This is a genomic window from Marinomonas foliarum, from assembly GCF_016906065.1.
Classification (GTDB): Bacteria; Pseudomonadota; Gammaproteobacteria; order Pseudomonadales; family Marinomonadaceae; genus Marinomonas; species Marinomonas foliarum.
Genome location: NZ_CP070273.1, coordinates 2,965,970 through 3,196,655 on the forward strand (window position 1 = coordinate 2,965,970; position 230,686 = coordinate 3,196,655).

A 230,686-nucleotide genomic window follows, 5' to 3' on the forward strand; every position below is an offset into this window, starting at 1 on the left:
AAACCTTGTTGTAAATCATCAGGCGTTAGCAGTGGACAAGTTGCATAAATTAAACAGGCTTGATCGGGTGTTTTACCTTCATCGATTAAACAACGTAACGCGTGTTGCATAACAGGTGTGGTGCCTGTCATGTGATCGGCCAAATCAGCAGGGCGAAAGAATGGCGTTTCTGCGCCAAATTTGCGTGCTACTTCTGCAATTTCAGCGTCATCGGTAGACACAATCACGCGATCAAATAACTCTGAATCAATCGCTGTTTCGATGGAGTAACCGATCAAAGGCTTGCCATCCAGCAAGCGAATATTTTTCCTTGGAATGCGTTGAGAGCCACCACGAGCTGGAATCACAGCAACTCGATAGGGTGTATAATCGCCTTGGTTACTTTGCAGAAGAGACGTGTCTTTCATTGCTTAGGCTCTCATCACGCGATTTGCTATTAAGGCGTGTTTCAGGATCAGCGCCACTCGCTCTTGCTGGGCATGAGTTAAGTCGGCAAAAAGCGGCAAACTCAGAGTGCGAGCATAGTAATCTTCCGCAATAGGGAAATCGCCTTGTTTGAAGCCTAGTGCTTGGTAATAAGGTTGGGTGTGCACTGGAATGTAATGCACCTGAGTGCCTATGCCTGCTTGACGTAAAATATCAAACACGCCTTTTCTAGCTTCCTTGTTGTGCTCAGGTAAGAGAATCGGAAACAAATGCAGTGCTGAATAATTATCATCTGCTTGATAAGGCAAAGTGATTGGTAAGCTTTTTAATAGAATCTCGTAGTTAGCAATTTGTTTATGTCGACACTCGATAAAGTCATCCAAACGAGATAGCTGAGATAAACCCAAAGCAGCCTGTAATTCCGTCATGCGATAATTAAAGCCTAATGTGTGTTGTTCATAATACCAATCCCCGGGCATTTGCGTTAATTCATCAGGTGATTTGGTTGTGCCTTGTGAGCAATGAGTGCGCATGTGCTTGGCGAGCTGTTCATCGTTGGTAATCGCCATACCGCCTTCCGCAGACGTGATGATTTTCACTGGGTGAAAGCTGAAAATACAAATGTCGCTGAATGCTCCGTTGCCCACGTAGTTGTCTTGGTATTTCGCACCAATTGCATGGGAAGCGTCTTCTATAATACGAAAGCCATATTCTTTGGATAGTGCGTGAATAGCTCGCATGTCGCAAGATTGACCCGCAAAATGCACTGGAATGACGACTTTTGGTAAATTGCCTTTGGTCTTGGCTCTGGCTAATTTTTCAGCCAGTTTATCTGCGCACATGTTATAAGTGCGAGGATCAATATCGACAAAATTGACATTAGCGCCGCAATAGCGTGCGCAATTAGCGGAAGCGATAAAAGTGTTAGGCGATGTCCAAACCGTATCATCAGTGCCAACACCTAGTGCCAAGCAGGCAAGGTGTAAAGCTGAGGTTGCACTGTTTGCTGCTACGCCATAATGAGCTCCGACCTTTGTACAAATAGCCTGTTCAAACTCAGTGACGCAAGGACCCTGAGTTAAGGTGTCAGAGCGTAGCGATTTTACAACGGCTGCAATGTCGTCTTCGCTAATAGATTGGCGGCCGTATGGAATAAAATCATGCGTCATCGAAGGTCAAAATCTCTTCAATACTTAAAAAATGTGGGTTGCTTCCAGATTGATATTCATAACCTGGTTCAACCAGTTCGCCCGTTTCGCCTAGGCGATTGTGAGCAAAATCCATATCGTCTTGATAAAATTTGATGCTTGGCGAAATCACATAATGATCGCTAAATTCATAGGTGTGGAAAGAGTCATCCCCAGGGCACATGACTTCGTGAAGCTTTTCGCCTGGGCGAATACCAACATCTTTGGTCGGAATATTTGGCGCATAAGCTGCTGCCAAATCCATGATGCGTACAGAAGGAATTTTAGGAACGAATATTTCGCCACCATGCATGCGGCGGAAGTTTTTCAATACAAAATCCACGCCCATTGGTAGGGTGATCCAAAAACGCGTCATGTAGGGGTGGGTAATAGGAATAGAATCAGCGCCTTCCGCGACTAGCTTTTGAAAGAAAGGCACAACAGAGCCACGAGATCCAACCACATTGCCGTAACGGACCACTGAGAAACGCGTACGGCCTTGGCCGACCATGTTGTTGGCGGCAACAAATAGCTTATCAGAGGCAAGCTTGGTCGCGCCATAAAGATTGATAGGGGCTGCCGCTTTGTCTGTGGATAAGGCAATGACTTTCTCTACGTCATTGGCAATGGCGGCTGCGATTACATTTTCGGCGCCATGGATGTTGGTTTTAATACATTCCATTGGGTTATATTCAGCAGCGGGGACTTGCTTGAGAGCGGCAGCATGAATAACAAAATCTACATCGCGCATGGCTTGCGTTAGACGGTCTTTGTCGCGCACATCACCAATGAAATAGCGCATACAAGGTGCATCAAAGTCTTGCTGCATCTCATATTGTTTCAATTCATCACGTGAATAAATAATCAGTCGTTTAGGTTGGTAATTGGCCAATAGAGTTTTCACATACTGATGGCCAAAAGAGCCTGTGCCACCAGTAATAAGAATGCTTTTGTTGTTAAACATGTTTTTTACCAAACTAAATAATGGAATTTGAAAGCCTAATGAGCATGGCCATTGTACAAATAATCTTTTTACTATATCGACTACTTTAGGCTAAACATTAATGAAATCAAGGAACTGCTGCCAGCTTTTAGGGCTTTTGTATTATTCCCTCCCCTTGGCATATAGCTTTTAACCCCCTCCCAACCTCCCCCTTGGCAGGGGGAGGAGCTAAGTTCGTTTTTGTTCCTTCCCCTTATCTTCAAGGGGAAGGTTAGGATGGGGTTGTAAATGTTTTTAAAATATACTTCCACCTAACCTCAGGAGCTAAGGGCTTTATATTATCCCAATTCCCTCTTAACAGAGGAGCAAGTAGTGCGCGAGACACAGTCTGCAATATGATCATTCACCATGCCCGTGGCCTGCATAAACGCATAACAAGTCGTGGCTCCCAGGAATTTGAAGCCTCGTTTTTTCAAGTCTTTGGAAAATCGAGTGGATAATTCCGTCACCGCAGGTGCGTCAGTATGATTGCGGATGGGATTATCAATAATTTTGTTATCGCTAAAACCCCAATAATATTGGCTAAAGGAGCCAAACTCGTCGGCAATTTTCAAAAAGGCTTTGGCGTTGTTAATGGTCGCTTCGATCTTTGCGCGGTGCCGCACGATTCGCTCATCTAATAATAATCTCTCGACGTCGGCTTCGTTCATATTAGCGACTTTTATGGGGGCAAAATTATGGAAAAGGGCACGGTAGCCTTCTCGTTTACGTAAAATAGTAATCCAGCTTAGACCTGCCTGAGCGCTTTCTAGTACAATACACTCAAATAGGGATTGATCGTCATAAACGGGAATGCCCCATTCAGTATCGTGATAATGAATGTATTCAGGAGATCCTAAACACCAAGCGCAACGTATGTTTTCCATGAATGACACTCCAAACTTGTAACCGCGACATGCCTAATTGCGAATTAATCATATCAGACATTATTTTAAATAGTGCCCTGCTTAGGACGAGATAATATGAAGTTTAAACCGACTTACAGTAAAAAAGATGTCGAGATCTTGGCAGACGAATGCCTTTATAAAGGCTTTTTCGAAATGCGTAAGCTGACGTTGAAACACAAAAAATTTAATGGCGAGTGGAGTCAACCTATGACTCGTGAAATGATGGTGCGCAACGATGCAGTATGTGTGCTTTTATTTGACCCAGTGGCCGATAAAATTTTATTAATCGAACAGTTTCGTCCTGCGGTATTAAATGGTGAATCGCCTTGGTTGCTCGAATTAGTGGCAGGCATGGTGGAAGAAGGTGAAAGCGATGAAGATGTGGCTCGTCGTGAAGCATTCGAAGAGGCAGGTGTGACAGTAAAGCGCCTTGAATACATGTTTAAGTTTGTGCCTTCACCGGGTGGGTTGGTGGAGTACTTGCGCATGTATGCAGGCGAATTCGATTCTAGCCTTGTCGATACCTCGCAAGTTCATGGTTTAGACGAAGAGAATGAAGACATTAAACTTCATCTTGTGTCGTCCGACGACGCTATCGGTTTGCTTAAAAATGACGTAGAAAATGCCAGCACCATCATGGGGCTGCAATGGTTTGCATTAAATAAAAATGATCTTGTAAAACGTTGGTGTGCTTAAGCTGATGAAGATGGGGATGTCTGTCTTTATTAATAAGAAAACCTGGCTACAGCCTTGTGTTGGCGTCGTTTCTTTTGTGTTTATGTGTGGGAATGTTCTTTTCTGGGCCTTGCTTGTACACCTTATTTCGCCTTTATTATTGTTGAAAAGTACTCGTTACGAGAGCCTAGCTGAACATTGTGTTAACCGCTTGTATTATGGATGGCTGGCTTCTTGTGAATGGTGGTTTCAAAACATTTTAGGTGTGAAGTGGGAGCTTGATGAAGCCATGAAAGCGGACTTTGATCACTGGCATTTGATCATTGCGAATCATCAGTCTTGGGTAGATGTGTTTGCAATTTTTGCTCAGCTTAAAGATCGTCGCCCTTTGCCAAGAGTGTTTATGAAGCAAGCCTTGTTTTGGATGCCGTTTGTGGGAACCGCAACCTATATAATGGGGTTTCCGTATATGAAGCGTTATACTAAAGCTCAGATCGCCAAAAAACCTAAACTGGCAGGTAAAGATCTGGCAACCACAAAACGTTCTTGTAAGCGGCTGCTTAAACGCCCAAACTCTATTATGAGTTTTGTTGAAGGAACGCGTTTTTCACAAAAAAAGCATCAGCAGCAAGCATCGCCTTATCGTTGTTTGCTTAAACCAAAGGCTGGCGGCATTAGTTTTATATTGCAGACGATGCCGCAGAAAATAAAAAGTATTACAGACATCAATGTCTTATACGAGAAAGAGGTAGTCACTGGATGGGATTTACTTTGTGGTCGTATTGGCAAAGTAAAAGTCATGGCGCGAGATGTCGCTATTCCTGACGCCATGTTAACGCCAGAATACCAAGCTGCCGGAAAGGATAGAGAACACTTTTTTGCTTGGTTTAATCTATACTGGCACGATAAAGATACACGTATGAGTCATCAGCTTGCCGCTTTGAAACAGGCAAAGGCTGTAGGATTAGAGCAAGAATTTTCAAAAGGAAACACGTCACAAGAATGACGAATGCTATGAAGACAGAGAAAACATCGAAACAATATGTGCCAGATTTGGTGAGTTTACAGCTGCTTGGTGAGTTAAATTATCGCCGACTAGGTAAACTTATGCGTGGTCATGAGGAGATGGATTCGTGGAATTTTTCGATTCATAGTGCTGGTGACCAAGAAAGTCGTCTACGCCTTACCTTAGGCAAAGAGAGTCGTTTTACCTCTGAAATAGCGCTAGAGTTTGGTCCAGAGATTCCGAAAGAGCTGCTTTTTAAAACCACCCTGTCTATGACGGTGCGTTTGTATCATGATGTTGGGATTGCGGAAATTACTGATGGGCATCGCCAATACAGCGGAGCGTATCCTTACCCAAATGATGCCATGTTGCATCGAGATGAAAAGTTTCGCCTTAACCAGCAGTTAGCGGATTTATTAGAGTTGTGCCTAAAGCATGGTCATAGACTGAATAATACCTTGTCTTTTCAGTTTGCCTGAATTTAGTTTTTTTAATCGTAAATTGCTTGATAAAGAAGGCCACCTTTGACTGTTTTACTGTATATCCATGGTTTTAATAGCTCTGAGCTGTCCCATAAAGCTACAGTTCTTGGCAATGCTGCAAAAAAAATAGACTTACCTGAAGCTGTGATTTCTCCACGTTTATCTTGGCAACCGGCGCAAGCAATTAAACAGTTAGAAGCCATAATTGAAGCGAATTACGAAAGAGGCATAACATTAATAGGTAGTTCTTTGGGCGGTTTTTATGCTGCATATCTAGCTGAAAAATATCGACTGAAAGCCATATTGGTTAACCCCGCTGTTCAAGCTCCTATATTGCTACAAGGCTATCTAGGCCCCCAATTTAACCCTTATACCAATGAAGAATACGAATTAACTCAAGATCACATGATTGAGCTTGAGCAATTAGTGGTGACCAAGCCGACTGCCGACTTATACTGGCTAATGATTCAAGAAGGTGATGAAGTGCTGGACTACAAAGAAGCCCTCAAAGCTTTTCCTAAAACAGCACGACTTACCCATGAAGAAAAAGGCGACCACAGTTTTGTTGAATTTGAACGATTTTCTGCTGAAATCCTTCGTTTTGCCAAAATATTAATCGAGTAAACTACTGCTTTTGTTAGACTATTTCACACTAAGTAAAACCAGTGATAGACTCTAGCCAATCTAATTTACACTCGTACGTAATACAATATTTGAACCCTGTATTGCACGATCAACTTGGAAGTAAAAACACGCATGTCTGCAAAAGAATATAACGCCGGATCGATAGAAGTTCTTAGTGGCTTAGAACCCGTACAAAAACGCCCAGGAATGTATACGGATACCACACGGCCAAACCATCTAGCGCAAGAAGTTATTGATAACTCAGTGGATGAGGCCTTGGCTAATCATGCGGATCGTATCGAAGTCATCTTATACAAAGACGGTTCATTGAGTGTCGAGGATAACGGTCGAGGCATGCCAGTGGATATTCATCCAGAAGAGGGAATATCTGGTGTTGAGTTGATTCTGACTAAGCTTCATGCGGGTGGTAAATTCTCCGGCGATAATTACCAATTTTCTGGTGGTTTGCATGGCGTTGGTGTTTCTGTTGTTAACGCCTTGTCTACATCGTTAGAAGTCTGGGTACGTCGTAATGGTGCTCACTATCATATTGGCTTCGAGAATGGTTTTAAAACATCAGAACTAAAAGAAATTGGTACGGTAGGTAAGAAGAATACCGGTACGAAAGTTAAATTCACTGCAGATACAAAATACTTCGACAGCCCTAAATTTTCTATTTCGCGTCTCAAGCATTTATTGAAAGCCAAAGCCGTACTTTGTTCTGGACTTCATGTTGTCTTTATTGATCAAAGTGGTAGTGAAGAAGCCCGTGAAGAATGGTTTTTTCAAGATGGTTTAAAAGACTACTTAGCACAGGCCAATAAAGGTTTTGTATTGCTACCCGAGGAACCTTTCATTGGCGGCATGACTGAAAAAACGCAAGGTGTTGATTGGGCGGTTCAATGGTTGCCAGAAGGTGGCGAGTTAGTGACAGAAAGTTATGTCAACTTGATCCCAACAGCGCAAGGCGGTACTCACGTGAACGGTTTACGAACCGGTTTGTTAGAAGCCATTCGCGAGTTCTGTGATTTCCACAATATCTTGCCTCGAGGTGTTAAGTTAACGGCAGAAGACGTATGGGATCGTTGTAGCTATGTCTTGTCAGCGAAAATCCAAGAGCCTCAGTTTTCGGGTCAAACGAAAGAGCGTTTGTCTTCTCGGCAAATAGTGGCCTTTATTTCAGCGACGGTAAAAGACTCATTCAGTCTTTGGTTGAACAAACACGTTGAAGACGGTAAAAAAATTGCCGATATCGTGATTAACAGCGCGCAAAAACGCCTAAAAGACAGCAAGAAGGTCGTACGTAAGCGTATTACTCAAGGTCCTGCATTGCCGGGTAAATTGGCCGACTGCTCTGGACAAGACTCATCTCGAAGTGAACTCTTCCTTGTGGAAGGGGATTCTGCGGGCGGTTCTGCGAAGCAGGCTCGCGAAAAAGACTTCCAAGCTATTTTGCCGCTGCGAGGGAAGATATTAAACACTTGGGAAGTAGACTCTAACCAAGTACTTGGCTCTCAGGAAATTCATGATATTTCTGTTGCTTTAGGTGTTGACCCAGGAGATGACGATTTAAGCGGTTTACGCTACGGCAAAGTTTGTATCTTGGCCGATGCTGATTCGGATGGTTTGCACATCGCAACGCTAATTTGTGCTTTGTTTGTTCGCCACTTCCCAGCCCTAGTAAATAGCGGACATGTTTTCGTAGCTATGCCGCCTTTGTACCGAATTGATATCGGTAAAGAAGTTTACTACGCCCTTGATGATGAAGAAAAAGACATCACCCTACATAAGATTGCCGCTGAAAATAAACGTGGCACACCAAACGTACAGCGATTCAAAGGCTTGGGTGAGATGAACCCATCCCAATTACGTGAAACTACTATGGCGCCAGATACGCGTCGTTTAATCCAATTAACCATGGAAGATAAATTGGATACTGATGAGCTTTTAGACAAACTGCTATCGAAAAAACGTGCAGGAGACCGTAAAAGCTGGTTAGAAACATATGGCAACTTGGCGATTATTGATTAACCTACTTTGTTTTTATTAAGCCAAGCTAGAATATAAGTATCGCTCAACAAAATGGAAATGAATGAATGTCTGAAGAAAACGGCGATGATGTCATCAGCGAAGAAGTCCTTTACGAAAAGATTGATCACTATTTATTGACGTTCGGCACAGATCGTTCACTGATGTGTGTGTCCGAATTAGATGGCTTTTTAACCGCGTTGGGCTGTTCGATAAAAGAGTTGGAGCCAGATGTATGGCTCAATGCAATATGGGGAGCGGATGAAGATCAGCCGACCTGGGACTCAACAGAACAGGAAGACGAGTTTCTAAGCCTTGTACTTATCATGTACATGGAAACCATGAACAGCTTGCTATTTGGCGACTTTTATCCTGTTTATTTAGAGCAAGAAGTGGATGGTGAATTTACGATATTAGTTGAAGAATGGTGCGTTGGCTTTATTCGTGGCGCTAAACTGATTGGTTTGGGGATTGGTGGCGACAGAGAGTTTTTTGATGAAGTGCTTGCGCCAGTTCGTCTATTTGGCACAGAAGCCGGATGGGATAAGTTGGAAGGTATGGTTGATGAAGAAGTTAATTTCTGGAAAGAGACCTTAGAACCTTCGATCCTGCGCTTGGTTAAGCATTACCATCCGGAAATGCAAGCGACGAGCAAAGCAGAAGAGAAACGCACATTGCACTAATCACGCAATAACTAGTTTGCTTGTTCAAAGCTTATTCCGTATAAAAAAACGTGATGCTTGTTAAGCATCACATTTTTTTTGCGGAGCTGAGAGTTAGGGATTAACCTACTACTTTAGCGATGCTTTCACATAAATAATCAATGTTACTGTCACTTACGCCAGCTACGCTCATACGACCAGTATCGGCAATATAAATTGCGTATTCACTGCGCAATGTGCGAACTTGCTCTAGTGTTAAACCAGAGTAAGAAAACATACCACGCTGATCTTTGATGAAACTAAAGTCTTTGCTCACGCCAGACGCCGCTAGTTTAGAGACGAGTTTTTCACGTAAACCGTTAATGCGGTCACGCATTGCAGCAACTTCTAGTTCCCATTCTGCTTTTAGTTCAGGGTTGCTCATAATAGTATAAACTACAGCGGCACCGTGAGCAGGAGGCATAGAATAGTTGGCACGAATGGCTTGACCAATAATAGAAAATGCGGCCGTTGCTTCATCTGCCGATGCGGCGATAACACTCAAACCACCGCAACGCTCACGATAAATACCGAAGTTTTTCGAGAAAGAGTTCGCGATCAACATATCTTGAACATTAGCAGCCATGTAACGCAAGCCAGCTAAATCTTCGTCTAAACCGTCACCAAAACCTTGGTACGCCGCATCAACTAATGGCAACAAACCATGTTTGTTAACCAAGTCTGTTAGGGCTTTCCAGTGATCAAGCTGTAAATCAATACCTGTCGGGTTATGGCAGCAAGCATGAAGCAACAACACATCGCCTTCTTTTACTTCGGCTTCTAGGGTCGCCATCATGTCGTCAAAACGTAGGCCATTTGTTGCCGGGTCGTAGTAAGGGTAATCTCTTACTTCCACGCCAGCAGAATCAAAAATAGACTTGTGGTTACCCCAAGTTGGATCACTTACCCATAAGCGAGCATCTTTTAAATTGGCGCTAATAAAGTCAGCAGCCACTTTTAGTGCACCAGTGCCGCCAGGTGTTTGCGTTGAGCGAATACGGCCAGAAGTAATTAATTCATTGCCTTCACCTAAAATCAAATCTTTGATAATGGCTTCAAACTCGGTGGCGCCATAAATACCTAGGTAGCTTTTAGAATCTTCTTGTTCAAGCAGAATAGCTTCGGCTTTTTTAACCGTATTTAAAATCGGTGTGTTGCCATTATCGTCTTTATAGACACCAACACCCAAATCGATTTTCTTTGGGTTCGTATCTTGCTTATGTGCAATGATAAGGGCTAAAAGAGGGTCGCCAGAAACAGCTTTAAGATGCTTGAACATGATATTTACAGGGTCCTTATGGTGTGCCACAGGAAAATCGCTGTGGTTATAATCGTTGCTTAAATAGCTTCTTCATTTTGCCGTTTTTATGACAAAATACAATGCAAGCAAGAGGGAAAATTCCTCAATACTGTAAAGAAAAAAAGACACCTAGTTTTTCCTCCCCAGCGAGCCAGTTTATGACTTCTTTTCAACAGCGTTTTCAAGTTCTCGATACTTGGTTAAAAACACATACACAGCTCTGGCAATTTGATACTTTTGCTCGCTTGGGTAATCCTTGGGAAAATGCCTATCCTGAATTGGCTTCACACTTGGTACGAGAAAACCTAGAAATAGAAAGCGAGGCTTTTTATGCGGAAGTATTTCAACACTGCCCAGATCTAAAAACCGCATCTAAATTTTTAACCTCCGATTTACTTGATCAATCACCGCAGCGAACACTTACTCATGATTTACCAAGCTATGTATCGGCAGGAATAAAAGGCCGAAAGTGGTCGCAAATCCAGGCCTTTGTTGCTCATACCCCCAAAGCCAACAACTACGTGGAATGGTGTGCGGGAAAAGGTCACTTGGGTAAGTTATTGGCCTTTCAAGATAACAAGCCAGTCCACAGCCTAGAATGGCAAAAAACACTTTGCGAAGCGGGCGAACAAGAAGCAAAACGGCTAAAAATACCGCAAACCTTTACTCATGCAGACGTGCTAAAAGGAGAAGGGCGAACCGCGTTAGCAAACGCTCACTGTGCGGTGGCACTTCATGCCTGTGGGGATTTGCATCGTGAATTGATCGAACAAGCCGTTGCTACGAACACGGCCATGCTGTGTATTTCCCCATGCTGCTATCATCTGACTCAAGCGAGTGACTATCAGCCGTTATCACACAGCGCCCAACAGTCTGCACTGACACTGCGCCAAGCTGATCTCAAACTCGCCGTCAAAGAAGTCGCTACCGCTGGGGCTCGTGAACAACGACTCAAGCAACTGGAACTCACTTATCGCTTGGGTTTCGATTCATGGCAAAGAACAGCCCGCCAGCAAGATGAATACCTGCCGGTTCCCTCCATTCAAAAAGCATTACTTAACCAAGGCTTCGTTGCTTTTTGCCAGTGGGCGGTGGAACAAAAAGGTCTGTTACATCTACAAGCCAACTTGCCCTTTGACGTCTTTGAACGACAAGGTCAACAACGCTACCAACAAGTCCAAAAGCTTGAAGCCATCAGCCAACTCTTTCGCCCCGCGTTGGAATACTGGCTCGTCCTAGACCGCGCAATCTACCTAGAAGAAAGCGGCTACCAAGTCGAGATAGGAAAATTTTGTGATAAAAGCTTAACGCCAAGAAACTGGATGATCAGGGCTGAGAGAAAATAAAAAAACAGTGAGCATATTGCTATGCCCACTGTTGAAAATAGAGAAGGGAATTAAATCAAATTACACTAGGTCAAACAGTAGGGCTTTGACGCGTTTTTCGCTTAGTCTTTCAAAGTTAATTTCTGACACGTTTTCAATTTTTGCGCCGTCGCCAGGTTGCATGGTGATGCCGTCGCCTAGGGACAGTTCGCCTTCGATCAGGTGCACGTAGTAATGGCGGTTGTTGTCCGCTTGCCATGTGGCAGTTTGCTGATCTTCAAGGATCAGTTGGATGAGTTGCATGTTTTGTTTAACGTGCAGTGTGCCATCCTTTCCATCTGGTGTGATGATGGTGGTGAAGCCTTGTGCTTGGCTAAATTCCTTTTGTTGGTAGCCTGGTTCTCCGCCTAGTTTATTTGGCATGATCCAGATCTGTAGGAATTTCAGCATGTCTGTTTCAGAGGCGTTGAATTCACTGTGGTAAACGCCTTTGCCTGCGGACATGAGTTGGTATTCACCCGCTGGCAATTCTTTTACGTTGCCCGCACTGTCTTTGTGGGCGATGGTACCTTCTAATACTAGGCTGAGTATTTCCATGTCTTTGTGACCATGAGTTTCAAAACCCGCGCCTGGGGTGACAGTATCATCATTGATGACGCGTAGGTCTGAGAAGCCCATATGCTGTGGGTCGTAGTAGCTACCAAAAGAAAAAGTATGATTGCTGCTTAACCAGCCAAAGTTAGCTTGTCCACGGTCTTGTGCGTTGCGAATAGTGATCATGTTGTTTCTCCTAATGGCTACCGAAGGCAAAGGTGCTTGCGGTGTATGAAGTGAGTGTAGGCGTCGAAGAAAAGAAAGAAAATCGGAAGGTTTTGAGCTAGTATTTCAAAAAATTTGAATAAAGGTTGAGTTATGGCATACGCGGTGACATTGGAAGCATTACGGGTGTTAGAGGCGATTCATCAGTTGGGCAGTTTTGCGGCCGCGGCAGATGCTTTGTTCAAAGTGCCGTCTGCCTTGACCTACACAGTAAAAAAATTGGAAGACGATTTGGGTGTGGCGTTGTTTGATCGCTCACGACAAAAAGCTGTATTAACCCCAGCGGGTCACTTAGTGTTGGAGCAAGGTCGAACAATTTTAGAAGCGGCCATGCGTTTAGAAGATTCAATTAAGCAGTTCGAGTCAGGGTGGGAGCCGAAGTTAAGAATCGCCCGTGACACGGCACTGTTAGAGTTCCCGTTGATGTCTGTTGTTGGGGATTTTTTATCGCAGAATCGACCGGTGGAGTTGACCCTATCGGAAGAAGCAGTCGGTGGTGGCTGGGATGCATTGCAAGATGATAGGGCGGATTTGGTTATCGGTGCGACAGGTGAGTTGCCCAAGGGGAATGTTCATATTAGAGCCATTGGTGAGATAGAGTTTGTGTTCGCTGTGTCACCAACGCATCCATTGGCGTTGACCGACGGGATGATTACCGCCGCGCAATTACGTCAATATCCTTCTATTGTTGTCGCTGATAGTTCAAAAATTTTGCCAGCCCGTAGCAGTGGGATTTTTGAGAGTCGGCAAGTGCTTAGAGTTGATACCATGCGCAGTAAAATTCAGGCGCAATGTTTGGGTTTAGGCGTGGGGTATTTGCCGAAACATCGCATTGCCGATGAGCTAAGTTCTGGTCGTTTGGTGTTGCGCCAGTGTGAGCTACCGAGACCGAATCAGATGGCGTATTTGGCGTGGCGTAAAGATGACCCGGGCAAGGGTTTGTCGTGGTTTGTTGAGCAGTTGGCCGCACAAGACTGGCAACTGCTTTCTGTCTGAGTTATCGCCATCTAAAGAGTTTCTACTTTAGACTTTAGGTTTATTAGGGGTATTTGTGTTTTCTCTCTCTCTTTCTGTGTTGCCTGTGTTTTTGTTATTGATGGCGGGGGCGGTTTGCCAGCGTTGGCGTTTTCCGATGGAAGGGTTTTGGTCTGGCGTTGATAAATTTACTTATTGGGTGTTATTCCCTGCTTTGTTGTTTAGCAAAACGTCACAGATCGATTTCAGTAATCCTATGCTGCCAAAGTATGCATTTATTTTGTTGTTTGCCTTGTTTGTGACGGCGGTTTTTGTGTTCGTTAGTACTTGGTTGATGAAGGTGGTTGCCCCGACGGCTTCGTCTATGCTGCAAGCCGGTGTGAGGTTTAACACTTTTGTTATGTTGGCTTTAGCGGGCAGTTTGTACGGCAATGACGGATTGGTGCTGGCGGCGTTGGGCGCTTCTGTGTTGATTCCTTCTATTAATGTATTTCTGGTGGTGTCTATGACCTTGATGCATGGGACGTCGTCGGCTGATAGTTCGTCAGCCAATTCCTTGCCTCGTTTGTTAAGTGGCGCTTTGATTCGCAATCCTTTGATCGTGTCGATTGTACTGGGTAGCAGTTTGAATTTGTTAGGGTTAACACCGATTGTTCTGGTTTCCGATGTATTGAGTATGCTGTCGCAAGCAGCGTTACCACTGGTGTTGCTGGCTGTTGGCGCGAGTGTACGTTTAGAGGCTATACGCTCTGTGGGGATGACCTTTGTGATGTCCTCAGTTGCACGTTTTGTGGTGTTTCCTTTGGTGATTGGATTAATGTGCTGGTGGCTAGATGTGCGAGGCTTACCGGCGTTAGTTGCTGTGTTATTTGGGGTGGTACCAACGGCAACATCGGCTTACGCTTTAGCCCGTCAGTTAGGCGGTGATGCCGATAGGATGTCAGCTTATATCACGATGCAGACTTTATTATCTGTGGTTACTTTACCTGTTAGTGTGTGGTTAAGTCAGTTGTATTTGATGTGATGTAAAAACCTATTAAATGGCTGAAAAAATACCATATGGTGAATGAAAAAGTCATATTAGGGTGTTTTTTCATATCAGTATTGATATGAGGTTTGCTGTAACTTGCATTTGAAAGGTAAGAGTAGGGGATATATTGTGAATCGTAGGGTGTTAACTTGTCAGCAATGACAGGTATGTGACGCTCAATATAGATCACAACAAAAACAAAAAGGAATCTAGTATGCAAGCTCTCTCTGTTCGTCCGTCGTTGCCATGGCTGGGTGCATTTAAGCGCAAGGCTGTGTTAACTACTTTCTCTGTATTACTTCCTGTGTTGTCCGCTTCGGCGATGGCAGCAGACCTCACAATAGGCTTCTCGCAGATCGGCTCGGAAAGTGGCTGGAGAACGTCTGAAACCGAATCTATAAAGGCTGAGGCTGAACGCCGTGGCTATGATCTAAAATTCTCTGATGCTCAACAAAAGCAAGAAAACCAAATTAAGGCAGTGCGTTCGTTTATTGCGCAAGGCGTTGATGGCATTTTGCTGGCTCCTGTGGTGGAAACCGGTTGGGATCAGGTATTGAAAGAAGCACAGCGCGCTAAAATTCCGGTTGTGTTAATTGACCGTGGTGTGGCGGCAGACTCAAGCTTGTATCTGACAAAAGTGGCGTCTGATTTTAAAGAAGAAGGCGCGTTGGCGGCATCTTGGTTGGCAGCGGAAACGAATGGCCGTTGTAACATTGTAGAGTTACAAGGTTCTGTTGGCTCTTCTGCAGCGATCGACCGTAAGACAGGTTTTGATGCGGTTATTGGTAACTTCCCTAATATGACGATTACCCGCTCTCAGTCTGGCTCTTTTACTCGTGCAGGCGGTAAAGAAGTCATGGAAAGTTTCTTGAAAGCAGAAGGCGGCGCGAAGAATATCTGTGCCTTGTTTGCTCATAATGATGACATGGCATTGGGCGCTATCCTAGCGATGAAAGAAGCGGGCGTAAAACCAACTAAAGACATTTTGGTTGTGTCTATCGATGCGGTGCCAGATATCTTTAAAGCCATGGCTGACGGTGAAGCGAATGCGACTATCGAGTTGAATCCTCATCTTGGTGGCCCTGCATTTGATGCCATTCTAGCGTCTCAGGATGGTAAAAAAGTCGACAAGTGGATCAAAGCAAACGGTCCTTTGTACCTACCTGATACAGCGGCTGCGGAATACGCGAAGCGTAAATAATAGAGTGACACACCTAGGAGCAAGGCGCTTCTAGGTGTGGATTATTGTTTTATGTTAGCGAAACGGAGACGGCGACATGTCGGACTTAGTCAAAGATGCTTTGGAAGTCAAAGAAACCTCAGCAGTCAAAGAAACGGTCGAAGCGGCGCAGAGCGCAGTTCGCCCCTTGCTCGAAATCAAACACCTATCTAAATCTTTTACCGGCGTTCAAGCTCTAAATGATGTGTCTTTACAGATTCAACCGGGGGAGATTCGCGCCTTGCTGGGTGAAAATGGTGCGGGTAAATCTACTCTGATAAAAGTACTGACGGGTGTTTACCCACGTGACAGCGGTGAGATTTTGTTAGATGGTAGCTTGATTAGTGCCTCTGATAGTGGTCATGCCCAGCGTTTAGGGATTAGTACGGTTTATCAAGAAGTGAATCTTATTCCTACTATGTCTGTGATGGAAAATCTGACATTACAACATCAAGAAAAAACCTTTGGCTTGATTAGCTGGAAGAAAGCCGAAATCCGCGCCATGGAATTATTAGCGCAGGTGGGTTTAGACATAGATCCATTGCGTCAGCTAGATACCTATTCGATTGCGATTCAGCAACTCGTTGCTATTGCTCGTGCGTTAAGTACTCAAGCTAAGATGCTGATTTTAGATGAGCCGACGGCCAGTTTAGACAGTGACGAGATCAAACAGTTGTTTGACCTAATGGCACGGCTGAAATCTGAAGGCTTGGGTATTATTTTCGTAACGCACTTCTTGGATCAGGTTTACAGCATTACCGATAGTATTACCGTATTGCGTAATGGTGAGTGCATTGGCACCTTCAAAACTGCGGAGCTGTCTCGTTCCGATTTGGTCAGTCACATGGTAGGGAAATCTTTGGAGGACCTTGCGCCAACCGCTCACGATCATTCTATTAAACGCGAACGTACGGAGCTGCTACAGCTGAACAATGTCGGCAAACAGCGTTATCTTCAGCCGTTGGATTTGAATATCGCCGCAGGGGAAATTGTTGGTGTGGCGGGCTTGTTGGGCTCAGGTCGAACGGAATTGTGTGAGTTGGCCTATGGTTCGGTGAAACCGGATCAAGGGGAAGTGACGTTAAGTAATCATTCACTGACGAAATCGTCTCTGCGTCGAGCTATTCAGGTTGGTATGGGGTATTGCCCAGAAGATCGTAAGCAAGATGGCATTGTGGCGGAGTTGAGTGTCAGAGAAAACATGATCCTTGCGTTGCAGGCGAGCAAAGGTTGGTGGTCGCCAATTTCTATGGCTGAGCAACAAAAGCTAGTAGAAGAAATGATTCAGCGCTTGGCAATAAAAACACCTGATATGGATAAGCCAATTGGTGAATTAAGCGGTGGTAATCAGCAAAAGGTTATCCTTGCTCGTTGGTTGATTACGCATCCTGCCTTGTTGATCTTAGATGAGCCAACACGAGGCATCGATATCGGTGCTCATCACGAAATAATTCAAATTATTAAAGAACTGTGTGAGCAAGGTATGGGGCTATTAGTTGCGTCTTCTGAGTTAGAAGAGTTGGTGATGTTTGCTCATCGTGTGGTGGTGATGAAAGACCATCACAAGGTATCTGAACTTCATGGTGATGAGGTTTCGGAGCAGGCTATATTACGCACCATTGCGAGCTAGTCATTTTTTAAGTATTCAAAGTAGCTGTTCATATGAAAAAAAATAACTTTCTGCATAAACATCAAAAAACGCTCGCGCCTTTGTTGTCTCTTGTACTGATCATTTTGATTACAGCATCGGTGACACCTGGGTTTTTGAGCATTCGAATGGTTGACGGGCACCTGTTTGGTAGCTTATTGGATATCCTTCATCGAGCAACGCCAACGGCCTTAGTAGCTTTGGGGATGGCAGTCGTCATTGGTACTCGTGGTATTGATTTGTCCGTGGGGGCTGTGATTGCGATTTCTGGTGCGGTGACGGCTGTGTTGACGGTGAATACCGATTGGTCGGTAGGTGTGGTGATTTTATGTGCTTTAGGCACTGGCATGCTGTGCGGTTTGTGGAATGGCATTTTGGTGTCGGTATTTAATATCCAGCCTATTGTTGCCACGTTAATTTTGATGGTGGCAGGGCGTGGTATCGCGCAGATGATTACGGAAGGGCAAATCGTCACCTTCCATTCTGATGTATTGGATGCCATTGGCAATGGATATTTCTTGGCATTTCCTATTCGCGTGTGGATTGCGATAGGCATGATTGTCTTAACCGTTTTGGTGATGCGTAAAACGGCGCTAGGTTTGTTTATTGAAGCGGTTGGAGCCAACGTGCGAGCCAGTCGTTTGGTTGGTATTGAAGCGCGCTTGTTGGTGTTGTCTGCTTATGTTTTCTCAGGTCTTTGTGCTGCCATGAGCGGCATTATCCTTGCGGCCGATATTCGCGGAGCCGATGCCAATAATGCAGGTTTATGGCTAGAACTGGATGCAATTTTAGCCGTGGTGTTAGCCGGTGCTTCGTTAGCGGGTGGGCGTATTTATTTGCTGTTGACGATTGTTGGCGTGTTAATTATTCAAACTTTAACCACGGCGATTCTGACCAGTGGTTTGCCTGTTCAATATAATTTGGTAGTAAAAGCAACCATTATTCTCGCGGTATTGTTGGTTCAATCACCAAAGACTCGTCAATGGATATCTGATTTTTTCACGAAAAAGAAGCGTGCAGCTAATAGTAGTACTGGTAAAGCGGATACCGGTAAAGGGAGCATAAAACCATGATTAATGAACGTAATCTGCCGATATTGGCAACGCTATTGGTTTTTATCCTTTTGTATGGTTTTGGCATGTATGAGTACAAGGGTTTTCGTGACACCTTAGTATTCTCAAACTTATTGACGGATAACGCGTTTTTGATCATCACTGCGATAGGCATGACCTTTGTCATTCTGTCTGGTGGTATTGATTTATCGGTCGGGTCGATGATCGCGTTTATCGGTGTTTTGATGGCTTATCTGATTACCAATACTGGCATGCATCCTTTGTTTGCTATTGGTATCGCTTTGATTGTGGGTGTGGCTTTTGGCGCGATAATGGGGGTTATTATTGCGTTCTTCGAGATTCAGGCGTTTATCGTCACTTTAGCTGGGATGTTTTTGTTTCGAGGCTTGGCGTATTTGATCAACCTAGACGCGGTGCCGATTGATCACCCGTTTATTACTGGCTTGTACGATATTTATGTACCTTTGCCAGGACGTGGTGGTTTGACCTTTATTGCCATGGCTATGTTGGTGTTGCTGGCGCTGGGAATTTTGATTGCCCGTAGAACACGTTTCGGTATGAGCGTGTATGCGCTGGGTGGAGACAGTCATTCGGCAGCCTTGCTGGGCGTGCCAGTGAAAAAGACCATTATTAAAATCTATGCCTTGAGCGGATTTTATAGCGCTATGTCTGGGGTAATCTTTGCGATATATACAGGCTCGGCTTATCCACTTGCAGCGGTTGGGGTCGAGTTAGATGCTATCGCTGCGGTGGTGATTGGCGGTACCTTGTTAACGGGCGGGGTGGGCTATGTGTTTGGTACTTTCTTGGGTGGAATGATTCAAGGCATTATTCAAACTTTGATTACTTTTGATGGTTCGTTAAATAGCTGGTGGACCAAATTGGCTGTGGGTGGCTTGTTGTTGTTCTTTATCTTGCTACAAAAAGGCATCGTGTATTGGGTGAAAAAACGCTCGGCGACCTAGGGTTTTACTCTCAGTTTGCTCGTGTCATCAGACGCAAAAAAAAGCCAGTACATTTTATGTACAGGCTTTTTTTTGATCTATTTTGGTGCATTTTAATGCTTTGGCAAGGCTACGCTTCTGTAGGGTCTTGGTAAATGTTTTTGTAGCAGTAGTTGGTTGCTTCTACAAATCCGTCAACGCTACCACAGTCAAAACGTTTGCCTTTGAATTTATACGCCAATACACAGCCTTCTTGCGCTTGTTGCAAGATAGCATCAGTGATTTGTACTTCACCGTTACGACCCGCTGGCGTACTACGGATTTTGTCAAAAATATCGGGTGTTAGGATGTAACGGCCGATAATAGCAAGGTTTGATGGCGCGTCTTCTTTTGCCGGTTTTTCCACCATGTCGGTAACACGGTATAGGCCGTCCATCATGGATTCGCCTTTGATAACGCCGTATTTGTGCACTTCGTCTTCTGGTACTTCTTCAATCGCAACGATAGTGCAACGGAATTGGTTATACAGTTTAACCATTTGTGCCATTACACCATCATCTTCACCGAAGCAAAGGTCATCTGCTAGTACCACACCAAAGGCTTCATCGCCAATAAGTGGTTCACCCGTTAGGATGGCATGGCCTAGACCTAACATGTTGTTTTGACGAGTAAAAGAGAAGTTCACGTTGTCGATCAGGTGGCGTATGCCATCTAGGTATTTTTCTTTGTTGGTACCAGCAATTTGATGCTCTAGCTCATAACTGATGTCGAAATGGTCGGCAATGGCACGTTTACCACGACCCGTTACGAAGGTGACATTGTCCAAGCCCGCTTTGACCGCTTCTTCTACGCCGTACTGAACCAAAGGCTTGTTTACAATAGGTAGCATTTCTTTGGGCATGGATTTAGTGGCAGGCAAAAAACGGGTGCCATAACCAGCAACAGGGAATAGACATTTGCGAATCATAAATTTTCCTTAAAAAATGGCGTTAATCTTTGTTTAATGGCTGGCTAAAATTATACCGCATAGCCAGCTTGTTTCGTTTCTGTGGTGACTCTATGTTAAAGCATCTTGTGTGACACTTTTTATCACCTTAGTTAATCGATCTAATACAGGTGAGTTGAGTTTGTACCAATGCCAATAAAGAGGCAAGGCTAGGCGCTTGTTTGGCAGTAAGGATACCAGTTTCTTGCTTTTTATTTTCTGTTTGATTTGAATACTAGGAATTAAAGCACAGACTGTGCCACCCATTACAAGTTCAACAAAGCCATGGGAAGAGGGGTACCAATGACTGTGACTAATATCGGTTTCAACTTGTAGGCATTCCTTCTGATATCGCGCCCAAAGTTCATCATGTTCGTCGTAAATCAAAGACGGCGATTTTAAAACGGCTTCGGCGCTGAGGTCTCCTTTCAGGTGTTCTTCTATAAAGCTCGGTGTGGCGACCAGTTCGTAATGCATGTTGCCGAGAAAGATAGAATCCCCACCCGCTACAGGCGTACCTATTTGGCTGACACAAGCTACCACTTCGCCCGTTTGCAATAGAGCGCGAGTTTTGGCTTGGTCGGCGGCTTTAATATGTAACTTGGTGAAGTCTGTTGCAGAGAATTGACTGACCACGTCGGTAAACCAAGTCGCGAGCACATCGTTGTTGACCGCAATGCTTATCGGTTGAGTGGCTTGGTTGCCTTGGATGGCTTCTTGTAAACCTTCTTCGAGCATGGTGACTTTGTTGAAATGCGCTAGTAGCTGCTCGCCAAGTGGTGTGGCAACCACAGGCCTGGCGCGAATCAGTAAGGGGCGGCCGCAGACTTGTTCTAAGCGTTTGATATTTTGTGACACCGCAGATTGTGTCAGGTGAAGATACTCCGCTGCTTTGTCAAAACTTTGGAACTTCAAAACGGCGTGAAGAGAGGACAGCGCTTTATAATCCAACATAATTTTATCTAATATAACTTTAGTTTAATTAATTTAAATTTAATGGTTGACTTGCGTAAGATCAAGTCTCTTTAAAGAACACTGATATATTGGAGAAGGTTGTGTTGGCATTTGCGAGTGGCGCGATTACTGGTGGCGGTTTGATTATTGCTGTTGGGGCGCAGAATAGTTTTTTATTGGAGCAGGCACTAAAGCGACATTATGCCTTTCCAATTGCCGTGCTGTTTATATTAAGTGATGCTATTTCCATTGCACTAGGGGCGTTTGGTTTAGGTTTGATTTTGCAAAGTCATGACTGGCTTTTGTCGGTCTCCCGTTGGGCGGGCGTGGCTTTCTTGGTGTGGTTTGCCTTGGGTAAATGGCGTGCGTCGTTTCAAGAAGAGCATTTAATTTTAGAGCAATATAGTAAGCGTTTAGCCTTGTGGCCGTTGGTGATGATGGGGTTTGCGGTGACGTGGCTTAATCCGCATTTTTACTTAGATACCATGATTTTGATGGGGAGTTTGGCGAACCAGTGGCAAGGAGCAAAGTGGGAGTTTGTTTTCGGTGGTGTGTGCGCATCTGTGTTGTGGTTTTTGTCTTTGGCTTTCGTCGGAAAACTGTGTGCCAAGTGGCTAGAAAAAGCGGCTTTCTGGCGTTGGTTTAATCGTGTGAATGCTATCTTGATTTGGAGTATTGCGCTTAAAATTGCAACACAGCCCTTATCGTAAAAGGGCTGTGTTGTTTATGATCGCCAGTTATAGAATGGACTAAAGTTTGATTTCAACCTCGTGAGAGGTTTCTTCAGTCACTGTTGAAGAATCTGCTTCAACTAACATTTCCGCTGTAGCAACAGATGAAACGGTCAATGCCACAGGAATTTGATCCCCTTGTTCTTCGATGATCATCGCTGGCTGATGCTTGATTCGATACACAGCAAACAATGCTACGGAGATGTTTAAACCGGCAACGAACCAGAACAAAGCATCTATGCGCATGGTGTCCATTAGGGCTGCTGCAACCAGAGGCCCTAACATACCACCAATACCATTTAGCAATATCATGCCGCTACTGGCAGAGAGAATTTGTTCTGGGCGAAGTTGGTCATTCATGTGAGAGGAAGCGAGCGAGTACATTGGGAAGGTAAATGCGCCCACTGCAAACATGCCAATCATCATTAATATTTGGTTGTTCATCGTGCCGCCGAGCGGCACGATGAAAGCGGCAATGGCGCCAACAACGCCAACCCAAAGAATGGTGACACGACGGTCTTGGCGGTCAGATAGTTTACCAATTGGCCATTGCAGTAACATCCCACCGACGTAACTGGCACCGATAAAGAATGAAATTTCAACAATGTCCATGCCGATGCTTTTTGCATAAAGCGCACCCAGCCCCAGTAAGGCACCAGAGGTTGCCCCTGCAATGGTGACACCGGTGACACCAAGCGGAGCGGTTCTAATTAAACCAATAATATTGAGTTTTTCTGGAATATTAATGGTTGGAGAAGGAGTACGCACTAATAATAGAGGAACCACTGCCAAGGAGATTAGTACGGACGTTAAAATGAACAGGCCGTATCCACTAGGAGAGGATAAGTTTAATAAGAACTGACTAATTGTTTGGCTTGCCCAGATTTCGATAATATAAATCGAAAATAAACGGCCACGAGTCTTGTTGGTTGCAATGTCGTTTAGCCAGCTTTCGGTAACAATAAAGAGACCTGCATAACACAAACCCGTCCCCATCCGCATAAGCATCCAGAACCATGGGTTAACGACCATGGATTGCATTAGGATAGTAACGGATGCTAATGATGCAACTGCAGCAAACACGCGAATATGACCAACATTTTTGACCCAATTTGGTACTAAAAGGGAGCCCAAAATAAAGCCAAGGTAATATGCCGACATGATTAAACCTGTCGCAGTTGTATTAAACCCCTCAATAGAAGCTCTAATACCAATAAGTGAACTTTGCAAAGCACTTGCCATAGTGAGTACGGCAATACCTATAAGTAGGCTCCAAATTGGAATCAGGGTTTGCTTTAACATTCAGTGTCCTTTATGTGTTTTAGCTGGCAATAAAAAGTTAAATAATGACCTAGATTGATCAATATTTCGGCTGACTATACCGACAGAATTTTTGATTGCAATCACTAATATTAGACTTAAAAGATAGCAGGTTAAAATGCTTGTTTCTTAGGTGATTAGGCCGTTTGATTTAATGCTATTGAGTCATTAAATTTGAGATGCAAACAACGTACCTTTCTGGTTGGATTCTTTTTTCGAACCACTTTTCATGCTTAAAGCCCATAACCTTAATCAAATACACTCAGCATATTGCTCCTTGATGTAAAACGACTTAAACAGAGGGTTACTATAAATAAGAAAGGCCAGATGTTTCCATCTAGCCTTTTAACTTTATTTTAGCTAGAGCACATTATCATGCTGCGGTTTCTTCACGGCCAAAATGCTTACCAAGTAGGGCGTGGTAAAAATTATGATCGTTCAGAATGCCGATGCATTGATCCGCTTCTTCTAATACTAATAAGTGGTTCGAGTGGTAACGGATCTCGACGGCATCACGCATAGCGATGTTAGCTGGCACGATGAAAACCGTGTTATCTGGTACGTTGGCGATAATGGTTTCAGGTGTCCAACGAGCTGTTGGAATTTCGCCTTTTGGTCCTTGTACTGATGTCAATTTGCCATCTTCTAGTGTCATCGAAATATCATCACTAATGATGATTTGTCCTTCTTTCACTGCCAAATCAGCTAAAGGTGTCATTAACGATTGGCCGCGTAGCACGTTTAGAGGGTTGGTGTGAGCAACGAACTTTTCTACGTACTCGGTAGCCGGATTTAGGACGATTTGCTCTGGGGCGTCTTGCTGAATGATCCTAGCCGATTCCATAATGGCAATCTTGGAGCCGATTTTTAAGGCTTCATCTAGATCGTGGCTTACAAAAATGATTGTTTTATTGAGGCGCTTCTGCAGCTCGATAAGTTCGTCTTGTAGCTGAGAACGAATCAAAGGGTCAAGTGCTGAAAAGGGTTCGTCCATTAGCAATACATCTGTGTCCATGACAAAAGCTCTTGCTAAACCCACTCGCTGACGCATTCCCCCAGAAAGCTCATCTGGTTTTTTGTCTGCCCATTTATCTAGGCTAACCATCTTGAGCTGTTCACGTGCTTTTTCAAGCCGCTCAGCTTTCGGCATACCTTGCATTTCTAGCCCAAAAGCCACATTTTCGAGCACTGTCAGCCAGGGCATTAGCGCAAAACTTTGAAACACCATGGAAACCCTATGAGTTCTCATATGACGTAGCTTAGTCTCATCACATTTGGCCATATCAACCATTTTGTCGCCATCTCTTACAAGGCAACGACCACGGGCGATTTTATTTAAGCCATTGACAGCACGCAGTAGGGTAGATTTACCTGAACCTGATAAGCCCATCAAGACACAGATTTCACCTTCATTTACTTCTATGTTGGCATTTTGTACACCAACAACGTCGCCAGTCATTCCTAGAATCTCATCACGGGAGTGACCTTTGTCCATCAGTGGGAGTGTTTTTGCTTTATTGTCACCGAAGACGATATCGACGTTTTCAATTGTTACAACAGCCATAAATTACCCCTCGTTCTTAGATGATGGCGACTTACAAATACGGTCTAGCATAATGGCAACCAATACAATGGCGACACCTGCTTCAAAGCCTTGGGAAATGTTTACCGTGTTTAGTGCTCTGACAACTGGCTTACCTAAACCATCTGCTCCGACCAAGGCTGCAACCACTACCATTGATAAAGAAAGCATAATGCATTGCGTTACACCGGCCATGATACTTGGCATGGCAGCGGGTAGTTCAACTTTGTAAAGCAGCTTTGATTTAGTACAGCCAAACGCCAAGCCAGCTTCAATAAGCTCATTAGGAACCTTGCTGACACCTAGGTAGGTCAATCGAATTGGTGCGGCAATGGCGAATATAATGGTTGATATTAATCCTGGAACATAGCCTAAGCCGAATAGAATTAATGTAGGGATCAAGTAAACAAAGGTTGGGATCGTCTGCATTAAATCCAATACTGGACGTAAAATGGTGTACAACCAAGGCCGATGAGCTGCCGCAATGCCAATAGGGACACCAACTAGAACACTCATTGCGGTTGCGGAAATAACCAGTACTAAGGTTTGTATGGTTTCGATCCAGTAGCCCATATTTATGATGAGTAATAGGGATAAGGCAACGAAAATGATTAAGCTGATACTGCGATGGAGGAACCAAACACCGACTAGAATGATGGCAATCACTGCGAGAGGATGAAGGTAATCAATCGCATCAACCATGCTAACAATCATGGTTTCTAGGGTGAGAGAGACAAGGTCAAAAAACACGGAAGCCGCACTTACCAGCCAGTCGACAAAGTTTTCCATCCAAGCGCCAAGAGGGATTTTATTATCCGTCAGCCAATTCATATGTGTGTTCTCCCGATAAGTTGATGGCGCATTCTTAGCCGTGTGTGACTAAGAATGCGATGTTATGCAAGTGATGTATTACAGGCCTAGGTGTGATTTCACAGCGCTAAGGCCGTTATCGCCAGAGGCAGTAGTGACACCTTTAAGCCAATTATCGAGAACGTCTGGGTTGGCTTTTAACCATTCTTTTGCGGCGATATTAGGTTTTTTTCCATCGTCTAAGATGGCACCCATAATTTCGTTTTCCATAGGTAAAGAGAAGGTTAGGTTCGTAATAAGTTTACCGACATTTGGACATTCTTGAATGAAGCCTTTGCGGATGTTGGTATGAACATTGGCACCACCAAAGTCTGGTCCAAAGTAGTCATCGCCGCCGGATAGGTATTCCATTTTGAAATTTGCATTCATTGGGTGTGGCGCCCAACCTAGGAAGGCGATCCATTTATTGCGACGAGTATTGCGGTTTACTTGAGAAAGCATGCCGGCTTCACTTGACTCGACTAGTTGGAAGTCTCCTAAGTCAAAAGCATTGGAATCTATCATGTCTTGGATAATGCGGTTGCCGTCATTACCCGGCTCAATGCCGTAAATGCGACCAGAAAATTCTTTGCGGTGTTTGGCTATGTCTGAAAAATCTGTAACCCCTGCGTCAAAAGCATCTTTGCTTACTGCTAACGTATACTTAGCGCCGACTAGGTTGGGACCAAGGTCTTCAACAGTGCCAGCTTTAAGATAGGGTTCGATATCCGCTTGCATTGTAGGCATCCAGTTGCCTAGGAAGACGTCAATGTCACCGTTTGCAAGTGATGTATAAGTCACGGGAACCGATAACAGTTGCGTTTTTGCTTTGTAACCTAAGCCTTCGACGATTTCACTGGTTACTGCTGTTGTCGCTGTGATGTCTGTCCAACCCACATCTGAAAAGCGTACAGTAGAACACTCTGCCGCCACCGTTAGCCCCGAAGCGCTTGCTATACTAATGGCGATAGCGGTCTTTTTTGCCTTATTTAACATAACCTTACCCTCTTTCTATTGAACTCAAAAACAATGAGCGAATACAGTGTTTAATAGCAACACTGAGTGTGAACTCCTAAAACGTTAAGCAGCGAATAAATGAAGGCTGCTAAAAAATGTATGATGTAAATATAGGTATTAAGGTGTTTAGTGATTACTTTTGAACACCAAATCCAAATAATTCTGTATTTGCTCAGAGGCTTCTTTTTTATCAATTCCGCCTGCAAGTGAGCCTCTTAGCCACATGCCGTCAATTAATGCGGCGACTGTGAGGGCAATGTTGCGTGCTTCTTGTAATTCGAATTCTTCTTTTAACACACACACAAGCGAAGTATTTAGTCGCTTTGAATAAACGTTTTGTAACCGATATAAAGAAGGTGTGTGCATTGCTGAAGCCCAGAACCCCATCCAAGCTTTAACGACTTGAGGGTGAGTCTGAGACTGACTAAAACTGGCTTTTACAATGGCCATTACTTTATGTTTTGCTGATTTGTTTTTTGTTTTTGTTATTTCTATTGATAATCCGTCAAAAAACTCGCGGATTAGGCTTTTCATTGTTGCTTCATACAAACCATCTTTACCACCAAAGTAGTGATTAATGATGGCGGGTGATACGCCTGCTTTTTTACCAATAACACTGACTGTCGCTCCCGCAAAACCATATTTATCTATGGCTTTTATTGCGGCCTCGATGAGCTGAGGTTTTCGTATTTCAGGCATTCCAACTTTTGGCATTCTGGATCCTTTTTTATTAAACAGTCGTTTAATGAAAACTATACTAGGCCGATTGTGTAATTTAGGTCAACCCTTGACAAATCTAAAACTTAGTACTCTAATCAATTTAAGGGTTTGATTTTTAAGGATTTTTAGCCTTTTAAATTTTTTTTAATCTTTTTTTTAGAGTTCGTGTGTCGGTTTAAGATAAGAAATAAGGATTTTTAGGCTTATTTCTTCTGATTTTAGGGTGTGCTTATCTCATCCACTCGCCAGATTATCACTGGAGTTTGTCGCTAAGATTATGTTAATTATAAAACGAAATATATGACTGGAGTGTTATTTAATGGCTGTCTCTTCTTCTACTTTTGATACTGTTATAGATCGAACAAATACCTGTAGTGATAAATGGTCTAAATACCCTAAAACCGTTCTCCCAATGTGGGTGGCGGATATGGATTTCGATTCACCTGAATGCATAAAATCTTCTATAAATCAAAGGCTTGATGAAGGGATTTATGGTTATACTCATATACCTAAGGCATTAGAGAAAGCCATACAATCACATCTTTCTCATCGTTATCACTGGCAGATTTCCGCGTCACATTTAGTACACTTACCTGGTTTAGTGTGTGCTTTACATCTAAGTGTTCAAGTTTTCTCGAAAGAAGGTGAAGGCGTCGTTGTACCTGGGCCTGTTTATTACCATTTAACCAAGGCGCCTCAATGGTCTGGGCGAGATTTATTGCATGTGGATATGTGTAATCAAGATGGCCGCTGGGTACCTGATATGACGCAGCTCGAAGTTGCTTGTGCGAATCCGAAAAGTAAAATGATTTTGTTATGCAATCCACATAATCCAGGTGGAACTGTCTATACAAAATCGGAGTTATTGAGTATTCATGCGCTGGCTGAAAAGTATGATTTGCTGGTTGTGAGTGATGAAATTCATTGTGATTTGATTTTGGATGATTTACCACATGTGCCTTTTGCGAGTCTAAATAAAGATGCTGCAAATCGTACGATTACCTTAATGGCGCCAAGTAAAACATTTAACATTGCAGGCTTAGGTTATGCCTTTGCTGTCATTGAAAGTACAGAGTTACGTAATGCTTTTAATAAAGAAAGAGCTGGCCTTATTCCATCACCCAATATGCTTGGTTTAACTGCAGCAACGGCTGCCTATGAGGAAGGACAAGAGTGGCATAAAGCTCTCCTCATATACTTGAAGGGAAATCGAGATTTATTGGCTCAAAGACTCGCGAAAACACCATTAAAAATGTTGCATTTGGAAGCGACTTATTTGGCTTGGATTGATGTTTCTGCTTTGGCGTTGGACGATCCCTATCAATTTTTTGTCGATGCAGGCGTGGGCGTTTCAAATGGTAAAGATTTTGGTAATCCGAACTATGTTCGCCTAAACTTTGGGTGTCCCCAATCTATTCTGAACCAAGCGATAGCTCGTATTGAAGAAGCACTGATAACACATAAATTCATGTGATTTATTATATTTTTCAAATGGTTAAGTCTTCATGGTTGAGGTCCTTTTTATTTTTTAATGTAAAGAGAGGCTTTTATGTTGACCTTAGCATCGAGTGATTTTGTAAAGCAGTATGTGCAGCATAGTTCTCCCGCAGTGCGGGCGGATTTGCTGGAAATAATTGATATGATGGAGTTAATTGCACCGGATGCGGAATTGGTAAGTGGTATAGGGATTCCATATTTTCAGCAGAACTCAAGTTGGCTTTATGGTGTGGCGGCACGGTCAGATCATTTGTGCGTATATTTCTCTGATTTAAGTGTTTTATACCCTTTTATTGATCGGTTGCCACACGTTCAATTTGGTGATAATTGTTTAATTATCCATCGGTTAGATGAGATAAATCTTAATGTATTGGCAGAGCTTTTTGGGCAAATAAAGGTCCACTTTTTACTAAATCACCGTGCTTCACCAGAGCTAATTCAATGATGCATAGTTGTGCGCTTAAGTTTGGTATGGATTATCTTTTTCTTACTTAGGTTACTTACTGAATGATAGATTTCACTGTACGGGTTAGTGTGTTTTTTCTTGTCTTCAGTGTTTTGGTTTTTTGGCAGTGGCTGAGACCAAGAGGCCCATTGTTACAGTGGCAGCAGCGTTGGCGTCACAACATATCTTTATTTGCGTTAGGTGTACTTTGTGTCCGAGTAATTCAGCCGTTATTACTGGCTGTTATTGCTTTCTACAGTATGGAGTTTGGCGTGTTTTGGTGGCTAGACTTGCCTTTTTGGGCTGTATTCTTATTAAGTATTTTACTGCTGGACTGCCTGATTTATTGGCAACACCGTCTTTTTCATCGTATTCCTTTTTTGTGGCGAGTTCATCGCGTCCATCATTCTGACCCTGAATTAGATGTTAGTTCTGCTGTGCGTTTTCACCCGATCGAAATTGTTTTATCACTACTTATTAAGGGGCTGGCCGTTTGGCTGCTGGGGGTTCCTGTGGCGGCAGTGTTGGCGTTTGATATTTTATTGAATGCATCGGCTATGTTTAATCACACCAATGTTAGGTTGCCTGTTATTATCGAAACTTGGCTAAAAAAGCTGCTGGTTACTCCCGATATGCATCGCATACATCATTCAAGAATGAGTCTTGAAGCAAACAGTAATTTTGGCTTTTTTCTCAGTATTTGGGATGCACTTTTTAGAACGAAAAGAAATGACGCCTTAGAAGGAGATGAGCACTTAAAAATAGGACTGCCGGATACAAAAACGTATCAACCCACATCGTTAAAAGACGTATTGGTGATGCCTTTTACCGTATTTAAAAAGCATCGTTAAAGACGAAAGATAAGAAGCAGTTAGGAACCCCTATGAGTTATCACGAAGTAAACTTTATCGAAATGCGTATTATTGGTTGTCTGATGGAAAAAGAGATAACTACACCAGATCAATATCCTCTTAGTTTAAATGCGCTTGTTAACGCTTGTAATCAAAAGTCCAATCGCGATCCTGTTACCCAATTGTCAGAGTTGGATGTTCAAGATGCCTTAGATGCTCTGGTGGCGCGTGGTTTAGTCACGGAAATTAATGCTTCCCATAGCCGAGTCAGTAAATACCAACATAGGTTTTGTAATACGGAGTTTTCAGATTTACAGTTATCGCCAGCAGAAACTGCGATCATTTGTTTGATGTTTGTGCGAGGAGCGCAAACACCGGGAGAGATCCGTTCACGCAGTGGCCGGTTACATACTTTCCAATCTCGTGATGAAGTAGAGCAGGCTTTGCTGTCACTGCAAGCGAAAACGGGTGGCCCTTATGTTTGCCAGTTAGCAAAAGAGCCTGGAAAGCGTGAACAACGCTACCAAGAGTGTTTTTGTTCCGAGTCTGAGTATCCACTAAGTGGAGATGTTGCAGGTTCAATAGCATCGAGCAAAAATGACGAGAACACCCTGCAATTGGAAGCTCGAATAGTTGAATTAGAGGTGCAAATACAAGAATTAAATGAATATATTCAACAGCTTGAAAATGCGAGTGGACTATAAACTTTTTTAGCGTCAAACTTAGCGAGATATTTGCGCGATTACTTCGGGCGCTAATGCTTTATTAAGTTAATGGGGAGAATCCTATGAAGAAGGTACGCTGGGGTATTATTGGTACAGGTCAAATCGCGCATTTATTTGCCAGTGATTTTTGTCATGTCAAAGCAGGCGAACTTCGTGCGGTTGCTTCTCGTGATAAGGCGTCTGCAGATGCTTTTTCTGCTGAGTTCGATATTGAGTTAGCGTTTGTCGACTATTTCTCCTTGATTAACAGCAATGAGGTTGATGCTATTTATATTGCCACTCCTCATGTGTATCACTACGATTTGACCAAAGCCTGTATTTTGGCGGGTAAAGCGGTATTGTGTGAAAAGCCTTTCACTATCAATGAGGCGCAATCTAAGGACCTTTACGATTTAGCTTTAGAACATAACGTGTTTGTTATGGAAGCTATGTGGACACGCTTTAACCCTGTTATAGAGCAAGTAGTAGAGTGGGTTGAAGAGGGCGAAATTGGCGATTTAAACAGCATTCAAGCAAGTTTTAATTTTATTGGCCCGACTGATCCTAATCATCGATTGATGAATCTTGAGCTCGGCGGCGGCGCTTTATTGGATATTGGTATTTATCCGGTGTTCTTAGCACAATTATTTTTCGGTAAGCCGGACTTTGTGCAGAACCAAGCCGTTATTGGCGACACAGAAGTGGATCTGTTCGAGCAGATACTATTAGGGTGGGAAAGTGGGCAGCTCGCTTCTTTGGATGCGTCTTTGATTTCATGTAACCCGAACCGCGCTATGCTTTCTGGTTCTAAAGGCTATATTGAGATCGATTCTGAATGGTTCAAAGCAAAATCCTGTCGCGTTGTTAGTGCAGATAATAAAGAACGAGTTGTAGAATTTGACTTTCCTGGAAATGGTTACCAATTTGAAGTGGATGAAGTGAACCGCTGTCTTGAAGAAGGGTTAATTCAAAGCCCTAATCATAGCTGGCAGAACAGTTTAGAATTGATTGCAACCCTAGATGAGATTCGTCAAGACATAGGTTTGTACTATCCGGGTGAAGAGAGTGAAGGCCATCCCCATGATGAAGAAGATTTACATGAACATCATCATGAGCATAGCCATCATCATAAGCATTGATTATTGAAAACAAGTGCTAAATAAAAAAGGCTCTTTTCATCGCTGAAAAGAGCCTTTTTTTGTCCGTTTTATGAGCTAAGGGTAAGTCTTAGTTCAGGTGCTTATTAAGCGTTGGTAGCAGTACTTTGAACAAACGTGGCGCAGCACATAATACGTCGCCTTTTTCAAGGCTTGGAGAGCCATCAAAGCCAGCGAATAGGCAACCTGCTTCTTTTGCGATAAATAGCGGTGCTTGCATCTCCCACTCTTGAAGTTTGATACCCCAAGCGGCGTCAAGGCGACCAGCAGCTACGTTAGCAAGCATCAATGCTGGAGAGTCTTGCATAACGGCACGAGCACCTTGCTCTGCAATGTCAGTGAGCACGGCAAATTGACCAGACAAATATGGTGTTAGACGGTCAGTTGCAGGGAATTGAGCTGCGACAGTTACATTTTCTAATGTACGTGCAGAGCTGCTACGAATGCGTGAATTGTTTAGGTAAGCACCACGACCTTTACTCGCGTAAAACTCGTCTTTAGTGTGAGGGTTTAGTACAAGAGCGTGCTCCACTTTACCGGCAACTAGGTAGCTCATAGTAATAACGTTACCAGTTAGGCCACGTGAAAATAAGTGCTGACCTTGAATCGCATCAATAATCCATTCACCTTCCTCACCATTTTGTACAGAGCCTTGAAGGCGAGTAGTAATAGTGTCTGCTGGGTAGGCTTTTTCTAGGTGGTAAACAATGCTACGTTCAGCGCCAGAGCAAACAGTCTGATAAACCTGTTCTGCTGATTGGCCTTGTTCTTTGTCAAAAAGCAGTTTCTCTTGAGAGTGAACTATATATTCTGCAGCGGCACGAGCTGCTTTTAGTGCGACATTGATTCTAGGTTGCATAATTTACCGTCAATTATTCCGTCATTAAAATGCACATACCGTCCACAAGACGATAAGTTGCCAAATAAAGTGTTAAAGAGCGGGCAGTCTCCGTTTTATCTATTAAAACCGAGCGCCTAAATAAGAGCGCGAATTCTATCTTAATCGTCTGCATTTTACTAGGAAATATTTGTTCGAAAATTGATCGATTTGCGGCTTTGGCATAAATATCTGTTAAGATACGTGGCATTGTCCCACTGCTACTATTGGTACCTCATAAAATGCAAAACAAAGTAAGAATAGTCCTTGTTAATACATCGCACCCAGGCAACATTGGTGGCGCTGCTCGTGCAATGAAAAATATGGGGTTAGCAGAGCTTTATCTTGTGGCACCGAAGCAATACCCTAGCGATGAGGCGGTAAGCCGAGCCTCTGGTGCAACCGATATTTTGGAGAATGCGGTTGTCGTTGAAACGTTAGAAGAGGCGTTGGCGGATTGTCAGTTGGTGATTGGTACTAGTGCGCGTGAACGCAATATTCCTTGGCCTTTGGTTGATCCAAGACAAGCAGCAGATTTGGTGTTTGATGAAGGCTTGGTCACGGCGTTTGTGTTTGGTCGTGAAGATCGAGGTTTGACGAATGAAGAATTGCAGCGCTGTAACTATCATGTGCATATTCCGTCTGTTGAGACCTTTAGTTCTTTGAATCTAGGCGCAGCAGTGCAAGTTATCGCGTACGAGCTACGAATGAAATCTTTGTTGATGAAAGATGCTCCTGTGGTAGCAAGTAAATGGGATGTGCCAGCGGCGAACGTAGAGCAAATCGATTATCTGCTTGAGCATCTAGAAAAAGTGCTAGTACAGACAGAATTTCTTGATCCAGAAGTGCCGATGCAGGTCATGACGCGTTTTCGTCGTATGTTTCAGCGCTCTCGGTTGGATCAGCAGGAGGTTGGTATGCTGAGAGGTATGTTGTCTTCTATGGAAAAGAAAATGAAGTCATGACGACTGTGCTCGACAATACTTTGTTAAAAACAGAAGCCAGAATCTTAAGCTGAAACAAAAAACGCTGACTTATAACTAAGTCAGCGTTTTTTTTGAACTATGTGTTGGTCTTAAGCTTTGCGCTCAGGACGACCTTCTTCTTGCCAATGGGTATGGAATTTTTGGCCTGGCTCTGCGTCCACTCGTTCATAGGTGTGAGCACCAAAATAATCACGCTGCGCTTGTAGTAAGTTGGCAGGCAATACTTCAGAACGGTAACCATCGAAGTAAGCCAAGGCAGAGAAGAAAGACGGAGTTGGAATGCCTGACTGTGCGGCAAGAACAACGGCTTTACGAAGACCTGCTTGTTTACTTGCCATTGCGTCTGCGAAGTAATCGCTTAGCAATAAGTTTTCAAGCTCTGGGTTTTCTGTAAATGCGTCAGCAATCTTTTGTAGGAAAGAAGCACGAATGATACAGCCGCCACGCCAGATTTTCGCGATATCACTGAAGTTGAATTTCCAGTCATATTCTTTTTCAGCCGCACGCATGAGTTGGAAGCCTTGAGCATAAGCACAGATTTTTGCGCAGTAAAGCGCTTCTTCTATCGCTTTTTCTACTTCTTCTGCCTCGATTTCACCACTGTCTAAGTCGGCAACAAGTTTGCTGGCAGCGAGTTCACGTTCGCCTGTTAATGTGCTTAGCGCTCGAGCGTAAACGGATTCGCTAATAATACCAGCAGGGACACCCATTTGAGTTGCGCTTATCGATGTCCAGCGACCTGTGCCTTTTTGACCTGCGCTGTCCAAAATCATATCAACCAGTGGTGCGCCTGTTTTGTGATCGTATTGTTGAAGAATATCTGCTGAGATTTCAACAAGGTAGCTGTTTAGAACACCTTGGTTCCATTTTTCAAACAGTTTACCGATTTCTTCAGGTTCGTAACCAAGTAAAGAGCGTAACAAATGGTAGGCTTCACAAATAAGCTGCATGTCAGCGTATTCAATACCGTTATGAACCATTTTTACATAGTGACCTGCACCGTTTGGTCCAAGGTAAGCAGTACAAGGTTCGCCTTCTGTAACAGGTTTGCCAGGAGTATTGCTAACGATAGGTTTGCCATTTGCGTCTACTTTAGCAGCCACGGCTTCCCACATTGGCTGTAGGTATTTCCAAGAGTCTGCGTCACCGCCTGGCATAAGTGATGGGCCAAACCGAGCACCCACTTCACCACCAGAAACGGCGGTACCAAAGAATTTGAATTTTTCTTTGTAGTCCGCCTCGCGGCGGATGGTGTCCGTCCATTGGCTGTTACCACAGTCTACAACGATGTCATCTGGTTCTAGACCCGCTTTAATTAAGCCGTCGCAAACAGCGTCTACAGGGCTTCCCGCAGGAACGAGAACAACAATAACGCGAGGCTTGATAAGGTTGGATAGCATGTCTTCCATGCTTGAACTACCAATGATACGAGCTTCTGTTGATGAAGCGGGACGTTCAGCGGCTTCCGTATCAAGAACGTCTTGCACTTTATGTGTGTCAAGATCAAAACCTGCAACTCGGTAGCCATGGTCAGCTAAATTTAAGGCCAAGTTTTTACCCATGACACCCAGGCCGACAAATCCAATATTGCAGTTCTGATTTGTTTTTAACATAAATATCGATCAACCTTTTGAACAATTGGGGGAAATTTAAGAAAGAATCTTACCACGAAGCGCGATGATTCAGGACATACTAGAGGCAAGAAAAATTCAAAAAATTGTATTTTTTTGAGGTTTCTTAATAGAAACCTTACAAGTTAGATGGTTTTGTCGTTCATAGATATGCGGTTGGTTTGATGATTATTGTAGGTATGTGAGTCAGTAAGAAGATTTCTATTTAGTCGTAAGGTGACAAAAAAGAAAGAAAACTACATAAATTTGGCGCTCAACAAACAGTACCTGAGTATATTTTGTTAGGAAAGCTCGTCTAATTTCATATAAAACATTAGATAACAATGACTTATGTGATATTTAAAAGTTTCAAAATGGTAATAAAATAACATATTGTTATAACAATATTTTTTTTTAGATTGTTTTGTTACTATGTTTTTCACCGAAAAAAACTTCCTATAACTGAGTGTTTTATATGACGCAATATTTGGTGTTGTCGTATAGAGGCATTTTTTATAAGAGTGATCAGACAATCTTTATCGTTCAGAGGATTTAGCAAAATGAACTCCGCATTAGACGTAGCGACTATTCATACAAATTTAACCACGCCGCAGTTGGTGGAAAAAGCCCTGCAGAATGGCGAAGGGGTTCTTGCCGATAACGGTGCGCTTGTTGTTGAAACTGGCGCTCGTACAGGTCGTTCACCTATGGATCGTTTTATTGTGGAAGAGACATCCAGTAAAGACAGCATCCATTGGGGACCAGTTAACCGTCCATTCCCTGAAGCAAAATTTGCTCCGCTTTGGGATCGTGTGGCTGCTTACCTTGATGGTCAAGAATCGTTCTTATCTAACATTCATGTTGGTGCTGGTGATGAGTATTATTTACCTGTAATAATGCGCACTGAAACAGCTTGGCATCAGTTGTTCGGTCGTAATTTATTTATCCGTCCTGACGTCTATAACCCGTCAAGTAAAGGTGAGTGGCAGATTCTTAATGCGCCAAACTTTGTTTGTGACCCTGAGCGCGATGGCACCAATTCAGATGGTTGTGTGATTCTGAACTTTGCTGAGCGTAAGGTACTTATTGCGGGTATGCGTTACGCTGGTGAAATGAAAAAAGCTATGTTCTCTGTGCAGAACTATTTGTTGCCAGCTTATGAAGTGTTGCCAATGCACTGCGCTGCGAACGTAGGTACAGAAGACGATGTGACTTTATTCTTCGGTTTGTCTGGCACGGGTAAAACCACTTTATCTGCAGATCCTGAGCGCTTTTTGATTGGTGATGATGAACATGGTTGGGGTAAAGACACAGTTTTTAATATTGAAGGTGGTTGCTACGCTAAAACGATTGACCTTTCTCAAAAGAATGAACCGATCATTTGGGATGCGATTAAATTTGGTACTATCGTTGAAAACGTTGTTCTAGATCCTAATACACGTGTTGCTGATTACGCTGATACGTCTTTGACGCAGAATGGCCGTGCTGGTTATCCTCGTGAGCATATTGAGAAGCGCGCTGCAGATAACCGTGCTGGTGAGCCAAATGCGATTATATTTTTAACCTGTGATTTGACTGGTGTTCTTCCTCCAGTGTCTATTCTGACAAAAGAAGCGGCGGCGTATCATTTCTTGAGTGGTTACACTGCGCTTGTTGGTTCCACCGAGATGGGGGCTGGCACAGGTATTAAGTCAACATTCTCTACTTGTTTTGGTGCGCCTTTCTTCCCGCGTTCTGCTGATGTCTATGCAGATCTTTTGATAAAACGTATCGAAGAGTTTGGTAGTAAAGTTTATCTAGTCAATACTGGTTGGACTGGTGGTGCTCATGGTCAAGGTGGGAAGCGTTTTAGTATTCCAACGACTCGTGCTGTAATTTCTGCCATTCAATCTGGTGTATTGGCTGATGCTGAAACTGAGCATTTAGCAGATGTTAACCTAGATGTGCCAACTCAGGTTCCTGGTGTTGATAGTGTTTTGTTGAACCCTCGTAAAACATGGGCTGATCAGTCAGCATATGAGGTTCAAGCGAAGAACTTGATCTCTCAATTTGTTGAGAACTTTAAGAAATTCGAAACCGTATCTGATGCTATCGTGAAGGCTGGTCCAACACTTTAAGCTTGTTTTTATTAGGCTTCCTATAAAGCCGTGCGTTTTTGCACGGCTTTTTTGTTTTTGTCGATTTTATAAAATAGTGCTTTATTCCTTAAATCATGTAATCTTTTGTGTATGTATATAGATAGTCATTGCCATTTTGATTTTGATGTATTTGATGATCAGCGCGACGCTTTAATGTCGCGTTGCCTAGCAAGTGGGGTTGGTGGCTTTTTAGTACCGGCGACAACTCAATCTAGCTGGTCTAAATTAGCGTCACTCATTACGTATTATCCCGAATGGCGAGCGGCATATGGTCTGCATCCCTATTTCTTGGGGGAGGCAGAATTAGCCCAGGTTGATCTGCTGGGCGAGCAATGTGATACCGATAGAGTTGTTGCTGTGGGTGAAATAGGTTTGGACTGCTGGCCGGGTGCTATTGATATGGCAATACAGGTCGATTTCTTTTCTCGGCAGTTAAGTGTTGCTAAATCCTTGCAATTACCTGTTATCGTGCACTCCAGAAAAAGCTATGATTTAGTGCTTAAGTGTATGAAGGGTGTGAAGTTTCAGCATGGTGGTGTGGTTCATGCCTTCAATGGCAGTTTTGAGCAAGCGAAGCGGTTTTTGGATTTAGGTTTTGTGTTAGGAATTGGAGGTACAATTACTTATCCAAGAGCTAAGAAAGCTCACCGTGTTTTGGCTGCTTTAGACAGTCAAGCATTTGTACTTGAGACGGACTCACCTGATATGCCTCTTAACGGTTTTCAAGGGCAGATAAATACACCACTTGCTATTCCCATAATTGCGCAGTACGTGGCAGCGATAAGAGCAGAAAATGTTGAGCAGATCGCTATGCAGACATGTGATAACCTACTTAGAGTTTTTCCTAAGTGGAATGAGGGTTCGTTGTGAATACTACACCTGATATTAATGCCCCTATTCGTATTCTCCTATTAGGGAGTGGAACGGAAGTGGGGTCGTCATTATTAAGTTTATCAAAAGAAAAAAGTGAATTTTTATGGTTATGCCCAGATGAGTCTTTATTGCTGGACGTTGCTAGAAGGGAAGAGCTAGATGCAATGCAATTTGATGTTGTTATTGATGCATTAAGTTTGCGTTATGCTTTGCAGAGTAACGATGAGAAATTACTAGCGACTTTACGCTATTTCAATGAGCGAGCGAGTGCGCCATTGATGATGATTAGTAGCGCTAGAGTCTTTTCGGGCAATAAAGACGCGGCTTACGCTGAAACAGATGAGCCTGATAGTACAGAACCTTATGCGCAAGCCTTGATTGCCGCTGAGTCTGTTGTGCTAAGTAACCCTGATAATATTGTATTGCGAACCGGTTGGCTGTTTAGTGGTCAAGGTGATGATTTTGTATGTAGAACTCTCGGCTTGATTCAGGATGGCGTTAATCTTGCTTACAAAGATGATCTAATTGGTAGTCCGACGCCTGTGTCGGATTTGGTTCGTGTTATTTTATCTATGGTGAATCAGAGGCATTACGGTGCGCAAAATAAAGGTGTTTACCATTATTGTTGTGCGGAAGAAATTAGTTGGATTCGTTTGGTTGAGGCTATTCTTGCAACTTCTGGTCAGTTTGACCCTAAAGCGCAAGTAGAAGTTGAGGCGATCGGTGATTCGTTTCCGGAAGCTCAAGAGTCTTCTTCTATGCAGCGTCAGTCGTTATCTTGTCGAAAAGTGTTTAACCACTTTGGGATAAAGCAGCGACCATGGCGATCAAAATTACGAAATCTAGTGAAGGAATTATACAAAACAAGTTAACAGCGTGTGAGCTGAGACTAACAAGTTAAGGGGCTGATGTGTACAAGGTAAATAAAAGAGCGGTTGTGTTGGTGTTTATCCTTCAGGTTGTAGTTGGGGGTGTTTGGTATGTGTCTGCACCTTCTTCATTTTTAGACCGCTTTACACGCGTTATTGAGCCAAATCAGCTCGATATCGGATTGATATTCGCCTTTGTTGCTTCTTCCTTTGTTTACTTGATCTTTACTGCTTGGTTGTTAAGTCGAGTGAAAGGCTTTTCTGGGGCTGGGCGTTTTTTCTTAGTTATAGGTTTGTGGCTGTTTGTGGTTCTGCCTAACAGCGCTTTCCTCTGTTTCTATTTAGGTTTTGGCTTTTCTGATATGTTGTATTTCTTGTCTTATGGGGCGGCAAATAGCGCCATAGCAGCAATCATATTGCCATTATGGCGCTCGTCACGTTCAATATTTAAGGACTAAATTGCTTTTAGTATAGGCTGCTTTCTGGCCAAACTAGCCACAAGCAAAATCCACTCACTAAAAGGCTGATTACACCTTGAATGAAAATCACGCCGATGCTCTGTTTGTTGGTCAACTCTGAACTGAATCTTACTGCAATTGGTGTAATAAATACGCTTGCTGTGATGAGTAAGATGACGCTAAGAGGGATGTCTGCAAGTACGTGGCTCTGCGTGATTAATCCTCCTAACAGTAATGACGCAGGGATAGAGCTAAACACTTGTGTGGCTTTTGTTAGATAACTAACAACCACATGAGCAAAAAGAGCTGCTCCTAGTGCACCTAATAATTGTCCAATTAGTAAGCTGCCGCCAATAGAAATGACTGGTGCGGCTGCGCCTGCCACAATCATGAGTCCAACTGTTGGTAAAAGAACAGACAGTTTGCATTCAGCCTTGTCATTGCCTAATTTCAATTCTTTCGGTTGCACCTGCAGTAGGTGATAAACTAGGGTGACGATCGCACTTGTCGCAGCCCAACTTAGACTAAGAAGTAATCCCGTATGTTTAAGGACTGGGTTTAGTAGTAAGTAAAAGGATAAGCCAAATAGCACTAGCCCTAGGATGTTGCGTGATATCGTCTGTCGAATATTGGTAAAGCAAAGTACAGACACTGTTCCGATTAATGCTGTGATGCTGTAATAGTCAATGGCTTGGGCTGGGGGGAAACTCAAGCCTGAGTGAATCAGGCTGAGTCCGGCAATAAAGCCACCAATGTAACCAAGGTAAGACGATGCACGTAGTAATTTAGCAGCAATAACGCTGATTATTAGTGCGGCGAGAAAAGGGTAAACTGCCGTATGTAATAACATAAGCACCGATGAGTTGCTGGCTTCTTCGTACATGATCGTTCTGCTTCCTTAATGAGTTACAGTTACTGACGAATACCTTCGATAAACACTTCAATTTCTGTTTGATCTGTAACGCCTGGAATGAAGTAAGTGATACCAAAGTCACTGCGTTGGATTACCGCTTTTGCTTCAAAACCGGCACGGTAGCCACCCCATGGGTCTTTGCCTTCGCCAATTTGGTTAACGTCAAAGCTCACCGGCTTAGTCACACCGTGTAGAGTCAAATCACCTGTTAATGTCTTGCCGTCAAATTGTGTGCTTTTGAAGGTCAAAGTAGGGAATTGCTTGGCATCTAGAAAGTCTGGGCTGCGCAGGTGTTTATCACGCGCTTCATGATTAGTGTCGACACTAGCTGTCTTGATGGAAAAAGAGGCGCTTCCTGATGTTTTGTCTTCTGTGTATGAAAAGTCGCCTTCAAATTCATTGAAGCGACCTGGTGTTGTGCTAACGCCTAGGTGTCCAACTTTGAAGGTGACAGCGGAATGGGCTGGGTCAATCTTATAATCAGCTGCCATAGTTACGCTGGAAGCCAGTACCAATGCACTTATAGTAATCATTTTCATTTTTTAGTTCCTCGATTTGATTCAACAATATGAGTAGTGTAATTTGTTTTTATTAATAAATAATCGGCCTAAAATACAATTCAATATTTCTTAATAAGAAATGATTTAGGTGGAACTTTTTTTTGGAGAAAAGAATGAATGGATAAGCTTCAAGGTATGAAGGTATTTTGCCGAGTTTTTGAGGCGGAAAGTTTTAAGTTAGCTAGCGATTCACTTGGGATATCTAGGCCTATGGTGACGCGCTATATTAATTCTATAGAGGAGGAGCTAGGCACTAAGCTTTTACAACGTAATACTCGAAATATTAGTGTTACAGATGCGGGGCGCAAATATTATCAGCACTGCATTGCCATAATGGAGGCGATTGAAGAGGCGGAAGGTGAAATTGGTGAATTAACTAAAAAGCCTAAAGGTCTACTTAAGGTGAGTGTACCGATGGATTTTGGGTTGTCGCACCTTGTGCCTTTACTGGATGAATTCAGTAAAATGTACTCTCAAATCGAGCTAGATGTTGATTTCAGTGATAAGCGTGTTGATATGACAGAATCCGGGGTGGATATCGCGATTCGTGGTGGTCATTTAGGTGGCGATCAGTTTGTTGCAAGACCGCTTTGCTATTCAACCGGGTTTGTGTGCGCCTCGCCTGAATATGTCGCCGCACACGGCTCACTTAGTGTTGTGGCAGATCTAGAAAAACACTCTTGCCTAATATATCGCAACGCCCCAATACCAAATAGATGGACGTTGACGAATGAGGTCGGTGAGTCTCAAACAGTGTCTGTTTCTGGTGGTTTTTCTGCCAATAACGGCGGTGCTTTGACGCGATTCGCTGTGGCTGGCCTGGGGATTATTTATCAACCAGATTTTTTGGTGACGAAATACATTGAGTCAGGCGAACTGATTAATCTATTGCCGCATTGTAAGGGGTATGAAATTGGGTTTTATGCTATCTACCCACAAAGAAAACTAATGTCTAGAAAAACGCGGTTGCTCTTAGATTTCTTACAAGAAAAACTAACCAACATACAGTTTTAGCTGTTTGTTGGTTAGTTTTTATCTCAGAGTTGCATTATTTTAAGTCGCTAAACTCATTTTCTATGCTGAGATTTACCGGCATGTCATAGCCAGGTAAGCGAATTTCTTGATCAGTGATGTGAAGTTCTTCACCACCTAGAACATTAAATCCGAACTTATAGATTGGAAGAACTTCGCCACGAATGCTAGATTGGTTATATTCTTCAGCGGCCGCTGCAACCTCTGCGTTCTTAGCTGTGTATGTGTTAATCTCTTCTACACTGTAGCGCTTTTTCAGCATCTTCATTGTTTGTTGAGGCGATAATAGTACGGCCGTGGCGTTATTGCCTCCAAAGCCTTTAGAGTTAAGCAGAGCTGCATCAAAATAATCTTTCCCATAAGCTTCATGCTTAAGTTGAAACTTCAAACCATCACGGTATACATCATCGGCAATAGCGTGTGATGTTGTAATACCAGGCAGAATGCCATCTTTCCAAACCCCTAAAGATAGGTGGAGTTGATCGCCGCCAGCTGTGCCTTGAGAGTGTCCAAGAAACGCTTTCATAGCGATAACTGGCATTTCTGTTGCGCCAAAACTGACGGCTGCTTTGCTAAGTACATGAGACTCAGTAATGCGATTTTGTGGTGTGCTTGTACCGTGAGCCTGAATGAAGGTGCGCTGTGTTAAGCCATCATTACCTATAATGTTTTGTAGGTAAGCCATGGCTTTGCTCATGGTTAAATAGTTGCCGATACCAGGTGCAGATATGGATTTTTTGTGTCCGTCAGCGTGTGAGAAAACGGCAGGGATTGCACCAAAAATTTCAGCGCCTAACTGAATCGCCAGTTCGTCATCCATTAGGAGTGTCCATTGGCTGGATTCTCCGATGGTGAAACCACAGTTTTGCGCGAATGGACGACAGCTACGTGTATGGTCTGGCTCTTCTTGATTGCTAATTTGGTCTAGAGCAAGCAGTGCAGTATCTTCCGCTAGGGCTCCCATTGTTCTGAAGCCTTCAATAATTTCTGGTGTGATAGGGGCGTCACTACCGCCAACCATAGCTACTCGGAATTTACCGGATTTGATGCCTTCTATGGCTTTCTCTAAATTGAAAAAGTAGGTTGCGCAGGCACCAATTGCAGTACCAACATTTCCTACGCTGCCAAGGATATAAGCGTTAACAAAGTCAGCAGGCATTTGCGCATAGCCAAGCGGCAAATGCTTTGATGTAGTTCGTTTTCCCATCAATGCAGATTTAAGCATACCGCCAAAGCCTAGGTCATCCATTTGACCAATAGAGTTGGCAGCATAGACGGCCATTTGGTCAGGGGACACCTTGCTACGAATAACTTCCCAATCTATCCCGCTGCTTTTGATGGCATCTGAGGCGCCATAAACAGTCATTTGTAAGCCACGAGGATGGTTTCGGCTTTGGTACAACTTTGATGGGTCAAAACCTGTTGGCAATTGTCCTGCCGCTTTTACAGAGAGTGGACGAGTATCTTTAATGAATGCTTCTAGATTTCCATCGACAGTGACTTCACTTAATGTGCTGGATAGCTCGACTACGTGCCAGTTCGTCGGGCGCTCATTTGGTAAAGAGCGAGTTTTAATTGTGAAGCTTAATTTTTCATCGCTTTGGTTTGATTGCAGTGTCGTTGACTTGTGAAGAACCACATGGTCAACGTCAAATAAACTTGGATGAATGCGGCGAATTAAAGTGCGAGCAAGGAGAGATTCGCCAATGCTATCAACCAATGCTGCGGCGTCTAATGCTTCCCCACCGTCGGTATACCACAGGCCATTTTTGTGTTCGGCCATGTTGGTGATAGTGGCGAGGTCGAGTAAAACATCCTGCTGTATTGAACTTGGCAAGAGGTCAAAGACAATACGGCGATATGCTTGATGTGAAGAGGTACGACCAGCCGAATTGATTCCGCCAAAGCCAACAATAACAGGTAAACGGGCCAATTGAATTTCCTCGTTTTATGAGTGGGTAAAATATTACGGTATTGTAATGAAGGGGGTGACGCTTAGCCACCCCGCATTAAGGTAATTTCGCAACAATACATTGAAATTTAGACAATTTGCGAATTATTTGAACGGTTACTGTGGCTCTTGATTTGGCTGAACTCGATTGAATCGCCAAAGTTTATTGTAATTTATAAGGCCTTCAATTTCCTCTACGTAGGCGAGGCCGCGTTGTGAGTAGAGCTCTAGCCCATGCACAAGCGCAAGACCTGTGATTATTTCTTTGTCTTGTCTGAGCTCTTCTCGTGACGATCTAAGTGCTTTATAAGCAGCGTTTGTATTTAGGTTATCTATGTAAGCAAAAACAGATTCGCGGGCATCATTGAATTTTCGCACTTCGTGATCTGCATCTTCGTCTCGGGATTCAGGGACTAAGCCACAACCTTTTCTAAAGCACCACTGACCAAAAAAGTTGTTTCCTTTTGTGGCGAAGCGAGAGGTTCCCCATGCTGATTCATTGGCTGCTTGTGCTAGTACTAGTGATACAGGAATGATATCGAGCCTCTTAAGTAATGCTTTTAAGTCATCTTTTGAATAGTTATCTAGCTTGCTCATTTTGTGGTCTTCGCGAAGAGTAGAAATCCACTTTTTGTTTTTTGTTGATAACTTTTTGTTGCTGTTTAATAGGCTGGTTAAGCGCTCACGGTCTTTGAGTATCAGAGTGTTTTTCTCATTGACAAAGGGTGTTAAGAATTCAAAAAAGGCTTGTTTACGCTCTTTAACGTCTGTGATTGCTGCGAAATCAGGGGTCTCTTTAGATATTGGGTGAGACTTAAAGTAGCTTTTTTCGTCCGCAGTGGCTTCGCCTGACTCTTCATTTGAGGTTGAGGCGCTGTCATTTTTAGAGCCTTCTTCAGTGCTTTGAAATGGACCTGCTTTTATCCATAATATGAACAGCAGTGCAAACGAAATAATCCAAAGTATTTTTTTGTTCATAAATAACCACAAGTCCTAAGCGTTTTTATTTAGATCAGCGCCTTCATTAGGGGGCACCGATCTTAATAAATTGGATAAAAAGTAAGCCTATTATCCTTAAAAAAGGATGACTTTAATAGACTTTAGCTTAGGCTTCTTTAATTTACCTTAATTCCTTTGCTTCTAGTAAAGATGCTATAGGAAAAGTTTGGTTGGTCCGACAGGAACAACTTGGGTTGGGTTAATGTTTTTATGGCTAAAGTAGTAATGTCGTTTTATGTGTTGCATGTTGATAGTGCTAGCAATATTTGGGGTTTCATAAAGACGTTTTAGATACGCATTTAGTTTCGGGAAGTCCAAAATACGCTTTAAGTTACATTTGAAGTGGCCAAAATACACGGCATCAAAGCGGATGAGTGTTGTGAAAAGTCGCCAGTCTGCTTCGGTTTGTTCCTCACCGAGCAAATAAGTATTGCTAGAAAGTTTTTCTTCTAAAAAATCCAATGTATCAAATAAGGGCAGTAGTGCTTCTTCGTATGCATCCTGAGTGGTTGCAAAACCACACTTATAAACGCCATTGTTCAAGGTATTGTAAATGCGCTCATTAATTTCATCTATTTCTAGGGCTTGGCTTTCTGGATAGAAGTCGAGTTGGTTGTTGGTAATCTCATTGAAAGCTCGATTGAATATGCGAATTATCTCAGACGATTCGTTAGACACTATGGTGTTGTCTTCTTTGTCCCATAAAATAGGCACGGTTACTCTTCCACTATAATTAGGGTCGGCTTTAGTATAAAGCTGATGAGCAAAGTTAACCCTGTGTAACGGATCTCCGATAGCAATATTTGGATCGGTAAAAGCTTGGTCCTGTTTGAATTCCCAACCGTTTTCAAGCATGTCAGGGTGAACACAGCTGACACTAATTAGGTCTTCTAACTGCTTTAGCTTAATGAAAACCAGCGCACGGTGTGCCCAAGGGCATGCCAAAGAAACATATAAGTGATAGCGGTCTGCTTGCGCAGGAAAATGATTTGCATTGTTTGCATCATACTCACTGGCTGGATAGATCCAGTTACGGAAAGCTGATTCACTACGAACGAACTTGCCTTGAGTTGATTTTGTGTCGTACCACTGGTCAACCCACTGACCGTCTACAAGTAATCCCATCTTATTTACCCTCAAATTATAATTCACACTATTATTAATGAAATTGAATCGTTTTCGGGGCAATATATTGATCGTATTTAATCGAATGATTCGATGGGTTTGATTTTTTTATGTCTGAACGTTTAGGTTCATTGTTAGTTCCGTGCTGTATTTTGCTAGTCAGCATCTATGCTAGTTTGTATGTTGGTATGCTGCCACCCTTGTGGTTTGATATTTTGCCATTGCTTCCTCTTATCTTAGCAAGTGTCGCTATTTTACTTGCTTGGCATTTTAATAAAGGTCGAGTCCTGCTCTTGGTCTTGTTGTTGCTAATTCCAAAATTGTATGGCTCTTCCGATCAACAGGCCTCACTGACGGCATATCTGGTCGTTTCTTGCTTTTGTATTTCTTTACTAGGATTTATTCCAGAGAGAGGTTTCTTTAACCGGTTTGCAGTAAATCGCATTCTTTTTATTTTTATGTTGATTGGCTGGTGTTATGCCATCGAACGTAGCTGGGTTTCATTTTCATTTTTAGATCATCATTTTTTTAATATTGGTGTGACCTGGTCGACGGTGTTGCTTTGGTGTGTCTTGTTGTTTAGTGCAGGAGCGATGGGTGTTGCTTGGTGGTTCAGTGGAGATACGTTTAGAGCAAGTGGTTTAGTCAGTATTGTTAGTTTGCTGGTAATGAGTCATTTTGTATCTTCGGATACGCAATTTGATGCGTTGTTATCTGCACAGTTTCTTTTATGGGTTTGGTTTTTGTTGATGGAAAGTCATCGTATGGCTTATCTCGATGACCTGACGAAGTTACCTGGTCGACGAGCGTTGAATGAGCAGTTAGTGGGGTTGTCTAAACAGTACGCTATCGCCATGGTGGATGTGGATCACTTCAAAAAATTTAATGATACGTACGGGCACGATATGGGGGATAGGGTACTAAAAAATGTTGCTTCTAAATTGAAGTTGTTTGCTTACCCAGGGCGCGCATTTCGATATGGAGGTGAAGAATTTACGGTTGTATTTCGTAGTAAGCACCTTGCAGAAGCAGAAGCATCGTTAGAGACCATTCGTGAGAGTATAGAAGAAGCGTTTGTTGAAGTGTTTGATCCTAAAAAGAAACAGGAAGTTGACGTGAATGTGACTGTGAGTGTTGGGGTTGCATTTGCTACAACTGGAGAGCCTACGGACTCGGTATTAAAGAGAGCAGATGATGCCTTGTATCTCTCTAAGAAAAAGGGTCGAAATCGCCTTACCAGAGCGGCTCAACCTAAAAATATTTAATTTACTTAAATAAATTGATCGATCGGTCAACTTTTTTCTTCTGAACTATTGCACTGCCAATTCAGCAGTCTATAATCAGTGTCTCAATTGCATATAAAGACATTGATTGCGTTTTATAAAAATCAGAATAGATTTTTGGTACTCAATGTTTTGTTCAGAACATTGATATGTTGTATCTGCAACATATCAATTACAGCGCCAACGTGGTGTAGCAGTTAGCCTAGTGACGAATGCCTATAGTCACTAACGTCTCTGCTGCGAGGGGAAATGGGGAGCTTCGGCTCCCTTTTTTTCGCCTGATTTTTGTTATCACTTCGTGCCAATTACAAAGAATGTTATCCTCCTTTTGTGTCGCACAGGAAGGTAAGCCGATACTGAAAAAAATTTCCCTTTAGTACTATATTTGATCAATGAGGCTAAACCTTTGACTGACGTTAAACGACCAAAAGATCAGCTGAAAGCGCATATTCGAGCGCAGAACCAGACACTCATTCTTGAAACATCAGAGCGTGTGTTCGCTCGACAAGGTCTGGCAAAAACAACGACTCAGATGATTGCTGATGAGGCTGGCCTGCCAAAGGCCAATGTGCATTACTATTACCGCTCTAAGAAAGATTTACTTGAAGCTGTATTGGAGCGTATCTTGCGCCTATGGTTAGATTCGGTGAGTGAATTTAATGCGGCAGAAGGTCCGAGGATTAACCTAACTCGTTATATTAGCGAAAAAATCGATCAATCTCGTTCTAATAAAAATGCTTCCAAAATTTTTGCGATGGCACTGATTGGCGAAGAAACCTTTGTTTTAGAGTACCTTAGAAATTTATTCGTAACCGAGCTGAGCCGAGAGAAAGTAACAATTCAAGAGTGGGTGGAGCAGGGGCTGATGGCTCCTGTGTCGACCGAGCATCTTTTTATTAGTATTTGGGCAATGACCCAAACTTATGCGGATTTTGATGCGCAGGTAAAAATTATGCTGCAGAAAGATGAATTAGAAAAAAGTGATTATGAAGAAGCTAAACACTTTATTACTCGTATGGTTTTAGTTGGCTGCGACGTGAAGGATTAATTAGGGGTACATTTGAGGGTTTGTTATGACATTAGAAAGTGGTATCACGTTCTTTTTAGCTATATTTATTTTTAGCATTACTCCAGGTCCAGGCATTTTTGCTATTTTGGCGAGAAGCATGACAAAGGGTGCACGGGCCTGCATATCACTTAGTCTTGGTATGGTGCTAAGCGATATCATTTACTTGGTAATGGCGTGTTATGGTTTGGCTGCGATAGCATCAACATGGGAGAGTGCGTTTTTAGTCATACGTTATGCAGGTGCGGCCTACTTAATATATTTGGGGTGGAAAATGTGGACTTCTTCTGTCTCTTCCTCTCCAACAGATATTGGGGCGTCAAGCAGTGAGATGGCGAGTTTTATCCAAGGCTTTATGATCTCGGCTTCGAACCCTAAAGTCATTCTTTTTTATGTAGCCTTCTTACCGACCTTTATGGATTTAACTGCTCTTGGTGGTGTGGATATTGTATTGGCCTCTTTCTTAGCTTTTATCGCTCTTTTGTTTGGTCTTACTATGATTTCCATTTGTGCCTCGCAGGCACGAAGATTTATGAAGTCTGAACGTTCAATGAAGTCATTGAACCGGACCGCTGGCGGTATTATGGCGAGTGCCGGCGCCTTTTTAGCCATGAAGAACTAGCGCAAAAGTATTGCTTTCTTAGTACTTATGGCTGATTAGACGTAAAAAAGGCTCTGCTTGTTTACAAGCAGAGCCTTTTTGTTATTTTCGAAATGAAGTTAACGAGTACCGTAAATTCTGTCGCCTGCATCGCCTACGCCAGGTCGGATGTAAGCATGCTCGTCAAGGCCGCGGTCAATTGAGCCTATGTACATAGCCACGTCAGGGTGTGCTTCTTTAAAGGCTTCTATGCCTTCAGGTGCGGCAAATAAACAAATAAAGCGAATGTCTGTTGCGCCCATCTCTTTCATTTTTTCGATGGCCATGATTGCAGAGTTACCTGTCGCCAGCATAGGGTCGACAACAATGATGGTGCGTTCATTTACTGAATGCGGCATTTTCAAGTAGTATTCGACAGGTTGCTTTGTCTCAGGGTCTCGGTATAAGCCAACATGACCAACTCGTGCACTAGGAGATAGCTTTAATACTCCCTCAGCAAGTCCATTACCTGCTCTCATTATCGTGACAATACAAAGTTTTTTCCCTTTGAGGACGGGGCACATGGCTTTTTCTAATGGTGTCTCTATTTCAATATCGACAGTTTCTAAATCTCTTGTGGCTTCATAACCAATGAGGGTTCCAAGTTCTTCTACTAGCATGCGAAATTCACGTGTGCTGGTATTTTTGTCACGAAGACTTGTTAATTTATGCTTAACAAAAGGGTGCTTTACTACATGTATGTCTTGGTAAGCGTTAAGGATTTCATCGCGGGTCATTGGCCATTCCTTTTTAATCACTAAGGGAGTGTGAATGTAAGTGAGTTATCTTTTCATCGTTTAGCTAATAATAGCATTAAGTCAGAATTGACCAAATAACTAATCCTGTCTGTACGGTTAGTTTGTGGCTTGAAGTGAGCAAGTATTTGGGAAAATAACGCCGAGCGTTGTTTTCGGTAAGATCGTCATTACATAGAAGGTATACAGAAAGAGTAGATATTAGCAATTTATCGCTAATGCTATTTTTAACAAAGAGGCGATTTGTGAGACCTTAATGATGAATGATGATGAACAATATTTAGATGAACAAGAAGTAAATGATGTAATGGATGGGGTTGAAGATATTGAAATTAGTGACCCTAAAGGCCTTGCTCTGCCTGATGATGTTTTGCCTGAAACGCTATTTATTTTACCCATATCCAGCCGTCCATTTTTTCCAGCACAGGTTCAGCCTGTTATGGTGGATGCAGAGCAGTGGGAAGATACTTTAGAGCGAATTGCCGAGCATCCGCAAGCTGCTGTCGGTTTAGTCTACGCTGATAAAAAAGCAAAAAAAGAACCTTCCGTTGACGAATTTCGTTCTATTGGTTGTGTGGCGAGAGTTCATAAAGCCGAGAAACAGAACGACAAATTGACGTTTTTAGCCCAAGGCGTGAAACGCTTTGAAGTCATCGAGTGGCTAAGTGAGGAGGCGCCTTATTTAGCGCGTGTTCGGTATATCAATGATGTTAAGTCAAATGATGATGAATCAAAGGCCTACTCTATTGCGATCCTTGATGCAATCAAGCAGTTGATTCGTTTGAACCCTTTATTTAGTGAGGATTTAAAACAATACCTAGGGCGCTTCTCTTTTAATGAATCCGGTCTGTTAGCGGATTTTGCGGCGTCTATTACTTCTGCTGATGCTGAAGAGTTATATGATGTTTTGGCGACAGTCCCTGTTCCTGCTCGTATGCATTTAGCTTTGACTTTGCTGCGAAAAGAGCTAGAAATTGCTCGTTTACAAAATGAAATTAGTGCAGAAGTTAACGATAAAATCAGCAAGCATCAGCGTGACTTCTTCTTAAAAGAGCAATTGAAAATCATCCAAAAAGAATTGGGTATTTCAAAGGACGATCGCACCTCAGATGTCGAAACGTTCGAAGCTCGCTTGGAAGGTAAAATTCTTCCTAAAGCAGTAAATGACAAAATTCAAGAAGAGTTGCATAAACTGAGCATTCTGGAAACTGGTTCCCCAGAATATGGTGTTACACGTAATTATTTGGATTGGGCGACGGCGCTGCCTTGGGGGATTCACTCTAAAGATAATTTAGACATCAAGTTGGCTCGTGAGGTTTTGGAATCCCATCACGCGGGTCTTGGTGATATAAAAGATCGTATTGTGGAGTTCTTGGCGTTAGGTGCGCATCGTGGCGAAATGGGAGGAAGCATTCTTCTTCTTGTTGGTCCTCCAGGTGTTGGTAAAACATCCATTGGTAAGTCTATCGCAGAGTCTCTAAATCGTAAATTTTACCGGTTTAGTCTTGGTGGCATGCGTGACGAAGCAGAAATTAAAGGCCATCGACGTACTTATATTGGCGCTTTGCCAGGTAAATTTGTCCAAGCGTTAAAAGATGTTGAGGTTGAAAACCCTGTCATTATGTTGGATGAGATCGATAAGATTGGCTCTTCTTTTCAGGGGGATCCAGCTTCTTCTTTATTGGAAGCATTAGATCCTGAGCAAAATGTTGAGTTTCTTGATCATTATTTGGATATGCGTATCGATTTGTCTAAAGCCTTATTTATTTGTACGGCAAACCAGCTAGATACGATTCCAGCGCCTTTGTTAGACCGAATGGATGTGATTCGCTTGTCTGGTTATATTGGTGATGAAAAATTAGCGATTGCTAAGCAGCATTTATGGCCAAAATTACTCAAGAAAAACAAGCTGTTGAAGAAACAGTTGAATATTACGGATGCTGCGTTACGGCATATTATCGAGCATTATGCTCGTGAGGCTGGAGTGCGTGGCTTAGACAAATTGCTGCAAAAAATCCTGCGTAAGAGTGTTGTAGAGCTGATTACGGGAGAGAAAGAGCATATCAGTGTGGGCGTCAAAGATGTCGAAACATTGTTAGGTATGCCTTACTTCCGACCAGAAAAAACCTTGCAAGGTGTTGGTGTGGTTACAGGCTTGGCTTGGACTTCGATGGGCGGGGCTACTTTGCCGATTGAAGCCAATAAAGTACATGATCTAACGCGTGGCTTAAAACTTACGGGTAAGCTTGGCGAGGTCATGAAAGAATCAGCTGAGATTGCTTATTCTTATGTATTTTCTCACACTAAGAGCTACCAGAAATCACCAGAGTTCTTTGATAAGAGTCTTGTGCATTTGCATGTCCCTGAAGGTGCAACGCCAAAAGACGGCCCAAGTGCTGGCATCACTATGGCAACAGCTTTGATGTCATTGGCAAGAAATGAGCCTATACGTCGAGGGTTGGCTATGACAGGTGAACTTACATTAACGGGTCAAGTGCTTGCTGTTGGAGGTATTCGTGAAAAAATCATTGCTGCGAAACGCAGTAAGATTAATGAAATTATCTTACCAGAGCCAAACCGTCGTGACTTTGAGGAATTACCTGAATCGGTGAAAGAAGGGATGACGGTGCATTTCGCAGAGCGTTTTGCTGATGTCGAAAAAATTGTCTTTAATCGAACGAATAACGATCTTCATTAGATTATCTGCGTGGTGAGTGTGAAGTAAGCATTTTCTCTACTCTCCATACATGAGAAAATACAGAACCGGACAAGCAATTGCTTGTCCGGTTTTTTTATCTTGTTTGTATTTTTGTCGCTCTATAGATGCGTCATTTTTAGGGGAAACAAATGCCAGGTCCGGCAAAGCTTACAGAAGGTTCAACCTTTAAACATGTTGTTAGTATGTCTGCCACTGGTGCGTTTGGCCTGATGTGCATGTTTTTGGTCGACCTTGTCGACATGCTTTTCCTCTCGATGTTGGGCGAAAAAGAAGCGGTTGCGGCTGTTGGGTTTGCCAGCACGATTATGTTTTTCACCATCTCTTTGAGTATTGCTGTATCAATCGCTGCAACGGCATTGGTATCCAGAGCAATTGGAGAAGGTCAAATTGAATTGGCCAAGCGGCGTGCCGTGAATGTGTTGGCGTTCGGTATTTTTTTCTCGACTGGGATTGTGTGGCTTTTGTGGTCTAATATCCCTCATATCTTGTTATATATAGGTGCGACAGGGCGAGCATTGGATTTAGCTACCGGCTATTTGCAGATTTTAGTTCTTGGTATGCCGGCAGTAATGATTGGTATGATTGGCTCTGGCATTATGCGAGCACTAGGCGATGCACGTCGAGCAATGTACGCAACTATGATTGGCGGCTTAGTTAACGCGGTACTGGACCCGATTTTCATTTTTGCATTTGGCTTGGGGGTGCAAGGGGCGGCCATCGCTTCTTTGATCGCGCGTTTTTCCATGGTGGCTGTGTCTTATTATGGCGTTGTCCATATCCATAAAATGTTAGGCGAATTTGATTTGATGGATTTTTTTGAGGACGTTAAATCTATCTCCCTAATTGCTGTTCCTGCCATGCTAACCAATATGTCTTCACCGCTAGCAAATGCCATTGTAATGGAGCACACAGCTTCTTTTGGTGATGATGCTGTGGCTGCTGTCGCCGTTATTGGACGTATTATTCCTGTTGTGTTTGGTGGCATTTTTGCTTTGTCTGGCGCGGTGGGTCCTATATTAGGACAAAACTATGGGGCGGGGCGTTTTGATAGAATGCACAGTGCAATCAGCAGTGCGGTGGTTTATGCGCTTGGCTATTGCCTGGTGCTCTGTTTTTGTCTTTATCAGATGCAAGATTGGCTGGTTTCCGTATTTCATGCGTCACAGGGGAGTGCGGATTTGATTCGCTTTTTTGCTACGTTTGTTTCTTTTAGCTTTTTCTTCCAAAGTTTACTCTTTATTGCGATTGCGGTTTTTAATAATCTGGGCAGGCCGCTAAATAGTACTTTGCTAAATTTCGGCCGAGCAACGCTAGGTACGTGGCCTTTGATTACTCTCTTTTCTTGGTTTATGGGGGCAGAAGGGATACTTTTCGGACAGGCTGTTGGGTCAGTTATTTTTGGTTGTTTGGGGTTTTATATGGCTAGAAACTATATTACTGAACTTGAAGAAAAAGAAGCCTGTGAGATTTTGCCTAGCAGCCTGCATAATTATGATGAGATTATATAAGCGTTATTATCACTACTTCTTATTTGGCGATGGTGTCATCGACGTGTCGCCCAAAGTAAAAATTCCTGGTTACCATCTCCGCCTTTTATCGGGCTTTCTATATAGCATTTCACCTCGAAGTCTAGTCCTTGGGTAAAGTCTTTGATATCTTTTTCAAGCTGTTTTACTCGTTGTTTGTCTTTTACTATTCCACCTTTACCGATGAAGCCTTTGCCTACTTCAAACTGAGGTTTTACTAGGGTTATTAGATGTCCTTCTCTGCTGAGTAAGCTTGGTAGCTGTGGCAAAATTTTGGTTTGTGAAATAAAAGAGACATCCATAACAACAAGGTCGAAGCCCTTTTCGGGAAAGTGTTCGTGCAGATCTTCAACCGATAAATTGCGAGCATTAATGCCTTCTAGACAAACGATGTTTTGATTATCTCGTAGGCGTTGATCAAGTTGGTCGTGACCCACTTCAACACCAACAACTTTGGCTGCTCCATGTTGAATAGCGCAATCACTAAAGCCTCCGGTAGATTGGCCGATATCTAATACAAGGAAACCTTCGATATTTAGTTTTGTATGCAGTAGAGCGCCTTCAAGTTTCAAAGCCCCACGGGAAACGTATTTGTCGGCTTCGTCTGAGGTGATGTTTAGCTCAATATCTGATGGTAATTTTAAGCTGGGTTTGGTTGCGGTTATCCATTGCTGGTTTTGTTTGTATGAGACTCGTCCTTCACTGATAAAGGTTTGTGCTTGAGAGCGGGATTTAGCAAGGCCTTGCTCGGTAAGGATTAGGTCAATACGTAACATGGAAAACTCGACAGTAAGATAATTAACCCGAATATTAGCAAAAAATGAATAATCAAAGTAGATTTAAAAGCAGCAGAATAAGTCTTGTTGTAACCACTGGTGATTGTCTGAGGAAAGCCTGTGCTATTAAAAACACTAATTAATACAAATGAACTGGCCCTACTGCTTGGGCAACCAAATGTGGTTGTTTTAGACTGTCGATTCTATTTGGCCGATCATGCTAAAGGTAAATCAGAATACGATAAAGGTCATATTCCTGGCGCTATCTTTGTGGATGTTCATCAAGAGCTTGCTGGGCCTGAGGCGGAACTGACTGGCCGACACCCTTTGCCCGATGATACTGTTTTTTCAGAACAACTACAGGCTTGGGGGATAGATTCTAATACTAAAGTTATTGTGTATGACGATATGGGAGGCGCAATTGCTGCCCGAGCTTGGTGGATGCTAAGTCAGCATAACATAGATGTGCGCGTTTTAGATGGCGGCTTTCCTGAATGGTTAAAACAAGGGGGAGAAGTGTCATTGGCGTTCGTAACACCGACGGCTACATCTAATAATATTAAGATTTCGTTTCCTTGGGCGATTAGTGAGCAAGCGATAGTTGAGAACTTTGAGACCAACAAATTTCAGCTGGTGGATGCTAGAGCGTCAGACAGATTTAATGGAGAGAACGAGACAATGGACCCTGTTGCAGGCCATATTCCAGGTGCAATTAATCGCCCATTTACAGATAACTTGGATGCTGATGGTCGTTTTAAGCCTGCGGAGCAGCTGCATGTGGAGTGGCAGGATTGGTTATCAGGTGATTGTGATGCTTATGTTTATTATTGTGGATCTGGCGTGACCGCATGTCATAATGTTTTGGCTTTAAATCATGCTGGGATAGAGGCAAAGCAAGTTTATGTTGGGTCTTGGAGTCAATGGTCAAAAAGGATGCTGCGAGCGACTGCTTTGTAGAATAGCGGTTTTTTACTTTATATAAAGTCGCTTCCCCTCAAGTAGAGGGGAGGCAGATTAAATAAGGTTGGTTATTTGGGTATGGCTCCCGCCATAAAAATTTGTACTTGTTGGTGGGTTTCCCCCCAGATATGCGATTTAACGGCATGTAAAAAATGCTCAGCTTCTTTTAGTGTTACGATTCCATCCATTAATTTGATGCCTATGCCTTCTTGAGTAAAGAAAAAATGCCAAGTGTGTTTATCAATGATAGCTTCGCCTTCTCCATTGTTGTAGCTCACTTGCTGGAAGGAATAGTCACTCGGAATAAAGCAGGAAAGCTCTTGTCCTGAGGCACCATAGTTAAGATCAGGGATATAGCCTTGACGGTCGACCAGTTCAAATTTCATAGAGAACTCCTTGTTTTTTATTAAGATTAGCTTAGGGTTTCTTTACTTGCTGTATTTCTTCGCGTAATTCTGTAAAAAAATGGAATTAGGCATTTTTTATTATGGTGTACCCTGTAAAATAATAATTTTTCAAGATCATTTTGGCTTTTAAAAAGGGTAACTCGCATGAAGATAGCGGTGGCAGGAACTGGATACGTTGGCATATCAAATGCCCTGTTATTAGCCAAGCACAATCAAGTAGTTGCTTTGGACATTGTTGCTCAGAAGGTTGACATGCTTAATAACAAGCAGTCTCCCATAGAAGATCGTGATATTGAACGCTATTTGGTCGAAGAGAACCTTAACTTTGTTGCCACTTTAGACAAAAAAGAAGCTTACTGTGATGCTGATTATGTCATCATTGCAACGCCTACTGACTATGATCCTGAAACGAATTATTTTAATACGAGTTATGTTGAATCCGTCATTCAGGATGTGATTCGTATCAATCCAAATGCTGTTATGGTGGTTAAATCTACAGTGCCAGTTGGCTTCACTAAGTCCGCTAGTGAGCGTTATGGAACTGATAATTTGTTGTTTTCGCCTGAATTTTTACGTGAAGGCAAAGCATTACATGACAATTTATTCCCTTCACGAATTATTGTTGGTGAAGTGTCTGATAGGGCTCAGGTGTTTGCCGACCTACTTGTTCAGGGGGCAGAAAAAACGGACATCGATGTTTTGCTTACTGGCTCAACCGAGGCGGAAGCTATTAAGCTGTTTGCTAATACCTATCTAGCTATGCGTGTTGCATTTTTTAATGAATTAGACAGCTACGCGGAATCCCATCAGTTGGATAGTCGCCAGATTATTCAGGGTGTAGGTTTAGATCCTCGTATTGGGAGCCACTACAATAACCCCTCATTTGGTTACGGTGGCTATTGTCTCCCTAAAGATACTAAACAGCTACTTGCTAACTATGACAAGGTGCCGAATAACTTGGTGAGAGCCATTGTTGATGCTAATGCCACTCGCAAAGATTTTATCGCTGAATCAATTCTAAAAAATAACCCTAAAGTTGTTGGTATTTACCGTTTGGTGATGAAAGTCGGATCGGATAATTTTAGAGCGTCAGCAATTCAAGGAGTCATGAAGCGTATAAAAGCAAAAGGAGTTGAGGTGGTTGTGTATGAACCCTCTCTTCTAGAAGATAACTTTTTTAATTCAAAAGTAATTAAAAACCTAGAAGAATTTAAGGCGCTTTCAGATGTTATTGTGGCTAACCGAATGACAGATGATATGTCTGATGTGAAAGATAAAGTTTATACACGTGATTTGTTTGGTGGAGATGTTTAAATGGCGAAGAAGGATTTAGCTTATTTCAAAGGCCGTCTTGCTCGAATTCGTTATTATTTATGTGAAGGCCTTGCTCTTCGTCGATCTGTTAAATCAGCAGAGGTGTTGTTGGCTGGCATTGACGTTACAAGTGAGCTACAGAATAGGGTTGACTATTGTTGTAAGCTTAATCGGTCATTCTCTCCATCTGCTAAGGCTGCCTCTGTAGCAACTTTTAAAAAGACAAAAAGCTTTGTATATTATGCAGATACAAAGCGTGTGGTGCGCCATTTTCCTGAAAATAAAAGATTTGACTATGTCTTTGGCGATGTAACTTATGTCCCAGATACGCCATCTTTTGTAAAAAGCCGCCCAATATCTGAAGATAACCAGAATTCCGTACTTCTTAAACTTAATGCTGTTCGTCATTATAAATTTTTGCCCGACTCATTAGGGTTTGAAAGTAAACGTCCTTTTGCTGTTTGGCGGGGTATGGTGTATCACCAACATCGACGTGACTTTGTTGATATGTATTGGAGTAGCAGCTTAGCCAATATAGGTCATAATGATGAGAAACTATCTAATGAGCCCAGTTATAAAGGTTTTTTATCAATCGAAGAGCAGCTTAATTACCGTTATATCATTAGTATTGAAGGAAAAGATGTAGCAACTAATTTAAAGTGGGCAATGGCATCTAATTCTTTAGTTATGATGCGCAAGCCAAAATTTGAAACATGGTTTATGGAAGGCTTGCTTGTCCCTGGGGTTCACTATGTTGAGCTGAAAGAGGATTTTTCTGATCTGGAAGAGAAGATTGAGTATTACAACCTTCATACTAGCGAGGCATTAGAGATAATTGAGCATGCCCATAAGCATGTCTCAAAATTTTTTGATAAGGATAAAGAACAGTTAGTGTCATTACTGGTAGCTAAGAAGTATTTTGGGTTAGTTGAAGATAATTAAAATAGAGAGACGGTTGGGTTTATGTCTACAGTTGGTGTACTACTTATTGTCAAAAACGAAGGCAAGGTGTTAACGAAATGCTTATCGTCTGTAGCGTCATGGGCTGATCAGATTGTGGTTGTAGATTCAGGAAGTGATGACAATACTTTAGAGATTGCACGTTCCTTTACATCGGATGTTTATGTTCATTCTGATTGGCCGGGGTTTGGTAAGCAGCGGCAGATTGCACAAAGCTATATGAATACAGAATGGGTTTTTGCAATTGATGCTGATGAGGAAGTTTCTGAGCCTCTTCAGCAAAGTATTCTGGCTGCGGTTAAGTTAAATGAGCCAGTATTGTATCGACTTGATCGCTTGAGCAGTGCTTTTGGTAAACGTATTAACCATTCAGGATGGAGTCCTGATTGGATTGTGAGGCTTTATCCTCGTGAGCTCGCTTCGTATAACGACGCGCTTGTCCACGAAAAAGTGGTGACGAACAACTCATTGGGTAGTAAGAAACTGTCAGGTCATCTATACCATGATACTTATTCGAGTCTAGCTCATTACTCGGCTAAGACAACCGGTTATCTTAAAGCGTGGGCGGATGATCGTGAAGGGAGAAAGTCTTCATCTGTATCAAAAGCTATATCGCATGCAATGGCATGTTTTATAAAAATGTACTTTGTTAAACGTGGTTTTCTTGATGGCCGGCATGGCTTTATTTTAGCGTGGTTAGCTGCGCATTCTACATTTTATAAATATATTGACTTATGGCTGCGAGAGTACCAAAAGAAATGAAAATTAGTTTAATCGTCACGACTTACAATTGGAAAGAAGCGCTTGCTATTACACTAGAAAGTATCAAAAAGCAGACCTTGCTTCCCCACGAAGTGATTGTGGCGGATGACGGCTCTAGTGAGGATACTAAGGCGTTAATCGAGGCGTATCAGCAGAATTATCCCACGCGCCTTATACATTCGTGGCAAGAGGACACCGGCTTCCGTTTGGCTGCCAGTCGTAATAAAGCAATTGCAAAGGCCCAGGGTGATTATCTTATTATTGTAGATGGTGACCTTTATTTACCAACTAGTTTTGTCGCATCTCATGCAAATGCAGCAAAAGAAAATTGTTTTGTTCAGGGTGGTAGGGTTCTTCTGGGGCCGGATATTAGTAAAAAAGTTATAGGAGGTGGGTATAAGCCACATTTCTTTAGTGCTGATATTAGAAACCGTCATAATATGCTGAATTCAGAACTACTTAGTAAGTGGTTCACAAAAATTAAGAATAATGATAAGTCTACTCGAGGCTGTAATTTTGCACTCTGGAAAAAAGATGCTATATCTGTGAATGGATATAACGAAGACTTTGAGGGGTGGGGGCGAGAAGATAGTGAAATGGTTATTCGTCTGTTAAATAGTGGGTTGGATCGCATTTACTTGAAATTTAAGGCAGTCGGTTATCATATATATCATAAAGAAAGCAGCCGTGGAATGCTTGATAAAAACCAAGAGATTTATCAGAGTGCTATTGATCAATGCCTGACTAAGTGTGCCAACGGATTGGATAAATACACTTTATGAAAGGAGTCATTATTTCGAATGATTTTTACGTATCTAAATATCTTATGAAAGATGTTGTTGATTGTAATTATGATGTTGTTTTTGAAAGTGACTTTCGTTGTCGAGTTATTAATAAATCCTTTGCACGATTCAAAGCGTTTTTGCCCTCTAAGCCTGGTCCGAATGAATGTGTTTTGGCATTTGCTATCGAGAATATCATCGTTCTAGATCAAATATATCGAAAAATAGGTAAGCCTAAAGTTTGGTTATGGAACCCTATATCATCCATGACAAGGAAAAATAAAAAGTTATTCCTATCTTATGTTCAACGCAAAGAAATTGAGGTGTGGACTTTTGATAAAAATGATGTGGAACTGTATGGTTTTGCATACCATGATCAAATTCATTCGTCTTCTTTGATTAAGTCAGATGTATCTTTATATAATCGGGCGTTTTTTTCTGGTGTGGATAAAGGGCGGCTTGAAGTTGTTAAAAATATTAGCAAAGCATTAAATTTGATTTCAATTGATAATGTTATTCATGTAGTTCGTGATAAAAACAATAATGATTATTCTGTTTCTGATTTAGGTGTTACGACAGATACCTATTTGAGTTTTGATGAGTATCTTGAGCAAGTTGAATGTAGTGATATTCTTATCGATGTTGCTCAAAATAATCAGAGAGGCGTTACTCTACGTGTCATTGAGGCCTTGTTTCAAAATAAAAAGTTGATTACTACCAATCCGCATGTGGTCTCTATGGATGGTTATTGCCCTGAAAATATATACATTTACGGCGAAGAAAATCATAGAACAATAAAAGAGTTTATAGAGACTCCTACACAGGTTATAAAAGACTCTATAAAGCTCCAATATACCTTGAAGCATTTGTTGGAGAAAATGTTCGTGGTATTTTAGTATCCTATTTTAGATGGAGCTTTTCTATAACTAGGTCTGGAGTGAGCTTATTTTGACAATTTGTATGCTCCAAAGGGCAGGTTCGTTTGAAGCAAGGTGAACATTCTAAGTGTAAATTATGAATGGTCTTGTTGTCAGTAAGCGGTGGGGTGAATAATTCGCTAGTTGATCCGTAAATTCCATGTACTTCCGTGCCAACTGCGGCAGCTATATGCATCAATCCTGAATCATTGCTAACGGCTTTTTCTGATATTGCGAGTAAATCAATAGCGTCGACTAATTGGGTTTTTCCGCACAGATTGATGGCGTATTCACCAAGACCATTAACAATTTCATCTCCGTCTACTTGATCTTTTGGACCACCCAAAACCCAGATTTGATAGCCAGCTTTAATGGCTGCTTTTGCTAATTTATGGAAATAAGCAATGGGCCACTGCTTGGATGGGCCAAACTCTGCGCCAGCCATTAGAGCAATTGCTGGCTTATTCGATAAACTGTGCTGCAGGTAGAGCTTTTTCTGATTCTCTGGGTCCACATGTAGCAGTGGAGATGGCGTGCTTGCTGGTGGGTAAGCAAGCTCGTTAGGTAGTCCTAAAGATGTGAAGCGTTTTACTGTTTGGTTCAGAATACCCTTATCTAGTTTGCGCCGTTCATTGAGTAATATAAAGCGTTGTTCGCCAGTAAAACCAACACGCAGTGGAATATCGGCAAAGAAAGGGACTAATGCCGATTTCCAAGAGCGAGGCATTACAATAGCGCGATCATAGTGCTCTGAACGAAGGGAGTAACCGAGTTTGCGTCTTGTGTTTATTCCCCATTCTCCATGGCCTGTGGGTAGAGTAATGGCATTACGAACTTCTGGCATTCTGGCTAAGATGGGGGAAGACCATTTTGGACCAATTACATCAATAACAGCCTCTTTATCACGCTGTTTTAGCGTGATAAAGAGGCTTTGAGCCATTACCATGTCACCAACCCAAGACGGGCCAACAATTAAATATTTAGCCATTCGTATCGAGCCAACCTAAGTAATCTTGAACGCCTTGAGCTAATCCTCGGAATTGGCCCTCATAACCAGCGTTACGAAGTTTTGTTATGTCCGCTTCAGTAAAGCTTTGATAAGCGCCCTTTAGATGTTCGGGGAATGGGATGTATTCAATTTCACCCTTATCGTAATGGGATATCACTGTTTCCGCAATTGTACGGAATGGCTCAGCTTTACCTGTACCTAGGTTGAAAATTCCTGTTTTTTCTGGGTTTTCTAGAAACCAAAGCTTGGTGTTCACTAGGTCCTCAACGTAAATGAAGTCACGGCTTTGACCGCCAGCTTCATAGCCATCATAGGCACCAAAAAGTTTTGGATTTTCTCCTGCTAGTACTTGGTTTCGAAGGTGAAAAGCCACGCTCGCCATGCTGCCTTTATGCTGTTCACGAGGGCCATACACGTTGAAATAGCGGAAGCCTACAATTTGGCTTTTCGCGTCCGGCAAGATAGCGCGAATATATTGGTCAAATTGAAATTTGGAGTAGGCGTACATATTCAGTGGTTTTTCGTTTTTACGTGATTCTTGGAAAACGGGGCCAGAACCATAAACCGATGCGGATGAAGCGTAAGAGAAAGGCGCGTCATTCTTTAAGCAAAAGTCTAATACTGCTTTTGAGTATTGGTAATTCACGTCCATGACGTATTTGCCGTTCCATTCAGTGGTTGCTGAGCAAGCGCCTTCATGGAAAATTGCAGTAGGAATAATGCCTAGTGTGTCATTTTTAATAGCGTCTAAAAAATCGTACATATCCATGTAATCTGCAATATCAAGATCGGATAAATTTAGGCACTTTTTTCCATCTGTTAGATCATCAACCAAAAGGATATCTGTGATGCCCTTGTTGTTTAAGGCTTTGATGATATTACTGCCGATAAACCCGGCACCGCCGGTTACTATATACATAATGCATTTATCCTAATGTCTAAGGTTTACTTAACCAAGTTTGCCTCTAGAGTTGTGAGCTAAACTCAGAAAGAACCATGAAAACTGTTGTTCGCTTTTGCCCATGCTATCACTTCTGTCAGGCCGAGAAAAATATGATAACTGCTGGTTCCGGGGAGTGGAAAGTCTTTTGCTGAGTTGTCTTCGTTAAGGTATTCATTCCAGCGTCCATTTGGGAGCAAATAGTATTGTTGCATGAAATTGACAGCCTTAACCAAGCGATCTATTTTTTCCTCTTTTCCAATGGGCATAACAGTGATGGCCTTTAAATATTCAGTGATTGGCCAAATACGCTTTTCTCTATCGAGAGGTTGATGGGTATTTCCATCTATTTGATTATAAATACCACCATTTTCTGCGAGACCATAACGGGTTGCCGTTAACCATAGTTGTTGAGCTAAATCAGTGTACTCCGAGTTAGGCAGTATTTTATTTGCTTGGAAGAGCAGCCATACCCATTCGAAGTGATGCCCAGGCTCTACTTGATTGCCTGTTTTAGGATCAAGGCTCCAATCTGTACTGAAAAATTCTCGTAGAGTCTTTGTTTCTTTGTGATAGAAGTGCTTGAGCGATAATGAAAGTAGAGACTGGATGGCCTCTTTATATTCTTCATCATGTGTTGCTTTAAAAGCCGCTACATAACCCTCTAGTAAATGCATATGAGGATTTTGACGTCGTACCTGTTTGCTGTCCACAGGATAGGACTCAAAAAAACCACCGTATTCGGCTTGCATGTTTTCTAATAAAAATCGATGTGTTTTCTTCATGAATTGAAGAGCACGATCGTCACTAGTGACAGCATAGTAGTGACTAAAAGAGAGTAGAATAAAGGCTAGAGCATAGGCGTCAGAATGCTTATCCTTTACAGACAAGTCGTCGTTCAAAGAAAAAATCCAGCGGTCATTGATGAAATAATTAGAGATGATGAATTCGAATAGAGGAGCTAGTTTTTCTTGCCACTCTGGCGTGTTCTTTATCTGACAAGCATGGCTGAAAGTATATAGTTGACGGCATTGTGTTAATAAACGAACACGCCCAAGCGGGTTATTTGTCCAATCGTGATTCATGCTTTCGTAACTATGGCCATCTTCCTTATTAATACCATAACGAGACCAATTGTTTAAAAGCTCATCAAATAAAAACGATTGGCTAGATAGTAGAGCGGAATTCAGCATTGTGTAAAAGCCTTATTTCGTATGTTTTAGGTATGTCCAACTTGGCAGAGTAGTATGATAAGATGAGTGTCTCTAAAAATCGATTATTATGTGGCTATGAACTCTTCGTATCTAAATTTTAAAGATAAACACATCCTTGTTGTTGGGGATGTTATGTTAGATCGCTATTGGCATGGCGGCACCTCGCGTATTTCTCCTGAAGCCCCTGTACAAGTCGTTAAAGTTTCAAATATTGAAGATAGGCCTGGTGGTGCCGCAAACGTAGCATTGGGCTTAGCCAAATTAGGCGTTTCTGTAACGCTAATTGGTGTGGTTGGTAATGATGAAAATGCTGATATATTGTCTTGCTGCTTAGAAAAAGAGGGTGTGACCTGTCGATTTGTGCGCTCAGAAACCTTGCCCACTATCACTAAACTACGGGTTATGAGCCGTCATCAGCAGCTTATTCGCTTAGATTTTGAAGAACGCAAAGATAGTCAATCTCAAAATGATGCCTTAGAAAAAACTGTTGAAGAGTGTTTGCCCGAATCTGATGCCGTTATTTTTTCTGACTATGCTAAAGGCTGCCTAGCAGACGTTCAGGCATTAATTAAACTATCAAATGCTGCAGGGGTACCCAGCTTTGTTGATCCTAAAGGTAATGACTTCTCCATTTATCATGGGGCAACTTTAGTTAAGCCGAACTTGCTTGAGTTTGAGACCATTGTTGGCAAGTGTCATTCAACGAAAGAGCTGGAAGAAAAAGCCAACACTCTTCGAGAGCAATTTGGCTGGAAGGCTTTATTAGTCACTCGTGGAGAAGATGGCCTGATTTTATTGAGTGAGGATAAACCTCCTTTCTCTTTGGCTACGGCGGCTAAAGAAGTGTTTGATGTTACTGGCGCAGGTGATACCGTTATTGCCGTATTGACCGCTGTTTATGTGACAAGTAAGCGTTTCATTGATGCGGTTGAGTACGCGAATCAAGCTGCCGGCTATGTTGTCGGTAAACTTGGAACAGCCTCTATTAGTGCTGAACGACTTGAAGCCATTATGTTTCAACGTTCACATAGTTCTAACTTTGGCGTGCTTTCCCCTGATGATCTCCTTGCACAAATTAAACTCGCGCAAATGAATGGTGAAAAAATCGTTTTTACGAATGGATGTTTCGATATTCTTCATCCGGGTCATATTGCTTATATGAAACAGGCTAAGGCTCTTGGGGATCGCTTGATTGTTGCTGTTAACACAGACTCATCGGTTAAGCGTCTCAAGGGGGAAAAACGTCCGATAAATAACCTGATTCATCGTATGTCTGTACTCGAAGGGGTTGGGGCAATTGATTGGGTGACATGGTTTGATGAAGACACACCAAAAGAAATTATTGAATTCTTAACTCCAGATGTTTTGGTTAAAGGTGGGGATTATTCCATAGAAACAATCGTTGGTGCTGATCATGTCTTAGCTCATGGTGGAGATGTTAAGGTGTTAACCTTTGTTGATGGTTATTCAACTACCTCAATCATAGAAAAAGCGAACTTATAAATGCAAGACAAAGATAATGTTGAGGCTTTACCTCAAAAGGCGGCCGTATCTGGCATGAAAATTTATTTTCGTTTGTTGGGGTATGTGCGTTCGTCTTGGTTCTATTTACTGTTAAGTGTCATCGGCTATGTGATTTATGCAGCAATGGAGCCTGCTTTGGCCGCTTTGTTAAAGCATATTGTTGATATTGTCTCAGTGGGTAGTATTTCAGAAAGCCGCTTGTTGATACCTATGGCCATTCTGGGTGTATTCATTGCTAGAGGGGTAGGTACTTTTTTAGGTAACTATTTTATGGCAAAAGTGGCTAATAATGTTGTGTTCGATTTGAGAACCAGCATGTTTAACAAATTAGTGTTATTGCCTTCTAATTATTATCACTCTATTCCTACTGGAAGACTACTTGCTAAATTAACATATGATACAGAGCAGGTAATTGGGTCTATCACTCAAGCAATACGAGTTCTTCTACGTGAAGGGTTAACTGTTGTTGGTTTGTTCAGTTATATGGTCTACATGAACTGGCGTCTTTCTTTACTGTTTTTAGTGGTTATTCCTTTGATAGGCTTGGTGGTGTCTTACGCTTCTAAGCGTTTTCGTAAATTGAGTACCCGTATTCAAAATGCTATGGGAGGTGTAACAGATGTTGCATCTGAAGCGATTAAAGGGCATGAGGTTGTCAAAATATTTGGCGGTAGCCATTACGAAACTGAGCGATTTAATAAAGCTGCGCATGAGAATCGACGTTCGCAGTTAAAAATGGAAATGACTAAGTCCCTGAATATTCCAATTGTGCAGTTTATTCTTGCTTTGATGATGGCTGCTTTGATTTGGCTCGCTTTGAGTCCTTCTATCAGTTCTCATATGTCTCCAGGGGACTTTATTGCTTTTCTGACCGCTGCGGGCATGTTAGGTAAACCTATTCGTCAGTTAACGGATGTGAATAGTATTTTGCAAAAAGGCATCGCGGCCTCCTACAGCATTTTTGACTTCCTCGATATGGAAGAGGAGGTCGACAAGGGAGGGGTGTCAATAGAGCGCTTAAAAGGGAATATTGAATGGCGCTCTATGTCGTTCAAATACCCTGATGCCGATAAAAAAGCTTTGATTAATATTAATCTATCATTACCAGCAGGTAAGACTTTAGCGTTGGTGGGGCGATCTGGTAGTGGTAAGTCTACCATGGCAAATTTGATTCCTCGTTTTTACGATTTTGATGAAGGCAGCATTAGTATTGATGGTGTTTTTATCAATGATTATAAACTGACGGAATTGCGTTCAAATATTGCTCTAGTTAATCAGCAAGTAGTTCTGTTTAACGGTACGATTCGCGAAAACATTGCTTATGGTCACCTGAGTGATTCTAGCAATGATGCAGTTGTTGATGCGGCGAAAGCGGCTAATGCATGGGAGTTTATTCAGGAGCTGGATAATGGTTTAGACACCATGGTCGGAGAAAATGGTGTGTTGCTTTCTGGTGGTCAACGTCAGCGCATAGCCATTGCTCGAGCCATCCTGAAAAATGCGCCGATTTTAATACTAGATGAAGCTACTTCGGCATTAGACACTGAATCTGAGCGTGCTATTCAGACAGCGTTAGACGGTTTGATGGAAAACCGTACGACTATAGCTATTGCCCATCGATTATCAACTATTGAGAACGCCGATATTATTGCTGTTGTAGATCACGGGGAAATCATTGAGCAAGGTTCACATAGTGAATTGTTGGCGATGAATGGGGCTTATGCTCAACTTCATAATCAGCAGTTTAGTGATACGACCGCCTAATTATGTGGCTTTACCGTATTCTAATTGGTCTGTTTACGCCGCTTGTTTTGTTAAAAATTCGGCGGTTTAAAAAAGACTATGTGAATTATAGGGCGAAAGAGGCGTTTGGTTTCTGGTCACCTGTTGAGGCCGATTTGTGGGTTCACTGTGCTTCTGTAGGGGAAGTTTTGGCTGTACGGCCATTAGTGACTCAGTGGCAAGAGAAGTTTCCTACGCATCGATTATTAATCACGACGATGACGCCCACTGGTGCAGAGCAAGTGGCGAAAACTTTTCCATTTGCTGAGCACCGCTACTTGCCGATGGATTGGCGCTCTAGCGTAAAAAGAGCGCTCAAAAAACTTTCCTGTAAACACCTTTTGATTGTTGAAACTGAGCTCTGGCCAAATTTACTGCAGCTTTCAAAACAACGGGGGTTACGGATAGACGTGCTAAATGCTCGCTTGAGTGACCGTTCTTTTCAGCGTTATCAAAAGTTCTCAACTATTTCACGTCCATTGTTTGCTTTACCTGACTGCTTTTTGGCTCATGCGCAAGCGGATGCTACGCGCTTTGAAGCGATGGGGGCAAAGAGAGTGCTGGTCATAGGAAGTATCAAGTTTGATCTCGCTGTTCCCCCAGAGGTATTTCAGGCTAATTGGCGCAGCCAGCTTGGCCCTCGTTTTGTTTGGGTGGGAGGAAGCACACATCAGGGTGAAGATGAAATGCTGTTGCGAATTCATAAGTCGTTACAGCAAAAATATCCAGATGCATTGTTAATACTGGTTCCCCGTCATCCGGAGCGCTTTGAGGCGGTCAAGGCGTCAGCTATGCAGTCTTTTGAGCGCGTTGCGCTTCGAAGTCAAACAGAGTTGGATCAATGGGATAAGTTTGATGTAGTGATAGGCGACTCTATGGGGGAGTTGATGTATTACTATCAGGCCTCTGATATAGCCTTTGTTGGTGGTAGTTTGATTAAACGAGGCGGCCATAATCCGATTGAGCCTGCTCTACTTGGTAAAGCGATTATAGTTGGCCCTTATACGTTTAATTTTCTAGATATTACAGAGCAGCTTTTACAGGTGAATGGCGCGATTCGTTGCCAAGACGAGACGCAATTAGAGAAAGTTGTCATTGATCTTGCGGGGCAATCGTCCCAACGATTCCGACTAGGCCAGTCTGCATTACGTTTCGCCGAAAAAAATCAAGGCGCTGTGACGAGAGTGCTTAGCGAAATAGACTTCCGCTAAGCGACTCTTTACAATAGCGACCATTATCTCATGGGGTGTTTTAGCATTTAATAAATGTTAAAGCTGAGAAGCGGTTTTACCGCTAACCCACCGAACCTGATCCAGATCATGCTGGCGTAGGAATCGAGATAGCAAGTTGAGCTACCAGCATGTGTAGTAGTTCAAATATCACTCTTGCCATTTCCCCTGTACGCCGCTCACTTATTTTTTAGGAGCGACACTTTGAAACCATTTTCTTTATCCTCTCTTTTTTCTACGACTGCCATTAGTCTTAGTATGGTTATTGCGCCAGTATCATTGGCGGCAGATACTCTAAATGTTTATACCTATGACTCATTCGCATCTGATTGGGGGCCGGGTCCTAAGATAAAAGCGAACTTTGAAAAAGAGTGTGCATGTGAAGTGAATTTCGTCGCGTTGGACTCTTCGGTTGGTATTTTGTCTCGTGTGCAACTAGAAGGTAAATCGTCTCAAGCTGATGTGCTTTTGGGACTAGACTTAAACCTAATGGAAGCTGCAAAACAGACAGGCTTATTGGTTAACCATGCTGTTGATACGTCGGCTGTTACTATTACTGGTGGCTGGTCTGATAAAACGTTCGTGCCATTTGACCAAGGGCATTTTGCTTTTGTTTACAATTCTGAAACGCTTTCTAATCCACCGAGTAGTTTGAAAGACGTAGTAGACAATCAAGACCTTCGAGTCATTTATCAGGATCCGCGAACCAGCACGCCTGGTTTGGGTTTATTGTTGTGGATGAAGTCTGTCTATGGCAATGATGCAGCTGATGCCTGGGAGCGCTTAGCAAGTCATACTGTTACTGTGACGAAAGGTTGGTCTGATGCTTACGGATTGTTCTTAAAAGGCGAGGCAGATGTTGTATTGAGTTATACGACTTCGCCTGCGTATCATATTGTGGCAGAAGGTGAGAATAAGTATAAAGCTGCCGCCGCTAGTGAAGGCCTTTATCCACAAATTGAAGTTGCCGCAATGATGAAAGACGCGCCTCACCCTGATTTGGCTAAGCATTTTATGCAGTTTATTTTGCAACCCGGTTTTCAATCGACTGTTGCGACAGGGAATTGGATGTTGCCTGTTGTTAAGCTGGATGAAAAACTACCATCAGCATTTGATAGTGCTTTAAAGCCAGCTAAGAATTTAGTTTTGCCTGCAACTGAGGTTGCGCAAAACCGTAAGGCTTGGGTAGATGAGTGGTTGGATGCGACGACGCGATAGAAGGAACTAAGTTGCTCTTTTTACGAACGGCGAAAAGACTCGCGCCAGCGTTAATGGGTGTTGGTATTTTCTTGTTGGTAGGGGCTGCCAGTCTGGCGGCTCTTTTACGTTATAGTGATCTGCCGTCATGGCTTGGCTATCTGCAGCAGCCCTATCTTTGGCGAGTGGTTCGCTTTTCTTTATGGCAAGCTCTGCTGAGTAGTGGTATCAGCTTACTTATCGCCATACCTGTGGCTTCCTGCCTTATTCATCGTTCATTTTATGGGCGATCAGCACTTCTTCAGCTATTCTCAATTTCTATGGTGGTACCAACCATTGTGGCTGTTTTAGGGGTGGTGGTAGTTTATGGCCGTACTGGTTGGCTGAGTCAAATGTTTGGTGTGCAAGTTCCTTTATATGGCTTGGTTGGGATTTTATTGGCTCATGTGTTCTTTAATATGCCATTGGCGGTGCGTCTTTTATTGCAGGGATATGATTTGATCCCAGCAGGGCAGTGGCGTCAGGCTTCGCAGCTGGGATTCTCTCGCTGGGCAGCCTTTCGATTGATCGAGTGGCATTATATGAAGAAAGCCTTGCCAGGCGCGTTTGTGCTGATTTTTATGTTGTGTTTTTCTAGCTTTGCTGTGGTGTTGAGCCTGGGGGGCGGGCCAAAATTCAGTACTTTAGAAGTGGCCATATATCAGGCGCTACGTTTTGATTTTGATCTCAATAAGGCCAGTTTCTTGGCGCTGTTGCAGGTATTTATATGTACCTTATTTGCGGTTGTAGTTTATAGGCTCGCCCCGGTGAATCGCCAAGATGCGAGCCTGTTAGCTGTTAAAAGTTATGTTCTCAAAGATTCTATCTTAGCTAAATTGGCAGATGGTCTTGCTATGCTCTGTGCTCTTTTGTTGGTTATCCCACCTTTTGTGGCTATTTTTGACCCTGTTTTTTCACCTGTCTTTTTAAGCACATTACAGTCGACTGCCTTGTGGGGTGCTGTGCTTGTTTCTATGAAAATTGCGCTGCCTGCTGCGTTGTTGAGTTTATTGCTGGGTATTTGTTTTGGGGTGCTGGCGCGTTTTTGTATGGCTCGTCAGTACTTGGCGTTTTTGCCGAATAAAATAGAGCATTTAGGTAATATGATTTTAATGGTGCCAGGATTAGTGATTGCCACAGGGTTGTTTTTAACTTTGCGAGACCTTGGTATCGGGTTGCAGTCGAGCTATTGGATTGTTGTTTGGGTTAACTCTGTGATGGCTCTGCCTTTTGTGTTGCGGGCACTTATGCCTGTTCTGTACCAGCAGGAGCGACGCTTTAGAAATATTTATTTGAGTTTAGGCATTCATTCGTGGGCCCGATGGCGCCTAGAATGGCCGCTTATTAGAAGAAGTGTTGCACAGGCATTTGGTTACGCGCTTTTGCTTTCTTTGGGGGATATGGGAGTTATTGCGTTATTTGGTAGTCAGGGTTTGGTGTCCTTACCCTTGTATTTGTTTCAATTGATTGGTTCTTATCGTTTGGAAGAGGGAGCTTGTGTCGCTGTGGTATTGATCTCTTTGTGCTTGATGCTGTTTTATTGCTCGTCTCGCTTTATTGGTGGAGTAACTATTCGTGTTAAAGATTGATCTTCAATATGATTGGGAAAATTTTCATGCGAATTACTGTGTGAATATTTTCCCCGGTGTCACCACTTTGCTTGGTGGTAGCGGCGAAGGGAAAAGTACACTTCTACATTTGCTGGGGGGCTTTTTAACAGGTCGAGGAGTGCTTTCTTTCAACGAGGCATCTCTTCTTTCTTTGCCTGCTTATGAAAGGCCGATTTCGACCTTATTTCAAAGTGATAATTTATTCCCTCAATTAACTGTCTGGCAAAATGTTGCTATAGGCTTGTCTCCTTCATTGTCTTTGAGTAAAGAGCAAAAGCAAAAAGTCCAATGGGCACTTGATAAAACACAGCTGCTTGATAAAGCCGAACGTTTTCCCCAGGCGTTGTCTGGCGGCCAAGCTCAGCGAGTCGCTATTGCTCGAGCACTGGTTCGGAAAAAGCCGATCTTATTGTTAGATGAACCTTTTAGTGCGCTGGATCCAGCATTGCGTGAAGAAATGCTGCACTTGGTTAATGATGTAACCCAAGAGCTGGAGCTAACGACCTTGCTGGTGTCGCATTTACCAAGGGAAGCGACTTTGGTTGGCGGACGTGTCATTCTGATTGAGCGGGGTTGTGTTACGGCTCATGAGTCCGTATCGGTATTGTCCCAGGCTGAGCCTCATCCACTTTTTTTTCGTTACTTTGGCGTTTCTGGTCCTGAAGAGATTTAGCATCGTCATGTTTAATAACTCGATAAGTTAGTTTTGTTAGGTTAAATATTTCTTCTACTTTTCTTAAATATAGAGTGACCACGTGTTGGATAACAATGAGTTGTTGAAAAAAGGGATTGCTATGACAATTGCATATGCGTTTGTTATGTCGATTACTGCGTTGGCAGCCAAGCAGGCACAAACCATGATTGCGGTATCAACACTGGTTTTCTGGCAAAGCTTGTTTTGTGCCTTAATTTTATTGCCACAAATGCGAGGCCGTTGGCAAAAGCGCCCATTTTCAGTTTGGAAAATTCATTTCCTGCGTAGCTTTGGTGGTTTCATTGGCTTTCTTTGCTATTACTGGTCCTTAAATCATATTCCTTTAGTAGAGGCGTCTTTGCTTAGAACCTGCGCGCCCTTATGTGTGCCGTTTGTTGTCTTAATTCTCCATAAAATAAGGGTGCCGAAAAGCCGTTGGGTGCCACTTGTGGTTGGTTTTATTGGTGTGTCGTTTATTATTCAGCCAACGCCAGATCATTTGAATCCTTGGCATATTGTTGGCTTTATTTCAGCTATTGGCTTGGCGCTGTCGATGGTGACGACACGTATGTTGTCACAGCAAGTGTCAGGCCAAGAGACGTTGTTTGTGTATTTCTTTGTCTCGACAGCGTTGTCTCTTCCCTTGGTGTTTATCCAAGGGGATTCTGTCGTTCTGCCTATTGATGTATGGCCTCTGGTTGCAGTGGTTACTATTACACTATACGTTGGAATGTATCTTTATAATCTGGCTTACACTTATGCACCAGCCAGTATAGTGTCACCAGTGAGTTATGTTGGTGTTGTCTTTAGTGGCTTTTGGGGGTGGGCCGTTTGGGAGCATGTGCCAGATATTTACGCCATTCTTGGAATGTTATTTATTTTCTCAAGTATTTTAATTAGTACCCGAATGGCGCGTGATAGGGGGTAGTTTTTTTGTTGGTGATTCTTGTGGAGTAATGAAGCCCACTATGAGTACAGTGTAGACATAGAAGCCGATTAACGGCATTTCCTTTAGCTACTGTATAATCATTACGGAATATATCACTTTGAGAGAAGTCAAGGTGTAAAAAGATGTCCAGGCTGCCGGGGCTTACAACAGTGATGGCGTCGAAAGTTGAGATTAATGTCCCTGCATTTTGAATCCAAGATGTTTTGCTGCCCGACTTGAAAAGAATAGCTAGCAATAAATAAACGGAGGAATAACATGTCCTTTGCTTTGCTTTGCTTTGCTTTGTTATTTTGTTTTTCTTTTTGCCCAATTTTGTATAAAAAGGCCGATTAGGATGCAGGCCAATCCAACCAACGTAGAGTGCAAAATGGGCTCTCCAGCAAATTGTGAGAGCCAGACAATAGATAATAATGGTGATAGAAAGATTAAGTTAGCTACTTGGCTGGCGTTTGAGGTGAGCTTTAGGGCCTTATTCCATAATACAAAACTCAATCCCATCTCAAATAAACCTATGTAAATAGCTCCCCATAAGCCGTTATTATCCCAATGGGTTAGTTCTCCTGTTAACGCTGCATAAATGAATATTAATGGCAATGCGAAAACAAAGTTAAGAGTGAGTCCAACCAAACTTGGTCGTTTATCCTTGGTGTTTAAAAGCCAATATAGCGCCCAAATAATTGTGCTTACAAGGGCGAAGGAGACACCAGAGGCGTTAGAAAACTCTAAAGAACCTATTTGCCCACGTGTTGCAATATATAGTACTCCAAAATAGCATGCGGCAGCCGCCATATAATCAGCAGTTTTTAGTCGCTGTTTAAGAATGGGGACTGCCATAAAACTGAGAGTTATAGCCCAAGTGTAATTAATTACTTGAGCCTCTTGGGCCGGAAGTGTGTTGTAAGCTTGGAGCAATATTAGGTAATAAAGAAAAGGGTTAATGGCCCCAAAAAATAAAGACGATTTCCATGATTGTTTGGCGTATGACATCAGAGAGCCAAATTCTCCTTTAATCACCAGAAGTGAAGCTAGAAAAAATAGTGAAACGACATTTGCAACCAGCAGTAGCTGGGTGGGAGAGAAGTGCCTTAGTGATATGGAGAATGCAGTCGCAACAGTCGACCAAAGCAACACGGCACCTAGCCCAAAAATCATGGCTTGAGCATTGTGAGAAAGTTTACTCATGGTCTATCTGTTCCGAAAGTAATAGTCTGAATGTAATGCGATAGCTAAGTTGCATCGATTAAAATGAAAAGATAAAACCCAGTGAAGCAGCGTTAACTGTGTTGTCTTCTACGATAGGGCTTTTCAAAATATCATCATCAAATTTGGTTTGGCTAATGCCTAATATAAGATTCGCATTGGATGTAATAGGGTAAATAGCTCTGACCCCATATCTTATTTGAGAAATAGCACCTGAGTCATAGTCGGCAATAGCGCCCCCAGTTCGGATAGACTCACTTCTAGAAATACCAAATAAATGGTTGCTCATTTTATTGTCCATATGGCGATATGAAAACGATGGTATTATTTTCCATGTACCTATAGGGATTGGATAACCTAACCCTACCTGAGCGTAATAACCGTCGTGTTTACCACTTATATCTTGTGCAACTTTTGTTGAAAAGATTCCTAAGCGGTAGCTGGCAAAAGCCATAATGCTTGGGTCTCTCTCATCAAGTAATTGGATAGTTGCATTACTTGAGTCATCAGGATCAAAGCTTAATCCTTCATAAGATATTCCTACGGCAAAGTTTTGTAACGATTGTCTTGGCAAGAAACGATACCCTAACTCTGGTAATTGAAGGTAAAAATGCTCGCCTTCATAGCCTATGTTTGGCAAGGATGCTGAGCGGCTACTCGTTTCTTTGTATACAGATTCAGACTTGGCGCCAATTACTCCTAAACTGCCATTGGCATGAACTATAGGCGATATTGACAGTAGTAATACCCAAAATGCTTTTCTCATCATATCCATATTCTTTAGATAGCGTCAGTGTAAGGAGTGAATGATTCTATTGTGTTTAGTAAGGCCTGTAAAATAACCAGTATGATATTAAGTTCTATTAATTCTTGATTGGTATGAAAGTGGAAGGTGCTCGCATTACTTTGCTTGAATTCGTTTACTTATTGTCCATTGGTGCTATATAATGCGCGTCCCTGTAAATCAATACTCCTTGTCTCACAGCTTTTTAACAGGGGGAGCGTGGAGACTAAGAACCCATAAGGAGAGCTTAAATGCGTCATTATGAAATCGTCTTTCTGGTTCACCCAGATCAAAGCGAACAAGTACCAGCAATGGTTGAGCGTTACACTAACCTAATCACAGAAGATGGTGGTCAAGTTCACCGTCTAGAAGATTGGGGTCGTCGTCAACTAGCTTACCCAATTAACAAAATTCACAAAGCACACTATGTTCTTATGAACATTGAGTGTTCTGACAGTGTTTTGTCTGAATTAAACGACACTTTCCGCTACAACGATGCCATCATCCGTAACTTGGTGATTCGTCGTAAAGATGCGGTAACTGACGTATCTCCTATTAAAGCTTCTGAAGGTCGTGAAGATCGTCGTTCTGCTCCTCAGCGTGAAGAGCGTAACAACGACAATTCTGAAGAAGTTTCTGAAGAATCTGAAGATTAATCTATTTTTATTAGGAGACACTCATGGCTCGTTTTTTCCGTCGTCGTAAGTTCTGCCGTTTCACTGCAGAAGGCGTTAAAGAGATCGATTACAAAGATCTAGACACACTGAAAGGTTACATCACTGAAACTGGTAAAATCGTACCTAGCCGTATTACTGGCACTAAGGCTCGTTACCAGCGTCAGCTAGCGACTGCAATCAAACGCGCTCGCTACATTGCTTTACTTCCTTACACTGACAGCCACTTTAATTAATAGGCTGAAAGAAGCGCTTTTATGAGTGGTTTAGCTAAATGGGTTATGAAAAAACGCTTGAATGCCATTATTGGTGTGATGGTGTTTGGTCTAATACCTATGATGTTTTGGTTAGCCGCTGCAATCTTAGGATTGGTGGTGCTTCGCAAAGGTGTAAAAGAAGGAATACCAGTATTAGCTTGGGGTTGTCTGCCAGCACTTGTGCTTTGGACGCTCCAGGGAGATGCTACGGCTCTCATGGTGTTAATTGATGTGATGTTGTTAAGCTATTTACTTAGAGTAATAACATCGTGGAGTTGGGTGTTATTAGTCGGCAGTTTTCTGGCGGTTATTAGTACGTTGCTTCAGCCGCTTTTAATGGCGGATGTTCTGAATCTAGCGGTAACCTTGGTTCAGAAGGTTCTGTCAAATGAGGGCGCTGAAATTCCTGATAGAAATTTGATTTTTAACCAGGCGGTGATGGCAATATCCATCTTCCAAGTGGTCATTGCCATTCTCTCTTTGTTTTTAGCGAGAAAGTGGCAGGCAGGGCTCTATAATCCAGGCGGATTACGTACTGAGTTTCATCAATTAAGATTACCAGTAGTGTTTAGTTTGGTATTGGGGGGAATGATTCTAATAGGCGAAAGCTTAGGTGGTTCATTCAGTATTTTATCCCAAGCCGCTATACCTGCTCTAATATTGCCGGGGCTTGCTCTAGTACATGGTGTTTTGGCAAAGAAAGAAATTGGGATTGTTGGACTGATCGCATTTTATCTTGTGGGATTCTTTGTTTTGAATGTGTATTTTGCAAACATTCTCGTTGCACTATGTGTGATTGATAGTTTTGTTGATATTCGTTCTAGAATCCGAGATAAGGCGTCCAACTCAAGTGATAGCTAATGATTAATTAGAGGTGATCGAGATGGAAGTTATTCTACTCGACAAAGTAAACAAGCTAGGCGGTATTGGTGACGTTGCAGTTGTTAAACCAGGCTATGCTCGTAACTTTTTGATTCCGAACAAAAAAGCTGTAATGGCTACTAAAGCTAACTTGGCTAGCTTTGAAGAGCGTCGTGTTGAACTTGAAGCGAAAGCAGCGGAGCGTAAAGCAGCAGCTGAAGCTCGTGCACTAACGCTAGAGGGCAAAACTTTTACTATCGCTGCAAATGCTGGTGATGAAGGTAAGCTTTTCGGTTCTATCGGTACTCGTGATATCGCTGATGCAATTTCTACACAAGTAGCTGTAGAGAAAGCTGAAATTCGTCTTCCTGAAGGCGCGATTCGTCACACAGGTTCTTTCGAAGTAGATATTCAACTTCACTCTGACGTGATTGTTGTTGTTACTTTAGAAGTAATCGCTGAGTAATTTGCTTAGACAAATTACTTAAGGAAGGCGTTAGCCTTTCTTAAATAAGAGAAGGGGATCTTGCTATTGCAAGATGCCCTTTTTTTTCGGTCGTGCTAAGCTAACCCCCTGTTTTTTTCTGTTTTGTATGAGTATTTTACGTGCAACTAAATGATTCCGAAGTCGCTTCTATAAAATTACCACCGTATTCCATTGAGGCTGAGCGTTCAGTTGTTGGTGGGCTGATGCTAGACCCGCAAGCTTGGGAGAAAGTATCTGAGCTTGTTATAGCGGATGATTTTTATCGACCAGAACATAAGTCCATATTTGCCGTTATTGCTCGTTTGGCGGATGAATCAGAACCAATTGATGTTGTTACTATTGGCGAACGTTTAGATAAGCGTGGTGATTTAGAGTCTATTGGTGGAATGTCCTATCTTATTGAGATAGCTGAAGCGACACCAAGTACCTCAAATATTGCGGCTTATGCCGACATTGTCCGCGAGCGCTCTGTTTTGCGTCGCCTTATTTCGACAACAAATGATATTTCTGCTAGAGCATTTCACCCAGAAGGCATGACTGCGGCCGAAGTGTTGGATGAGGCTGAACGAAAAATATTTCAAATTGCAGAAGGTGGAGAGAAGAAGGGCGGACCAAGAATTGCCGCAGATATTCTTAGTGCGACAGTCGATAAAATCGATGAGCTCTACCATCAAGATGGTGCAATTACGGGTTTGAGTACGGGTTTTACTGATTTAGATGCGATGACGGCGGGGTTGCAGCCTGCAGATTTGGTTATTGTGGCGGGTCGTCCGTCCATGGGTAAGACAACGTTTGCAATGAATTTGGTTGAAAATGCCGCCATGATCAGTGATAAGCCTGTTATTGTCTTCAGTTTGGAGATGCCCGCGGAATCACTGATGATGCGTATGCTTTCTTCGCTTGGCCGAATTGATCAGACTCGTATGCGTTCTGGGCAATTAGTGCAAGAAGACTGGGATAAATTAATGTCTGCGGTGAAAATGCTCAAGGATCGCAAGCTATTTATTGATGATACGGGTGGTATCAGTCCAACTGAAATGCGTTCTCGCGTGCGTCGTATTGCTCGTGAGCATGGTGGTGTCGCTATGATCATGGTCGATTACCTTCAGTTGATGCAAATTCCTGGTTTTACCGAAGGTCGTACCAATGAGATTTCCGAAATTTCTCGATCTCTTAAAGCCATAGCAAAAGAAATGGATTGTCCTATGGTTGCTCTTTCTCAGCTTAACCGTAGTTTGGAAAACCGACCGAATAAACGCCCAGTTAACTCGGATTTGCGTGAATCTGGAGCGATCGAGCAGGATGCCGATGTGATTTCTTTTGTTTATCGGGATGAGGTTTATCATGAAGATACTCCTCACAAGGGGATTGCTGAGATTATTATTGGTAAGCAGCGTAATGGTCCTATTGGTACTTGTCGATTGGCGTTTGTGGGCAAATACACGCGCTTTGAAGATTTGGCCCCGGATGCTTATCGCGATTTTGATGATGAATAAGTCTGTGTCGTATTTTTAGGGAAGATTACAGTTAGTAACAGTCCAGCATACGTGATAAAAATAACTAATATAAAAAATATCGAGAGTTGTCTATGCGAAAGATGCCAGTAACCAATAAAGAAAATGATTTTCCTGAAAGCTATGTTTTAGTTTCCAGTACGGATGTGAAAGGACGCATTACGTTTGTTAATGATGTTTTTTGTGAAATCGCTGGGTATGATCGAGAAGCTTTAATTGGCTCTCCTCATAATCTTATTCGCCATCCAGATGTTCCGCCTGCGGTATTTGCTGATATGTGGGCTAACCTGAAACAGGGTAAGAGCTGGATGGGGTTGGTGAAAAACCGTTGTGAAAATGGGGATCATTATTGGGTCAGCGCTCATGTGAGTCCATTGCTAGATGGCAATAAAGTCATCGGCTATGAATCAGTGCGCCGTAAGGCGACGCGAGACGAAATTCAGCATGCGCAGTCTATTTACGATCGTATTAATGCGGGTAAAGCTTTATTGCCGACAGTGACAAAAGCAGCTGCACATCTCAGCAACGCTTCTTGGCCATTAATGTCCTGTTTCTTTTTTTTGGCGATTACCGGTTTATTGTCTAATGTATTGGCTTTACAAGTAGCAGCACCTATTTTGGCGTTGTTAGGAATGTGGTTGACCTATTTTCAGGCTCGGTCTTTAAAGTTGGTGGTTTCTGGTTTATCGTCTGAGGCTCATAATCCTATTGGTCAGTATTTATACTGTAAAACTGTTGGGATTAAAGCCGCAATTAAGTTCGCTAAAATACATCAAGAAGCCGCAGGTAATACCTTCCGTTATCGTTTAAAAGAAGGTGCTCAGCAGCTTCGTCAAAGAGCGTCGGATGCTAAGGAAAGTGTCACTACGAATTTGGCTAATTTTAATAAGCAGCGCAACACTTTTCAGGAAGTGGTTGCTGCTAGTTCTCAGTTATTGGCTAGTGTCACCCATGTTGCGGAACATGTGCATGTGGCGGTTGAAGCGACAGAGTCGGTTGGCGGCTTGTCTCGTGAAAGTCGTTTGTTGGCTCAGCAAACAGGTGAGACGATGCGTCAGGTTTATCAGGATGTTTCTGAGGCCAAAAAAGTTGTCGCTATATTGGCTGAGCGTAGCGACAGTATTAATGAAGTGGTTAACTCTATCAGTGACATTGCAGAACAGACGAATTTGCTAGCCTTGAATGCGGCGATTGAGTCGGCCCGTGCGGGTGAGGCGGGTCGAGGCTTTGCTGTTGTTGCGGATGAGGTTCGCGCATTAGCGATACGTACTCAGAATGCCACGCAAAACATCAATAGTATGACGGAAGAATTGAAGAAAAATACCCTAGATGTGACAAATACCATAGATAAAGGGACTGCTGTGGCGCAAGAGGGGGTTGATAGTGTGAATAAAGTCGCTCAAAAAATGAGTGATATAGAATCCGCTATAAAACAGGTTGTTGAAATGACTGCGCAAATTAATGTTTCTTCTGAGGAGCAGGCAGGTGTTGCGAGAGATCTAAATGATAAGATGCACGATGTGGATCAATTAAGTGTTCATAGTATTGAGCGAGCAGAAAACATTGTCATCAATATTAGTCATATTGAAGAAGAGGCTTATGAGCAGGGGAATCTTGCCGAGCGAATGAAGCAGTAAAGAATAATGCGATTTTGAAAGTTTGACTTTAAAGGCCTTTGATAGTTATTTATCAAAGGCCTTTTTTGTCGTGAGCTATTTATATTTGGTTTAGCCAGGGAGTTCGCTAGCGACGTGATAAATGGCTTTACCAAGAAGATTAATTTGCTCTTTACTGATTACGTAAGGTGGCATCAAGTAAATGAGCTTGCCGAAAGGTCGTATCCATACGCCTAGTTCAACGAACTTTGGCTGTATTTCATGTAAGTTAACCGGATTTTTTAACTCGACAACGCCTATGCCCCCAAGGCAGCGGATTTCTTTTACTTGTTCGAGTTGTTCGCACGGGCTTAACGCTTCTTCCATCCAAGTTTCTAGCTGAGAGATTTGTGCAGGAATATCGTATTCACTCAGCAGTGAGAGGCTTGCATTGGCTGCGGCACAGGCAAGAGGGTTGCCCATAAAGGTGGGGCCGTGCATAAAAACCCCGCTATTATCGCTGATCCCCAATGCTACTTTGTCATTGGTTAGTGTGGCTGCTAGTGTCATGTAACCACCTGTTAGAGCCTTGCCAACACACATGATATCTGGGCAGATATTGGTGTGGTCAGTAGCAAAAAGCTTGCCTGTGCGGCCAAATCCTGTGGCAATTTCATCGAAAATTAATAATATGTCAAACTCATCACAAAGTGCGCGAATCTGATTTAAATATTCAGGATTATAAAAGCGCATGCCGCCAGCATTTTGCACAACGGGTTCGATAATAAAACCCGCTATGCGTTCATGGTTTTCTTCAAACGTGTTACGGATTTCGGTTAGATATTCTATTTGGATTGGTTCATTCAAGCCAGTTGGTGGTGGTGATATAAAGAATTGCTTTGTTAGCGCGCCAGTGAATAAATTGTGCATGCCATTTTCAGGATCACACACTGACATAGCGGCAAATGTATCACCATGATAGCCGCTTTTTGGTGTTACAAAAAATTGTTTGTCAGGTTTATTTTGTGTGTTCCAGTACTGGATTGCCATTTTTAGAGCGACTTCAACAGAAACCGAGCCTGAATCGGAGAAGAAAACGCGTTGCAGTTCAGAGGGTGTTATCGCGACGAGTTTTTCTGCGAGCTCTATCGCAGGTTTGTGAGTGAATCCACCAAACATGATGTGAGAGAATTGTGATAATTGTTCTTGTATTGCGTCATTCAGTGTTGGGTGGTTGTAGCCATGAATGACACTCCACCATGACGACATGCCGTCGATTAACGTTCGCCCATCATTGAGTGTTATTTCACAGCCTAAAGCTTTTTCGACAAGAAAATGCGGACTGGGTTTACTCATCGATGTGTATGGGTGCCACAGAAGTTGCTTGTCTAAATCTAGGTATTCTTGATCTGTTTTCATGACGTTCACCATTACTTTGTTGGGGGCATAGTAAACAAAGGTGCCTGCAATGACTAGACTGTTTGTTTGGCTTGTGGCTTGTATTCTTTATCTGGTGTTCTGGCAATAACCCAAATATCGACCTGCTCAACCCCCGCGGCTAGTAATAATTTAGTGCAATGTTCTATGGTGCTTCCTGTGGTCATGACATCATCAAATAGAGCTATATGCTTAGCGGTTGGAGGAGTAATTAAATAACTATTTTTAGGGCTTTTTAGTCGCTCTTTTCGGCTTAATGAGTGCTGAGCTTGGGTGTTTTTGATTTTTTTTATTGGGTTTTTCTTTGGTAGGTTTGGGCATTTATCCCCCAAGTGCTGTTTGAGCTCTCTTGTCAGTTGTGTTGCCATGGCTTTAGTTTGGCAAAAACCACGTTCTTTGATTCGACTTGGGTGGCTTGGTACATAAAGTAGTTGTTCGGGCCAACTCTGGTCTAAATATGACTCTATAAGCTGTTCACTTAATAGGAATGTTAGTGGGCGAATATACTGGTTTCTTTGATTGAATTTTATGCCGTGAATCAGGGTTTTGATGACGCCTTCAAACTGATATGGGGCGACACATACTTGGTACGCTGGCGGATTGCTTTGGCATTGACCACATAAAATGTTGTGGGTATGTGTTGGGCGTTTGCACTGATGGCAGTGTGTGTGGTTCGTGGGTAGTCCTTGTTTGCAGTGTTGGCAGAGGGTGTTTTTGGCTTTTGCGTGGCAAATGTAGCATCGGTTAAAAAACAACCCCCTGTAAACCTCTGTTATTTTTGTGGTTGACAGTTTTTTCCAGTCCATTAGTATTGCTCCATAAATTTTTATGGATCGAGGATACTATGTCTTTAAGTACGTCTACAAATACTGTGAGCGCTCCGCGTTTTGATTGGACGCATGCGGAAATAAAAGCTCTGTTTGATTTGCCCTTCATGGATTTGATGTTTCGTGCTCAGACGGTCCATAGAGAAAATTTTACGCCAAATGAAGTGCAAGTAAGTACGCTTTTATCGATCAAGACTGGTGCTTGTCCGGAAGACTGTAAGTACTGCCCACAGAGTGGTCATTACAATACAGAGCTTGAGAAAGAAAAGTTAATGGAAGTGAAAAAGGTACTAGAAGAAGCGGCTTTGGCAAAAGAAAAAGGCGCTAGCCGTTTTTGTATGGGGGCTGCTTGGAAGCATCCTTCCGAGAAAGATTTCCCCTATGTTCTGGAAATGATCAAGGGTGTTAAGTCGTTAGGCCTAGAGTCTTGCGTCACACTTGGGACGCTAAACGATGAACAGGCACAGCGCCTGTCTGATGTTGGCTTGGATTATTATAATCATAACCTGGATACCTCTGCTGAATTCTACGACAGCATTATCACCACACGCACTTATCAAGACCGTTTGGATACACTGTCTCGGGTGCGTGATTCCGGTATTAAGCTTTGCTGTGGTGGCATTATGGGGATGGGCGAAGAGCAAAAGGATCGTGTGGGTTTGCTGCGTCAATTGTCGCTAATGACGCCGCATCCAGAAAGTGTGCCGATTAATATGTTGGTGAAAGTAGAAGGGACGCCGCTAGAAAATGTTGATGATCTCGATACCTTTGAATTTATTCGTACTATTGCTGTGGCACGTATTCTAATGCCTAAATCTCATGTTCGATTGTCTGCTGGCCGCCAAGGCATGAATGAGCAAACGCAAGCCTTGTGTTTCATGGCGGGCGCTAACTCTATTTTCTATGGTGAAAAACTGCTGACTACGGGTAACCCTGAAGCCGATAAAGATATGGCGTTGTTTGCTAATTTGGGTATTAACCCTGAAAAACGTGAAGAGCATTCAGATGAGGCTGTGGCTGAAGCCATTGCAGCGCAGGCGGTAAAACAAGAAGAGTCTAAGTTGTTTTATGAAGCCAGCGTCTAAAACGCCGGATTGGGTATTGGCGGCGCTTGAAGAGCGCCACCAACAGAACTTAATGCGCCGTACCATTACATTGGAAAGCCCGCAAGTTCCACATGCTCAAATAGCTTCGCAAGATTACACCGCGTTTTGCTCGAACGATTACCTGGGGTTGGCTAATCATCCCTCGTTGATCAAAGCGATGAATGATACGGCTGAAACCTATGGGGTGGGTGGTGGCTCGTCTCATTTGGTGTGTGGGCATTTAGCTCCCCATCAAGCGCTTGAAGAAGCCTTGGCGGACTGGCTAGGCTACGAGCGAGTTATGCTATTTAGTACAGGTTATATGGCGAACCTTGGTGTGATTTCTGCACTTGCAGATAAAAATCGCCCTGTTGTGCAGGATAAACTGAATCATGCCTCTTTGATTGATGGCGCTCTATTAGCACAAGCGCCTTTACGCCGTTATTTGCATGGCGATGTAGCGAGTGTGCAGAAATTGCTTACTAAGTCTTCGGCGGCAGGGTTGTTGGTTACCGATGGTGTTTTCAGCATGGATGGTGATATTGCTCCCTTGGCTGAGTTGTCCCAATTGGCTAATCAGTATGATTGGATGTTCATGGTCGATGATGCTCATGGGTTGGGGTGTCTGGGTGAAAATGGCAGGGGCTGCTTGTCCTTGGAAGGGTTAGATTCTGCGAGCTTGCCTATCTTAGTGGGTACATTTGGTAAGGCATTTGGAACGGCTGGTGCTTTTGTTGCGACCTCCCATGATTATGCAGATTACCTTACGCAGTTTGCACGTCCTTATGTTTATACTACGGCAATGTCACCGGCAGTTGCTGGTGCCACTTTGGCTTCGTTGCAGCTTATTCAGTCAGTAGAAGGTCAGGAACGGCGTGAAAAGTTGGCTCGACATATTAGCTACTTCCGTCAAAGGATGCAGTCATTGCCTGTTGAGCTAATACCCTCAAATACCGCGATCCAGCCGGTTGTGATTGGTGATAGCAAGACTGCGATTGCCATTAGCGAGCAATTAAAAACGCTTGGAATCTGGTGTACTGCGATTCGCCCACCTACTGTACCGGTAGGCAGTGCTCGTTTAAGAATTACCTTAAGTGCCGCCCACTCTGATGAAGATTTAATGTTATTATGCGATTCACTCGAAAAAGTTTTAACAGCAAAACTTTTAAGCGCAAAACGTTTAAATCCAATGTAATAGAGGGACAGCATGCGAGTACGTATTGAAACAGAATCTTTTGGAAACGCGTCTAACCAGGCTATTTTTATGGTTTCAGGTTGGGCTATGCCAAAAGAGGTTATGCGCTCTTTTGCTTTGCGTCTAAGTGAGCGGTTTTATGTCGTGGTGGCAAACTTGCCTAGCATTTCTCTTGATGAGCAATGGATTTCCCGTTCTCGCATCGGGCCAAATTACGATATTGATGCCTTATCTGAGCAGTTAATAGATGCTGCTCCAAATGAAGCTTGGTGGATTGGTTGGTCATTGGGTGGCATGGTGTCTGCTTATGTGGCGGCTCGTCGTTCGAGTTGTGTGCTTGGTTTAATTACCTTGTCGGCTTCCCCGAGCTTTGTTAAACGAGAAGGTTGGGAAAGCGCAATGCCTGTTGAGGATTTTGACGCCTTTGCTGGCTTGGTTGAACAGTCGCCAGAAGAAGGGCTTAAGCGCTTTGTCATGTTACAGGCGAAAGGTGCAGAGAACGAACGAGCCTTGGTTAAGCAGTTACAGGTCTTGTTGCCGATAAAAACACTGAATCGTCCCGCTTTGATTGGCGGTCTTAGGTTGTTGCGCTCTTTGGATGTGCGTCGCGAATGGTCTCTTTTGGATCTTCCTAATTTACATATATTGGGCGGCAAGGATGCGTTGGTTTCTAGTAAATCATTAGAGCAACAAACTGATGTGAATCCTTTGCAGCAATGTGTTGTACTGTCAAACTGTGCACATCAGCCTTTTTTGGAAGATGAAGAGGCTTGTGTGCGTCACGTAGAAAACTTTATCGATGCTAATAACTCCTGATATATCCGCGCTTAGCTATAAACGACAACTGGCTAAGCGCTTTGATCGAGCTTCTCGAACCTATGATTCTTATGCTGACTTCCAGAAAATTGTCTTAGATCGTCTGTTGGCGATGCTGCCTTTAAACCAGGCTGATGTCGTATTAGATCTTGGGACGGGAACAGGTCAAGCGCTAGGTGTTTTATCTGAACAACTAAATACCGCTTGTAATATTGCGCTTGATTTGTCTCCGCAGATGCTAACAGTGGCAAGTGAACGTTATTCTTTTTTGTCAAATACCTACTATGTTTGCGCTGATGCTGAAAGATTACCTCTTCGGGATAAGCTGTGTGATTTGGTTTTTTCAAGCCTTGCTATTCAGTGGTGCCTTAATCCTTTGGATTTATTTAAAGAGCTTTATCGTATTACCAAACCGGGTGGTTATGTGCTTTTCTCGACTCTATCGCAAGGTTCTATGCCGGAGATTAGCCAAGCGTGGCTTGGTTTGGATAATGAAGATCATGTGCATCAGTATATGGCACCAGAAACACTTATGGATTGTATTAAAAGTTCTGGCTTGAACCTTTCTTCCTCTTTGTTATCTGATATCCCTATGTGGTTCGATACGCCAGAAAGCGCTATTTATTCATTGAAAAAAGTAGGGGCGAGTCTGATTGCCTCTGATGGCGAAAAGGCAATGTCGCCAAGTAAGTGGAAAGCCTTTTTGTATGAGTATGAAAAGCAACGGCATGAGTTGGGTATTCCATTAAGTTATCAAGTTTCATTTGTTGTGGCTCAACGGCCTTTTGGTATTCAGGAGTAGTGAGTGAAGAAACGTTTTTTTGTCACGGGGGTCGATACAGATGCCGGCAAAACTTATGTCACAGTGGGGTTGTTAAAAGCAGCTAAACGCGCTGGCTTGAAATCTATCGGGCTTAAGCCGATTGCAGCGGGTGCAGATCGGGTTGATGGTAATTTACGCAATGATGATGCTTTGCTTATACAGCATGCGAGTAGCGTTAAATTGGCTTATGAGCAAGTAAACCCTGTTGTCCTTGAGGAGGCTGTTGCACCTCATGTCGCGGCAATGAAAGAGGGTCGCCTTGTTACCGCTTCTCGTTTAGAGGGTTATATAAAAGGGGCTTTGTTAACACCACATGAATTAGCGCTAGTTGAGGGGGCTGGTGGTTGGCGAGTGCCATTAAACGATAGAGAGATGTTATCTGATGTGGCTAAAACATTAGATTTTCCAATCATTTTAGTTGTTAATATGAAGCTAGGTTGTTTGAATCATGCACTATTAACCGCTGAAGCGATTGCTCGCGATGGCTTGACTCTTGCTGGTTGGATTGCCAATACTGGACCAGAAATAATGTCTTGTTATGATGAAAATGTTGCTACTTTGTCTTCTATGTTGTCAGCCCCATTGTTAGGAGCCTTGCCTTGGTGTAAAAATGATGAGGATGTTGCCAAGGTGTTTGATGAGTTACTTTCGGCATTATAATGGCATATTTGCGTTATTAGGTGGCATGTCACTCTTGAAAGTGAGTAAAATCAACGCATTATAGTAATGATGGTTGTTTGTTTATTTAGATTGAGGTGATGTTGTGAAGGCTTGGTTGTGTGGATTGGACGATGAAGAAGCGTCGAGTGTGTCCAGCATTTTGACCTTTATTGGAATCGAATATAGCACGTCTTTGGCTTCGCTTTCTTTGCCCGATTTTGTTGTGTTGGGTAAGGCGGTAGACTCTTTTGAACTTGATGAAATGGTGCCATTAATCTCACTTCGCCCGATGATGAAAAGCATTGGTGATTTTAATGTGTGGTTTTGTCCTTTGCCTTGGCGTTCTCAGTCTCTTTCTCTTGTTTTGAAAGAAATTAAGCAGTTACACACTTTTCCTCAGGCCTCAGGTGTAAATTTAAACTTGCATGTTCGCCATCTTGAGGCGCTTCTTATTCGCCAAGCTTTAGTATCTACTCAAGGTGTTGTGTCTAAAGCTGCGCAAAACTTACAAATACAGCGCACCACACTGATTGAGAAAATGCGTCGCTATAATATTGATAAGTCGGAGTTTTAGTGACAAAAGATGAAGAAATAGCGGAGTTAAAAACCGCGTTTAAAGCCTTCTCCGAATCTTCTGATGTATTGGCAAAGTCTTATGTAGATCTTCAGCATGAAGTTGCTCGATTGTATGACCAATTAGAAAAACTTGAAGAAGATAAGCGCCAAGAACAAGATAAAAACAGAGTGTTGGTATTGCAGTTTCAACAGTTGTTTGAATCTATGCCGGTTGGAGTTCTATTATTGAATGAAGAGGGAGTGGTTGTAATGGCCAACCCTGTCGCGGATCGCTTATTTAATTTACCTTTGGTTGGACAAGCGTGGGGGAGTATTGTTCCTCTTAGTTTTCGCCCACAAAAAGATGATGGCCATGATGTTAGTATGGTTTCAGGGCGACGAGTACGCGTAGAAACGGCTTCTTTAGGTAATGTACCTGGGCAGCTGGTTATTTTGGTTGATTTGACCGAAGCATATTTGTTGCAAAAAAAGCTGAGTCATCATGAACGTTTGTCCAACATGGGGAAAATGGTGGCGGCTTTAGCGCACCAAATTCGAACCCCTCTTTCATCCGCTACGTTATATGCTGGGCACTTACAAAAACCTGATCTTGCTCCTGTTATGCGGCAGACTTTTGCGAACAAGTTAGCAGATAGGCTAGCTAATATCGAAAAGCAAATACGTGACATGTTGATTTTTTCTCGTAGTGAAATAAAACTGGATGAAACAGTCAGTGTGACGGCTTTTATAAAAGAGCTCACAGCGCAAAGCAAAGAAATTTGTGATCAAAGAAACATGAAATTTGACGCTGAAGGAGCCGAATTTTCGGCGACGGATTGTATTCAGTGTAATAAAGAAACATTATTGGGGGCTTTATTAAACCTTGTGAATAATGCGGTGGATGCACAGCCTGAAGGTGGCTTAGTGGAATTACATTGGCGTAATAGCCATGGTTTTGTGACACTCATGTTTAAAGACAGTGGTGTTGGAATGTCGAAAGCGCAACTGGAGCATGTTCAGGAAGGTTTTGTGACCACAAAGCAGCATGGAACAGGATTGGGTTTGATGGTGGTTAAGGCTATTGCTCGGGCTCATCATGGGCAATTTGAAATAGACAGTATAGAAGGCACTGGAACGACCGCCAGTTTTACGTTGCCTCTTGTAAGGGTATGAAATGTCTGATGTTAAGTTATTGATTGTAGAGGATGACAAGGGGCTTGCTGAAGCGCTAGAAGATACGCTGATGTTGGCAAGTTATCAGTGTAAAATTGTCTACAGCGCTGAAGAGGCGATTATCGCACTTAAACATACTCTGTTTGATATGGTGGTTTCTGACGTTAACCTGCCTGGAATGGACGGTTATGGATTGCTTCACCATGTCATAGATACTTACCCTGAATTACCTATTATGTTGATGACTGCATATGGTGATATTGCTCACGCTGTAGAGGCTATGCGTGATGGTGCGGTTGACTATTTACTTAAACCCTTTCAAGAAGAAGAGCTATTAAATGCGATTGCTAAATACACTGTAAAAGCTGCGCCTTCAGTTAGTCTTCAACCTATCGCCAAAGATCCATCAAGTATTGCTTTGCTTGAATTAGCAAAGCGTGTTGCTGTCACTGATTCGACAGTACTGATTTGTGGTGAAAGTGGTACTGGTAAAGAGGTGCTTGCTCACTATATTCATCAAAATTCAAGTCGACCTAATGCGCCTTTTGTGGCGATTAACTGTGCGGCCATCCCTGAGAATATGTTAGAAGCTATATTGTTTGGTTATGAAAAGGGGGCTTATACAGGAGCTGTATCATCTCAAGCTGGTAAATTTGAACAAGCCAATGGCGGTACACTGTTGCTAGATGAAATTACTGAGATGGATGTTGGCTTGCAGGCGAAATTATTACGAGTGCTGCAGGAGCAAGAAGTAGAACGCCTTGGTGGTAAAAAGTCGATTCCCTTGGATGTTCGAATTATTGCTACAACAAACCGAGATCTTGCAGATTATGTGCGGGAAGGTGGCTTTAGAGAAGATTTATATTATCGCTTGAATGTATTTCCGTTACGTTGGCAGCCAATTCGCGAACGCAAGGGGGACATCTTGCCTATTGCTCAGCATTTACTGGCGAAACATGCTACGAAAATGCGTATTGCTGGCGCGACGTTAAAACCGTCAGCTCAGAGCAAATTAGAATCACATCCTTGGCCTGGGAATGTACGTGAGCTGGATAATGTGATTCAACGCGCCCTAATATTAAGTCCAAATGCGCAAATTAATGAAGATCATATTGCTTTTGATATGATGAGTTTAACGCCAGTAGCGACAGAGACAGTTATTGATGAAGACAGTGCTGCTTCCATTTTAGGCAAGGGTGTTCAGCAGCATGAATTCCGAATTATTGCCCAAGCTCTGATTGACGCAAACGGAAAGCGCAAAGTGGTTGCAGATACATTGGGAATTAGTCCAAGAACATTGCGTTACAAAATTGCTAAAATGCGTGAAAGTGGCATAGATGTAGATTGATTTTTGTATCTTGTTTTAATTAGCTTTATGCTAAGCTGTACAAATGTGATTTTTTAGGTGAAAAAACATGATTACTGGTCGACCAGACATTAATCAGGTGTTGTCTCAAATGAGAGAAATGCAGTCGCAAGTTCAAGCGCCTGGCTCTTCTGTGTCTAATATCACCAAAATAGGTGGAGAAAGTGACAGCGGGCAGACTGTTGAGCGAGCTGATTTTGCAGAAATGCTGAAAAATGCGGTCAATAACGTAAATACTTTGCAAAAAGAATCGACTCAGTTAGCCCAATCCTATGAGCGCGGTGATGAAGGGGTTGATTTGCCTCAAGTCATGATAGGTCTGCAAAAGTCGAGTGTGTCATTTGAAGCAATGACGCAGGTGCGTAATAAACTTGTAGACGCGTATGAAAAAATCATGAATATGCCAATTTAGGCATAATAAACCGCTTGGCGCTTTTTAATGGATAATATCCCTGCAGAACAATCGGAGCAAAAGCTCTATCTAGAGTTAGTTACCGGCTTTAATAAGTTAACGGTTATACGTCAGCTTGCCTTAATGGTTGGCTTGGCTGCCTCTATCGCTATTGGTTTAGCGGCTGTCTTATGGAGCAATGGCCCAGATTACAAACCAGTATTAAGTAGTATCACAGATTACAATGCAGATCAGATCGTTGAAATCCTCAGTGTAAATAACATCCCTTTCAAATTAGACCAAAACACAGGTGCTTTGCTTGTTGAGTCTGATTTTTACCATCAGGCTCGTCTGAAGTTAGCTGGTTCTGGTATTGTTTCCGACAACATTGTTGGTATGGAAATAATGGACCAAGAGCAAGGGCTTGGCACATCTCAATTTGTAGAAACGACGCGTTATCGCCGCGGTTTAGAAGGTGAGTTAAGTCGAACCATATCAAGCTTACAAAGTATTAAAAGTGCCAGAGTACATTTGGCAATACCGAAAGAATCCGTATTTGTTCGAGATACACGAAAACCATCCGCGTCGGTGTTTTTGGAGCTTTATCCTGGAAGGCGTTTGGATAGGAGTCAAGTCGAAGCGATTGTTAACTTAGTTGCTTCTAGTATTTCTCAGTTAAGCGATAAAGATGTCACTGTAGTGGACCAACGCGGCACTTTATTAACAGAGAAAGATTCTGATTCTGAACTTTCTGTTGCTGGAAAACAGTTTGATTACGCTCGTAAAGTAGAAGATGTGCTATTGCAGCGAGTAAATAATATTCTCGGGCCAGTTGTGGGCCAGGGGCGCTTCAAAGCAGAAGTGTCTGCTGACGTTGATTTTACCGCTGTTGAAAAAACAGATGAACAATATAACCCTGATTTATTGGCATTAAGAAGTGAGCAAACATTACGAGAAAACCGAAGTGCAGGTGCAAATGCTGGTGGTATTCCTGGTGCTTTGACCAATCAGCCGCCGGGTGCGGTGACGGCTCCTGAAGCGGTCGATGAAAACGGTGCGCCAATAGGTGGTGGTTCATCGGGTGCAAATGGACAATCTCGTGAAGAAACAACGCGAAACTTTGAATTGGATCGTAGTATCAGCTATACAAAGCGGCAACAGGGTATGGTTAGGCGTTTGTCGGTTGCGGTTGTTGTTGATGATTTGATGAGTTTAAACCCTGATACCGCCGCGATTGTAAGAACACCATGGAATGATGATGAGCTTGGTCGGTTAACACTCTTAGTGCGTGATGCAGTCGGTTATGACCCGTCTCGTGGTGACAGTGTGAGCGTTATTAACTCCCCATTTGCTTTACCAGATCCAGAAGAGCCTATGGTTGAGGTGCCTTTCTATCAGCAGGCGTGGTTCTTGAACCTAATTCAGCCAACCTTGGTTGGTATGTTTGTACTGATATTATTGCTTGTGGTTGTTCGACCTATTCTTAAAACACTCAGCGATCAGAATAAGATTGCAGTGACAGATGACACAGAAGCGGCTATTTTCTCAGATGAAACAGATGAAATCTCAGATGATCAGGTTTCGTTAGTAAGTGCAGAAGATATATTAGTTCCTGGATCACCAGAAAAAATTGACCGACAGCTAAATGCTATTCGTGGATTAATCGCCGAAGAGCCAGAGCGTGTCGCTCAAGTCGTTAAACAATGGGTAATGGAAAGCAAATGAGTGATATTGGCCAAGGTGCAGAATTAAGTTCAGTTCAAAAAGCCGCGGTGCTACTTATGTCGCTGGGCGAATCTGACGCTGCCCAAATATTGAAACACATGGGGCCTAAAGAGGTTCAGCGCATTGGCCAAACCATGGCTCAGCTATCTAATATTCAGCGACACCAGGTTGAAAAAGTATTGGATGATTTCTTGGTGTTAGTTGGAGATCAAACCGGCTTAGGCCTTGGTGCGGATGGTTATATTCGTAACATGCTAAGAGAGGCGTTGGGTGAAGAAAAAGCCGGCAGCTTGATTGATCGAATTTTATTGGGTGGCAATACAACGGGCCTTGATACCCTCAAATGGATGGAATCTCGAGCGGTTGCTGACGTTATCCGTTATGAGCACCCTCAGATCCAAGCTATTGTTATTTCTTACCTAGATCCAGATCAGGCGGCTGATATCCTTGCTAACTTTGATGAGCGAGTGCGCTTGGACATCGTATTACGCGTGGCTGCCTTAGAAACAGTTCAGCCAGCAGCTCTACAAGAGTTAAACAACATTCTTGAGCGCCAGTTCTCTGGCAATAACTCTACACAGTCTACAACAATTGGCGGTATTCGTACGGCAGCCAATATAATGAACTTTATTGATAGTTCTGTTGAGTCTGAATTGATGGAATCTATCCGCGATGTTGATGAGGATCTTGCTAACACTATTCAGGATTTGATGTTTGTATTTGATAACCTGATGGATGTAGATGATCGAGGAATTCAAATCATTCTTCGTGAAGTTGAGTCTGAAACCTTGATTCTTGCCTTGAAAGGCGCGGATCCAGATATGCAAGATAAGATTTTCAAGAACATGTCTTCACGTGCTGCCGACATGCTTAAAGATGATTTGGAAGCGAAAGGTCCTGTGCGTGTAAGTGAAGTGGAAGTTGCACAAAAAGAAATATTGGCTGTTGCCAGACGCCTTGCTGATAACGGAGAAATTGTTCTCGGTGGCGGCGGTGAGCAGATGGTTTAGTTAGAGCATGTCAGATCAAAATCATGAAAAAAACGAGCGTAAGTTAACGGCTTATGAGCGTTGGGAGCTTCCTCACCTCGAAAACAATAATCCGGTGACCAGTTCTGGTCCAGCGGTGCTGATTCAAAAAAACACAGTCGTTACCAGTGAGGAAGTTGATGAAGACTCTTTGGTATACGAACCGTTAACAGCTTCTCAGCTGGAAGAGATTCGTTCAGCCGCCTATGAAGAAGGTTTTATTCAGGGCGAAGAAGAAGGTCATAAAAAAGGCCACGCTGATGGGTTTTCTAAAGGTGAAGTGGATGGCTTTGAGAAAGGCCACGAAGAAGGTCGCTTAATTGGACTGGAAGAAGGTAAAGAGCAAGCTCGTGAACAGGCGAAACTTCAATTTGAAACGCTTGAGGCTTTATTGAGTAAAGCTGTTCAAGAGCTAACGCAACCATTGGAGGAGAGTCGAGAAGCGGTAGAGACGCTTTTATACCAATCTATGACGCGTATTATCGAAAATGTCTGTTTGTCTACCATGTCTCAAGATGGGCATAGCGTGCTAAAAAAACAGCTTTCTAGAGTATTTGATGAAGTTGGTGAATTTGAAGGGCGTGTAAAACTTCGACTTCATCCTGATGATGTGTCTGTATTAGACGAGTTGGGTGTTAAAGATAGGTTAACGATTCAGCTCGAAACTGATGAATCGTTTATTCGTGGTGGCTTTGTCCTTGATTCTAAGTCTTTTCATGTTGATGGTCGTGTTGAGCAACGGCTCGATGCTGTGTGTGATGAGCTTCGTAACCTTACCTTTACAGAGCAGGATTAACTGCTGTGTCTTCGCTAAAAGATCGATTTAACAAACTTAGTCATGTTTCCTTAACGACAATGCCCCCTCAAATAGAAGGCAAAGTAACCCGTATGGTTGGTTTGACCATGGAGGCGGTTGGATGTGTCGTAGCTTTGGGTGATCGCTGTTCTGTACAAGTTCGAAAAGATCGCTGGGTAGAGTCTGAAGTTGTTGGATTCACCGGCGATTTAACCTATTTAATGCCCACCGAAGCGATTGAAGGGATTTCCCCTGGCGCTCGTGTTCGTCCTTTACTTGGTGATAGTTTGATGCCTGTGGGCGATGAGTTGCTAGGTCGTGTTGTTAATGGCTTGGGTAAGCCTTTGGATGGCAAAGGTAAGATCAAGACTAAGGACTCTGTTACCCTGCATGGTGATGTGATAAATCCACTACAAAGGAAGCCTATCAATGAGCCTTTGGATGTGGGGATTAAGGCGATAAACAGTTTGCTGACTGTTGGTAAAGGTCAGCGTCTAGGTCTTTTCGCAGGCAGTGGTGTGGGTAAGAGTATGTTGCTCGGTATGATGACAAAATATACTGAAGCGGATATTACCATTGTTGGCTTGATCGGTGAGCGTGGTCGAGAAGTTAAAGAATTTATTGATCAAATATTGGGCGAGGAAGGTCTTTCGCGTTCTGTCGTTGTCGCGTCCCCTGCTGATGATTCTGCGTTGATGCGTTTGCGCGCAGCAATGTTGGCCACTCGTATTGCTGAATATTATCGTGACCAAGGTAAAAATGTATTACTGCTGATGGATTCTTTGACGCGTTACGCCCAAGCGCAGCGGGAAATCGCTTTGTCTGTTGGTGAGCCGCCGGCGACAAAAGGTTATCCGCCTTCTGTTTTTTCTAAACTTCCTCAGTTGGTTGAACGCGCAGGCAATGGTTGCGAAGGCAGCGGTTCAGTGACGGCGTTCTATACGGTGTTGACTGAAGGGGATGATCAGCAGGACCCTATTGCTGATGCGTCTCGTGCGATTCTTGATGGTCATATTGTTTTGTCTCGACGTTTGGCTGAAGAAGGGCATTATCCAGCTATAGATATTGAAGCCTCTATATCTCGTGCTATGCCGCATATCGTGAGTGAAGATCACTTATATGGTGCAATGCGAGTTAAACAGCTGTATTCAAAATTCCAACAAAACCAAGACCTTATTTCTGTCGGTGCTTATGCTCGAGGCAGTGATCCAGATCTAGATCAAGCTATTTTGCAGATGCCAGATATTCGAGAGTTTCTACAGCAATCACTTACCGAAAGCTTTAGTATCGATGAAAGCTTGCAAGCTCTTGTGACGGCTATGACGAAAGCGCAGTAGACGACAGCTTATAAAAACGTCTACTATTTAGTGAGTTTCGATATGGGGTGGTCATGAAAAAATCACAGCGAATGCAGATTTTAGTCGATCTTGCTAAGCGCAAAGAAGATTCTGCTGCTCAGCAGTTGGCCCGTGATAAAGCCAAAGTTATCTATGATGAGCAAAAGCTGAAAGAGTTGCGCGAATATGCGGAACAGTACGAGTCAGAGCGTAACCTGTTGGGGTTGAGTGCGTATCTAACGACGAATTATCAGCATTTTGTGACTCGGGTCCAGCAAGCCATTGCTCAGCAGGAGGCAGCTATTGGTCGATCAGAGCAACAGGCGGATATGAGTATGCGTCGATGGCTGCAAGCTCGTACTAAAACAAAAAGTATGGACTGGCTTAAAGAAAAAAATCATAAGGCGGAGCTGCTTGTGGAGAGTAAGCAAGAACAACGTCAAAGTGATGAATTCGCTATGCGACGCTTTTTAGATAGTTTGCGATAGTATTCAAATTGTATTTATACAGCCACTTGGCTCATTGTTAAGGTGAAATATGGCGGGACTGGATAACGGAGACACCAATTTGTCTTTGCCTATTGCTCAAATAGAAAGTGCATTGCATGAATACGCTTATTCCCCCGCGCAAGGCATCACTAAGCTTCGCCAGACATTAATTTCTGTCAAAAATATATCTAAATCACTTCTTTCTTCTCCTTTATACAATCAGAGACTATTGGATCTTTTGTCCGCGGCTGATGGGCTTTTGGCGCAAGATGCGCCTTATGAAAAGGAGTATCATCTTGCTTTTTTGTCTGCTACCGATGCCATTGTTCAAGTAATAATTGGTCGTCAGATTGATGAAGAACGAGGGACTCAATTAGAGGTTTTGTTGTCTGCTGAAAGATCTTGCTGGCAAGTTGTGTTGTCTTTTGTTGAGCAGTCCTTCGATGGGCCTTCCTATACAAATTTTGAAGCGCGATTGGGTGAAAGCACAAATTCGACAATCAGTATTGATGCCTATCTTGAAACGCTTTCTCGAATGGGTTCGGTGTCGTTTAAGCTAGATTCTGTCAAAAATTCTGTATTAACAGGGTGTTTTTCGCTGGTAAGTGTGCAGTCTCTTATTTGGCTTCAAGATAAATTCCCTGAGTTACGTTGGAAGGCGCTGCCAAAAAGTCACAAAAAATCGGAAAAAGAACTCTACGAATTGAGTTTTTTGCCTTTGTTTCAAAATGTCTCTATGTCACGTGATCTACGTTATCGCTTGTTAGATAGGTTTAATGATCTTTTTAAGGAAAAGTTCTATAAGCGGTTTAGTGACTATTTTAGTTCTGATGTTCCCCTGCTAAGTTCAGCTGACCGTCTTGTGCCTCTGGCAGAGCATCTTGTTCCGATTGATGTGGATGAAGGGCATCATTATCTTTCTATTCGACATGGTGGCTCTGTTTACATTGCTTCTTTTAATGGCGCTGAGTTTTTTTATCTTTCCTGTTTAGGACGTGATTGCCTTGCTTATATTTTATATGAGGTAGAAACGAGCTGTGGTGTATTTGTTTTCGATCGAGAGGATTGTGTAGGTAAGTTTCTTGTGAATGAAGGGGATATCCGTAGAGCAGGAGAACGCTGGTTTTTTTCGATAGATAATAATCATGAGGCAGAGGTTTTATTAGAAATGCCTTTGCTTTCAAAAGATGATGCTTTTTGTCTCTTTCCCTCTAGCATTGATAAAGTCTTGGTGGTTCAACAAGGCGGACACTATTTTGCGATTCCTTATTTTTTTATTCGTACTGTAGAAGCTGTTTCATGCCAAATGCCATCACCTCGTTTATGGAGTAAAAACGTTTGGTTGAATTCATTGAATGAATTGTTGATTGAGCCTTGGCTACTGAATACTGAGCGGTTACCAGAAATATCTAATTGGCAAGAGTCTAAGATAGAAGATTTACCAACTAAGAACGGTTATTATTCTGGAAGCGTTTGTGGCAGGATGTTTTGGATAGAGGCGAGTTTAGTTTCTGCATTGCTTCCTTATCAAACGCCTAGGACTATTATGCGTCGGGTTGAAGAAGGCTATGAGTCTGCTGCTTTACTTGTTCATGATGGTTGTTGCTATGACCGAGTTGTAAATGAAATGCCATTAGACTACAGGCTGAGTTTTTCAACTGATGATTCTGTCTTTACTGTCATTTTAGAGTGGATGGGCGCGTCGATTGCTTTACCTCTGTCTTCATGTAACTGGAGTGCCGCTTTGCCTGAAACTGAATATATTCAGGATTTTATTGCCTTAGATAATATGCAGAATGGTCAGGGTGAAAAGTCTACTTTTTCCTATACTGACTGCAGTGAAATATTGATCAATAAGAAAAATTTTGTGTTCTTTGTTGCTGGCGTTTGGCCATCATTATTATTAGCTTGAAAGTGATTATTGCCTATGAATACACCACATTCACCGTTTGGCGCTCCAAGAAAAGAGCTCATTAACAGACTGCAAAAAGGCGTCGTGGCTTTATTGTTTATGCTATTACTCGCATTTAGTGGAATGTATGTTGCTATCAATATGAGTTTAGAGCAGCAGAGGCAAGAGCAAGCGAAGTTGGATGAGCTTTTAGTATTGACGCATAGTGCGAAGGAGAACTGGCTGCAGTGGTTGTTGTTTGGAAAAGATGTCGATATTAATAGCTCAACTATAAATACAAGTGATTTTTCTCAAGCGCTATTGAGTGAATACCGTTTGATTGAGAGTCGGTTGTCAAGTTTTCCGCTTATAGCAGACGAAAATGTGTCTGACTCTTTCATATTATTGGATGGAATGACTCAAAAAGAATCAGGTGGGATGCTGTTGGCAGAGTCAGATCGCATCGCGGCTTACGCTTCGATTACTCAGTTAAAGGCGCTAAGTGATAAATTGCAACAAATTAGTGTTGGCCTTGATTATGAGCATCAACTGTTTTCTGAACGTTTAATGTTAGGATGTATTGCTGCATTTATTGTTTTGATGGCGACTTTGTTAATGTTGAGTGTGCGATTTGCGGCTCAGTTGCGTACAGGTTTTTCTAGTTTGCAGGCAGTGTTGGATCATTATAAGCACAGTCACGCTCCTGTGTTAGCGCCTCGAAATGTAGTGGACGAGTTAACAGATATTGGCCACTTTTTTGATAATGAATTGGCATCTCGTGATTTTGATATTCGTCAATCTCAGGAAACGATTAGTTTAGTTGAAAAGGCTTTTGGGCAAGTTGATGAGGCATTCTTTATTACCAATCATGAAGGTGATGTGAGTTGGTTAAGTGCTGGGGCAGAGCGCCTTTGGTTTAAAAATACCTCTTTGTTCGAGTCTATTTTTGGTATCGACTCAGGCCTAGATGACCCTATTGGGGAGCGTATAGCAGATTCAATACTATTGTCTGAAGATGGCGTGGTGTTAACTTTATCGGATGGTATGTACCAGCTAAGTGTGAAGCGCTTTGTTTCAGAGGGTGATGAAGGGGCGGCTAATTTGCAGTGTTTTATTTCAATTAAAGCCAAATCTGAAATGGCTGAGCTTGAGGTGCTGCATCATAGCTTGAAGCTTATGTCTCACGATGTGTGGGATGCCCCTATACGTCCATTGAGAGTATCGTCTCCTTATGCCTCCTTTGCGAAATCATTAGAGCAGACCCGCCAAAATGTCATATCAGCTTTTAATGCGCTGAACACCTTGCCATCACAAACAAAATCGTTAGAAAAAGTTACTAAACTACAACAAATAGCATCCCTAATTGACGAAGAAACAAATCACAATGAACTATCTGCTAATAATGATGTTGCTCTGGTCGATGATTCGATTGCAGAAACGTTTCAAAATGAACTAGGTGATGTTGTTTGGTTATCTGAACAAATAAGGGATTCATTGATATTAGGTTATGAGTTGGTTTTGCAGCGCCTCGCGTTGGTTGAAAAAGATTTGTCTTCTGATGTGTTTTTATTAGGTGATGTAGAGCGGTGGCTTAATGAAGTTAGGGCTGGAGTGTTAACCAGCCTGGCCGCAACGGAAGGCCAAAGCGAGAGTATACGTCATCGTTTTGCTGTTGATTTACAACACGATATTAGCAATGTTCAAAATCAGATAGAGGGGATGAAGTCAATGACGTCATCCACATTGTCTTTGCTGGAATCCGATAGAAGTGTTGGTGTCGCGAGGCTAGATAAAGCAAGACTGTCCGTTAATGAAGTGCTGGAGCGGCTCCACAGTTTGATGGAGAGAGCCACTATCAGTATTTCATCAGCTGCAGATGACGATATTTCTGCAGAAGAATCTAATAGTGAGTGGGAGGCTAAATAAGGCTTTCCATTCACCCTCTAGGAGTAGGCTGTGGTTGAAAGCTTTTTTGATAAAAAATCAGGGTGTTTAACGATCCAAATAGAAGGGCGTTTCGATTACAGCTGCCATAAGATGTTTAAAGAGGCTTTTATTAACGCTGTTGATGTAACTTCTTATGATGTGGATTTGTCTAAAGTAACTTACCTCGATAGCTCTGCTTTAGGGATGTTGTTGTTGCTTAGAGATTATGCTGGAGCTGATAAAGCTAATATTAGATTGATACACGCAAATGGTGCGGTTAACGATATTCTAAAAATTGCTAACTTCCATCGGCTGTTTGTTATTACTGAGTAGTTTTATATGGAACAAGTTTTAACCATATTGATTGCGGATGATAACCCGTCTGATCGCATTTTATTGAAGGCTATTTTGAGTCAACTCGGACACAAGGTTATTGTTGCTATTGATGGTCAAGATGCTATTGATAAATTTGATCCTAAGGCCATTCAACTTGTCTGTTTAGATATTAAAATGCCATTAAAAAATGGTTGGGAGGCCGCTCTTGAAATTCAGCAGATTGCTGGAGACTTGTTTGTTCCTATTGTTTTTCTTTCGGGTGTTTCTGACCCCATAGCCTTATCTAAATGCCTACGTATTGGCGGTATTGATTTCATCTCAAAACCTTATAATCCAGCTCTTATTACGGCGAAATTAAACGCTATAGTGAAGTTGCTCGTAATGCAAAAAACGTTGGAAGAGCAGCGTGATGCAATGAGTTTATACAATGAGCAATTGCTACACGATCAAGAGGTAGCAAAGGTTGTTTACGAGAATATTACCCATTCAAATTGTTTAGAAGACCCCGCTCTCGCAACTATTCACTATGGTACCCAAACCTTTAATGGTGATGTGATCTTGGCTGCTTATAAGCCAAACGGTGGGATGCATTTATTATTGGGTGATTTTACGGGTCATGGCCTCTCGGCCGCTATTGGGGCTCTTCCATTAGCAGATATCTTTTTTGATTGGACAAAAAAAGGGTTTCTGATGCGTCAAATTATTCCTGAAATTAATGCACGCCTTAAAAGTATTTTGCCTGCAAATATGTTCTGTAGCGCTGTATTTATCGATGTTAAAGTGAACAATAATAGTATTGAGGTCTGGAATGGTGGGCTACCAGATTTACTATTTTTTTCAGGGTCCTCTCGGCAGCCGATTCGCTTTTCGTCGAAAAACTTGCCATTAGGTGTGCTTTCGCCTGAGGCTTTTGAGTGTCAAATCGATCCTATGACGTTTGTTCCTGGAGATAGGTTGATGGCGTTTTCAGACGGTGTTTATGAGGCCCTGGATTTGTCGGGTGAGATGTTCTGCCATTCAGTGCTTAACCCTCTTTATCAAGGGGAGATAGAAGCAGACAGGGCGACAGATTGGTTGATTGAGCAGTTGAGGAATGAAGGGGTGTTAGAAAACCCTCATGATGATATTTCCTGTTTGAATATTCGTTTAGATACAAACATCGGGATTGATTCGTTAGAGCGTGATGCGCCAAAAAGGCATCATGAGACCCCTGCTAATTTTTCGTTTGAGTATGTCTTATATGCTGACTCGCTTCGCAATACGGATCCACTCCCGTATGTTCTTCAAATACTTACTACAGTGCCAGGTTTAAGTAGCTTCTCTAGTCAGATTTTTATGATCCTTTCTGAATTATATTCGAATGCACTTGAGCACGGTGTGTTACAGCTTAATTCAGTAAAGAAGAGTTCCAGTGAAGGTTTTTCTCAGTATTACGCTGAGCGTGAGCAGCGTTTAAGTGATTTGGTCGAGGGGTATGTTAAAATTTCAGTTAGAGTAACTTCTGATAATAATCAGCGAGTACTTGTTTTGTATGTTGAAGACAGTGGCTCTGGCTTTGATTATCAGAAGGTGAATTACGATATGTCCAATGCAGAGTTGCTTTATAACCGAGGCTTGGCATTATTGGATCAGCTGTGTTCTAAGTTGGAATTCTCTAAGGGAGGGAGCGCAGTGACCGCGCATTATCATTGGCAAGTTGGCTTAATTAATTAGATTGGCCTTTCTATTGCATAGCCCTCTACATTGTCGGAGGAAATTATGCGCACAGACTCAAATTCGGTATTGTCTTTATCTTCAAATGTACCACCTAAAAAGCCTATTTCGACTAAAGCTCCATCTAAGAGTGGTGATGCTTTTGCGAATGACTTTAATAAAGCAAAAGATACCCTTGCTTCTGATAAGGCTTCCTCACGTGGTAATTCCTCTACGTCTACACAGTCATCAGTACCTGAAGCTCAGGCTTCTAGAGCTGACAAAGCAGCTACGACGAAAGAGCCTAAAAAAGATCTTACACCAATAAAGGATCGTTCATCTGATGGAGAGGCTGGGCTTTCCAATCAAGCTGTCGCATCTAAAGATAATGATATTAAAGCAGATGGTAGCGGCAAAAAATTGCAGGGTGAAGGTGAAGCGACTCCTATTCAAGGGCTTTCTGGTGCTATTTCTGTAGATGAGGAAACTCCTGTTTCAACGCTATCGACTACTAACACTATAAATTCAGATGCTAAATTGGCTGCTGTAGAGGCTGAACCACTAAAAAATATGAATGGTGGGCTTAATAGTAACGAAGCGCTTACTACAGATGCTATGCCTCAAGCTGCATCAGTAATGAAAAGTGAGCAGAGCGTTGATGCAATAAATACATCTGGTGATGCTGCAACAGACGGTGAAAATATTGTCGGTGTGCTTGGGTTAACGCCGGCGGTGGTTGGTGAGGAAGGTTTGACTGCTAAATCTAATTTGGTTGAGCCTTCTGGAGAGATGGTTGATCCTGATTTAGAGGGTGGTGAAAGCTCTCTGTCTTGGGTTTTATCTCAAATGGCTAACCCTGTCACTAAAGCCGCTTCAGACTCTGTAACAGGAGAGGCTGAAATCGATCCATCTAAAGTTGTAAGTGGAGCTGCGGCAGCCGCTGTAGTGGGATCAGTTGTAAATAAAGAGAGTCGCTCAGGAGCGGTTCCCCAGTCTTTGTTAGGGGCTGGAACAGCAACGGCATTAGATGGTGATGCCGTTGATCTTAGTGATACCTTGCTAGCTGACGATGGTGTTCTGTTAAACGAACCAATTGAATTGCGTAAAAAAGAACAGGAAGCCATGATAGGTCGAATGTCCGCGCAAATCGATGGTAGCTTTGCGGATGATAATTCATCTGGCGGTTTAAATAGTTCATTACATAATAACAATGTTAACAGAGCTGCTGTTGTTGCAGCCAATAGCCCAGCGATGACACCTCAAAATAATCTGACAATGAGTCTACCACCGAGCCATCCGGGCTGGGCTAATGAGATGACTCAAAAAGTTGCTTGGATTGCTCGAGATGGTGGCCATACCGCTCATATACGTTTGGACCCACCAGAGTTAGGAAGTTTAACAGTTAAAGTGTCTGTAGACAGTGATTCGAATACTCAAATTAGTTTTATTGCAGCAACGCCCCAAGCAAGGGATTTGCTAGAAGGGCAGATGGGGCGCTTAAGAGATATGCTAGCTCAGCAGGGTATGGATTTGAGTCGTGCTGATGTGGATGTTTCGCAGCAAGATACTTCTGGTGCTCAAGATAGGGCGAATGACGGGGGGAATGGTTCGTCTCAAGGTTTACTCGCCAGCAATGATGAGTTAGAGGATGAGCTGGATCCAAGCAATTTATCTTATGTTTCAGCGTCTGGTGTTGATTACTACGCTTAAACTTTCAAGAAATTGATGGTGCTATGTTTGATTCTTTGTAGAATAGAGTATTGTTCATGCATAAGAGCGCGATAAGCGTTTTGTAAAAGAATTTGATACACCTAAGGTTTATGAATATGGCTGAAGAAGACGGTTTGGATATTGGTGCAGAAGAAGGGAAGTCTGGTGGTAAGAAAAAGCTTATTATCATAATAGCCCTGTTTTTGGTGTTGGTCGGAGGCGGAGCTGGCGCATATTTTTTTCTATTTAGTGGTTCCGATGATTCCGCAGAGTCTGCTGAGGCAGCGTTAGCAAATGAGCCTTCTACATACCTGGCATTAGACCCCGCTTTTACGGTGGATTTCATCGTCGGTGGCAAACAGAGGTATGTGCAGCTTAATATGTCTATTAAGTCCAAAAATGTTGAGCAGATTAATGCTGTAACCCTACATATGCCTTTGATTAGAAACAGTTTGGTACTGCTTTTTTCAAGCCAATCGTTTGATGAATTACAAACCGCTGAAGGGAAGATGGCATTAAAAAATGCGGCCCTTGATGCAATCAATGGCATTCTTGAGCAGGAAACTGGTCAAGGTGGGATTGATGCTGTGTTATTTACTAACTTTGTGATGCAATAAAATTATGTCAGCTCAAGATCTGTTGTCACAGGATGAAATCGATGCCCTCTTACATGGCGCCGATGAAAAACCTACAGAAGAGGATAATCGAGACGCCAATGGCGTGGCGTCGTATGACATCACCAGTCAAGAGCGTATTGTGCGTGGGCGTATGCCCACTTTGGAAATGATTAACGAACGATTTGCTCGTTATACGCGGATTAGTTTGTTTAATATGCTTCGCCGTACTGCTGATGTTTCATCAGGCGGTCTGCAGGTCATGAAGTTTGGTGAATACGTTCATACCCTTTATGTTCCCACTAGTTTGAACTTGGTAAAGTTTCGTCCTTTAAGAAGTACTGCGCTTTTTATTCTTGATGCTAAACTGGTTTTTAAGTTAGTGGATAATTTCTTTGGTGGTGACGGCCGACATGCAAAAATTGAGGGGCGAGAATTTACACCAACAGAAATCCGAATCGTTCAATTAATGTTAGAGCAAGTGTTTGTTGACTTAACGGAGGCGTGGGCTCCCGTATTGAAGCTTGAACTAGAGTACATTAGTTCAGAAGTAAATCCCGCAATGGCGAACATAGTTAGTCCTAGCGAGGTTGTGGTGGTATCCACTTTTCATATTGAGCTAGATGGCGGTGGTGGTGAGCTTCATATAACGTTACCTTATTCAATGATTGAGCCAGTAAGAGAGTTGCTTGATGCTGGTGTACAGAGTGACGTGGATGAAAAAGACGATCGTTGGGGTAAATCTCTTGAGCAAGATGTTAAAGAGATTGATGTTAATTTATCGGTAAATGTGGCTAATAGAAAGATATCTTTAGGTGAAGTCTTAAAATTTAAAGCGGGTGATGTTATTCCGATAGAAATGCCTGAATTTGTAACCGTTCGAGCGAATGGTGTGCCTACATTTAAAGGCAAGTTAGGTGTGAGTAACGAGCGCTATTCAGTACAAATGGAAGAAAGTTTTAAAACGAAGGTGACGAAGTAGCATGGCAGAAGAACAAAATCCAGACGCAGCAGGAATGGATGAAGACTTAGCTGATGAATGGGCAGCGGCAATGTCTGAGGCTGGTGAATCAGAGGATGGTGAAGGTATTGAAGACGAATGGGCGGCAGCAATGTCAGAACAGAAAGTTGAGCCTGTTAAGTTGGAAACACTTTCGAATCCTGCTGTTCCTAGTGGTGGCGTTGGGTCAGACCTTGACCTAATTATGGATATTCCTGTTGTCCTTTCTATGGAATTGGGTAACACGGAAATTGCGATCCGTAATTTGATGCAACTAACGCAAGGTTCAGTTGTGGAGCTTGATCGATTTGCTGGTGAGCCTCTTGATGTGTTGGTTAATGGAACATTGATTGCGCATGGCGAAGTGGTGGTAGTTAACGACAAGTACGGTATTCGTTTGACTGATGTAGTTAGCCCAAGCGAGCGTATTAGACGACTTAAGTAGTATATATTGAGCTTTTTTTCTTTTGATCGTGTTTTTATCGCCATACTTTGTATGGCGTCTCCGTTTTTGTGCGCCGCTGGTGCGCAAGACATGTCTGTGAGTTCATCTATTTGGAAAGTTGTTCTTTCTCTAATTTTTGTTATCGCTTTTATACCTGCATGCCTTTGGCTAATGAAGCGCTTTCAATTCGCTCAAATGAAGCTTGGCCAATCTGATATTAAAATTATTAGCGCTCAGTCCCTTGGTGCCAAAGAAAAGCTCATGTTGGTTGAGGTTGAGGGTGAGCGCTTGTTAATTGGTGTGACTCCTCAAGCTATTAGTCACCTGCGAAGCTTTCCATCTAAAACAACCTCATTTGCCTCTATGATGAAAGAGGTTGATCGGGAAAAGGCAGCAGCGAACAAAAATGATGGGGATGCCACGTGATGCGTCTTATCTTGCTTTTGTTGCTGGTGATGCCAGGGGTATCTTGGGCTGAGGTAGGCTTGCCGGCAGTGAAAGTTGTCACTAATCCTGACGGCAGTCAAGATTATACGGTTTCATTGCAAATTCTCTTTATTATGACTGCGCTGACTTTGTTGCCAGCGGCTTTGATGATGATGACAGCTTTTACACGGATTGTAGTTGTCTTAGCTATTCTACGTCAGGCGATTGGTTTGCAGCAGACACCATCGAACCAAATTATGATTGGTATGGCATTGTTTTTAACGTTATTTATCATGACGCCGACTTTGGACAGAGTAAATGAAGTGGCTTTACAGCCTTATTTAAATGAAGAAATGACATCGGTTCAAGCCGTTGAAGCTGCTTCTGTTCCTGTTCGGGACTTTATGCTTGCTCAAACAAGGGAGGATGATATTGCTCTTTTTGTTAAGTTGGCAGGGCGAGAAGGAACGATTGACTCCATGGAGACCTTGCCTTTCACTATCTTGATGCCAGCATTTGTAACGAGCGAATTGAAAACCGCTTTTCAGATTGGTTTTATGATCTTTATTCCTTTTCTTATTGTCGATATGGTGGTTGCCAGTGTATTGATGGCAATGGGTATGATGATGCTCTCTCCTATTATTATTTCCTTACCATTCAAGATTATGCTCTTTGTGATGGTTGATGGTTGGTCTATGATTATGGGTACTTTGGCGGCGAGTTTCGGGATTTAGCTATGGACCCTCAGGTAGTTTTAGATCTATATGGACAAGGTTTTTATTTGATTGTCTTAATTGTAGGTGTCGTAATGATGCCTAGTTTATTTGTTGGCTTGATTGTGAGTGTGTTTCAAGCTGCAACGCAAATAAACGAGCAGACCTTATCTTTCTTACCTAGGCTAATAGTGACCATTTTGGTGATTATGCAACTAGGCCCTTGGATTTTGACTAAGCTGATGGACTTCACGACAAGTTTGTTTATTAATATACCTATGATAATAGGCTGATGTTAGAAATTAATCCTGATCAGTTACTTGACCTGACTATCAGCTTCCTTTTGCCTTTTTTCCGTATTGGTGCTTTTTTCATGGCGCTGCCTTTATTTGGCAGTCGACTGGTGAATTCGCGCGTGCGCATATCGTTTTCTTTTCTTGTCGCTGTTATTGTGACGCCAGTTATAAATGTACCTTATTACGATCCTATTTCTCCTGCTTATATTGTTCTAATTGCTGAGCAGTTAGTTATTGGTTTTGTTTTGGGATTTATCGTCACGATATTGTTTCAACTATTTTCTCTTGCTGGTCAGCTTGCAGCAATGAAGGCGGGCTTGGGTTTTGCTATGTCTAATGATCCTGCAAATGGTATTTCGGTCGCAACACTCGGGCAGTATTACTTGTCTATGGTTGCTCTTGCTTTTTTAGGCACAAATGGCCATCTTGTGATGATAGAGTATTTGGCTGAGAGTTTTAATTATTGGCCGATTGGTAGTGGTTTTGATAGTCAGCGTTATTGGCAGTTAGTATCGCTGGGTGGATGGATGTTTGAAAAAGCATTGCTTATTGTATTGCCGTTGGCTGTTTCTGTTTTGATCATCAATTTATCGTTTGGTGTTGTTGCTAAAGCGTCGCCCCAATTGAATATATTTGCGCTTGGTTTTCCAATTATTATGCTATTTTCACTGTTCTTCTTCTGGATTATGCTGGATGATTTCTTAAACATATATTTGCTTTTCTTTGGCGAGTTAATGGATTGGCTGAAGGTGACTTGGGGGGTTCATTTACATGGCTGAAAATGAAGACGGTAGCGAAAAAACCGAAGACGCCAGTAGTAAAAAGCTTCAGGACGCACGTAATAAAGGAAATATCGCCAGATCTAAAGACCTTAGTGCTGCTTTATTGTTAATTGTTGCTGCCGCGACGATTTATGGCACAGGAACGCTTCTTGTTCGAGATCTAGCGGTGTTGTTCGATTTTAATTTTTTGCTTGAAAGAGCTGATGCTTTTGATCTGAGTCGTATGATTTTTCATCTATATGAATCTGTTGTGACAATGATGGATTCAATGGTGGTGTTAATGTCAGTGCTAGCAGTCGCAGGTATTGTTGGCAGTATTGCCTTGGGTGGATTGAACTTTGCGTGGGAACCGCTAATACCGAAGCTAAGCAAAATGAACCCTATTGCCGGGCTTAAGAAAATGTTTTCGGTTCAGTCTTTGGTGGAGCTGCTCAAGTCGATTGCAAAGGTGACGCTGGTGGGGGTTGTGGCCACTTTAGTATTGAATTATTTTTTGCCGGAGACTTTAGGTCTAACTTTTCAGTCAATAGAGTTGTCTATCTCACATGGTATCGACATTGTCATTTGGTCTTTTATCTTTGTTACCCTTGCTTTGGCGCTTATTGCCGCTATTGATGTGCCGTTTCAGGTTTGGTCTCATAAAGAAAAATTGAAAATGACTAAGCAGGAAGTGAAAGACGAATTTAAGCAGCAAGAGGGTGATCCTATGGTGCGAGGGAGAATTCGTCAGTTGCAGCGTCAAGCTGCAATGAACCGAATGATGTCTGATGTGCCAGATGCTGATGTAATTATAACGAACCCTACACATTTCTCTGTAGCGCTTAAATATGATCAAGTCGGTGGGGCTGCTCCTGTACTACTTGCTAAAGGGGGTGATTTTATTGCTCTGAAAATTCGAGAAGTCGGCAATCACTATGATATCCCTGTGATACAATCTCCAGCGTTGGCAAGAGCTGTGTATCACCATACAGAAATCGGTGAAGAAATACCGCAAGGGTTATTTAAAGTAGTAGCTCAATTGCTGGCTTACGTATATCAGTTGCGTAATGCTCGTATGGGGGCGCCGCAGCCAGAAGCTATGCCAAACTTAGAAGTGCCTGATGAATTTCAGTGGGACGGTAGTTAATTATGTTTTGTGTATTCTCCTCCATTAAGGATGTCGTGTGAATTTTGACCGCGGTCGACTTACTGGGCAGGTTCAGGGTATTTTTAGTGGGAATCTAGGGATTCCTATTTTGTTATTGTCGCTTTTGGCGATGATGATTCTCCCCATTCCCGCGTTTTTACTAGACGTTCTTTTCACCTTTAATATCGCTTTAGCTATTGTGGTGCTTTTGGTCGCTATTTATTCCATGCGACCGTTAGATTTTGCAGTGTTTCCGACGGTTCTGTTGGTATCGACCTTAATGAGGTTGGCACTGAACGTAGCGTCCACACGTGTGGTTTTGTTAAATGGCCATGAAGGTGGTGATGCTGCCGGTAAGGTAATCCAGGCCTTTGGTGAGGTTGTGATTGGTGGCAACTATGTTGTCGGTTTTGTGGTCTTTGCTATTTTGATGATTATCAACTTTGCAGTTGTTACCAAAGGTGCTGGCCGTATTTCTGAAGTTAGTGCTCGTTTCACTTTGGATGCGATGCCAGGTAAACAGATGGCCATCGATGCTGACTTAAATGCGGGTATGATTGACGCAGATCAGGCCAAGCAACGCAGGACAGAAATTGCTTCCGAAGCAGAGTTTTATGGCTCTATGGATGGTGCTTCAAAATTTGTGAAAGGGGATGCAATTGCTGGGTTATTGATTCTTGGAATTAATATTATTGGTGGTTTATCGATCGGTATGGCCCAGCATGACCTTTCTTTTACGCAAGCTATTGAGCGTTATTCACTCTTAACGATTGGTGATGGTCTAGTTGCTCAGCTGCCTTCTTTGATGTTGTCTACTGCTGCAGCCATCATGGTGACTAGGGTGAATGAGACGGGCGATATGGGGTCGCAAATAGTCCGTCAGATGTTTGGGTCTTCAAAAGCGCTTTATGTTGCTGCTGGCGTGATGACTATTATGGGTGTTGTGCCTGGAATGCCTCATTTCTCTTTTCTCTCCTTAGCGGCTTGTTTGGGTGGGTTGGCGTACTTTTTAGAATTCCGTAAGAAACAAAAGCCAAAACAAGGAGCCAAAAATGCAACGAAGACACCTGCAGAAGGTTCCGCACCAGCAGAGGTGAGGGACTTAAGCTGGGACGATGTGGCTCCTGTGGATATGCTGGGTTTAGAAGTTGGCTACCGTTTAATTCCTTTGGTTGATAAAACGCAGGGTGGTGAATTATTGGCTAGGATAAAGGGAGTGCGTCGGAAATTGTCCCAAGATTTGGGCTTTTTGGTGCCTAGTGTTCATATTCGGGATAATTTGGATTTGATGCCAAATGCTTATAGAGTCACACTGATGGGCGTGAGTTTGGCAGAGGCTGAAGTGCATCCAGATAAAGATTTGGCGATTGATCCAGGTCAAGTCTTTGGGTCTATTGATGGTATCGCTGGTAAGGACCCTTCATTTGGTTTGGATGCCGTTTGGATTGACCCAAAGAAAAGGGATCAGGCACAAACCTATGGTTATACTGTGGTTGACGTTAGTACTGTCGTCGCTACCCATATTAACCAAATAATGCATAAACACGCTTATGAGTTGATTGGTCATGATGAAGTTCAGCAGTTATTGAGTCTATTGAAACAGTACAATCCGAAGTTGGCCGAAGAGTTAGTACCTAATACTGTGCCCTTAAGTGTCTTGCTTAAAGTGTTGCAGAATCTATTGATCGAAGGTGTTCCTCTAAGAGATATGAGGACGATCGCTGAATCGATAATGGGTGTTCAGCCAAAAACCCAAGATCCTATGATATTAACTGCGGCAGTAAGAACCTCCTTGTCACGATTGATTATTCAAACATTGGCAGATGGTGTTGATGAAATTCCTGTATTGACCTTAGAGCCCCAGTTAGAAAAAATGTTAATGCAGACTGTTCAGCAGAGTCAGCAGTCTGGTATTAAAAATGAGGAGGCGTTGATCCTAGAGCCACAGATGGCAGAGCAATTGCAAACCTCTTTGAGGCAGTCTGCAGAGCAGCAAGAGGCGATGGGAAATACACCTATTTTGATTGTTTCTGCACCAATTAGACCCATGTTGGCGCGTTTTATGCGCTACGGTATGGTGAATATGTCTGTACTTTCGTATCAAGAGGTTCCAGACCATAAACGCATTACAGTCGTGGGGGTTATTGGACAATAGCAATTGCCAGTTTTCTGTAAAATATTGTATCTATATTTATTGGAATCTTTCGGGTAAGCTATGGATTTGTAAGAAAAATAAACTGTAAGGATTAAGTTATTCATGCAAATTAGGCGGTTTCGAGCACCAGACATGCGTCAGGCGATACGGAAAGTTCGTGATGCCGTAGGTCCTGATGCGGTTATCTTGTCAAATCAACGTCTGCCGACAGGCGAGATAGAAATTGTTGCCGCTCTAGATTACGATGGATCATTACCTTCTAGCATGTCATCTAAGCGTTCTAGTTCGCCACGTTCGGACTCTTCTGCCGACCCTAGTGCGAATTATTTAGAACGTATCGAACGAGCAAAGCAGCAAACTACGCCACCTAAAAATGATGCACCTTCTTATGCGGAATCGCGTCAAGCCTCTCAAATTGAAATGCCACCACTTTCTGATGATAAGGAAGACCCAGCTGTTGAAGAGGCCTTGTCTGTAAAGAACAGCGAAAATGCTAAGCAATTGCAGGACATGGAACTAGAACTGAAAAATGTTCGAGCAATGTTAGAGCAGCATCAGCAGAATGATAATCGAAGCTCAGTTAAAGAGTCCTCTGTGGAGGCTAGAGCGCGTGAAAAACTGAAAGGTTTAGGTTTATCTGAGTTTGTTGTGTCTAGACTAATGGATGACATAGACCTTAAAGGGCGTGAAGATGACTGGAATCGGTTGTTGGCGCACTTGGCGGACTATATACCTATTCGATCTAGCTCTTCTGAATTGCGTGGCTGTATTGCCTTTATGGGCCCCACAGGTGTTGGTAAAACGACAACGATCGGTAAAATTGCCGCTCAGCATGTATTGAAGCATGGCTCTGAAGGTGTTGTGTTAATTACAACAGATACATACCGAATAGCCGCTCATGAACAGTTGAGAACATTTGGCCGTATCTTAAACGTCCCAGTTGAAGTCGTTAATGAATACTCTGATTTAAATGAAGTGTTGGCAAAATACGCGCATTACTCTTTAGTGCTTGTTGATACGGCAGGTATGAACCCAAGAGATTCCAACCTTGAACGGCAATTGTTAATGATGAAGCGCGCAAGAGCTAGCCTGAAAAAGCTATTGGTGTTGCCTTGTACAAGCCAAAGACAAGTGTTGAAAACAGTAACTGAAGTTTACTCTCAGGTGCAGTTGGATGGGTGTGTTTTAAGTAAGCTTGACGAATCAGCTTCACTTGGTGAAGCGATTAGTGTAGTTATTGAAGAAGGGCTTCCTGTTGTATATATCGCGGATGGCCAAAGGATACCAGATGATATCGAGCCAGCTCGTGCACATAACCTGATTAGTAGAGCTGTTTATACAGCAGAGCACTATAGTCAGCTTTATGGGTCACTAAAGTATGGTAGTTAGTAAAATTATGTTATTACTGAAAGCGTTGCGCCAAACTATGTAGTACAGTTAGTTAGCGCAACTAACTTAAATGGTAAAGGTTGCTTAGACTATTTTATGCAGACCAAAAACGGATATAACACATACTCCAAAAAAGCAACTCTCTCAATAGATGCGATTGTTGAGCAATACGGGTATTTAGTGAAAAAAATTGCCTATCACCTATTGGCTAGATTGCCCGATAGTGTAGATGTAGATGATTTAATTCAAGCTGGCATGATGGGGCTGATTGAGGCGTATAAACGCTTTGAATCTACCAAGGGTGCTAGCTTCGAAACCTATGCTGGGATTCGTATTCGTGGTTCCATTATGGACGAAGTGCGAAAAACGGACTGGGCTCCTCGTTCAGTTAGACGCAACGGTAGAGCGGTTGCTAATGCTATAAAGGAATTGGAAGCGACCCTAGGTCGAGAAGCCTCAGATATGGAGGTGGCAGCACACATGAATATAAGCATGGATGAATACCATGAAATGATTCATTCATCCATGTCTACTCAGTTGTTTAGCTATGAAGAGATGCTAGACTCTGATACAAATAATCTAGATAGCGTTGAATCAGAAGTGGAAAATGCACCTTACTCTTTAGTAGAAGAGGGTGGTTTTCAGAGTCAATTAGCAACAGAGATTGATAATCTACCGGAAAGAGAAAAACTGGTTTTGTCTCTTTATTATAATGAAGAACTTAATCTAAAAGAAATTGGCGCAGTACTAGGTGTTAGTGAATCAAGAGTTAGTCAAATACATAGTCAAGCGGCTATGAGATTGAGAGCTAGATTAAGTGATTGGCGAGATTAATTATGAGTTGTGAAATATTACCTTTAGGGTGTGGAGGTTGCATTGGATAAAAACATGAAGATCCTGATTGTTGATGATTTCTCGACAATGAGACGAATCATTAAAAACCTATTACGGGATTTAGGGTTTACCAATACAGTTGAAGCTGATGATGGGACGACTGCGTTACCTATACTTCAAGCTGGGACGATTGATTTTCTCGTGACCGATTGGAATATGCCAGGTATGACTGGGATTGAATTACTTCGTGCCGTACGTGCAGATGAAAAATTGAAAAGTATTCCAGTACTTATGGTAACGGCAGAAGCTAAACGTGACCAAATTATTGCTGCAGCTCAGGCTGGGGTGAATGGTTATGTTGTTAAGCCGTTTACTGCGGTGGCTCTCAAAGAAAAAATTGAGAAAATATTCGAACGAATAGATGCTGCAAAATAGGGAATGTAGATGTCAAAGATATTGGGATCTGGACTAGTGGATTTTGAAAATCTAGTTAAAGACGGCGCAGTTGAGCTTTTAAATCACATAGAAGTCGGTGACTTCAGTGGGGCAATTAAAAAGATTCAAGAACTGAGTGAAGCTCGTCATAATAGTTTCTACAACGAGGTGGGTTTTTTAACTCGAAGTTTGCATGATGCTATTCGTGATTTTCAGGTTGATTCAATGGACCTTGTTGTTGGTGAAGGCGGGAACGAGTCTGTTACCAAAATTACTGATGCCTCGGATCGGTTGAATTATGTTATTGAAACGACTAGTGCAGCTGCTAATAAAACCATGGATATGGTTGATAGTAGTGTTCCTGTCGCCAGCGAACTACAAAGCCAGGCGAGAGAGCTACGCAAAGACTGGAGTCGTTTAATTCAGCGAGATTTAACGCCGCAAGAATTTAGAGATTTATACAAGCGTATTGATGTCTTCTTATCTTATGCGGACGATAGTGCCACCACCTTGCATTCAAACCTCAACACAATTCTTCTAGAGCAAGGTTATCAAGACCTAACTGGTCAAGTTATCGCTAGAGTGAATGATTTAATTCGTGATGTAGAAGAAAAACTTGTACATCTCGTTGCTGTTGCTGGACGCGTTGATAGTATCTCCGGTATTGAACACACAGAGAAAGAGTCTGAACACGATGACACTCGTGGACATGGCCCAGCTATTAATAAACAAAACAACCCTGAAGTACTGAATAGTCAAGACGAAGTAGACGACTTGCTATCAAGTCTTGGTTTCTAGAAGGAGCTGAGGATGAGTTTCGAGGTCGATGAAGAGATACTACAAGATTTTTTGGTAGAAGCTGGTGAAATCCTAGAGCAGCTTTCCGAACAATTAGTAGATTTAGAGCAGAATCCAGACGATAAGCAATTGCTGAACGCAATCTTTCGTGGTTTTCACACCGTCAAAGGTGGTGCTGGGTTTTTACAATTAAATGCGTTGGTTGGATGCTGTCATTATGCTGAGAACGTTTTTGATATCTTAAGGAACGGTCAGCGTAAAATAGATTCTGATTTGATGGACATCGTTTTGCAGGCGCTTGATGCTGTAAACGAAATGTTCGAGGTTGTTCGTGCTGGTGGTGATCCTGAACCTGCTTCCCCAGAGCTAATTGCAGCGCTCGCTGTATATGCAAAGCCGCCAACTGCAGAAGAGCTTGCTGCTCAGGATGATGACGTCGAAGAAGTTGTTGAAGATGAGGCAGTAGAGGAGGAGCCTGAGAAGGAAGAGGCTGCTTCTGCGGATGAGCCTGAAGATATTTCTGATGATGAATTTGAATCCCTGCTTGATGCGCTTGGTGATGCTCCTGTAAAGGCGACAGACAAAAGTGCTGAGGGTGCTAAAGCGTCTCAATCTGACTCAAAAACAGATGACGAGATTACCGAAGATGAGTTTGATGCTTTATTAGATCAACTACATGGTAATAGTGCGCCAGGAATAGACGATGAAGAGAAAAGTGAGGCGGTAACATCTTCAGACGAAATAACAGAAGATGAATTTGAAGCCTTACTGGATCAGCTTCATGGAGACGGTAGCCCATCTAAAAAAGATGAAAAAGCAGCGAGTGAATCACCGCCTGCTGACATTGAGTCAGACATCATTACAGAGGATGAGTTTGAGTCTTTGTTAGATACTTTACAGAGCAAAGATAGTTCTAAAAAAGCGGACAAACCTGCAGCTGAAGCAAAACCAAAAGCAGCAGCAGAGCCGAAGGCTGCACCCGCTAAGCCTAAAGTAGCACCGAAAGCGGCGGCTAAACCTGCCGAAGAGCCAGTGCATGTAAAAGAAAAAGTTGCTAACGCTCCAGTTACTCAAGAGGCTACTGTTCGTGTTGATACCAAACGATTAGACGACATAATGAATATGGTCGGCGAGTTGGTGTTGGTTAGAAATCGACTTGTACGACTCGGTTTGCAAAGTGACGATGAGTCTATGGGGAAAGCGGTCTCAAACTTAGACGTTGTAACCGGTGATTTGCAAAACGCCGTGATGAAAACCCGAATGCAGCCTATTAAGAAGGTATTCGGTAAGTTTCCACGAGTTGTTCGAGATTTGGCTCGTAATTTGAAAAAAGAAGTGAATTTAGAGCTCCGAGGTGAAGAAACAGATTTAGATAAAAACCTAGTAGAAGCACTAGCCGATCCGCTTGTTCACTTGGTTCGAAACTCGGTAGATCATGGTGTCGAATCACCAGATATTCGTGAAGCTAAAGGTAAATCAAGAGTTGGTCATGTTGTACTTTCTGCAGAGCAGGAAGGTGATCATATTCTACTGTCCATCGAAGATGATGGAGCAGGTATGGACCCTGACGTTCTTCGCCGTAAGGCTGTAGAAAAAGGCTTGATGGATACTGATGCGGCTGAGCGCTTGTCTGATGAAGAAGCGTTTAATTTAATCTTTGCACCTGGTTTCTCAACCAAGGTTGAAATAACCGATGTATCTGGTCGTGGTGTGGGAATGGACGTTGTTAAGACGAAAATTTCTCAGCTGAACGGTACTTTGCAGATTAAATCAGTGTTGGGGCAAGGCTCACGCTTTATCATTAAGGTTCCATTAACGTTAGCAATTATGCCGACATTAATGGTGACATTATCTGATCAGGCTTTTGCTTTCCCACTGGTTAGCGTTAATGAAATTTTCCATCTTAACCTGAAAAAAACCAACGTGGTTGATGGTCAGCAAGTTGTTGTAATTAGAGGGAAGACACTACCAATCTTCCATCTTAAGAGCTGGCTTATTAAGAATAGCAACAAAGGAGACCTTCCAACCGAAGCTCATGTAGTTGTTGTCCAGGTAGGTATGAGTGAAGTTGGCTTTGTTGTAGATCAGTTAGTTGGCCAAGAAGAAGTGGTTATAAAACCATTAGGTAAAATGTTGCAAGGTACTGCAGGTATGGCAGGTGCAACAATAACTGGTGATGGTCGTATTGCATTAATTCTGGATGTACCTAGTATGCTTAAGTCTTACGCATCTAGGTAGTAAGCTACTCATTTAGGAGATGTGATATGCCTGTAAAGGTGCTGGTTGTTGATGATTCAGGTTTTTTTCGACGCCGTTTAGTCGAAATATTTGAGGCTGACCCTAGATTGACCGTCGTTGGTACTGCAAATGACGGGCGAGAAGCAATAGAGAAGGTACAATCTTTATCTCCTGATGTAGTTACTATGGATTATGAAATGCCTGTGTTAGATGGCATTGCCGCAGTAACTAATATCATGAAGCTCAAGCCTACACCTGTTCTAATGTTTTCCTCACTAACGCATGAGGGAGCTAAAGTTACTTTAGATGCATTAGAAGCAGGTGCGGTTGATTTTATGCCGAAGAATTTCGAGGATATTTCTCGAGATTCGGCAATTGTTAAACGGGCATTGGTTGACCGTGTATTGGCGGTAGCAAGAACTCGATTTGCTGGAGATAGAAGGCCTGTTGCTGCTCTTGCTCCAAGAGAGGCTCCCAAGCCTATTGTGACCGAACGTGGCGTTATTATTCCGCGTATGAGGAAGCGAGTTAGTCTTGTTGCTATTGGTACATCGACTGGTGGACCCATGGCTTTGCAGGCAGTGTTAAGTAAGTTGCCTAAGGACTTTGCTGCGCCTATTGTGTTGGTTCAACATATGCCAGCAGCGTTTACTGGTGCTTTTGCTGAACGATTAAATAATATTTGTCAAATTACAGTGAAAGAAGCTCAAGACGGTGATCGTCTGCAAGCTGGGGTTGCACTTTTGGCACCGGGTGGAAAGCAAATGATGATTGATCCTCGAAATGGAGGCTGCGTGCGTATCCTTGATGGCGATGAGCGACTTAATTACAAGCCTTCTGTCGATGTTACGTTTGGATCTGCTTCGAAATGCTACCCGGGTAAAGTATTGTCGGTTGTAATGACTGGTATGGGGGTGGATGGTAGAGAAGGGGCTCGGATGTTAAAAAATTCTGGCTCCAAAGTTTGGATCCAAAGTGAAGAGTCCTGCGTTATCTACGGTATGCCTATGGCTGTAGAGAAAGCGAATTTAGCAGATGAAATTATTGACCTCGACCACATTGGTGAGCGTATAGCACGTGAGGTCAGCTAGTGGATTTTGTGACTTTAGCAGGACTGTTAATCGCCTTTAGTTCAGTGCTGCTAGCTAACTGGTTAGGAGGAGGGGAAGTTATTCTCCTCCTTAATTTACCATCAGCTATTATTGTTGTTATTGGTAGTATTGGCGCCACATTAATTCAAAGTAGCATTCAAGAAGCTGTTCGTGCTTTAGCTTTAATTAAATGGAGCCTGTTTCCTCCTGTTTATGATTTTAACTCTGCAAGATCCTCTTTAAATAATCTAGCGCACAAAGCGCGCCGCCTTTCTTTGCTTGCTTTAGAGTCTGATGTCGAGATGCTGGGAAGCAAATTTTCTAGTAGAGCTCTACAAATGGCCATTGATGGGACGGATCCAGATTTATTAGCTGACCGATTGCATGATGACGCAGTTAGAATTTATGATAAAAGGATGAGAAGTATCTCCTTTATTGAGTCTATCGGAGGATACGCACCAACCCTAGGCATTATGGGATCAGTTCTTGGTTTGATTCAAGCTATGGCGAATTTAGACAGCCCTGAGGCATTAGGGCATGGTATCGCGGTTGCTTTTGTGTCAACGCTATACGGTCAGGGGTTTGCAAATTTGGTGATTTTTCCCATCGTTAAAAAGCTAACTGGCTACGTGGATAAAGAACTTCTTTATCATCAACTGCTCATTGATGGGATTTGTGGTATTGCCATAGGGAAGCATCCATATCGACTAGAGCTTGAACTGAACGCTTATGAGTGATAATTCGTCTAGAGTGTCTAAGCGTCGTCGGGTGGTGACTAAGTCGTCAGCTAAGGCTACGCAAGGACGTGACAGGTGGATACTATCTTATGCTGACTTTATTACTCTTCTCTTTGCTTTCTTCGTTGCCCTGTACTCTCTCTCATTGAAAAATTCTGGAGATGAGGCGCGTTTAAAAGAAACGCTACAAGGCGTATTTGACGCTGTTCAGAAGTCTATTAAGCCAATCAATATTGGTGAGCCTATTATTGGTGAGCCGAAAGACACTGAAATGGTTGAAGTCAAGCCGATTCCCGCCGCTATCCCTACTATTGAAGAAAATACATCCTCTGCGGTTTACTCTTTGCTTAGTCAAGTTGTAGAGAATCAGTTTTCAGGTTTACATGCTACAGGTCAGATATCCGTTACTGAATCCGCGGATTGGGTGAGTCTAGAGTTGAAGTCTGGTCTATTATTTGGACAAGGTGAATATGAACTGACGAATGAAGCTGTTGCTTTGTTGATTCTAGTGGCTGATATCCTTAAGGCATACCCTTCAGTAATATTAGTAGAAGGTAATACTGATGATTTACCTGTTAATTCAAGGCGCTTAGTCTCGAATTGGCACTTGTCTAGCCTACGTTCCTCTTCAGTTGTGGACGAGTTAGTTTACAGAGGCGTGAATTCAGAAATGATTGCACCAATCGGCTTTTCTAGCGAACATCCTAAAGTGAGAAACACAAATGACTATGCTCGCCAGCAAAATCGCCGTGTAATTTTACGAATTAGTAAGCGTAACGCTGATAATCTGCATGATTACTTGTTTCAGTAGTGTATTACTGTATATGATTGCAAGGAAATCGTAAGCAAAATAATAGCATAGGGTATCAGGGGAGTCAGAGTGCACATTTGGGCAGTGGCGAATCAAAAAGGCGGCGTTGGCAAAACGACTACGGTAGTTTCTTTGGCAGGCTTGTTAGCGGATGCCGGAAATCGGGTATTAATGATAGATCTTGATCCCCATGGCTCTTTGACGAGCTATTTTCGCTTTGATCCGGATTCAATTGAAAAAAGTGCTTATAGCCTTTTTCAAACGACAGGAAAGATCCCTGCAGATTTGCCGGCTTCACTTATTTTGGAGACTGGCCACCCCAACTTATCACTTTTGCCTGCTTCTACAGCCCTGGCAACGTTAGAGCGCCATGCTCAGTCACAAGGTGGTATGGGGTTAGTTATTTCGAAAACCCTAGCTATATTATGGGATGATTACGATTATGTGTTAATCGATAGCCCTCCAGTGCTTGGTGTATTAATGATTAATGCGTTAGCGGCTTGTCAACAGCTTGTTATTCCAGTTCAAACCGAGTTTCTGGCCATTAAAGGGTTAGAGCGCATGGTGAGAACATTGACGATGATAAACCGCGCAAGAAAGCGACCAGTACCATTTTTAATTGTTCCTACTCTTTTTGATCGACGTACTCAAGCCTCTAATAAAAGCCTCAGAAACCTAAAGGATACTTACGAAGAGTTAGTTTGGCATTCTGTTATTCCTGTAGACACAAAGTTAAGAGATGCCAGTACAGCAGGTATAGCGCCTTCAGCTCTAGATCCTAATGCCCGAGGAATTAAGGCTTATGCAAGTCTGAAGGATTCTTTGCTGAACCCAGCGGGATAGTAACAGCTTATGAAAGATACAAAGAACAAAGAGCAGAATATGATTGGCCCTCAAGTAGCTTTACAGCGCTACCTTGACGACCTTCTGCAAGATGCTACCACGGAATCAGTGAGTGAAGATGTTGCTGAGTCAGCAGAATTAGAGAGCGCGGCCTCAGAAGGTCCTGAGTCGGAATTAAGTGATGAAGATCTATTGTCACTTGATGCCTCTTTCAAAGACTTTGAACAGGCTATCTCCAATCACGAAACAGACTTGCCTAAAGATGACATTGCACCAAGTATTATTGAGCCAGAGCCAGAGCCAGAGCCAGAGCCAGAGCCAGAGCCAGAGCCAGAGCCAGAGCCAGAGCCAGAGCCAGAGCCAGAGCCAGAGCCAGAGCCAGAGCCAGAGCCAGAGCCAGAGCCAGAGCCAGAGCCAGTTAGTAAAATTTCGAAAACGGATCCTTTGCCTTGGGCAACGGGTCGGTTCGAATGCTTGTTGTTTTATGTTGGTGGCCTGAAAATGGCGGTTCCTCTTGTTGAGCTTGGGGGAATCTTCCAAAGTGGCAGTGACAAACTAACATCCATATTTGGTCAGCCAGACTGGTTTATGGGCGTCGCGAATGTCGGTGATTTTAATCTTCGTACGGTCGATACCGCTTTATGGGTTATGCCTAATCATTATGAAGGCGATCTAAAAGAGCGTTTTAAGTTTGTTATTCAGCTTGATCGTTCGGATTGGGGGGTGGCTTGTGAACGTGTTGCCGAAGCTATTACGCTTGAACCTTCTCAGGTTAAGTGGCGAAGTGATAGAAGTAAAAGACCTTGGCTTGCAGGTACTGTAATTGATCATATGTGTGCCATACTTGATGTACAGGGTTTCATTGAATTGTTGGACGACCCTAAAAATGGGTTTAAAGGCGCGCTTAAATAATTGTAATGATCATTTTTGATCTTTGGAGATGAATAATGGCAACTAGCATCGCGCTAAAAAGCGCAAACCAATCAGAAGATCCAATGTTGCAATGGGTAACATTCCGCCTAGAAGATGAAATCTATGGTGTAAATGTTATGCAAGTGAAGGAAGTTTTGCGTTACTCTGAGATTGCTCCCGTACCTGGTGCACCTAATTTTGTATTAGGTATTATCCATTTGCGTGGCACGGTTGTGACTGTGATTGATACTTGTCAACGGTTTGGCCTGCCTTCTGGTGAAATCACTGATGCGACTCGTATCATGATTCTTGAGGTCGAAGGGCATGTGATCGGAATACTTGTTGATGCTGTTTCTGAAGTGGTTTATTTACGCCAATCAGAGATTGAGCCATCACCAAATGTAGGTAACGATGAATCATCTAAATTTATCCAGGGTGTTTGTCATAAAAATGACATTTTACTTATTCTGGTTGATTTGGATAAATTGTTATCTGAAAATGAGTGGTCTGAAGTTGGGTCAATGTAATTTAAGGTTGTTGTACTAGATGGAATCTCAATGGTTATTTAACCTCTTATTAATGCTGCAGTTTGCGATTCTGATCGCGGTGGTTGTTTGGGCGTATGGACTTTCAAAACGATTGGCGCGAATGAAGCTTCAGCATGCCGAGGCTGAATCTAATCAAAAAAAGCAGGTGCAAGTACTTGCTTCAGGCTCTATTGGTATGGGTCGTCGTTTAGTTGCCATTGAGAAAAAACTGAATTTGGCTGTTGAAAAGCAATCTGAGATTTTATCAAAAGAAGGCGGTGTCTCATACAATCGCGCTATGGAGCTTTTGGAAATGGGGGCAACCATTGATGACTTGGTGTCTAAATGTGGCTTGATCCGTGCTGAGGCTGAGCTGATCAGCTTGTTAAAACAAGAGTCCCACCGTAATTCAGATTACCACTGATGGTCTTTGATTTTGTGTGCAAAAGCGATAACTTCTGCAACAGCAAGATACAATGATTCAGGTATTTCCTCTCCTAACTCCAAAGTACTGAGCATTTCTACAAGTTCAGGACTTTGGTGTAGCAAGACGTCATTTTCTTTGGCGACCGACATTATTTTTTCCGCCAGTAATCCACTCCCTTTAGCGATCACTTTTGGTGCTGCGCTAAAATCATATTTTAAAGCGACGGCTTTTTGCATTAGGTCCTCACATCTATTAAAGATTGTGTTTTAAGCGCATTGGCTTTTTCTTTATCTAGTTTTGCCTGAAAGGCGTCTAATCTTTCCACTTCAATATCTTTGTCAGTTAACTGTTGCTTCAATAGAGACATGTTTTTCTGTAATTTCTGCACTGTGTCTGGATCTTCAGCCGCAAATAAAACACCAACTTTGTTCGCCTGAATACTGGCTCGCGCATCAAATCTGCCAGTTTCCTCAAAGTCAAATTTTAGTTTTACCAGCCAGCGCCTGTCTTGTTTTGATTGTTCTTCACTGCTTGCATCTTTGTTTATTTCTATTTGAACAAAACTTGGATTTTGACCGTTTTTAATTGGTAGTTCTATATGCAGGGGATAGGTCGGTGTGGTGATTTGGTTTGGATCTGAAAAATGTCGTAATTGGCTGGTAGTAATTCGCTCAATAGCATTCGCAATTTGTTCTGTAGGAATGCTTCCAAGTCGCAGTGCTCCAGTATTTTCTTGAGCCTCTTTTAGACGGGATAAGTTGAGCTTTATGTCTGCAGGGAGTTGAGTTTTGCTGTCACTAGCCAGTAAAGACTCTGAAAATACGCCACTGGTCTGAATGGCTTGCTTCATTGCATCAGGCGAAGTGGTGAGCGCGCCTAGTGTCGGAAAATTTTGTATGAGCTGTTTTAAAGCTTGTTGTGTTTGTGGCGGTAGGTTTGCAGATGATGTCTCGTTAAGAGTGTGTAATTGTTTTACAAGTTGAGACATGTCTGTGAGCGAAAGCTGCCTTGGAAGGCTCTGTTTAAGAGCTTCCACTTGGGTAGAAGGGGTAGCTGAGGCGCTCGCTTTTGTTGGCAGTACTTGTAGGTTGTTATTGGCATCAACCATGACTCGAACGACATCGCCTTTTTTTAGTGGCGTTTGGCTCAAAATAGGAAACTCGGTATTTCCATCTGAGACTGTTGCGACTTGAGGGTTGGAAGGTCCAACCTGTGTTGTTGTGGATTGTTGTACCGTGGTGGCAGGTGGCAATGGAGCATTTATTGTAGGTTGAGTGCTTATGGTTGGAGTGCTTGTCGTTTGGTTTGTGGTCACGATTTGATTGCTTGCTGTGGCTTGATTTGATGTTGTGGTTTGTGTAGCTGCACCTTGCGTATTAGCTGGCGGCATAGTCGTCGTAGTGGTTTGATTGTTTGGTGTCGCAGGTAAAAAGAGCGTCCCTGAAGTGACGGTTAAATTGACAACACGAGACGCTAGCATAAGGTTATCAGCTTGCTTAAAAGTAGAAGCGTTTGGGTTCGTAACCGTTTTATTTGACGAATTTTCTAAAGGGATAGATAGCGATGCTTGCTGCAAGTTGGTTCTATTTAATTTTGCGTTTTGAATGTCGCTAATATCGATCGGTGTGCCAGTATTTATTAAGGTGAATGGATGTTGCGTGCCGGTTGCAAATAACAGTTGTGCTGGTTTGCCTTGAAAGTTCAGCAACTCGCTGCCCTGAAATTTAATTAAGCTTAGGCTTTCTATTAATTTTATTTCACCGATTAATTTCGCAAGAGTGGCTGAATTTCCTACTGTACTATTGCTATTGATGTTGGCGTTACTCTGCTTACCGGATGAAGCATTTATCATAGATTGTATGTCAGAGATCATGTCGCCTGCCTATAAAATGTGATGTGAGCACCGATCAGTTTGTTTTTTTAGGAACGGTTCTCATATAATGTCTTAACTCTTTGCTTAACGAAACCATATCGTTAAACAGTATAGATAAACAGCGTAGCCAAAGAATGGTAACCTTGGCTTTCATATCGGCCGAATTAGGTAAATCTTTTGCAATCTTCTGTTTCTTTAACAATATCTGGCCTTTGGATAGAGCGAGGGGAGAGAGATCTATGCAAAGACTTTTCTTTTTCTGCTCAATCTGGAGAGGTTGTGCGTATTTTAGGGGAGAACGGTGCTGGTAAGAGTTCTTTGTTGAAAGTCATTGTAGGTGTCATCTCTCCTCTTGAAGGGAAAATCGTTTATTCGGGCGAAGATGTCACCTTAGATAGAAATCCGTTACAGCGAGATGCTATTTATATTGGCCATTCGGTAGGTGTCAAAAACCTGCTTACGGTAGCTGAGAATATTCGCTGTTATTGTCCTGATGTGTCTCCAGAGACATTAGACACTGTGCTGAAGCAATTGGATCTGCTGGATCATATTGATGCATTAGTGAGGACATTATCCGCAGGACAGTTGCGCCGAGTGGCTTTGGCGCGTTTATGGTTAACTGAGAAAACACTCTGGTTACTAGATGAACCCTTTGCTTCATTAGATGTCGGAGCTATTGCTCTATTAGAAGAGCGTATTCAGTTACATGTGTCGTCCGGTGGTTTGGTCGTGTTAACCACCCATCAGGATTTACGTTCTTTATCTTGTCGTGATGTGGCTTTGTTGTCATGACGTATACTTCTTTTTTAGTTTCGGAATTTTTGCTGATATGGCGTCGTAAGCAAGATGTTATTAACGCTCTGTTGTTTTTTATTATCGCCGTTACTTTGTTTCCTATTGGAGTCAGTTCTTCGCCTGAGTTTTTAGCTTCTGCTGCGGGCGGCATTATTTGGTGTGCGGCAGTATTGGCTATATTGATGGCCGTAGAGGGGATGTTCAAAGAAGATTTTCGTGATGGCTCTTTGGAGCAATGGGTCGTCAGTGGTCTTTCTCTTCCCGCGCTTATATTGCTTAAAGTGGTTGCACAATGGTTGGCTTTTCTATTGCCTTTGTTGGGCATAATGCCGTTGTTGAGTGAGATGTTGTTTTTACCTGAGTCAAGTTTTTGGGTGTTGATTATGACGTTCCTACTGGGAACACCAAGCTTATTTTTAATCGGTGTGATTGGTGCCGCATTGACTGTTTCTTTAAGGCAAGGTGCCATGTTGGTCATGTTACTTATTTTACCGTTTTATTTGCCAGTAATTATTTTTTCGACATTAGCGATACAAGCAGCCGAAGCCAATTTACCGTATTCTGGTCAGTTAGCGCTGTTGTCGGCCATGTCTCTGTTGTCTTTAGTTATATCGCCTTTTATGACGGCGATTGCGATCAAAGCGAGTGCAAGCTGATGAACTGGACGTGGTTTCATAAATTGGGTTCACCCAAATGGTTTTTCCATCGCTCTAAAGCGTGGGCTTTGCCTTTATTTGTTGTGGGCTGTGTTGGTCTTATTGTTGGTCTTATATGGGGCCTAGTATTTGCTCCGGCGGATTATCAACAGGGTAACAGCTTTAGAATCATCTATATGCATGTACCAGTGGCGATGCTCGCGCAATCGTGTTATTTCGCATTAGGTGTTGCCGGCTTTGTGTTTCTTGTTTGGCGGATGAAAATGGCGCCTATCTTTATTAAGGCAATGGCACCGATTGGCGCGGTAATGGCCTTGATAGCGTTGGTTTCTGGCGCTATTTGGGGGAAACCGACGTGGGGGACTTGGTGGGTCTGGGATGCAAGGCTGACCTCTGTATTGGTGTTGTTTTTTCTCTATATGGGAATTATTGTGCTGCAAAAGGCCTTAGACGACCAAGTTTTAGCCAATAAAGCGGTAGCTGTGATTAGTGTTGTGGGATTGATTAATTTGCCCATTATTAAGTACTCTGTCGTGTTGTTAGAAACTCTTCACCAAGGGCCGACGTTTACGCTCACTAAAAAACCTGAGATGCCTTCTGAGATGTGGCTACCATTGCTTGTTTGCGCGATTTGCATGTATTTTTTGATGGCTGGCTTGGTTCTTTGGCGAATGCAGTCTGAAATATTAAAGCGTGAGTATAGATCGAGTTGGGTGAGAGAAGAGGTGATGAAGCGTGGCCTTTAATAATTTGAATGATTTTTTGGCGATGGGCGCTCACGGACTCTATGTTTGGTCTGTTTATGGCTTTAGTTCTTTGGTATTAACGTGGTTGATTTGGGATACCTTATCCACACGTCGAAAAACACGCGATCGGTTACGTAAACGCTTTATGAGGAATCAAACCCTATAATGCATCCAGTTAGAAAAAAGCGTCTGTTAGTCATAACCGCTATTGTATTGATATTGGGCGCTGCGGTGACGCTAGTCATGTATGCTCTTCAGCAAAATATCAATTTGTTTTATTCACCGTCCCAAATAGCCATGGGAGAAGCTCCACGTAATGTCAATATACGAGCGGGTGGTCTGGTGGTGGATGGCAGTGTAAAGCGTAATCCTGAAACCTTGGCAGTTGTGTTTGAAGCGACTGATTATCAGCACACAGTCACCATCGAATACCGTGGTATTTTGCCAGACCTATTTAGAGAAGGTCAGGGAATTGTTGCCCAAGGTCAATTAAATGATGGCGGTGTTTTTATAGCTACTGAAGTTTTGGCGAAACATGATGAAAAATATATGCCTCCGGAAGTGTCTGAGGCTGTGAAGAATGCCCAAAGCTCGATGGGTGAGAGTAAAGCAAGCTCGCAATCTACTTATTAATTTAGGCTGTTTATGTTCCCTGAAATTGGTCAATTTTCTCTGATATTGTCGTTGTTTTTTGCTCTATCGCTCGCTTCTGTCCCCCTGATTGGTTATTGGAGAGGAAATCGTCTTTTGCTGGAAGCAGCACGCCCACTGACTTTTATTATGTCTGCGTTGGTGTTGGTAAGCTTTATTACACTAAGTTGGTCATTTTTAAGTGACGATTTCTCTGTGCTGTATGTGGCCCAAAACTCCAATAGCCAGTTGCCTGTTTGGTATAAATTTAGTGCTTTGTGGGGGGGGCATGAAGGGTCACTGTTGCTCTGGGTGTTGATATTGTCTGGTTGGTGTTCTGTCGTAGCGTTCAAGATAAAAACCTTGCCAGAGGATGTCGGCCTTGTGGTGTTATCTGTGCTAGGCATGGTTAGTCTAGGTTTTTTATCCTTTTTGCTTTTTACGTCTTCGCCTTTTGCGCGCTTACTGCCTGATACTCCTGTGGATGGTGGAGACCTGAATCCTTTGTTGCAAGATTTTGGGCTGATTGTCCACCCTCCTGTTTTGTATATGGGGTACGTGGGGTTCTCTGTGGCATTCGGCTTTGCCGTGGCAGCGCTAATTACTGGGAATTTAAATGCGTCTTGGGCGCGTTGGGCAAGGCCCTGGACCGCAGCGTCGTGGGCGTTTTTGACCTTAGGAATTACGCTGGGTAGCTGGTGGGCTTATTACGAATTAGGTTGGGGTGGCTGGTGGTTTTGGGATCCAGTAGAAAATGCTTCGTTTATGCCTTGGTTAGCGGGAACTGCGTTGTTGCATTCCCTTGCTGTTACAGAAAAGCGTGGTGTATTCAAAAGCTGGACTATCCTACTGGCGATTTTTACTTTTAGTCTTTCGTTGCTTGGTGCGTTTTTGGTTCGCTCTGGTGTACTAACCTCGGTGCACTCTTTTGCGGCCGATCCGACTCGCGGTATTTTTATTCTCGTTTTACTATTGGTGCTCGTGGGTGGCAGTTTATTGCTGTATGCCATCCGTGCAGTCGAGGTGCGTTCGAGCGTTTCCTTTGGGGCTTCGGGACGAGAAGCTTGGTTATTGTTGAATAATATTCTACTGACGGTTCTGACGTTGACCGTTTTGTTGGGCACCTTGTATCCATTGATATTTGACGCCTTAAACTTAGGAAAAATATCAGTGGGAGCGCCGTATTTTAATAGTGTGTTCACGCCAATTGCGCTGCTGCTGGTGGTATTTATGGCGGTAGGGCCTTTGTCTAAATGGCACCATACGAAATTTAGTGTGTTTGCTAAGGTTTGTTCTACCTCAGCGTTTATCGCTATCTTATCGGCAGGCTTGGTTGTTTATTATTACGGGTTTGGTTTTATCGCTTGGCTTAGTTTGGCTGTGGCATTTTGGGTAGTGTTCTTATCTTGTGCAGATTGGTTTGGTAAAGTCTCTGCGGGAACAAAAGGTATTATTCCTCGTGCTCGTCAATTACCAAGAAATTACTATGGCATGTTATTGGCGCATCTTGGTATGGTCGTTTCCTTGGTGGGGATTGTATTGGTTAGCGTAAACAGTCATGAGTCAATGCTGCGATTGTCTCCTGGGGATAACGCGACGGTGGCAGGTTATGATTTTATGTTTGATAGCATGGAGCAAGTCGATGGGCCTAATTATGTATCAAATAAAGGGCAATTTACGGCATATAAATCAGGGGAAGCCGTTGCAGTTCTTTATCCTGAAAAGCGTTTCTTTACAACTCGTCAGCAAGTAATGACTGAAGCTGCGTTGGATGCTGGTTTTACTCGTGACTTATACGTTTCTCTAGGTGAAAGGCTTGATGGTTCTGCATGGGGTGTCCGAATTTACGTAAAGTCCTTTGTTCGTTGGATTTGGCTTGGTGGTTTGTTGATGATGGCGGGCGGTTTATTGGCCGCACTGGATAAACGTTATCGAAAACGGGCAGGGGGCTAGCGATGCGTAAATTTTTGCTTTTTATTCCATTCGTGTTTTTTTTGGTATTAGGTGCTGTTTTATATCTTCAGCTTGGCAAAGATACACAATATATGCCCTCCGCATTAATTGGAAAAACATTACCAGAGTTCACATTGGTGTCTTTGCAAGACGATCAAGTTTATAGCAAAGACGATTTGCCTGTGGGTCCTTATCTTATTAATTTTTGGGGCACTTGGTGTCCTGCGTGTCATGTTGAACATCCATTTTTGATGGAGTTAGCCAGTTCTGGTGTTCCTATCATTGGGGTCGATTACAAAGATCAGCAACCACCCGCGAAGCAATGGTTAGAGCAAAAAGGCAATCCTTACCAAGTGGTATTAATGGATGAAATAGGTAACTTTGGCGTGGATATGGGCGTGACAGGTGCCCCTGAAACCTTTGTTATTGATAGCTCTGGAGTGGTGGTTTATCGACATCAAGGCGTGGTTGATGCTGTGAACTGGCCTAACATTAAAGAGTACATGAAATGATGTTAGTGAAAGGTGTTTTCCTAAATGTGGTGATGTTGATTTCCTTGTCGGCTTTTGCCCAAGAGCAAATGCTGTTTAGTTCAGAGTTGAATAAAACCCGTTACCAAAGCCTAGTCGAAGAACTACGTTGCCCTAAATGTCAGAACCAAAATTTGGCGGACTCAAACTCTGGCATTGCTGTTGATCTGAGGGAGTTGATCCATCAATTAATTGAGCAGGGGAAAACGGATCAAGAAATTGTTGATTATATGGTTGCGCGTTATGGCACTTTTGTTTTGTACCGACCACAGCACTCTTCGGCCACTTTTCTGCTTTGGTACGGGCCGTTTATCCTGCTTGGGATAGGTATTTTGGCCTTTGTGGCAGTGTTGATGTCGAACCGTCAACGACGAGGACGAGCTTTATGATGATTGCGTATATGGTCATGGCCTGTCTGATAGCCTTGAGTTTAGTGTACCTATTTGGTTCGCTGAATCATCGTTCTGATAATTGTCGTGGCGATAGAGAGGGCCAAGATAGTCAGTCATTTGCTTCGGTGCGTCGAGATGAAATCGCTCAAGAGCAAGAAGCTGGTCGCTTAACTGCTAGTGAGGCAGCACAGCTTTTGCTTGATATCGATCATGAGGCACGTGTTGTCGGAAGCAAAAAACAACCCTCTTTTTCAACGGACACCTCTTTTGCTCGTTGGTCTATGTTGGGGGTAATGATTGTTGCTGTTTTAGGAAGTGTTAGTCTTTATGAGCAGATAGGCTATTCAAAAGAGGTGATTTTTACACAAGATTTGCAAACGCAAAAGTTAACGCCTGAGAAAATAACCGATTTTTTAATCTATCGTAGCGAACGTTATGACAGAGTGGAAGATTGGTATTATCTTGCAAACGACTATCTTAGTGCAGAACAATACCAAAATGCTGTTGTAGCTTTTGAAACGGCATTAGAAAAACTGCCGAAAAACGCTGAAAACCGTGTGAACTTGTTGGTTGAGTACGCACAGGCTGTTTTTTATGCGAATGGTGGTCAAAGCTCGGACAAAATGCTAAAAGTTGTGGATGCTGTGCTTCAGGTCGCACCGACTCAGCCCACTGCACTGGATTTAAAAGGTGTGGCTGAATTTGCACAGCAAAACTATTTGGGCGCGGTATTGGCTTGGCAAGAAGCGATTCGCTACAGTGGGCATTCTCAAGAGCGTTTAGCGTTGCTATCGGCAATAGGCAAGGCGCGTGACCTAGGTAGAATTGATTATCAGCAGGTTGCGCCTATTATTACTGATCAGCTAGTAGTAAAGATCAATTGGGATGCAAGGGAGATTCGCTGGCATCAGGACGATGTCTTACTGGTGTACGCAGTATTGAGAGGGCAGACTATGCCCATTGCTATAAAAAGAATATATCCAGAAGATTTAGATCAGCCAGTTTTGTTAACTAATCTTGATGCCTTGATGCCAACGACTACGTTGGCAGAAGCCGATGAGGTGGATTTAGTCATTAAGTTAGCGAACATAAATGACGACGATCTGACAAAAGGCCAAATTATTGGTACGAAACAGGGTTTATTGGTAAATCGTAACGAGATTTTCGTAATCAACGTAGCCTTATAATTGAATCCTAAGCCGCTTCGTTTGATAATACGGTCAACATTAATTGATGCAATTCGGAATATGCAATGGAATTTAGCTTACGTGAGTGGCTGATCTTAATAGGGGTCGTCATTATTGTCGTTATTCTTATAGATGGATTTCGTCGATATAAAAAAGGCAATGAACTTTCTCAAACTGAAAGTGATTTTACTGATTTTGATGAATCAGACGATGACGAGATACTGAGCAAAAGATCGCCTGTTGGTTACAGTAAGGTGTCTGCGAATGAACGAGACACAGGCTTACAAGATCCGATTAGCAACGCGTTTGAAAATGCTAGGAAGACTGCAAAGCAGCCGCTAACCGATGTTCCCCATAAAGTGGACTCTGGCCCAGAAATGCATCGTGGTGAAGATATGTATCTTGATGAGCTTGCCTCATTAGTACCTGAGCGTGACTTTGGCGACTCGGCTGTATCAGAACAAAATTATTCTGATGATGGCTTCTATGAGCAAGATTACGAGCAGGATGAACTTGATTTAGACTTCTCCAGAGATGAGTCCTATGAAGCTGATGATTCTGAAATACATGAAGACTACGAGCGCAATTATTCTGAAGTCGATATCGACCAGGTAACACCAAATAGTGTTCTTGAAGAAGACGATGAGCAAGAAGACAATGATGTTGCTGAAATCGAAGAGGTCATCGTTATCAATATTTTTGCGCCAGAAAATGAAAGCTTTTCGGGAATGGAATTACTTCAGCTGATTCTAAATTGCGGCATGCGCTATGGTGAAATGGATATTTTTCATCGCCATGAAGACGGCTTCGACCGTGGTCGAGTACAGTTCAGTATGGCGAATGCCATCGAGCCAGGTACGTTTGATCTAGATACAATGGGGGAAAATGACTGCCCGGGTGTAAGCTTCTTTATGGGATTGCCTGGTCCAAAAAACAGCATGAAAGCCTTTGATTTCATGCTAGAAACCGCTCAAACCTTAGTGCGTAACTTGGGTGGAGAGCTGCGCGATGAACGACGTAGTCCAATGAGTGAGCAAACCATTGCTCACTGTCGTCAGCGAATACGTGATTTTGAGCGCCGCCGGTTAATGCGCAACAAACAGTAATAAGACCAAGGCCCTAAGGGGCCTTGGTTGCTTTAGACCAGCTAGAAGAATTCAATTCGAGTTTATTTATAATATGACCCAAGAGACAAACATGACGCATCAGCAAATGCTGGACCTGATTCAGCAGCTTAACGACTACAGCTATGCCTACCATGTAAAAGATGCGCCAATCGTACCTGACGCAGAATATGACCGCATATATCGTCAGCTTCAAGAGGTAGAAACCGCACACCCAGACTGGATTCAAGCCGATTCACCAACTCAACGTGTTGGCGAAAAGCCAGACAGCGGTTTTAACAACGTGGCTCATACTGTGCCTATGTTGTCTTTAGACAATGCCTTTGATAATGACTCCTTGTCTGATTTTGATCAGCGTATTCGTAAATTACTTAATGCTGATCATGTAACCTATTGCTGTGAACCTAAACTGGATGGTTTGGCGATTAGTTTGCGTTATGAAGATGGACATTTAGTTCGAGGCGTGACCCGTGGTGATGGTTTGTCTGGGGAAGATATCACTTCGAATATAAAGACTATTTACTCTGTGCCAATGAAGTTACGCACTAATACGCCACCTGCAGTATTAGAAGTTCGTGGCGAAATCTACATGCCAAAAGACGGTTTTGAAAAGCTGAATGCAGTGGCGGTTGAGCAAGGTGAAAAAACTTTTGTTAATCCTCGGAATGCGGCGGCGGGCAGCTTACGTCAGCTTGATCCAAAAATAACGGCCAAACGCCCACTTGTTATGTGTGCTTATTCGATTGGCTATGCCGAAGGTTGGGATCAACCGACAAGTCATTATGAAGGTTTGCTGCAGTTAAGTGAGTGGGGCTTTCGTACCAATGACCTAATGGCAAAAGCTAAGGGCGCGCAAGGCTGCATTGAGTATTACGAAATGCTCAATGAAAAACGTGCAGATTTATCCTATGACATAGACGGTATTGTTTATAAAGTGGATCAAATTGCCTTGCAGAGTCAGCTGGGCTTTATTGCTCGAGCACCACGTTGGGCGATAGCCAGGAAATTCCCTGCGCAAGAAGAGATGACCAGAGTGTTGGGTGTTGATTTCCAAGTGGGTCGTACTGGCGCTATTACGCCTGTTGCTAGATTAGAGCCTGTGTTTGTCGGTGGTGTAACAGTCTCTAATGCCACTTTGCACAACAAAGATGAGATTGCTCGCTTGGGCGTAAAGGTGAATGATTTTGTAATTGTTCACCGCGCTGGGGATGTTATTCCTAAAGTGGTTCAGGTTGTCATTGATAAGCGTACTGATGATGTGACGGATGTTATTTTTCCAGAAGCTTGTCCAGTTTGTGGTTCGGATTTGGAACAGGTTGAAGGCGAAGCGGTTATTCGTTGTACTGGCGGTTTGGTTTGTGGAGCGCAGTTAAAAGAATCCTTAAAGCACTTCGTCTCTCGTAAAGCTATGGACATAGACGGTCTCGGTGACAAATTGATTGAGCAATTGGTCGATCAAGAGTTGGTGAAAACCCCTGTTGATATTTTTACCTTGAGTGAGAAAAAAGACACCTTATTGTCTATGGAACGAATGGGGCAAAAGTCAGTTGAGAAGCTTCTTGCTTCAATCGAGGCGGCAAAGAATACGCAATTTAATCGCTTTATCTATTCGCTAGGTATTCGTGAAGTGGGTGAGGCCACGGCGCGAGCATTAACCAGTTACTTTACTGAGCTGGATGATTTGATGGTGGCGGATCAAGAAAGTTTGGTGGAAGTCGAAGATGTAGGCCCTATTGTTGCTCAACATGTATGTTTGTTTTTTGAACAAGAATTAAACCGAGAAACGATTAAGGGTTTGTTAGCGGCTGGGGTTGTTTGGGAAAAAAAACAGCAAGTCTCTGCGGATGAATTACCACTGTCCGGTAAAACCTACGTTGTGACTGGTTCTTTGAGTCAGTTTAGCCGTGATCAGGTTAAAGACAAACTGCAAGCGTTGGGCGCAAAAGTAAGTGGTTCTGTCTCCGCGAAAACAGATTGCTTAGTGGCTGGTGAAAAAGCGGGCTCTAAACTTACCAAAGCACAGTCTCTTGATGTGCCTATTATTGATGAGGAGGGCGTTATTGCCTTGCTCACTCAACATGGAGCGATCTAATTGGATACTTTAATACCTTACGATTCGTTAGCGCCAGATACGTTAGAAACCATTTTGGACGATATCGTGTCCCGTGATGGCACGGATTATGGTGATTATGATCTATCGGTCGCGCAGAAGCGCGAGCAAGCGTTGCGGTCGTTGCGAAGCGGGGAAGCAGTGTTGTTGTTTGATACAGAGAGCGAAACCATCAAAATGATTCCGAAAGGTGACTTAAGTAACTACGATCTTTTTTAAGATCGTAGTTACGTTTTATTGAATTATTCTTCGACGCAATCACGAATACAGTGATTGATATTGTGATCCATGGCTCTGGATGGGTCTTCTCCCATGTTGCGACCCACTACTTTGGCTGGTACACCAGCGACAGTAGTGTGATGTTCAACGGGTTCTAACACCACGCTACCGGCACCGATTTTTGCACCTTCGCCGATTTCAATGTTGCCAAGAATTTTTGCGCCGGCACCAATCAATACGCCTGTACGAATCTTAGGGTGACGATCTCCGTGCTCTTTACCTGTGCCGCCTAGAGTAACGGATTGCAAAATTGATACGTTATCTTCAATGACACAGGTTTCGCCCACTACAAGCCCTGTGGCATGGTCTAACATAACACCACAGCCTATTGTGGCCGCAGGATGGATATCAACACTAAAGACCATCGACATTTGACCCTGAAGATACAAAGCTAAACTTCTACGATTGTTTTTCCATAGCCAGTTCGCTACTCGATGAGTTTGCAAGGCGTGGAAGCCTTTAAAGAATAGCAAAGGCGTTGTTAGTGTATCGCAAGCCGCGTCGCGTTCTTTTATTGCTAAAATATCTTGCTCGATGCACCGTACAATGCCAGAGTTAGTATCTGCCATAGCTTCTTCGAATACTTCTCGTAGAACCATAGCTGGGATGGATATGCTATCGAGTTTGCTAGCAAGTAAAAAGCTCAATGCCGAACACAATGATTCATGACGTAAAATAGTCGTATTAAAATAGCTGGCTAGAATCGGTTCATCTTGTGCAAGCTTTTTGGCTTCTGCTTGCAAAGACTGCCAGAGATTGTCAGAAGTCACGGCATGATGCATTGTTGTACTCAAGGGGTATTCACCTATATTGATTCATGTTTAGAATGTAGGTTATAGGGTTAGGGTTAAACAATACAAGGGGTAATAGTAATATTGCCTAAGAAAGATTGGAGATAGCATGTCTAAGAAAAATGTTGCTGATGCGTTGCATATTTTTTATGAATTAAATGAAGCGTTTTCTGATGCCTATTGGGAGACCAATGACATTAACCAAAAAGACCGTTTTTTTGCGATGAAGGGCATTTTACAAGATGAATTGGATGAGTTGCATAAATTGAGTCTACAAGACCATGTTTATCCTTATGAACCGATAAACCCTAGCTTGCTGCAACTGAGTGATAAGCTGAGAGCTTTGTTGCCTGAGCTTAATAATTACATAATTCGCCCGCAAACCTCCAACCGATTTGTTGCGCTTATTCCAAGCGCTTGTGCTCTTTTTGAATCATAAGGTTATTGTGGCTTGTGGTGCTATGCATTGAGGCGTGGTAAAACGCTTCAATGCATTTTAACTAGCTATTTTGGCTGCGCTTCATATCTCTGATTATAAAGCGACTCGGGTGAAGTTTATGACTTATTTTCTGCTCTAAAGGGGAAGGCACCCCAGTAATTAAGCTTGCGATATAGCTGCCGCTCAAAGGCGTTGAAATTAATCCTCTAGAACCGTGCCCAATGTTAATAAATAACTGCGTTAGTGGTTCTGCAATTTCATTACTTTGCCACTTAGCATTTCTACTGAGTGCTGAATATGCCTGCCGATACATTTCATCCGATTGAACGGGTCCAACAATCGGAGTGTAATCAGGAACAGCACACCGAAACGATACTCGGCCGCCACAATCTTCAGTATTAAACGTCTCTTTTGGTAGTAAAAGCAGGCTTTCCAATATTGCTAAGTTTCGTTTATGTCCTTCTTCTCTTACTTGGTCATCTTGATCTTTTAGATCGTAAGTAGAGCCAAAATGCAGCAAGCCATTTATCGAAGGTGAAACATAGCCAAATTCACAAAGAACCTTATCGAAATCTGTTTTATTGGTGGGTTCTCCCATGGCTTCGCAAGAAGCTTTGGCTTTGTCTATCTCAATATACGAGACTTGCCCGCGAATAGGGTACTCCGGCGTATTTGGTGTTACTTCTAAGGTTTTTGTGTCATTGGCGGTACACAATACCACATGAGAAAAATCAGATTGTAGGTCGCCAGATCGTGCTTGCCAGCCAGTGGTTGTATTTGCAGCCTTTATGGAAGAAAGACTTTCAAGTTTGGTGTTTAAGCAAACTTTAATATTGTCATGAGACAAAAGAGTTTTGCAAAGCTCTGTCAGAACGACCCAGCCGGATAGTGGTAAGAGCAAACTGCCTGCCCTGTCTTTTGAGGCTTGTAAAATAGTTTCAGGGTAAAGCTTTTTTTTGAGCAGTTGTTGAAAGCGTTCGGCTTCTTTATCGTGTTTTGGAATTTGTATTAAACCACAGTCATCCCAAAACTCTTTGCTGTCGTCCAAGCTGGCATATAGGCGAGTGGCGTGTAAATAAGCGGATAAATAGAAGCGGTTTACGGGCGTGTCTTGTGAAGCAAATTTAGGATAAAGCATGCCTTGAGGGTTGCCAGATGCGCCGCCTGCTATGCAATTACCTTGTTCCCATACTTCGACTTGTATGCCTTGATTCGCCAGAGCATAAGCTGTATTGGCGCCTGCTAATCCAGCACCAACGACCAACACCTTAGTCACCTCTTGCGCATTATCTTGGCGAAGGTTAAACCAAGATTGTCCTTGGGACATACGTTCAGTCAGTGGTGCTGTGGTGGTGTTTAGTATGCCAACCGTCATTTCTCTTTTTTGGCCAAAGCCTTTTACTTTGCGGACATCAAAGCCAACGCTTTGTAATCCTCTACGTACAATGCCTGCTGCGGTAAAAGTTGAGCAGGTGGTGCCTTTGTGGCTAAGTCGATGTATATGGTGGAATAGATTATCAGACCACATTTCTGGATTTTTACTTGGCGCAAAACCATCTAAAAACCACGCATCGACGTCAGCATCAAGTGCAGCGAAACCGTCTTCAGCTTCACCAAACCAAAGAGTAAGTTGAACTCTACCTTGTTCTAATTCAATGCGATGAAAACCATGGCACACTTCAGGGTAAGCGTCGATTAGCTGCTGACTAAAATGGCCTATAGATGGCCACATTTTTAGCGCGTCTGTCAGCATACTCTTGGTCATAGGGTATTTTTCGACCGAGATGAAATGTAACTGTTTGTTGTTGGCCGCTTCGGCTAAAAAGGCCTGCCAAGCACATAAAAAGTTTAGCCCTGTACCAAAGCCTGTTTCAGCAATGACGAAGGCGTTTTTTTGAAGTGATTCCCAGCGTTCGCTTAACTGATTGTTTTTTAAAAAAACGTGGCGAGTTTCTTCTAGTCCTGAGTCTTTGTCAAAATAGACATCGTCAAACTGGTTGGAGTGAGGCGCGCCGTCCTCCCCCCAACTTAATGCAGGAGATTCTAACTGGTAACTAGTTAACACGTGTGATGCTCTCGATAATAACTGGTGTCTTGGGAACATTTTGGTAGGGGCCAACTGTTGAGGTTGGTACGGCAGAGATGGCATCAACGATGTCTATTCCAGAAATAACCTTACCAAAAACTGTATAGCCAGCCGCACCGCGGGCACCGTCGTTCAAAAAGGTGTTATCAACTTGATTGATAAAGAACTGTGATGTGGCGCTGTTTGGATCTTGTGTGCGTGCCATGGCAAGCGTACCGCGATTATTTGCCAAACCATTGTCACCTTCATATGCAACAGCTTGATGGGTCGTTTTGCGCTCTAGGTCTTTCGTAAAGCCACCGCCCTGAACCATAAAACCACGAATCACACGATGGAAAATCGTACCATTATAGAAGCCTTCATCAGCGTAACGAAGAAAGTTAGCAACAGATTTTGGTGCGGCTTCATCATTTAGATCGACTCGAATCGAACCCTGATTTGTTACAATATCCACTTCAGTGGCGTTTACTTGGGAGCAAAGGGTGAATAAAGCGAGACCAGTGATAATATATTTACGCATAGTGCTACTTCCTAATTAAATGTATGGGCAATAGTATTGGGTATATCGTGACGTTCCAAGACGTCTATTGAAAATTTTGGAGAAAAAGTAAATGCGCACCGCAGCCGTGGAAATTGAATACTGTACCTTATGCCGTTGGATGTTGCGTGCGGCATGGTTGTCGCAAGAACTTCTGACAACTTTTGATGACGACATAAAGAGTGTTACCTTGATACCAACTCAGGGCGGAATTTTTAAAGTCAGAGTGAATGGGGAAGAAATTTGGTGTCGTAAAAAAGAAGACGGCTTTCCAGAAGCGAAAGTGCTAAAGCAGCGAATGCGAGATGTGATAGATCCTGAACGAGATCTTGGGCATTCGGATGTGAAGAAATAACCCCCTCCCAGCCTCCCCCTTAGCAGGGGGCGTGGCTAGAAGCTTCAAGGAAAGGGTTAGCGGGTGTTTCTTTTAGGCGTTCGGAAAAACTTGCTTGAACGGCTTAACAGTCACATTTTCATAAACGCCAGCGGCTACGTAAGGGTCTGCGTCTGCCCAAGATTTTGCTTCTTCAAGGCTGGCAAATTCAGCAATGACAACACTGCCACTAAAGCCTGCATCGCCTGGGTTTTCTGAGTCGATGGCTGGATTTGGTCCAGCTAATACCAAGCGCCCCTCATTTTGTAGGGCTTCTAATCGAGCTAAGTGAGCAGGGCGAGCCTGCATGCGAGCGCTAAGGCTGTTTGTTACATCTTCACCAATAATTGAGTACAGCATTGTTATTCCTTATTTTGTAAATGCGATGATAAATAAATGCCTTGTAGTATGATAAATACAATGGTCATTCCTAATAAACCGAATAATTTAAAATCCACCCAAATCTCTTCGCTGTATGAAAACGCGACATATAAATTAGTGACACCAGAGATAATGAAAAAGCCAACCCACGCAAGATTTAAAGTACGCCATACTTTAAATGGGAGTTCTAATTTATCGCCCATCATACGTTGAATGATGTTTTTACTACCGAAAAATTGACTGCCAAAAAACACAATCGCAAAAAGCCCATTTACTATAGTGGGCTTCCATTTTATAAAGTCACCGTTTCCCATAAGGACAGTGGCTCCGCCAAGTAAAACGACTAAGGCCAAAGATACTAGGTGCATTTTTTCTACTGTTCTGTTTTTGAACCAAGTGAAACCCACTTGAAGTATGGTAGCTGGGATCAAAATAGCTGTTGCTAAAATGATATTGCCTGTCATTTTATAAACAACGAAGAAGATAACAATAGGAAGGAAGTCGAACAGTATTTTCATATAAAAATCCAGTGAATGTATACTTAAATGTATGTATGCTGGACTTATGATAACCACCATTCCTTTTAAAGAACAGCCAATCTATGCCTGAATCAGCAAGTTATCGAAAAGTCGATTTACACACACACTCTACACGTTCAGATGGTCGTTTATCGCCAACGGAACTTGTCGATCTTGCTGTTGAGCAGGGCGTTTCCTTGTTTGCTCTTACTGATCATGACACATTAGATGGCGTTGCAGAGGCGAGTCGACGAGCTTCTGAACATGGACTTAGTTTTATTCATGGTGTCGAGTTGTCAACGCAATGGAATGGTATTCCTTTGCACATGGTTGCTTTGGATTTTTCCTTAGATAACGCAGCATTGCTGTCTATTGTGAATGAAAATCAGGCGATTCGTCTTGACCGAGCTAGACGGATAGCCGACTTATTGGTTAAGCAGGGGCTGCCTGATTTATATGATGAAGCAGTTGCCTTGGCGGGAGATAGTCAGCTTGGGCGACCACACTTTGCCTCTTTATTGGTAGAAAAGGGCTTCGTAAAAGACACTAATAAAGCCTTTGATCGCTATCTAGGTAATAAAAAATTGGGTCAGTTACGTGATGTTTGGCCGGAACTTGAGGATGTTTTGACTGCGCTTTCTGGTCAGGATGTTGAACTGGTTTTAGCCCATCCTAAACGCTACCCTTTAACTGTTACTAAATTAAAGCGACTCCTGAGTGATTTTAAAAAGTGGGGTGGAACGGGAATTGAAATTGTATCTGGAAATGAGCGTCCGGATAGCGTGCGATTGCTGGAGCGTTTGTCGAGAGAATTTGATTTAAAAGCTTCCGTAGGAAGTGATTATCACGGACCATATGGGCCATGGATGCAGGTTGGTAAGTTTACCCAAATTCATGAAAGTGAGGTGGATTTGGTATGGCAGTCATGGGCATAATCCATTGAGGCTCGGTTATTTCAATTTATAAATTTTTGTGGAGAGCAGATTGAGTCAATTTTTTCAGATACACCCAGAAAATCCGCAAGTACGCTTGATAAAGCAAGCAGCGGAAGTGATTCGCGGAGGCGGCGTAATTGCTTACCCTACGGATTGTGGGTATTCACTTGGCTGTCACCTTGGCGATAAGACTGCTTTAGATCGAATTCGTGCTATTCGTCGTTTAGACGATAAGCACAACTTTACCTTGGTGTGCCGGGACTTGTCTGAAATATCAACATACGCACGTTTTGATAATCACTTATACCGATTATTAAAAAACAATACCCCAGGCCCTTACACATTTATATTCAATGCCACATCAGAAGTACCGAGACGATTGTTGCATCCAAAAAGAAAAACGATTGGTATTCGCATTCCCAATAATCAGATAGTTTCTGCGCTACTAGAAGAATTGGGTGCTCCGATTATGAGTGTATCTTTGATTCTACCTGGCGAAACGGACCCAATGACAGATCCATATGATATCCGCGATACGTTGGAGCATGCTCTAGATTTAGTGATTGACGGCGGTTTTTGTGGGCTGCAACCGACAACAGTTGTTAAAATGGATGCAGACAGTATCGAGGTGGTGCGTATTGGTGCTGGTGATCCTGCGCCGTTTGCGTAAAATGGTACAGATACCGCTGTAAAGTCTCAGGCTGTGTGACTTATAATGCGGAAAATAGTTAACTAATTTTATTAAAACTGGGTTGCTGAGAAGCATTCCCTCTAAGAGGTTCGTAATGGACGAGAAGTTACAAAAAGTATTAGCAAGAGCGGGTCAAGGTTCACGTCGTGAGATGGAAACTCGTATTCGCGAAGGTCGTGTATTGGTTAATGGCGAAGTTGCTACATTGGGTGACCGCGTTAGTGTGAAAGATACGATCACAATAGATGGCTATTCTATTATTGCTACTGAGGCAGGTGAAAACCGCCGCGTTATTATTTATAACAAACCAGAAGGCGAAGTATGTACTCGTAAAGACCCTGAGGGTCGACCTACTGTGTTTGATAAGCTGCCAAAGCTGCGCGGAGAGCGTTGGATTGCTGTTGGCCGTTTGGATATTAATACATCGGGTTTGCTTCTGTTCACAACTGACGGTGAATTGGCAAATCGATTAATGCATCCATCAACGGAAATTGATCGTGAGTATCTTGTTCGCGTGATGGGTGAAGTAACAGAAGAAAATTTAGCCGTACTTAAAAAAGGCGTTATTTTAGATGATGGCGTTGCCAAGTTTACCGACATTGTTGATGGCGGTGGTGAAGGTATTAACCGTTGGTTCTATGTTTGCTTGATGGAAGGCCGTAACCGTGAAGTTCGTCGTCTTTGGGAGTCTCAAGGCGTTAAGGTTAACCGTTTGAAACGTGTTCGTTTTGGTCCTGTCTTTTTGCCATCTAAAGCTAAAGTTGGGCGTTGGGTCGAGATGGAAGATAAAGACGTTAACTCTTTGTGCGCAATGGTTGATCTGAAACTATCGGAATTGACACCAAAAACTCAACAAGAGAAATTAGAGTTGAAACGCCATAAAAACAAAGCCACAGCCGGTGGAGCTCGTCGTGCGCCACCTAAAGGTTTTGATTGGCAGAGCAATGATAAGCCTGAGTTTAAACCTAAAAAGCCAGGTAAAAGATCGTTTCGTTAAGATAAAAATGGCTTAGGAGTCGCAGAAGCATGGTTCGCTGGATAATTGGATTAGTTGTTGCTTTGGTTATTGGGTTTGGCATTTATGTCAGTATTGGCAATAAATTACCAGAAGGGTTGGGTTTAACCGATGGCTTTTTAAAGGCTTGCCCTTCTTCTCCAAACTGTGTTTCAACTCAAGCATCAGAAGATGATGAAGTCCATTATGCTGAGCCGATTATTTATACCAGTGATCGAAAAAGTGCACAGCTGGCTATTGAGTCATATCTGCTTGGGCAAGGAAGTACTCGTATTATCGCCAGTACGTTGGGTTATGTTCATTTTGAAGTGAAAAGCTCATTGATTGGTTATGTGGATGATGTCGAAGTTTACCTTCCTGATGCGGACAGTGTGATACATGTTCGCTCTGCTTCTAGGGTTGGCTACTCAGATTTTGGTGTTAATCGAGACAGAGTTAGACAAATGAAAGAACTTTTAGTAGATTGATTTATAAGTCTTTTGATCTAAAACGATAATAACTGGACGAGGATCGCCCATGAGTATAGATGACAACAAAACTATTTTGATAGTGGAAGATGATGAGCGCTTGGCGCTACTTACTCAGGAATATTTGCAAAAAAATGGCTTCAATGTGGCAATTGAACCTGATGGACGTAAAGCAATTTCTCGTATTATTGCCGAGCAGCCTTCTTTAGTAATCCTTGATTTGATGCTACCAGGTGCTGATGGCTTTACAGTATGTCGAAGTGTTCGAAATGACTATAAAGGTCCTATTTTAATGCTAACGGCTCGCAGTGATGATGTTGATCAGATATTAGGTTTGGAGATTGGTGCAGATGACTATGTGTCTAAACCAGCCAAGCCTAGAGTGTTGTTAGCTAGGGTTCAGTCTTTATTACGTCGTAGTAATCAAGATGTTGACCTTGACGCTGCCTCCTCTAAAGAAGAGCAAAACCTCATATTTGGCCCATTAACTATTGATAATTCTCGTCGTGAGGCATGGCTTCTTGAAGAAGAGGTTGAGTTAACCAGTGCAGAGTTTGATTTGCTATGGTTGTTGTCGAGTAATGCTGGACGAATTCTTAGTCGAGAAGAAATTTTCGGAGAGTTACGTGGTATTGAATACGATGGTCAAGACAGATCTGTCGATGTTCGTATTTCTCGTATACGCTCGAAAATAGGTGATGATCCTATCCACCCTCGTCGTATTAAGACCATTCGTAGCAAAGGTTATTTGTTCGTAAAAGAAGTGTAGCCTGATGCGTGCTGAAATGTGGCGATTATATCGACACCTTATTATAGGAGGTGTCGTTATTGTTGCATGTTGCTATATTGTTATTGAGTTTACTCAAGCTCGTTTTAGTGGCTCAAGAGAAGAGCAATTACTCTGTGTCGATGCAGAAATAAGCTCAGCCTTATTGCTTTCAGGTATTCGACAAGAAATTCCAGAGTCCCAATTCAACTGGACTGTTCAACCCAGAGGATCTCTCAATATTTCGGCCATTTCAGCTTTGATTCAAGAGAAAAAGTGGCTAAAACTCCCCGAAGACAGTTATCAGATAGCTCTTGGTAAATCCGATGAGCCCGTGCTGGTTGGTCGTGTTGATGAAAGTGATCCATTGTTTCAGTTAGAGTTTTTGCTTAGTCAGTTATTGTTAACGGATTTAATAAGTTATTCAGACAAGTTGGTTTTACTGGAAAGTTTCAACTGTGTTGATATGGAGGCGGTTTCTTACGACGTTCCTGGTCCATTAACGGGCGTGGCAACAGTCCACGGAGCTTATACTAAACATGGTTTTGTTTGGAGAGATAAAAATGCCAGTCAATCTCTACTGGTGTTTGTCACTGAAGAAAATGATGTTTCTTTATCCTTAGTCGTTGTTATCGTCGTGGGTTTGGGAATCGCTGTCATGTTGATTTTAATTTGGCGGGAGCTCGTTTCGTTAGATTCTAAACGCAAGACATTTGAAAGTATTACTCGCCAGATTGCCCGTGGCCGAAGCGGCCTTCCAAAAGGTGTTCCAGACAGTAGTGGGACATTAAAAGAGTTAGCTTATTCATTTGATTCAATGTCCTCTCATATACAGCGCTTATTAAAAGTGCAGAGAGAGATGATTAATGCCATTTCCCATGAACTTAGAACTCCGATCGCTCGTTTACGCTTTGGGTTAGAGGTTATGAAAGATGAGGTGGATGATGGTGTTGCTAAAACGATAGAAGCTCTAGAAGGTGATGTAGAAGAGTTAAATACCCTTGTAGATGAGGTATTAACCTACGGAAAACTAGAGGGTGGTTCGTTAGAACTTAACTTTAAAGAGTTGTCTGTTTCGCAATTGGTTGATGGGATTTTGAGTCATAATCATTTGTTGTTGCAGCATCTTAGCGTTGAAGTGAATATTTCCAAAGAAGATATTGTCTTAGCTGACGAGCATCATTTAAGTCGCGCTTTGCAAAATCTAATTCTTAATGCCGCCAAATATGCCTCGACAGCAATATCTGTGACTTTTTCATACGATGACGAACGTTGGCAATTAGATATTGAGGATGATGGCCCAGGCATTGCTTTTGAAGATAGAGATAAAGTCTTTATACCATTTCAACGGCTAGACAATAGCCGTACACGAGCCTCAGGAGGGTATGGTTTGGGATTAGCGATTGTTCAGAGGATTGCGTTCTGGCACGGTGGTGCTGTGTTGATTGATGCTAGTGAATCTGGTGGTGCCAAATTTAGCTTTATTTGGTCTCGTAACCAGCATAAAAAAACTGTGGCATAATGCTGGTTACGGAGGCTTGCTGATTATAGTTCTGGTGCCAAAATGCCTTTTAGATTTTTAAAGCAAGTTTTTGACGCTGTTGTTATCAGATCTTCCATGTAGGTGTTTTCACGCTGATCTTTCCTTATTGCCAAATAGAGCTTACACCAAACCCCTTCTTCGCCAAGCGACTTAGTAATTACATATTGTCGGTTGGTATATTCCGTTAATGCCCAATTTGGTAGGCAGCATACGCCACGGCCACTTGCTACTAGCTGCATCATCATTAGTGTCAATTCACTGTGGCGAATTTTCGCAGGAGATATATCGGCAGGGTTTAGAAAGTGTTTGAAGATATCTAAGCGTTCGGTTTCTACAGGGTAGGTAATCAGTGTTTCTTTAGCGAAGTCTTCCGGTGTTAAGTATTCTTTTTTAGCAAGAGCGTGATGTCGCGATAGCGCAACTTGTGACTCATACTGAAATAATGGAATGTACTCAATGTTGGTAATGTCTTGCGGGTCGGATGTTACCACCAAATCCAGATCGCCACGGGCAAGCGCAGGCAGCGGCATAAAGCCAAAAGCTGTTGAAAGATCCAATTCAACGTCTGGCCAGTGCTCACGGAAATGGTCAATAGTTGGCATAAGCCATTCATAGCAACTGTGGCACTCAATAGCGATGTGTAAGCGACCGCTTTCACCTTCTGCGAAGCGTTGAATATCGCGCTGAGCAGAGCGGAATGACAGTAGCACATCATCGGCAAGCTGCAATAAACGTAATCCTGCACTGGTAAAGCGGACGGGTTTTGTTTTTCGAATGAAAAGCGGGCAGCCTAGCTTTTCTTCAAGATCTTTGAGCTGATGCGACAAAGCGGATTGTGTTAGGTGAACTCGTTCAGCAGCTTCAACTAAGCTTCCAGTTTCTCTGAGTGCGGCCAGTGTTTTTAAATGCCTAACTTCAATAATGCTCATAGTAATTCACTGTTGATGTGTCTTTTCAATGTTGGGGGCAGTGCTTGGGAATAAAAAAGCTCGTAGAGAAACTCACTCATACGAGCCTTAATAGTGTGTTAGCGGCACAGCAAAAATTCAAGTAGCGCTTTCTGTGCATGTAGGCGGTTTTCTGCTTCATCCCAGACAACGCTATCAGAGCGGTCAATCACATCGGCAGATACTTCTTCACCGCGGTGCGCTGGCAGACAGTGCATGAATAAAGCATCAGGATTTGCTTTGGACATTAAGTCTGTATTGACTTGGAAACCATCAAAATCTTTTAGACGTTGCTCTTGCTCATCTTCTTGTCCCATAGAAGCAAAAACATCGGTCACGATTAAGTCAGCGCCTTTTGCTGCTTCGTGAGCGTCGTGAAGTACGGTAATACGATCGCCGTGTTCAGCAACAAGTTCAGCGTTAGGCTCGTAACCAACAGGACATGCAACAACCAATTTGAAGTCGAGCATGGCGGCCGCATTGATGTAGGAATTACACATGTTATTGCCATCGCCAACCCAAACGACTTTCTTGCCTTCGATTGACCCGCGGTGCTCTTGGTATGTTTGCATGTCTGCAAGTAGTTGGCATGGGTGATAGTCATCGGTGAGGGCGTTGATTACAGGTACCGAAGAATATTTAGCAAAAGTTTCTACTGTTTGATGATCGAATGTTCTAATCATTACGGCATCAACCATGCTCGAAATCACACGAGCACTGTCTTCTACTGGCTCACCGCGACCAAGCTGTGTATCGCGTGAAGAAAGAAATAACGCGTGACCACCAAACTGAGCCATGCCGGCTTCAAAAGAAACCCGTGTACGGGTAGATGATTTTTCAAAGATCATCGCCAACACTCGGTTTTTAAGCGGTTGAAATAGTGTGCCTTCGTGATGGATTTTCTTAAGCTCAGAGGCTCGAAATAATAACTGTTTTAACTCATCGGAAGAAAGATCCTTCAGAGTAAGAAAATGTCTAGGCGACACGCTATAGCTCCTTAATTGTGTACTGAAAAGGGAATCGACCAATTTAATACACTCAGGTAAGTGAGTAAAGGACATTTAACAAGGGAAAGTGTAACTGAAAGCGCTCTTTTGGGGTTGTAAATACACCACTAGACCCAATAAACTGATGCAAGTTTAATGAATTTAATAGACTTGAATTTCGTAAGGGCTTTAATCATTGATTGAGTCATTACAAAAAGACAGTTGCAGAGCGAGGTTTTAAGCATGAGTAATACAATCGAAACAATCAAAGAGCAAATTAGCAGTAATGATATTCTGCTTTACATGAAAGGTAATCCTCGCGCTCCGCAGTGCGGGTTTTCATCTCAGGCTGTTCAAGCATTAATGTCGTGTGGCGAGCGTTTTGCTTTTGTTAATATTTTGGATAACCCAGACATTCGTGCTGAGCTACCAAAGTTTGCTAACTGGCCAACATTCCCTCAGCTTTGGGTTAAAGGTGAGCTAGTAGGTGGTTGCGATATTATCGTAGAGATGGCATCTAACGGCGAATTACAGACGTTGATTAATGAAGCCGTAGGTTCTTCTGAAGAATAAGTTTTTTGCGTTGCTTATTATGGTAAATAATACGTGATGCTACGTTGAGTTAAATTTAGCCTTTAAACATCAAGCAATAAAAAGGAGACGTTAAAAATGTCTATTTTAGTTGGTAAGAAAGCTCCAGATTTTACAGTTCCTGCAGTATTGGCTGACGGCCAAATTGTTGATTCTTTCAGCCTAGCTGAAACAATCAAAGGCAAATATGCAATCGTGTTTTTCTATCCATTGGATTTCACATTTGTATGTCCTTCAGAAATTATCGCTATGTCACACCGCATGGACAAATTCCGTGAAATGGGTGTTGAAGTTATCGGTGTATCTATCGATTCTCATTTTACTCACAATGCGTGGCGTAACACTCCAGTAGAAGACGGTGGTATCGGTGCTGTTGAATATACTCTAGCTGCAGATATGGACCATGCAATTGCTAAAGCATACGGCATTGAGTCAGAAGGTGGTGATTCTTACTACCCAGCTGGCGTTGCGATGCGTGCGTCTTTTGTTATCGACCAAAAAGGTATCGTTCGTTCACAAGTAGTAAACGATGAGCCTATCGGTCGTAACATGGACGAATTGGTTCGTGTTGTTGATGCACTTCAGTTCTTCGAAGAAAATGGTCAAGTTTGCCCAGCTGGCTGGAACAAAGGTGACAAAGGCATGAACACATCACCTGAAGGCGTTGCGTCTTACCTTGCTGAGAATTCAAAATCACTATAAAACTTTCGTTTTATAGTAAAAAGAGCGTCTGCTACTGAAAAGTAGTGGGCGTTTTTTTTGTGTCGAGCTTATCGCTATATTAGTGAGTGGATGATTAGTAAGTTGATGCTGTGTTTATAGTTGGTAAAGCTCTAGAGGTAAGTCGTCAGGGTCGGCGAAGAAGGTAAAGCGTTTGCCAGTAAGCTCATCCCATCGAATGGTTTCAGTTATGACGCCATGCTGATTTAGATGTTTTATGCAGGATTCCAAATCATCTACAGCAAAAGCAAGATGTCTCAGGCCTTGAGCTTCAGGCCGGGAAGGGCGTTCTGGCGGCGATGGAAATGAAAAAAGCTCGATTTGTTGGTTGGGGTTAATAGCAAGATCTAGTTTGTAGGATTGACGCTCTTCTCTATAAGTTTCAGCAATGATACGAAAGCCCAATATTTCGCTATAAAACTTTTTTGAAGTTTGATAGTTCGAACAAATAATAGCGACGTGATGAATGTGTGAGACTGAAAACATAATGATACGTCTTATTTTTTTGTTTGTGCTTTTAGCTCATTGGCTACATCGATGACTTGTCTTCTAAACCAAATATGGCTGGCATCATGATGAAGTAGTGGGCTCCAAATCATTTTCAGCTCAATTTTTGGTATATCAAATGGTGGGTCTAAAATAACGAGGTCAGGGTTCTTCTTATTAACCATGGCGACTTTTTTAGGCAGAGTTGCAATCAGGTCTTGTTCAAGCGCCAGATGCATTGCTGTGTGGTAGCTTCTGGTAAAGACTCGAATGCTACGTTTATGATCCAGAGTTTGCAGTGCTTCATCAACCCAGCCTAATTTTTGTACGTCGTTTGGGTCCATGCCGACGCCCACGCCAAACCCTGTCTTACTTACCCAAATATGCTGTGCAGCTAAATAAGCTTCAATGTCAAAGTGGTCTTTAATTGGATTTCTTGAGCTCATCATGCAGACAAAAGTGTCGAACCAGACGCTTTTTTGATGGAAGGATTGCGGTAACTCTTCAAAACGATTGATCGCCATATCAATCTTCCCCGCTTCGACATCATGAAAGGTAACATCGCTAGGCGTCATGATATCGAGTGTGATCCCAGGCGCAAATTCGCGTAAGCGGTTCAATAGTCTGGGAATAACAGTAGACGCAGCGTAGTCGCTTGCCATAATGCGAAACACACGTGTACTTGTGCTTTCGTTAAAGTCTGCTTCAGGTTGAAGTGCTTCTTCTAACTCTAGAAGTACTTTACGTACAATAGGTTGTAAACGTAAGGCTTTCTCTGTGGGCTTCATACCTTCGCTGGTGCGAACAAGTAAAGGGTCACCAAGCAGATCTCTTAAGCGCTTTAATCCATTACTCATTGCTGGCTGAGTAATGTTTAGTTTGCTTGCAGAGCGTGTGACGTTACATTCTCTTAACAGTACATCGAGATAAATAAGAAGATTAAGATCGATTTTATTAATATTCATATTTTTTATGAGGTTCGCATGGCTTATATAATGAATTAATTGTATTGACCTTTGTGTAAACTACAACAATAGAATGCATATTGTGAGTCTACATTTTGCTTTGTTGTCGGTGTTAAACTCCCGGTAAAATTGGGACGGCACAGCAAAGATCAATAAAACGTTGGGCGTTCTGAGTGAGAGCCGTATTTTTTGGTGTCACTATTAATAGGTTTCGGTTCAGTTCTAATGGTGTTTGATAAAGACGGATCAGCCCAGAGTTGAGTTCCTGTGAAATAGCCATACGCGACAAACAGCCTAGCCCCATTTGATGGATTACGGCCTGTTTTACCGCTTCCATATGAGCAAGGGATAAAACCACATTGAGTTGGGAAATATGAGCTGCAGTTGCCTGTTCCAATATGTTTCGTGTGCCAGACCCTGATTCTCGCATTACCCAGCTGGCTTCTTTTAAGTCTTCCCAAGATAAACTTTCTGGTCGGTCTTCTTCAGCAGAGCCAAAAACAACTAATTCGTCTTTAAGCCAAATTTGAGTCATGAGTTCAGCGTGCTGACAGTAACCTTCAATGAAGCCCACTTCAGCTTTGCCTGTTAATAGCTGTTGGATAACACTTTGCGTATTGCCAATATCCAAGTTAAAACGAATATTTGGGTGTTGGCGCTTAAATAGAGACATTTGTTTTGGGAGTAGATAATTACCAACACTTACGCTGGCTGCCAAATGGAGTGAACCACTAAGCTCATCTTCATTGCCCATGCTTTCTATTTGCTCTATCTGGCTGAGAACGGCGCGTGCTTGTGGAAGTAGGTGCCTAGCTTGAGGGGTGATTTGTAAACGCTTGCCATGCCGTCGAAAAAGAGGGCGTCCAAGTAATGCTTCTAATTCTCTTAGGGCCTGACTGGCTGCAGGCTGGCTGATAGAGACCATTTCGGCTGCAGCTGTTACTGATCCGGTGTGCACAACGGCTTCAAATATCTGTAATTGTCTAAGTGTTATTCTCATTTTGCTATTGTAGCTCTGTTTTTAGCTGGAAGAGTAGTGCTAATGTTTATTGACTATATAAATGGGGGAAAGTGCCAATAAATCCGTAAAAATTGATTGTGCATTTTTCTTTTATGGTATGAAATATGCAGAAATTTGTATTGATAGACTCAGTACTGCAATCGGTCTGTGTTATCCGCTTCCACAAGAGGCGATTTACAAACCTTTGTTATTAACCAAAAGTTAATACGATTTATGTGAAGGATTTTGCCATGAAAACTACCCATCGTTGGCTCTCTATTGTTGAAGGCTGCTTGCTCGTTGCTTTAGGCATACACATTCTTAATTCTGCTGGGTTATTAATTAGCGGAACGGCAGGAGTGAGTATGATTCTACTAAGGCTGACAGATCTGTCATTTGGAACCTTATTTTTTCTTCTTAATATTCCTTTTTATATCTTGGCTTGGTGTACCTTGGGTCGCGATTTTACTATCCGAACATTTGTTAGTGTGAGCCTATTATCTGCTTTATCAGAGTTGATGAAGCATTATGTTGTCTTATCTATCCATCCTGGACTTTCAGGTGCGTTAGGTGGGCTATTAGTAGGTTTTGGGCTGATTATTCTATTCCGCCATAACGCTTCATTGGGTGGATTAAATATTTTGGCTGTCTATTTAGAACGTCGATTCTCTATCCACGCGAGTAAAACCACTTTATTTGCTGATATCTCGGTTTTGATTGCAGCTGTTATTTTTCTTGATTTAAGCCAGCTAGGTTATTCTTTGGTGGCGTTTTTGCTATTGAGCTCTGTTGTAGGCCGTTACCATCGACCACCTAAATGGGCGCAGAGTTCTTTGGTTGATGCTAAGGCTAATTGAGGTTTTTATTCTTCTAGCTGCTACTACCTAACTACGTTGATTAAGATGCTTCACGTGGCAATATGATTTATTGGATGCATCTCTTTGGTGCTTTTTTGTTTTGCTGTACTCCCCGTTTAATAAATATGTACCCTAAATACACTTACATTATAGTATAAGGTGTGTTTTCTTTACATTTCGTCTCTTTATCTGCATAACTAAGATGGATATTTTGTCAGGAACAGGGTTAATATTTAGGGGCGTTACTTAAATATTGTTCGATTATGGCGTTTTAATTACTTTTACAAGTGATTGTTAAATCATAGAAAAGGCATAGCTAGGTATGAAGCAATTCCCAACAGTGTTAATTGTCGATGATGTACCAGAGAATTTACGCGTATTACAGGAAGTGATGGACGCGTTAGATTGTCATATTGCTGTTGCGAATTCTGGTGAACGTGCATTAGAGCTGCTTGAGCGAACTGAACCTTGCTTAGTACTGCTAGACGTTATGATGGGAGGCATAGATGGTTTTGAGACTTGTCGGCGTATTAGATCTCATCCTATACACAAAGACGTCCCCGTTATTTTTGTCACTGCATTAGAAGACGAAGTAAGTCGAGGTTTTGAGGCAGGCGGTAATGACTATATAAGTAAGCCTATCCGAATTGAAGAAGTTCGTTCAAGAGTCCAGCATCAGCTAGAAAAGTTCCAATTAGTAAATGAGTTAAGAGAGCTTACTGCGTCACTAGAAGAGAAGGTTCGTGAGCGCACAGCCGATCTTAATTTGGTAAATCGAAATCTTCGAAAAGAAGTGAACGAAAGGCGTTATATGCAAGATCGACTCAAGTATCTTGCTCAGCACGATTTCGTAACCCAACTTTATAACCGCGATGCACTAGATGAACACGTATCCCACCTTATTTCTGGAGTCCAAGCTAAAACAGCCGAGCACATACCATATTTTATTTTAATCGACGTGAACGAGTTTCGTCTGATAAACGATTCATGTGGTTGTATCGCTGGTGACGAATTGTTGCACCAGTTGGCCATTATGATGAGTGAACTTGCCGATCCTCAACGAGATTTCTGTGCACGTTTAAGTGGTGATAAATTTGCCATAGTGATTAGCCAAGGCGGCGATGTGGCGGTTGAGTCTTTTTTTCGTCTATTGCAGCAGGGCTTTAAAGACTTCGCCTTTGTGTGGGATGAACGTCAATTTCGAATGACCGTAACGCAAGTCGCTATGCCTATTACTATTGATATGGTGTCATTTGAGCAAGTTGTCATGCTGGCTGATGAATTATGCTATACCAGTAAAAAGTCTGGTATTCATTCTAAAGTTATCAAGAATGCACAAGATTTAGCATATGAAGAACATCGAGGGAACTTAAATTGGGGCCTCCGTATTATCGATGGTTTAGAGAAAGACCTTTTTGAAGTTCATTTTCAGCAAGTGTTTTCACTTCTTAAAGAAGGGCCAAAAAAGAAAATTGAGATACTGGTGAGACTTATCGATGAAGAGACTGGTAAATTAATTTATCCAAATGACTTTATCCGTGCCGCAGAGCGATTTGGAATTGTTTCCAAGATAGATCGCTGGGTGATTCGTAATACTATGCGTAAAATGGCTGAAAACAGTGATTTGTGGGATACAATTGATCAGGTTGCACTTAATGTTTCAGCACTTTCTGTCAGGCAAGCGAACTTTGCTGAATACATCGTTGAGCAGTTGGCGGAATTTCAATTAGACGGTTCAAAGTTTTGCTTTGAAATTACCGAAACCGAGGCATTAAATAACTTCGCTGATACCCGTCGTTTTATGTCTTTGCTGCATGAGCATGGCTGTACGATTGCGTTAGATGATTTTGGAACAGGTTTTTCTTCTTTTGCCTATTTGATGGATTTGCCTTTCGATTTAATCAAAATAGACGGCATGTTTATAAAAGACATGCACCTTAACGAGCTTCACTTCGGCATGGTGGATTCAATCGTTAAACTAGCCAAAATGCTGGATAAACCTGTTGTCGCTGAGTTTGTGGAAAACCAAAGTATTGTTGATAGACTTAAATTGCTTGGGGTTGAATGGGGCCAAGGCTACTTTTTTCATAAGCCAGAAAAACTGTAGAGTATCGAAACCTCAAATCTAAACCAATATCTCATCTACATAAGTCTTGTGTTTGATGTTTTTAGGGATTAAACATGGATATTCAACTGCCTACACTTTTCAAAATACTTGTCTTTTTATTTTGTGTGACCGCTTTTGCTTTGGTTATTCTTCAGCTTGTTTTTTTATGGCGCTTTAAACTTCTACAGCGCCGTTATTCAAGAGCAATTTTAGCAACTAATGCTGGAGTGTGGGAGTGGTATCCGGAAACGAATCGTTTGTATGCTTCCTCTGAATTTTTCATGCAGTTGGGTTTTGAAGAAAAAAAGACGCCAAAATGCGTAGAGGATTGGTTGGCGTTCTTATCGCCAGACGATCAAGTAACGTTCAAGGCATGGAAAGCCGCATTACTTGAGCAAGAAGTAGCGATTGAACGTAAGTCAGTACGTTTGCAAATACAAAACCCTTCAAAAGAATGTTTTTGGATAGAGATGCGCGGTAGCGTTACTCGTAGAGACAGTCGTAATAGGGCCTTGAGCGTAGCTGGAATTTTTGAAGAAATAGGTTATTGGGTCCAGACTGAGAACGATTTAATTGTGGCCCGTGAAGATGCGCGGCGTCGAGAGCTGACCTTGTCTTCGTTGCTTAATAATATCCCCGATATTGTTTGGTCTAAAGATGAGCAAGGGAATTACCTTGATTGTAATCAAGCCTTTTTAGATTTCAATCAACTGACATTAGATGAAATTAAAGGAAAAAGTGACTTAGAGCTAAACCTAGATGGGAAAGGCGCTTATTACCAAAGTGTAGGAAATACTCCCTTAAAAACAGGTATGACATCACATGAACAAGGTTGGGGGACGCCAAAAGATGGCGGTGAGCCATGTTTGTTTGAAGTTCATCGTGTTCCAGTGGTAGAGCCTTCGATAAACTTTTGTGGCACTTTAGGTATTGCCCGAGACATTACTGAACGTCACCGACTTTTTAACCAATTAAAACTATTTAAAAGCTTTGCTGATAATTCAGCACAAGGCTTTGCTATGGCGACATTGGATGGTGATATCAATTACTTCAATAAAAAAATACGCAGCCTGCTTGGTGTTGATGAAGAAGTGACTAATTCATCTTTAGCTGAATTAAATTATCTCGATTTTTACCCTGAAGCTAGCCAGAAATTCCTCAAAGAAACCGTGATTCCTTATGTGAAAGATCATGGTGTCTGGGAAGGGGAAATGCAAGCTAAGAGCATGGATGATCGCATTTTTGCTACTCACGAAACTTATTTTTTACTGCGTGATGAAAATGGCCATGCCACTTCTGTTGGTTACATAATGAGTGATATCACAGAACAAAAAAATGTCTCAGCACAATTAGAGCAAGCCAAAGAAGCAGCAGAGCAAGCCAATCAGGCCAAAAGTCATTTCTTAGCGAATATGAGTCATGAAATCCGTACCCCGCTCAATGCCATTATTGGCTATGCGCAATTGATTAGCGAAGATAATCAATTGACGGGAGTTTCCCGAACGCGATTTTTATCTATTGCCAGCGCAGGTAATCGCTTACTAGGCTTAATTAACGATATTTTAGATATTGCGCGTATTGAATCTGGTCGACTTGTATTACATGAGCAGAAAATGAATCTTTGTCGAGAAGTTAGTCAGATTGGCAGGCTCTTTCAAGGTCAAGCGCAGGAAAAAGGTTTAGACCTTACTGTTGATTGCGATATTGATGAGCGTCTGTCTGTTTGGATGGATCCAGTTAAATTTCAGCAGATCATCACTAACCTTTTAGGCAATGCGGTGAAGTTTACAGCTCAGGGGTATGTTCAGGTCGTTGTTCAAATTGTAGAAGACCGCATTCATGTCAGTATCGAAGATACAGGCCCTGGAATCGAGACAGAATTAATGGAGCATTTGTTTACGCCATTTATACAGGGTAAAGCTGGTGAAGCGTCAGGCGGAACAGGGTTAGGTTTGGCATTGTCGACGACTCTAGTTAAGTTAATGCAAGGTTCGCTATCGGTCAAAAGTAGTGACGGTGTAGGTACGCAAATTGTCGTCGATCTACCACTATCAAAAGTGGAGGACGGTGACGTGCTGGATGGTGATGAGCAAGATTCTTTACTGAATATGAGGTTAAACAACCCGATAAGAGTGCTGGTGGCAGAGGATGACGAATGGTCTAGAGATATTCTTGTGTCTTTGCTCGAAAAAGCAGGCTGTCAGATAATTGAAGCCGAAGATGGGGAGCAAGCCATAAAAGCGTTTAGGCTGAATCCACCCGATTTGGTGATGACAGACATTCGAATGCCCAATAAAACAGGAATCGACTTATTAAAATTTATTCAAAAAGAAGACACAGAACAGCTGATTCCTGTTATTGCGGTGACTGCGTCGACATTGATTCATGAACAGCAAGCACTTTTGGACGAAGGTTTTTGGCAGGTAATTGCCAAGCCTTATCAGATTGAAAATATTTATACCGCGTTAGCCGCTCACCTTGATGTAAAATTTGTACCTATCGTTGAAACGACAAAAAGGAAGAATGATACTGGTGGGGAGTTTAAAGAAGCAGCTTTGGACGCTGAGCCAAAAGAGCCATTAACTGAGTTAACAGTAGACGATTGGCAGCCATTATTGCGAGCTGCACAAAGTGGCGATGTTCAGACCACTGAAGAAGTATTTCAGTTACTAGGTAAGTCCTTGCCTTCGAATCAACAAAAAGCCATTCAAACGGCGATCAGTCAATTTGATTTGGGTTTAGTGGAAAACCTAATTGCCCAATATTCTGCTTAACAATAATTAGTCTAAGAAGCCCTAATTTACGGTATGTTGTCTTTGTTGTATGTATTCCACTCAAGGCATATTGAAGGATTTGGGTTTGACAGTAATCTGGATAAGGTCAAGCAAGACAAATCATAGGGAAAACGCCTACAATAGACGGCTTATGATTTTTTTGACCTTAACGAACCGCAACAGGTAACTCAATGTCTCGTTTAGCCTCTAGTGACTTTCCTTTTACCGCAGTAGCGGGGCAAGAGCCGCTTAAACTGGCGTTGATTTTATGTGCGATTAATCCGCAAATTGGCGGTGTCTTGATCAGCGGTCCGCGTGGATCTGCAAAGTCTACCTTGGCGCGTGGTTTGTCTGGCGTCATGCCAGCTTTACAAGATGATGAATCTGTTCCTTTTGCCACTCTACCTCTTGGTACCAGTGAAGATCGCTTGCTTGGCGCATTAGATTTAGAGCAAGTTCTACAGGATAAAAACGTCGTTTTTAAGCCTGGCTTATTGAGTAAAGCCCATGGTGGCGTCTTGTATGTCGATGAAGTGAACTTGCTTGCCGACCATTTAGTTGATCAACTTTTGGACGTGTCCGCCAGCGGTGTAAACCGTGTTGAGCGTGATGGCATCAGCCATGAACACGCTGCGCGTTTTTTATTGGTTGGCACTATGAACCCTGACGAAGGTGAGCTGCGTCCGCAGTTAAAAGACCGCTTTGGGTTAATGGTTGAATTAGTGAATCAATACAGTCTTGAAGAGCGCGTACAGATTGTTCGTCTGCGAGACGAATACGATCAAGACTCTCAAGCATTTTGTGATGCCTTTAAATACAAACAGCGCAACCTAAAAAACAGCATTCGCTTGGCAAGGCAAGCTTTGACACAAGTGCGTTGCTCTGATGAATTACGTTTAGACGTCGCAACTCGCTGTCAGTCAGCCAACATAGACGGTGTACGTGGCGATATTGTTTGGATTCGAGCCGCTATGACCCACGCCGCTTGGCGTGGCGCAAAAGTCGTGTCCTTAGATGATATTCAAGCGGTGGAAGATTTGGTGTTGGCACATAGACGCCAAGTTAAAACTCAGAACCAGTCACAGCCTCCTAGCCCACCACCGTCTCGTCGTCCTGATAGTTCGCGTTCGCCTTCGCAAAACAAAGGTAATCAGCGACAAGATCAAGAAAGCTCTCAAGATAACCAGACCCATAAGCAAGATGCTTCTGGGGAGTGGGGCAGTATGTCGCCCCAAACGCTTGCGAGCAGCGCGCCGATCAATGTTGTCATTGATGACAAACCGGATGAACGAAGTGCAACTCAATCAATGGTCGCCGAGGTGACGCCGGGAAAGCATAAAGGCAAGCAGCTGGGCGGTTATCGCCCTGATGTGGCGCAATCAGTTGCCCCTAAAACAGCAGATGGCATTGACTGGTTTCGTAGTATTGTCAGACAGCCGCAAGAATGGCCACCGAAGAGCCTGGCTCATAAGCCCGCTAAAACCGGTCAGTCTGTTTTGCACTTGGTGTTGTTAGATACGTCCGCGTCAACTTTGAGCCAAGGCGTTTTTGCCCATGCCAAGGGTGTGATTTTAGACATTGCTAAGCGTGCCTATTTAGCGCGAGAACAGATTGCTATTTTAGGTTTTGGACAAGATGGCGTGTCGTCGATTTTGGCCAAAGTCCGCGCTCCTAAAGAAATCTCTGATTTATTGGAGGATTTAGGTGCTGGTGGCGGTACGCCATTTCGTGTTGCTATCGAAAACGCCAGTCAGTATTTGGCGCAGCAGCATAAAGCAACGACAGGCTTGCACAGCCAAACTTACATATTGACCGATGGCCGCACTCAAGCCGACGTGTCAGATCTTGTGTTGCCAGGCAATACAGTATTAATCGATATTGAAAACGCGCCAGTCAAGCGAGGCCGAGGCCAGGATATTGCCCAGCATTTGGGCGCACAATACGTTTCATTAAATTCGCTCTTAGAGACTGCTTTATGACCACTTCTGTTGTTCATTGTCCCGCGTTATTTTTGACAGCTCCCGCGTCTAATCAGGGAAAAACCACCATTACGGCGGCGTTGGCGCGTTATTTTACCAATCAAGGCAAAGTAGTTCGTGTGTTTAAAACAGGTCCTGATTACCTAGATCCGCAGATTTTAGCGCAAGCGTCTAAGCAGCCAGTCGAGCAACTGGATATTTGGATGGCGGGGGAAGAGTATTGCCAAGACATGCTTTACCAAGCTGCCCAAGTGGCGGATTTGATTTTAGTGGAAGGTGCCATGGGCATGTTTGATGGCGAACCTTCCAGTGCTGACCTTGCGGCTCGTTTTGGTATTCCCATGGCGATTGTTATGGACGTTAAAGGCATGGCGCAAACGGCTGCTGCGGTCGCAACTGGCTTGGCGAATTTCCGTGACGATGTGCAAGTCGCAGGGCTGATTGCCAACCGTTGTGGCAGCGAACGGCATGCGGAATTGATCCGCGATGCGCTACCTGCAAGCTTGCCTTTGCTCGCAACTTTAAAGCGTGATGAAGAAATTACCTTGCCAGAGCGTCACTTAGGTTTGGTACAAGCAGACGAAGTAAAAGACGAACTAGAAGTGCGTTTTGAAGCCGCCGTGGAATGGCTCAAAGAAACTCAAGACACTGGCTTGTTGGCATTGCCTAACGCCGTGCCTTTTTATGCCGCTAAGCAAGTAGATGACAATCAAATCATTGAACAAAGCTTGCTGGGTAAAACCATTGCGGTTGCTAGAGATGCCGCGTTCAGTTTTATCTATGATGCGAACCTGATTGCTTTGAAAAGCTTGGGCGCTAAGGTGGTGTTTTTCTCGCCCTTGCATGATCAAGCTTTACCCGATGCTGATGCCCTTTGGTTGCCGGGTGGTTATCCTGAATTACACACCAAAGCGCTCTCTGAAAACCTTCCAATGCGCCAAGCCATCAAGGCTTTCTTCCATTCGGGAAAAGGTATTTTAGCAGAATGCGGCGGTATGCTTTATAGCTTGGATGATCTAACCGACTTGGATAATCAGTGTTATCCGATGTTGGGGATTTTAGCAGGCCAAGGCGCAATGCGTGGTAAACGCGGCTGCCAAGGCATGCAAACCGCAGTGATTCCACAAGGTGAAATTCGCGGCCATGCGCATCACAGGTCGCGCAGTGCCAATACACCAGAACCTGTGGGTTATGGTCGTCGACAAAGACATCCAGCGCCAGGGGAAGCAATTTATCAGCAGAAAGGCTTAACCGCGAGTTATTTGCATTTGTTTTTCCCTTCGAATTTAGACGTTACTGCTAAGATCTTTTTAGCGGGTCAGCAGGGCTAGCGGATTATGTGGCCTGAAAGTGCTGAATCGCCCGCGCCACTGCGTACTGGTTTAACTACTGGAACCTGCGCGACGGCTTGCTGTGTGGCGGCGGCTCAGGCACTTTTTTCCCAACAACAAGATTCAAGCGTGAGCGTCACCTTGCCCAAAGGCAAAGTGGTTGATCTGCCGATTATCGAGTATCAAGCAATAGACGACGGCATCAAAACCGCCACCATCAAAGACGCTGGAGACGACCCAGACGCGACACACGGGGCAACCTTATTTGTCGAGCTGAGATTGTCCCCAGAACAAGGCGTACGTTTTCATGCGGCGCAAGGCGTGGGCACTGTGACACGAACGGGTTTGCTGCTTGATGTTGGCGAACCTGCTATTAACCCAGTGCCGCGTAAAATGATGACCGAGCATTTGGAAGATTTTGCGCAAACCTATCAATATCATGGTGGTTTCGATGTGTCAGTTGGCGTGATCAATGGCGAGCAAATCGCGCAAAAAACCATGAATCCACGTTTGGGGATTTTGGGGGGCTTATCAATTCTTGGCACCACAGGTATTGTGCGTCCGTTTTCCTGTGCCGCCTACATTGCGTCTATTCATCAGGGCATTGATGTAGCTCGTGCTAATTCAATTACACACATTGCCGCTACCACTGGCAACGCCAGCGAAGACGCGATAAAAAGTCATTATCAGTTCGATGATATGGCTTTAATCGAAATGGGCGACTTTGTTGGTGCCGTGTTAAAACATATTAAAAAAGTCGAATCCGCTGCGTCTGTTCAACTGACTAAGCTGAGTATTTGCGGAGGCTTTGGTAAAATCAGCAAGTTGGCTCAGCATCACATGGATCTAAACAGTCGCGCATCCAGTATAGATCTTGCTTCCTTGGCGCAATTGGCGGCCAGTTTAGGCGCTGAGGCTGAGTTACAAGAGCGTATGACAAACGCCAACACCAGTGTGGAAGCCTTGTCTTTTGCCATGTTCGCAGGATTACCTCTGGCTGATGCCATCTGTCAGCAAGCCTTAGACTTTGCAAGACAGTACATTCCCGCTCACATCGAGTTAGAAGTCTGGGCGATTGATCGCAAAGGTCAATTTGTTGGTAAAGCCTTGGATGCTGATTTAACAAAGCGAGATGAGCCATGAAGGTTTTATTATTGGGCGGCACCGCCGATGCTCGCCGTCTGGCTGACTCGTTACATAGAGAGAATGTAAGCATCATCTACAGCTTGGCGGGGTTGGTTCGCGTGCCCAAGGTGGACTGCCAATTGGTGGTAGGTGGATTTACCCAATTTGGTGGCTTGGCTCGGTACTTAAAAGACAATAACATCGGCGCGATTTTGGATGTGACTCATCCTTATGCGCAAACCATGAGCAGTAAGGCCGTGACGGCGGCTAAAGATGTTGGCATTCCATGCTGGCGTTTTCATCGTCCTGCCTGGCAACAAGAAGAGGCCGATGACTGGAAATATTACCAAGATGAAACCGATTTTCTGGCGCAGCTTGATGGCTTTCGAGTGCCCTTATTAAGCGCTGGGCAAATGAGCGAAGTCTTGCTCAAACGTGTTCTGCAATTGCCGAGTATCGAACGCATTGTTTGGCGAACGGCGGTTGAGCCTAAGTTTGATCTGCCAGATAAGATAGATTGGATAAAAGCCATTGGCCCTTTTGCCTTAGAAGACGAGCGCCAATTGTTAATGGATCACAGCATTGATGTTATCGTTAGTAAGAACAGTGGCGGTTCGGCCACCTATTCAAAGCTTGAAGCCGCCAGAGAATTATCTATTCCCGTTTTATTGCATGCTCGGCCAATTTTGCCAGAAGCCGAGCGCGAATTTAGTGACACGGAAGACTGCTTGAAAGCTTGTTTAGCCGCTTGGGGCAAGGCTTCTACTCACATTAAACATCAACAAAAAGACAACCAACAGTGACTTCTTTAGACGACTCTCAATACAGTTATCAATACGAAAATAATCCTCAAGCCATTGAGAGCGACAGCTTTCGACAAATCCGCGAGTTAACTGATTTGTCTGGCTTGAGCCAAGACCAGCAGCAAGTCGTTATGCGCGTAGTACATAGCCTTGGCTTGCCTGACGTGGCTGAGCAAGTACGCTTTAGTGCCAATGCAACTCAAGCAGGGCGCGAGGCGTTAGCCAACAATGGCGCGATTTTGTGCGACGTGGAAATGGTCAAGCAAGGCGTGACCAAACGCATGATAACGCGAGAGCCATTGTGCTTTTTGAATGATGCTCGTACTGCAGAATTGGCAAAAAGCAAAGGTGAAACTCGCTCTATGGCGGCACTGAGTTTATGGCAACAAGATCTTGCTGGCAGCGTGGTTTTAATCGGCAATGCACCAACGGCCCTGTTTCGCTTGTTAGAAATGATAGAACAAGGCTCGCCAAAACCAGCTTTAATTATCGGTATGCCGGTGGGATTTGTCGGCGCAGCGGAATCGAAAGACGCGCTGTGGGAAGCCCATGAGAAACTGGGTATTGAATGCATCACCTTGCTAGGGCGAATGGGTGGCAGCGCCGTGACATCGGCCAGTTGTAATGCTTTGTTGCGCTGTAATATTGGCGAGTATTATTAATGCATTCTATGAGCCTTGGTATTCAATGCACTTGCGCCTGTTTCGCAAGCTCAACGCGTCAGCGTGAATCAAATACCAAGGTTCTTGTTATCCGTTTTTTATTTTCGTTAATCCACCTAGCTTAATGTAATGGCATTGAATGGAAGTAGGTTTATGACACACACACAAATGCCAATCCATGTAATCGGTTTGGGTGTTAATCAAGAGGCGCATCTGGATGAGGCAGCGCAAGCGGTTTTGGCGAGCTTGTCGGTGAACGATATTGTGTTGGGTGCGCCGCGTCAGCATGAAACCATTGCGCACTATTCTCATCTGGCTCGTCGTGAAGATCTGCCCAAACTTAGTATGTTGAAAGAAGCCTTTGCCGATTGGCAGTCCGAAGGGGCGAAGCAAGTGGTGGTGTTAGCTTCTGGCGATCCGCTGTATTACGGCATTGGTGCTTGGTTGATGCGTACTTTTTCGCTTGAAAACCTACACTTTTATCCGAATGTTTCCAGTATTCAAGTAGCTTGTCATCGTCTTGGTCTGTCCTTGCAAGATGTGCAAGTGGTGAGCTTGCACGGTCGTCCTTTGGCGTCTTTGCGTCGTTATTTGCAGTCGAATAAAACCTTGTTTTTATTGACCGATCAATACAGCCAACCGAAACATGTTGCCGAAGAATGCGTTAAAGCAGGGTTGGATCAAAGTGAGATAACCGTATGTGAAGCCTTGGGTTATCCGCAAGAAAAAGTCCGTACGTTTGCAGCTAAGTTTTTTGTAGAGTCTGAACTAGAATTCGATCCGCTCAATGTGATTGTGCTGAAAACCAGCCAACAAGCCTCACTTTATCCAAGTTCCGTTGGTATTCCTGATACGTCTTTTGTGACAGATAAAGGCGACGGCAAAGGTATGATTACTAAGCGAGAAGTGCGTTTGGCGATTTTGTCTTACATGGACATTCAGCAAGGTGACACAGTGTGGGACATTGGCGCGGGCTGCGGTGGCGTGAGCGTGGAAATGGCCTATTGGCATCCTCGTAGTCAAGTTGTTGCCATTGAACATCATCCCGATCGCTTGGCTTGTTTGGCGTCTAACCAAGATCGATTTGGTGTTATGCAGAATTTATCGATTGTCGCAGGGCGAGCGCCGGAAGTGCTGGTGGATTTACTTGCCGGCAATTTGTTTGCTGACAAGAACGCACAACATGGCAGGCCGAACAAAGTCTTCATTGGCGGCAGTGATGGTGAATTGAATGCCTTAATGACGCAGGTTTGGGAGCTATTACCCGATGGTGGCAGCTTGATGGTCAGCGCTGTTACCGAAGAGACAAAATATCAGGTCATGGAATTCGCCCAACAGCGTGACCAAGCACAAGACGCCGACGAGCAGAGTTTGCAGGTGTCCATTACAAAAGGCGAGCGATTAGCGGGGCAGCGGTTATTTCGTCCCAGTCTGCCCGTAACGCTTTATCATTTTCGAAAATATACGGCCACAACATCGGCCATCAATTCAAATCATAAGGAAAACGCACAATGAGTGCCTTGGAAACATCACAAAAAACAGGCCGATTCATTGGTGTGGGCGTAGGTCCTGGTGACCCAGAATTGATCACCTTAAAAGCCTTGCGTTTAATTCAGCGTGCCAGCGTGGTGAGTTACCTTGCCAATGGCGAAGGTGGTTCCCAAGCGAAAACCATCGCCAGCGAAGCCTTTGCGGGTGTCACTCATGCGCAAAACGAAATTGCTATTGTGATGCCGATGTCGACGGATCGCTCATTGGCCAATGAAGCTTATGACAACGGCGCAAAAGCCATTGCCAATGAATTATCACAAGGCAAAGACGTGGTTTTCTTGTGTGAAGGTGATCCATTGTTTTTTGGCTCTTTTGCGTATTTATTAGAGCGCCTAGAAGGCGATTTTCAATGCCAAGTGGTGCCCGGTGTGTCGTCAATTAATGCCGCATCGTCCGCCTTGAATCATCCGTTAACCGTTTTAAAAGAGTCCTTTGCGGTGGTGAGCGGTCGTCATACCGCACTGAAAATTGATACTGCGCTAGAACAACACGACAGTGTGGTTATCATGAAAGCAGGGCGTGCGCGTCCTCGTATTCTCATGGCGCTGCGCAAAACCAATCGTATGCAAGATGCAAAATATCTTGAATACATTGGCCGTGATAACGAACGTATTGTGCGCGATGTATCGACCTTGGAAGATAAAGCAGGGCCGTATTTCTCTTTGTTTGTGGTGACAAAAAGTGAGCGAGGCACTCGGTGATACGCTTTATCGCACTAACGCCAGCAGGTGAACGGCTGGCAAGAAAACTCTTGTCTAACGGGACCCAGAATAATTGGCCAGATGCGGTTGTCGACTACAAACCAAAACCTTTCGCCGAGTTCGTGCAAACGGCGTTTAATAATGGCGATTGGCTAGTATTTATTTGTGCCACAGGCATCGTCATGCGAACGCTCGCGCCAGTGCTGCAAGACAAGTATCAAGACCCGCCAGTCTTGGTATTGGATGAAGAAGGTAAGTTTGTTATTCCGCTTTTATCTGGACATGAAGGTGGTGCAAACGAGTGGGGCGCGCAAGTGGCAACATCCCTTGGCGCGCAGTTAGTGATGACAACAGCTAAGCCTTACTTGAATCCTATTTATACTCTGGGAATGGGCTGCGAACGCAACTGCCCGCTGGAATTTATCGAAAACCTGATGCTTGATGCGCTTAGTCAAAAAGGCTTAACGCCAAACCAAATCCACTCTTTAAACAGCATCGACATTAAAGCTGACGAAACCAACCTTATCGCTCTCGCTGACAAATACCATTTGGACTTCAACACCTACAGCGCCCAAGAGCTCATGCCGATGGAGTCGCTTCTTAGTACTAAATCCGACTACATCTTCAACACCGTCGGCGTTTATGGCGTCGCGGAATCTGCCGCGCTGTTAGCTGCTCAAATGGAAGCGGGTACAGAACCAGAGCTTATCTTGAAGAAAATCAAAAACGCCAAAGCGACCTGTGCTTTGGCGAGAGTTTTTTGTTCTTCTAGTGACAAGTTCACAGATAAAAATACGTGGCTCAAGGGGCAGCAGCCAATGAATCTTGGGTTTTAGGAAGTGAGACGTTTATTGAACAGTTTAAACGTCGAGTGGGTATTGCTGGTAAAACAGCAGAGCATGGAGGGATAGGAAATCAAAGCAGTTTTAAAAAAACGGCTTTGATTCCTTGAATTCGCTTGAACTCTTGATCCTTTTAATACTTACCAGCGATATTTTGTGCTGAGTACGATAGATCTTGATTGACCGTAGTAGCAGTAATAATCACAAGCAGAAATATATTCTTGATCTAATGCGTTGTTGATGTTGAGCTGGGCACTCCATTTATCACTAATGGTGTAGGAAGCCATCATATCCAGTAAGGTTACGCTAGGTACTGTCAGGTCGCTGTTTTTTGGATTATCTTTTGATTCGCCAACATAACGGACGCCGCTACCAAAAGACCAAGCAGGTATGCCAAACGCTGATCCGTTTATATCCAGCCAAGCAGATGCCATATGTTTTGGAATCATAGCAGCTTGTTTTTTCTTGTTATCCGTTGTTGCGTCTGTTTGTGCATCGGTATAGGTGTAAGCGAGACTGAGTTTGGTATTGCTTGTCATGGCCGCCGTGCCTTCTATTTCAATACCTTGTGAGGTTACTTCACCTGCTTGTGTTGTGACGTTATTTTGAGTTATCAGTGCATTTTTTTGGGTTAAATCAAACAAAGCGAGATTGATGTAGCCATCAATCGTATCGGGTGTATATTTTAATCCAAGTTCTACCTGCTTACCCGTTAACGGTTTATAAAGTTGGTTGGTGGTAGTGTCTATTGTTGTAAGTACGTCGAATGACTCTGCATAACTCAAATAAGGTGATAAACCATTGTCCGCTATGAACATAACGCCCGCATTTGTTGAAAATTCGTTGTCGCTGCGAGATTCTTTCTTGTTGCTCGTTTTATTGTGGTTTGTGGTCTTTATCTCATCGTATCGTCCGCCAATCAGAGCAATCCACTGTTGGTCTAGTTTCATTTGATATTGAGAATAGAGACTGGCTTGGGATTTTTCGATATTACGGCCAGTGTTGTTCGCGGCACTTAGCGGAGTGTAATTTCCATAAACTGGGTTGTAAGGGTTGATACTCCCAAAACTATAGTTATCTTGCTCAACACCGTCTGTCTCATGACGCTGAAGGTCTAAACCAATTAATAGGGTATTCTCAATTCGGTCTGAAGACCATTCAGCAACGGCTTGGTTGTCAAATGTTAAGCTTTCATTAGTGCCATCGCGAAAAACAATCCCTCGACCAATGGACGTCGTATTTACATCAGCGTTTGGAAACGCATATGAACTGCGAAGGTACAAATCGTTATAGCCGTAATTGAGTTTTTGAGACAATGTCCAAGTCTCGTTTACATCGTGTTCAAGGATATACCCTAAAGAGGCTTGCTTGCGTTGGTATTTATCGTAATCAGGTTCACCTAAGTTTGTAGATGGCGAAATTACGCCATTTGGAGAGCGTATAATGGTTCCCGCTGCCGGAAAAAAAGGGTTGGTTGGTGTACCGTCATCTTCCAAAAAAGTGGCTAGGATAGTGAGACGCGTTTGCTCTGAAATCGCTAACGCTACGCTTGTTGCTAAGTAGTAGCGCGTGTTTTCAGTCCCGTTCAGTTGGCCGTCATTTTCTTTAAAAGCCCCTACTACTCTATATTGTGCGTTACTTCCAGAGATTGAGTCAGAGACATCAAATGCAACAGAATGATAATTATCATTGCCAATCTCAAATTGTAGTTCGTTTTGAGTATTGTCTGTCGGCTTTTTTTGCACCGCATTCACAACGCCTCCTGGAGGTGCTTCGCCATATAAAATGGAGGATGGGCCTTTTAGCACTTCTATTTTTTCTAAACCATATGGCTCTAATAGCCAAGTGTAATAACCGTCTCTGAATAGTCGGCTTCCGTCTAAATACGTAGCGGCATCGAATCCTCTGACTTTAAACCAATCGGTATCGTTGTCAGCTCCATATGGTTGCGATAAAACCCCTGATGTGTAGCGTAAAGCTTCGTCCAATTTTTGAGGCGCGTGCGTCACTAGGTCTTCTTGAGTAACCACAGACAATGATTTGGGGGTTTCTTGTGCGGGGGTATCGACTTTTAATACTGAATTACTGACTTCTATTGTGTCAAAGGTATAACCGCTATCTGAATTTTCTCCTGCAGAAAATGCGCCACTGCTTGTGGCGATTAGGATGGAGGGTAGAAATGTTCTTCTAATTTGTCTATTTAGTGAAGTTTTTGTGGTGTGTGACATAGTGATGGTATTCCCAAAGGTCGATTCTTTTATCGTACTTTATAATGTTATATAAGATTAATACTGGTAATGTTAATGATTTTCATTATCTCATATTATTGATGTGTTAGTTTGTATTTTTATGCTGACATTAAATATTTTTATGCGATTCAAGGAGGGGGGTTTGAAGATAGAGTGGGTATTGCTGTTAAAACAGCAGAGCATGGAGGGAATATGAAGTTAAAAGAGTAGATAATTGGGGTCTGAGAGATAATTAAGGGCAGGGTAAAATTAAATCTACTCCTTGCTAATCCCTCTTCATGCTATCCTTCTCCATCCTAAAGTATGTGAGAAAGGAGTCTCCATGCCACGTCGTCCGAGAGTTTCTATTCCTGGCTATGCTGAGCATATAATTCAGCGAGGTAATAACCGTCAGCCTATTTTTGCGTGTGATGAAGACATTAAAGCCTATGCTTATTGGCTTGGTGAAGACGCTAAAAAGTTTGAAGTGTCGATACATGCTTGGGTGTTTATGACGAATCATGTGCATTTGTTATGTACGCCAAGTAGCACAACAACTATCTCCAAAATGATGCGGTCGCTAGGTAGACAATATGTACGGTATTTTAACTATACCTATCAACGTACTGGCACTTTGTGGGAAGGGCGATTTAAGTCCTGTCTAGTACAAGATCAAAGTTACCTTTTTCATTTGTAACGCTATATTGAGTTGAACCCTGTTAGGGCTGAAATGGTGAAAGATCCCGCAGACTATTCTTGGTCAAGCTACCAATGTAATGGCTTAGGTGCGAGTAGTGATTTACTGACACCACATCAACTCTACCAGTCACTGGGAAGAACAAAAGAAGAGCGATGTAATGTGTATCGAGTGATGTTTCAGCATCAGGTAGATGGTAAATTGCTAGAAGACATTCGGTTAACGGCAAATAAAGGGCTAGCGTTAGGAAATGATAGATTTAAAGAGCAAATAGAATTGCTAACAGGACAACGGCAAACGCAGGCAAAGCGGGGAAGCAAAGAGGGTTGGCGTAAAAATAGTGGCGATGACTAGTGATAGTGATTTAATTTTACTCTGACCCCAATTATTCACAATTATTCAATTATTCAAGAAGGCAAGTTCGTTATTCCATTGTTATCCGGTCATGAGGGCGGCGCCAACGAGTGGGGCGCGCAAGTGGCAAAATCCCTTGGCGCACAGTTGGTTATGACCACAGCGAAGCCTTACTTGAATCCTATTTATACTCTGGGAATGGGCTGCGAACGCAACTGCCCGCTGGAATTTATCGAAAACCTGATGCTTGATGCGCTTAGTCAAAAAGGCTTAACGCCAAGCGATATTCATTCCTTAAACAGCATCGACATCAAAGCCGACGAAACCAACCTCATCGCCCTCGCGGAAAAATACCATTGGGACTTCAACACCTACAGCGCACAAGAGCTGACACAGATGGAGTCGCTTCTTAGTACTAAATCCGATTACATCTTCAACACCGTCGGCGTTTATGGCGTCGCGGAATCTGCCGCGCTGTTAGCTGCTCAAATGGAAGCGGGTACAGAACCAGAGCTTATCTTGAATAAAATCAAAAACGCCAAAGCGACCTGTGCTTTGGCAAGAGGGTTTAGAAGCGAATAAGTGCTTTGTTTCTCTAATTTAATAGGAAGCTTCTTCCCATGTTGGATAGTCACTGTAGCCTCGCTCAGATCCCCCAAAAAGAGTTGATCCATCAAAGGGGGAAAGTGGTAAATTTTGCCTTAAACGCTTTGGTAAATCTGGGTTCGCTACGAAGTCTCGACCAAAGGCAACTAAGTCTGCATAGCCATTTGATATAACCCATTCAGCACGAGAAAGGCTATATTTTCCTGCTACGATGATTGGGCCACTAAAGCGGCTTCGAATAGTTTGTCTAAATGATTCCGTGAATGTCGGCGCATCATCCCAATCCGCTTCGACAAGGTGTAAATAAGCAATGCCTATTTTGTCTAAGAATTCAGCAGCGTCGGCAATGGTTGGAAGAATGTCTGAGCAATCCATGCCACGTGCAGTAAGAAATGGTGCTAATCGTATTGCTGTATGCAGAGGACCTATTTGATCGGCCACAGCGATGACCACTTCTTTTAGAAAACGCAGGCGATGTTCACGTGAGCCGCCATATTGGTCTTGTCGTGTGTTAGACGTGGTACGAAGAAATTGGTCAATTAAATAGCCATTTGCTCCATGAATTTCAACACCATCGAATCCTGCATCCATGGCATTTTGCGCTGCGTGTCTATAATCCTGAATAATAGCTGCGATTTCTTCTTTGTTTAATTCCCTAGGCGTTGGACAATCGACCATAACACCTTTATCCGTAGCAGGGTCAACTTTCCATATCTGCCCTTTAAAGGGCACTGCAGATGGCGCGACAGGTAGATCTCCTTGATGGAAGTCTGGGTGAGACATACGACCAACGTGCCAAAGCTGCAGAAATATTTTACCGCCTTTAGAATGAACAGCTTTAGTCACTATACGCCATCCCTTTACTTGTTCTTCACTGTGGATGCCTGGGGTGTAAGAATAACCTTTTCCTTGTGGTGAGATTTGTGTTGCCTCTGTAATGATTAGTGCTGCGGATGCACGTTGTGCGTAATAGAGCGCGTTCATTTGGTTTGGAATATCACCCGGTTGAGTGCTTCTGGCGCGTGTCATTGGTGCCATAACAACTCGATGAGGGTGCTCTTTTCCTAAAAAGGTAAATGATGAAAAAAGTGTATTTGGGGTGGTGTTGTTCGTTAGCATCTTATTGATCTCCACGTTAATCAGTAACTATTAGGAGTTATTATTTACTTGTTTTAATGATTTGATAATTGGTCTATTGTTTGAAGTATTATCAAATTATTTGGAATAGTTGTGCAAAACCTTGGTGATATTCGATTATTTGTTGAAGCTGCAAATTTAGGTGGTATATCAGCTGCAGGCCGTAAGCTTGGGCTGTCTCCTGCCGCAGCTAGTGCACGTCTTAACAATCTTGAGGCGCATTTAAAATCTCGGTTATTTGAACGGACAACGCGCAGTCTTCGGCTTACAGATGAAGGCAAAGCTTTTTTGCTTTATTGCCAACAAGGGTTAGAGGCGTTTGATGATGGTTTTGCTTTTCTAGAAAACCGCACTCAGGCGGTTAGCGGACGAATTCGGCTTTCAGCTACGTCGGATTTTGGTCGACATAAGTTGACTGGTTGGTTGGATGAATTTAATAAGGTTTATCCAGATGTGCAGTTTACTTTGTTGCTTTCAGATTCATTATCCAGTCTGCATCGTGACGATATTGATTTAGCTATCCGTTTTGGCGAGCCTCAAGATAGTTTGTTTATAGCTCGTCAATTGGCTAAAAACCGACGAGTATTGTGCGCTTCATCAACGTATCTTAAAAAACATGGTTCGCCCAAGTCGCCAAAAGACCTTGTCCAGTTTCCCTGTATTGTTTTGAGTACAGACAGCGGCCCCATAAGCCAGTGGCTATTCAAATATGACGAAGAAGTAGAAAACGTTACGATTTCGATGGAGTGTGCAAGAGAGACAAATGATGGGGCTATAGCTCGTCAATGGGCAATTGATGGACATGGAATAGTCCTAAAATCTATTTGGGATGTAGCAATGGATATTGAAGAAAAACGACTAGAGGTTGTCTTACCTGAATGGAGCTTTACCGACGCCCCTGTGCATGCGTTATATCACAAAAATCGCTATATGCCAGCTAGAGTAAGAACGTTCCTTGATTTTCTGCGTAAACGTTTTGATGATGAATCTCGACGACTATGTTTAGTTTAATCGTGATTAGATAAATGGGGGCAGAGTAAATTTAAATCGGTCCACTTAGCTAATCACTCTTCATCCTACTCTTTATGAGCATACCAATAATAAACAAAGCACTTACTTAGCATACTGAATAGTTAGGTAACATTAGTGTTTTATACTGCAGCGTTGTGTTAATGCTTTAGCTCTTTGTTTACTGCTATATCGTTCTCAGCGGTACTTTTCGTGCTTTGGTCTCTTTATGATTTGGCTGTTTTTGTGAGGTTACTTGATATGCTGCTGAATTGTATAGAGACTGAATGACATGGTTAAAAGCTTCAATCTTGATACGCAAAAAATGGTCCTGAACGTGCTAGAGATATATCTTTGATTGTGTATATAAAGTGCAAGTATAGGCGTATTATGATGCAGAAATATCCGCAGTTAACTTTTATTTATTAGCAGGTTTACAAGTCATGTTAAGAGGCTTTGATACTTTTCGAAAGCGTATCACTTTATTGTCAGGCGGATTGCTACTGACTCTCAGTTTTTTACTTATTACTTCATTCTATCAATTAACAGCCTCTCGTCTTTCTGTTGCTAGTGGTGAAACTTTAGTTGGTATCAGCCAATCCATTTCTAATATGTTAACTGCCGATATAGCTGAGCGACATCGAGAGGTTGTGCTGCTGAGTCAGCGCTCTTTTCTATATGAAAATCGGGATTTAAGTGATTTACAAGGTGCTATCGATAGAATCAAAAGCTCTTATAAAGACTATGTGTGGATTGGTTTTGCGGATGCTGAAGGCTTAGTGTTAGCGTCAGGAAATGGTTTGCTTAAGGGGGCCGATGTTAGTCAACGGCCATGGTTTATAAATGCTAGAGCAGTTCCTTTTGTTGGAGATGTCCATCACGCCTTACTGCTTGAACGTCTTCTCCCTAAGCCGAAAGACGGTGTTCCTATACGATTGGTCGATTTTTCAGCTCCTGTGTTAGGCGATAATGGGGAGTTAAAAGGGGTCGTTGGGATTCATGTGGATTGGACTTGGGTAAGAGAAATCATATCGTCTTCTTTATCTGAAACATCAAAAAGAAAAAGTATTGATGTATTTATTATTGGTAAAGATGGGGATATTTTATACCCTGATAGTAATGTTAAGGGGGAGCTTCAGGCACCTAAAACTTTGCCAAAGAGTGGTGAGTTTAAAGCTCTAGTCTGGCAAGATGGCGAAGAGTATTTGACCAGTTTAGTTTCTGTAGATTCTCCTGAGTCATCGTCTCTTGGGTGGAAAATTGTTGTACGTCAGCCTTTGTCTATTGCGATGTCAGCGGTTAATGATGTCCATAAGTTATTACTTTTCTTGGGGGGATTTTCGACCCTATTCTGTATGCTTTTGGCGTATTGGTTTGCTAGTACGTTAAGTCGCTCGCTTGAAAGGCTGGCACATACCGCCAAAAGTATTCAACAAGGAAATCGTAATGCGACTTTCCAAGATGATAGTAAATTGAGCGAAGTTGCAAGCCTGAGCTGTTCATTAGAAAAAATGATGTCTTCTTTATTGGTTCGAGAGCAGTCTTTAATGCAAATGAATCTCACATTAGAGACAAAAGTACGCACTCGAACGGCTGAACTGGAAGCCAGTAATCGGTCACTAGAAGTGATTGTGCGACAAGATCCATTAACACAAAGTTATAATCGTTTGGCTTTAGATGAGGTTTTGCTTGGTGAATATAATTTAGCGAAGCAATCTCAGCGGCCGTTTGCTGTGATTATGGCTGATGTCGATTATTTTAAAAAAGTAAATGATGTATATGGCCACACGGTTGGCGATACTGTACTCAAAAAAATGGCTGTCCTGTTCTCCCGCCTAGTTGGAAGTAAGGGGATGGTTGCTCGATTTGGTGGTGAAGAGTTTACGGTTCTATTGCCAAATTTCCGTGTCGAGGAGGCTGGAATTATTGCTGAGACTCTTCGCTCAGCTCTTGAAAAAGAAGATATGGATGACAGCCTTTTTGTTACCGCTAGTTTTGGCGTAGCTACCTATAAAAATGACGACTCTCATTATGAACAGGTACTTAATCGTGCAGATGCTGCGCTTTATGATGCCAAAGAACAAGGCCGAAATAGGGTCATTGTTAGTGCTTATTAAAACGACTACGTTCTGATTAATCATGGGCTGTGCTCGTGGCGAACTTTTTCTGTATCAGACTCTAATGCTTCGAGTATGGTGCAATGCTCGGCGCTTTCTTCACCGCCACAGCAGGCATCGGATAGGCGTTTGAGTGAGGTTTGAAAACGAGTGAGTTCTGCAAGTTTCCTTTCGACAGCTGAGAGTTTGGTATCGACAAGCTCTTTAACATCAGCACAGGCGTTGTCGGCTTTATTAACTTCAATTGAAAGTAATTCACGAATTTCTGCCAGAGTGAATCCAACGTTCTTTGCACGCAAGATAAACTGTAAGGTTTTTTTATCTTTTTCCGTATACAGTCGGTACCCCGATTCTGATCGGCTTGAAGGGCTTAATAAATCATTCTTTTCATAGAAGCGTAATGTGTCATTGTTGATGTCACAGGCTTTTGCTAGTTCCCCTATGCGGTACATATTTTGCTCCTGATTATTTCCTTTCAGTATAAACGTTAGACCTAGATCCTAGGTCAAGTTATACCAGTTTTAAGTTTTATTCATTATGAATAGTGGTTTACACATTAGAAGGGATGTTTTGTAATGTTCCTTTCTGTTTACCTTTTCAATGTGATTCAGTGGGATGTTTGTCATGCGTCGTTGTTTTCCTTTCGCCATTTTTGCTTCTTTGTTAGCTGGAGGTTGTGCCTCTTCTGATAACACCCCAGTAAATCGTTCATTAGACTCATTTAAAGGTTCTTCAGCTTGTTATGATCGAGAAACAGAGCCTTACACTCCAGTTGTAGATACGCATTTACATTACCGACCATTTGATGGTCGAGCGATTCCCTTTAATGAAGTGAATGACTATTTATCTCAAACCAGTGTGCGCTTTGCCAATGTGTATGGCATTGGACAAATGCTGCCAGCTAACTCTTCTTGTTCGAATTATTTAAAATGCCCAGGCACGCCAGTATCGCCTACAACGCGAAATGATTTTGTTAATGCTGCGAACATGGTGGAGTACAAGCCCGATGATCTTCACCTGACTTTGTCGATGACCTTTACGGACTTGTCTGATCCTGAACCGACCGTTGCCTTGATGAAGCTTTACGAAAAGGAATACCCTGGACTATTTCACTGGATGGGGGAAGTGAATTTGGTGAAGCAAGCTCAATTTAATAATCGACATAAACCCGCGACACCAAAAGACATCACTAAGTGGGCGGGTTTTATGGCCGAGTTAAGAGCCAGAGATTACCCGATAACGATTCACTCCGATATCGGTAACAACGCAACGCCAACCTTATATTTGCCCTTAATGGAGAAAGCGTTAACACTTTATCCTGATAATAAAATCGTCTGGGCGCACATGGGGATTTCTTATGAACAAAAATCGTTGGATGCTTCAGAACACATTGCTATTTTGTCGCGCCTGTTAGATCAATACCCGAATTTGATGATAGATATTTCGTGGCGTGTTCTTGAAGATTACTATTTTAGTAAGTTTGGGAATCGGAGCAAATACGTTGCTTTTATGAATCGTTACTCAGATCGTATTCTGCCTGGCTCTGATTTTGTTGCTTTTCGCGGAAATAATTTTAAGGTGTATCAATCCGAGCTGGAAGCGACTAGCAGAATTCTGCAGTATATCGATGATGATGCCTTTCGAAATATTGCCTTGGGTGAAAATTATTTTCAGTTGTTGGATCTAGAATATCAAGCCCCCGTTATTTGTCAGAGTTAGTATGTAGGTTTTTGTTGCTAGGCTTCCATTGTTTATTCATTCTCTTTCGTTGTTAATTTTGTTTTCTTGCTCCATGCTGGTATGAGTCCAATTAACGTTAGGTAGTGAAGTATGGGAAAGCTGACGTCTAACCGTCACCAATCGCTTGGAGAAGAAGTGGCTAATAGTATCAGCCATGGTTTAGGCTTAATTGCTGCCATTGTTGGTACTCCGTTTCTTATTTTGAGCGCGATTCGATACGCTGATTTGAGCTACGTTATTGGAGTCAGTGTTTTTTCAGCAACGATGATCATATTGTATTTAGCCTCTACTCTTTACCATGCAATGCCTAAAGGTAAACTAAAATATGTCTTTCGAGTAATCGATCACTCGGCTGTGTATTTATTGATTGCCGGAACTTATACGCCATTTATGTTGGGTGTATTGGGTGGTGCGTGGGGTTGGTCTTTACTAATATCTGTTTGGGTGCTTGCAAGTATTGGCGTTGGACTAAAGGCGTTTGGCAAAGTCTCTCACCCAGCCGTTTCAACCATACTTTATGTCGTGTTGGGGTGGCTGATTCTTATTGCGATTAAGCCGCTTGTTGCTTTGATGGCACCAACAGGACTACTTTTATTAGTGTTGGGCGGCGTGCTTTACACTCTTGGTGTGGTGTTTTTTGTGCTGGATTCACGATTGCGCTACGGGCATTTGGTTTGGCATTTATTTGTACTTGGTGGGACGGTTTGTCACTATTTTTCAATCTATTTTTATGGGGCCTAAAAACACATAAGTTGCTATATTTTAAAATGATTTGTTTATGAGCTGGGTTTATTTTGCCAGCTATGCAGAGTTTTAAGCTGTTCTAATAACAATGATTTATTGCTTGGCGTTAACTCATTAAATAACGACAGCATTGTTTGTGAATCTTGCTTTAGTAAAAGGCTATCCACTTCTATTTTTTCTTTTTTCAGCATACCTTCTTGCTGTAAAAAAACCGATATCTGGCTTATTGGCTGCTCACTAGCCGTGTATAGCACAGACGGTTTGGTATCGAGTGCTTGAGCAATCTTTTGTAGTACCTTTTGTGAAGGCTGCCTTTGACCTTTTTCAATGCGCGATATATTGCTGGTTGCTATATCAGCTTCCAGGGCTATTTGCTCTTGCGTCAGACCCCTTTGAGTCCTCAAAGTTTTTATCACATGTCCAATATTCATACTTTAATTATCCGTCCTGCTTTGCTTACAGAGCAAAACCTATAAGGCAATTCACTTGACACATTTTGCCTTATAGGCAATATTGGCTGGATTTTGTGTCTAAAAGACAAAATTTTGATTGCGTTATGTACGAATCGAGGCATGCAGTTGAAGGTTTTTTTGTGAAAAATGATGGTTTAGATACTGAGTGCGATTGGCATCACATACAAGAAACGAATGGTGGCTTTATTGTATTAAACAGTAAGGGTGTGATTGTTTCTTGTAACGATGAGGCGAAATTAGCTCGATTGGCTCTAACAATACAGACAATACTACCGTTTGATCGTTTTTGGTTAGATGATGAGAGTCGACTGTTTCAGCTGAGTGAGTTCAAAGATTCTATTGGAAAGGAGGCCAAGCTTTTATTTATGGATAATGGGGTTAATACACATAAAGTGAAAGTGTGGGCGGATGCTTTTTGGTTATTAGGGAAGCAATATTACAGCCTGTTTTTTCAAAACCGCTTAGTAGAGCAGGAGCATGTAGTTGCATTGTCTTCTGCTAAAAAAGTTCAGGCTTTGATAGATGATTTGAATGACGACTTGCTCGACCTGCATTATCAGCCACAGATAAATATTACAGATAATAGCCTTCATGGTGTGGAGGTGTTAGCAAGGTGGACAAACAAAGAATTTGGCCGTGTTGCTCCTGACGACTTTATTGCTTTGGCAGAAGAGCATGAGTTAATAGCGGATTTGGATATATGGGTAATGAGTCGAGCTTGTCGGCAATTAGCGCTATGGCGAGAGCAGGGCATTCACATCCCTTCCGTTGCCGTTAATTTTTCACCGCTTACCTTTACTTACGCCCACCTAGAACAAAAGGTACAAGCTATTCTAGAGGAAAATAGCTTATTGCCATCGGATTTGGTTATAGAAGTGACTGAGAATAAGTCCATCAACACATCATGCTGTTTTGATAATACTATTGCACGAATTCATGCGCTGGGGGTGGCTATTTCTTTAGATGATTTTGGCACCGGGTATTCAAATCTTAAACGCTTACTGAAATTTCCCGTGTCACAGTTGAAATTAGACAGAGTGTTTGTGGATGGCTTATCCAATGAGCGTTATAGCGAAATGTCTCAGGAACTTAGTAAGGTCGTGTTATCTCTTTGCAAGACGATGCGTGCCACTGCTATTGCCGAAGGGGTGGAAACACAGCAGCAGTTATCCTATTTAGCCTCAATGGGTTATGGGGTTGTACAAGGATATATTTTTTCTCCTCCTCTACCGCAATTGGAGTTTGAGCATTGGTGCTTTAAAAGGAAGTGATTTTTTAGGGAAATATAAGCGTTAATCTGATTTACAACATGGTGTCTAAAGGAAGTGTATATGCTACGGAGTATAAATATTAGGTCTCGATTATTAATGGCTTTTACCGTCATTATATTCTTGCTTGTCTGTCTAGGTGGCGTGACTATGTCAGCTATGAAAGGTATTCGAGCTAATTCTGAGATGATTGAGACGAATGTGTTGCCAGCGATTGCAAGCTTAGGTGATGTTAACAGTAATTTAATGCGAGTGCGGATATTTACTTTAAGGCTATTAAACGACACTAGCCAAGAGGCGAAAAAAGCCACTTTAGCGGATCTTGAAAGTATAAAAAAAGAAGTCGCTAAACACCGTTCGGATTATGAAGCGACTATATATTTAGAAAGCGAGCGACGCTTATTCGAAGAATTTAAAAAGTCTGAAACCAGTTACTATAAAGTGCAAAGTGAAATAGCTTCTTTGTCATTGCAAGGAAATGACGCGGTTCTTTCGGCGTTAGTTCCTAAGATGAATAATGCTGCAGATAATATGGTTCGATTACTGAGAGAAATAGTTGCTGCAAATCAAGAAGGTGCTGATATAGCCAGTGCCGATTCACTGAAGAAGTATAATGAAAGCTTTATGCTTATTGTTATTATCGTTGTTTTTGCTGCCGCTGCTGCCTCTGTTATAGCTGTGGTCCTTTCTAGAAGTATTAATAAACCATTACAGGATGCTGTTGCATCCGCAGAAGTTATTGCCAGTGGTGATTTGACTCAGACTATTAGTGCTAATGGGGATGATGAATTAACTCGTTTAACCACAGCTTTGAATACCATGCAAGGGAACTTACGTACAGCGATAGTTCATATTGGTGATTCATCTGGTCAACTTGCATCGGCTGCCGAAGAGCTAAATACGGTCACAGAAAACTCGTCAAATGTGCTGATGCTACAGAACGAGGAGATCCAGCAAGCTGCGGCCGCAATTACTCAAATGAGTTCTGCAATAGACGAAGTTGCTCGAACAGCACAGCAAACGTCTGAAGCCTCGGTAGAGTCTGCTACTTTGGCAGAAGAAGGGAAGGTACGCGTTAGCGAAACGACGTCTGTTATTCTAGATATGAATAAAGAGATGACAACCAGCACCGGAGTGATTAATCAATTGGCAGCACAAGTCGCATCGATTAGCCAAATTTTGGATGTGATTCGTGCAGTAGCAGAGCAAACCAATTTATTGGCGCTAAATGCTGCAATTGAAGCGGCAAGAGCAGGCGAAGCTGGACGAGGGTTTGCTGTCGTGGCCGATGAAGTAAGAAGCCTTGCTCATCGGACTCAAGAATCGACCGGTGAAATTGAAACCATGGTTCGTCAAGTTCAACTTTCGGCAAACGATGCGGTTTCTTCAATGGAAAGTACTAACCAAAAAACAAGCCAAGCTCAAACCGTTGCTGCTGAAGCTTCAAAAGCGTTAGAAAAAATAACGGCACGTATTCTTGCTATTAGTGACAGTAATCATGTAATTGCAAGTGCTGCGGAAGAGCAATCTACAGTTGCGAAAGAAATCGATAGTAATATTTCTACGATTAGTGACTTGGCTACACAAACGGTAGTTGGTGCCAATGAAACAAGTGCAAGCACAGCTGAATTAACGCGTTTAGCTGTCGAGCTGAATGAGTTGGTGGTTAAATTTAAAGTCTAAAGAATGGTTTTTTATCGATCTGGTTTGCAAGGCGTGGCTTGTGTGTCTGTTTTTAGGCTGGATCGGTAGTATACTGCTTCATTTATAAGGTCAAAAAGACGCCTTTTTGACCTTCTCTCTGTCTGCCACCAGACACATTTTCTTTTAGGTAACTACTGCTTTTATGACTATCAACCTAAAAAACATTACTGATCAAAATATCACTTGTGCAAACTGCCAAGCTTGTTGCTGTCGCATGGAAGTGATGATCATCAGTGATACTGGTGTGCCAGACAAACACATTTCAGTGGATGAGTGGGGTGGGGAAACCATGTTGAGATTAGACGATGGTTGGTGTTCTGCCGTTGATAGAGAGACCTATCTTTGTACCATTTATGAAAACCGCCCTTGGATCTGTAGAGAATTCGAAATGGGCTCGGAAGAATGTGCCGAGGTGTTTAATGTGGTTGAATAATAGTGTTTAAACGAGGGAATATGATGAAAGCCAGTGTGATGGGGTTTAATCCAGATTATTCTGAGGAAGCGCCAACATTTGAAGACATTCAGGCGCTTGGTGGGTATTCTATTTTGGAGTTCGGCACACCTTGGTGTGGACATTGCCAAGCGTCTCAAACTGCTGTTGAAAGCGTTCTGAAGGAAAAGCCAGAACTGTTGCATATTAAAGTTTTTGATGGCAAAGGCAAGCGCCTTGGTCGCCAATTTAGTGTTAAGCTTTGGCCAACGCTCATTTTATTGAAAGACGGTGAAGAAGTAGACCGAATTGTTCGCTTTACTTCACCTGGTGATGTAATGGCTTTACTGAATCGGCAGATTTAATTCACTGTCGAGCAGTTTGGAAAAGTTCAAACAGTGATGTCTATCAGCCGACCAATTGTTTTATCCGAAGCCTCGATTACGTTTGCATTTGCTTGAGCTTCTAACACACTGCTTTTTGCTTCAATTAAGCCGTCTTTGATCTGTGACCCATAAACATCAGGTTGCTGAGGGGCTTCTTGGTCAACTGCTGGCAGTGATGCGCTCGCCACTTTTTGGCTTGCTTGATCTAGCTTGTCTTGGCTGCGCTGTAAGCCCTGTTGACCATAAATAAATGACGAACTATTGATTTCCATGAGTGACCTTCACTTTAAATGAATAGATAAATATTAGCACAATAATGTGTTTGTTTTTTATACAATGATTGTTTTTTTATGTGTCAGATTGAAATTTATATGATGTGGGCTGGTTAAATATGATGTGTAACATCGGAAAAGCACTAATGGCGCTGTCGGTTACTTTGGTGTGTTCGTCAGCTATGGCCATGAATAAGCTAGATTCAGCAAACGGAGCGGTGTTTTACAAAACTATCGATGATTTTTCAGCCTCTGCTGTATCTAACGCCGGTAAAGTCGACGCGCTAAGTGTGACCTTACTTGGTGCGGAGTACATTGGCGGTAGTGTTGGGGAAGGTGAGCAGGGTAAATATGACAAAGACCCTTTGACCCGTTTTGATGTGTTTGATTGCACTACCTATGTTGAAACTGTGTTGGCTGGTGCTATTTCTACGACGTCTGATGAGTTTCAGTCAAACTTACAAAGTATTCGCTATCGAAATTCGAACGTTGATTTTGTTTCTCGTAATCATTTTCCGAGTGTTGATTGGATCCGCAACAATCAAGATAAGCTAATGGATATTACGCCGGATGTTGGCCATGGCCAAGCTCTGGTTGCGAAGGCGATGATAGATAAGTCTGCATGGTATCAGCGCCTCACGAGTGAAGTACTGAAATGTGATACTGATTCTTCTAGCGAATGTTTAACATTGTTGAATCAACTACGTGAAGAAGGCCGTATTTATTCCGCAGAGCCTGCTTACATCCCTTATGTACCATTAACGGCGCTGTTTGGTGGTAACACAAATAAGGTTGATCAGGCACTTTTAGACCGTATCCCTTCTGGTAGTGTGATCAGTATGGTAAGGCCTAATTGGGATGTAAAGAAATACATTGGTACGAATATGAATGTCTCGCACCAAGGTCTGGCTATTCGTAAAAACGGTATCTTGTTTCTTCGACATGCTAGTTTGACGAACAAAAAAGTAATGGATGAAAATTTCGCCGAGTACTTCTCTCATTACTCTGAAGCCTCTTCTTTAAAAGGCTTTAATGTTCAAGTATTAAGACGCTAACAGTGTGATTATTTTTTGCGACTGCTCTTTTTAAAGTTAGTGCTGAAATGCTGAAGGTGTAGCTCTAATGCATCGCAAGAAATAGTGATCTCGCGCACAGATAAATACAAAGAATACATTAGGCAGATTAGGCTCGCCCCGAAAATGTAACTGCCTATTTCTTGGTACTCAAGGTAGATTGCCATCATAGATAATACACACAGAAAAAAGCTAATCACCCCAGCTTCTTGCATGCGTCTTATTAAATAAATACGTTTACGTAAATTTGTAATTTGATCTGTTGTGTTTGCATCTTCGAGTTTAGGGTCAAAGTTACGAATAATTGATGCTAGTGTGACAAAGCGGTTCGTATAAGCCAAAAGCAATAAAGAAACGGCGGGGAACAACATTGCGGGAGTCGTTAGAGTGATAATCATGCTGGGTCCTGCTGATCAATAAATAAAGACAGTGTTTTACGCTGTTTAGTTACCTTATATTACGCCTTCAATGTGTTTTTTTGAACTGCGTTTACCCCTTCTGAAAGTATAAAAAATAAGCATTGTATCGTAGCAACTTCCTTCTATAATGCGGCCTATATTGACGTTCTGTCTTTCGATATAAAGAGAAAAAAATGAGTGATGTATTTAGTATAGGATTGCTGATAACTGCTGGAGCTTTGTTTGCTATGGCTGAAATTGGCATGGCGGCGGCTAGGAAGATTAAGCTGCGAGTCTTAGCGGATGAAGGCAGCGTTAAAGCGCAAGCTGTGCTTGCCTTGCAACAAAAACCAGGCGCTTTTTTTGCCATGATTCAAATTGCGCTGAACGCTATTGCTATCTTAGGTGGTATTGTTGGTGAACAGGCTCTGACGCCTTATATAAAGCAGCTTGTTAGTTTGCTTTATGCTGGACCTTTATTGGATCAAGTTAGCTTTGTTGTTTCCTTTCTGTGTCTGACGTCACTTTTTATTCTATTTGCCGATCTATTACCTAAACGCTTGGCGATGATTATGCCAGAAGCTGTGGCAATTCGATTGGTCACGCCTATGCTCTGGGTGACCTTTCTATTAACACCAGTGGTTTTTCTATTTAACGGTTTTACTAACTTGGTTTTACGTTTATTTAATGTGCCTATTGAGCGCCAAGAAGTCGTTACTACTGAAGACATTGTTGCCATGATGGATGCCGGCGCAGAAGACGGCAGTTTGCAGAGCCAAGAATATCAATTGATTGGCAATGTATTCGAATTAGAAACTCGAAACATTTCCAGTGCCATGACGCCACGAGATCAGATTATCTATTTTGATATCGATGACAGTAGTGAAGAGATCAGCCAAAAGATTATTGATCATCCACATAATGACTTTTTAGTTTGTAACGGCAGTTTAGATAAGATTGAAGGCATTATTGATTCGAAAGAAATACTACGCTTGGTGCTTAAAGGTGAGTCAGCACAAATCAAACCTGAAAAAGTGGATAAAGAGGTTTTTTATCTACCAGAAACCTTGACGCTTTCCGAGGCGCTTAATGCATTTCGAGTAGCGCCACAAGCTTTTGCTGTCATCGTGAATGAATACGCAACGATTGTTGGTATTGTAACGGTGAAAGACTTATTAGGTGGCTTTATGGGTGGATTATTAACGCCTCATGATGAAGAGCAAATAGTACAACGTGATGCGAACTCTTGGTTGATAGAAGGGTTAACGCCGATCAATGATGTGATGCGCAGTTTGAATATAGAAGAGTTCCCTGATCGTACTCAATATGAGACGCTTGGTGGTTTTATTACTTACAGCTTAAAGCGTTTGCCAAAGCGTACGGACTTTTATGTCTATGACAGCTATAAGTTTGAAGTATTGGATTTGGAAGGCGTCAGAGTTGAACAGCTGTTAGTGACTAAATTAAAGTAGCAACGTAAATGGGATGGACGGTATGAAATTAGTTGTTGGAACATTGTCGACTTGGTCACTACGGGCGTACCTTTGCAGTCAAATTGCAGGTATCAAACTGGACCTTATCCCAATTAATTTAGAAGCCAAAGGCTATAAAGCTGAAGTATTGAAATACTCGCCGACTGGATTGGTGCCAGTATTGCTGGTGGATGATGATGTTGTACACGATTCTTTAGCAATTACCGAATACCTTAATGAATGCTCCAATGGTGCACTTTATCCTAAGAATCAGTCTGAAAGAGCACAAGCAAGAAGCCTTTGTATGGAAATGCATTCAGGCTTTATAAATCTGCGTGGTCAATGCGGGTTTACCTTTGATCCGGTCTCTCCGTTGGATAATTTATCGGATGCGATGAAAAAAGAGATTGAGCGTATTGAAACGATTTTTGCCCAAGCAAAAGGACCTTTTATGTTTGATCAAGCGGGTGCAGTAGATGCTTTTTATGCGATTCTTGCCTTCCGTCTAAAAGCGTATGGAGTGTCTTTGGATGGTAAAGCAGGTGAGTACCAGCAAAGTTTATTGGGCTGGTCTTTGTTAAACGAATCGTTAATGCTTGCTCGTCAATGGTCTATTTGTAGGTAAAAGCCTGTTTGATAGTGCCTTATAATCTTCATAGTGTGGCTATTGATTGAATGAAATGGTCACTTATTCTGCATAAAGCACTCCAACGTCAAGAAAATCAATAATAATCCTTCGAATAGGGAAAGATACTTCCTTTAGGTTATGTTGACGATTACTTTAGTTTTTCGGTGTTAGGATGATATTTCCAAAATCATGAAAGATGAGGGAAGCGGAAATGTCTCGTTTAATTAAAAAGCTAATGAACGTACATGTATTTAGTCGTCGTACTAAAGAGCCTGTTGATATTGAAACAGGAAGCCATTCAGACATGGATGATTGGAAAGGATGGGATGCTTGGGTAGATGTTAAAAAATAAAGTGTTCCAGTTTAAAAATTGAAAAGCTTTGGCTGATACCTGTAGATAGGAGTCGATATGAGTCTATTCTAAAAGGGCAAAGAGCATACCTGTTGGTTGTATGCTTGCTGCCCTTTTTTATTGTCAGAAAAGCTGATAGGAGATCATTGACCAATATATCTAAATATTATTTTCTCAATCTGTGTGCATTTTTGTCTAGCCTCTAATAGCTTAAAGATTAACGATAAAAAAAGGAAAAGGGAGGCGTTATGATGTGTGGCTTTGACCATCGCGAATTAACCGCGTAGTGTAAATAGGGAAAGGTAAGTCGATTTTTAATGTATAGCTTTTAAATTATGTATTTAAGCATTTAGCTTTAGAAAATCTTAAAGTGATGTGCATAAACCTTTTTAATTTATTTACTAAACTATAATAGTTTAGTTCAGTTTTTTGTCGCTACGTTGGCGTTGAAAAGTTAATTTCAATTCTACAAGGAGAATAAAGAATGGCTACAACAACCAAGAGCACGACCCAATCAAAGGCACATGAGAAAGTAGACAGCGCAGCAGAAGCAGCGCATAAAGGTGTAGATAGTGCCGCGCAAATGAAAGAGCAAAGCCAAGAGCGAATTGAAGAAGTTGCTCATCAGATTAGTGAGCAAGCACATAAAATTGCAGACACAGCTAAGAGCCAATCTGAAAAAGTGTCTACAGCGGTTGGTGAATATGCCAAGGAACACCCAGTTAAAACAATTGGTATTGCATTTCTAGCAGGCGCTTTAGCGGCTAGTCTTCTAAGTAAGCGTAAATAAATTTAGGAATTGTATTGATGGAAAAACCGCAGCACTCTGACGCTGACTCAGATCAAGAAAAATCTGACTTTGATGAGGTTATTGGCACTCACAAAAGCTGGTTAAAGAGTGTATTAGGGCTAGGAGCGTTAGAAGCAAAATTATGGGTGACATCCAGTGCCCAGCTCCTTGCCTTAATGTGTGGTGTTATCTTTTTGTTGCTCACTACTTGGTTATTAATTATTGCAAGCAGTGCGGCTATTGCATGGAGTTATGGTTTTTCTTTGGTCGGAATTTTATTAACGGCAACATTAGTGACCTTTTTAAGCTCTATCGTTTTGCTGTATTTGGTGAAACAAACATTGAAAAGCATGGATTTCACCCGTACTTTTGATGCCATTATTCCAACAGAAGATGAGTAATATATGTTCGGCCTAAAGCGAATGCGTCAGCAAAGAGAACGTTTATACTTTCGTACTCAAATCTTGGAAAAACGTGCCAAGGCCTCTCGTGATAAAGCAGTTGATAATCTACTCGATAAAGCAACCAGTCCAACAGGTTTACTTGCCAGTTTTGTCTTAGGCGCTAGTACTCAGCTGGATATCACTCGAAAAGCGAGAAAAAATCTATTAAATGGTGCGAGTCGAGATGTATTAAGCTTTTTGATCTCTCAAGCGAGTGCTTACATGACTGCTGAACCCCCAAACCCAAACCCAAAGCCGGAATACTCAGAGCGGGCAGAAGATGCCCCAAAAACGTCAGACCCAACTGAGAATATACCTGACAGCGGTGTTGTAAAAACCGATCAGGATATAGAAGACGTCTTTCCAAGTAAGAGCAAAGTATAGATATCTTGTCTTCTTTAACGCTTTCTTAAACTAGTTTGGTAAAAAACCACCTAATCCCTCGACTTTATCCCCATAAATCACTATATTCGCCCACCTTTATGTTTATATTTTGTACGCTGACTTAGTGGCAAATTTAAACGGCTTTCTATTTTCTTTTTTCAGGACTTTCTTTTGATCTCCACGGCTAATATCACTATGCAGTTTGGCGCAACGCCATTATTTGAAAACATCTCAGCGAAATTTGGCAACGGTAATCGTTATGGCCTAATTGGCGCCAACGGGTGTGGCAAGTCTACTTTCATGAAAATTCTGAGTGGGGCGCTGACGCCAACGTCAGGTAATGTGTCTATCACACCGGGTGAAAAAGTTGGTACCTTAAGTCAGGACCAGTTTGCGTTCGAAGAATACTCTGTAGTTGACGCCGTGATCATGGGCGATGTGGCGTTGTGGAAAGTAAAACAAGAGCGTGATGCTATTTACTCTAAGCCAGAAATGAGTGAAGAAGATGGCATGCGAGCTGGCGAGCTAGAAGCAGAATTTGCCGAGATGGATGGCTATAGTGCTGAAAGCCGCGCTGGTGATATCTTGTTGGAAGCGGGCATCGAAGAAGAGTTTCATTTTGGTCTAATGAGCCAAGTGGCGCCGGGTTGGAAGCTTCGGGTCTTGTTAGCGCAAGCCTTGTTTGCTAATCCCGATATTTTGCTGTTGGACGAACCTACCAACAACTTGGATATTCATACCATTAACTGGTTGGCTGGCGTACTGAACCAGCGTAAGTGCACCATGATCATTATTTCCCACGACCGCCACTTTTTGAATTCTGTGTGTACTCACATGGCGGACATAGACTTTGGTGAGTTGCGTATTTACCCAGGTAACTATGAATACTTCATGGAAGCCTCGTCTTTGATTCGCGAGCAATTATTAATTGAAAACGCGAAGAAAAGTGCGGAAATGGACGATCTTCAAGCTTTCGTTAACCGTTTCTCAGCCAACGCATCTAAGGCAAAACAAGCCAGTTCTCGTGCGAAAAAACTAGAAAAAATTGAACTGTCAGAAGTAAAACAGTCTAGCCGTATGACGCCTTCGCTAACTTTTAAGCAAGATAAAAAACTTCACCGTCATGCTTTGATCTTAGAAGATTTAGGCCATGGTTATGATGAACTGCTATTTTCTGGCGGTAATATGATTTTAGAAGCTGGCTCTCGATTGGCGATTATCGGTGAAAACGGTGCCGGTAAAACGACTTTCTTGCGTTGCTTGATGAATGAACTAGAAGCCAAGCAAGGTGAGATTAAATGGGCTGAAAATGCCGTTATTGGTTATTGCCCGCAAGACAGTACAGAAGACTTTGATTGCGATTTAACCTTGTTTGACTGGATGTCGAAATGGCGTACTGTAAAACATGATGATTTAAAAGTTCGTGCAATGTTGGGTCGTTTGTTGTTTACCGCAGATGACTTCAATAAAAAAGTACGAGTTTGTTCTGGTGGTGAGAAGAACCGCTTGCTGTTTGGTAAATTGATGATGATGGATTTAAACGTCTTAGTGATGGATGAGCCAACGAACCACATGGACATGGAAGCCATTGAGGCTTTAAACAACGCGTTACTCGACTTTGACGGCACGCTGATTTTTGTGAGTCACGATCGGGCGTTTGTATCATCGTTGGCGAATCGAGTGATTGAAATCAAAGGTCAAAAGGTTATTGATTTTCAAGGCACTTACGACGAGTACCTTGCTCATCAGGGCTGAGCTTGCTTAAGTATCCTTCTATTTAAAGCCGTTTACTGGATGTCAGTAAGCGGCTTTTTTGTTTTATACTGATGACTGTTTTGAACCTTGAAAGGGCGCGATTTTGGACTCAACAACACTTAAAAAATATCTGCTTTCTAAGCCCGAGGCTGAAGAGTATTACCCATTTGATGATTATACTGCCGTCTTTAAAGTGCAAGGTAAGATGTTTGCTTTATTGATAAAGAAGCAAGGATCGCCGCTCTTGAACCTTAAGTGCACCCCGGATCATGCTATTGAATTACGCGATATTTTCTCTGATGTTATTCCTGCTTATCATATGAATAAGCGACATTGGAATTCAGTTGTATTGTCTGGCGATTTGCCAATGGGGGAGATCCAAAGGCAAATCGATCATTCATACAGTTTGGTCGTTAGGAAGTTAAAAAAATCCGTTCGAGAGGGTTTGGAAGTCCGGTATGGGAAACCCGCTTTGTACGGCGATATGATTTTCTAGAAAAAACAGCCAGAAAATATACTCGTTGGCTGTTTTTCAAAGATGCCTTTAAAGCTTAAATATCGACATTATCTTTTGGGTCTCTTTAGCTGTTTTTGCTAATGACTCGCTGGTCTCATTGTTTTGTTTAACCTGCAACCCTGCCTGTGCTGAAAGCTCAGCAACTTTTTCATTAAGGCTGTTTAGTCTCTGGACTGCATCACTTTGCATGTTGACGCTTTCAATGACTGTTCTGCTGGCTTTATTTATGTCGTCCACTGAAACGGCAATATCTTGAAGGTATTGTGTGGTTAAGGTGATTTCTTCAGTAGTTCTTTGTGATTGCTGATGACTTGCAGTAATGCGGTTTTCAGCTTCTTTTGCCCCGCTTTGTAATTTGTTAATCATGTGTTGTATTTCGTCGGTAGAGGCTTGTGTGCGGCTTGCTAACCCACGTACCTCATCTGCGACAACAGCAAATCCACGGCCTTGCTCACCGGCTCGTGCCGCTTCAATGGCTGCGTTGAGTGCCAATAAGTTGGTTTGTTCTGCAATGGCGCTTATAACATCTAATACGGAACCAATAGTCTGTGATTGTTCTGCTAATTGAACCACTGAATTTAAACCGGACTCTAATTCGTATGACAGCTTTTCAAGTGACTCAACGGTTTGGTTAATTGAGGTTTGCCCTGTTTGGGTTTTTTCGGCAGTATTTTGTGCTGAAATGAGAGTGGTTTGGGTACTGTTAGTGACTTCATTTTTAAACTCGTCGACTTCTTTTATTGTTTCTGCCATTTGCGCAAACATACCTTCACGTTGCTGAGTAATTGCTTGTGTTTTGGCTGCAACATTTTTCAGTTCTTGGCTTTTTTGCTCTACTTCTTGGTTGAGTGAAACTGCCTTACCTAAAGTCTCGGAGAGACGATCCACAAAGCTATTGTAGTGAGTGGCAATCAAAGTCAGCTGGTCCTTTCCCGATTCAGGTAAACGTGTTTTCAAGTCACCATCGCCATCTGATATGTTGTGTAAAACAGCTTGAATTTGCCCTATAGGTTGTAGGATTGAACGTACGATTAAAAAGGATAAGAACAAGGCGGTAAGAATAATGCTTATGCTGATAATACCAAGACGCATGACTTCTTTTAGATACTGAGAGTTGACTTCATCAAGATAGATACCAGATCCAATAATCCAACCCCAAGGCTTGAAGCCCTGAACATATGATATTTTTTCAACAGGAAGCTCGCTACCTGGTTTAGGCCAGAGGTAGTCAACGAACCCGGCTTCTTGGGCTTTTACTATTTTTGTAAATTCGGAAAAAAGTTTTTTGCCATTAGGGTCTTCAAGGTTTGACAAATCCTTCCCATCCAATGCTGAATTTACGGAGTGCATAACCATTTTTGCATCGTAATCGTTGATCCAGAAGTATTCGGACGTCGCATAACGAGTATTTTTGATTATTTCCATAGCATAGTGCTGTGCGTCAGAACGGCTAAGATCTCCGGATTGCTCTAGCTTATGAAAATAACTAAATACGCCAGTGGCAGTTTCGACAACATGTTTGGTTTGTGCATATTTTTCATCGAGTAATGATTGTTTGTTGACCGTAAGGGACAAATAAATCACAAACAAAAGACCTAATGAAAAGAAAATGACCAAGCTAGTTAGTCTTAAGCGGATTGGTATGTTTCGCAGAGTATTAATCATAACTTCACCCTTTATTCATGTTGTTTTTGTTATTTGGGGAGTCGCAATATTTCTTGTATAGCACATGTTTTACTCATCGTACTGGTTAATATAAGCACAATGTCTCGTCACTGTCATTTTCATGTCATCTTTTCTCGGTAAGTTACTTTCTAATCTCCCTGCCAGAGGGAAGGTCAGCATTTGAAACACATAAAAAATTTTGCCTTGGGGCAATCTCAATAATGGCTAATTTTTAATAATTAATAGGGCAGTGTTATGAAGACTAAAAATAATGTGAAGCTAGGTTTTGATGAGTTAGATGAATTGGTACGTCCAGCTCCTGAGGTCGTTGAGTTTGAGGAAGTAGCCAATAAAATGGTGTCACGACGTGGCTTTTTAGGTGGTGGTGCTGCGGTTGGTGCTGGCGCATTTGTAATGGGATCAACTGCATTCTCAGCCAGTAAAGCGCTTGCCGCAGGAAGTAAAGAATCACGTCTAGCGTTTAGTATGGTTGGCGCTAATACATTGGATACTGTAACGGTACCTGAAGGTTATAAGTGGGAAGTTTTGGCTTCTTGGGGAGATCCATTATTCAGCAATGCTCCAGCGTTTAACGCGACGACGGGTGGTACTGGTGCTTCTCAAGAGTTAGCGTTTGGCGATCATAATGATGGCATGGCGTTTTTCTCTAAGGATGGTAAGCAGATCATGGCCATCAACAATGAATACACGAATGGCGATACTCTTCATGCTAATCGTACCGATGGTATGCCTGCCAATGCTGATGACGTACGTAAAAACAAAGCTGCTCATGGTGTGTCCATAATAGAAGTTGCAGAGCGTGGCGGAAAATGGGGGATTGTTCAGGACTCTCCTTATAATCGCCGTATTACAGCGGATACAGAAATGGATATCACAGGCCCTGCTCGTGGTCACAAATGGATGCAGACATCAGAAGACCCGAAAGGCTTAGTCGCAAAAGGAACTTGGAATAACTGTGGTAATGGACAAACACCATGGGGTACTTATTTGACATGTGAAGAGAACTTTAATGGCTACTTCACAGCCAATGATAAAGATTACAAAATGTCAGAAGCATTTAAACGTTATGGCATGAGTACGGAAGGCCGTTATAATTGGGCGATGGCTGATAATCGTTTTGATCTTGTTAAAGAACCAAACGAGCCAAACCGCTTTGGTTATATTGTTGAAATCGATCCGTTGGATCCGACTTCTCGCCCGAAAAAACGTACGGCACTTGGTCGTTTTAAACACGAAAACGCAGAGTTAACTATTGCGCCGAATGGCCATGTTGTTGTCTACCTTGGCGATGACGAGCGTGGCGAATTTTTATATCGTTTTATCTCGAAGCATAAATATTTGGCTGGTGGTAATAACCGTGATTTGCTTGAAGAAGGTACGTTATATGTTGCCAAATTTCATGATAATAATCGCGGTGAGTGGTTAGCGTTGACACCTAAAACTACAGGTATGACAGAGGCTGAAATCTCCATTCACACTCGTATGGCGGCTTCGAAAGTAGGTGCTACAACGATGGACCGTCCAGAGTGGGTTGCGGCTCATCCACATAAAGCAGAAGTTTACTGCTCATTGACGAATAACAAAAACCGTGGTGTTAAGCCTAATGCAGGTGGTGATGAAACGCCTGCTGGTGGCCCAAACCCAAGAGTAAAAAACAACTTTGGTCAGATTGTTCGTTGGATGCCAATGGACTCTGATCATACTCACACTGAGTTTAAGTGGGACTTGTTTGTTTTGGCGGGTAATCCAGCAGTTTTTGATGATGCCAATGCCGGATCTCAGAACATTAATCAAGACAATATGTTTAACTCACCAGATGGTCTGAAGTTTGATTCTAAAGGTCTTTTGTGGATCCAGACAGACGGTAACTACTCAAACGAAAAAGATTTCCAAGGGCAAGGAAATAATCAGATGTTGGTTGGAGATCCTGATACGGGAGAAATTCGTCGTTTTCTAGTTGGGCCAAAGGAATCAGAGATTACCGGCTTAGCTTGGAATGCAGCTAAGACAACTATGTTTATTAGTATTCAGCATCCGGGTGAAGGTGGTAATTCACATTGGCCTGACGGTGGGCGCTCAGTTCCACGCTCTAGTGTGATTGCTATCTCGCGTGAAGACGGTGCTGTTCTTGGCTAAGTTTTTGCTTTATAAGTGAATTTCGTTTTTTTAAAGCCAGTATGATTATCATACTGGCTTTTTTTATGAGATTCTTTGGCGGATTTGTTAGTAGATTATGATTTAGATCATAGCCCTCATAAGAGTTTTTTATAGGTTCTTGTGTCATTGCTCAGAAAATGTCAGTCTTATAAAAGAGTAAGTTGTAGGTCTTTATCTTACGAGTCTTGCGTGTCGCACTGGCCTAGTTTGTGCTTAAGTTTATGGATGTGGGGATTGTGCAAGTAGCATAATAATGAATTCCGAAGAATATAAGCGAGTGAAGATGGGAGTTGTTTTTTCGAGATCTCTATTTATTAAACAAGCGTTTTTAACGTTAGTTCTCGCAATTGTTCTAAGCTTAGTCAGCAGTGGTTTTCAGTTCTTTGAAGGAATTAGCGACCAAAAGGCCGAGATAAATCAAGACTTCGAAGAATTACTCGCTGTTGTTGAAAAGCCACTATCTGAAGCGGTTTTTCGTTTAGATGTTGATTTTGCTCAACAACAGGTTGATGGTTTGCTGTTTAGTCCTACTATTTCTCATTTAGAAGTCAGAGATGAATCAGGGAATATTTTTGTTGAAGCCACTGGTGCCAAACGTGATTTTTCGGTGCCGAAATTTTTCACTGATTTTTTCTTACTCGATCTACAAAATTACGAGCGAAAGCTGCATTTAGAAACGCCTGATTTTGATGCTGGATATTTATATCTCTGGCCAGAAAAACGTTATTTATTAGATAGAATTTTCAAAGAACAACTTTCTATTTTAGTCTACAATCTGTTCAAAGATTTGTTATTAGCCTCTCTGCTTTCTTTAGTGTTTTATTTTCTAGTCACTTATCCTCTTATGCGTTTAACAGAATCCTTATCGCATGTTGGCCATAATGACGATATTCCGTTGCCAAAATCCTTTCACCGACACCATAAGTTAGATGAGTTAGGCAATTTACACGCTACTTTTGCATCCCTATGGAAAAAACTTAATACAGCCTTGAGTGATTTAGAGCGCAGTGATAGTCATACCAAAGCCATGATTGAGCACGCCGCCGATGGTATTCTGTTACTAGATGACAGCAACAAGATTACTTTAGTTAATCTAACGGCAGAACTTATGCTTAAAAAGAGTGCTATCGAGCTTAAATCACACTCGTTGGAGGCATTGCACACCCCATCGTCATGGGTAGAGTTTCTTGACGTTCTACAGAATTTAAACCTTGATACCCCTCTAACGGTAGAGGCTAGATATCAAATCCAAGGTGTTGAATTACCTGTAGAAATACGTATGGCGAAATACCGAGTTCAAAGTAAGGTCGAGACAATACTCTTGGTACGTGATGTTTCTGAGCGGAAAGATGCAGAGGCCCATATCCATCGACTGGCTTATTATGATTCAGTAACGAGTTTGCCTAATCGCCAATATTTATCAGACAAACTTTGTGACGTGTTAAAAAGCTCGCGAGGAACAAATTCAAGCAGTCATTCAGCTGTTGTTTTTATGGACCTCGATAGATTCAAGACTATTAATGACTCTCTTGGCCACAATGTTGGTGATCAATTACTTTGTTGTGTGGCGTCGCAACTGGATTCTCTTATTGACGATAATATTGTATTTGCCCGCATGGGTGGGGATGAATTTGCTTTCTTGTTGGTGCATCTCGGTGACAATGAAGTACAGGTAGAAAAAGCCGTTAATAAATTTGTTAGAAGCATAATGTATGCATGCCAGCAGGTTAAGAAAGCTGGCCATCATGAAGTGCATATTACAGCCAGTTTAGGTGCGACTATTTTTAATGGTGATGGTGCTTCAGTAGAGGCTATTTTGAAGCAGGCTGATACAGCGTTATATCGAGCGAAAGAGTCTGGACGGAATACTTTTGCGCTGTATAAAACAGAAATGCAAGCAGTATCAGATGCTCGACTCGAAATGGAAAAAGCCCTTCATCATGCCACCGAATCCAAATTCTTTAAGTTATATTATCAGCCACAGACGAATGATAAAAATCAGTTAATTGGGGCGGAAGCGTTGATTAGATGGAAAGATGAGCAGAAAGGCTTCATTTCTCCTGCCGTATTTATACCTGTCGCTGAAGAAATTGGTTTGATTGTTGAAATTGGCCAGTGGGTTTTAAATGAGTCATTGTCCCAAGTCGCGATATGGTTAAAAGAAGGTAAATGGGATCCATCTTGGCGCATGTCTATAAACGTCAGTCCAATTCAGTTTCAACAGGCGGGTTTTTTACCCATGCTGAAGGAGCAGCTAGAGAAGCATGAGGTTCCTGCAAGCTGTGTTGACCTTGAAATTACAGAGAATATGCTTCTTAATGATCTGACTTCATCTTTAGAAAAAATGCATGCTATAAAACGTTTAGGGGTTCACCTTTCTATTGATGATTTTGGTACGGGTTACTCTTCTTTGAAGTACCTGAAATCTTTGCCAATTGACCGCCTGAAAATAGATCAATCCTTTGTTAGAGACTTATTGACTGATAAAAGTGATGAGGCAATTGTTCATGCGGTTATCGCGATGGCACAAGCACTCAATATTAATGTTTTGGCAGAAGGTGTAGAGACCTTTGTGCATTACGATCGATTGCGTGAAATAGGTTGCTTCTTTTATCAGGGTTATTACTTTGGACACCCAGTCCCTCCAGAAGACTTTATTGCTGAGTTTGTCCATGATTGACGCACACAGGGCCCTTCTTTATAGCGTAGTATAGCCAAATACACTTATTGTTAATATTAAGGGCTTGGTATGGACTTCTTATCTTCGTTAGCAACGATGACCATTCATTGGGGAGCATTGCTGTTTGTTTTTTTGCTTTTCGTTGCTGCGGTTTCTGTGGCAGTGATGTATTGGGTTGATACACATCAAACGTCCCATACTATTAGACGAAATTATCCTGTTGTTGGGCGATTTCGCTATATTTTTGAGCATATGGGTGAGTTTTTTCGACAATACTTTTTTGCGATGGATCGTGAAGAGCGCCCATTCGATCGAGCAGAACGTTCTTGGGCATATCGTGCAGCGAAAAATGTTGATAGCACCATTGCCTTTGGGTCGACTCGCTCTCTTGAAACCCCTGGTGATATCTTCTTTTTAAATTGTGCCTTTCCAACCTTAGATGAAGACGCAGCACAACCGAAAGAGGTTTGTATTGGTGAATACACTGCCAAAAAGCCCTATAGGACTCGTTCCGTTGTAAATATTTCTGGGATGAGTTTTGGTGCCTTGTCGAAGCCAGCTGTACAAGCTTTATCAAAAGGTGCACGTAAGGCTGGTATTTGGATGAATACAGGGGAGGGTGGGTTATCTCCTTATCATCTTGAAGGTGGCTGTGATTTAGTCTTCCAGATTGGTACGGCAAAATATGGCGTGCGTAATCATGAAGGTCATTTAGATGATACGAAATTGGCGAGCTTGGCAGAGCATGAAAATGTGCGTATGTTTGAAATCAAAATGAGTCAAGGCGCGAAACCAGGTAAGGGCGGTATGTTGCCAGGTACGAAAGTGACAGAAGAAATTGCCCATACTCGTGGTATTCCTGTTGGTCAGGATTCCAACAGCCCCAATGGCCATATCGACATAAAGTCCATCGATGACTTACTTAATATGGTTCATCATGTTCGTAAAGTAACCTCTAAGCCAGTTGGTTTCAAAATGGTGGTTGGTGATCTCTCATTCTTCGAAACATTGTGTGAACTAGTACATAAAAAAGGCATCGACTATTGTCCTGATTTTATCACTATTGATAGTTCTGATGGTGGTACGGGAGCGGCTCCACAACCTTTAATGGACTATGTGGGTATGCATTTGCGTGAGAGTTTACCTACGGTGGTGAATATTGTGACCTCATATGGTTTACGTCGATATATCAAAATTATTGCATCAGGCAAGTTGATCGTTCCTGGAAAGGCGGCGTGGGCTTTAAGCGCAGGCGCCGATTTTGTTGTGACAGCGCGAGGTTTTCTATTTTCTCTTGGCTGTATTCAGGCATTACAGTGTAATAAAAATACCTGCCCTACAGGCATTACGACGCACAATCCTGATTTACAACAGGGTTTAGTCGCAGCCGAAAAATCGGAGCGAGTGGCAAATTACGCTGCTGAGCTCTTGCATGGCATCGGCATGATTGCCCATTCTTGTGGCGTGAAAGAGCCAAGAGAGTTGATGCGTTCCCATGTTCGAATTATTGAAAACCAAAGTCATTCACAGTTATTTTCACAAGCGAATCCGATCCCTAATGTTCGCCCTGAATACATTAATATGACAGCATTTCAGGAAGAAACTATTTCCAACGAAGAACGCCTGCAATAGTCTGTAGTCTTGGTCGTTGGAACTGCTATTTTTTATTTTAATGCTAAGTATATGAGGCCTCTTTAGGGTCTCATATTTACTTTTTCCCTTCGTGCTGTATGTTTTAGTCTCAACTTTTTTGTTAGGGGCATAATATGTCTGCTTTTTTTCACTATGCTTTTCATGTTACCTCCTTGGAAGAAACACGACTTTTTTATACTCAGGTTTTAGGCTGTAAAGAAGGAAGAAGTACAGAGACATGGATTGATTTTGATTTTTATGGACATCAATTGTCTTTGCATCTTGGTGAGCCAAGCCCAACGACAAATACTGGGCGTGTGGGAGAGCATTTTGTTCCCATGCCGCACTTTGGTTTGATTCTACCGTTAGAGGAATGGCAAAAAGTAGCAAAGCGATTAACTGAAGCAAATGTCGTATTTGATCTCGCTCCCAGTGTCCGGTTCGAAGGCATGCCAGGAGAGCAGTGGACACTGTTTTTTAAAGACCCGAGTGGTAATGCCATTGAGCTAAAAGGCTTTAAAGATATGACACAGGTATACGCAAAATGATTCCTTTTATCAGTCGAAGTGGTTTAGCTGAGCAAGTAGCTTGGGTTGAGGCGTTGTCGAAAGCAATGCCGAATGAAGAGATTGCCTTGTTATCTGAGTTAACCGAAGAGCAAAAGCAAGAATGCGATGTTGCGATTGTTGCTAATCCAGACCCTCAAGATTTACTAGCACTTCCAGCTTTACGTTGGGTACACAGCGTATGGGCGGGTGTTGAACGCATGGTTCAGGAGCTGTCTTCTCCTACGTTTTCGATTGTTAGATTAGTTGATCCTAATTTGGCGGCAACTATGTCCGAGGCGGTGTTAGCGTGGACATTATTTCTACATCGAGACATGCCAACTTATGCGCAACAGCAGAGAAAAAAGCAATGGCTGGGACAGCCGATGGTATTTTCCAAAGATAGGCGAATTGGCATACTTGGCTTGGGTGAACTCGGCAAGTTTAGTGCTCTGCGGTTGGCTAATAATGGATTTTCGGTTGCGGGGTGGAGTCGAAGTGAGAAGGTGATTGATGGCATTTCATGTTTCCATGGTGAAAATGGGCTGATTTCATTGTTAAGTCAAAGTGATATTATTGTTTGTCTGTTGCCTTTAACGGCGCAAACAAAGGGAATATTGAATAGCGAGACATTGGCGCATTTACCTGTTGGGGCAAGTATTATTAATTTTGCTCGAGGACCGATTATCAATGATGACGCGTTATTAGAAAGGCTAGATTCCGATGCGCTATCTCATGCGGTATTGGATGTCTTTATGCATGAGCCATTGCCGGAAGAGCATCGTTATTGGGAACATTCTTCAGTGACCGTATTACCACATATTTCTGCTCCAACTAGTCCTGCAAGTGCGAGTAGCATTGTTGCTAAAAATATTAGTCACTATCGACTGACTGCTGAAATACCTTCAGCGGTGGACCCTGTTTTGGGGTACTAATTTAGAAAGCCAACCTTTAACTATCAAATAAATCTAAAAATGGAGTCTGCTATGCCGCATTGTGTTGTTGAGTACAGCCAAAATTTAGAGCAAGAAGTGCCGCCTGCTGATCTTTTAGAAGCCGTCAAAGAGGCGTGTATTGCATCTACACTTTTCTCTGTTGAAGATATCAAGTTGCGCAGTTTACCTTATAAAAGTTTTCTGACTGGCGGGAAGGAAGACGCTTTTATTCATGTGACATTGAGGGTGTTATCTGGGAGAACTGTAGAGCAAAGAAAACAACTTTCTGATTTAGTTCTAGAAGGGTTAACACAATTTCCATTAAAGGATGTTAGCTTCTCTGTAGAAGTGTGTGAAATGGAAAGGGATACTTATGTTAAAAGGGTCGTTCTATCTCAATAACAATGACATATTTGACGCTAGTAAGGATATATTGATGAAAGCCATTGTGTGCTCAGTAATGCTTGTTCCTAGTTTGCTTTGGGCAGATTCCAACAGGGTTCATCTTGATGAAAAGTCAGTCGTCGCGCCAGAAGTCAGTGATTCCCTGGAAGAGGTGGATGAGCCTTATTCACCAGAAGAGCCAGAAGTGCCAGAATCTATTACTAAGCGAGCAAGAGACGCCAATGGACTTTATGAGCAGAGAGAAAACAGAGAAACAGCGACAGCCAGCAACCCATTTGTATTAACTCCCCATAAACCGAATTATTTTTTGCCAATTGCCTACACTTCTAATCCGAATGACCGTGCTTTTTTAGGAGATCAAGCGGACTCTGAAAAGTTAGACTCCGTAGAGTTTAAATTTCAGTTAAGTGTGAAGTTTCCTGTTGCTTATGACATTGTTGGGCGTGATACCAGTTTGTGGTTTGCATATTCGCAACAAGCCTATTGGCAAGCGTATAACAGTGGTATTTCTGCCCCATTTAGAGATACCAATCACGAGCCAGAGGTTTTTATTGTAACTAAGCCCAAACATGATTTCTTAGGAATTAAGCCAAGTTATGTATCGTATGGTTTCAATCACCAGTCTAATGGTCAATCAGGTGACTTGTCTCGTTCTTGGAATCGGTTTTATGTAGACTTTATGTTTGAGCAAGATAATACCGCTTTTTCATTCAAGCCTTGGTATCGAATCCCCGAAAGTTCGAAACTAGATGATAATCCAAACATCGAAGACTATTACGGCTACGGTGAATTTAATCTCATTCATGTTATTGATGATTACACTATCGATTTGATGTTTAGAAACAATCTAAAATCATCAGATAATCGGGGGGCTATTCAGGTTGGTTTTACTTTCCCTTTGTGGGGGAAAACTCGTGGTTATGTGCAATATTTTAATGGTTATGGACAATCCTTACTGGATTACAACCATCAGACTCAGTCTTTGGGGATCGGGATTATGCTCACCAACTGGCTATAAATTGATGCCCCTCACTTCCTATCAAATGATGAAACTGGATTTTAAAGTGCCGTTCATTTCTTACTGCTATTGAGTCATATAATCCAAGTTGCTTTTTTAGTGTTGTTTAAATGAAAATATTTAAACAACACTAAACGAGTGTTGAAAACGCTAGTATAGCAGTGTCGATAGCTGAGTTTTGCTGTCATTAAGTTGTCATCAGAATGCCATGGAACGGACATTTTATTGGTTTATGTTGAAAACAAGACAAAAACCAGTGAGGTGACAAGTATGAACCTACTTCAGAATATCCACGCAGTTGATGTACTAACTTTTTCTTGGTGTATGGCTCGCAAGCATAGGGCTGTTTTGACACGTTTAGGCCGTGCTATTTCATTTTCTGCCGATGGCCCTCTTTATGCCGTGGCAGCACTTTTATTGTGGCTTACTGGCTACAAGGTGTTGGTACTGGTAATGGTTCTGGGCTTTTTGCTCGAGCGCATTGTGTATCTTGTATTGAAAAAAGGTTTTAAGCGCAATCGACCTGCTGATGCACTGGATAATTTTAGCAGTTTTATTATTCCTTCCGACCAATTCTCTTTTCCATCCGGACATACATCGGGGGCATTTTTTATGGCCTATTGCCTGTCCGAATGGTTCCCGAGTATGAATGTTATATTGTACTTTTGGGCTGCTAATGTCGGCTTATCACGTATTTTTCTTGGTGTGCATTTTCCAACAGATACAGTCATTGGCGCCCTGCTAGGAACCATTTGTGCGGCTATTGCGATAGGGATTTTGGTATGAAAATTCTGTATGGCGTTCAGGGGACCGGCAATGGGCATATTACTCGTGCTCGGGCGATGGCGGCAGAAATGCAATTAGCTGGTATCGAAGTCGACTTTGTATTTTCAGGCCGACCACCAGAAGACTATTTTGATATGGCGGTGTTTGGTAATTACAGAACATTCCAAGGGTTAAGCTTTGTCGCCCGAAATGGACAATTGGATTTGTATGCAACATGTAAGAGTGCAAATTTTTTAAAATTGTATCGAGACATTCGTTCGTTAGATACGCGTGGTTATGATCTGGTGATTACTGATTTCGAGCCAATAGTTGCTTGGGCGTCTAAACGACAAGGGGTTCCTTGTATTGGGTTTGGTCATCAGTATGCGTTTAAACATGATATACCTCGCTATAAGAAAAACAGGGTGGCTCAGTGGGTCATGGCAAATTTTGCACCAACGACAACTCAGTTAGGCGCCCATTGGCATCACTTTGGCTACCCTATTTTGCCACCACTTATTCACGCTCAAACAATGAGCAATATGCCAGATTCTGACTCTGTGTTGGTTTATCTTCCTTTTGAAAACAGTGAAGCTGTACTTGAGTGGTTAGAAGGTGTGCCTAATTATCGTTTTCGATTGCACTGCAAAGATATTGATCCAGGTGTGTATGGTAATGTGGAAGTGTTTCCATTTGGTCGAGATTTGTTTCAGAAAAACCTCAGTGAATGTGAGTCTGTACTCTGCAATGCGGGGTTTGAATTGAATTCAGAAGCTTTGCAACTGGGTCGTCGTATTTTGGCTAAGCCATTAAAAGGGCAAATTGAGCAACACTCGAATGCGATCGCACTAGATTTATTAGGTGTTGCTAAAACGAGCGATGTGCTGAATTCGCATATTATCCAAGAATGGCTCGAGATGAGCCGAGTGATTCAAATATCCTATCCTAATGTGGCCCGTGCCGTCGTGGATTGGTTGCAGTCTGGCAATGATATTAGTTTGTCAGACTTATGTGAGTCTTTGTGGCGACAAACTCCCAATGTTCGCGGTATTGATTTTTCGTTGCAACTAAGTAAAAGCACAATAGGAGTAATGCCTAGAGCAAACAAGGTTACTGCCTGATATAGGCTGTAACCTTGTGTTTTACTTTACGTTGTATTTAGCGTTTAGCTCTTAAGTGTTTGCTTGAAGAATTTCACCGTGCGATCCCAAGCCAATTCGGCATTTTTTTCATCATAACGTGCGGTTGAGTCGTTATGAAAGCCATGATTGGTTTTAGGGTAGACGTATGCAGTGTAATCCACTTTATTTGCTTTTAGCGTTTTTTCGTAGTCAGGCCAAGTATCGTTAACGCGTTTGTCTAGCTCTGCAAAATGCAATTGTAGGGGGGCTTTTATGTTGTCTATTTGGGATTTTGCAGGGGTTCCATAATAAGGTGCACCAGCATGAATAGTATCCGGCATGATTGCCGCTAATGTGTTTGTTAAATACCCACCATAACAGAAACCCACCATACCGACTTTGCCTGTGCTAAATGAATGATTTTTTAGCAGACTGGCAGCGTCCATAAAGTCGCCTTCAATTTTGTTGCCATCCATGGTTTTTTGCATAGCACGGCCTTCATCATCATTACCAGGGTAACCACCTAAAGGAAACAGTGCGTCTGGTGCAAAAGCAATAAAACCTGCTTTTGCTAGGCGACGTGCTACGTCTTCAATATAAGGATTGAGACCGCGGTTTTCATGAGCCACTAAGATTGCCGCGGTTTTGTTGTCTGCGTTGACATTTTTTGGAATGACTAGGTAGCCTCGAGCTCTACCATGGCCATTAGGCGAGTCATACTCAACGTAGCTTGCCACTATGTCAGGATCGTTAAATGACACTTGCTCGGCTAACGCGTAGTTAGGTGTGAGTGCCCCTGCCACGACAGACAGTGTTAATCCTGTAACACTTAACGTACCAAGCCGAGACAAGAATGTACGGCGATCAATATCTCCATGTGCGTATTCGTCATACCAGTCGAAGGCTTCTTGTGGAATGCTTTCGGTTGTTAAGGGGCTAATAGTCGATTTTTCTGTCGATAAAGTCATTACAATTCCTTCTTTTCAGCTGATAAAAGTTCGTAACGCATTTTTTAGAACTAATTTCTTAAAAGTGGTTCAATAAATACGTAGATAAAACGCGCTTAGATGACACAAATTGATCTTTTTTTAAGGTAACTACGTATTGAGATTAGCAGAAAGAAAATATTAGACTGGGCTAATGAATATAATTTGATGTGATCGACACAGAAAACTTTGTAGGAATGGATGTGAATGATACGTAAAATGCCGATCATTATTACTGGTGGTGGACAACGCTTAGGTCTTGCTTGTGCTAAGGCATTAGTGGCTAAAGGCTATAGCGTCATTATTACTTACCGAAAAGTGCGCAAAGACATTGCAGCTCTAGAAGAACAGGGAATTACTTGTATTCAAGCCGATTTTTCAACTTCGTCAGGGGTTGATTTGTTTACGACTCACATATTAGAGCAATACTCGGCACTTGGTGGCATTATCCATAATGCGTCTGAGTGGGACTCGGAGGAAGAGTGTTCGAATACTGCACTATTAATGGAAACTATGTGGCAAGTGCATGTATTTGCACCTTATCGTATAAATCTCGCCTTTGAAGCATTATTATGTGCGGGTGCTGAGCAAGATGGGCAAGCGGATATTATCCATATGACCGATTATGTGGCTGAAAAAGGCAGTGATAAGCATATTGCTTATGCGGCAAGTAAGGCTGGCTTAGCTAATTTAACATGTTCATTCGCTAAGCGATTTGCACCATGTATTAAAGTGAATGCTATTGCTCCATCATTGCTAATGTTTAATAACAGTGATGACGATGACTATCGAATTAAAGCATTGAGTAAATCTTTGCTTCGCAAAGAGCCGGGTGAGCAAGAAGGTGTGCTAGCCGTACAGTACATATTAGACAGTCTTTATATGACAGGTCGAACCTTGTCACTAGACGGAGGACGACATTTGGTTTAATCGCCAAATAAGACTTCTTTATTTTGAATGCCTTCATGTCATGAGACAGGGTTAAGAAACGTAGGACAAAAAGATGGAAGCTAATCTAGCTGAACAAACTAATTTTAATCGCCTTGAGTTGTCTAGTGAGGCAACCAAAGTGCGCGATGCCCTAATCAAAAGTGGTTTAGAAACCCCTATGATTGATAACGGCTTAACAAGCGAAGAAAAATATCAGCGAATTAAAAGTGCGTTCGAAGATGTAGTAACGACTCTTGGGCTGGATTTGACCGATGACAGTTTGGCAGAAACACCTCATCGTATTGCTAAAATGTATGTAAAAGAGATTTTCTCAGGTTTGGATTACGGCTTGTTTCCAAAAATCACTGTGATTGAAAATAAAATGAAAGTGGATGAGATGGTTAAAGTGAGCGATATCAGCTTTACCAGTACTTGTGAGCATCATTTTGTTACCATAGATGGTTTAGCGAAAGTGGCGTATTTGCCTAAAAATAAGATCATCGGCTTGTCTAAGATAAACCGTATTGTTCGTTTTTTTGCACAACGTCCACAAGTTCAAGAGCGCTTGACTCAGCAAATCTTGGTAACATTACAGGCATTGCTTGAAACAGATAATGTGGCAGTCAGCATAAATGCAGTGCATTATTGTGTGAAAGCACGCGGTGTAATGGACGCAAGTTCATCCACCCAGACGACAGCCTTAGGCGGTTTGTTTAAACGCAGTGACAAAACACGCGGTGAGTTTCTAGCTCGATAAACGATAAACTTGAATCGTGACCATGATGTTAAAAAGAGCCGATACAATGGCTCTTTTTTTATGCATTGACGTTAGAATGTATGTATTAATAGATAATAAGAATGATATTTAGAGGTGGGTATGACCGATAAAAAAACCGTCTGGTTTCCAGCAAAAGACAATGGCTGGGGCTGGGGCAAGCCAACGACATGGCAAGGCTGGATTGTATTGGTCGCTTATTTCTTAGCTGTGGTAGTTGTGAGTTTTAGGTTTGATCCAAAAATTGAGTTACTCAATTGGGCAATATCTGTTGTTGCCTGTACGATTTTCTTAATTGGGATGTATGTCTGGAAGGGGGAAGCGCCAAATTGGAAATGGAAGACAATCGAAAAAGACAAGCGCAAATGGTTTAAGTAAACGCGTCTTACTGATTACTATAGGCTCGGTATGTCTACAGTAATCAGTAAGAGAAAGAGTTAAAATTTCTAAGGTGTCTGTTGTTCCAGTGAGTCTCGTTTTAATAAATTTGGGAATAGGTACATCCATAACCCAACGACTGCAATAGTGCCAACGCCACCCACTATAATCGCGGGAACAACTCCGAACCATGCCGCTGTGACCCCAGATTCAAACTCCCCAAGTTGATTCGAGCTTCCAATAAAGACAGAGTTGGCAGCGCTGACTCGTCCACGCATGTCGTCAGGTGTTTCTAACTGAACCAATGTCGAGCGAATGACCACGCTTATCATGTCGGATGATCCAAGCAAAACGAGAGCGATCATCGATAAAAGAAGGTTTTCAGATAGCCCAAATAGAATGGTGGCAACACCGAAAACGGCGACGGCAGCAAACATGATTTTGCCCACGCTATGAGTTAAAGGTCTACGAGCCAAATAAATCGACATAAGTAAAGCCCCAACCGCTGGTGAGCAACGTAGCAAGCCAAGTCCCCATGCTTCAGTGTGCAAGATATCTTTTGCCACAATAGGAAGTAATGCGGTGGCACCACCTAATAACACTGCAAACATATCCAGCGACACTGAACCTAAAATGACTTTATTACCACGAATGAATCGCAGCCCACCAAACAAATGATCCATGCTTATAGGAGACTTACTTTTCACTGTGAAGTTGTAATGTAAGAAAAACATGATGACGCAAGAGACTAAAAAACAACTCATGCTGGAAAGGTAAAGCGTGGTGGGACCAATTAGGTAAATCAAGCCACCAAGTGCTGGTCCTGCAATGACAGAAATCTCCCTCGCGGAGGCGATAGCGCTAACGGCACGCGACAGTAACTCGTTAGGTATAAGGTTCGGGAGAATGGCTTGATTTGCTGGCATTTCAAAGGCTCTGGCAGTGCCTAATAGGGCTGCGCAAAGGTAAATCATATTGGCTGAAATGCTTTCAGTCATATTTCCATACGCCAGTATTCCAACTGTCATTGCCATAGTAAAGCGTGTACAAACACAAATAAGGCGACGGTTATAACGATCTGCTACATGACCAACAATCAGTGTTAGTAATAATTGAGGGAGAAATTGGCAAAGCCCCACGAGTCCTAATGCCATTGGACTGTTGGTTAAATCGTACATTTGCCACCCAATGCCAACACTTAGCATTTGAAAGGCAAATGATGAGGCAATTTGTCCAATCCAGAAGTGAACAAAATTAGGTTGCTTAAACAATGGTGGCATGGAAGTTTGATTGCCTTATTTGGTTGTTTTAGAGAGGCGAGCACGTTTTGGTTTTGCTTTAAACCGCCATACGTTAACGATAACAGAGTGTTATTTTACCTGTTCTTTTCGCTGATGCTTGCTGAAATTGGGCCGGAAATATTACCAAGAATATGGTAATTTAGCCGTCTGCTTTATCAGGATGATAAATTGCCCTTAAGAAACTAACAAGCTTCTACCCTAGGCTTGTTTTAAGTTAATTGACTCTACTTGTCGATTAATCGCCCAGTTTGATAATAAGGAATCACATTGGCTACTTCCAAAAATCATAATGCTTTTAATGAAAAATTGTCTCGCTGGCTATTGCTGTCTTGTTTGATGGCGGTTGGAATAGGACAGTCGTTTATTTTTACCTCGTTACCACCAATTGGCCGTGAAATTGGTTTAGCTGATGTTCGAATTAGCACGCTCATCACTGCGGGTGCGGCTACATTTGTGGTGGCTGCTTTTTTATGGGGCGGTATCATTAATAGAATTGGTCGAATGCGTTCTGTCATTATTGGGATGAGCAGCTACGCGGTGACTATTGCTTTAACAGGTTTTGTTCTTCAAGAAGCACTCGCTAGAAACTTGTCAGCAGAGCAAACATATTATTTTGTTTTTATCTTACGTATTGTTTTTTCTCTTGGTATAGCGGGTGTACTGCCTTCAATTCAAACCTATTTGATTGCGCATACTGATATCAAACACCGTAGCTCAACAATCGCTATGATCGGGGCGTCTTTTAGCATTGGAATGATTTTAGGTCCTGCGTTTGCGTCTTTATTGAGTAGCTTAGGTTTAACGGCACCCTTTTATATCATTGCTCTATTGGCTGGCAGTGCCGCTTTGTTAGTGGTGCTGTTTGTAAGAGATTCTAAACATGTTCGACAACGAGAAAAGCCACCGAAAATAAATTGGTTTACTCAGCCAGTAATGCCATTTTTGTTTATGTCATCATTATCTATTCTGTCAATGACAGGCGTGCAGCAAATCATGAGCTTTTTAATTCAGGATAGATTTCAGTTGGATGTTGCACAAACTACCCATCAACTGGGGTTTGCGATGATGACTATGTCTTGTTTTAGTATTCTGGTGCAAATGATCTTGGTTCCACGATTCCAGCTTGGTGTTGTCACTCTTATGTTTTCTGGTGTAGGTGTGGGAGTACTAGCGCAACTGGCGTTTATTTATTTGGATTCGTATACCGGTGTTCTGATCGCGATGGGGTTATTTGGTGCGGGCTTTGGCTTCTTATTCCCAGGAATAGTAACCGCGCAAACTCTTTTGGTAAAAGATGAGCAACAAAGTCGGTTAGCGAGCATGAATGCATCAATGCAAGGGTTGGGTGCTGCACTAGGTCCGGTTATTTTGGCTTCACTGTATCAGCTAGGACAGTTGGTGCCATTTTTTGGTTTGATGTTTGCGTTAATCTTTATGTTGGCAGTTTTTGTATATTGTAAAAAGAAACTGAAACATGTTTTTTAGCCTCTTTTTTTAGGAATTTAGTTTGGCTTGAGTGACTTGTCTTGGGGATATCCCAAAGTGTTGATGAAAGCGTCGACTAAAGTGACTCAAGCTTAAATAACCAACCTCATAACTCACCTCTGTCACGGAGCATCTTTCTTGTAACCGTTCATAGGCGCGGCTCATTCTACGCTGGTGCTGATATTCTAATGGTGTACAACCAAGTTGACGTTTAAAGCTTTCGTAGAAGCGACTGCGACTCATGCACGCCATCTTAGCCAGCAAATTAATATTCATTTGTTGGGCGAGGTTTTGTTCAATCCATTGGATTACGCAGGTTAGGCCTGTTGCATCTGGCGAATGCTGCGTAAACCGCAATAGGGCATCTCTACCATGGTGCCTAATAATGCGAGTCACTAACTCACTGACACCAAAATCAACGAGTAAATCTCGGTCTGGATCATTGCGCAAAAAATGACTGGTAAGACGATCGATGACTTGCTGAGTGGCTTGAGTGTGCAAAGTATGTAGATGTTGGTTAGGGTCCAATACCACGTCAGACGGTAAAGACTCTACCATAATGTCATTCATGCGATCGCAAATTTGCGCGACTCGCTCTTGCGAAATAGCGATGGTGAGACAAGTGGTTGGGTTATGAAACTCGGCTTCGGGGAAGTCGATAAAGACTTCCTCCTTAGGTGCCAAGATGAAAGATTCATGGGGCAGGAAAGGTATATTGTCATGATCATTTGTGTGCATGACCTTTGCGCCTGTTACCATTCCACAATAAAGCAAGGAGTCGGCTTTTAAACCGACTTTTTGTGCTTGCTCATAGGTATCGTAGATACTCAATTCAGAGTGCGGCCCAGCAAAACACACACGGTTTTCGACCAGCTGAATCGGTGCGCGTTTATGTTGCAGTAATGTTTTCTCTGTCGAGATAGAACGACTCATTAACACACCTCTTTTATCTTCATATTGTTATTTTAATAGTGTGGCAAGGTGAATTCTCTTTTCCTCATCATCGCTCTTGCTTACTCAGGGGTCAATACAAAAGCAGAGCAGAAATGGATTGCCAGACAAGCTTCATGGACTCACAGGCAAGTTTTCTTGTTTCTTTCTTCCTACTCTTAGTCACAAGGTTAAAAACAATAACAATGGAGATACTTTATGATCTACGCACAACCTGGTACTAACGGTAGCCTTATTACATTTGAAGCCCAGTACGGTAATTTTATTGGCGGTGAATGGGTTGCTCCTGTGAAAGGCCAATATTTCGATAATATCAGTCCTGTTAATGGTGAAGTATTTTGTCGAATTCCTCGTTCTACTGAAGAAGATATTAATCTAGCTCTAGATGCGGCCCATGCTGCCCGAGCGGCTTGGGGAAAAACGTCCGTCACTAACCGCTCTAATATATTATTGAAAATTGCCGATCGTATTGAACAAAATCTAGAAGCGCTGGCGGTTGCCGAAACATGGGATAACGGTAAAGCGGTTCGTGAAACTCTGAACGCCGATATTCCTCTAGCCGCTGACCACTTTCGTTATTTTGCTGGTTGTTTACGTGCGCAAGAAGGTAGTACGGCTGAACTAGATGAACACACTGTGGCGTATCATTTTCACGAGCCATTAGGCGTTGTTGGTCAAATTATTCCTTGGAACTTTCCAATCTTGATGGCGGCATGGAAACTGGCTCCAGCGCTTGCGGCGGGTAACTGTGTGGTACTTAAACCAGCAGAGCAAACGCCAGCGTCTATTTTAGAGTTGATCAAGGTTATTCAAGATCTATTGCCACCAGGCGTACTCAATATCGTTAATGGTTACGGTAAAGAAGCGGGCGAAGCATTAGCGACTAGCAAGCGTATTGCCAAAATTGCCTTTACCGGTTCGACGCCAGTCGGCTCTCATATTCTGAAATGTGCAGCTGAAAATATCATTCCTTCTACGGTTGAGTTGGGCGGCAAATCGCCAAACATCTACTTTGCTGACGTCATGCAACATGAAGAAGCTTTTATTAGTAAGTGTGTGGAAGGTTTGGTGTTAGCTTTCTTTAACCAAGGGGAAGTGTGTACCTGCCCATCTCGCGCTTTGGTCCATGAATCGATTTATGACGAGTTTATGGCGCTTGTCATTGAGCGTACAAAAACGATTAAACGTGGTAATCCATTGGATACCGATGTGCAAGTGGGCGCTCAGGCATCCAAACAGCAATTTGATAAAATAATGAGCTACATGGACATTGGTAAAGCTGAGGGAGCAGAACTGCTAATTGGTGGCGGGATAGAATCCGTAGATGGCTTAGAGAAAGGCTTTTATGTTCAGCCAACCTTATTTAAAGGCTCTAACGACATGCGCATCTTCCAAGAAGAGATTTTTGGACCAGTGGTCAGTGTGACAACCTTTAAAGATGAAGCGGAAGCGCTTGCTATTGCTAATGACAGTGAGTTTGGTTTAGGGGCAGGGGTTTGGACAAGAGATACTAACCTTGCTTATCGTATGGGGCGTAACCTTGAAGCGGGTCGTGTTTGGATGAATTGTTATCACCAGTATCCGGCTCATTCCGCTTTTGGTGGGTATAAAAAATCGGGTGTTGGCCGTGAAACTCATAAAATCGCTCTAGAGCATTATCAACAAACGAAAAATATGTTGGTTAGCTACGATGTTAACCCGTTAGGTTTTTTCTAACCTAGCAAACGTTTAAGTTCTGGTGGCGGGATACAAATAGTCTGCATTTCTGTTTGTTGACAGTTTTGAGCTAAGCCAGTGTGTATATCTCACACTGGCTTTTTTTGTTTCCGCACATGTTTTTATTTTTCCTGTATTCGTACAACTAGCCTTGAAGCGTCATAAATTTGCCTCTTTACTGGATCTATCGCTATATAGAGGAAAAAACGGAGTTTCCGATTGGAAACTTTATCTAAGAAGTGATAATTTCGCCTTATTAGTAGTTCCTGTTATACAACTTAAATGTCGCACAAGAAACATTGGACGGCAGAGGAAAAAGCCATGGCAATCAGTTTATTTGACCTTTTTAAAGTAGGGATTGGTCCCTCTAGTTCCCATACTGTTGGCCCTATGATTGCGGCGAACCAGTTTGCTCATCAAATACAAAGCCTTAATCTAGAATCAAAAGTCAGTCGTTTGAAAATAGATTTATACGGCTCACTTGGTGCAACAGGTAAGGGGCATGGAACAGGCGTAGCTGTATTGATGGGGCTGGAAGGTGAACTGCCTGATCTGATTGACCCGAGCGGAGTTAGTGAGCGTGTTGAGGTTATTGAAGCCACATCGCAACTTAAGTTATTGGCACGACATTCTATCTCGATTAATGTTTCTACAGACCTTATTTATCATCGAGTTGATCGTCTAGATTTTCATGCAAATGGTATGGTGTTGGTTGCATTTGATGTTGATGGCAACACGCTTCATCAGGCGACTTTTTACTCTGTTGGTGGTGGTTTCATTGTTCAAGAAGACGAACATGGAAATGTGGCATTGGTTGAAGACACAACAAAACTTCCTCATGAGTTTCATAGTGCAGAGGAGCTCATAAAGCTTTGTCGAGACAATGACAAAACTATTTCTCAGATTATGATGGAGAATGAGCAACACTGGAGAACAGAAGAAGAAATAAAACAGGGTATTCTCTCGATCTGGTCTGTAATGAAAGCCTGCGTTCAAGAAGGCATTCGTAATGAAGGTATTTTACCTGGCGGTTTAAAAGTTAAGCGCAGAGCCGCAAGCCTTCATAGAGATTTAACCAGTAAAACACGTATGGATATGATAACCCCTTCTTTAGGGGCTATGGATTGGGTCAACCTTTATGCACTGGCAGTGAATGAGGAGAATGCGGCTGGTGGGCGTGTGGTTACTGCACCAACAAACGGTGCTGCTGGTATTATTCCTGCGGTTTTACATTATTACTGGGAGTTTTGTCCACGCTCTTGTGAAGAAGGCGTTATAGACTTCTTCCTTACTGCAGCGGCGATAGGTTTGTTATTTAAAGAGAATGCGTCTATTTCTGGTGCTGAAGTAGGCTGTCAGGGAGAAGTCGGCTCTGCTTGTGCTATGGCTGCGGCAGGGTTAGCCGCGGCAACAGGTGGCACACCAGAGCAAATAGAAAATGCTGCCGAAATCGGTATGGAGCACAATCTTGGACTGACATGCGATCCTATTGGTGGATTAGTGCAAGTGCCATGTATAGAGCGAAATGCAATGGGGTCGATAAAAGCAATCAATTCGGCAAGTATGGCGCTGCGTGGCGATGGCACACATTATGTGTCTCTTGATAAGGTCATTCGTACTATGCGAGATACGGGCAGAGACATGAATGATAAATACAAAGAAACCTCACGTGGTGGTTTAGCCGTGAATGTGATTGAGTGTTAATTCTTTATAAAATTCAATCTGTAACAAATCAGTCATATTTCTGTAGTATCTTTGCAATAAGTGCCTTTGGCGGGCACTTTTTTTTTGTCCTTTTTCGAGTCGTTATTATCAATAGGCTTAGGGGTTTTTATCTAAAGACTCCCAGTGTAGAATGACGCCGAATTTACATTTTACAGAAATGTGACGGGATGAATTGAGAGCCAAATTTATTTTGGATGCTAGGATAAGCATGTCGTTGATGGTTTTAGTTTAGCCTGAATGATCAGCGGTTTGGCATAGATTAATTATAGAAAGAAGAGCCCGTATGGATCTTACAAATAACCCAAAAGAAGATTCCACTTTACTGAGTGGTCATGAATTTGTTCGTGTATTAATTGCCTTGGCTTTTGTTTTGGCATCTGGTTTTTATGCTTCATCAAATGGTGTTGGGGTTTCTAATTTATCTATTTTAGCGATCGCTGCTGCAATTGGTGCCTACATGGCTGTCAATATCGGTGCTAACGATGTAGCTAATAACGTTGGGCCTGCTGTTGGCTCAAAAGCCTTGTCGATGACAGGGGCGATTTTGATAGCGGCGATTTTTGAAGCTGCAGGTGCTTTGATTGCTGGTGGTAACGTTGTTGGTACGATCAAGAATGGCATCATCAATCCTAACTCAATTGGCGACGCAGAGACCTTTATTTGGGTTATGATGGCGGCCTTATTGGCGGGCGCAATATGGCTAAACTTAGCGACTTACCTTGGTGCTCCTGTATCGACGACGCACTCCATTGTTGGTGGTGTACTGGGCGCAGGTATTGCTGCTGGCGGTTGGGATATCGCAAATTGGGATAAATTAATTGCGATTGTTGCTAGCTGGGTAATATCCCCTGTAATGGGCGGCGTGATTGCGGCGTTATTCTTAATGTACATTAAGCGTGCCATTACTTATAAAAGCGACATGATTGACTCCGCGAAGAAGGTTGTGCCTTTATTGGTTGGATTGATGGTTTGGGCGTTTTCTACTTACCTTATTCTAAAGGGGCTTAAGCGCCTTTGGAAACTAGACTTTATTACGGCTGCGATGATCGCTTTTGCCATTGCGCTAACTGTTTATTTCCTTGTTCGCCCTATGGTTGACAAAGCTGCATCCGCATTGAAGAACGACAAAGATGCAGTGAATAGCTTATTTACGCTGCCTCTTATAGTGTCTGCGGCATTGCTAAGTTTTGCTCATGGTGCAAACGATGTTGCCAATGCGATTGGGCCTCTTGCTGCAATTAATGATGCACTAATGACGGGTGCTGTTTCTAGTAAAGCATCTATTCCTATTTGGATCATGATGGTAGGCGGGATTGGTATTGCTGTTGGTCTTGCTCTATTTGGTCCAAAGCTGATCAAAACAGTGGGCTCAGAGATAACAGAGCTTGATAAAACTCGTGCTTTTTGTGTGGCTATGGCGGCTGCGATTACTGTGATTGTCGCTTCTCAACTTGGCTTACCAGTTAGTTCTACTCACATTGCGGTTGGTGGTATCTTTGGTGTTGGCTTCTTACGTGAGTATTTGAAACAATCTTATGAGAAAAAGCTGGCTTCTATTATTTCTCATTCTGAATCTGCTGGTCATGACGGCGAGCAAACACAAGAGTTTGTGAAACGTTTCAAGCTGGCTGATGTAGAAGAAAAGCGTGCGATATTGAAAGAATTGAAGGCGGCTCAGGCTTCATCTCCTATCTCATCTGCAGAGCGTAAAGGCTTGAAAAAAGCAACCAAGAAAGAGTTAGTGAAACGCTCTGCGTTATTGCGTATTGCTGCCGCGTGGGTAATTACAGTACCTGCTTCCGCAATATTGTCTGCAGCAATCTTCTATATGTTGCTTGGTTTTTCAGTTTCTCGATAGAAGAGCATTATGTACAAACAAAAAAAGATCAGTATTTCTGGTCTTTTTTTGTTTTCAAGAGAGGCATGGTGTTATATAAAATAGTATTGCTTGTCGAATTATTTAATAATGTCATGGTTTGGATCTGATAATAATCAGGTCTAAATTAATGCAAATACACGATGTACTTCAGTCTGTACTTAAAGAACTCAGTAGCATGGTGTGGCTAGAAGTCGCCAGATTGCTATAATGTGATGCGTGTTTTGTTACCGAGACGCGTTGGTTTGATAGACTTGATAAAATTTAGACGATGGTAAAGAGCGGTGATTGCATGAATTTTGTGTGCTCTTGTCGGCTATTAAAAAATGGTTCCGTGAATACCTCTAAAAAGATACGGCACGCCTCCAAAAATGGATACAGGATGTTGAAGAAGTTTGTTTTTAAAAAGGATGGGGCAAAGCTCGAGCAGAAATGATTTGGAGTAATCTATTTTGACAAAAGTAGCGGAATGAAATTATTCCATAAACAATATTAAGGTAAAAAACCTACGATATGACTGCTGTTACCATCACTGTACTTTTGCTGGTTATCGGTGGATTTATTGCTTTTGCGATTTTTCTACAGCTTAAAGAGCAAGCAAGATTAGAAAAGTTGCGTAAAGTGGCTGCTCTAAATAATCAATTGCGCCAAGTGCGTCGCTATCTTGATGAAATGCCTCCTCAGTATCAACCTAAGGATATGAAACTGTGGCTTTTTTCTAGGATGGTTTCTCTTTATGACCAGCTTATTGCCTTACAGCCTGATGCGACTTTGAGTCGTCGTCGACAAAACATAGCCGCAGAAATGAAAGAGTTTCAAGGAAGTAAACAGAAGAGACGTGCTAAGCCTATGAATGATGAGCTGCTAATTATCGAAGTTAGACGCTTATTTGAGTCTTTTAAGTCTTACTTAATTCTTTCGCAAAAAGAAAAAACCATCGATTCTGATGTTGTTAATCGTTATAACAAGTTACTTAATTTTTTCCATTACAAAGTTAATTCAGATTACCACTCTCATCTTGCTAGGAAGGCATTTTTAAGCGGTCAGATGAGTTCTGCTCTGGAAATGTATAAAGAATCGCTTTCGCAATTGAATCCTATTAAAGAGTCTGTTGAGGCTCAGGCTACTATTCTGAAGTTAAAAGAGTTGATTCAGGAAATAGAAGAAGATCTTGTCTTGCAAAAAGCGGAAGATGAAATTAGCCGTGATATGGATAACCAAGGTGAAGAAGAACTGGACGATGAGTGGAACAAATTCATCGAAGATTCGACGTTCCAGGAAAAGAAACGTTTTTAAGCGAACTCTTATCAAATAATCTTATTGTCTATTTATATTTAGTACTTGCTAGTTGAGTGCAGCCATGACAATTTTGCATTTTAACCCCTCATTATTTATAAAGGACCTTCTGTGAATTTAGCGCTTTTGTCGGCTTTTATTCCGACCTTCTTTTTTGTGTCTGTTACACCAGGTATGTGTATGACATTAGCGATGACGTTAGGTATGACGATTGGAGTCAAACGCGCTCTATGGATGATGTTAGGAGAGTTAGTTGGTGTTGCCATGGTGGCTATTTTATCGGCTATTGGCGTCGCTGCTTTGTTATTAAATTACCCTAGTGTATTTATCGTATTAAAATACCTTGGCGGTGCTTACCTTGCTTATGTTGGCCTGCAAATGTGGCTGTCTAAAGGCAAAATGGCCATTAAAGCGGATTCGACAGACAGTAAACCAGCATCTCGGTTTGATTTGATTTCCCAAGGCTTTGTAACTGCTATTGCTAACCCGAAAGGTTGGGCTTTTTTTGTCGCCTTATTGCCGCCATTTTTGGATGCGAGCCATTCTTTGGCAAGCCAGCTGATAGTACTGATTGCAATCATTCTTACTTTAGAATTTACTTGCTTGCTGATTTACGCAGCAGGCGGAAGAACGTTAAAGTCTCTTCTTATGCAGAGTGGTAATGTGCGCATAATGAACCGTATTGCTGGCACATTGATGATTGGTGTTGGTTTATGGCTTGCTATTGGTTGATAGCAAGCCAGCTTAAAACATGCCATTTTTATTAAGAAGACGCTTTTGAGCGTCTTCTTGTTTTTGTGGCATCGGTTTTTGCTCCCGATGTTTTCCTTGTGCTCGATGTTCTTTTACTTGTTGTGCCTTTACGCTTGGCAAAAGGGTTTTTAGCTGGCGGTGGTAAGTTTTGCAAGGCAGAGGTAGGCATTTCTCGGGAAGCGCTGAGTAGCTGATTCAAATTGACTTCTAGGCTCGTCATGAAGGTTTGATAGCTGGCTTCGCCAAGACTGATGCTGTTCAGGGCTGATTCCCATTTTGCCGTCATATCTGGGGTGACTAATTGTGTTGGTAAGCAGTCAATAAAGGCGCGGCCTGTTTGGCTGGCGTGAATTTGTTTTCCCTGTCTCATCAAAAAGCCGCGTTTGAAAAGTAACTCTATAATGCTGGCTCGTGTCGCTTCAGTGCCAAGTCCATCGGTTTCTTTTAAGATGGCTCTAATATCTTTGTCTGTGACAAACCGGCTGATGCCTGTCATAGCGGCAAGTAAAGTTGCATCCGTGAAAGCAGCTGGCGGCGTAGTGACCTTTTCTTGAACTTGGCCTTGTGTACACCATAGCTCTTCGTTTTTATTCAGTTTTGGGAGTTCATTTTGGCTTTCGTCATCTGGGTCTTTTGCTTTGCTCTTATTCGGTAAAAGACGTTTCCAACCTAGTGAAATAGGTGTGTTGCCTTTGGCTTCAAACAACCCACCTTCAATTTCCAGTTTAATATAAGACGCTAGATAGTCGTACTCAGGATAAAACTGCATGAGATATTGTCTAGCAATTAAGTTAAAGACTAGAGCTTCTGTCTTAGAAAGAGATACCACTTTGTGGGCTTGCGTGGTTGGGATAATGGCATGGTGAGCAGTGACTTGTTTATCGTTCCACGCTTTACTTTTTCGTGATGCGTCTGCGTTCAGGGCGCCTTGCTGGGTTTCCCCGCTGGATCGTGCGAGAGCCGCTATAATAGCAGGCGCATCTTTATGTTGTTGAGTTGGCAAATAACGGCAATCGGATCTTGGGTAGGTGATCATTTGATGGCGTTCATAAAGCGCTTGGCAAGTATCCAATACTTGTTGTGCCGATAGAGAAAAAGCCTTTGCTGCATCGATTTGTAGGGCTGACAAGCTATAGGGTAGAGGGGCTGGCTGCTTTTTTTGTTTGTAATTTGCTTCCATGACAATCGCTGGCTTATTGGTAATACGGTTGGCAACGTTTTTTGCCAGCAGTAAGCTGAGTACTCGATTTTCGTCATCCATGTAGGGTTGGCAAGCTTCGCTGGGTAACCACTTGGCTTGAAACAAAGCGCCTTGTGGTGTCTGAATACTTGCCCAAACTTGATAAAAATCTTTGGGAACAAAGGCTTCCCTTTCTTTGTCCCTCGCTGCGACTAAACCCAATACTGGGGTTTGCACCCGCCCAATAGATAAAACGCCCTGATAGCCGGCTTGGCGGCCTCTGATGGTATAAGCCCGAGTTAGGTTCAGTCCAAACAACCAGTCCGCGCGAGCACGCCCTAAGGCTGAACGAGAAAGAGCTGCGAACTCATTGTTGGAGCGTAAATTGTTTAATGCTTTTTTGATGGCGGACGGAGTTAAGTCATTTACTAGCAGTCGCTGAGTGTTTTTTAGCTTTTGAACTGGTGTTTTTGTGTAGTGTAAAACCTCATCGACTAAAAGTTGCCCTTCTCGGTCCGGGTCGCCAGCATGAACCAATGTTGTTGCTTTTTTAATGAGTTTTTTTAAAACGCCCAGCTGCTTTTTGGTGTTGGCTTTTTCTTGCCATTGCCAATCGGTCGGAATAATAGGTAAGTGGTCTAAATTCCAAGACTTGAAGGCCGGATTATATTGGTGGGGTTCCGCTTGCTCTAGCAAGTGACCGATACACCAACTGATGCAGTCACCGTTAGGCAGCCAGATACAACCTTCTTCCTTTTTTTGAGGCGAGGGTAGGGCAGCAGCAATGGCTCGGGCAAGGCTGGGTTTTTCGGCGATATAAAGAATCATAAATACACTTACTGTTTATATATACAGTAAGTGTATCGAACGCAGAGAAGTGTGACTAGAGTGATGTGTTATTTAATTAAGTGATGGCTATTTTATTGGCACAACTAACACAGGAATTGAGCTGGTATGAATGACTTTGTTTGCGGTTGAGCCAATGATCATTTGGCTTAGGCGTCCGTGTGTTCTGCTATTCATCACTATTAAATCCGCCTTTTTTTCTGCTGCTAAGCGTTGGATTGATTCAGATGGAACACCGTTAACAATAACGGTTTCTGGTGGTGTTTCTAGATTTGAAAGTTCTGCTGAATATTTGTCCATAAACTCAGAAAGTAATCTTTGCATACGACCATCAATTTCTGTGAGTGCTTCTTTGCGCATTTCGCTTCTAACGTCTTCAGTAATGTAATTGTTGATCATGTTAGATGCTTGAGCATTTAGTGGCTCTATAGCGTGCATGATGATGACTTTTGCCTTATGTGTACTCGCTAAGCTTAAGACAAGTTCCATGGCCGCTTGGGTTTTTGTATCTAGATCACAGGCATAAACAATTGTGTTTATTTTAGGTAACATGGCAAGATCCTCTTTCAATGTACCTAGAAGCTTAATCCTTTTAGCTTTGACTGCTCTGATCTGTGTCAATTATTGTCGAGTAGTTTGAAAACGATAGATTGTTGGATACTTGTCGATCACTGTGATTGGCGAATAAAAAACAGCTTATTGATGAAAGAAAAATAAAGCTAATAAACAATATCCCCCAGTAATCTGTTGGTTGTTTATTGTTTGTGCAACTCTTTGGAGATGGGATAAATATTTTGGTTTTCATGGCGCACTCCAGAATGAATAACGGTTGCTATTAATGATAATGAATATCATTTAATAAATCTATGGCGCTGATAAATATATTTTTACCAAAGGAATTTTAGGAATTGTGGCGTTTGAGGAGAAGCCCATGAGGGCTGCCTATGTTATGATATGCGCTCAATTTTTTAGTTAACGAATAAGAGAGTGTAATCATGTCTGAACTGTCGTTCGACTCTAACGAAGCAAAAATCGCATACGGCATTGGTCGTCAAATTGGTGATCAACTACGTGGTAGCGATCTTGGTGAATTATCTCTAACTCACCTTTTTGCAGCGATTGAAGATGCCCTAAACGGTACTGAAATGCGCGTTCCTGGTGAAGAACTAGAAGCTGCTTTTGCTGAACTACAGCAAAAAATGGAAGAAAAAAGCCGTGCAGCGTCTGAAGAGAACGTAAAAGCGGGTGAAGATTTCCTTGCTGCGAATAAAGCAAAAGACGGCGTTCAAACAACTGAAAGTGGCCTGCAGTTCGAAGTTCTTGAAGAAGGTACAGGTGCAACTCCAAACCGTGAAGCCACAGTTCGTGTACATTACGAAGGCCGTTTGATTGACGGACAAGTATTCGATAGCTCTGTTGCTCGTGGCGAGCCAATTGAATTCCCACTAACTGGTGTTATTGCAGGTTGGACTGAAGGTCTTCAATTGATGAAAGAAGGTGCGAAATACCGTCTTACTATTCCTGCTGAATTGGCATACGGTGCTCAAGGCGCTGGCGCATTGATTCAACCTTTCTCTGTATTGCAATTTGATGTTGAACTGATTGCTGTTATCTAAAGCTGTTATTTAGTTAACTGTTTGAAAGTAAAGCACAACAAACGATACGTAAAAAGCGAGCTAACCGAAATGGGCTAGCTCGCTTTTTTGTTTGAGTTGTATGCTGAATAGTGCTGCTAGATATCTCTTTCCATACGAATATGCATTTTTCCAGCTTCTAAAAAAACCTTGCCATCAGTATGAAAGTTTTGCTTTTCATAGAAGGTTTGTACGTCAACTTGGGCGTGTAAAAACACTTTGCGAATGCCCATTTCTCTGGCGACTTTCACTGCACGAATTAACAGCATTTCGCCATAGCCCTGATGTCGGTATGCGGGTAGAACTGCCAAACGGCCGATTTGGCCATTGTCTGTTAAACGACAGGTTCCCGTTGGAACGGCTGTTGTACCAAAGGAAACAAAGTGAACGGCGTCTTCGTCTAGCTCATCCCATTCGTCTTGTGGGTCTATACCTTGTTCAATGATAAAGACTTGTTTGCGCACAAAAGTAAGTTGATCTTTGCTGCTGTTCCAGTCTGATGTTAAAACCTTCATTGCCTTTCCTTATTCTTCTGGTGCAACCAATTCGATTAGTCCTTGCTGACGAATCAGAAAGCGCACAAGAGGTTCTAAGTCACTATTTTGTTGTAAATCTAGACCTGAAAAATCAAACTCCACTTGATGGCAAACCGCTTCTACAAAGCCAGTTAGCTCTGCATCTGCAAGTAAATTTTCGCCATTACAAAAGACACGAATCTTGCCTTTGTCCTTAGTGCTCTGCTGAGCATAATAACAAATACGCGCATCGCCAGGACGAATAAAGGTCTGACCTTGTGTCGCACTGCTAAACGCGTCGTTTACTTCTTCTTGATTTAATGGTGCCAGATACTCTGGGTATTTGCTTTCACTCATGGTTTCTCCTAACCACTCAGCGAGTAGGTCAGGTTGATTAATAAGGCGAGCTAATTCGGTTTGTAAGTATTGAATATCATCTTTACTGATGTGAGCGCTGTGCTGACGGTTAGTTGTTTCAGGCGCGGCAAAGCGGTCTTTTACATTGTCTGCCTCACATAGTTTATCGCGAACCCCAGTTAAGACATCTTGCATACTTGGCGCACGGAAACCGATGGAGTAGGTCATGCACTCGTCGTCTAGTGATCGGCCATTATGAGCAAAGTTAGGTGGCAAATAGAGAATATCACCAGCTTCCAGTTCCCAATCCATGTCTGGATTAACAGGGAAGTTGTCTAGAATATGCAGCTGGATATTTGCAATTGCTGAATCTTGGTATTCATCTGGAGCGAGAACTTGCCAGCGGCGTTTGCCAGATACTTGCACTAGGAACACATCGTATTGATCGTAATGTGGACCAACGCTGCCACCTTCTGTCGCATAGCTGACCATCACATCGTCTAAGCGCCAGCTTGGTAAGAATTCAAATTGTTCTTTTAAATTTTGAATTTCTGGTACCCAATGATCAACGGCTTGAACTAATAGAGTCCATTCTTTCTCTGGCAAGGTTGCAAAAGTATCTTCGTTAAATGGGCCTTGGCGTATTTCCCATGGACTTAAGCCGTTCTCGATCACAATACGAGATTCAATTTCTTCTTCCATTGCCATGCCAGCAAGCTCATCGGCTTCTAGGGGCAGAGTGAAATCGACAAGACCACCGCGGATCAACAAAGGCTTTTTCTGCCAATATTCGTCGATAAAGGTTTGGGCAGTGATGCCACCAAGAATAGTCAACGGTGTATTTAGGTCTGTCATAAATCGCTCATCAAAAAAGAACAAAGAAAGTAGTGATATTGCTAAAGGTTAGTAGCCTTAAAGGCAAAAAGAGCCGATAAATCGGCTCTTTTATTTACTTGTTACAGTAAGGCTTAGTTACGAATCGCTTTCGCTTGTGCCACCGCATTACCGATGTAAGTGCTTGGTGTTAACGCTTTCAATTCGGCTTTGGCTTGCTCGGGCATGTCTAGCGTATCGACAAAAGCTTCGATGGTTGCTTGGTCGATAGCACGGCCGCGGGTTAGCTCTTTTAGCTTCTCGTATGGAGATTCGATACCGTAGCGACGCATAACGGTTTGGATTGGCTCAGCCAATACTTCCCAAGCACTGTTAAGGTCAGCTTCAAGGCGAGGCGCGTTGATTTCCAACTTGCTGATGCCTTTTAGCGTTGCTTGGTAAGCAATTAAGCTGTGAGCCAAACCAACGCCAAGATTACGAAGAACTGTAGAATCAGTTAGGTCGCGCTGCCAGCGAGAGATAGGCAATTTAGCGCTCAAGTGACCCATGATAGCGTTCGCAATACCCAAGTTGCCTTCAGAGTTTTCGAAGTCGATCGGGTTAACTTTGTGTGGCATTGTTGAAGAGCCGATTTCGCCAGCAATGGTTTTTTGCTTGAAGAAGCCCATAGAAATATAGCCCCACACATCACGGTCGAAATCGATCAAGATAGTGTTGAAGCGGCAAATGGCATCGTATAGCTCAGCGATGTAATCATGCGGTTCAATTTGAGTAGTATAAGGGTTCCAAGTCAAACCTAAAGAAGTAACAAAGGCTTCTGCGTGAGCTTGCCAATCCACATCAGGGTAAGCCGAAAGGTGAGCGTTGTAGTTGCCCACAGCGCCGTTGATTTTGCCTAAAAATTCAACGTTTTCGATTTGCTTAAGTTGACGGCTAAGACGAGCTGCAACGTTGGCCATTTCTTTACCAACAGTCGTTGGTGATGCTGTTTGGCCGTGTGTACGAGACAACATAGACTGCTCAGCGTGCTCAATCGCTAGATCTTGAACGGCCTTGATAACGTTTTTAAGCTCTGGAGCAATGCCTTTTTCCAATGCTTCACGCAACATCAATGCATGAGATAAGTTGTTGATGTCTTCAGATGTACAAGCAAAGTGAACAAACTCAGAGATAGCAGCAAGTTCTGCATTGTCTGCCATTTTGTTCTTAATAAAATACTCTACCGCTTTGACATCGTGGTTCGTGGTTTTCTCAATGTCTTTAATGGCTTGTGCATCAGCTTCACTGAAGTTTTCCGCAAGTTGATCTAATAAAGCGCTCGCTTCATTGCTCAAGGCCGGAACTTCGATGATTTGTGGGTGTTTGGCAAGAGCCTGTAGCCAGCGAACTTCGACTATGACTCGCATACGCAGCAAACCATACTCGCTCACGGAGCGACGTAGTACGTTTGTTTTCGATCCGTAACGACCGTCGATAGGGGAAATTGCATTTAAGCTAGTTAATTCCATTGAGATAACGCCTCGAACATGGTTTTCAGGGAGCGGCTATTATAGGCAAAAGGGGCACGTACTTCTATGGCGTGAAAGGGATTAGCTTTGTTTTGTTGATGATTTTTCCAACAAAATGAAAAAGCCCCAAGTAAGCGAGTTACTTGAGGCTTTGATTTCACTTTAAAGACAAAATGTTTGCCTTGGGTCTACCAACTTATAGAGAAGATAGGGCACCGTTGAATGTTGCGCTAGGACGCATAATCTTAGCCACTTCATTTAGGTCCATGTGGTAGTAACCAGATAGACCAGAAGGTTTACCTTGTACCGCTGCAAGTTCAGCAACAATCTTCTCTTCATTGTCTGCTAATTGCTTAGCAAGAGGAGCGAATTTAGCCGCTAAGTTTGCATCTTCAGTCTGTGCTGCAAGCTCTTGAGACCAGTAAAGCGCTAGGTAGAAATGGCTACCACGGTTATCAATGTCGCCCACTTTGCGAGAAGGAGACTTGTTGGTGTCTAGTAATTTGCCAGTCGCTTTATCTAAGCTCTTAGCAAGAACTTTTGCTTTCTCGTTGCTGTGCTTGATGCCAAGTTCTTCGAAAGATACTGCTACGGCAAGGAATTCACCTAGAGAGTCCCAACGAAGGTAGTTTTCGTTAACAAGCTGTTGAACGTGCTTAGGAGCAGAACCGCCTGCGCCTGTTTCATACATGCCGCCGCCATTAAGCATTGGTACGATAGACAACATTTTCGCAGACGTGCCCAATTCTAAGATTGGGAACAAGTCTGTTAGGTAGTCACGTAGGATGTTACCTGTTACTGAGATTGTGTCTTTACCGCGAATAATGCGTTCCATAGAGAAACGGATTGCTTCGTTGTAAGACATGATGCGAATGTCTAGTCCGCTTGTATCGTGGTCTTTTAGGTAAGTTTCTACTTTTTTACGTAGCTCGTTATCGTGTGCACGAACGTCTTCTAACCAGAAAACAGCAGGTGTGTCAGATTGACGGGCACGAGTAACACCTAGTTTTACCCAGTCGCGAATAGCAGCGTCTTTGGTTTGGCAAGCACGCCAGATATCGCCTTTCTCAACATTGTGCTGCATTAGGACATTGCCGTTTGCATCCACAACGCGCATCACGCCGTCAGCTTTCATTTCATAGGTTTTATCATGAGAGCCGTATTCTTCTGCTTTTTGCGCCATTAGGCCAACGTTTGGCACTGTACCCATTGTAACTGGATCGAATGCGCCGTTAGTTTTACAGAAGTTGATAGTTTCTTGGTAAATACGCGCGTAAGTGCTGTCTGGAATGACGGCTTTTGCATCGTGTGCTTTACCATCGCGGCCCCACATTTTACCAGAGTTACGGATCATTGCAGGCATAGACGCATCAACGATTACATCGCTTGGTACGTGAAGGTTAGTGATGCCTTTGTCTGAGTCTACCATCGCTAGTTCAGGACGTGTTTTGTAAACGTCTTGAATGGCTTGTTTGATTTCTTCTTGCTTCGCTTCTGGAAGGCTTTGAATTTTATCGTAAACGCTACCTAAGCCATTGTTTGGGTTAACGCCGATTTCTTTGAAAAGCTCGCCGTATTTTTCGAAAACGTCTTTGTAGAAAACAGTGACTGCATGACCAAATACAATTGGGTGAGACACTTTCATCATGGTGGCTTTTAAGTGCACAGACCACATGATGTTGTCTTCTTTCGCTTCTTGTAGTGATGCTTCAAAGAAAGCGCGAAGCTTTTGAGTGCTGATGTTCATGCTGTCAATGATTTCGCCAGCAAGTAGAGGAAGTGACTTTTTCACTTCGACAGAACCGTCTTTTGCAACGAATTCGATCTTAACGGTTTGAGCAGAATCCATCGTAGTGGACTGTTCAGAAGAGTAAAAATCGCCATCACGCATGTAGTCAACGTGTGAAACAGACGTTTTGCTCCATTTGCCCATTGAGTGAGGGTTTTTACGAGCGAAGCCTTTAACAGCTGCTGGCGCGCGACGGTCCGAGTTGCCTTGACGAAGAACAGGGTTTACTGCACTACCTAGCACTTTAGAGTAGCGTGCTTGAACGTCTTTTTCTTCGTCAGTTTGTGGGTTTTCAGGGTATTCAGGAAGGTCGTAACCTTCAGCGTTTAACTCTTTAATTGTTGCATAAAGCTGTGGTAACGAAGCACTGATGTTAGGAAGCTTAACAATGTTTGCTTCAGGTGTTGCTGTTAGGTCACCTAGGAATTTGAGGCCATCTTCCGCTTGTTTGTCTGCAGGAAGTAAGTCTGAAAAAGCAGCGATAACACGACTTGCTAAAGAGATGTCTGTCAGTTTTAGTTCGATGTCTGCTTCTTTTGCGAAAGCGCCAAAGATAGGAAGTAGAGACGCGGTTGCCAGAGCTGGCGCCTCATCCGTAAATGTATAGTAGATAGTTTGTTTCGTTGACATGTAATTCCCCTAACATTTCAGGCATTAGCCTATTGAATCGAAGATGACTTTTAGCCGCCATTCCCTAATTTAAACTGTTCGTACAAGCTAACTGGTACAGGTTAAAAATTTGTACGATATACTACCTAAAAAACTAAGTTAGAGATATCGACCCTAGGATATACTGGAAATTGATTTCAATTATTTCACTGTCTTAATGGATTTTTTTAGCGCTAAAAAAAGGCCTATAAGACCTTTTTAAATTAATTACGAGATTCCAAGGCATTTAATAATGCTTTGCGTTTAAAAATTAAATGCCAGCGTTTACCACCAAGTTGTCGCCATAACATAGCAGCACGAATGCCGGCCATTAGGATGGCTCTGACTTGGTTTGATATCTGTGGTTGCTGTAAAAAACGGCTGTCCCCGTGAACCTGAATACGAAAGGGTAATTTGCTCAGCGTGTCTTGATACATGCCCGAAATAGACGCCAGCATATTTTCATGTAATACACTTTCATAATGGGCTTTTTTCTGTTCAATATGGGTGATTTTTTGGCCAATCTGAGACAGCATTTCAGGTGTTTTAGATAATTTGTTTTCCAAGTGAATTAGACTTAGCGCATATCTAAGTGTGTCTGGGTTGACGCTGCTTCGCTCTTTGCCAAGTGCCTGTCGAGTGATGCGTCGCCCCAGCGCAAGATTGCTTTGGCAATCCCATTGCCCACCATAGATGTCTTCTGTAGAGCCTGCGTTCAGCATTAAAATACTGTCTAAAAGCGGCTGTAAACTGGCGTTATCTACTTTCCCCGTTTTGGCTAAAATAGACACCAACTCTGCTGCTTGGAAAACAGCGGATAGGGCGATAGTTTGCTCTTTTTCTCTGCTACTCACGTTTTCTCTCTTAATAGCTACTTGTTAAAAGCGACATTAATAATGCCACCACCAAGACACACTTCGTCTACATAAAATACCACTGATTGGCCTGGTGTGATTGCTCGTTGCGGTTCCAAAAAGGAGACTTCAACACGGCCATCGGCCAACTCGTTAATAGTGCAGTCTTGGTCTGCTTGGCGGTAACGGCATTTTGCTTTACATGTTAATGGAAAGCTTGGTTTTTCTCTCGCAACCCAATCGAAGTTGTCGGCAATCAAATGCGTTTTAAACAAGGACTCATGTTGGCCGCCTTGCGTAACGATCAGAACATTACGTTCTAGGTCTTTCTCAACCACATACCATGGATCGTCTGAATATTTAGCGAGGCCACCAATCCCCAAGCCTTGTCGTTGGCCAATGGTGTGATACATCAAACCATGGTGGCGAGCAATTTTGTCACCCTCAAGGGTTTCGATATCACCTGGTTGAGCAGGTAAATATTGTTCGAGAAAGTCTTTGAAACGTCGTTCTCCGATGAAGCAAATACCGGTACTGTCTTTTTTGTTGTGAGTGACTAGACCAAACTCTTCAGCCAAGCGACGTACTTCTGGCTTTTCCAGTTCACCAACAGGGAAAAGTGTTTTGGCGATTTCGTCTTTGCCAACCGCATACAAAAAGTAACTTTGGTCTTTATTACCGTCTAAGCCTTTTAGCAGTAATGGCTCACCGTTTTTATCACCACGCCGAACATAATGTCCAGTGGCTATATAATCCGCGTTTAACGCCATCGCGTATTCTAAAAATGCTTTGAATTTGATTTCTTTGTTGCACAGAATGTCTGGGTTTGGTGTGCGTCCAGCTTTGTATTCGGCAAGGAAGTGTTCGAAAACGTTGTCCCAATATTCTGAGGCAAAGTTAGCTGTATGCAGCTTAATACCTAATTTATCGGACACAGCTTGCGCATCCGCTAGATCGTCTTTGGCGGTGCAATATTCTGTACCATCATCTTCGTCCCAGTTTTTCATGAAAAGACCTTCAACCTGATAACCCTGTTGCATCAGAATAAGGGCTGATACAGAGGAGTCGACACCGCCGGACATGCCGACAATGACTTTTTTTGAGCTGTTTGCGTTGTTCGCAATAGGGCTGTCTTTCATGTGCTGTGATTTCTCGACTGTTATTTTCGCAAAGCGAAGAGGCATTGCCTCAGATGAATGTAATGTAGGTTATTGTATCACTTTCTGATTATTGGCATAGGCCGAAGAAATTGATTCGATACAAAAGATAAGGAGATAATGGGGTTATTAAATGAATCTTCAATGCAGGCTTTAATTAATGGGCTGCGATGAGGCAGAGCCATGATTTCTTCATACGTTAGCCAATGGCTAGAAACAATGTCGTTATCGAGCGGTTCATGAGTTTCATTCACCGCCTCGCACAAGAAGCACAGCCGATGATAGGTGTCAGCGCCTTCGTAAGGTGTAAATGCATACATGCCAAGCAGGCCGATAGGTTCTACTAGCCAGCCTGATTCTTCTCTTGTTTCGCGAATAACGGCTTGAGTGACGCTTTCGTTATTTTCGACGTGGCCGGCTGGTTGGTTTAGTACTAGGTTTCCGTCTTGCCATTCCTTCACCATGAGAAACTTTGTTGCCTTGGGATCTTTGTTGTCCTTTCTCACTAGGGCGGCGACGGTTAGGTGAGGCAGCTTTTCTATTTCTTTGCTCTTCAAACTGATTAACCTCTTTTAGTAAATGGTCAGTTGGCTCTATATAGTTCCATTGGCCAATTCCTGTATTTTCTAAAGTATAAGGACCAATGGCATAGCGAATTAACCTGAGTGTTGGAAAACCAACGGCAGCCGTCATTCGACGAACTTGTCGATTTTTACCTTCGCGAATTTGTAGTGATAACCAGCTGGTCGGGATGGCTTCACGATAGCGAACGGGTGGCGTTCTGTCCCAAATGGCGGGTTCTGCCATGCGTTCTGCTTGGGCGGGTTTAGTTAGCCCATCTTTTAGTTCAACACCTCGTCTTAATTTTTCTAGCGCCTCGTCTGAAATATCACCTTCTACTTGAACCCAATAAGTCTTTGGCATTTTAAAGTCTGGAGAGGCGATAATATGTTGCAGAGCCCCTTGGTTGGTAAGTAGCAATAGGCCTTCTGAGTCAAAGTCTAGTCGCCCCGCAGGGTAAAAATCCGGTGCATCAATGTACTTTGCAAGTGTGGCTTTGTCTCCTTCGGCAGAAAATTGGCTTAGTACTCGAAAGGGTTTGTTGAATAAAATTAAGTTTGAAGGCATCAAGGTAATAGGTGCTTTAGGAGGTGTTTTAAATCTAAAGAAGAGCCGAATAATATCATCTCACTCCCCATGAAGGGAGTAAGATAACAAATTCGTCTTCGGATAGCGATGAAGCTTGGTGCTATTATGCAGGCTGTGTTTTTGAGTCGCTTTTTGTTGCATCCTCTTGATTTGATATGGTTGGGTTTATTTCAATAGCGTGTAACCCTCTTTCTCCTGGTTCGACATCAAATGTCACTGCTTGTCCTGCTTTTAGGGTTTTGTATCCTTCTACATTGATCGCAGAATAATGAATAAATAAATCTTCATTAAAGTCTTCAGACACAATGAACCCATATCCTTTTGCATTGTTAAACCACTTCACTGATCCGTGATGCATGAGCCACTCCTTATCCACTCAGAACATAGTTAGCCTGTCATAGCGGGCTGTTCAAATTTTAAAATATAGTTCGGATATCGTAGATTGCTAAATAGGTGCGAATTGTTTTTGAGCAATCAATGCTAGAATTTTATTAACAAACATTGATTGCACATTTGGTCACCCCAATAAAAGCGTAGAAGCCCTTTTGGTATTTGTAAAACCCAAGTGGTAATCTGTTTTTAAGAAATGACCGTATATGAGTAGTAATGTGTCATATGTGGCATATTATGTGAAAAAATGTAGCCTCAGAGGCGTGGAATGATTGTAGATCAAGAAATTAGACTAGTATCAGAAGATGATGAACAACACGGGCATTCGAGTATTGCGATTGCCCCAGAGGAAACTGAATTAAAACCACCCTCTATGTATCAGGTGGTACTGTTCAATGATGACTTTACGCCAATGGATTTTGTCGTATTTGTGTTACAACGGTTTTTTTCTATGGATGGGGAGAAGGCTAATCAGGTAATGTTAGAAGTGCATCAAAAAGGGAAAGGTGTTTGTGGAATTTATCCCTTTGATATTGCTGAAACTAAAGTGGCAATGGTACAACAGTTCGTGGAACAAAATGAGCACCCCTTAATGTGTGACCTACAAAAGGTCGACTGATTCAGAGTGAGGGAATAGCAATGTTAGATAAAGAACTAGAGCAAACCCTGAACACAGCTTTCAAAGCGGCGCGCGACAAGCGCCATGAATTCATGACGGTTGAGCATTTATTATTAGCTCTTATTGAAAATGGCGCTGCTTCAAGCGTCCTAAAAGCATGTGGTGTGAATTTAGACATCTTAAGTAAGGAGCTTGAGGAATTCGTAGATAGCACTACACCTCTAATTCCTGAAGACGACGAAGAGCGTGAAGTTCAACCTACGTTAGGTTTTCAGCGCGTGTTACAACGTGCGGTCTTCCATGTTCAATCTTCTGGTAAACGCGAAGTCACAGGCGCGAATGTGCTGGTGGCTATTTTTAGTGAGCAAGAAAGCCAAACAGTTTATCTTCTAAAACGTCATGGCGTAGCACGAATTGATGTGGTCAATTATGTTGCACACGGTATTTCTAAAACGGGCGATGCCGCTTCTCAAGATATGGATCATGATGACGAGGCCGAAGATACGAATACTGCGCCGTTGCAAAAATTTGCTACTAATTTAAATGAAGAAGCTAAAGCTGGAAAAATAGACAAGCTGATTGGTCGTGAATACGAAGTTGAGCGAGTAATACAAACGCTTTCTCGCCGTCGTAAAAACAACCCTCTCTTGGTTGGTGAGTCTGGTGTTGGTAAAACAGCCATTGCTGAAGGCTTAGCAAAACGTATTGTTGATGGACAGGTGCCTGATGTTATTGCGGACGGTGTGGTTTATTCCTTGGATTTGGGGGCTTTGCTCGCAGGTACTAAATACCGCGGAGATTTTGAAAAACGTCTTAAACAATTGCTCGGCGAACTGAAAAAGTTACCGAATGCTATTCTGTTTATTGATGAAATTCATACCATCATTGGTGCGGGTGCGGCTTCTGGTGGTGTCATGGATGCTTCCAACTTGCTCAAGCCTGTATTGAGTTCGGGTGGTTTGCGCTGTATTGGTTCAACAACATTCCAAGAGTTTCGTGGTGTGTTTGAAAAAGACCACGCGTTGGCACGTC

Annotated in this window: 226 protein-coding genes and 1 riboswitch (2 of these 227 cut by a window edge); of the genes, 163 read left to right on the forward strand and 63 right to left on the reverse strand. The window is 42.6% G+C overall.

Features of this window, described 5'->3' with window-relative positions:
* The 4 genes from pseF to JSY38_RS13770 form a co-directional block, all read right to left on the reverse strand.
* Positions 1 to 407, reverse strand: the 5' portion of a protein-coding gene (gene pseF, locus JSY38_RS13755) for a pseudaminic acid cytidylyltransferase (RefSeq protein ID WP_205113634.1). The gene continues 325 nt to the left of window position 1, outside the view; only the first 407 of its 732 coding nucleotides appear in the window; its start codon is at positions 405 to 407; its stop codon lies off the left edge, out of view.
* 3 nt (positions 408 to 410) lie between these two features.
* Complete coding sequence (gene pseC / locus JSY38_RS13760; protein WP_114411017.1) at positions 411 to 1,595, reverse strand: UDP-4-amino-4,6-dideoxy-N-acetyl-beta-L-altrosamine transaminase; 1,185 nt, start codon at positions 1,593 to 1,595, stop codon at positions 411 to 413.
* Positions 1,585 to 2,577 (reverse strand): UDP-N-acetylglucosamine 4,6-dehydratase (inverting), encoded by a 993-nt coding sequence (gene pseB / locus JSY38_RS13765; protein ID WP_205113635.1) that lies wholly within the window; start codon positions 2,575 to 2,577, stop codon positions 1,585 to 1,587. The genes pseC and pseB overlap by 11 nt, the downstream gene beginning before the upstream one ends.
* Positions 2,578 to 2,894: 317 nt before the next feature.
* On the reverse strand, positions 2,895 to 3,482 hold the full coding sequence (locus JSY38_RS13770) for a DNA-3-methyladenine glycosylase I (protein ID WP_114411019.1): 588 nt from the start codon (positions 3,480 to 3,482) through the stop codon (positions 2,895 to 2,897).
* Between the two features lie 96 nt (positions 3,483 to 3,578).
* On the opposite strand from JSY38_RS13770, the gene JSY38_RS13775 reads away from it, so the two are divergent.
* The 6 genes from JSY38_RS13775 (at position 3,579) to JSY38_RS13800 (ending at position 9,001) form a co-directional block, all read left to right on the forward strand.
* Positions 3,579 to 4,199, forward strand: a complete 621-nt coding sequence (locus JSY38_RS13775) for an NUDIX domain-containing protein (RefSeq protein ID WP_114411020.1) — start codon at positions 3,579 to 3,581, stop codon at positions 4,197 to 4,199.
* Between the two features lie 16 nt (positions 4,200 to 4,215).
* Positions 4,216 to 5,184, forward strand: a complete 969-nt coding sequence (locus tag JSY38_RS13780; RefSeq protein ID WP_239543973.1) for an acetyltransferase — start codon at positions 4,216 to 4,218, stop codon at positions 5,182 to 5,184.
* Positions 5,181 to 5,663, forward strand: coding sequence for a DUF1249 domain-containing protein (locus tag JSY38_RS13785; RefSeq protein ID WP_114411022.1), 483 nt, complete (start codon positions 5,181 to 5,183; stop codon positions 5,661 to 5,663). The genes JSY38_RS13780 and JSY38_RS13785 overlap by 4 nt, the downstream gene beginning before the upstream one ends.
* Positions 5,664 to 5,708: 45 nt before the next feature.
* Entirely contained in the window at positions 5,709 to 6,290 is a 582-nt protein-coding gene (locus JSY38_RS13790; RefSeq protein WP_205113637.1) for a YqiA/YcfP family alpha/beta fold hydrolase, read from the forward strand.
* A gap of 132 nt (positions 6,291 to 6,422) precedes the next feature.
* The gene (gene parE / locus JSY38_RS13795) at positions 6,423 to 8,321 is read left to right on the forward strand and encodes a DNA topoisomerase IV subunit B (protein WP_114411024.1); all 1,899 of its coding nucleotides are present in this window, start codon (positions 6,423 to 6,425) and stop codon (positions 8,319 to 8,321) included.
* A 65-nt stretch (positions 8,322 to 8,386) separates the two neighbouring features.
* Entirely contained in the window at positions 8,387 to 9,001 is a 615-nt protein-coding gene (locus JSY38_RS13800; protein WP_114411025.1) for a UPF0149 family protein, read from the forward strand.
* Between the two features lie 100 nt (positions 9,002 to 9,101).
* Here the strand turns inward: JSY38_RS13800 and JSY38_RS13805 are convergent, their stop codons facing one another.
* Complete coding sequence (locus JSY38_RS13805; RefSeq protein WP_205113639.1) at positions 9,102 to 10,298, reverse strand: amino acid aminotransferase; 1,197 nt, start codon at positions 10,296 to 10,298, stop codon at positions 9,102 to 9,104.
* Positions 10,299 to 10,477: 179 nt separating this feature from the next.
* Here JSY38_RS13805 and JSY38_RS13810 point away from each other — a divergent pair, with 179 nt between their 5' ends.
* On the forward strand, positions 10,478 to 11,665 hold the full coding sequence (locus JSY38_RS13810) for a methyltransferase (protein WP_239543974.1): 1,188 nt from the start codon (positions 10,478 to 10,480) through the stop codon (positions 11,663 to 11,665).
* A 60-nt stretch (positions 11,666 to 11,725) separates the two neighbouring features.
* On the opposite strand, the gene JSY38_RS13815 is transcribed toward JSY38_RS13810, so the two are convergent.
* Positions 11,726 to 12,424 carry a pirin family protein gene (locus JSY38_RS13815; RefSeq protein WP_205113643.1) on the reverse strand — a complete coding sequence of 233 codons (699 nt, stop codon included), beginning with the start codon at positions 12,422 to 12,424 and terminating at the stop codon, positions 11,726 to 11,728.
* A gap of 132 nt (positions 12,425 to 12,556) precedes the next feature.
* On the opposite strand from JSY38_RS13815, the gene JSY38_RS13820 reads away from it, so the two are divergent.
* The 6 genes from JSY38_RS13820 to yjfF all read left to right on the forward strand — a co-directional run bounded on the left by JSY38_RS13820 (position 12,557) and on the right by yjfF (position 19,373).
* The gene (locus tag JSY38_RS13820; RefSeq protein ID WP_205113645.1) at positions 12,557 to 13,459 is read left to right on the forward strand and encodes a LysR family transcriptional regulator; all 903 of its coding nucleotides are present in this window, start codon (positions 12,557 to 12,559) and stop codon (positions 13,457 to 13,459) included.
* 55 nt (positions 13,460 to 13,514) lie between these two features.
* A complete protein-coding gene (locus JSY38_RS13825; RefSeq protein WP_205113647.1) occupies positions 13,515 to 14,462 on the forward strand; it encodes an AEC family transporter in 948 nt (315 codons plus the stop codon).
* 220 nt (positions 14,463 to 14,682) lie between these two features.
* The gene (locus tag JSY38_RS13830) at positions 14,683 to 15,669 is read left to right on the forward strand and encodes an ABC transporter substrate-binding protein (RefSeq protein ID WP_275586981.1); all 987 of its coding nucleotides are present in this window, start codon (positions 14,683 to 14,685) and stop codon (positions 15,667 to 15,669) included.
* 76 nt (positions 15,670 to 15,745) lie between these two features.
* Positions 15,746 to 17,317 (forward strand): sugar ABC transporter ATP-binding protein, encoded by a 1,572-nt coding sequence (locus JSY38_RS13835; RefSeq protein WP_205113649.1) that lies wholly within the window; start codon positions 15,746 to 15,748, stop codon positions 17,315 to 17,317.
* 32 nt (positions 17,318 to 17,349) lie between these two features.
* Positions 17,350 to 18,408, forward strand: coding sequence for an ABC transporter permease (locus tag JSY38_RS13840; protein ID WP_205113650.1), 1,059 nt, complete (start codon positions 17,350 to 17,352; stop codon positions 18,406 to 18,408).
* Positions 18,405 to 19,373, forward strand: coding sequence for a galactofuranose ABC transporter, permease protein YjfF (gene yjfF, locus JSY38_RS13845; protein WP_205113652.1), 969 nt, complete (start codon positions 18,405 to 18,407; stop codon positions 19,371 to 19,373). The genes JSY38_RS13840 and yjfF overlap by 4 nt, the downstream gene beginning before the upstream one ends.
* Before the next feature lie 109 nt (positions 19,374 to 19,482).
* On the opposite strand, the gene galU is transcribed toward yjfF, so the two are convergent.
* Together galU and JSY38_RS13855 are read right to left on the reverse strand one after the other, a co-directional pair.
* Positions 19,483 to 20,319, reverse strand: a complete 837-nt coding sequence (galU, locus tag JSY38_RS13850; RefSeq protein WP_110575377.1) for a UTP--glucose-1-phosphate uridylyltransferase GalU — start codon at positions 20,317 to 20,319, stop codon at positions 19,483 to 19,485.
* A gap of 90 nt (positions 20,320 to 20,409) precedes the next feature.
* Entirely contained in the window at positions 20,410 to 21,291 is an 882-nt protein-coding gene (locus tag JSY38_RS13855; protein ID WP_205113654.1) for an ArgP/LysG family DNA-binding transcriptional regulator, read from the reverse strand.
* A 101-nt stretch (positions 21,292 to 21,392) separates the two neighbouring features.
* On the opposite strand from JSY38_RS13855, the gene JSY38_RS13860 reads away from it, so the two are divergent.
* Entirely contained in the window at positions 21,393 to 22,001 is a 609-nt protein-coding gene (locus JSY38_RS13860; RefSeq protein ID WP_114411046.1) for a LysE/ArgO family amino acid transporter, read from the forward strand.
* A gap of 39 nt (positions 22,002 to 22,040) precedes the next feature.
* Here the strand turns inward: JSY38_RS13860 and JSY38_RS13865 are convergent, their stop codons facing one another.
* The 5 genes from JSY38_RS13865 to betI all read right to left on the reverse strand — a co-directional run bounded on the left by JSY38_RS13865 (position 22,041) and on the right by betI (position 27,504).
* Complete coding sequence (locus tag JSY38_RS13865) at positions 22,041 to 23,324, reverse strand: MFS transporter (protein ID WP_114411047.1); 1,284 nt, start codon at positions 23,322 to 23,324, stop codon at positions 22,041 to 22,043.
* Between the two features lie 391 nt (positions 23,325 to 23,715).
* Positions 23,716 to 24,906 (reverse strand): choline ABC transporter ATP-binding protein, encoded by a 1,191-nt coding sequence (gene choV, locus JSY38_RS13870; protein WP_205113656.1) that lies wholly within the window; start codon positions 24,904 to 24,906, stop codon positions 23,716 to 23,718.
* A gap of 3 nt (positions 24,907 to 24,909) precedes the next feature.
* Positions 24,910 to 25,755: a choline ABC transporter permease subunit gene (choW, locus tag JSY38_RS13875; RefSeq protein ID WP_205113657.1), complete on the reverse strand. Its 846-nt coding sequence runs from the start codon at positions 25,753 to 25,755 to the stop codon at positions 24,910 to 24,912.
* A gap of 78 nt (positions 25,756 to 25,833) precedes the next feature.
* A complete protein-coding gene (locus JSY38_RS13880; protein WP_205113659.1) occupies positions 25,834 to 26,769 on the reverse strand; it encodes a choline ABC transporter substrate-binding protein in 936 nt (311 codons plus the stop codon).
* Positions 26,770 to 26,916: 147 nt separating this feature from the next.
* Positions 26,917 to 27,504: a transcriptional regulator BetI gene (betI, locus tag JSY38_RS13885; RefSeq protein WP_205113661.1), complete on the reverse strand. Its 588-nt coding sequence runs from the start codon at positions 27,502 to 27,504 to the stop codon at positions 26,917 to 26,919.
* Between the two features lie 325 nt (positions 27,505 to 27,829).
* Between betI and JSY38_RS13890 the strand changes: the two genes are divergently transcribed.
* The 5 genes from JSY38_RS13890 to JSY38_RS13910 all read left to right on the forward strand — a co-directional run bounded on the left by JSY38_RS13890 (position 27,830) and on the right by JSY38_RS13910 (position 32,146).
* On the forward strand, positions 27,830 to 28,984 hold the full coding sequence (locus JSY38_RS13890) for a MalY/PatB family protein (protein WP_205113663.1): 1,155 nt from the start codon (positions 27,830 to 27,832) through the stop codon (positions 28,982 to 28,984).
* A gap of 75 nt (positions 28,985 to 29,059) precedes the next feature.
* Positions 29,060 to 29,452, forward strand: coding sequence for a DUF1801 domain-containing protein (locus JSY38_RS13895; RefSeq protein ID WP_205113665.1), 393 nt, complete (start codon positions 29,060 to 29,062; stop codon positions 29,450 to 29,452).
* 149 nt (positions 29,453 to 29,601) lie between these two features.
* The gene (locus tag JSY38_RS13900) at positions 29,602 to 30,303 is read left to right on the forward strand and encodes a sterol desaturase family protein (RefSeq protein WP_239543975.1); all 702 of its coding nucleotides are present in this window, start codon (positions 29,602 to 29,604) and stop codon (positions 30,301 to 30,303) included.
* 32 nt (positions 30,304 to 30,335) lie between these two features.
* Positions 30,336 to 31,007 (forward strand): YceH family protein, encoded by a 672-nt coding sequence (locus JSY38_RS13905; protein ID WP_205113669.1) that lies wholly within the window; start codon positions 30,336 to 30,338, stop codon positions 31,005 to 31,007.
* 83 nt (positions 31,008 to 31,090) lie between these two features.
* Positions 31,091 to 32,146: a Gfo/Idh/MocA family protein gene (locus tag JSY38_RS13910; protein ID WP_114411056.1), complete on the forward strand. Its 1,056-nt coding sequence runs from the start codon at positions 31,091 to 31,093 to the stop codon at positions 32,144 to 32,146.
* A gap of 88 nt (positions 32,147 to 32,234) precedes the next feature.
* On the opposite strand, the gene JSY38_RS13915 is transcribed toward JSY38_RS13910, so the two are convergent.
* Positions 32,235 to 33,023 carry an inositol monophosphatase family protein gene (locus tag JSY38_RS13915; RefSeq protein ID WP_114411057.1) on the reverse strand — a complete coding sequence of 263 codons (789 nt, stop codon included), beginning with the start codon at positions 33,021 to 33,023 and terminating at the stop codon, positions 32,235 to 32,237.
* 260 nt (positions 33,024 to 33,283) lie between these two features.
* Between JSY38_RS13915 and JSY38_RS13920 the strand changes: the two genes are divergently transcribed.
* Positions 33,284 to 34,006: an RNA methyltransferase gene (locus JSY38_RS13920; RefSeq protein WP_114411058.1), complete on the forward strand. Its 723-nt coding sequence runs from the start codon at positions 33,284 to 33,286 to the stop codon at positions 34,004 to 34,006.
* 110 nt (positions 34,007 to 34,116) lie between these two features.
* On the opposite strand, the gene gndA is transcribed toward JSY38_RS13920, so the two are convergent.
* Positions 34,117 to 35,640, reverse strand: coding sequence for an NADP-dependent phosphogluconate dehydrogenase (gene gndA / locus JSY38_RS13925; RefSeq protein WP_205113671.1), 1,524 nt, complete (start codon positions 35,638 to 35,640; stop codon positions 34,117 to 34,119).
* Positions 35,641 to 36,197: 557 nt separating this feature from the next.
* Between gndA and JSY38_RS13930 the strand changes: the two genes are divergently transcribed.
* From JSY38_RS13930 to JSY38_RS13945, 4 genes are all read left to right on the forward strand, one after another.
* Positions 36,198 to 37,754: a phosphoenolpyruvate carboxykinase gene (locus tag JSY38_RS13930; RefSeq protein ID WP_114411060.1), complete on the forward strand. Its 1,557-nt coding sequence runs from the start codon at positions 36,198 to 36,200 to the stop codon at positions 37,752 to 37,754.
* A 111-nt stretch (positions 37,755 to 37,865) separates the two neighbouring features.
* Entirely contained in the window at positions 37,866 to 38,645 is a 780-nt protein-coding gene (locus JSY38_RS13935; RefSeq protein ID WP_205113672.1) for a TatD family hydrolase, read from the forward strand.
* Positions 38,642 to 39,520 (forward strand): SDR family oxidoreductase, encoded by an 879-nt coding sequence (locus JSY38_RS13940; RefSeq protein ID WP_205113674.1) that lies wholly within the window; start codon positions 38,642 to 38,644, stop codon positions 39,518 to 39,520. The genes JSY38_RS13935 and JSY38_RS13940 overlap by 4 nt, the downstream gene beginning before the upstream one ends.
* Positions 39,521 to 39,558: 38 nt before the next feature.
* Positions 39,559 to 39,975, forward strand: coding sequence for a hypothetical protein (locus tag JSY38_RS13945; RefSeq protein ID WP_205113676.1), 417 nt, complete (start codon positions 39,559 to 39,561; stop codon positions 39,973 to 39,975).
* Between the two features lie 7 nt (positions 39,976 to 39,982).
* Here the strand turns inward: JSY38_RS13945 and JSY38_RS13950 are convergent, their stop codons facing one another.
* Entirely contained in the window at positions 39,983 to 40,858 is an 876-nt protein-coding gene (locus JSY38_RS13950) for a hypothetical protein (RefSeq protein WP_205113678.1), read from the reverse strand.
* Positions 40,859 to 40,887: 29 nt separating this feature from the next.
* The gene (locus JSY38_RS13955; RefSeq protein ID WP_114411064.1) at positions 40,888 to 41,427 is read right to left on the reverse strand and encodes a YceI family protein; all 540 of its coding nucleotides are present in this window, start codon (positions 41,425 to 41,427) and stop codon (positions 40,888 to 40,890) included.
* 138 nt (positions 41,428 to 41,565) lie between these two features.
* Between JSY38_RS13955 and JSY38_RS13960 the strand changes: the two genes are divergently transcribed.
* Complete coding sequence (locus JSY38_RS13960; RefSeq protein ID WP_205113680.1) at positions 41,566 to 42,462, forward strand: LysR family transcriptional regulator; 897 nt, start codon at positions 41,566 to 41,568, stop codon at positions 42,460 to 42,462.
* Between the two features lie 34 nt (positions 42,463 to 42,496).
* On the opposite strand, the gene JSY38_RS13965 is transcribed toward JSY38_RS13960, so the two are convergent.
* From JSY38_RS13965 to JSY38_RS13975, 3 genes are all read right to left on the reverse strand, one after another.
* The gene (locus JSY38_RS13965) at positions 42,497 to 44,413 is read right to left on the reverse strand and encodes a beta-ketoacyl synthase (RefSeq protein ID WP_114411066.1); all 1,917 of its coding nucleotides are present in this window, start codon (positions 44,411 to 44,413) and stop codon (positions 42,497 to 42,499) included.
* 135 nt (positions 44,414 to 44,548) lie between these two features.
* Entirely contained in the window at positions 44,549 to 45,409 is an 861-nt protein-coding gene (locus tag JSY38_RS13970; RefSeq protein WP_205113682.1) for a glucosaminidase domain-containing protein, read from the reverse strand.
* Between the two features lie 174 nt (positions 45,410 to 45,583).
* Positions 45,584 to 46,555 carry a glutathione S-transferase family protein gene (locus tag JSY38_RS13975; protein WP_205113684.1) on the reverse strand — a complete coding sequence of 324 codons (972 nt, stop codon included), beginning with the start codon at positions 46,553 to 46,555 and terminating at the stop codon, positions 45,584 to 45,586.
* Positions 46,556 to 46,665: 110 nt separating this feature from the next.
* Here JSY38_RS13975 and JSY38_RS13980 point away from each other — a divergent pair, with 110 nt between their 5' ends.
* The 3 genes from JSY38_RS13980 (at position 46,666) to JSY38_RS13990 (ending at position 49,526) form a co-directional block, all read left to right on the forward strand.
* Entirely contained in the window at positions 46,666 to 47,820 is a 1,155-nt protein-coding gene (locus JSY38_RS13980; protein WP_205113686.1) for a GGDEF domain-containing protein, read from the forward strand.
* A gap of 424 nt (positions 47,821 to 48,244) precedes the next feature.
* Complete coding sequence (locus JSY38_RS13985; RefSeq protein WP_114410441.1) at positions 48,245 to 48,886, forward strand: TetR/AcrR family transcriptional regulator; 642 nt, start codon at positions 48,245 to 48,247, stop codon at positions 48,884 to 48,886.
* 25 nt (positions 48,887 to 48,911) lie between these two features.
* Positions 48,912 to 49,526, forward strand: a complete 615-nt coding sequence (locus JSY38_RS13990) for a LysE family translocator (protein ID WP_205113688.1) — start codon at positions 48,912 to 48,914, stop codon at positions 49,524 to 49,526.
* A 98-nt stretch (positions 49,527 to 49,624) separates the two neighbouring features.
* Here the strand turns inward: JSY38_RS13990 and upp are convergent, their stop codons facing one another.
* Positions 49,625 to 50,281, reverse strand: a complete 657-nt coding sequence (gene upp / locus JSY38_RS13995; RefSeq protein ID WP_114410439.1) for a uracil phosphoribosyltransferase — start codon at positions 50,279 to 50,281, stop codon at positions 49,625 to 49,627.
* 277 nt (positions 50,282 to 50,558) lie between these two features.
* On the opposite strand from upp, the gene lon reads away from it, so the two are divergent.
* Positions 50,559 to 52,997, forward strand: a complete 2,439-nt coding sequence (gene lon, locus JSY38_RS14000) for an endopeptidase La (protein ID WP_114410451.1) — start codon at positions 50,559 to 50,561, stop codon at positions 52,995 to 52,997.
* 149 nt (positions 52,998 to 53,146) lie between these two features.
* The gene (locus JSY38_RS14005) at positions 53,147 to 54,526 is read left to right on the forward strand and encodes an MATE family efflux transporter (protein ID WP_205113691.1); all 1,380 of its coding nucleotides are present in this window, start codon (positions 53,147 to 53,149) and stop codon (positions 54,524 to 54,526) included.
* Between the two features lie 35 nt (positions 54,527 to 54,561).
* On the opposite strand, the gene JSY38_RS14010 is transcribed toward JSY38_RS14005, so the two are convergent.
* The gene (locus tag JSY38_RS14010) at positions 54,562 to 55,320 is read right to left on the reverse strand and encodes a TlyA family RNA methyltransferase (RefSeq protein ID WP_205113693.1); all 759 of its coding nucleotides are present in this window, start codon (positions 55,318 to 55,320) and stop codon (positions 54,562 to 54,564) included.
* A gap of 120 nt (positions 55,321 to 55,440) precedes the next feature.
* Here JSY38_RS14010 and JSY38_RS14015 point away from each other — a divergent pair, with 120 nt between their 5' ends.
* Positions 55,441 to 56,277 (forward strand): sulfurtransferase, encoded by an 837-nt coding sequence (locus JSY38_RS14015; protein WP_205113695.1) that lies wholly within the window; start codon positions 55,441 to 55,443, stop codon positions 56,275 to 56,277.
* Between the two features lie 71 nt (positions 56,278 to 56,348).
* Here JSY38_RS14015 and JSY38_RS14020 read toward each other — a convergent pair whose 3' ends face one another.
* Positions 56,349 to 56,666, reverse strand: a complete 318-nt coding sequence (locus tag JSY38_RS14020) for a hypothetical protein (RefSeq protein WP_205113697.1) — start codon at positions 56,664 to 56,666, stop codon at positions 56,349 to 56,351.
* A gap of 165 nt (positions 56,667 to 56,831) precedes the next feature.
* Between JSY38_RS14020 and JSY38_RS14025 the strand changes: the two genes are divergently transcribed.
* Genes JSY38_RS14025 through JSY38_RS14045 form a run of 5 tightly spaced genes read left to right on the forward strand, consistent with a single transcriptional unit; the run spans position 56,832 to position 61,401 of the window.
* Complete coding sequence (locus tag JSY38_RS14025; RefSeq protein ID WP_205113699.1) at positions 56,832 to 58,001, forward strand: nucleotide sugar dehydrogenase; 1,170 nt, start codon at positions 56,832 to 56,834, stop codon at positions 57,999 to 58,001.
* The gene (locus tag JSY38_RS14030) at positions 58,002 to 58,943 is read left to right on the forward strand and encodes a glycosyl transferase family 90 (protein WP_205113701.1); all 942 of its coding nucleotides are present in this window, start codon (positions 58,002 to 58,004) and stop codon (positions 58,941 to 58,943) included.
* Between the two features lie 21 nt (positions 58,944 to 58,964).
* A complete protein-coding gene (locus JSY38_RS14035) occupies positions 58,965 to 59,723 on the forward strand; it encodes a glycosyltransferase family 2 protein (protein ID WP_205113703.1) in 759 nt (252 codons plus the stop codon).
* Positions 59,720 to 60,505 carry a glycosyltransferase family 2 protein gene (locus JSY38_RS14040; protein WP_205113705.1) on the forward strand — a complete coding sequence of 262 codons (786 nt, stop codon included), beginning with the start codon at positions 59,720 to 59,722 and terminating at the stop codon, positions 60,503 to 60,505. Before JSY38_RS14035 ends, JSY38_RS14040 begins: the two co-directional genes overlap by 4 nt.
* Positions 60,502 to 61,401 carry a WaaS/CpsH family glycosyltransferase gene (locus tag JSY38_RS14045; protein WP_205113707.1) on the forward strand — a complete coding sequence of 300 codons (900 nt, stop codon included), beginning with the start codon at positions 60,502 to 60,504 and terminating at the stop codon, positions 61,399 to 61,401. Before JSY38_RS14040 ends, JSY38_RS14045 begins: the two co-directional genes overlap by 4 nt.
* Before the next feature lie 4 nt (positions 61,402 to 61,405).
* Here JSY38_RS14045 and waaF read toward each other — a convergent pair whose 3' ends face one another.
* From waaF to JSY38_RS14060, 3 genes are all read right to left on the reverse strand, one after another.
* Positions 61,406 to 62,410, reverse strand: a complete 1,005-nt coding sequence (waaF, locus tag JSY38_RS14050) for a lipopolysaccharide heptosyltransferase II (RefSeq protein ID WP_205113709.1) — start codon at positions 62,408 to 62,410, stop codon at positions 61,406 to 61,408.
* Entirely contained in the window at positions 62,403 to 63,350 is a 948-nt protein-coding gene (gene rfaD, locus JSY38_RS14055) for an ADP-glyceromanno-heptose 6-epimerase (RefSeq protein ID WP_205113711.1), read from the reverse strand. Before rfaD ends, waaF begins: the two co-directional genes overlap by 8 nt.
* Before the next feature lie 65 nt (positions 63,351 to 63,415).
* Positions 63,416 to 64,564 (reverse strand): AGE family epimerase/isomerase, encoded by a 1,149-nt coding sequence (locus JSY38_RS14060; protein WP_205113713.1) that lies wholly within the window; start codon positions 64,562 to 64,564, stop codon positions 63,416 to 63,418.
* 96 nt (positions 64,565 to 64,660) lie between these two features.
* Here JSY38_RS14060 and hldE point away from each other — a divergent pair, with 96 nt between their 5' ends.
* From hldE to JSY38_RS14095, 7 genes are all read left to right on the forward strand, one after another.
* Positions 64,661 to 66,088: a bifunctional D-glycero-beta-D-manno-heptose-7-phosphate kinase/D-glycero-beta-D-manno-heptose 1-phosphate adenylyltransferase HldE gene (gene hldE, locus JSY38_RS14065; RefSeq protein WP_205116844.1), complete on the forward strand. Its 1,428-nt coding sequence runs from the start codon at positions 64,661 to 64,663 to the stop codon at positions 66,086 to 66,088.
* Positions 66,089 to 67,873, forward strand: a complete 1,785-nt coding sequence (gene msbA / locus JSY38_RS14070; RefSeq protein ID WP_205113715.1) for a lipid A export permease/ATP-binding protein MsbA — start codon at positions 66,089 to 66,091, stop codon at positions 67,871 to 67,873.
* 2 nt (positions 67,874 to 67,875) lie between these two features.
* Positions 67,876 to 69,102 carry a 3-deoxy-D-manno-octulosonic acid transferase gene (locus tag JSY38_RS14075; protein WP_205113717.1) on the forward strand — a complete coding sequence of 409 codons (1,227 nt, stop codon included), beginning with the start codon at positions 67,876 to 67,878 and terminating at the stop codon, positions 69,100 to 69,102.
* 21 nt (positions 69,103 to 69,123) lie between these two features.
* Positions 69,124 to 69,243: riboswitch (TPP riboswitch) on the forward strand.
* Positions 69,244 to 69,324: 81 nt separating this feature from the next.
* On the forward strand, positions 69,325 to 70,338 hold the full coding sequence (thiB, locus tag JSY38_RS14080) for a thiamine ABC transporter substrate binding subunit (protein WP_239543976.1): 1,014 nt from the start codon (positions 69,325 to 69,327) through the stop codon (positions 70,336 to 70,338).
* Between the two features lie 11 nt (positions 70,339 to 70,349).
* On the forward strand, positions 70,350 to 71,945 hold the full coding sequence (gene thiP / locus JSY38_RS14085) for a thiamine/thiamine pyrophosphate ABC transporter permease (RefSeq protein ID WP_239543977.1): 1,596 nt from the start codon (positions 70,350 to 70,352) through the stop codon (positions 71,943 to 71,945).
* Positions 71,932 to 72,639, forward strand: coding sequence for a thiamine ABC transporter ATP-binding protein (locus JSY38_RS14090; protein WP_205113719.1), 708 nt, complete (start codon positions 71,932 to 71,934; stop codon positions 72,637 to 72,639). Before thiP ends, JSY38_RS14090 begins: the two co-directional genes overlap by 14 nt.
* 121 nt (positions 72,640 to 72,760) lie before the next feature.
* Positions 72,761 to 73,588 (forward strand): DMT family transporter, encoded by an 828-nt coding sequence (locus JSY38_RS14095; RefSeq protein ID WP_239543978.1) that lies wholly within the window; start codon positions 72,761 to 72,763, stop codon positions 73,586 to 73,588.
* 306 nt (positions 73,589 to 73,894) lie between these two features.
* Here the strand turns inward: JSY38_RS14095 and JSY38_RS14100 are convergent, their stop codons facing one another.
* Both JSY38_RS14100 and JSY38_RS14105 read right to left on the reverse strand, forming a co-directional pair.
* Positions 73,895 to 74,791, reverse strand: a complete 897-nt coding sequence (locus JSY38_RS14100; RefSeq protein ID WP_114410423.1) for a DMT family transporter — start codon at positions 74,789 to 74,791, stop codon at positions 73,895 to 73,897.
* 58 nt (positions 74,792 to 74,849) lie between these two features.
* Complete coding sequence (locus JSY38_RS14105) at positions 74,850 to 75,578, reverse strand: MipA/OmpV family protein (RefSeq protein ID WP_239543979.1); 729 nt, start codon at positions 75,576 to 75,578, stop codon at positions 74,850 to 74,852.
* A 266-nt stretch (positions 75,579 to 75,844) separates the two neighbouring features.
* Here JSY38_RS14105 and rpsF point away from each other — a divergent pair, with 266 nt between their 5' ends.
* The 6 genes from rpsF to JSY38_RS14135 all read left to right on the forward strand — a co-directional run bounded on the left by rpsF (position 75,845) and on the right by JSY38_RS14135 (position 81,023).
* Complete coding sequence (gene rpsF / locus JSY38_RS14110) at positions 75,845 to 76,249, forward strand: 30S ribosomal protein S6 (RefSeq protein ID WP_114410421.1); 405 nt, start codon at positions 75,845 to 75,847, stop codon at positions 76,247 to 76,249.
* A gap of 23 nt (positions 76,250 to 76,272) precedes the next feature.
* Entirely contained in the window at positions 76,273 to 76,503 is a 231-nt protein-coding gene (gene rpsR / locus JSY38_RS14115; protein ID WP_013662377.1) for a 30S ribosomal protein S18, read from the forward strand.
* Between the two features lie 21 nt (positions 76,504 to 76,524).
* Positions 76,525 to 77,385 carry a hypothetical protein gene (locus tag JSY38_RS14120; RefSeq protein WP_205113725.1) on the forward strand — a complete coding sequence of 287 codons (861 nt, stop codon included), beginning with the start codon at positions 76,525 to 76,527 and terminating at the stop codon, positions 77,383 to 77,385.
* A 22-nt stretch (positions 77,386 to 77,407) separates the two neighbouring features.
* A complete protein-coding gene (gene rplI, locus JSY38_RS14125; RefSeq protein WP_114410419.1) occupies positions 77,408 to 77,851 on the forward strand; it encodes a 50S ribosomal protein L9 in 444 nt (147 codons plus the stop codon).
* A 140-nt stretch (positions 77,852 to 77,991) separates the two neighbouring features.
* Positions 77,992 to 79,368, forward strand: coding sequence for a replicative DNA helicase (gene dnaB / locus JSY38_RS14130; protein WP_114410418.1), 1,377 nt, complete (start codon positions 77,992 to 77,994; stop codon positions 79,366 to 79,368).
* Between the two features lie 92 nt (positions 79,369 to 79,460).
* The gene (locus JSY38_RS14135) at positions 79,461 to 81,023 is read left to right on the forward strand and encodes a methyl-accepting chemotaxis protein (RefSeq protein WP_205113726.1); all 1,563 of its coding nucleotides are present in this window, start codon (positions 79,461 to 79,463) and stop codon (positions 81,021 to 81,023) included.
* Positions 81,024 to 81,113: 90 nt separating this feature from the next.
* On the opposite strand, the gene bioA is transcribed toward JSY38_RS14135, so the two are convergent.
* Entirely contained in the window at positions 81,114 to 82,400 is a 1,287-nt protein-coding gene (gene bioA / locus JSY38_RS14140) for an adenosylmethionine--8-amino-7-oxononanoate transaminase (protein WP_114410416.1), read from the reverse strand.
* Positions 82,401 to 82,453: 53 nt separating this feature from the next.
* Complete coding sequence (locus JSY38_RS14145; protein ID WP_205113728.1) at positions 82,454 to 83,224, reverse strand: ComF family protein; 771 nt, start codon at positions 83,222 to 83,224, stop codon at positions 82,454 to 82,456.
* A 38-nt stretch (positions 83,225 to 83,262) separates the two neighbouring features.
* On the opposite strand from JSY38_RS14145, the gene bioB reads away from it, so the two are divergent.
* The 40 genes from bioB to JSY38_RS14345 all read left to right on the forward strand — a co-directional run bounded on the left by bioB (position 83,263) and on the right by JSY38_RS14345 (position 122,834).
* Positions 83,263 to 84,330 (forward strand): biotin synthase BioB, encoded by a 1,068-nt coding sequence (gene bioB, locus JSY38_RS14150; RefSeq protein ID WP_205113730.1) that lies wholly within the window; start codon positions 83,263 to 83,265, stop codon positions 84,328 to 84,330.
* Positions 84,314 to 85,525 carry an 8-amino-7-oxononanoate synthase gene (bioF, locus tag JSY38_RS14155; RefSeq protein WP_205113732.1) on the forward strand — a complete coding sequence of 404 codons (1,212 nt, stop codon included), beginning with the start codon at positions 84,314 to 84,316 and terminating at the stop codon, positions 85,523 to 85,525. Before bioB ends, bioF begins: the two co-directional genes overlap by 17 nt.
* Before the next feature lie 12 nt (positions 85,526 to 85,537).
* Positions 85,538 to 86,341 carry an alpha/beta fold hydrolase gene (locus JSY38_RS14160; protein WP_114410412.1) on the forward strand — a complete coding sequence of 268 codons (804 nt, stop codon included), beginning with the start codon at positions 85,538 to 85,540 and terminating at the stop codon, positions 86,339 to 86,341.
* Positions 86,325 to 87,143: a malonyl-ACP O-methyltransferase BioC gene (gene bioC / locus JSY38_RS14165; RefSeq protein ID WP_114410411.1), complete on the forward strand. Its 819-nt coding sequence runs from the start codon at positions 86,325 to 86,327 to the stop codon at positions 87,141 to 87,143. The genes JSY38_RS14160 and bioC overlap by 17 nt, the downstream gene beginning before the upstream one ends.
* A gap of 3 nt (positions 87,144 to 87,146) precedes the next feature.
* Positions 87,147 to 87,824 carry a dethiobiotin synthase gene (bioD, locus tag JSY38_RS14170; protein ID WP_114410410.1) on the forward strand — a complete coding sequence of 226 codons (678 nt, stop codon included), beginning with the start codon at positions 87,147 to 87,149 and terminating at the stop codon, positions 87,822 to 87,824.
* A 103-nt stretch (positions 87,825 to 87,927) separates the two neighbouring features.
* Positions 87,928 to 88,398, forward strand: coding sequence for a helix-turn-helix domain-containing protein (locus JSY38_RS14175; protein ID WP_114410409.1), 471 nt, complete (start codon positions 87,928 to 87,930; stop codon positions 88,396 to 88,398).
* Positions 88,398 to 89,552 carry a sensor histidine kinase gene (locus JSY38_RS14180; RefSeq protein ID WP_205113733.1) on the forward strand — a complete coding sequence of 385 codons (1,155 nt, stop codon included), beginning with the start codon at positions 88,398 to 88,400 and terminating at the stop codon, positions 89,550 to 89,552. The genes JSY38_RS14175 and JSY38_RS14180 overlap by 1 nt, the downstream gene beginning before the upstream one ends.
* Before the next feature lies 1 nt (position 89,553).
* Positions 89,554 to 90,900 (forward strand): sigma-54-dependent transcriptional regulator, encoded by a 1,347-nt coding sequence (locus JSY38_RS14185; protein WP_205113735.1) that lies wholly within the window; start codon positions 89,554 to 89,556, stop codon positions 90,898 to 90,900.
* 67 nt (positions 90,901 to 90,967) lie between these two features.
* The gene (gene fliE / locus JSY38_RS14190) at positions 90,968 to 91,330 is read left to right on the forward strand and encodes a flagellar hook-basal body complex protein FliE (protein WP_205113737.1); all 363 of its coding nucleotides are present in this window, start codon (positions 90,968 to 90,970) and stop codon (positions 91,328 to 91,330) included.
* 27 nt (positions 91,331 to 91,357) lie between these two features.
* Complete coding sequence (fliF, locus tag JSY38_RS14195; protein WP_114410405.1) at positions 91,358 to 93,034, forward strand: flagellar basal-body MS-ring/collar protein FliF; 1,677 nt, start codon at positions 91,358 to 91,360, stop codon at positions 93,032 to 93,034.
* Positions 93,031 to 94,044: a flagellar motor switch protein FliG gene (gene fliG / locus JSY38_RS14200; RefSeq protein ID WP_114410404.1), complete on the forward strand. Its 1,014-nt coding sequence runs from the start codon at positions 93,031 to 93,033 to the stop codon at positions 94,042 to 94,044. The genes fliF and fliG overlap by 4 nt, the downstream gene beginning before the upstream one ends.
* A gap of 7 nt (positions 94,045 to 94,051) precedes the next feature.
* Entirely contained in the window at positions 94,052 to 94,858 is an 807-nt protein-coding gene (locus JSY38_RS14205; RefSeq protein WP_205113739.1) for a FliH/SctL family protein, read from the forward strand.
* Between the two features lie 5 nt (positions 94,859 to 94,863).
* Positions 94,864 to 96,195, forward strand: coding sequence for a flagellar protein export ATPase FliI (gene fliI, locus JSY38_RS14210; protein ID WP_114410402.1), 1,332 nt, complete (start codon positions 94,864 to 94,866; stop codon positions 96,193 to 96,195).
* Between the two features lie 53 nt (positions 96,196 to 96,248).
* Complete coding sequence (gene fliJ, locus JSY38_RS14215) at positions 96,249 to 96,683, forward strand: flagellar export protein FliJ (RefSeq protein ID WP_114410401.1); 435 nt, start codon at positions 96,249 to 96,251, stop codon at positions 96,681 to 96,683.
* A gap of 49 nt (positions 96,684 to 96,732) precedes the next feature.
* On the forward strand, positions 96,733 to 98,595 hold the full coding sequence (locus JSY38_RS14220; protein WP_205113741.1) for a hypothetical protein: 1,863 nt from the start codon (positions 96,733 to 96,735) through the stop codon (positions 98,593 to 98,595).
* A 15-nt stretch (positions 98,596 to 98,610) separates the two neighbouring features.
* Positions 98,611 to 100,500, forward strand: a complete 1,890-nt coding sequence (locus JSY38_RS14225; protein WP_205113742.1) for a hypothetical protein — start codon at positions 98,611 to 98,613, stop codon at positions 100,498 to 100,500.
* 30 nt (positions 100,501 to 100,530) lie between these two features.
* Positions 100,531 to 100,833 (forward strand): STAS domain-containing protein, encoded by a 303-nt coding sequence (locus JSY38_RS14230; RefSeq protein WP_114410398.1) that lies wholly within the window; start codon positions 100,531 to 100,533, stop codon positions 100,831 to 100,833.
* A 6-nt stretch (positions 100,834 to 100,839) separates the two neighbouring features.
* Entirely contained in the window at positions 100,840 to 102,549 is a 1,710-nt protein-coding gene (locus tag JSY38_RS14235; RefSeq protein ID WP_114410397.1) for a fused response regulator/phosphatase, read from the forward strand.
* A 45-nt stretch (positions 102,550 to 102,594) separates the two neighbouring features.
* Positions 102,595 to 104,238: a flagellar hook-length control protein FliK gene (locus JSY38_RS14240; protein WP_205113744.1), complete on the forward strand. Its 1,644-nt coding sequence runs from the start codon at positions 102,595 to 102,597 to the stop codon at positions 104,236 to 104,238.
* A 116-nt stretch (positions 104,239 to 104,354) separates the two neighbouring features.
* A complete protein-coding gene (locus tag JSY38_RS14245) occupies positions 104,355 to 104,855 on the forward strand; it encodes a flagellar basal body-associated FliL family protein (RefSeq protein ID WP_114410395.1) in 501 nt (166 codons plus the stop codon).
* Positions 104,856 to 104,859: 4 nt separating this feature from the next.
* Positions 104,860 to 105,834, forward strand: coding sequence for a flagellar motor switch protein FliM (gene fliM, locus JSY38_RS14250; protein ID WP_114410394.1), 975 nt, complete (start codon positions 104,860 to 104,862; stop codon positions 105,832 to 105,834).
* Position 105,835: 1 nt separating this feature from the next.
* Positions 105,836 to 106,297, forward strand: a complete 462-nt coding sequence (gene fliN, locus JSY38_RS14255) for a flagellar motor switch protein FliN (protein ID WP_114410393.1) — start codon at positions 105,836 to 105,838, stop codon at positions 106,295 to 106,297.
* Between the two features lie 6 nt (positions 106,298 to 106,303).
* Positions 106,304 to 106,723, forward strand: coding sequence for a flagellar biosynthetic protein FliO (fliO, locus tag JSY38_RS14260; protein WP_239543980.1), 420 nt, complete (start codon positions 106,304 to 106,306; stop codon positions 106,721 to 106,723).
* A complete protein-coding gene (gene fliP, locus JSY38_RS14265) occupies positions 106,723 to 107,457 on the forward strand; it encodes a flagellar type III secretion system pore protein FliP (RefSeq protein ID WP_239544556.1) in 735 nt (244 codons plus the stop codon). The genes fliO and fliP overlap by 1 nt, the downstream gene beginning before the upstream one ends.
* A 2-nt stretch (positions 107,458 to 107,459) precedes the next feature.
* Positions 107,460 to 107,729 carry a flagellar biosynthesis protein FliQ gene (gene fliQ / locus JSY38_RS14270; protein ID WP_114410391.1) on the forward strand — a complete coding sequence of 90 codons (270 nt, stop codon included), beginning with the start codon at positions 107,460 to 107,462 and terminating at the stop codon, positions 107,727 to 107,729.
* On the forward strand, positions 107,729 to 108,511 hold the full coding sequence (gene fliR / locus JSY38_RS14275; RefSeq protein ID WP_205113748.1) for a flagellar biosynthetic protein FliR: 783 nt from the start codon (positions 107,729 to 107,731) through the stop codon (positions 108,509 to 108,511). The genes fliQ and fliR overlap by 1 nt, the downstream gene beginning before the upstream one ends.
* The gene (gene flhB, locus JSY38_RS14280) at positions 108,504 to 109,640 is read left to right on the forward strand and encodes a flagellar biosynthesis protein FlhB (protein WP_205113750.1); all 1,137 of its coding nucleotides are present in this window, start codon (positions 108,504 to 108,506) and stop codon (positions 109,638 to 109,640) included. Before fliR ends, flhB begins: the two co-directional genes overlap by 8 nt.
* Before the next feature lie 37 nt (positions 109,641 to 109,677).
* On the forward strand, positions 109,678 to 111,795 hold the full coding sequence (gene flhA, locus JSY38_RS14285; protein ID WP_114410389.1) for a flagellar biosynthesis protein FlhA: 2,118 nt from the start codon (positions 109,678 to 109,680) through the stop codon (positions 111,793 to 111,795).
* A gap of 102 nt (positions 111,796 to 111,897) precedes the next feature.
* Positions 111,898 to 113,184 (forward strand): flagellar biosynthesis GTPase FlhF, encoded by a 1,287-nt coding sequence (gene flhF / locus JSY38_RS14290; RefSeq protein ID WP_114410388.1) that lies wholly within the window; start codon positions 111,898 to 111,900, stop codon positions 113,182 to 113,184.
* Positions 113,185 to 113,280: 96 nt separating this feature from the next.
* A complete protein-coding gene (locus tag JSY38_RS14295; protein ID WP_114410387.1) occupies positions 113,281 to 114,018 on the forward strand; it encodes an RNA polymerase sigma factor FliA in 738 nt (245 codons plus the stop codon).
* Positions 114,019 to 114,072: 54 nt separating this feature from the next.
* The gene (locus tag JSY38_RS14300) at positions 114,073 to 114,453 is read left to right on the forward strand and encodes a chemotaxis response regulator CheY (protein ID WP_012071097.1); all 381 of its coding nucleotides are present in this window, start codon (positions 114,073 to 114,075) and stop codon (positions 114,451 to 114,453) included.
* A gap of 9 nt (positions 114,454 to 114,462) precedes the next feature.
* The gene (locus JSY38_RS14305) at positions 114,463 to 115,251 is read left to right on the forward strand and encodes a protein phosphatase CheZ (RefSeq protein WP_114410386.1); all 789 of its coding nucleotides are present in this window, start codon (positions 114,463 to 114,465) and stop codon (positions 115,249 to 115,251) included.
* A gap of 12 nt (positions 115,252 to 115,263) precedes the next feature.
* Positions 115,264 to 117,489, forward strand: coding sequence for a chemotaxis protein CheA (locus JSY38_RS14310; RefSeq protein WP_205113752.1), 2,226 nt, complete (start codon positions 115,264 to 115,266; stop codon positions 117,487 to 117,489).
* Between the two features lie 26 nt (positions 117,490 to 117,515).
* Positions 117,516 to 118,580: a protein-glutamate methylesterase/protein-glutamine glutaminase gene (locus tag JSY38_RS14315; RefSeq protein WP_114410384.1), complete on the forward strand. Its 1,065-nt coding sequence runs from the start codon at positions 117,516 to 117,518 to the stop codon at positions 118,578 to 118,580.
* Between the two features lie 8 nt (positions 118,581 to 118,588).
* A complete protein-coding gene (locus JSY38_RS14320) occupies positions 118,589 to 119,317 on the forward strand; it encodes a motility protein A (RefSeq protein WP_239543981.1) in 729 nt (242 codons plus the stop codon).
* Entirely contained in the window at positions 119,310 to 120,128 is an 819-nt protein-coding gene (locus JSY38_RS14325) for an OmpA family protein (RefSeq protein ID WP_114410382.1), read from the forward strand. The genes JSY38_RS14320 and JSY38_RS14325 overlap by 8 nt, the downstream gene beginning before the upstream one ends.
* Positions 120,129 to 120,197: 69 nt before the next feature.
* A complete protein-coding gene (locus JSY38_RS14330) occupies positions 120,198 to 120,971 on the forward strand; it encodes a ParA family protein (RefSeq protein ID WP_114410381.1) in 774 nt (257 codons plus the stop codon).
* Between the two features lie 9 nt (positions 120,972 to 120,980).
* Positions 120,981 to 121,883, forward strand: a complete 903-nt coding sequence (locus JSY38_RS14335; protein WP_205113754.1) for a chemotaxis protein CheW — start codon at positions 120,981 to 120,983, stop codon at positions 121,881 to 121,883.
* 35 nt (positions 121,884 to 121,918) lie between these two features.
* The gene (locus tag JSY38_RS14340) at positions 121,919 to 122,410 is read left to right on the forward strand and encodes a chemotaxis protein CheW (RefSeq protein WP_114410379.1); all 492 of its coding nucleotides are present in this window, start codon (positions 121,919 to 121,921) and stop codon (positions 122,408 to 122,410) included.
* Positions 122,411 to 122,429: 19 nt separating this feature from the next.
* Positions 122,430 to 122,834 (forward strand): DUF2802 domain-containing protein, encoded by a 405-nt coding sequence (locus JSY38_RS14345; protein ID WP_114410378.1) that lies wholly within the window; start codon positions 122,430 to 122,432, stop codon positions 122,832 to 122,834.
* Here the strand turns inward: JSY38_RS14345 and JSY38_RS14350 are convergent.
* Positions 122,825 to 123,073, reverse strand: coding sequence for an EscU/YscU/HrcU family type III secretion system export apparatus switch protein (locus tag JSY38_RS14350; RefSeq protein WP_110575565.1), 249 nt, complete (start codon positions 123,071 to 123,073; stop codon positions 122,825 to 122,827). The genes JSY38_RS14345 and JSY38_RS14350 overlap by 10 nt on opposite strands.
* Entirely contained in the window at positions 123,073 to 124,710 is a 1,638-nt protein-coding gene (gene fliK / locus JSY38_RS14355; RefSeq protein ID WP_205113756.1) for a flagellar hook-length control protein FliK, read from the reverse strand. The genes JSY38_RS14350 and fliK overlap by 1 nt, the downstream gene beginning before the upstream one ends.
* Before the next feature lie 177 nt (positions 124,711 to 124,887).
* Here fliK and ccmA point away from each other — a divergent pair, with 177 nt between their 5' ends.
* From ccmA to JSY38_RS14415, 12 genes are all read left to right on the forward strand, one after another.
* Positions 124,888 to 125,502 carry a cytochrome c biogenesis heme-transporting ATPase CcmA gene (ccmA, locus tag JSY38_RS14360; protein WP_205113758.1) on the forward strand — a complete coding sequence of 205 codons (615 nt, stop codon included), beginning with the start codon at positions 124,888 to 124,890 and terminating at the stop codon, positions 125,500 to 125,502.
* The gene (ccmB, locus tag JSY38_RS14365) at positions 125,499 to 126,161 is read left to right on the forward strand and encodes a heme exporter protein CcmB (protein WP_205113760.1); all 663 of its coding nucleotides are present in this window, start codon (positions 125,499 to 125,501) and stop codon (positions 126,159 to 126,161) included. The genes ccmA and ccmB overlap by 4 nt, the downstream gene beginning before the upstream one ends.
* Positions 126,161 to 126,907 (forward strand): heme ABC transporter permease, encoded by a 747-nt coding sequence (locus tag JSY38_RS14370; RefSeq protein ID WP_205113761.1) that lies wholly within the window; start codon positions 126,161 to 126,163, stop codon positions 126,905 to 126,907. The genes ccmB and JSY38_RS14370 overlap by 1 nt, the downstream gene beginning before the upstream one ends.
* A gap of 22 nt (positions 126,908 to 126,929) precedes the next feature.
* Positions 126,930 to 127,073 carry a heme exporter protein CcmD gene (gene ccmD / locus JSY38_RS14375; protein ID WP_239544560.1) on the forward strand — a complete coding sequence of 48 codons (144 nt, stop codon included), beginning with the start codon at positions 126,930 to 126,932 and terminating at the stop codon, positions 127,071 to 127,073.
* Positions 127,073 to 127,540: a cytochrome c maturation protein CcmE gene (gene ccmE / locus JSY38_RS14380; RefSeq protein WP_205113765.1), complete on the forward strand. Its 468-nt coding sequence runs from the start codon at positions 127,073 to 127,075 to the stop codon at positions 127,538 to 127,540. Before ccmD ends, ccmE begins: the two co-directional genes overlap by 1 nt.
* Positions 127,541 to 127,552: 12 nt before the next feature.
* On the forward strand, positions 127,553 to 129,490 hold the full coding sequence (locus tag JSY38_RS14385; RefSeq protein ID WP_205113767.1) for a heme lyase CcmF/NrfE family subunit: 1,938 nt from the start codon (positions 127,553 to 127,555) through the stop codon (positions 129,488 to 129,490).
* A 2-nt stretch (positions 129,491 to 129,492) separates the two neighbouring features.
* Complete coding sequence (locus JSY38_RS14390) at positions 129,493 to 130,002, forward strand: DsbE family thiol:disulfide interchange protein (RefSeq protein ID WP_205113769.1); 510 nt, start codon at positions 129,493 to 129,495, stop codon at positions 130,000 to 130,002.
* Positions 129,999 to 130,409, forward strand: coding sequence for a cytochrome c-type biogenesis protein (locus JSY38_RS14395; RefSeq protein WP_114410369.1), 411 nt, complete (start codon positions 129,999 to 130,001; stop codon positions 130,407 to 130,409). The genes JSY38_RS14390 and JSY38_RS14395 overlap by 4 nt, the downstream gene beginning before the upstream one ends.
* Positions 130,406 to 131,599, forward strand: coding sequence for a tetratricopeptide repeat protein (locus JSY38_RS14400; protein WP_239543982.1), 1,194 nt, complete (start codon positions 130,406 to 130,408; stop codon positions 131,597 to 131,599). Before JSY38_RS14395 ends, JSY38_RS14400 begins: the two co-directional genes overlap by 4 nt.
* 65 nt (positions 131,600 to 131,664) lie before the next feature.
* Complete coding sequence (gene zipA / locus JSY38_RS14405; protein WP_114410368.1) at positions 131,665 to 132,705, forward strand: cell division protein ZipA; 1,041 nt, start codon at positions 131,665 to 131,667, stop codon at positions 132,703 to 132,705.
* Positions 132,706 to 132,796: 91 nt separating this feature from the next.
* Entirely contained in the window at positions 132,797 to 134,815 is a 2,019-nt protein-coding gene (ligA, locus tag JSY38_RS14410; RefSeq protein ID WP_205113770.1) for an NAD-dependent DNA ligase LigA, read from the forward strand.
* A complete protein-coding gene (locus tag JSY38_RS14415; RefSeq protein WP_205113772.1) occupies positions 134,816 to 135,052 on the forward strand; it encodes a YheU family protein in 237 nt (78 codons plus the stop codon). It abuts the gene before it with no gap.
* 23 nt (positions 135,053 to 135,075) lie between these two features.
* Here the strand turns inward: JSY38_RS14415 and cysE are convergent, their stop codons facing one another.
* Positions 135,076 to 135,894: a serine O-acetyltransferase gene (gene cysE, locus JSY38_RS14420; RefSeq protein ID WP_114410365.1), complete on the reverse strand. Its 819-nt coding sequence runs from the start codon at positions 135,892 to 135,894 to the stop codon at positions 135,076 to 135,078.
* A 118-nt stretch (positions 135,895 to 136,012) separates the two neighbouring features.
* On the opposite strand from cysE, the gene JSY38_RS14425 reads away from it, so the two are divergent.
* Positions 136,013 to 136,342, forward strand: coding sequence for a hypothetical protein (locus JSY38_RS14425; RefSeq protein WP_114410364.1), 330 nt, complete (start codon positions 136,013 to 136,015; stop codon positions 136,340 to 136,342).
* A gap of 61 nt (positions 136,343 to 136,403) precedes the next feature.
* Here the strand turns inward: JSY38_RS14425 and mnmC are convergent, their stop codons facing one another.
* Together mnmC and JSY38_RS14435 are read right to left on the reverse strand one after the other, a co-directional pair.
* Entirely contained in the window at positions 136,404 to 138,407 is a 2,004-nt protein-coding gene (gene mnmC / locus JSY38_RS14430; protein WP_205113774.1) for a bifunctional tRNA (5-methylaminomethyl-2-thiouridine)(34)-methyltransferase MnmC2/FAD-dependent 5-carboxymethylaminomethyl-2-thiouridine(34) oxidoreductase MnmC1, read from the reverse strand.
* Positions 138,397 to 138,948, reverse strand: a complete 552-nt coding sequence (locus JSY38_RS14435; RefSeq protein ID WP_205113776.1) for a peptidylprolyl isomerase — start codon at positions 138,946 to 138,948, stop codon at positions 138,397 to 138,399. Before JSY38_RS14435 ends, mnmC begins: the two co-directional genes overlap by 11 nt.
* A gap of 91 nt (positions 138,949 to 139,039) precedes the next feature.
* On the opposite strand from JSY38_RS14435, the gene JSY38_RS14440 reads away from it, so the two are divergent.
* Positions 139,040 to 139,321, forward strand: a complete 282-nt coding sequence (locus JSY38_RS14440; protein ID WP_205113778.1) for an Rdx family protein — start codon at positions 139,040 to 139,042, stop codon at positions 139,319 to 139,321.
* A gap of 72 nt (positions 139,322 to 139,393) precedes the next feature.
* Here JSY38_RS14440 and JSY38_RS14445 read toward each other — a convergent pair whose 3' ends face one another.
* A complete protein-coding gene (locus tag JSY38_RS14445; RefSeq protein WP_205113780.1) occupies positions 139,394 to 139,699 on the reverse strand; it encodes a YciI family protein in 306 nt (101 codons plus the stop codon).
* A 2-nt stretch (positions 139,700 to 139,701) separates the two neighbouring features.
* On the reverse strand, positions 139,702 to 140,238 hold the full coding sequence (locus JSY38_RS14450) for a septation protein A (protein ID WP_205113782.1): 537 nt from the start codon (positions 140,236 to 140,238) through the stop codon (positions 139,702 to 139,704).
* 83 nt (positions 140,239 to 140,321) lie between these two features.
* Between JSY38_RS14450 and JSY38_RS14455 the strand changes: the two genes are divergently transcribed.
* The 6 genes from JSY38_RS14455 (at position 140,322) to JSY38_RS14480 (ending at position 145,634) form a co-directional block, all read left to right on the forward strand.
* Entirely contained in the window at positions 140,322 to 141,173 is an 852-nt protein-coding gene (locus tag JSY38_RS14455) for a PHP domain-containing protein (RefSeq protein ID WP_205113784.1), read from the forward strand.
* Between the two features lie 49 nt (positions 141,174 to 141,222).
* On the forward strand, positions 141,223 to 141,843 hold the full coding sequence (locus tag JSY38_RS14460; RefSeq protein ID WP_114410357.1) for an L-threonylcarbamoyladenylate synthase: 621 nt from the start codon (positions 141,223 to 141,225) through the stop codon (positions 141,841 to 141,843).
* Positions 141,844 to 141,958: 115 nt separating this feature from the next.
* A complete protein-coding gene (rluB, locus tag JSY38_RS14465; protein ID WP_205113786.1) occupies positions 141,959 to 142,861 on the forward strand; it encodes a 23S rRNA pseudouridine(2605) synthase RluB in 903 nt (300 codons plus the stop codon).
* A gap of 29 nt (positions 142,862 to 142,890) precedes the next feature.
* Positions 142,891 to 143,346 (forward strand): DUF1499 domain-containing protein, encoded by a 456-nt coding sequence (locus JSY38_RS14470; protein ID WP_114410355.1) that lies wholly within the window; start codon positions 142,891 to 142,893, stop codon positions 143,344 to 143,346.
* A gap of 49 nt (positions 143,347 to 143,395) precedes the next feature.
* A complete protein-coding gene (locus JSY38_RS14475) occupies positions 143,396 to 144,115 on the forward strand; it encodes a response regulator (RefSeq protein ID WP_114410354.1) in 720 nt (239 codons plus the stop codon).
* Between the two features lie 4 nt (positions 144,116 to 144,119).
* The gene (locus JSY38_RS14480; protein WP_205113788.1) at positions 144,120 to 145,634 is read left to right on the forward strand and encodes an ATP-binding protein; all 1,515 of its coding nucleotides are present in this window, start codon (positions 144,120 to 144,122) and stop codon (positions 145,632 to 145,634) included.
* 23 nt (positions 145,635 to 145,657) lie between these two features.
* Here the strand turns inward: JSY38_RS14480 and JSY38_RS14485 are convergent, their stop codons facing one another.
* Together JSY38_RS14485 and argF are read right to left on the reverse strand one after the other, a co-directional pair.
* Entirely contained in the window at positions 145,658 to 146,584 is a 927-nt protein-coding gene (locus JSY38_RS14485) for a LysR family transcriptional regulator (RefSeq protein WP_181858469.1), read from the reverse strand.
* A 98-nt stretch (positions 146,585 to 146,682) separates the two neighbouring features.
* On the reverse strand, positions 146,683 to 147,588 hold the full coding sequence (gene argF, locus JSY38_RS14490; RefSeq protein ID WP_205113790.1) for an ornithine carbamoyltransferase: 906 nt from the start codon (positions 147,586 to 147,588) through the stop codon (positions 146,683 to 146,685).
* A gap of 243 nt (positions 147,589 to 147,831) precedes the next feature.
* Between argF and grxD the strand changes: the two genes are divergently transcribed.
* Together grxD and JSY38_RS14500 are read left to right on the forward strand one after the other, a co-directional pair.
* Positions 147,832 to 148,161 (forward strand): Grx4 family monothiol glutaredoxin, encoded by a 330-nt coding sequence (gene grxD, locus JSY38_RS14495; RefSeq protein ID WP_114410351.1) that lies wholly within the window; start codon positions 147,832 to 147,834, stop codon positions 148,159 to 148,161.
* Positions 148,162 to 148,257: 96 nt separating this feature from the next.
* On the forward strand, positions 148,258 to 148,881 hold the full coding sequence (locus tag JSY38_RS14500; protein ID WP_114410350.1) for a peroxiredoxin: 624 nt from the start codon (positions 148,258 to 148,260) through the stop codon (positions 148,879 to 148,881).
* A 114-nt stretch (positions 148,882 to 148,995) separates the two neighbouring features.
* Here JSY38_RS14500 and gloA2 read toward each other — a convergent pair whose 3' ends face one another.
* The 3 genes from gloA2 to JSY38_RS14515 form a co-directional block, all read right to left on the reverse strand.
* Positions 148,996 to 149,385: an SMU1112c/YaeR family gloxylase I-like metalloprotein gene (gloA2, locus tag JSY38_RS14505; RefSeq protein WP_114410349.1), complete on the reverse strand. Its 390-nt coding sequence runs from the start codon at positions 149,383 to 149,385 to the stop codon at positions 148,996 to 148,998.
* A gap of 11 nt (positions 149,386 to 149,396) precedes the next feature.
* The gene (locus tag JSY38_RS14510) at positions 149,397 to 150,350 is read right to left on the reverse strand and encodes a LysR family transcriptional regulator (protein WP_205113792.1); all 954 of its coding nucleotides are present in this window, start codon (positions 150,348 to 150,350) and stop codon (positions 149,397 to 149,399) included.
* A 112-nt stretch (positions 150,351 to 150,462) separates the two neighbouring features.
* The gene (locus JSY38_RS14515) at positions 150,463 to 151,350 is read right to left on the reverse strand and encodes a LysR substrate-binding domain-containing protein (protein WP_114410347.1); all 888 of its coding nucleotides are present in this window, start codon (positions 151,348 to 151,350) and stop codon (positions 150,463 to 150,465) included.
* Between the two features lie 251 nt (positions 151,351 to 151,601).
* On the opposite strand from JSY38_RS14515, the gene JSY38_RS14520 reads away from it, so the two are divergent.
* From JSY38_RS14520 to JSY38_RS14570, 11 genes are all read left to right on the forward strand, one after another.
* Positions 151,602 to 152,207, forward strand: a complete 606-nt coding sequence (locus JSY38_RS14520; protein ID WP_114410346.1) for a YitT family protein — start codon at positions 151,602 to 151,604, stop codon at positions 152,205 to 152,207.
* A gap of 322 nt (positions 152,208 to 152,529) precedes the next feature.
* A complete protein-coding gene (locus tag JSY38_RS14525) occupies positions 152,530 to 154,314 on the forward strand; it encodes an EAL domain-containing response regulator (RefSeq protein ID WP_205113794.1) in 1,785 nt (594 codons plus the stop codon).
* Positions 154,315 to 154,388: 74 nt separating this feature from the next.
* A complete protein-coding gene (locus tag JSY38_RS14530; RefSeq protein WP_205113796.1) occupies positions 154,389 to 157,088 on the forward strand; it encodes a hybrid sensor histidine kinase/response regulator in 2,700 nt (899 codons plus the stop codon).
* Between the two features lie 191 nt (positions 157,089 to 157,279).
* Positions 157,280 to 159,067, forward strand: coding sequence for an ATP-binding protein (locus JSY38_RS14535; RefSeq protein ID WP_205113798.1), 1,788 nt, complete (start codon positions 157,280 to 157,282; stop codon positions 159,065 to 159,067).
* Positions 159,064 to 160,398: a cobyrinic acid a,c-diamide synthase CobB gene (locus JSY38_RS14540; protein WP_205113800.1), complete on the forward strand. Its 1,335-nt coding sequence runs from the start codon at positions 159,064 to 159,066 to the stop codon at positions 160,396 to 160,398. The genes JSY38_RS14535 and JSY38_RS14540 overlap by 4 nt, the downstream gene beginning before the upstream one ends.
* A 6-nt stretch (positions 160,399 to 160,404) precedes the next feature.
* Positions 160,405 to 161,541, forward strand: coding sequence for a cobalt-precorrin-5B (C(1))-methyltransferase (locus tag JSY38_RS14545; RefSeq protein WP_205113802.1), 1,137 nt, complete (start codon positions 160,405 to 160,407; stop codon positions 161,539 to 161,541).
* Positions 161,538 to 162,326 carry a precorrin-6A/cobalt-precorrin-6A reductase gene (locus JSY38_RS14550; protein WP_205113804.1) on the forward strand — a complete coding sequence of 263 codons (789 nt, stop codon included), beginning with the start codon at positions 161,538 to 161,540 and terminating at the stop codon, positions 162,324 to 162,326. Before JSY38_RS14545 ends, JSY38_RS14550 begins: the two co-directional genes overlap by 4 nt.
* The gene (locus JSY38_RS14555) at positions 162,323 to 162,988 is read left to right on the forward strand and encodes a precorrin-8X methylmutase (RefSeq protein ID WP_205113806.1); all 666 of its coding nucleotides are present in this window, start codon (positions 162,323 to 162,325) and stop codon (positions 162,986 to 162,988) included. Before JSY38_RS14550 ends, JSY38_RS14555 begins: the two co-directional genes overlap by 4 nt.
* A 153-nt stretch (positions 162,989 to 163,141) precedes the next feature.
* A complete protein-coding gene (cbiE, locus tag JSY38_RS14560) occupies positions 163,142 to 164,503 on the forward strand; it encodes a precorrin-6y C5,15-methyltransferase (decarboxylating) subunit CbiE (protein WP_239543983.1) in 1,362 nt (453 codons plus the stop codon).
* The gene (cobI, locus tag JSY38_RS14565; RefSeq protein ID WP_205113809.1) at positions 164,500 to 165,240 is read left to right on the forward strand and encodes a precorrin-2 C(20)-methyltransferase; all 741 of its coding nucleotides are present in this window, start codon (positions 164,500 to 164,502) and stop codon (positions 165,238 to 165,240) included. The genes cbiE and cobI overlap by 4 nt, the downstream gene beginning before the upstream one ends.
* Positions 165,237 to 166,076 carry a cobalt-precorrin 5A hydrolase gene (locus JSY38_RS14570; protein WP_205113811.1) on the forward strand — a complete coding sequence of 280 codons (840 nt, stop codon included), beginning with the start codon at positions 165,237 to 165,239 and terminating at the stop codon, positions 166,074 to 166,076. The genes cobI and JSY38_RS14570 overlap by 4 nt, the downstream gene beginning before the upstream one ends.
* Before the next feature lie 146 nt (positions 166,077 to 166,222).
* Here the strand turns inward: JSY38_RS14570 and JSY38_RS14575 are convergent, their stop codons facing one another.
* A complete protein-coding gene (locus tag JSY38_RS14575; protein ID WP_205113813.1) occupies positions 166,223 to 168,310 on the reverse strand; it encodes a TonB-dependent siderophore receptor in 2,088 nt (695 codons plus the stop codon).
* 343 nt (positions 168,311 to 168,653) lie between these two features.
* Here JSY38_RS14575 and JSY38_RS18525 point away from each other — a divergent pair, with 343 nt between their 5' ends.
* The 3 genes from JSY38_RS18525 to JSY38_RS14585 are packed head-to-tail and all read left to right on the forward strand — an operon-like array spanning position 168,654 to position 169,943.
* A complete protein-coding gene (locus tag JSY38_RS18525) occupies positions 168,654 to 169,007 on the forward strand; it encodes a transposase (RefSeq protein WP_239543984.1) in 354 nt (117 codons plus the stop codon).
* Positions 169,008 to 169,040: 33 nt separating this feature from the next.
* A complete protein-coding gene (locus JSY38_RS18530; protein WP_239543985.1) occupies positions 169,041 to 169,361 on the forward strand; it encodes a hypothetical protein in 321 nt (106 codons plus the stop codon).
* A gap of 51 nt (positions 169,362 to 169,412) precedes the next feature.
* Positions 169,413 to 169,943 (forward strand): cobalamin biosynthesis protein, encoded by a 531-nt coding sequence (locus JSY38_RS14585; RefSeq protein WP_275586996.1) that lies wholly within the window; start codon positions 169,413 to 169,415, stop codon positions 169,941 to 169,943.
* Positions 169,944 to 169,961: 18 nt separating this feature from the next.
* Here the strand turns inward: JSY38_RS14585 and JSY38_RS14590 are convergent, their stop codons facing one another.
* Positions 169,962 to 171,086: an alkene reductase gene (locus JSY38_RS14590; protein ID WP_205113815.1), complete on the reverse strand. Its 1,125-nt coding sequence runs from the start codon at positions 171,084 to 171,086 to the stop codon at positions 169,962 to 169,964.
* 111 nt (positions 171,087 to 171,197) lie between these two features.
* Here JSY38_RS14590 and JSY38_RS14595 point away from each other — a divergent pair, with 111 nt between their 5' ends.
* A complete protein-coding gene (locus tag JSY38_RS14595; protein ID WP_205113817.1) occupies positions 171,198 to 172,115 on the forward strand; it encodes a LysR family transcriptional regulator in 918 nt (305 codons plus the stop codon).
* 440 nt (positions 172,116 to 172,555) lie between these two features.
* Positions 172,556 to 174,229 (forward strand): sensor domain-containing diguanylate cyclase, encoded by a 1,674-nt coding sequence (locus JSY38_RS14600; RefSeq protein ID WP_205113819.1) that lies wholly within the window; start codon positions 172,556 to 172,558, stop codon positions 174,227 to 174,229.
* A 20-nt stretch (positions 174,230 to 174,249) separates the two neighbouring features.
* Here the strand turns inward: JSY38_RS14600 and zntR are convergent, their stop codons facing one another.
* On the reverse strand, positions 174,250 to 174,681 hold the full coding sequence (gene zntR / locus JSY38_RS14605) for a Zn(2+)-responsive transcriptional regulator (RefSeq protein ID WP_205113821.1): 432 nt from the start codon (positions 174,679 to 174,681) through the stop codon (positions 174,250 to 174,252).
* A 172-nt stretch (positions 174,682 to 174,853) separates the two neighbouring features.
* On the opposite strand from zntR, the gene JSY38_RS14610 reads away from it, so the two are divergent.
* Both JSY38_RS14610 and trhA read left to right on the forward strand, forming a co-directional pair.
* Positions 174,854 to 175,948 (forward strand): amidohydrolase family protein, encoded by a 1,095-nt coding sequence (locus JSY38_RS14610; RefSeq protein WP_205113823.1) that lies wholly within the window; start codon positions 174,854 to 174,856, stop codon positions 175,946 to 175,948.
* 111 nt (positions 175,949 to 176,059) lie between these two features.
* A complete protein-coding gene (gene trhA / locus JSY38_RS14615; protein ID WP_205113825.1) occupies positions 176,060 to 176,710 on the forward strand; it encodes a PAQR family membrane homeostasis protein TrhA in 651 nt (216 codons plus the stop codon).
* 35 nt (positions 176,711 to 176,745) lie between these two features.
* On the opposite strand, the gene JSY38_RS14620 is transcribed toward trhA, so the two are convergent.
* On the reverse strand, positions 176,746 to 177,144 hold the full coding sequence (locus tag JSY38_RS14620) for a helix-turn-helix domain-containing protein (protein ID WP_205113827.1): 399 nt from the start codon (positions 177,142 to 177,144) through the stop codon (positions 176,746 to 176,748).
* Positions 177,145 to 177,305: 161 nt separating this feature from the next.
* Here JSY38_RS14620 and JSY38_RS14625 point away from each other — a divergent pair, with 161 nt between their 5' ends.
* From JSY38_RS14625 to JSY38_RS14640, 4 genes are all read left to right on the forward strand, one after another.
* The gene (locus JSY38_RS14625; protein ID WP_205113829.1) at positions 177,306 to 178,457 is read left to right on the forward strand and encodes an EAL domain-containing protein; all 1,152 of its coding nucleotides are present in this window, start codon (positions 177,306 to 177,308) and stop codon (positions 178,455 to 178,457) included.
* 60 nt (positions 178,458 to 178,517) lie between these two features.
* Positions 178,518 to 180,137, forward strand: coding sequence for a methyl-accepting chemotaxis protein (locus JSY38_RS14630; protein ID WP_205113830.1), 1,620 nt, complete (start codon positions 178,518 to 178,520; stop codon positions 180,135 to 180,137).
* 163 nt (positions 180,138 to 180,300) lie between these two features.
* On the forward strand, positions 180,301 to 180,591 hold the full coding sequence (locus tag JSY38_RS14635; protein ID WP_205113832.1) for a YkgJ family cysteine cluster protein: 291 nt from the start codon (positions 180,301 to 180,303) through the stop codon (positions 180,589 to 180,591).
* Between the two features lie 20 nt (positions 180,592 to 180,611).
* Positions 180,612 to 180,953, forward strand: a complete 342-nt coding sequence (locus tag JSY38_RS14640) for a thioredoxin family protein (protein ID WP_239543986.1) — start codon at positions 180,612 to 180,614, stop codon at positions 180,951 to 180,953.
* 26 nt (positions 180,954 to 180,979) lie between these two features.
* Here the strand turns inward: JSY38_RS14640 and JSY38_RS14645 are convergent, their stop codons facing one another.
* Complete coding sequence (locus JSY38_RS14645) at positions 180,980 to 181,246, reverse strand: hypothetical protein (protein WP_205113834.1); 267 nt, start codon at positions 181,244 to 181,246, stop codon at positions 180,980 to 180,982.
* A gap of 119 nt (positions 181,247 to 181,365) precedes the next feature.
* Here JSY38_RS14645 and JSY38_RS14650 point away from each other — a divergent pair, with 119 nt between their 5' ends.
* Positions 181,366 to 182,301, forward strand: a complete 936-nt coding sequence (locus tag JSY38_RS14650) for an N-acetylmuramoyl-L-alanine amidase-like domain-containing protein (RefSeq protein WP_205113836.1) — start codon at positions 181,366 to 181,368, stop codon at positions 182,299 to 182,301.
* An 8-nt stretch (positions 182,302 to 182,309) separates the two neighbouring features.
* On the opposite strand, the gene JSY38_RS14655 is transcribed toward JSY38_RS14650, so the two are convergent.
* Complete coding sequence (locus tag JSY38_RS14655; RefSeq protein WP_114410308.1) at positions 182,310 to 182,717, reverse strand: DUF2721 domain-containing protein; 408 nt, start codon at positions 182,715 to 182,717, stop codon at positions 182,310 to 182,312.
* A gap of 194 nt (positions 182,718 to 182,911) precedes the next feature.
* On the opposite strand from JSY38_RS14655, the gene paeA reads away from it, so the two are divergent.
* From paeA to JSY38_RS14695, 8 genes are all read left to right on the forward strand, one after another.
* Entirely contained in the window at positions 182,912 to 184,189 is a 1,278-nt protein-coding gene (gene paeA, locus JSY38_RS14660) for a polyamine export protein PaeA (protein ID WP_205113838.1), read from the forward strand.
* Between the two features lie 22 nt (positions 184,190 to 184,211).
* Entirely contained in the window at positions 184,212 to 184,814 is a 603-nt protein-coding gene (locus tag JSY38_RS14665; RefSeq protein WP_114410306.1) for a glutathione S-transferase N-terminal domain-containing protein, read from the forward strand.
* A 214-nt stretch (positions 184,815 to 185,028) separates the two neighbouring features.
* Positions 185,029 to 185,169: a hypothetical protein gene (locus JSY38_RS14670; protein ID WP_181858467.1), complete on the forward strand. Its 141-nt coding sequence runs from the start codon at positions 185,029 to 185,031 to the stop codon at positions 185,167 to 185,169.
* 484 nt (positions 185,170 to 185,653) lie between these two features.
* The gene (locus tag JSY38_RS14675; RefSeq protein WP_114410305.1) at positions 185,654 to 185,959 is read left to right on the forward strand and encodes a DUF883 family protein; all 306 of its coding nucleotides are present in this window, start codon (positions 185,654 to 185,656) and stop codon (positions 185,957 to 185,959) included.
* 17 nt (positions 185,960 to 185,976) lie between these two features.
* Positions 185,977 to 186,360, forward strand: coding sequence for a hypothetical protein (locus JSY38_RS14680; protein WP_114410304.1), 384 nt, complete (start codon positions 185,977 to 185,979; stop codon positions 186,358 to 186,360).
* A gap of 3 nt (positions 186,361 to 186,363) precedes the next feature.
* Positions 186,364 to 186,786 carry a hypothetical protein gene (locus JSY38_RS14685; RefSeq protein ID WP_205113840.1) on the forward strand — a complete coding sequence of 141 codons (423 nt, stop codon included), beginning with the start codon at positions 186,364 to 186,366 and terminating at the stop codon, positions 186,784 to 186,786.
* Positions 186,787 to 186,957: 171 nt separating this feature from the next.
* Positions 186,958 to 188,541, forward strand: a complete 1,584-nt coding sequence (locus JSY38_RS14690; protein WP_114410302.1) for an ABC-F family ATPase — start codon at positions 186,958 to 186,960, stop codon at positions 188,539 to 188,541.
* 103 nt (positions 188,542 to 188,644) lie between these two features.
* Complete coding sequence (locus JSY38_RS14695) at positions 188,645 to 189,037, forward strand: MmcQ/YjbR family DNA-binding protein (RefSeq protein ID WP_114410301.1); 393 nt, start codon at positions 188,645 to 188,647, stop codon at positions 189,035 to 189,037.
* Positions 189,038 to 189,085: 48 nt separating this feature from the next.
* Here JSY38_RS14695 and JSY38_RS14700 read toward each other — a convergent pair whose 3' ends face one another.
* Positions 189,086 to 190,723 (reverse strand): methyl-accepting chemotaxis protein, encoded by a 1,638-nt coding sequence (locus tag JSY38_RS14700; RefSeq protein WP_205113842.1) that lies wholly within the window; start codon positions 190,721 to 190,723, stop codon positions 189,086 to 189,088.
* A gap of 255 nt (positions 190,724 to 190,978) precedes the next feature.
* Here JSY38_RS14700 and JSY38_RS14705 point away from each other — a divergent pair, with 255 nt between their 5' ends.
* The 9 genes from JSY38_RS14705 (at position 190,979) to JSY38_RS14745 (ending at position 202,002) form a co-directional block, all read left to right on the forward strand.
* Complete coding sequence (locus JSY38_RS14705) at positions 190,979 to 192,880, forward strand: PhoX family protein (protein WP_205113843.1); 1,902 nt, start codon at positions 190,979 to 190,981, stop codon at positions 192,878 to 192,880.
* 274 nt (positions 192,881 to 193,154) lie between these two features.
* Entirely contained in the window at positions 193,155 to 195,581 is a 2,427-nt protein-coding gene (locus JSY38_RS14710) for a putative bifunctional diguanylate cyclase/phosphodiesterase (RefSeq protein WP_239543987.1), read from the forward strand.
* 69 nt (positions 195,582 to 195,650) lie between these two features.
* Complete coding sequence (locus JSY38_RS14715; protein ID WP_205113845.1) at positions 195,651 to 197,213, forward strand: FMN-binding glutamate synthase family protein; 1,563 nt, start codon at positions 195,651 to 195,653, stop codon at positions 197,211 to 197,213.
* A gap of 134 nt (positions 197,214 to 197,347) precedes the next feature.
* Positions 197,348 to 197,761: a VOC family protein gene (locus JSY38_RS14720; RefSeq protein WP_114410296.1), complete on the forward strand. Its 414-nt coding sequence runs from the start codon at positions 197,348 to 197,350 to the stop codon at positions 197,759 to 197,761.
* Positions 197,758 to 198,693, forward strand: a complete 936-nt coding sequence (locus JSY38_RS14725; RefSeq protein WP_205113847.1) for a 2-hydroxyacid dehydrogenase — start codon at positions 197,758 to 197,760, stop codon at positions 198,691 to 198,693. The genes JSY38_RS14720 and JSY38_RS14725 overlap by 4 nt, the downstream gene beginning before the upstream one ends.
* A gap of 51 nt (positions 198,694 to 198,744) precedes the next feature.
* Complete coding sequence (locus tag JSY38_RS14730; protein WP_114410294.1) at positions 198,745 to 199,095, forward strand: 5-carboxymethyl-2-hydroxymuconate Delta-isomerase; 351 nt, start codon at positions 198,745 to 198,747, stop codon at positions 199,093 to 199,095.
* Between the two features lie 34 nt (positions 199,096 to 199,129).
* Entirely contained in the window at positions 199,130 to 200,116 is a 987-nt protein-coding gene (locus tag JSY38_RS14735) for a phospholipase A (protein WP_114410293.1), read from the forward strand.
* Between the two features lie 270 nt (positions 200,117 to 200,386).
* Positions 200,387 to 200,902, forward strand: a complete 516-nt coding sequence (locus JSY38_RS14740) for a phosphatase PAP2 family protein (protein ID WP_114410292.1) — start codon at positions 200,387 to 200,389, stop codon at positions 200,900 to 200,902.
* On the forward strand, positions 200,899 to 202,002 hold the full coding sequence (locus JSY38_RS14745; RefSeq protein ID WP_114410291.1) for an MJ1255/VC2487 family glycosyltransferase: 1,104 nt from the start codon (positions 200,899 to 200,901) through the stop codon (positions 202,000 to 202,002). The genes JSY38_RS14740 and JSY38_RS14745 overlap by 4 nt, the downstream gene beginning before the upstream one ends.
* Before the next feature lie 44 nt (positions 202,003 to 202,046).
* Here the strand turns inward: JSY38_RS14745 and JSY38_RS14750 are convergent, their stop codons facing one another.
* Complete coding sequence (locus tag JSY38_RS14750) at positions 202,047 to 202,970, reverse strand: dienelactone hydrolase family protein (protein WP_205113849.1); 924 nt, start codon at positions 202,968 to 202,970, stop codon at positions 202,047 to 202,049.
* A gap of 225 nt (positions 202,971 to 203,195) precedes the next feature.
* Here JSY38_RS14750 and folM point away from each other — a divergent pair, with 225 nt between their 5' ends.
* The 3 genes from folM (at position 203,196) to JSY38_RS14765 (ending at position 205,071) form a co-directional block, all read left to right on the forward strand.
* Positions 203,196 to 203,918 carry a dihydromonapterin reductase gene (gene folM / locus JSY38_RS14755; protein ID WP_205113851.1) on the forward strand — a complete coding sequence of 241 codons (723 nt, stop codon included), beginning with the start codon at positions 203,196 to 203,198 and terminating at the stop codon, positions 203,916 to 203,918.
* A 73-nt stretch (positions 203,919 to 203,991) separates the two neighbouring features.
* Positions 203,992 to 204,675, forward strand: coding sequence for a GTP cyclohydrolase I FolE (gene folE, locus JSY38_RS14760; RefSeq protein WP_114410288.1), 684 nt, complete (start codon positions 203,992 to 203,994; stop codon positions 204,673 to 204,675).
* Positions 204,676 to 204,795: 120 nt separating this feature from the next.
* Positions 204,796 to 205,071, forward strand: a complete 276-nt coding sequence (locus JSY38_RS14765) for a hypothetical protein (RefSeq protein WP_114410287.1) — start codon at positions 204,796 to 204,798, stop codon at positions 205,069 to 205,071.
* A gap of 68 nt (positions 205,072 to 205,139) precedes the next feature.
* Here the strand turns inward: JSY38_RS14765 and JSY38_RS14770 are convergent, their stop codons facing one another.
* On the reverse strand, positions 205,140 to 206,351 hold the full coding sequence (locus tag JSY38_RS14770; RefSeq protein WP_114410286.1) for an MFS transporter: 1,212 nt from the start codon (positions 206,349 to 206,351) through the stop codon (positions 205,140 to 205,142).
* Positions 206,352 to 206,639: 288 nt separating this feature from the next.
* Between JSY38_RS14770 and JSY38_RS14775 the strand changes: the two genes are divergently transcribed.
* Positions 206,640 to 207,857: an MFS transporter gene (locus JSY38_RS14775; protein ID WP_114410285.1), complete on the forward strand. Its 1,218-nt coding sequence runs from the start codon at positions 206,640 to 206,642 to the stop codon at positions 207,855 to 207,857.
* Between the two features lie 9 nt (positions 207,858 to 207,866).
* Here JSY38_RS14775 and JSY38_RS14780 read toward each other — a convergent pair whose 3' ends face one another.
* Entirely contained in the window at positions 207,867 to 208,790 is a 924-nt protein-coding gene (locus JSY38_RS14780; RefSeq protein ID WP_114410284.1) for an AraC family transcriptional regulator, read from the reverse strand.
* Between the two features lie 216 nt (positions 208,791 to 209,006).
* Between JSY38_RS14780 and exaC the strand changes: the two genes are divergently transcribed.
* From exaC to JSY38_RS14805, 5 genes are all read left to right on the forward strand, one after another.
* Positions 209,007 to 210,524: an acetaldehyde dehydrogenase ExaC gene (gene exaC / locus JSY38_RS14785; protein ID WP_205113853.1), complete on the forward strand. Its 1,518-nt coding sequence runs from the start codon at positions 209,007 to 209,009 to the stop codon at positions 210,522 to 210,524.
* A gap of 321 nt (positions 210,525 to 210,845) precedes the next feature.
* Positions 210,846 to 212,228 (forward strand): L-serine ammonia-lyase, encoded by a 1,383-nt coding sequence (locus tag JSY38_RS14790; RefSeq protein ID WP_205113855.1) that lies wholly within the window; start codon positions 210,846 to 210,848, stop codon positions 212,226 to 212,228.
* Positions 212,229 to 212,532: 304 nt separating this feature from the next.
* On the forward strand, positions 212,533 to 214,107 hold the full coding sequence (locus JSY38_RS14795) for an inorganic phosphate transporter (protein ID WP_205113857.1): 1,575 nt from the start codon (positions 212,533 to 212,535) through the stop codon (positions 214,105 to 214,107).
* A gap of 531 nt (positions 214,108 to 214,638) precedes the next feature.
* Complete coding sequence (locus tag JSY38_RS14800; RefSeq protein ID WP_114410280.1) at positions 214,639 to 215,421, forward strand: hypothetical protein; 783 nt, start codon at positions 214,639 to 214,641, stop codon at positions 215,419 to 215,421.
* 111 nt (positions 215,422 to 215,532) lie between these two features.
* The gene (locus tag JSY38_RS14805; RefSeq protein WP_205113859.1) at positions 215,533 to 216,153 is read left to right on the forward strand and encodes a LysE family translocator; all 621 of its coding nucleotides are present in this window, start codon (positions 215,533 to 215,535) and stop codon (positions 216,151 to 216,153) included.
* Between the two features lie 31 nt (positions 216,154 to 216,184).
* On the opposite strand, the gene JSY38_RS14810 is transcribed toward JSY38_RS14805, so the two are convergent.
* Complete coding sequence (locus JSY38_RS14810) at positions 216,185 to 218,182, reverse strand: DNA topoisomerase III (protein WP_205113861.1); 1,998 nt, start codon at positions 218,180 to 218,182, stop codon at positions 216,185 to 216,187.
* An 87-nt stretch (positions 218,183 to 218,269) separates the two neighbouring features.
* On the reverse strand, positions 218,270 to 218,752 hold the full coding sequence (locus tag JSY38_RS14815; RefSeq protein WP_205113863.1) for a universal stress protein: 483 nt from the start codon (positions 218,750 to 218,752) through the stop codon (positions 218,270 to 218,272).
* Positions 218,753 to 219,195: 443 nt separating this feature from the next.
* Here JSY38_RS14815 and JSY38_RS14820 point away from each other — a divergent pair, with 443 nt between their 5' ends.
* A complete protein-coding gene (locus JSY38_RS14820) occupies positions 219,196 to 219,816 on the forward strand; it encodes a BamJ family beta-barrel-assembly machinery protein (protein ID WP_205113865.1) in 621 nt (206 codons plus the stop codon).
* Positions 219,817 to 219,932: 116 nt separating this feature from the next.
* Here the strand turns inward: JSY38_RS14820 and JSY38_RS14825 are convergent, their stop codons facing one another.
* From JSY38_RS14825 to JSY38_RS14865, 9 genes are all read right to left on the reverse strand, one after another.
* Complete coding sequence (locus JSY38_RS14825) at positions 219,933 to 220,349, reverse strand: GNAT family N-acetyltransferase (RefSeq protein WP_205113867.1); 417 nt, start codon at positions 220,347 to 220,349, stop codon at positions 219,933 to 219,935.
* A 9-nt stretch (positions 220,350 to 220,358) separates the two neighbouring features.
* On the reverse strand, positions 220,359 to 221,561 hold the full coding sequence (locus JSY38_RS14830) for a cupin domain-containing protein (RefSeq protein ID WP_205113869.1): 1,203 nt from the start codon (positions 221,559 to 221,561) through the stop codon (positions 220,359 to 220,361).
* Positions 221,562 to 221,674: 113 nt separating this feature from the next.
* Entirely contained in the window at positions 221,675 to 223,048 is a 1,374-nt protein-coding gene (purB, locus tag JSY38_RS14835; protein ID WP_205113871.1) for an adenylosuccinate lyase, read from the reverse strand.
* 196 nt (positions 223,049 to 223,244) lie between these two features.
* Positions 223,245 to 225,467, reverse strand: coding sequence for an NADP-dependent isocitrate dehydrogenase (locus JSY38_RS14840; protein ID WP_205113873.1), 2,223 nt, complete (start codon positions 225,465 to 225,467; stop codon positions 223,245 to 223,247).
* Between the two features lie 242 nt (positions 225,468 to 225,709).
* A complete protein-coding gene (hflD, locus tag JSY38_RS14845) occupies positions 225,710 to 226,339 on the reverse strand; it encodes a high frequency lysogenization protein HflD (RefSeq protein WP_114410269.1) in 630 nt (209 codons plus the stop codon).
* A 17-nt stretch (positions 226,340 to 226,356) separates the two neighbouring features.
* Positions 226,357 to 227,478 carry a tRNA 2-thiouridine(34) synthase MnmA gene (mnmA, locus tag JSY38_RS14850; protein WP_205113875.1) on the reverse strand — a complete coding sequence of 374 codons (1,122 nt, stop codon included), beginning with the start codon at positions 227,476 to 227,478 and terminating at the stop codon, positions 226,357 to 226,359.
* Between the two features lie 77 nt (positions 227,479 to 227,555).
* Complete coding sequence (locus tag JSY38_RS14855) at positions 227,556 to 228,002, reverse strand: NUDIX hydrolase (protein ID WP_239543988.1); 447 nt, start codon at positions 228,000 to 228,002, stop codon at positions 227,556 to 227,558.
* Positions 227,896 to 228,624, reverse strand: a complete 729-nt coding sequence (locus JSY38_RS14860; protein WP_205113877.1) for a pseudouridine synthase — start codon at positions 228,622 to 228,624, stop codon at positions 227,896 to 227,898. The genes JSY38_RS14855 and JSY38_RS14860 overlap by 107 nt, the downstream gene beginning before the upstream one ends.
* Positions 228,625 to 228,748: 124 nt before the next feature.
* On the reverse strand, positions 228,749 to 229,003 hold the full coding sequence (locus JSY38_RS14865; RefSeq protein ID WP_114410266.1) for a cold shock domain-containing protein: 255 nt from the start codon (positions 229,001 to 229,003) through the stop codon (positions 228,749 to 228,751).
* A 300-nt stretch (positions 229,004 to 229,303) separates the two neighbouring features.
* On the opposite strand from JSY38_RS14865, the gene clpS reads away from it, so the two are divergent.
* Both clpS and clpA read left to right on the forward strand, forming a co-directional pair.
* Complete coding sequence (gene clpS / locus JSY38_RS14870) at positions 229,304 to 229,654, forward strand: ATP-dependent Clp protease adapter ClpS (RefSeq protein WP_114410265.1); 351 nt, start codon at positions 229,304 to 229,306, stop codon at positions 229,652 to 229,654.
* A 20-nt stretch (positions 229,655 to 229,674) separates the two neighbouring features.
* Positions 229,675 to 230,686 carry the start of an ATP-dependent Clp protease ATP-binding subunit ClpA gene (gene clpA, locus JSY38_RS14875; RefSeq protein ID WP_205113879.1) on the forward strand. 1,244 nt of this gene lie beyond the right edge of the window, so the window shows 1,012 of its 2,256 coding nt (coding positions 1-1,012); it begins with the start codon at positions 229,675 to 229,677; its stop codon lies beyond the right edge, outside the window.

Bases quoted from the DNA above. Each gene is read 5' to 3' on its own strand.
- exaC (WP_205113853.1), top strand. From the start codon at position 209,007: ATGATCTACGCACAACCTGGTACTAACGGTAGCCTTATTACATTTGAA.
- JSY38_RS14235 (WP_114410397.1), top strand. From the start codon at position 100,840: ATGGAACAAGTTTTAACCATATTGATTGCGGATGATAACCCGTCTGAT.
- mnmA (WP_205113875.1), bottom strand. From the start codon at position 227,478: ATGAAAGACAGCCCTATTGCGAACAACGCAAACAGCTCAAAAAAAGTC.
- JSY38_RS14440 (WP_205113778.1), top strand. From the start codon at position 139,040: ATGCGCACCGCAGCCGTGGAAATTGAATACTGTACCTTATGCCGTTGG.
- JSY38_RS13855 (WP_205113654.1), bottom strand. From the start codon at position 21,291: ATGTTGGATTATAAAGCGCTGTCCTCTCTTCACGCCGTTTTGAAGTTC.
- ccmB (WP_205113760.1), top strand. From the start codon at position 125,499: ATGACGTATACTTCTTTTTTAGTTTCGGAATTTTTGCTGATATGGCGT.
- JSY38_RS14860 (WP_205113877.1), bottom strand. From the start codon at position 228,624: ATGCCTTCAAACTTAATTTTATTCAACAAACCCTTTCGAGTACTAAGC.
- JSY38_RS14205 (WP_205113739.1), top strand. From the start codon at position 94,052: ATGTCAGATCAAAATCATGAAAAAAACGAGCGTAAGTTAACGGCTTAT.
- choW (WP_205113657.1), bottom strand. From the start codon at position 25,755: ATGAATTGGCTGACGGATAATAAAATCCCTCTTGGCGCTTGGATGGAA.
- folE (WP_114410288.1), top strand. From the start codon at position 203,992: ATGGAAGCTAATCTAGCTGAACAAACTAATTTTAATCGCCTTGAGTTG.
- zntR (WP_205113821.1), bottom strand. From the start codon at position 174,681: ATGTACCGCATAGGGGAACTAGCAAAAGCCTGTGACATCAACAATGAC.
- JSY38_RS14810 (WP_205113861.1), bottom strand. From the start codon at position 218,182: ATGATTCTTTATATCGCCGAAAAACCCAGCCTTGCCCGAGCCATTGCT.
- JSY38_RS14470 (WP_114410355.1), top strand. From the start codon at position 142,891: ATGGTTCGCTGGATAATTGGATTAGTTGTTGCTTTGGTTATTGGGTTT.
- JSY38_RS14315 (WP_114410384.1), top strand. From the start codon at position 117,516: ATGCCTGTAAAGGTGCTGGTTGTTGATGATTCAGGTTTTTTTCGACGC.
- JSY38_RS14710 (WP_239543987.1), top strand. From the start codon at position 193,155: ATGAATTCCGAAGAATATAAGCGAGTGAAGATGGGAGTTGTTTTTTCG.
- JSY38_RS13770 (WP_114411019.1), bottom strand. From the start codon at position 3,482: ATGGAAAACATACGTTGCGCTTGGTGTTTAGGATCTCCTGAATACATT.
- JSY38_RS14475 (WP_114410354.1), top strand. From the start codon at position 143,396: ATGAGTATAGATGACAACAAAACTATTTTGATAGTGGAAGATGATGAG.
- bioA (WP_114410416.1), bottom strand. From the start codon at position 82,400: ATGAAAACAGATCAAGAATACCTAGATTTAGACAAGCAACTTCTGTGG.
- JSY38_RS14750 (WP_205113849.1), bottom strand. From the start codon at position 202,970: ATGACTTTATCGACAGAAAAATCGACTATTAGCCCCTTAACAACCGAA.
- JSY38_RS13890 (WP_205113663.1), top strand. From the start codon at position 27,830: ATGGCTGTCTCTTCTTCTACTTTTGATACTGTTATAGATCGAACAAAT.
- JSY38_RS14340 (WP_114410379.1), top strand. From the start codon at position 121,919: ATGGCAACTAGCATCGCGCTAAAAAGCGCAAACCAATCAGAAGATCCA.
- paeA (WP_205113838.1), top strand. From the start codon at position 182,912: ATGAGTGATGTATTTAGTATAGGATTGCTGATAACTGCTGGAGCTTTG.
- JSY38_RS18530 (WP_239543985.1), top strand. From the start codon at position 169,041: ATGGTGAAAGATCCCGCAGACTATTCTTGGTCAAGCTACCAATGTAAT.
- JSY38_RS13930 (WP_114411060.1), top strand. From the start codon at position 36,198: ATGAACTCCGCATTAGACGTAGCGACTATTCATACAAATTTAACCACG.
- ccmD (WP_239544560.1), top strand. From the start codon at position 126,930: ATGGGCGCTCACGGACTCTATGTTTGGTCTGTTTATGGCTTTAGTTCT.
- JSY38_RS13785 (WP_114411022.1), top strand. From the start codon at position 5,181: ATGACGAATGCTATGAAGACAGAGAAAACATCGAAACAATATGTGCCA.
- JSY38_RS14540 (WP_205113800.1), top strand. From the start codon at position 159,064: ATGACCACTTCTGTTGTTCATTGTCCCGCGTTATTTTTGACAGCTCCC.
- JSY38_RS14830 (WP_205113869.1), bottom strand. From the start codon at position 221,561: ATGACAGACCTAAATACACCGTTGACTATTCTTGGTGGCATCACTGCC.
- trhA (WP_205113825.1), top strand. From the start codon at position 176,060: ATGGGAAAGCTGACGTCTAACCGTCACCAATCGCTTGGAGAAGAAGTG.
- fliR (WP_205113748.1), top strand. From the start codon at position 107,729: ATGTTAGAAATTAATCCTGATCAGTTACTTGACCTGACTATCAGCTTC.
- JSY38_RS14545 (WP_205113802.1), top strand. From the start codon at position 160,405: ATGTGGCCTGAAAGTGCTGAATCGCCCGCGCCACTGCGTACTGGTTTA.
- rpsF (WP_114410421.1), top strand. From the start codon at position 75,845: ATGCGTCATTATGAAATCGTCTTTCTGGTTCACCCAGATCAAAGCGAA.
- flhF (WP_114410388.1), top strand. From the start codon at position 111,898: ATGCAAATTAGGCGGTTTCGAGCACCAGACATGCGTCAGGCGATACGG.
- choV (WP_205113656.1), bottom strand. From the start codon at position 24,906: ATGGCTGTTGTAACAATTGAAAACGTCGATATCGTCTTCGGTGACAAT.
- JSY38_RS13960 (WP_205113680.1), top strand. From the start codon at position 41,566: ATGGATAAGCTTCAAGGTATGAAGGTATTTTGCCGAGTTTTTGAGGCG.
- msbA (WP_205113715.1), top strand. From the start codon at position 66,089: ATGCAAGACAAAGATAATGTTGAGGCTTTACCTCAAAAGGCGGCCGTA.
- JSY38_RS14665 (WP_114410306.1), top strand. From the start codon at position 184,212: ATGAAATTAGTTGTTGGAACATTGTCGACTTGGTCACTACGGGCGTAC.
- JSY38_RS13905 (WP_205113669.1), top strand. From the start codon at position 30,336: ATGAGTTATCACGAAGTAAACTTTATCGAAATGCGTATTATTGGTTGT.
- JSY38_RS14715 (WP_205113845.1), top strand. From the start codon at position 195,651: ATGGACTTCTTATCTTCGTTAGCAACGATGACCATTCATTGGGGAGCA.
- gloA2 (WP_114410349.1), bottom strand. From the start codon at position 149,385: ATGTTTTCAGTCTCACACATTCATCACGTCGCTATTATTTGTTCGAAC.
- JSY38_RS14680 (WP_114410304.1), top strand. From the start codon at position 185,977: ATGGAAAAACCGCAGCACTCTGACGCTGACTCAGATCAAGAAAAATCT.
- purB (WP_205113871.1), bottom strand. From the start codon at position 223,048: ATGGAATTAACTAGCTTAAATGCAATTTCCCCTATCGACGGTCGTTAC.
- JSY38_RS14815 (WP_205113863.1), bottom strand. From the start codon at position 218,752: ATGTTACCTAAAATAAACACAATTGTTTATGCCTGTGATCTAGATACA.
- JSY38_RS14840 (WP_205113873.1), bottom strand. From the start codon at position 225,467: ATGTCAACGAAACAAACTATCTACTATACATTTACGGATGAGGCGCCA.
- JSY38_RS14455 (WP_205113784.1), top strand. From the start codon at position 140,322: ATGCCTGAATCAGCAAGTTATCGAAAAGTCGATTTACACACACACTCT.
- JSY38_RS14225 (WP_205113742.1), top strand. From the start codon at position 98,611: ATGAATACACCACATTCACCGTTTGGCGCTCCAAGAAAAGAGCTCATT.
- JSY38_RS14610 (WP_205113823.1), top strand. From the start codon at position 174,854: ATGCGTCGTTGTTTTCCTTTCGCCATTTTTGCTTCTTTGTTAGCTGGA.
- JSY38_RS13920 (WP_114411058.1), top strand. From the start codon at position 33,284: ATGCAAAACAAAGTAAGAATAGTCCTTGTTAATACATCGCACCCAGGC.
- fliN (WP_114410393.1), top strand. From the start codon at position 105,836: ATGGCAGAAGAACAAAATCCAGACGCAGCAGGAATGGATGAAGACTTA.
- JSY38_RS14390 (WP_205113769.1), top strand. From the start codon at position 129,493: ATGCGTAAATTTTTGCTTTTTATTCCATTCGTGTTTTTTTTGGTATTA.
- ccmE (WP_205113765.1), top strand. From the start codon at position 127,073: ATGCATCCAGTTAGAAAAAAGCGTCTGTTAGTCATAACCGCTATTGTA.
- hldE (WP_205116844.1), top strand. From the start codon at position 64,661: ATGAACTCTTCGTATCTAAATTTTAAAGATAAACACATCCTTGTTGTT.
- JSY38_RS14345 (WP_114410378.1), top strand. From the start codon at position 122,430: ATGGAATCTCAATGGTTATTTAACCTCTTATTAATGCTGCAGTTTGCG.
- JSY38_RS14535 (WP_205113798.1), top strand. From the start codon at position 157,280: ATGTCTCGTTTAGCCTCTAGTGACTTTCCTTTTACCGCAGTAGCGGGG.
- JSY38_RS14045 (WP_205113707.1), top strand. From the start codon at position 60,502: ATGAAAGGAGTCATTATTTCGAATGATTTTTACGTATCTAAATATCTT.
- JSY38_RS14120 (WP_205113725.1), top strand. From the start codon at position 76,525: ATGAGTGGTTTAGCTAAATGGGTTATGAAAAAACGCTTGAATGCCATT.
- upp (WP_114410439.1), bottom strand. From the start codon at position 50,281: ATGACCCGCGATGAAATCCTTAACGCTTACCAAGACATACATGTAGTA.
- JSY38_RS14640 (WP_239543986.1), top strand. From the start codon at position 180,612: ATGATGAAAGCCAGTGTGATGGGGTTTAATCCAGATTATTCTGAGGAA.
- yjfF (WP_205113652.1), top strand. From the start codon at position 18,405: ATGATTAATGAACGTAATCTGCCGATATTGGCAACGCTATTGGTTTTT.
- JSY38_RS13780 (WP_239543973.1), top strand. From the start codon at position 4,216: ATGTCTGTCTTTATTAATAAGAAAACCTGGCTACAGCCTTGTGTTGGC.
- bioB (WP_205113730.1), top strand. From the start codon at position 83,263: ATGTCTTTAAGTACGTCTACAAATACTGTGAGCGCTCCGCGTTTTGAT.
- JSY38_RS13950 (WP_205113678.1), bottom strand. From the start codon at position 40,858: ATGTACGAAGAAGCCAGCAACTCATCGGTGCTTATGTTATTACATACG.
- JSY38_RS14060 (WP_205113713.1), bottom strand. From the start codon at position 64,564: ATGCTGAATTCCGCTCTACTATCTAGCCAATCGTTTTTATTTGATGAG.
- JSY38_RS14010 (WP_205113693.1), bottom strand. From the start codon at position 55,320: ATGTTACGTATTGACCTAATCCTTACCGAGCAAGGCCTTGCTAAATCC.
- JSY38_RS14295 (WP_114410387.1), top strand. From the start codon at position 113,281: ATGCAGACCAAAAACGGATATAACACATACTCCAAAAAAGCAACTCTC.
- JSY38_RS14525 (WP_205113794.1), top strand. From the start codon at position 152,530: ATGAAGCAATTCCCAACAGTGTTAATTGTCGATGATGTACCAGAGAAT.
- JSY38_RS14720 (WP_114410296.1), top strand. From the start codon at position 197,348: ATGTCTGCTTTTTTTCACTATGCTTTTCATGTTACCTCCTTGGAAGAA.
- fliF (WP_114410405.1), top strand. From the start codon at position 91,358: ATGGATAATATCCCTGCAGAACAATCGGAGCAAAAGCTCTATCTAGAG.
- parE (WP_114411024.1), top strand. From the start codon at position 6,423: ATGTCTGCAAAAGAATATAACGCCGGATCGATAGAAGTTCTTAGTGGC.
- JSY38_RS14445 (WP_205113780.1), bottom strand. From the start codon at position 139,699: ATGCTGTACTCAATTATTGGTGAAGATGTAACAAACAGCCTTAGCGCT.
- JSY38_RS13915 (WP_114411057.1), bottom strand. From the start codon at position 33,023: ATGCAACCTAGAATCAATGTCGCACTAAAAGCAGCTCGTGCCGCTGCA.
- JSY38_RS14220 (WP_205113741.1), top strand. From the start codon at position 96,733: ATGGCGGGACTGGATAACGGAGACACCAATTTGTCTTTGCCTATTGCT.
- rluB (WP_205113786.1), top strand. From the start codon at position 141,959: ATGGACGAGAAGTTACAAAAAGTATTAGCAAGAGCGGGTCAAGGTTCA.
- JSY38_RS14630 (WP_205113830.1), top strand. From the start codon at position 178,518: ATGCTACGGAGTATAAATATTAGGTCTCGATTATTAATGGCTTTTACC.
- JSY38_RS14425 (WP_114410364.1), top strand. From the start codon at position 136,013: ATGTCTAAGAAAAATGTTGCTGATGCGTTGCATATTTTTTATGAATTA.
- fliP (WP_239544556.1), top strand. From the start codon at position 106,723: ATGCGTCTTATCTTGCTTTTGTTGCTGGTGATGCCAGGGGTATCTTGG.
- JSY38_RS14135 (WP_205113726.1), top strand. From the start codon at position 79,461: ATGCGAAAGATGCCAGTAACCAATAAAGAAAATGATTTTCCTGAAAGC.
- JSY38_RS14245 (WP_114410395.1), top strand. From the start codon at position 104,355: ATGGCTGAAGAAGACGGTTTGGATATTGGTGCAGAAGAAGGGAAGTCT.
- JSY38_RS13800 (WP_114411025.1), top strand. From the start codon at position 8,387: ATGTCTGAAGAAAACGGCGATGATGTCATCAGCGAAGAAGTCCTTTAC.
- JSY38_RS14515 (WP_114410347.1), bottom strand. From the start codon at position 151,350: ATGAGAATAACACTTAGACAATTACAGATATTTGAAGCCGTTGTGCAC.
- JSY38_RS13970 (WP_205113682.1), bottom strand. From the start codon at position 45,409: ATGAACAAAAAAATACTTTGGATTATTTCGTTTGCACTGCTGTTCATA.
- JSY38_RS14325 (WP_114410382.1), top strand. From the start codon at position 119,310: ATGAGTGATAATTCGTCTAGAGTGTCTAAGCGTCGTCGGGTGGTGACT.
- JSY38_RS13835 (WP_205113649.1), top strand. From the start codon at position 15,746: ATGTCGGACTTAGTCAAAGATGCTTTGGAAGTCAAAGAAACCTCAGCA.
- JSY38_RS14485 (WP_181858469.1), bottom strand. From the start codon at position 146,584: ATGAGCATTATTGAAGTTAGGCATTTAAAAACACTGGCCGCACTCAGA.
- JSY38_RS13820 (WP_205113645.1), top strand. From the start codon at position 12,557: ATGGCATACGCGGTGACATTGGAAGCATTACGGGTGTTAGAGGCGATT.
- JSY38_RS14645 (WP_205113834.1), bottom strand. From the start codon at position 181,246: ATGGAAATCAATAGTTCGTCATTTATTTATGGTCAACAGGGCTTACAG.
- JSY38_RS14310 (WP_205113752.1), top strand. From the start codon at position 115,264: ATGAGTTTCGAGGTCGATGAAGAGATACTACAAGATTTTTTGGTAGAA.
- JSY38_RS14040 (WP_205113705.1), top strand. From the start codon at position 59,720: ATGAAAATTAGTTTAATCGTCACGACTTACAATTGGAAAGAAGCGCTT.
- JSY38_RS14550 (WP_205113804.1), top strand. From the start codon at position 161,538: ATGAAGGTTTTATTATTGGGCGGCACCGCCGATGCTCGCCGTCTGGCT.
- fliK (WP_205113756.1), bottom strand. From the start codon at position 124,710: ATGATCTCTGACATACAATCTATGATAAATGCTTCATCCGGTAAGCAG.
- fliJ (WP_114410401.1), top strand. From the start codon at position 96,249: ATGAAAAAATCACAGCGAATGCAGATTTTAGTCGATCTTGCTAAGCGC.
- JSY38_RS14035 (WP_205113703.1), top strand. From the start codon at position 58,965: ATGTCTACAGTTGGTGTACTACTTATTGTCAAAAACGAAGGCAAGGTG.
- JSY38_RS14025 (WP_205113699.1), top strand. From the start codon at position 56,832: ATGAAGATAGCGGTGGCAGGAACTGGATACGTTGGCATATCAAATGCC.
- clpS (WP_114410265.1), top strand. From the start codon at position 229,304: ATGATTGTAGATCAAGAAATTAGACTAGTATCAGAAGATGATGAACAA.
- JSY38_RS13975 (WP_205113684.1), bottom strand. From the start codon at position 46,555: ATGGGATTACTTGTAGACGGTCAGTGGGTTGACCAGTGGTACGACACA.
- JSY38_RS14575 (WP_205113813.1), bottom strand. From the start codon at position 168,310: ATGTCACACACCACAAAAACTTCACTAAATAGACAAATTAGAAGAACA.
- JSY38_RS14435 (WP_205113776.1), bottom strand. From the start codon at position 138,948: ATGCGTAAATATATTATCACTGGTCTCGCTTTATTCACCCTTTGCTCC.
- JSY38_RS14300 (WP_012071097.1), top strand. From the start codon at position 114,073: ATGAAGATCCTGATTGTTGATGATTTCTCGACAATGAGACGAATCATT.
- JSY38_RS13935 (WP_205113672.1), top strand. From the start codon at position 37,866: ATGTATATAGATAGTCATTGCCATTTTGATTTTGATGTATTTGATGAT.
- JSY38_RS14395 (WP_114410369.1), top strand. From the start codon at position 129,999: ATGATGTTAGTGAAAGGTGTTTTCCTAAATGTGGTGATGTTGATTTCC.
- JSY38_RS14770 (WP_114410286.1), bottom strand. From the start codon at position 206,351: ATGCCACCATTGTTTAAGCAACCTAATTTTGTTCACTTCTGGATTGGA.
- JSY38_RS14450 (WP_205113782.1), bottom strand. From the start codon at position 140,238: ATGAAAATACTGTTCGACTTCCTTCCTATTGTTATCTTCTTCGTTGTT.
- waaF (WP_205113709.1), bottom strand. From the start codon at position 62,410: ATGGCTAAATATTTAATTGTTGGCCCGTCTTGGGTTGGTGACATGGTA.
- JSY38_RS14825 (WP_205113867.1), bottom strand. From the start codon at position 220,349: ATGAAGGTTTTAACATCAGACTGGAACAGCAGCAAAGATCAACTTACT.
- JSY38_RS14790 (WP_205113855.1), top strand. From the start codon at position 210,846: ATGGCAATCAGTTTATTTGACCTTTTTAAAGTAGGGATTGGTCCCTCT.
- ligA (WP_205113770.1), top strand. From the start codon at position 132,797: ATGACGCATCAGCAAATGCTGGACCTGATTCAGCAGCTTAACGACTAC.
- lon (WP_114410451.1), top strand. From the start codon at position 50,559: ATGAATGATGATGAACAATATTTAGATGAACAAGAAGTAAATGATGTA.
- JSY38_RS14185 (WP_205113735.1), top strand. From the start codon at position 89,554: ATGTCTGATGTTAAGTTATTGATTGTAGAGGATGACAAGGGGCTTGCT.
- JSY38_RS14305 (WP_114410386.1), top strand. From the start codon at position 114,463: ATGTCAAAGATATTGGGATCTGGACTAGTGGATTTTGAAAATCTAGTT.
- JSY38_RS14730 (WP_114410294.1), top strand. From the start codon at position 198,745: ATGCCGCATTGTGTTGTTGAGTACAGCCAAAATTTAGAGCAAGAAGTG.
- rfaD (WP_205113711.1), bottom strand. From the start codon at position 63,350: ATGTATATAGTAACCGGCGGTGCCGGGTTTATCGGCAGTAATATCATC.
- JSY38_RS13910 (WP_114411056.1), top strand. From the start codon at position 31,091: ATGAAGAAGGTACGCTGGGGTATTATTGGTACAGGTCAAATCGCGCAT.
- JSY38_RS13840 (WP_205113650.1), top strand. From the start codon at position 17,350: ATGAAAAAAAATAACTTTCTGCATAAACATCAAAAAACGCTCGCGCCT.
- cobI (WP_205113809.1), top strand. From the start codon at position 164,500: ATGAGTGCCTTGGAAACATCACAAAAAACAGGCCGATTCATTGGTGTG.
- flhB (WP_205113750.1), top strand. From the start codon at position 108,504: ATGGCTGAAAATGAAGACGGTAGCGAAAAAACCGAAGACGCCAGTAGT.
- JSY38_RS14480 (WP_205113788.1), top strand. From the start codon at position 144,120: ATGCGTGCTGAAATGTGGCGATTATATCGACACCTTATTATAGGAGGT.
- rpsR (WP_013662377.1), top strand. From the start codon at position 76,273: ATGGCTCGTTTTTTCCGTCGTCGTAAGTTCTGCCGTTTCACTGCAGAA.
- JSY38_RS18525 (WP_239543984.1), top strand. From the start codon at position 168,654: ATGCCACGTCGTCCGAGAGTTTCTATTCCTGGCTATGCTGAGCATATA.
- JSY38_RS14075 (WP_205113717.1), top strand. From the start codon at position 67,876: ATGTGGCTTTACCGTATTCTAATTGGTCTGTTTACGCCGCTTGTTTTG.
- JSY38_RS14160 (WP_114410412.1), top strand. From the start codon at position 85,538: ATGCGAGTACGTATTGAAACAGAATCTTTTGGAAACGCGTCTAACCAG.
- JSY38_RS13810 (WP_239543974.1), top strand. From the start codon at position 10,478: ATGACTTCTTTTCAACAGCGTTTTCAAGTTCTCGATACTTGGTTAAAA.
- JSY38_RS14780 (WP_114410284.1), bottom strand. From the start codon at position 208,790: ATGAGTCGTTCTATCTCGACAGAGAAAACATTACTGCAACATAAACGC.
- JSY38_RS14620 (WP_205113827.1), bottom strand. From the start codon at position 177,144: ATGAATATTGGACATGTGATAAAAACTTTGAGGACTCAAAGGGGTCTG.
- JSY38_RS14725 (WP_205113847.1), top strand. From the start codon at position 197,758: ATGATTCCTTTTATCAGTCGAAGTGGTTTAGCTGAGCAAGTAGCTTGG.
- cysE (WP_114410365.1), bottom strand. From the start codon at position 135,894: ATGCATCATGCCGTGACTTCTGACAATCTCTGGCAGTCTTTGCAAGCA.
- JSY38_RS14030 (WP_205113701.1), top strand. From the start codon at position 58,002: ATGGCGAAGAAGGATTTAGCTTATTTCAAAGGCCGTCTTGCTCGAATT.
- fliE (WP_205113737.1), top strand. From the start codon at position 90,968: ATGATTACTGGTCGACCAGACATTAATCAGGTGTTGTCTCAAATGAGA.
- JSY38_RS14500 (WP_114410350.1), top strand. From the start codon at position 148,258: ATGTCTATTTTAGTTGGTAAGAAAGCTCCAGATTTTACAGTTCCTGCA.
- folM (WP_205113851.1), top strand. From the start codon at position 203,196: ATGATACGTAAAATGCCGATCATTATTACTGGTGGTGGACAACGCTTA.
- fliQ (WP_114410391.1), top strand. From the start codon at position 107,460: ATGGACCCTCAGGTAGTTTTAGATCTATATGGACAAGGTTTTTATTTG.
- JSY38_RS14385 (WP_205113767.1), top strand. From the start codon at position 127,553: ATGTTCCCTGAAATTGGTCAATTTTCTCTGATATTGTCGTTGTTTTTT.
- JSY38_RS13805 (WP_205113639.1), bottom strand. From the start codon at position 10,298: ATGTTCAAGCATCTTAAAGCTGTTTCTGGCGACCCTCTTTTAGCCCTT.
- JSY38_RS14105 (WP_239543979.1), bottom strand. From the start codon at position 75,578: ATGATGAGAAAAGCATTTTGGGTATTACTACTGTCAATATCGCCTATA.
- JSY38_RS14655 (WP_114410308.1), bottom strand. From the start codon at position 182,717: ATGATTATCACTCTAACGACTCCCGCAATGTTGTTCCCCGCCGTTTCT.
- zipA (WP_114410368.1), top strand. From the start codon at position 131,665: ATGGAATTTAGCTTACGTGAGTGGCTGATCTTAATAGGGGTCGTCATT.
- JSY38_RS14635 (WP_205113832.1), top strand. From the start codon at position 180,301: ATGACTATCAACCTAAAAAACATTACTGATCAAAATATCACTTGTGCA.
- JSY38_RS13815 (WP_205113643.1), bottom strand. From the start codon at position 12,424: ATGATCACTATTCGCAACGCACAAGACCGTGGACAAGCTAACTTTGGC.
- JSY38_RS14675 (WP_114410305.1), top strand. From the start codon at position 185,654: ATGGCTACAACAACCAAGAGCACGACCCAATCAAAGGCACATGAGAAA.
- fliM (WP_114410394.1), top strand. From the start codon at position 104,860: ATGTCAGCTCAAGATCTGTTGTCACAGGATGAAATCGATGCCCTCTTA.
- JSY38_RS13880 (WP_205113659.1), bottom strand. From the start codon at position 26,769: ATGTTAAATAAGGCAAAAAAGACCGCTATCGCCATTAGTATAGCAAGC.
- JSY38_RS14510 (WP_205113792.1), bottom strand. From the start codon at position 150,350: ATGAATATTAATAAAATCGATCTTAATCTTCTTATTTATCTCGATGTA.
- JSY38_RS14765 (WP_114410287.1), top strand. From the start codon at position 204,796: ATGACCGATAAAAAAACCGTCTGGTTTCCAGCAAAAGACAATGGCTGG.
- JSY38_RS14530 (WP_205113796.1), top strand. From the start codon at position 154,389: ATGGATATTCAACTGCCTACACTTTTCAAAATACTTGTCTTTTTATTT.
- JSY38_RS13830 (WP_275586981.1), top strand. From the start codon at position 14,683: ATGCAAGCTCTCTCTGTTCGTCCGTCGTTGCCATGGCTGGGTGCATTT.
- grxD (WP_114410351.1), top strand. From the start codon at position 147,832: ATGAGTAATACAATCGAAACAATCAAAGAGCAAATTAGCAGTAATGAT.
- gndA (WP_205113671.1), bottom strand. From the start codon at position 35,640: ATGTTAAAAACAAATCAGAACTGCAATATTGGATTTGTCGGCCTGGGT.
- galU (WP_110575377.1), bottom strand. From the start codon at position 20,319: ATGATTCGCAAATGTCTATTCCCTGTTGCTGGTTATGGCACCCGTTTT.
- JSY38_RS14705 (WP_205113843.1), top strand. From the start codon at position 190,979: ATGAAGACTAAAAATAATGTGAAGCTAGGTTTTGATGAGTTAGATGAA.
- JSY38_RS14100 (WP_114410423.1), bottom strand. From the start codon at position 74,791: ATGAGTAAACTTTCTCACAATGCTCAAGCCATGATTTTTGGGCTAGGT.
- JSY38_RS14350 (WP_110575565.1), bottom strand. From the start codon at position 123,073: ATGCAAAAAGCCGTCGCTTTAAAATATGATTTTAGCGCAGCACCAAAA.
- JSY38_RS14745 (WP_114410291.1), top strand. From the start codon at position 200,899: ATGAAAATTCTGTATGGCGTTCAGGGGACCGGCAATGGGCATATTACT.
- JSY38_RS14820 (WP_205113865.1), top strand. From the start codon at position 219,196: ATGTCTGAACTGTCGTTCGACTCTAACGAAGCAAAAATCGCATACGGC.
- JSY38_RS14650 (WP_205113836.1), top strand. From the start codon at position 181,366: ATGATGTGTAACATCGGAAAAGCACTAATGGCGCTGTCGGTTACTTTG.
- bioC (WP_114410411.1), top strand. From the start codon at position 86,325: ATGCTAATAACTCCTGATATATCCGCGCTTAGCTATAAACGACAACTG.
- JSY38_RS13865 (WP_114411047.1), bottom strand. From the start codon at position 23,324: ATGTTAAAGCAAACCCTGATTCCAATTTGGAGCCTACTTATAGGTATT.
- bioF (WP_205113732.1), top strand. From the start codon at position 84,314: ATGAAGCCAGCGTCTAAAACGCCGGATTGGGTATTGGCGGCGCTTGAA.
- JSY38_RS14240 (WP_205113744.1), top strand. From the start codon at position 102,595: ATGCGCACAGACTCAAATTCGGTATTGTCTTTATCTTCAAATGTACCA.
- JSY38_RS14670 (WP_181858467.1), top strand. From the start codon at position 185,029: ATGTCTCGTTTAATTAAAAAGCTAATGAACGTACATGTATTTAGTCGT.
- JSY38_RS14800 (WP_114410280.1), top strand. From the start codon at position 214,639: ATGACTGCTGTTACCATCACTGTACTTTTGCTGGTTATCGGTGGATTT.
- JSY38_RS13955 (WP_114411064.1), bottom strand. From the start codon at position 41,427: ATGAAAATGATTACTATAAGTGCATTGGTACTGGCTTCCAGCGTAACT.
- JSY38_RS14865 (WP_114410266.1), bottom strand. From the start codon at position 229,003: ATGCATCACGGATCAGTGAAGTGGTTTAACAATGCAAAAGGATATGGG.
- JSY38_RS14005 (WP_205113691.1), top strand. From the start codon at position 53,147: ATGCCAGGTCCGGCAAAGCTTACAGAAGGTTCAACCTTTAAACATGTT.
- fliG (WP_114410404.1), top strand. From the start codon at position 93,031: ATGAGTGATATTGGCCAAGGTGCAGAATTAAGTTCAGTTCAAAAAGCC.
- pseB (WP_205113635.1), bottom strand. From the start codon at position 2,577: ATGTTTAACAACAAAAGCATTCTTATTACTGGTGGCACAGGCTCTTTT.
- JSY38_RS14685 (WP_205113840.1), top strand. From the start codon at position 186,364: ATGTTCGGCCTAAAGCGAATGCGTCAGCAAAGAGAACGTTTATACTTT.
- JSY38_RS14370 (WP_205113761.1), top strand. From the start codon at position 126,161: ATGAACTGGACGTGGTTTCATAAATTGGGTTCACCCAAATGGTTTTTC.
- betI (WP_205113661.1), bottom strand. From the start codon at position 27,504: ATGCCAAAAGTTGGAATGCCTGAAATACGAAAACCTCAGCTCATCGAG.
- pseC (WP_114411017.1), bottom strand. From the start codon at position 1,595: ATGACGCATGATTTTATTCCATACGGCCGCCAATCTATTAGCGAAGAC.
- JSY38_RS14520 (WP_114410346.1), top strand. From the start codon at position 151,602: ATGAAAACTACCCATCGTTGGCTCTCTATTGTTGAAGGCTGCTTGCTC.
- JSY38_RS14020 (WP_205113697.1), bottom strand. From the start codon at position 56,666: ATGAAATTTGAACTGGTCGACCGTCAAGGCTATATCCCTGATCTTAAC.
- JSY38_RS14095 (WP_239543978.1), top strand. From the start codon at position 72,761: ATGACAATTGCATATGCGTTTGTTATGTCGATTACTGCGTTGGCAGCC.
- JSY38_RS14740 (WP_114410292.1), top strand. From the start codon at position 200,387: ATGAACCTACTTCAGAATATCCACGCAGTTGATGTACTAACTTTTTCT.
- JSY38_RS14590 (WP_205113815.1), bottom strand. From the start codon at position 171,086: ATGCTAACGAACAACACCACCCCAAATACACTTTTTTCATCATTTACC.
- JSY38_RS14145 (WP_205113728.1), bottom strand. From the start codon at position 83,224: ATGGACTGGAAAAAACTGTCAACCACAAAAATAACAGAGGTTTACAGG.
- JSY38_RS14400 (WP_239543982.1), top strand. From the start codon at position 130,406: ATGATGATTGCGTATATGGTCATGGCCTGTCTGATAGCCTTGAGTTTA.
- JSY38_RS14335 (WP_205113754.1), top strand. From the start codon at position 120,981: ATGAAAGATACAAAGAACAAAGAGCAGAATATGATTGGCCCTCAAGTA.
- cbiE (WP_239543983.1), top strand. From the start codon at position 163,142: ATGACACACACACAAATGCCAATCCATGTAATCGGTTTGGGTGTTAAT.
- JSY38_RS14600 (WP_205113819.1), top strand. From the start codon at position 172,556: ATGTTAAGAGGCTTTGATACTTTTCGAAAGCGTATCACTTTATTGTCA.
- JSY38_RS13895 (WP_205113665.1), top strand. From the start codon at position 29,060: ATGTTGACCTTAGCATCGAGTGATTTTGTAAAGCAGTATGTGCAGCAT.
- JSY38_RS14700 (WP_205113842.1), bottom strand. From the start codon at position 190,723: ATGATTAATACTCTGCGAAACATACCAATCCGCTTAAGACTAACTAGC.
- JSY38_RS13990 (WP_205113688.1), top strand. From the start codon at position 48,912: ATGACATTAGAAAGTGGTATCACGTTCTTTTTAGCTATATTTATTTTT.
- JSY38_RS14795 (WP_205113857.1), top strand. From the start codon at position 212,533: ATGGATCTTACAAATAACCCAAAAGAAGATTCCACTTTACTGAGTGGT.
- JSY38_RS13775 (WP_114411020.1), top strand. From the start codon at position 3,579: ATGAAGTTTAAACCGACTTACAGTAAAAAAGATGTCGAGATCTTGGCA.
- JSY38_RS14735 (WP_114410293.1), top strand. From the start codon at position 199,130: ATGAAAGCCATTGTGTGCTCAGTAATGCTTGTTCCTAGTTTGCTTTGG.
- rplI (WP_114410419.1), top strand. From the start codon at position 77,408: ATGGAAGTTATTCTACTCGACAAAGTAAACAAGCTAGGCGGTATTGGT.
- JSY38_RS13980 (WP_205113686.1), top strand. From the start codon at position 46,666: ATGTCTGAACGTTTAGGTTCATTGTTAGTTCCGTGCTGTATTTTGCTA.